At 70.3% G+C, this 176,446-nt stretch carries 164 protein-coding genes, 1 rRNA gene, 1 pseudogene and 1 riboswitch; of the genes and pseudogenes, 100 read left to right on the top strand and 66 right to left on the bottom strand.

Translation table 11 applies throughout. The features are described from left to right. The 9 genes from rrf to ACZ7L5_RS38335 all read left to right on the top strand — a co-directional run. A 5S ribosomal RNA gene (rrf, locus tag ACZ7L5_RS38375) occupies positions 1–72 on the top strand; the annotation flags it as partial. A gap of 60 nt (positions 73–132) precedes the next feature. After that, positions 133–807 (top strand): HAD family hydrolase, encoded by a 675-nt coding sequence (locus tag ACZ7L5_RS38370; RefSeq protein ID WP_471522936.1) that lies wholly within the window; start codon positions 133–135, stop codon positions 805–807. A 60-nt stretch (positions 808–867) separates the two neighbouring features. Beyond that, positions 868–2,088 carry an MFS transporter gene (locus ACZ7L5_RS38365; RefSeq protein ID WP_471025875.1) on the top strand — a complete coding sequence of 407 codons (1,221 nt, stop codon included), beginning with the start codon at positions 868–870 and terminating at the stop codon, positions 2,086–2,088. Further along, entirely contained in the window at positions 2,039–3,211 is a 1,173-nt protein-coding gene (locus ACZ7L5_RS38360; protein ID WP_471522934.1) for an acetoin utilization protein AcuC, read from the top strand. The genes ACZ7L5_RS38365 and ACZ7L5_RS38360 overlap by 50 nt, the downstream gene beginning before the upstream one ends. A 249-nt stretch (positions 3,212–3,460) precedes the next feature. Beyond that, positions 3,461–4,276 (top strand): phosphatase, encoded by an 816-nt coding sequence (locus ACZ7L5_RS38355; protein ID WP_471522932.1) that lies wholly within the window; start codon positions 3,461–3,463, stop codon positions 4,274–4,276. Between the two features lie 129 nt (positions 4,277–4,405). Next, entirely contained in the window at positions 4,406–4,618 is a 213-nt protein-coding gene (locus ACZ7L5_RS38350) for a helix-turn-helix domain-containing protein (RefSeq protein ID WP_004984898.1), read from the top strand. A gap of 156 nt (positions 4,619–4,774) precedes the next feature. Then, positions 4,775–4,873: a 30S ribosomal protein bS22 gene (locus tag ACZ7L5_RS38345; RefSeq protein ID WP_003948845.1), complete on the top strand. Its 99-nt coding sequence runs from the start codon at positions 4,775–4,777 to the stop codon at positions 4,871–4,873. A 288-nt stretch (positions 4,874–5,161) separates the two neighbouring features. Continuing rightward, positions 5,162–6,223, top strand: a complete 1,062-nt coding sequence (locus ACZ7L5_RS38340) for an NAD-dependent epimerase/dehydratase family protein (protein WP_471522931.1) — start codon at positions 5,162–5,164, stop codon at positions 6,221–6,223. Between the two features lie 14 nt (positions 6,224–6,237). Then, complete coding sequence (locus ACZ7L5_RS38335; RefSeq protein ID WP_471522929.1) at positions 6,238–7,290, top strand: lysophospholipid acyltransferase family protein; 1,053 nt, start codon at positions 6,238–6,240, stop codon at positions 7,288–7,290. Positions 7,291–7,392: 102 nt separating this feature from the next. Here the strand turns inward: ACZ7L5_RS38335 and ACZ7L5_RS38330 are convergent, their stop codons facing one another. From ACZ7L5_RS38330 to ACZ7L5_RS38320, 3 genes are all read right to left on the bottom strand, one after another. Then, the gene (locus tag ACZ7L5_RS38330; protein ID WP_471522927.1) at positions 7,393–8,640 is read right to left on the bottom strand and encodes a DUF5667 domain-containing protein; all 1,248 of its coding nucleotides are present in this window, start codon (positions 8,638–8,640) and stop codon (positions 7,393–7,395) included. 248 nt (positions 8,641–8,888) lie between these two features. Continuing rightward, positions 8,889–9,662 (bottom strand): ECF subfamily RNA polymerase sigma factor, BldN family, encoded by a 774-nt coding sequence (locus tag ACZ7L5_RS38325; protein WP_362388233.1) that lies wholly within the window; start codon positions 9,660–9,662, stop codon positions 8,889–8,891. Positions 9,663–10,274: 612 nt separating this feature from the next. Beyond that, positions 10,275–11,201, bottom strand: coding sequence for an HAD family hydrolase (locus ACZ7L5_RS38320; protein ID WP_471522925.1), 927 nt, complete (start codon positions 11,199–11,201; stop codon positions 10,275–10,277). A 153-nt stretch (positions 11,202–11,354) separates the two neighbouring features. Here ACZ7L5_RS38320 and ACZ7L5_RS38315 point away from each other — a divergent pair, with 153 nt between their 5' ends. The 5 genes from ACZ7L5_RS38315 (at position 11,355) to ACZ7L5_RS38295 (ending at position 17,118) form a co-directional block, all read left to right on the top strand. Beyond that, positions 11,355–11,642, top strand: coding sequence for a glutaredoxin family protein (locus ACZ7L5_RS38315; RefSeq protein WP_471522923.1), 288 nt, complete (start codon positions 11,355–11,357; stop codon positions 11,640–11,642). Positions 11,643–11,922: 280 nt separating this feature from the next. Continuing rightward, a complete protein-coding gene (locus ACZ7L5_RS38310) occupies positions 11,923–12,696 on the top strand; it encodes a redox-sensing transcriptional repressor Rex (protein ID WP_471522921.1) in 774 nt (257 codons plus the stop codon). Continuing rightward, a complete protein-coding gene (locus tag ACZ7L5_RS38305; protein ID WP_471522919.1) occupies positions 12,693–14,459 on the top strand; it encodes a glutamyl-tRNA reductase in 1,767 nt (588 codons plus the stop codon). Before ACZ7L5_RS38310 ends, ACZ7L5_RS38305 begins: the two co-directional genes overlap by 4 nt. Next, positions 14,456–15,415: a hydroxymethylbilane synthase gene (gene hemC, locus ACZ7L5_RS38300; protein WP_328880089.1), complete on the top strand. Its 960-nt coding sequence runs from the start codon at positions 14,456–14,458 to the stop codon at positions 15,413–15,415. Before ACZ7L5_RS38305 ends, hemC begins: the two co-directional genes overlap by 4 nt. Next, complete coding sequence (locus tag ACZ7L5_RS38295; RefSeq protein WP_471522917.1) at positions 15,412–17,118, top strand: bifunctional uroporphyrinogen-III C-methyltransferase/uroporphyrinogen-III synthase; 1,707 nt, start codon at positions 15,412–15,414, stop codon at positions 17,116–17,118. Before hemC ends, ACZ7L5_RS38295 begins: the two co-directional genes overlap by 4 nt. 74 nt (positions 17,119–17,192) lie before the next feature. On the opposite strand, the gene ACZ7L5_RS38290 is transcribed toward ACZ7L5_RS38295, so the two are convergent. Further along, entirely contained in the window at positions 17,193–18,581 is a 1,389-nt protein-coding gene (locus ACZ7L5_RS38290) for an FAD-binding oxidoreductase (RefSeq protein WP_471522916.1), read from the bottom strand. A gap of 221 nt (positions 18,582–18,802) precedes the next feature. Here ACZ7L5_RS38290 and hemB point away from each other — a divergent pair, with 221 nt between their 5' ends. Further along, the gene (hemB, locus tag ACZ7L5_RS38285; RefSeq protein WP_471522914.1) at positions 18,803–19,795 is read left to right on the top strand and encodes a porphobilinogen synthase; all 993 of its coding nucleotides are present in this window, start codon (positions 18,803–18,805) and stop codon (positions 19,793–19,795) included. Between the two features lie 359 nt (positions 19,796–20,154). Next, complete coding sequence (locus ACZ7L5_RS38280) at positions 20,155–20,511, top strand: DUF805 domain-containing protein (protein ID WP_391406633.1); 357 nt, start codon at positions 20,155–20,157, stop codon at positions 20,509–20,511. Positions 20,512–20,535: 24 nt separating this feature from the next. Here ACZ7L5_RS38280 and ACZ7L5_RS38275 read toward each other — a convergent pair whose 3' ends face one another. Continuing rightward, positions 20,536–20,730, bottom strand: coding sequence for a hypothetical protein (locus ACZ7L5_RS38275; protein WP_471522912.1), 195 nt, complete (start codon positions 20,728–20,730; stop codon positions 20,536–20,538). 293 nt (positions 20,731–21,023) lie between these two features. On the opposite strand from ACZ7L5_RS38275, the gene ACZ7L5_RS38270 reads away from it, so the two are divergent. Together ACZ7L5_RS38270 and ACZ7L5_RS38265 are read left to right on the top strand one after the other, a co-directional pair. Beyond that, positions 21,024–22,244: an aminotransferase-like domain-containing protein gene (locus tag ACZ7L5_RS38270; RefSeq protein ID WP_471522910.1), complete on the top strand. Its 1,221-nt coding sequence runs from the start codon at positions 21,024–21,026 to the stop codon at positions 22,242–22,244. Between the two features lie 3 nt (positions 22,245–22,247). Further along, positions 22,248–23,096, top strand: a complete 849-nt coding sequence (locus ACZ7L5_RS38265) for an arylamine N-acetyltransferase family protein (protein ID WP_471522908.1) — start codon at positions 22,248–22,250, stop codon at positions 23,094–23,096. A gap of 18 nt (positions 23,097–23,114) precedes the next feature. Here ACZ7L5_RS38265 and ACZ7L5_RS38260 read toward each other — a convergent pair whose 3' ends face one another. The 3 genes from ACZ7L5_RS38260 to ACZ7L5_RS38250 are packed head-to-tail and all read right to left on the bottom strand — an operon-like array spanning position 23,115 to position 25,637. Next, a complete protein-coding gene (locus tag ACZ7L5_RS38260) occupies positions 23,115–23,924 on the bottom strand; it encodes a DUF4253 domain-containing protein (protein ID WP_471522906.1) in 810 nt (269 codons plus the stop codon). Between the two features lie 31 nt (positions 23,925–23,955). After that, positions 23,956–24,801: a helix-turn-helix domain-containing protein gene (locus ACZ7L5_RS38255; RefSeq protein ID WP_471522904.1), complete on the bottom strand. Its 846-nt coding sequence runs from the start codon at positions 24,799–24,801 to the stop codon at positions 23,956–23,958. Next, positions 24,798–25,637 (bottom strand): peptidoglycan-binding protein, encoded by an 840-nt coding sequence (locus tag ACZ7L5_RS38250; RefSeq protein WP_471522903.1) that lies wholly within the window; start codon positions 25,635–25,637, stop codon positions 24,798–24,800. Before ACZ7L5_RS38250 ends, ACZ7L5_RS38255 begins: the two co-directional genes overlap by 4 nt. A 318-nt stretch (positions 25,638–25,955) precedes the next feature. On the opposite strand from ACZ7L5_RS38250, the gene ACZ7L5_RS38245 reads away from it, so the two are divergent. Continuing rightward, positions 25,956–26,396 carry a peptidoglycan-binding domain-containing protein gene (locus ACZ7L5_RS38245; RefSeq protein ID WP_328880078.1) on the top strand — a complete coding sequence of 147 codons (441 nt, stop codon included), beginning with the start codon at positions 25,956–25,958 and terminating at the stop codon, positions 26,394–26,396. Positions 26,397–26,501: 105 nt separating this feature from the next. On the opposite strand, the gene argS is transcribed toward ACZ7L5_RS38245, so the two are convergent. Further along, positions 26,502–28,262 (bottom strand): arginine--tRNA ligase, encoded by a 1,761-nt coding sequence (gene argS / locus ACZ7L5_RS38240; protein ID WP_471522901.1) that lies wholly within the window; start codon positions 28,260–28,262, stop codon positions 26,502–26,504. Positions 28,263–28,483: 221 nt separating this feature from the next. On the opposite strand from argS, the gene lysS reads away from it, so the two are divergent. Beyond that, positions 28,484–30,226 (top strand): lysine--tRNA ligase, encoded by a 1,743-nt coding sequence (gene lysS / locus ACZ7L5_RS38235; RefSeq protein WP_471522952.1) that lies wholly within the window; start codon positions 28,484–28,486, stop codon positions 30,224–30,226. Between the two features lie 94 nt (positions 30,227–30,320). On the opposite strand, the gene ACZ7L5_RS38230 is transcribed toward lysS, so the two are convergent. The 3 genes from ACZ7L5_RS38230 to ACZ7L5_RS38220 all read right to left on the bottom strand — a co-directional run bounded on the left by ACZ7L5_RS38230 (position 30,321) and on the right by ACZ7L5_RS38220 (position 33,726). Beyond that, entirely contained in the window at positions 30,321–31,661 is a 1,341-nt protein-coding gene (locus ACZ7L5_RS38230; protein WP_471522899.1) for a DUF2637 domain-containing protein, read from the bottom strand. Positions 31,662–31,828: 167 nt separating this feature from the next. Continuing rightward, entirely contained in the window at positions 31,829–32,728 is a 900-nt protein-coding gene (locus ACZ7L5_RS38225; protein ID WP_471522897.1) for a DUF3558 family protein, read from the bottom strand. Between the two features lie 137 nt (positions 32,729–32,865). Beyond that, positions 32,866–33,726, bottom strand: coding sequence for a DUF3558 domain-containing protein (locus ACZ7L5_RS38220; protein ID WP_471522895.1), 861 nt, complete (start codon positions 33,724–33,726; stop codon positions 32,866–32,868). 215 nt (positions 33,727–33,941) lie between these two features. Between ACZ7L5_RS38220 and ACZ7L5_RS38215 the strand changes: the two genes are divergently transcribed. After that, entirely contained in the window at positions 33,942–35,135 is a 1,194-nt protein-coding gene (locus tag ACZ7L5_RS38215; RefSeq protein ID WP_471522893.1) for an RtcB family protein, read from the top strand. Between the two features lie 61 nt (positions 35,136–35,196). Here ACZ7L5_RS38215 and ACZ7L5_RS38210 read toward each other — a convergent pair whose 3' ends face one another. Both ACZ7L5_RS38210 and ACZ7L5_RS38205 read right to left on the bottom strand, forming a co-directional pair. Continuing rightward, positions 35,197–35,943: a tyrosine-protein phosphatase gene (locus ACZ7L5_RS38210; RefSeq protein ID WP_471522891.1), complete on the bottom strand. Its 747-nt coding sequence runs from the start codon at positions 35,941–35,943 to the stop codon at positions 35,197–35,199. Positions 35,944–35,954: 11 nt separating this feature from the next. After that, positions 35,955–36,731, bottom strand: a complete 777-nt coding sequence (locus tag ACZ7L5_RS38205; protein ID WP_471522889.1) for an SDR family NAD(P)-dependent oxidoreductase — start codon at positions 36,729–36,731, stop codon at positions 35,955–35,957. 103 nt (positions 36,732–36,834) lie between these two features. Between ACZ7L5_RS38205 and ACZ7L5_RS38200 the strand changes: the two genes are divergently transcribed. Then, positions 36,835–37,263 carry an ester cyclase gene (locus ACZ7L5_RS38200; RefSeq protein WP_328880069.1) on the top strand — a complete coding sequence of 143 codons (429 nt, stop codon included), beginning with the start codon at positions 36,835–36,837 and terminating at the stop codon, positions 37,261–37,263. Positions 37,264–37,272: 9 nt separating this feature from the next. Here ACZ7L5_RS38200 and ACZ7L5_RS38195 read toward each other — a convergent pair whose 3' ends face one another. After that, on the bottom strand, positions 37,273–37,608 hold the full coding sequence (locus tag ACZ7L5_RS38195) for a YnfA family protein (protein ID WP_471522887.1): 336 nt from the start codon (positions 37,606–37,608) through the stop codon (positions 37,273–37,275). Positions 37,609–37,744: 136 nt separating this feature from the next. On the opposite strand from ACZ7L5_RS38195, the gene ACZ7L5_RS38190 reads away from it, so the two are divergent. After that, a complete protein-coding gene (locus tag ACZ7L5_RS38190) occupies positions 37,745–38,230 on the top strand; it encodes a hypothetical protein (protein ID WP_471522885.1) in 486 nt (161 codons plus the stop codon). A gap of 15 nt (positions 38,231–38,245) precedes the next feature. Here ACZ7L5_RS38190 and ACZ7L5_RS38185 read toward each other — a convergent pair whose 3' ends face one another. Beyond that, entirely contained in the window at positions 38,246–38,653 is a 408-nt protein-coding gene (locus tag ACZ7L5_RS38185; RefSeq protein WP_471522883.1) for a winged helix-turn-helix transcriptional regulator, read from the bottom strand. A gap of 151 nt (positions 38,654–38,804) precedes the next feature. On the opposite strand from ACZ7L5_RS38185, the gene ACZ7L5_RS38180 reads away from it, so the two are divergent. Beyond that, a complete protein-coding gene (locus ACZ7L5_RS38180; protein ID WP_471522881.1) occupies positions 38,805–39,695 on the top strand; it encodes an NADP-dependent oxidoreductase in 891 nt (296 codons plus the stop codon). Positions 39,696–39,707: 12 nt separating this feature from the next. Here the strand turns inward: ACZ7L5_RS38180 and ACZ7L5_RS38175 are convergent, their stop codons facing one another. Then, the gene (locus tag ACZ7L5_RS38175) at positions 39,708–40,541 is read right to left on the bottom strand and encodes a DUF6597 domain-containing transcriptional factor (RefSeq protein ID WP_471522879.1); all 834 of its coding nucleotides are present in this window, start codon (positions 40,539–40,541) and stop codon (positions 39,708–39,710) included. Between the two features lie 62 nt (positions 40,542–40,603). Here ACZ7L5_RS38175 and ACZ7L5_RS38170 point away from each other — a divergent pair, with 62 nt between their 5' ends. The 8 genes from ACZ7L5_RS38170 to ACZ7L5_RS38135 all read left to right on the top strand — a co-directional run bounded on the left by ACZ7L5_RS38170 (position 40,604) and on the right by ACZ7L5_RS38135 (position 49,524). Next, positions 40,604–41,194, top strand: a complete 591-nt coding sequence (locus tag ACZ7L5_RS38170; RefSeq protein WP_471522877.1) for a TIGR03086 family metal-binding protein — start codon at positions 40,604–40,606, stop codon at positions 41,192–41,194. A gap of 123 nt (positions 41,195–41,317) precedes the next feature. Then, positions 41,318–42,412: an LLM class flavin-dependent oxidoreductase gene (locus tag ACZ7L5_RS38165; protein WP_471522875.1), complete on the top strand. Its 1,095-nt coding sequence runs from the start codon at positions 41,318–41,320 to the stop codon at positions 42,410–42,412. Then, positions 42,409–43,005, top strand: a complete 597-nt coding sequence (locus tag ACZ7L5_RS38160) for an FMN reductase (protein ID WP_328880061.1) — start codon at positions 42,409–42,411, stop codon at positions 43,003–43,005. Before ACZ7L5_RS38165 ends, ACZ7L5_RS38160 begins: the two co-directional genes overlap by 4 nt. A 142-nt stretch (positions 43,006–43,147) precedes the next feature. After that, complete coding sequence (locus tag ACZ7L5_RS38155) at positions 43,148–43,879, top strand: response regulator transcription factor (RefSeq protein ID WP_471522873.1); 732 nt, start codon at positions 43,148–43,150, stop codon at positions 43,877–43,879. Then, entirely contained in the window at positions 43,880–45,301 is a 1,422-nt protein-coding gene (locus ACZ7L5_RS38150) for a HAMP domain-containing sensor histidine kinase (protein WP_471522871.1), read from the top strand. Positions 45,302–45,370: 69 nt separating this feature from the next. Further along, the gene (locus tag ACZ7L5_RS38145; protein ID WP_471522869.1) at positions 45,371–46,636 is read left to right on the top strand and encodes an ArgE/DapE family deacylase; all 1,266 of its coding nucleotides are present in this window, start codon (positions 45,371–45,373) and stop codon (positions 46,634–46,636) included. Between the two features lie 129 nt (positions 46,637–46,765). Then, positions 46,766–48,694 (top strand): serine/threonine-protein kinase, encoded by a 1,929-nt coding sequence (locus tag ACZ7L5_RS38140; RefSeq protein WP_471522867.1) that lies wholly within the window; start codon positions 46,766–46,768, stop codon positions 48,692–48,694. Continuing rightward, positions 48,691–49,524 (top strand): FHA domain-containing protein, encoded by an 834-nt coding sequence (locus ACZ7L5_RS38135; protein WP_471522865.1) that lies wholly within the window; start codon positions 48,691–48,693, stop codon positions 49,522–49,524. Before ACZ7L5_RS38140 ends, ACZ7L5_RS38135 begins: the two co-directional genes overlap by 4 nt. 36 nt (positions 49,525–49,560) lie before the next feature. On the opposite strand, the gene ACZ7L5_RS38130 is transcribed toward ACZ7L5_RS38135, so the two are convergent. Then, positions 49,561–50,457: a LysR family transcriptional regulator gene (locus ACZ7L5_RS38130; RefSeq protein WP_471522950.1), complete on the bottom strand. Its 897-nt coding sequence runs from the start codon at positions 50,455–50,457 to the stop codon at positions 49,561–49,563. 79 nt (positions 50,458–50,536) lie between these two features. Between ACZ7L5_RS38130 and ACZ7L5_RS38125 the strand changes: the two genes are divergently transcribed. Both ACZ7L5_RS38125 and ACZ7L5_RS38120 read left to right on the top strand, forming a co-directional pair. Next, the gene (locus tag ACZ7L5_RS38125) at positions 50,537–51,481 is read left to right on the top strand and encodes an EamA family transporter (protein WP_471522863.1); all 945 of its coding nucleotides are present in this window, start codon (positions 50,537–50,539) and stop codon (positions 51,479–51,481) included. Positions 51,482–51,507: 26 nt separating this feature from the next. Continuing rightward, a complete protein-coding gene (locus tag ACZ7L5_RS38120) occupies positions 51,508–52,260 on the top strand; it encodes an NAD(P)-dependent oxidoreductase (RefSeq protein WP_471522861.1) in 753 nt (250 codons plus the stop codon). Here ACZ7L5_RS38120 and ACZ7L5_RS38115 read toward each other — a convergent pair. The 5 genes from ACZ7L5_RS38115 to ACZ7L5_RS38095 all read right to left on the bottom strand — a co-directional run bounded on the left by ACZ7L5_RS38115 (position 52,232) and on the right by ACZ7L5_RS38095 (position 58,033). Beyond that, a complete protein-coding gene (locus ACZ7L5_RS38115) occupies positions 52,232–52,783 on the bottom strand; it encodes a hypothetical protein (protein ID WP_471522859.1) in 552 nt (183 codons plus the stop codon). The genes ACZ7L5_RS38120 and ACZ7L5_RS38115 overlap by 29 nt on opposite strands. A gap of 346 nt (positions 52,784–53,129) precedes the next feature. Beyond that, entirely contained in the window at positions 53,130–54,773 is a 1,644-nt protein-coding gene (locus ACZ7L5_RS38110; protein ID WP_471522857.1) for a glycoside hydrolase family 13 protein, read from the bottom strand. A 70-nt stretch (positions 54,774–54,843) separates the two neighbouring features. After that, entirely contained in the window at positions 54,844–55,683 is an 840-nt protein-coding gene (locus ACZ7L5_RS38105) for a carbohydrate ABC transporter permease (protein ID WP_471522855.1), read from the bottom strand. Next, positions 55,680–56,702 (bottom strand): carbohydrate ABC transporter permease, encoded by a 1,023-nt coding sequence (locus tag ACZ7L5_RS38100; protein ID WP_471522853.1) that lies wholly within the window; start codon positions 56,700–56,702, stop codon positions 55,680–55,682. The genes ACZ7L5_RS38105 and ACZ7L5_RS38100 overlap by 4 nt, the downstream gene beginning before the upstream one ends. Positions 56,703–56,713: 11 nt before the next feature. Further along, on the bottom strand, positions 56,714–58,033 hold the full coding sequence (locus ACZ7L5_RS38095; RefSeq protein WP_471522851.1) for an ABC transporter substrate-binding protein: 1,320 nt from the start codon (positions 58,031–58,033) through the stop codon (positions 56,714–56,716). Between the two features lie 260 nt (positions 58,034–58,293). Between ACZ7L5_RS38095 and ACZ7L5_RS38090 the strand changes: the two genes are divergently transcribed. Further along, complete coding sequence (locus tag ACZ7L5_RS38090; protein ID WP_471522849.1) at positions 58,294–59,361, top strand: LacI family DNA-binding transcriptional regulator; 1,068 nt, start codon at positions 58,294–58,296, stop codon at positions 59,359–59,361. A 168-nt stretch (positions 59,362–59,529) separates the two neighbouring features. Here the strand turns inward: ACZ7L5_RS38090 and ACZ7L5_RS38085 are convergent, their stop codons facing one another. From ACZ7L5_RS38085 to ACZ7L5_RS38050, 8 genes are read right to left on the bottom strand one after another with little or no spacing between them, the layout of a single operon-like run. Then, positions 59,530–60,777, bottom strand: coding sequence for an MFS transporter (locus ACZ7L5_RS38085; protein ID WP_471522847.1), 1,248 nt, complete (start codon positions 60,775–60,777; stop codon positions 59,530–59,532). A gap of 5 nt (positions 60,778–60,782) precedes the next feature. After that, the gene (locus ACZ7L5_RS38080; RefSeq protein ID WP_471522845.1) at positions 60,783–61,016 is read right to left on the bottom strand and encodes a (2Fe-2S)-binding protein; all 234 of its coding nucleotides are present in this window, start codon (positions 61,014–61,016) and stop codon (positions 60,783–60,785) included. Then, positions 61,009–61,674, bottom strand: a complete 666-nt coding sequence (locus ACZ7L5_RS38075; RefSeq protein ID WP_471522948.1) for an HAD family hydrolase — start codon at positions 61,672–61,674, stop codon at positions 61,009–61,011. Before ACZ7L5_RS38075 ends, ACZ7L5_RS38080 begins: the two co-directional genes overlap by 8 nt. Next, the gene (locus tag ACZ7L5_RS38070) at positions 61,674–62,654 is read right to left on the bottom strand and encodes a nucleoside-diphosphate kinase (protein WP_471522843.1); all 981 of its coding nucleotides are present in this window, start codon (positions 62,652–62,654) and stop codon (positions 61,674–61,676) included. Before ACZ7L5_RS38070 ends, ACZ7L5_RS38075 begins: the two co-directional genes overlap by 1 nt. Positions 62,655–62,661: 7 nt before the next feature. Next, a complete protein-coding gene (locus ACZ7L5_RS38065) occupies positions 62,662–63,441 on the bottom strand; it encodes an alpha/beta hydrolase (RefSeq protein ID WP_471522841.1) in 780 nt (259 codons plus the stop codon). Then, a complete protein-coding gene (locus tag ACZ7L5_RS38060) occupies positions 63,438–64,169 on the bottom strand; it encodes a hypothetical protein (protein ID WP_365064869.1) in 732 nt (243 codons plus the stop codon). The genes ACZ7L5_RS38065 and ACZ7L5_RS38060 overlap by 4 nt, the downstream gene beginning before the upstream one ends. Next, entirely contained in the window at positions 64,169–64,852 is a 684-nt protein-coding gene (locus tag ACZ7L5_RS38055) for a hypothetical protein (RefSeq protein WP_471522839.1), read from the bottom strand. The genes ACZ7L5_RS38060 and ACZ7L5_RS38055 overlap by 1 nt, the downstream gene beginning before the upstream one ends. Before the next feature lie 18 nt (positions 64,853–64,870). Then, a complete protein-coding gene (locus ACZ7L5_RS38050) occupies positions 64,871–66,010 on the bottom strand; it encodes a hypothetical protein (RefSeq protein WP_471522837.1) in 1,140 nt (379 codons plus the stop codon). A 400-nt stretch (positions 66,011–66,410) separates the two neighbouring features. Here ACZ7L5_RS38050 and asnB point away from each other — a divergent pair, with 400 nt between their 5' ends. The 8 genes from asnB to ACZ7L5_RS38010 all read left to right on the top strand — a co-directional run bounded on the left by asnB (position 66,411) and on the right by ACZ7L5_RS38010 (position 75,378). Next, a complete protein-coding gene (gene asnB, locus ACZ7L5_RS38045; RefSeq protein WP_471522835.1) occupies positions 66,411–68,606 on the top strand; it encodes an asparagine synthase (glutamine-hydrolyzing) in 2,196 nt (731 codons plus the stop codon). Positions 68,607–68,620: 14 nt separating this feature from the next. Then, positions 68,621–69,415 (top strand): CPBP family glutamic-type intramembrane protease, encoded by a 795-nt coding sequence (locus ACZ7L5_RS38040; RefSeq protein ID WP_471522833.1) that lies wholly within the window; start codon positions 68,621–68,623, stop codon positions 69,413–69,415. Beyond that, entirely contained in the window at positions 69,412–70,191 is a 780-nt protein-coding gene (locus tag ACZ7L5_RS38035; RefSeq protein ID WP_471522831.1) for a nucleotidyltransferase domain-containing protein, read from the top strand. Before ACZ7L5_RS38040 ends, ACZ7L5_RS38035 begins: the two co-directional genes overlap by 4 nt. A gap of 3 nt (positions 70,192–70,194) precedes the next feature. Next, positions 70,195–70,479, top strand: a complete 285-nt coding sequence (locus tag ACZ7L5_RS38030; protein WP_467481304.1) for a PqqD family protein — start codon at positions 70,195–70,197, stop codon at positions 70,477–70,479. A gap of 77 nt (positions 70,480–70,556) precedes the next feature. Continuing rightward, entirely contained in the window at positions 70,557–71,609 is a 1,053-nt protein-coding gene (locus ACZ7L5_RS38025) for a diiron oxygenase (protein WP_471522829.1), read from the top strand. Next, the gene (gene metX, locus ACZ7L5_RS38020; protein ID WP_471522827.1) at positions 71,590–72,750 is read left to right on the top strand and encodes a homoserine O-acetyltransferase MetX; all 1,161 of its coding nucleotides are present in this window, start codon (positions 71,590–71,592) and stop codon (positions 72,748–72,750) included. The genes ACZ7L5_RS38025 and metX overlap by 20 nt, the downstream gene beginning before the upstream one ends. A 19-nt stretch (positions 72,751–72,769) precedes the next feature. After that, complete coding sequence (locus ACZ7L5_RS38015) at positions 72,770–74,134, top strand: O-acetylhomoserine aminocarboxypropyltransferase/cysteine synthase family protein (protein ID WP_471522825.1); 1,365 nt, start codon at positions 72,770–72,772, stop codon at positions 74,132–74,134. Then, entirely contained in the window at positions 74,131–75,378 is a 1,248-nt protein-coding gene (locus tag ACZ7L5_RS38010; RefSeq protein ID WP_471522823.1) for an ATP-grasp domain-containing protein, read from the top strand. Before ACZ7L5_RS38015 ends, ACZ7L5_RS38010 begins: the two co-directional genes overlap by 4 nt. 9 nt (positions 75,379–75,387) lie before the next feature. Here ACZ7L5_RS38010 and ACZ7L5_RS38005 read toward each other — a convergent pair whose 3' ends face one another. From ACZ7L5_RS38005 to ACZ7L5_RS37960, 10 genes are read right to left on the bottom strand one after another with little or no spacing between them, the layout of a single operon-like run. Further along, the gene (locus tag ACZ7L5_RS38005; protein WP_471522821.1) at positions 75,388–76,647 is read right to left on the bottom strand and encodes an ATP-grasp domain-containing protein; all 1,260 of its coding nucleotides are present in this window, start codon (positions 76,645–76,647) and stop codon (positions 75,388–75,390) included. After that, positions 76,644–77,924, bottom strand: a complete 1,281-nt coding sequence (locus ACZ7L5_RS38000; protein ID WP_471522819.1) for an ATP-grasp domain-containing protein — start codon at positions 77,922–77,924, stop codon at positions 76,644–76,646. The genes ACZ7L5_RS38005 and ACZ7L5_RS38000 overlap by 4 nt, the downstream gene beginning before the upstream one ends. Before the next feature lie 19 nt (positions 77,925–77,943). Further along, positions 77,944–79,275: an MDR family MFS transporter gene (locus tag ACZ7L5_RS37995; RefSeq protein WP_471522817.1), complete on the bottom strand. Its 1,332-nt coding sequence runs from the start codon at positions 79,273–79,275 to the stop codon at positions 77,944–77,946. Next, positions 79,268–81,001: an AMP-binding protein gene (locus ACZ7L5_RS37990; RefSeq protein WP_471522815.1), complete on the bottom strand. Its 1,734-nt coding sequence runs from the start codon at positions 80,999–81,001 to the stop codon at positions 79,268–79,270. Before ACZ7L5_RS37990 ends, ACZ7L5_RS37995 begins: the two co-directional genes overlap by 8 nt. Positions 81,002–81,027: 26 nt before the next feature. Continuing rightward, the gene (locus ACZ7L5_RS37985) at positions 81,028–82,926 is read right to left on the bottom strand and encodes an FAD/NAD(P)-binding protein (protein WP_471522946.1); all 1,899 of its coding nucleotides are present in this window, start codon (positions 82,924–82,926) and stop codon (positions 81,028–81,030) included. Next, positions 82,923–83,936, bottom strand: coding sequence for a 2,3-diaminopropionate biosynthesis protein SbnB (gene sbnB, locus ACZ7L5_RS37980; protein ID WP_471522813.1), 1,014 nt, complete (start codon positions 83,934–83,936; stop codon positions 82,923–82,925). The genes ACZ7L5_RS37985 and sbnB overlap by 4 nt, the downstream gene beginning before the upstream one ends. Before the next feature lie 11 nt (positions 83,937–83,947). Then, positions 83,948–84,937 carry a 2,3-diaminopropionate biosynthesis protein SbnA gene (gene sbnA, locus ACZ7L5_RS37975; protein ID WP_471522811.1) on the bottom strand — a complete coding sequence of 330 codons (990 nt, stop codon included), beginning with the start codon at positions 84,935–84,937 and terminating at the stop codon, positions 83,948–83,950. Then, positions 84,934–85,914, bottom strand: a complete 981-nt coding sequence (locus tag ACZ7L5_RS37970; RefSeq protein ID WP_471522809.1) for an ornithine carbamoyltransferase — start codon at positions 85,912–85,914, stop codon at positions 84,934–84,936. Before ACZ7L5_RS37970 ends, sbnA begins: the two co-directional genes overlap by 4 nt. A gap of 24 nt (positions 85,915–85,938) precedes the next feature. Then, entirely contained in the window at positions 85,939–86,856 is a 918-nt protein-coding gene (locus ACZ7L5_RS37965; RefSeq protein WP_471522807.1) for a diiron oxygenase, read from the bottom strand. Between the two features lie 18 nt (positions 86,857–86,874). Beyond that, on the bottom strand, positions 86,875–87,486 hold the full coding sequence (locus ACZ7L5_RS37960; protein WP_471522805.1) for a LysE family translocator: 612 nt from the start codon (positions 87,484–87,486) through the stop codon (positions 86,875–86,877). A 443-nt stretch (positions 87,487–87,929) separates the two neighbouring features. Between ACZ7L5_RS37960 and ACZ7L5_RS37955 the strand changes: the two genes are divergently transcribed. From ACZ7L5_RS37955 to ACZ7L5_RS37945, 3 genes are read left to right on the top strand one after another with little or no spacing between them, the layout of a single operon-like run. Continuing rightward, complete coding sequence (locus tag ACZ7L5_RS37955; protein WP_471522803.1) at positions 87,930–88,772, top strand: formyltransferase family protein; 843 nt, start codon at positions 87,930–87,932, stop codon at positions 88,770–88,772. After that, positions 88,769–90,088, top strand: a complete 1,320-nt coding sequence (locus ACZ7L5_RS37950; RefSeq protein ID WP_363033448.1) for an aminotransferase class III-fold pyridoxal phosphate-dependent enzyme — start codon at positions 88,769–88,771, stop codon at positions 90,086–90,088. The genes ACZ7L5_RS37955 and ACZ7L5_RS37950 overlap by 4 nt, the downstream gene beginning before the upstream one ends. Beyond that, on the top strand, positions 90,088–91,260 hold the full coding sequence (locus ACZ7L5_RS37945) for an HAD-IA family hydrolase (protein ID WP_471522801.1): 1,173 nt from the start codon (positions 90,088–90,090) through the stop codon (positions 91,258–91,260). Before ACZ7L5_RS37950 ends, ACZ7L5_RS37945 begins: the two co-directional genes overlap by 1 nt. A 22-nt stretch (positions 91,261–91,282) precedes the next feature. Here the strand turns inward: ACZ7L5_RS37945 and ACZ7L5_RS37940 are convergent, their stop codons facing one another. Together ACZ7L5_RS37940 and ACZ7L5_RS37935 are read right to left on the bottom strand one after the other, a co-directional pair. Next, positions 91,283–92,242, bottom strand: coding sequence for a helix-turn-helix transcriptional regulator (locus ACZ7L5_RS37940; RefSeq protein ID WP_471522799.1), 960 nt, complete (start codon positions 92,240–92,242; stop codon positions 91,283–91,285). 336 nt (positions 92,243–92,578) lie between these two features. Continuing rightward, the gene (locus tag ACZ7L5_RS37935) at positions 92,579–93,016 is read right to left on the bottom strand and encodes a hypothetical protein (RefSeq protein WP_003974483.1); all 438 of its coding nucleotides are present in this window, start codon (positions 93,014–93,016) and stop codon (positions 92,579–92,581) included. Between the two features lie 509 nt (positions 93,017–93,525). Between ACZ7L5_RS37935 and hemL the strand changes: the two genes are divergently transcribed. The 8 genes from hemL (at position 93,526) to ACZ7L5_RS37895 (ending at position 102,054) form a co-directional block, all read left to right on the top strand. Next, positions 93,526–94,845, top strand: coding sequence for a glutamate-1-semialdehyde 2,1-aminomutase (hemL, locus tag ACZ7L5_RS37930; RefSeq protein ID WP_471522797.1), 1,320 nt, complete (start codon positions 93,526–93,528; stop codon positions 94,843–94,845). A gap of 47 nt (positions 94,846–94,892) precedes the next feature. Then, entirely contained in the window at positions 94,893–95,591 is a 699-nt protein-coding gene (locus ACZ7L5_RS37925; protein WP_363033587.1) for a histidine phosphatase family protein, read from the top strand. Positions 95,592–95,700: 109 nt separating this feature from the next. Next, complete coding sequence (locus ACZ7L5_RS37920) at positions 95,701–96,990, top strand: polysaccharide deacetylase family protein (RefSeq protein WP_471522795.1); 1,290 nt, start codon at positions 95,701–95,703, stop codon at positions 96,988–96,990. 66 nt (positions 96,991–97,056) lie between these two features. Continuing rightward, positions 97,057–97,686, top strand: coding sequence for a TlpA family protein disulfide reductase (locus ACZ7L5_RS37915; protein WP_471522793.1), 630 nt, complete (start codon positions 97,057–97,059; stop codon positions 97,684–97,686). A gap of 1 nt (position 97,687) precedes the next feature. Beyond that, the gene (locus tag ACZ7L5_RS37910) at positions 97,688–98,461 is read left to right on the top strand and encodes a cytochrome c biogenesis CcdA family protein (RefSeq protein WP_467481320.1); all 774 of its coding nucleotides are present in this window, start codon (positions 97,688–97,690) and stop codon (positions 98,459–98,461) included. A 3-nt stretch (positions 98,462–98,464) separates the two neighbouring features. After that, on the top strand, positions 98,465–100,207 hold the full coding sequence (resB, locus tag ACZ7L5_RS37905) for a cytochrome c biogenesis protein ResB (RefSeq protein WP_471522791.1): 1,743 nt from the start codon (positions 98,465–98,467) through the stop codon (positions 100,205–100,207). Further along, positions 100,204–101,307: a c-type cytochrome biogenesis protein CcsB gene (gene ccsB / locus ACZ7L5_RS37900; RefSeq protein WP_471522789.1), complete on the top strand. Its 1,104-nt coding sequence runs from the start codon at positions 100,204–100,206 to the stop codon at positions 101,305–101,307. The genes resB and ccsB overlap by 4 nt, the downstream gene beginning before the upstream one ends. A 339-nt stretch (positions 101,308–101,646) precedes the next feature. Then, a complete protein-coding gene (locus tag ACZ7L5_RS37895) occupies positions 101,647–102,054 on the top strand; it encodes an SRPBCC domain-containing protein (RefSeq protein WP_471522787.1) in 408 nt (135 codons plus the stop codon). Between the two features lie 12 nt (positions 102,055–102,066). On the opposite strand, the gene ACZ7L5_RS37890 is transcribed toward ACZ7L5_RS37895, so the two are convergent. From ACZ7L5_RS37890 to ACZ7L5_RS37880, 3 genes are all read right to left on the bottom strand, one after another. After that, a complete protein-coding gene (locus tag ACZ7L5_RS37890) occupies positions 102,067–103,458 on the bottom strand; it encodes a condensation domain-containing protein (RefSeq protein ID WP_471522785.1) in 1,392 nt (463 codons plus the stop codon). Between the two features lie 173 nt (positions 103,459–103,631). Next, positions 103,632–104,597, bottom strand: a complete 966-nt coding sequence (locus ACZ7L5_RS37885) for an isopenicillin N synthase family dioxygenase (RefSeq protein WP_471522783.1) — start codon at positions 104,595–104,597, stop codon at positions 103,632–103,634. After that, positions 104,590–105,048 carry a nucleoside deaminase gene (locus ACZ7L5_RS37880; protein WP_471522781.1) on the bottom strand — a complete coding sequence of 153 codons (459 nt, stop codon included), beginning with the start codon at positions 105,046–105,048 and terminating at the stop codon, positions 104,590–104,592. Before ACZ7L5_RS37880 ends, ACZ7L5_RS37885 begins: the two co-directional genes overlap by 8 nt. A gap of 284 nt (positions 105,049–105,332) precedes the next feature. Between ACZ7L5_RS37880 and ACZ7L5_RS37875 the strand changes: the two genes are divergently transcribed. After that, positions 105,333–105,812 carry a hypothetical protein gene (locus ACZ7L5_RS37875; RefSeq protein ID WP_471522779.1) on the top strand — a complete coding sequence of 160 codons (480 nt, stop codon included), beginning with the start codon at positions 105,333–105,335 and terminating at the stop codon, positions 105,810–105,812. A gap of 43 nt (positions 105,813–105,855) precedes the next feature. Here the strand turns inward: ACZ7L5_RS37875 and ACZ7L5_RS37870 are convergent, their stop codons facing one another. Continuing rightward, positions 105,856–106,179, bottom strand: coding sequence for a PLD nuclease N-terminal domain-containing protein (locus ACZ7L5_RS37870; RefSeq protein ID WP_363033103.1), 324 nt, complete (start codon positions 106,177–106,179; stop codon positions 105,856–105,858). 88 nt (positions 106,180–106,267) lie between these two features. Here ACZ7L5_RS37870 and ACZ7L5_RS37865 point away from each other — a divergent pair, with 88 nt between their 5' ends. The 3 genes from ACZ7L5_RS37865 to ACZ7L5_RS37855 are packed head-to-tail and all read left to right on the top strand — an operon-like array spanning position 106,268 to position 109,244. Next, complete coding sequence (locus ACZ7L5_RS37865; RefSeq protein ID WP_365063678.1) at positions 106,268–107,725, top strand: menaquinone biosynthesis decarboxylase; 1,458 nt, start codon at positions 106,268–106,270, stop codon at positions 107,723–107,725. Continuing rightward, on the top strand, positions 107,722–108,624 hold the full coding sequence (gene mqnP / locus ACZ7L5_RS37860) for a menaquinone biosynthesis prenyltransferase MqnP (RefSeq protein WP_471522777.1): 903 nt from the start codon (positions 107,722–107,724) through the stop codon (positions 108,622–108,624). The genes ACZ7L5_RS37865 and mqnP overlap by 4 nt, the downstream gene beginning before the upstream one ends. Before the next feature lie 47 nt (positions 108,625–108,671). After that, positions 108,672–109,244, top strand: a complete 573-nt coding sequence (locus ACZ7L5_RS37855) for a Uma2 family endonuclease (protein ID WP_471522775.1) — start codon at positions 108,672–108,674, stop codon at positions 109,242–109,244. On the opposite strand, the gene ACZ7L5_RS37850 is transcribed toward ACZ7L5_RS37855, so the two are convergent. After that, a complete protein-coding gene (locus ACZ7L5_RS37850) occupies positions 109,222–109,866 on the bottom strand; it encodes a rhomboid family intramembrane serine protease (protein WP_471522773.1) in 645 nt (214 codons plus the stop codon). The genes ACZ7L5_RS37855 and ACZ7L5_RS37850 overlap by 23 nt on opposite strands. A gap of 90 nt (positions 109,867–109,956) precedes the next feature. Between ACZ7L5_RS37850 and ACZ7L5_RS37845 the strand changes: the two genes are divergently transcribed. The 9 genes from ACZ7L5_RS37845 (at position 109,957) to ACZ7L5_RS37805 (ending at position 117,938) form a co-directional block, all read left to right on the top strand. Beyond that, a complete protein-coding gene (locus ACZ7L5_RS37845; RefSeq protein ID WP_328880033.1) occupies positions 109,957–110,640 on the top strand; it encodes a UbiX family flavin prenyltransferase in 684 nt (227 codons plus the stop codon). A 68-nt stretch (positions 110,641–110,708) separates the two neighbouring features. After that, a complete protein-coding gene (locus ACZ7L5_RS37840; protein WP_471522771.1) occupies positions 110,709–111,170 on the top strand; it encodes an Lrp/AsnC family transcriptional regulator in 462 nt (153 codons plus the stop codon). Positions 111,171–111,244: 74 nt separating this feature from the next. Continuing rightward, positions 111,245–112,408, top strand: a complete 1,164-nt coding sequence (gene mqnE / locus ACZ7L5_RS37835) for an aminofutalosine synthase MqnE (protein WP_471522769.1) — start codon at positions 111,245–111,247, stop codon at positions 112,406–112,408. Positions 112,409–112,441: 33 nt separating this feature from the next. Continuing rightward, entirely contained in the window at positions 112,442–113,101 is a 660-nt protein-coding gene (locus ACZ7L5_RS37830; protein WP_471522767.1) for a UdgX family uracil-DNA binding protein, read from the top strand. 40 nt (positions 113,102–113,141) lie between these two features. Beyond that, a complete protein-coding gene (locus ACZ7L5_RS37825) occupies positions 113,142–113,666 on the top strand; it encodes a GNAT family N-acetyltransferase (protein ID WP_471522765.1) in 525 nt (174 codons plus the stop codon). A 99-nt stretch (positions 113,667–113,765) separates the two neighbouring features. Continuing rightward, the gene (locus tag ACZ7L5_RS37820; RefSeq protein WP_328880028.1) at positions 113,766–114,068 is read left to right on the top strand and encodes a DUF4229 domain-containing protein; all 303 of its coding nucleotides are present in this window, start codon (positions 113,766–113,768) and stop codon (positions 114,066–114,068) included. 143 nt (positions 114,069–114,211) lie between these two features. Beyond that, on the top strand, positions 114,212–115,876 hold the full coding sequence (locus ACZ7L5_RS37815; protein ID WP_471522763.1) for an SPFH domain-containing protein: 1,665 nt from the start codon (positions 114,212–114,214) through the stop codon (positions 115,874–115,876). Beyond that, positions 115,873–117,216, top strand: a complete 1,344-nt coding sequence (locus ACZ7L5_RS37810; protein ID WP_328880026.1) for an SPFH domain-containing protein — start codon at positions 115,873–115,875, stop codon at positions 117,214–117,216. Before ACZ7L5_RS37815 ends, ACZ7L5_RS37810 begins: the two co-directional genes overlap by 4 nt. Positions 117,217–117,275: 59 nt before the next feature. Continuing rightward, a complete protein-coding gene (locus ACZ7L5_RS37805) occupies positions 117,276–117,938 on the top strand; it encodes a TetR/AcrR family transcriptional regulator (protein WP_471522761.1) in 663 nt (220 codons plus the stop codon). Here ACZ7L5_RS37805 and ACZ7L5_RS37800 read toward each other — a convergent pair. Next, on the bottom strand, positions 117,920–118,798 hold the full coding sequence (locus tag ACZ7L5_RS37800) for a MaoC family dehydratase (protein ID WP_471522944.1): 879 nt from the start codon (positions 118,796–118,798) through the stop codon (positions 117,920–117,922). The genes ACZ7L5_RS37805 and ACZ7L5_RS37800 overlap by 19 nt on opposite strands. Beyond that, on the bottom strand, positions 118,798–120,132 hold the full coding sequence (locus ACZ7L5_RS37795) for a 3-oxoacyl-ACP reductase (protein ID WP_471522759.1): 1,335 nt from the start codon (positions 120,130–120,132) through the stop codon (positions 118,798–118,800). The genes ACZ7L5_RS37800 and ACZ7L5_RS37795 overlap by 1 nt, the downstream gene beginning before the upstream one ends. An 85-nt stretch (positions 120,133–120,217) precedes the next feature. Between ACZ7L5_RS37795 and ACZ7L5_RS37790 the strand changes: the two are divergent. From ACZ7L5_RS37790 to ACZ7L5_RS37780, 3 genes and pseudogenes are all read left to right on the top strand, one after another. Then, a pseudogene (locus ACZ7L5_RS37790) lies at positions 120,218–120,993 on the top strand (thiolase family protein); the annotation flags it as partial. Positions 120,994–121,246: 253 nt separating this feature from the next. Next, complete coding sequence (locus ACZ7L5_RS37785; protein ID WP_471522757.1) at positions 121,247–123,175, top strand: AMP-dependent synthetase/ligase; 1,929 nt, start codon at positions 121,247–121,249, stop codon at positions 123,173–123,175. A gap of 148 nt (positions 123,176–123,323) precedes the next feature. Then, positions 123,324–124,460, top strand: coding sequence for a sugar ABC transporter substrate-binding protein (locus ACZ7L5_RS37780; protein WP_471522755.1), 1,137 nt, complete (start codon positions 123,324–123,326; stop codon positions 124,458–124,460). A gap of 20 nt (positions 124,461–124,480) precedes the next feature. Here ACZ7L5_RS37780 and ACZ7L5_RS37775 read toward each other — a convergent pair whose 3' ends face one another. Then, positions 124,481–125,380 (bottom strand): LysR family transcriptional regulator, encoded by a 900-nt coding sequence (locus ACZ7L5_RS37775; protein WP_471522753.1) that lies wholly within the window; start codon positions 125,378–125,380, stop codon positions 124,481–124,483. Positions 125,381–125,664: 284 nt separating this feature from the next. Here ACZ7L5_RS37775 and kstD point away from each other — a divergent pair, with 284 nt between their 5' ends. Next, on the top strand, positions 125,665–127,437 hold the full coding sequence (kstD, locus tag ACZ7L5_RS37770; RefSeq protein ID WP_471522751.1) for a 3-oxosteroid 1-dehydrogenase: 1,773 nt from the start codon (positions 125,665–125,667) through the stop codon (positions 127,435–127,437). On the opposite strand, the gene ACZ7L5_RS37765 is transcribed toward kstD, so the two are convergent. Genes ACZ7L5_RS37765 through ACZ7L5_RS37750 form a run of 4 tightly spaced genes read right to left on the bottom strand, consistent with a single transcriptional unit; the run spans position 127,434 to position 129,428 of the window. Then, positions 127,434–128,084 (bottom strand): class I SAM-dependent DNA methyltransferase, encoded by a 651-nt coding sequence (locus ACZ7L5_RS37765; RefSeq protein WP_471522749.1) that lies wholly within the window; start codon positions 128,082–128,084, stop codon positions 127,434–127,436. The two genes, kstD and ACZ7L5_RS37765, sit on opposite strands and share 4 nt — an antisense overlap. 27 nt (positions 128,085–128,111) lie before the next feature. Then, on the bottom strand, positions 128,112–128,366 hold the full coding sequence (locus ACZ7L5_RS37760; RefSeq protein ID WP_471522747.1) for a glycine zipper domain-containing protein: 255 nt from the start codon (positions 128,364–128,366) through the stop codon (positions 128,112–128,114). 25 nt (positions 128,367–128,391) lie between these two features. Continuing rightward, positions 128,392–128,715: an AzlD domain-containing protein gene (locus tag ACZ7L5_RS37755; RefSeq protein WP_471522745.1), complete on the bottom strand. Its 324-nt coding sequence runs from the start codon at positions 128,713–128,715 to the stop codon at positions 128,392–128,394. Next, positions 128,712–129,428 (bottom strand): AzlC family ABC transporter permease, encoded by a 717-nt coding sequence (locus ACZ7L5_RS37750; protein ID WP_471522743.1) that lies wholly within the window; start codon positions 129,426–129,428, stop codon positions 128,712–128,714. Before ACZ7L5_RS37750 ends, ACZ7L5_RS37755 begins: the two co-directional genes overlap by 4 nt. 80 nt (positions 129,429–129,508) lie before the next feature. On the opposite strand from ACZ7L5_RS37750, the gene ACZ7L5_RS37745 reads away from it, so the two are divergent. After that, entirely contained in the window at positions 129,509–130,057 is a 549-nt protein-coding gene (locus ACZ7L5_RS37745; RefSeq protein WP_328880015.1) for a helix-turn-helix domain-containing protein, read from the top strand. 125 nt (positions 130,058–130,182) lie between these two features. Here the strand turns inward: ACZ7L5_RS37745 and ACZ7L5_RS37740 are convergent, their stop codons facing one another. Beyond that, the gene (locus ACZ7L5_RS37740) at positions 130,183–130,386 is read right to left on the bottom strand and encodes a cold-shock protein (protein ID WP_003992177.1); all 204 of its coding nucleotides are present in this window, start codon (positions 130,384–130,386) and stop codon (positions 130,183–130,185) included. Between the two features lie 322 nt (positions 130,387–130,708). Here ACZ7L5_RS37740 and ACZ7L5_RS37735 point away from each other — a divergent pair, with 322 nt between their 5' ends. From ACZ7L5_RS37735 to ACZ7L5_RS37715, 5 genes are all read left to right on the top strand, one after another. After that, positions 130,709–131,557 carry a menaquinone biosynthetic enzyme MqnA/MqnD family protein gene (locus tag ACZ7L5_RS37735; RefSeq protein ID WP_471522741.1) on the top strand — a complete coding sequence of 283 codons (849 nt, stop codon included), beginning with the start codon at positions 130,709–130,711 and terminating at the stop codon, positions 131,555–131,557. Between the two features lie 77 nt (positions 131,558–131,634). After that, positions 131,635–133,332, top strand: coding sequence for a serine/threonine-protein kinase (locus ACZ7L5_RS37730; protein ID WP_471522739.1), 1,698 nt, complete (start codon positions 131,635–131,637; stop codon positions 133,330–133,332). Then, the gene (locus ACZ7L5_RS37725) at positions 133,329–134,060 is read left to right on the top strand and encodes a prepilin peptidase (RefSeq protein WP_471522737.1); all 732 of its coding nucleotides are present in this window, start codon (positions 133,329–133,331) and stop codon (positions 134,058–134,060) included. The genes ACZ7L5_RS37730 and ACZ7L5_RS37725 overlap by 4 nt, the downstream gene beginning before the upstream one ends. A 106-nt stretch (positions 134,061–134,166) precedes the next feature. Beyond that, positions 134,167–135,366, top strand: coding sequence for a cyclic dehypoxanthinyl futalosine synthase (mqnC, locus tag ACZ7L5_RS37720; protein ID WP_328880011.1), 1,200 nt, complete (start codon positions 134,167–134,169; stop codon positions 135,364–135,366). A gap of 17 nt (positions 135,367–135,383) precedes the next feature. Beyond that, the gene (locus ACZ7L5_RS37715; RefSeq protein WP_471522735.1) at positions 135,384–135,989 is read left to right on the top strand and encodes a hypothetical protein; all 606 of its coding nucleotides are present in this window, start codon (positions 135,384–135,386) and stop codon (positions 135,987–135,989) included. Between the two features lie 6 nt (positions 135,990–135,995). Here the strand turns inward: ACZ7L5_RS37715 and ACZ7L5_RS37710 are convergent, their stop codons facing one another. Further along, entirely contained in the window at positions 135,996–137,009 is a 1,014-nt protein-coding gene (locus ACZ7L5_RS37710) for a chitinase (RefSeq protein ID WP_471522733.1), read from the bottom strand. A 132-nt stretch (positions 137,010–137,141) separates the two neighbouring features. Here ACZ7L5_RS37710 and ACZ7L5_RS37705 point away from each other — a divergent pair, with 132 nt between their 5' ends. The 4 genes from ACZ7L5_RS37705 to ACZ7L5_RS37690 are packed head-to-tail and all read left to right on the top strand — an operon-like array spanning position 137,142 to position 141,820. Further along, positions 137,142–137,570 (top strand): hypothetical protein, encoded by a 429-nt coding sequence (locus tag ACZ7L5_RS37705; protein ID WP_471522731.1) that lies wholly within the window; start codon positions 137,142–137,144, stop codon positions 137,568–137,570. A 19-nt stretch (positions 137,571–137,589) separates the two neighbouring features. Next, entirely contained in the window at positions 137,590–139,917 is a 2,328-nt protein-coding gene (locus ACZ7L5_RS37700; RefSeq protein ID WP_471522729.1) for a bifunctional polysaccharide deacetylase/glycosyltransferase family 2 protein, read from the top strand. A gap of 1 nt (position 139,918) precedes the next feature. After that, entirely contained in the window at positions 139,919–141,076 is a 1,158-nt protein-coding gene (locus ACZ7L5_RS37695; RefSeq protein WP_471522727.1) for an acyltransferase family protein, read from the top strand. Between the two features lie 48 nt (positions 141,077–141,124). Beyond that, positions 141,125–141,820: a demethylmenaquinone methyltransferase gene (locus ACZ7L5_RS37690; RefSeq protein ID WP_328424800.1), complete on the top strand. Its 696-nt coding sequence runs from the start codon at positions 141,125–141,127 to the stop codon at positions 141,818–141,820. Here ACZ7L5_RS37690 and ACZ7L5_RS37685 read toward each other — a convergent pair. Both ACZ7L5_RS37685 and ACZ7L5_RS37680 read right to left on the bottom strand, forming a co-directional pair. Continuing rightward, positions 141,807–142,118 carry a PASTA domain-containing protein gene (locus ACZ7L5_RS37685; protein WP_471522724.1) on the bottom strand — a complete coding sequence of 104 codons (312 nt, stop codon included), beginning with the start codon at positions 142,116–142,118 and terminating at the stop codon, positions 141,807–141,809. The two genes, ACZ7L5_RS37690 and ACZ7L5_RS37685, sit on opposite strands and share 14 nt — an antisense overlap. A 155-nt stretch (positions 142,119–142,273) precedes the next feature. Beyond that, positions 142,274–142,780 carry a GNAT family N-acetyltransferase gene (locus tag ACZ7L5_RS37680; protein ID WP_471522722.1) on the bottom strand — a complete coding sequence of 169 codons (507 nt, stop codon included), beginning with the start codon at positions 142,778–142,780 and terminating at the stop codon, positions 142,274–142,276. Positions 142,781–142,878: 98 nt separating this feature from the next. Here ACZ7L5_RS37680 and ACZ7L5_RS37675 point away from each other — a divergent pair, with 98 nt between their 5' ends. After that, on the top strand, positions 142,879–144,186 hold the full coding sequence (locus ACZ7L5_RS37675; protein WP_328880003.1) for a geranylgeranyl reductase family protein: 1,308 nt from the start codon (positions 142,879–142,881) through the stop codon (positions 144,184–144,186). 6 nt (positions 144,187–144,192) lie between these two features. On the opposite strand, the gene def is transcribed toward ACZ7L5_RS37675, so the two are convergent. After that, the gene (gene def / locus ACZ7L5_RS37670) at positions 144,193–144,822 is read right to left on the bottom strand and encodes a peptide deformylase (RefSeq protein WP_471522720.1); all 630 of its coding nucleotides are present in this window, start codon (positions 144,820–144,822) and stop codon (positions 144,193–144,195) included. Positions 144,823–144,930: 108 nt separating this feature from the next. Here def and ACZ7L5_RS37665 point away from each other — a divergent pair, with 108 nt between their 5' ends. Beyond that, positions 144,931–146,757, top strand: a complete 1,827-nt coding sequence (locus tag ACZ7L5_RS37665; RefSeq protein WP_471522718.1) for a hydroxysqualene dehydroxylase — start codon at positions 144,931–144,933, stop codon at positions 146,755–146,757. Between the two features lie 77 nt (positions 146,758–146,834). On the opposite strand, the gene ACZ7L5_RS37660 is transcribed toward ACZ7L5_RS37665, so the two are convergent. Beyond that, positions 146,835–147,668, bottom strand: a complete 834-nt coding sequence (locus ACZ7L5_RS37660; RefSeq protein WP_328880000.1) for a C40 family peptidase — start codon at positions 147,666–147,668, stop codon at positions 146,835–146,837. A gap of 713 nt (positions 147,669–148,381) precedes the next feature. On the opposite strand from ACZ7L5_RS37660, the gene ACZ7L5_RS37655 reads away from it, so the two are divergent. The 15 genes from ACZ7L5_RS37655 to recQ all read left to right on the top strand — a co-directional run bounded on the left by ACZ7L5_RS37655 (position 148,382) and on the right by recQ (position 166,665). Continuing rightward, positions 148,382–148,741: an NADH-quinone oxidoreductase subunit A gene (locus ACZ7L5_RS37655; protein ID WP_030950624.1), complete on the top strand. Its 360-nt coding sequence runs from the start codon at positions 148,382–148,384 to the stop codon at positions 148,739–148,741. Positions 148,742–148,756: 15 nt separating this feature from the next. Continuing rightward, the gene (locus ACZ7L5_RS37650; RefSeq protein ID WP_010041554.1) at positions 148,757–149,311 is read left to right on the top strand and encodes a NuoB/complex I 20 kDa subunit family protein; all 555 of its coding nucleotides are present in this window, start codon (positions 148,757–148,759) and stop codon (positions 149,309–149,311) included. Next, complete coding sequence (locus tag ACZ7L5_RS37645) at positions 149,308–150,069, top strand: NADH-quinone oxidoreductase subunit C (protein ID WP_328879998.1); 762 nt, start codon at positions 149,308–149,310, stop codon at positions 150,067–150,069. The genes ACZ7L5_RS37650 and ACZ7L5_RS37645 overlap by 4 nt, the downstream gene beginning before the upstream one ends. Further along, a complete protein-coding gene (locus ACZ7L5_RS37640) occupies positions 150,066–151,388 on the top strand; it encodes an NADH-quinone oxidoreductase subunit D (RefSeq protein WP_328879997.1) in 1,323 nt (440 codons plus the stop codon). The genes ACZ7L5_RS37645 and ACZ7L5_RS37640 overlap by 4 nt, the downstream gene beginning before the upstream one ends. Then, positions 151,385–152,257: an NADH-quinone oxidoreductase subunit NuoE gene (gene nuoE, locus ACZ7L5_RS37635; protein WP_471522715.1), complete on the top strand. Its 873-nt coding sequence runs from the start codon at positions 151,385–151,387 to the stop codon at positions 152,255–152,257. Before ACZ7L5_RS37640 ends, nuoE begins: the two co-directional genes overlap by 4 nt. Then, on the top strand, positions 152,257–153,606 hold the full coding sequence (gene nuoF / locus ACZ7L5_RS37630; protein ID WP_384191591.1) for an NADH-quinone oxidoreductase subunit NuoF: 1,350 nt from the start codon (positions 152,257–152,259) through the stop codon (positions 153,604–153,606). The genes nuoE and nuoF overlap by 1 nt, the downstream gene beginning before the upstream one ends. Next, positions 153,603–156,107: an NADH-quinone oxidoreductase subunit G gene (locus ACZ7L5_RS37625; RefSeq protein ID WP_471522713.1), complete on the top strand. Its 2,505-nt coding sequence runs from the start codon at positions 153,603–153,605 to the stop codon at positions 156,105–156,107. Before nuoF ends, ACZ7L5_RS37625 begins: the two co-directional genes overlap by 4 nt. Then, positions 156,104–157,468 carry an NADH-quinone oxidoreductase subunit NuoH gene (gene nuoH / locus ACZ7L5_RS37620; RefSeq protein ID WP_471522711.1) on the top strand — a complete coding sequence of 455 codons (1,365 nt, stop codon included), beginning with the start codon at positions 156,104–156,106 and terminating at the stop codon, positions 157,466–157,468. Before ACZ7L5_RS37625 ends, nuoH begins: the two co-directional genes overlap by 4 nt. After that, positions 157,461–158,102, top strand: coding sequence for an NADH-quinone oxidoreductase subunit NuoI (gene nuoI, locus ACZ7L5_RS37615; protein WP_471522709.1), 642 nt, complete (start codon positions 157,461–157,463; stop codon positions 158,100–158,102). The genes nuoH and nuoI overlap by 8 nt, the downstream gene beginning before the upstream one ends. Continuing rightward, entirely contained in the window at positions 158,099–158,941 is an 843-nt protein-coding gene (locus tag ACZ7L5_RS37610; RefSeq protein WP_471522707.1) for an NADH-quinone oxidoreductase subunit J, read from the top strand. The genes nuoI and ACZ7L5_RS37610 overlap by 4 nt, the downstream gene beginning before the upstream one ends. Beyond that, the gene (nuoK, locus tag ACZ7L5_RS37605) at positions 158,938–159,237 is read left to right on the top strand and encodes an NADH-quinone oxidoreductase subunit NuoK (protein WP_003998919.1); all 300 of its coding nucleotides are present in this window, start codon (positions 158,938–158,940) and stop codon (positions 159,235–159,237) included. Before ACZ7L5_RS37610 ends, nuoK begins: the two co-directional genes overlap by 4 nt. A gap of 15 nt (positions 159,238–159,252) precedes the next feature. Continuing rightward, on the top strand, positions 159,253–161,166 hold the full coding sequence (gene nuoL / locus ACZ7L5_RS37600) for an NADH-quinone oxidoreductase subunit L (RefSeq protein ID WP_471522705.1): 1,914 nt from the start codon (positions 159,253–159,255) through the stop codon (positions 161,164–161,166). A 5-nt stretch (positions 161,167–161,171) separates the two neighbouring features. Further along, positions 161,172–162,743, top strand: coding sequence for an NADH-quinone oxidoreductase subunit M (locus tag ACZ7L5_RS37595; protein ID WP_362388074.1), 1,572 nt, complete (start codon positions 161,172–161,174; stop codon positions 162,741–162,743). Further along, complete coding sequence (nuoN, locus tag ACZ7L5_RS37590) at positions 162,740–164,389, top strand: NADH-quinone oxidoreductase subunit NuoN (protein WP_471522703.1); 1,650 nt, start codon at positions 162,740–162,742, stop codon at positions 164,387–164,389. The genes ACZ7L5_RS37595 and nuoN overlap by 4 nt, the downstream gene beginning before the upstream one ends. Before the next feature lie 260 nt (positions 164,390–164,649). Then, positions 164,650–166,665: a DNA helicase RecQ gene (gene recQ, locus ACZ7L5_RS37585; protein ID WP_471522942.1), complete on the top strand. Its 2,016-nt coding sequence runs from the start codon at positions 164,650–164,652 to the stop codon at positions 166,663–166,665. A gap of 42 nt (positions 166,666–166,707) precedes the next feature. On the opposite strand, the gene ACZ7L5_RS37580 is transcribed toward recQ, so the two are convergent. Continuing rightward, positions 166,708–167,646, bottom strand: a complete 939-nt coding sequence (locus tag ACZ7L5_RS37580; protein WP_471522702.1) for a M56 family metallopeptidase — start codon at positions 167,644–167,646, stop codon at positions 166,708–166,710. A gap of 190 nt (positions 167,647–167,836) precedes the next feature. Next, complete coding sequence (gene fahA, locus ACZ7L5_RS37575) at positions 167,837–169,057, bottom strand: fumarylacetoacetase (protein WP_471522700.1); 1,221 nt, start codon at positions 169,055–169,057, stop codon at positions 167,837–167,839. 324 nt (positions 169,058–169,381) lie between these two features. Here fahA and ACZ7L5_RS37570 point away from each other — a divergent pair, with 324 nt between their 5' ends. Then, entirely contained in the window at positions 169,382–170,212 is an 831-nt protein-coding gene (locus ACZ7L5_RS37570; RefSeq protein WP_328879985.1) for an HAD family hydrolase, read from the top strand. A gap of 34 nt (positions 170,213–170,246) precedes the next feature. On the opposite strand, the gene ACZ7L5_RS37565 is transcribed toward ACZ7L5_RS37570, so the two are convergent. The 3 genes from ACZ7L5_RS37565 to ACZ7L5_RS37555 form a co-directional block, all read right to left on the bottom strand. Next, entirely contained in the window at positions 170,247–171,011 is a 765-nt protein-coding gene (locus ACZ7L5_RS37565; protein ID WP_363038095.1) for a LysM peptidoglycan-binding domain-containing protein, read from the bottom strand. A 5-nt stretch (positions 171,012–171,016) separates the two neighbouring features. Beyond that, positions 171,017–171,191: riboswitch (cyclic di-AMP (ydaO/yuaA leader) on the bottom strand. A 280-nt stretch (positions 171,192–171,471) separates the two neighbouring features. Continuing rightward, the gene (locus tag ACZ7L5_RS37560; protein WP_471522697.1) at positions 171,472–173,481 is read right to left on the bottom strand and encodes a CocE/NonD family hydrolase; all 2,010 of its coding nucleotides are present in this window, start codon (positions 173,479–173,481) and stop codon (positions 171,472–171,474) included. A gap of 28 nt (positions 173,482–173,509) precedes the next feature. Continuing rightward, positions 173,510–175,012 carry a peptide MFS transporter gene (locus ACZ7L5_RS37555; RefSeq protein ID WP_471522695.1) on the bottom strand — a complete coding sequence of 501 codons (1,503 nt, stop codon included), beginning with the start codon at positions 175,010–175,012 and terminating at the stop codon, positions 173,510–173,512. Between the two features lie 207 nt (positions 175,013–175,219). Between ACZ7L5_RS37555 and ACZ7L5_RS37550 the strand changes: the two genes are divergently transcribed. Continuing rightward, positions 175,220–176,230 carry a polyprenyl synthetase family protein gene (locus ACZ7L5_RS37550; protein ID WP_383249110.1) on the top strand — a complete coding sequence of 337 codons (1,011 nt, stop codon included), beginning with the start codon at positions 175,220–175,222 and terminating at the stop codon, positions 176,228–176,230. Positions 176,231–176,446: the final 216 nt, after the last annotated feature.

Below are 176,446 nucleotides of genomic sequence, written 5' to 3'. Positions count from 1 at the left end.
CCGGAAGCTAAGCCTTACAGCGCCGATGGTACTGCAGGGGGGACCCTGTGGGAGAGTAGGACGCCGCCGAACAAATTGTGAGAAAGGCCCACACCTTATGGTGTGGGCCTTTCTGCGTTTAAGGTCAAACGCATGCGCTATGACCTCGTCATCTTCGACAACGACGGTGTACTCGTCGACAGCGAGCCCATTTCCAACCGGCTCCTTGCCGCGTACCTCACCGAGCTGGGGCACCCGACCTCGTACGAGGAGTCCATTCGGGACTACATGGGCTCGGCGATGCATCGGATTCATGAGTTGGTGCTGGAGCGGACAGGGCAGCGGCTTCCCGGAGACTTTGATGACGTCTTCCATGCGCGTGTGTTCGCCGCGTTCGAGCGGGAGTTGAAGGCGGTGGCCGGCGCGGCCGACGTGCTCGAGAAGCTTCGTGGGGACGGTGTGGCGTACTGCGTGGCGTCGTCCGGGAGTCATGAGCGGATTCGGGTGGGGCATCGGGCGGCGGGGCTTGAGCGGTTCTTCGATGAGCGGCGGATCTTCAGCTCGCAGGATGTGGGTCGGGGGAAGCCGGCGCCGGATCTGTTTCTGTACGCGGCTGAGCGGATGGGGGTCGCGCCGGAGCGGTGTGTCGTTGTCGAGGACAGTCCGCTTGGGGTGGAGGCTGCCGTGGCGGCGGGGATGGACGTGTACGGGTTCACCGCGATGACGCCCGCCGCGAAGCTGGGCCGGGCCAGTCGACTCTTCGCCGACATGGGGGAGTTGGTCGACCTGCTGGTGTCATGTGATCGGCGTGACGACCCGCGAACTTGAGGGAAATTCATCTTTGGCTGGATCTACCCACCAGTACCCCGGGGCCCTACGCTCGCCGCCATGACTGATGTGCTGCGGCGCGGTAGGGCCTCGTTGGCGTTCGGCTTCTTCGCTCAGGGAGTCGCTTTTGCCCTGCTCGTGACCCGGATTCCGGCCATCCAGGACCGGTACGGGGTCTCCGACGCGCTGCTGCCCGCCTTTCTGGCCGCCGTACCGATCCTGGCCGGCGTCGGGAGTGTGGCCACCGAGCGGCTGGTGAAACGAATACCGCCGAGCCGGGTGTTGCGGTGGTCCCAGCCCGTCGTGCTTCTGGCGCTGCTCGGGGTCGGGGCGGGGGAGCGGATGGTCGAGCTGGGGCTCGCCCTGGCCGCGTTCGGACTGGCCGTGGGTGCGCTCGACGCCTCGATGAACATGCTCGGGGTGAGCCTGCAGCGGTCGTACGGGCGCAGCATCATGCTCAGCTTCCATGCCGTGTACAGCCTGGGCGGGATCGTCGGGGCCTCGTTGGCCTGGGTGGGGGCGCACTGGGATCTGGCGCTGGTCGTGTCGTATCTGCCGGTAGTCGTGGTGCTGTTGCCGGCCGCCTTGGTGGGGAGTCGGTGGTACGTCGACGGCGGGGGTGGCAGGGGCGTCGTCGTGGCGGAGCAAGCGGGTGAGGGTGGGCCCGTCGTGTTCAGGATGCTGCTGCCGTTGTGTCTGGTGATGACCTTCGCGTATATCGGCGACTCGACCGTCTCCAACTGGAGCGCGAAGTATCTCCAGGACGTGCTGGGGAGCTCGGAGCAGATGGCGACCGTGCCGTACAACGTCTATATGGTCACCACGCTGCTGGGGCGGGCCATCGGGGACTTCGGGGTGCGGCGGTTCGGGGCTGTCGCGGTCGTGCGGATGGGGGCCGTGGTGGCGGCCGTCGGGTTCGCGGTGGTGGCCGGGGCGCCGGGGGCGTGGGTGGGGATGCTGGGGTTCACCCTGCTCGGGCTGGGGTTGTGCGTGCTGGTGCCGCAGACGTTCGCGGCAGCCGGGCGGCTGTTCCCGGGGGCTTCCGATACGGCCATTGCGCGACTCAATGTGTTCAATTACGTGGGGTTTTTGATCGGTTCGCCTTTGGTGGGGGCGCTGGGGGATGCGTGGAGCTATCGCGGGGCGATGCTTGTGCCGATGGTGTTGGTGCTGGTGACGCTCGTGTACGCCCGTTCGTTCGCCGCTCAACCGGACCGATACGGTGGCGGGCATGAGCGGCCGAGCACAGCTGATGTGGGACGAGGCAGTAACGGGCTATGACTTCGGCCGGGACCATCCGATGGACCCGGTCCGGCTCGCGCTGACCAGGAGACTCGTCGATGCCTTCGGGCTGGACAAGGACATGGACGTCGTCTCGGCGCAACCGGCCGGGGAGTCGACCCTGCGGCTGGTGCACAGGCAGGACTACATCGAGGCCGTGAAGGCGGCCTCGGCGGATCCGGCGGCGGCGGATCAGTCGTACGGGCTCGGGACGATGGATGATCCCGCGTTCGCGGGGATGCATGAGGTGTCGGCGCTCATCGCCGGGCAGTCCGTGGGGGCGGCGGAGGCCGTGTGGCGGGGCGAGGCCCTGCATGCAGTGAACTTCGCGGGTGGGCTGCACCACGCGATGCCGGGGGGTGCCTCGGGTTTCTGCATCTACAACGACGCCTCGCTGGCCATTGCCCGGCTGCTGGAGTTGGGGGCCGAGCGGGTCGCGTACATCGACGTCGACGTGCATCACGGGGATGGGGTGCAGGCGGCGTTCTGGGAAGATCCGCGGGTGCTGACGATTTCGCTGCACGAGCATCCTCGTACGTTGTTTCCGCAGACCGGGTGGCCGGAGGAGACGGGTGCGGGGGCGGCCGAGGGGTCTGCCGTGAATGTGGCGTTGCCGGCCGGGACCGGGGACGCGGGGTGGCTGCGGGCGTTCCATGCTGTCGTGCCGGAGCTGATCCGTGACTTTCGGCCCCAGGTGCTGGTGACCCAGCATGGGGCCGACACGCACTTCGAGGATCCGCTGGCGCACCTTGCCGTGTCGCTGGATGCGCAGCGGGCTGTGCAGGTGGCCTGTCACGAGCTGGCGCACGAGTACGCGGATGGGAAGTGGGTTGCGCTGGGTGGGGGCGGATATGCCGTGGTGGAGGTCGTACCGCGGTCGTGGACTCATCTGGTGGGGATTGCTGCGGGGCGGGCGATTGAGCCTGAGGCGATGATTCCGGAGGGGTGGCGGCAGGGAGTCTTCGCGCGAACTCGGCAGTTGGGGCCGGCGCGGATGACTGATGGGCGGTGGCCTATTTCCTGGGGGGAGTGGGAGGCGGGGTACGACCCTGCGGATCGGCTGGATCAGGCGGTGCTGGCTACTCGGCGGGCGGTGTTTCCGCTGCGGGGGTTGTTGCCGTAGGTGGGGGTGAGTTTTCGCCCCCGCTGCCCCTACCTTTCCCGTCCTTGAAGGGGCGCTGCCCCTTCGACCCCGGTTCTTTGTGGGCTGCCGCCCCCAGACCGCAGCTTCGGCCTGAACGGCCTCGTCCTCGAACGCCGGACGGGCTGGAAGGCCTGAACGGCTCGAGAAGCGCCGTCCCCGTTAGCCCAACTGTGCGGCCTTTCCCCGTTCCTCCGTCTCTCTCCCGTTCCGTCCGTCACCATCGCTCTCGTGGTGAGTCGCGGAGCGCTTCGTGCCCATCTTCTGGATGCTCGGCTTGCCGGGGTCGTGGCTACTTCTCGGGAGGTGAGTCTGAGGAGTTATCGGCTGTTCGCGGCTCGTGATCCGCGTGTGGTCATTGGGCTAGATCCTGCGGGGAGTTGGCGGCAGCGGGATTTGATTGCGTTGATGGCGGACAGATGTGGGGTTTCGGCCGATCCGGCATGCGTATCTGGACTGGATGTGATCGATCCGGAGCGGACTTTGACAGCACTGGATGCGTTCGCTGATCGGATCGCGGCTGCCGCCCAGCGCGGCGCGCCCGTGCTGCTCGGTACCGGGCACCCGCATCGACTGCTCGGGTTCTACGCCGCCTTGGCGGACGCGTTGTCGGCGGCGGGATGTGCCGTCCTCACCCCGGCGCATGGTCGTTGTGTCGACATAACGACCCGGTTCGGCCTACGCACGTACAACCTTGCCTACGTACAAGGAGTCGCGTTGGTGCGCGAACCCGACCTCTCTCGCCCCGGTTGTGAGCCCGGCGCACACACGCACTCACCGCTCCCAGTTCGTACCGCGCTGGCTGCCGCGGCGGAGGCCGGCGGGCCGTTGCCGGAGCTGGTGATCGGGGATCACGGGTGGGTCTGCGGGGCAGGTCAGCTGGGGTTTGAGGCGATTGGGCTGGCCGATACCGATGATCCCGCGCTCTTCGTGGGGGAGGCCGAAGGGGTCGTGTCCGCCGTCGTTCCACTTGATGACGCTGTGCGGTCTGATTACTACCGGCCGCTTACCCGCTACGTACTCAATCGAGCGTGTCTGTCACAGTAGGTCGCCGATGGCTGCACCTCTTCCCCACTCGCATCACCCGCCCCTACCCTGGGGAGTGAGCACGCAACGACGAAGAGTCACCGGAAGGGGAAGCCGGTGGCCGTCGAGTGCGGAAGGTTCAGGTGTGTCATGGCTGCAGCTGGCGAGAGGCCTCTGAACGAGGTTCAGTTCCTTACCGTGGCGGAAGTCGCCTCGGTGATGCGAGTGTCGAAGATGACCGTGTACCGGCTGGTGCACAGTGGTCATCTGCCCGCGATCCGGGTGGGGCGGTCCTTCCGCGTCCCCGAGCAAGCGGTTCACGAGTACCTCCGCGAGAGTTACGTGGGGGTGGAAACCGCCTGACGGCGACGGGTGAGGGGGACTCCTCAGGGCTTTGCAGGATTCCCCCTCGTCCCCTCGATTACGACCTCAGCGCTCGGGCGGGTAGGCTAGCCCCTCGTAGGTCGTATGGGCCCATGGCGCCCAACGCCGAGTGATGAGAAGTGAGCGAGGGTAGTCGTGGGCTCTGTTATCAAGAAGCGGCGCAAGCGGATGGCTAAGAAGAAGCACCGCAAGCTGCTCAAGCGCACGCGCGTTCAGCGTCGCAACAAGAAGTAAGCGGCGCGCTGCGAAAGCGGCGTGTTTGTGGCCCCCCACCGGATCTGGTGGGGGGCCACACGCTTTTGGGGTCCGCGGGCCAGATCGTGGAGCAGGATGTGTGCGATGAGCCGAACTTCGTGCGTATGCCTGTACGCAGGGCTGGCCCGTCTGGTCGTACGCAAGGAATTCCCGTCACTTCATGCATTGGGCGGTCATCACAGCGCAACATCGACCCGCTAAGTTGGCCGCACACGGGGAACTCGGGGAACTCGGCAGGGTACGAGTGCTGGAAGGAAGGCGCTGATCTTGGGCAAGGTCGTGCTCGTGACCGGAGTGGCCCGTCAACTGGGGGGCAGGTTCGTACGACGGATCCAGCGTGACCCACAGGTGGACCGGGTGGTTGCCGTGGATGCGGTACCGCCCGAGCATCATCTGGGCGGCGCCGACTTCATCCAGGCCGACATCCGGCAGCCCACCATCGCGCGGGTGCTGGCCGAGAGCGGCGCGGACACCGTCGTACACATGGACGTGACCGGAACCGCGCTCGGCAGCGGCAGCCGGACCATGGTCAAGGAGACCAACGTCATCGGGACGATGCAGCTGCTCGGCGCCTGCCAGAAGTCCCCCAACATCAAGCGGCTGGTGGTCAAGTCCAGCACGAACGTCTATGGGTCCGCGCCCCGTGACCCGGCCGTCTTCACCGAGACGACGCCGCCCAAGTCGCTGCCCAGCGGCGGTTTCGCAAAGGACGCCGTCGAGGTGGAGGGCTATGTCCGCGGGTTCGCGCGGCGCCGCCCGGACGTGGCCGTCTGCGTGCTGCGGTTCGCCAACATCCTCGGCCCGACCGCGGACACGCCGCTCGCCTCGTACTTCTCGCTGCCGGTCCTGCCGACGGTGTTCGGTTACGACCCGCGGCTGCAGTTCGTCCACGAGGACGACGTGATCGAGGTGCTGCGCATCGCCTCGCACGAGCCGGCGCGGGGCACACTCAACAGCGGCACCTTCAACATCGCCGGCGACGGTGTCCTGCTGCTCTCGCAGTGCTCCCGGCGCCTGGGCTGCCCCACCGTGCCGCTGCTGCTTCCCGCGGTGACATGGGCGGGCTCCCTGGTGCGTACGCTGGGTATGTCGGACTTCTCACCGGAGCAGATCCGGCTGCTCACGCACGGCCGGGTGGTGGCGACGGACCAGATGCGAGAGACGCTCGGATTCAAGCCGAAGTACACGACGGCGGAGACCTTCGCGGACTTCGCGCGCAGCCGCGCGCCGGGCCTGCTGCCGCCGGAGGCCCTTGCGGGGGCCGTCGACCGGATCGCCGCACTGCCCGTCCTGGGCGGCGGAAACCCCCCGACGCAGAGCGCCAACTGAGGAGCGCATCAACAATGGCGGACGCCAAGGTCATTCCGTTCGACGACGACCGGTCCCGCGGGAGCGCCGTGCAGCGGCCGCCGCGGCGCCGGAGCGCGGGGAACCGGCGCAAGAACGGTGAATCCGCGCTGGTACGCGAGGTCCAGCCCCTCCCGAGAAGGCCCCTCGCGCAGGATGATGTTCCTGTGACACGTGAGGAACAGCCGCCCCGCAAGGCCCAGGACGACGGCGGCCTGGAGCGGCGGATCGCCAGCGGCCTGGCCTTCCTGCGCCGCCGCCTCACCGGGGACTACGAGGTCGACGACTTCGGGTACGACGAGGAGCTCACCGACCAGGTCCTGATGTCCCTGCTGCGCCCGGTGTACGAGAACTACTTCCGGGTCGAGGTGAAGGGCGTCGAGAACATCCCGTCCGAGGGCGGCGCGCTGATCGTCGCCAACCACTCCGGCACGCTGCCGCTGGACGGCCTGATGATGCAGGTCGCCGTGCACGACCACCACCCCGCGGGCCGGCACCTGCGCCTGCTCGCGGCCGACCTGGTGTTCATGCTGCCGGTGGTCAACGAACTCGCCCGCAAGCTCGGCCACACCCTCGCCTGCGCCGAGGACGCCGAGCGGCTGCTGGGCCAGGGCGAGTTGGTCGGCGTGATGCCGGAGGGCTTCAAGGGCATCGGCAAGCCCTTCAGCGAGCGCTACAAGCTGCAGCGCTTCGGCCGTGGCGGTTTCGTCTCCACGGCCCTGCGCCAGGGCACCCCGATCATCCCGTGCTCGATCGTCGGGGCCGAGGAGATCTACCCGATGATCGGCAACGCGAAGACGCTCGCCCGTCTGCTGGGCTTCCCGTACTTCCCGTTGACGCCGACGTTCCCGTGGTTGGGCCCGCTGGGCGCGGTCCCGTTGCCGACCAAGTGGACGATCCAGTTCGGCGAGCCGATCCTCACGGACGGCTACCCGCCGGAGGCGGCCGAGGACCCGATGCTGATGTTCAACCTGACGGACCAGGTCAGGGAGCAGATCCAGCACACGCTGTACAAGTTGCTGGTGCAGCGGCGGTCGGTGTTCTTCTGATACGTCAGTTACGTCGGATACGTCGGTGTTCTGATACGTCGATGGGGGCGCCCCTTGTGAGAAGGGGCGCCCCCATCGACGTACGACGTGGCTCTACGGCTGCTAGTTCGCGTCCTCGCTGTCGATGCCCAGGCCGGGCAGGAGGCCCGGGAGCAGGGGCGGGAGCGTGACGGCGGGCTCGGTGCTCGGGGTGGACGTGGACGGCGAGGCGCCGGCGCTGCCGGTGTCCTTCGGCGGGTCGAGCAGGCCGCCGGTGTTTCCGCCGAGCAGGCCTTCGCCCTCGCCGGTGGAGCCATCGGCCGACTTGCTGGGGCCGCTGGACCGGTTGCCGTCGGAGGAACCGCCGCCGCCCGCGCTGGGGCGGGCCGACCGGTCGGAGCCGGACGTGCCGGTGGATGCCGATCCGGAGCCGTCCTGCCGCTTTCCGTCGCCGCCTTGTGTTGGAGCCGGCGGGAGGAGGGACTGCAGCGGGGCGACCTCTTCGTCTATGGCGTCGAAGACCGACGACACCTGGTCACTGACGTCCCCGAGCTGGAGGGGAAGCCGCTCGCGCAGGACGCCCCACGCCGCTCGGTGCGAGCGGGAGAAGGCGGACAGGGCCTGGATGGGCCCCAGGGAGCCAGGGTCGCGCTCGTACGCCTCACGGAGCAGGCGGTGCCCCTCCGAGGCGTCGTGGCGCATGCCGGACAGGGCGCGACGGACCTCGCCGACCGACTCGTGGTCGAGGTGTCCGCCACGGCCACGCTCCATCAGCCGACGTGCCTCGCTCAGCCGCGTGGAGGCCTGGTCGAGATATGTTCGCCCGCGCTCGTCGTCGCCGTCGGCCAGGACATTGAGCTTGAAGTCCTCCATGCCGCGCTTGAGGCCGTAGAGAGAGTCACCGGGCAGGGCCTCGGAACTCGCGGCCGCGACTCCGCCGAAGGCCCCCGCGGCGACTCCCACACTCAGCCCGCCCGCGGTCAGGCCCTTGGCCAGCCGGGAACGTGGCCGGAGCTTGCCCAGCGGGGACGCCCGGTGCGCGCCCCGTGCCCGATGCGAACGCTGCTCGGGCAGGGCGGGACTCGCCCCGCCCTCCGCGGTGCCCTCCTGCAGCATGGCCTCCATCGCGGCCACGAGCTGGGCCCGCTGGACGACCTTGACCTCCGGGTCGAGCACAGGCTTGGGCAGCTCGTCCAGACTTGTGGTGAGGGCCAGCAAGCGCCCCTGCTCAGTCTGTTCCGCAGCTGCCGGTGCCGGTGCCGATCCATCGGGCTGCTCGGCCTGTTCGGCCGCCGAGACCCGGTCGGTCAGCTCCTCCAGGGCCTGGGCGAAGGCGCTCGCCCGCCGGTGCGCCGATACGTTCGCGATCACTGGCGGCACCTCCTCTCGTCATGACGGTCGACTCCCCAGGGGGTCCTGAGGGTTGCACGCCCTGACCGAATCCACACGATCGAGTGATCAGAGTCGGCCAGAGAGTGACCACAGGGAGCCTGCATCCCGCACAACGAGCGGCTTGGCACTTGGGTTACGGACGGAGGATGAACGAGCCGCGAAGTCAACGGACTTTCACCGAGGGTGAGTTGAAGGTTGCGGAGTGTGTTGGTTCGGTAGGGGGCCGCTCAGCGGGCGTCTTCCGGGAGCAGCCTGGCGAGGGTGCGTACGGCGCGGTACTGGAGGGTCTTGATGGCGCCCTCGTTCTTGCCCATGACACGGGCGGTCTCGGCGACCGAGAGGCCCTGGAGGAATCGGAGGGTGACGCACTCCTGCTGTTGCGGGTTGAGGCGTCGTACGGCCTCGAGGAGGGCGGCGTTGGAAAGGGACTCCAGGACGGAGTCCTCCGGGGAGCGCTCGACCTCGTTGGCGTCGAGCATCTCGCCGGTGGTCACCTCCAACCGGAAGCGGCTGGACTTGAAGTGGTCGGCGACGAGGTTGCGGGCGATGGTGACGAGCCAGGCGCCGAAGTCCCGGCCCTGCCAGGTGAAGGTGCCGATCCGGCGGAGTGCGCGCAGAAAGGTCTCGCTCGTGAGGTCCTCGGCGGTGGCCTTACCTCCCACCCGGTAATAGATGTAGCGATAGACGGTGTCGCTGTACTGGTCGTAGAGCCGGCCGAACGCGTCGGCCTCGCCGGCCTGCGCGCGTTCCACGAGATCCATCATTCGAGCGCTGTCGCTGTCCGCGGCCGGCCGGCGGGCGGTTGCCGCGCCGGTCGAGCGTCCGCGTCTGCTGACGGCGGCGCTGCCGTCGGCGAGCGCGTAGCACGGGCCTACGGGCACGGTGGTTACGGCGAGGGCGGGGACGGCGTACGCGGTGGGGACGAAGCCGCGCAACAGGTTGTGGACCGTTGCGCGCAGCGTAGCCAGGCCCGAGGCGTCAACCCCGACGTGTGGGTACACGGGACTCCCAGAGGCAGAGCTTCCATCACGTGCAGTGCGGGACCGTTCACCCGTCGTAGCGACGGAGGGGGTACCGGATTGCGTCTGAGGAGAATAACGCTTCGTGCAGGCACTGCTACGCCCAGTTGCTCAAATCATCGATTGCGTCTCTTCTGTAACCGATTGACGTCCTATCAAGTGCCGGAGAGTGACAGGTTGTTGATCGAAGTCGTCCGTGTTCCGGCTTACTCCGGGGCGTGTTGTGGCCGTGTGCAGCCAAGGGGACTGGACAGGGGGTTGTGGGGGTAGGGGGTGCGGATTGGCTCGCCGCCCGGGCGTGGTCAACTCGGCGCCTCCGAGCGTTCCTCGCCCCCGCCGCCCCTACCTGTCCCGTCCTGCAGGCACTCTGCCCCTTCGACCCCGGCCCCTGGGGGCTGCCGCCCCCAGACCCCCGCTGTTGGCCCTGAACGGGCCTCGTCCTCAAACGCCGGACGGGCTGAAATGGCGGACCGGCGCCGAGAAGTACCGTCTGCAGCCGTGCGTAGCCCCACACCCTCGGCGCGCGGGGTTAGGGATGGTGTAGCCCTCACCCTCGGATGCCGGACGGGCATCGGCCCGCAGCCGAAGTCCCCGCTAGCGCCGCCGCCTGTGCAATGCGATCGCCGCTGCCGTGCCGCCGGCCACCGCGCCCACTCCTGCCGCCGCCGGGATGCCGACCTTCGCGGCCTTTCGGCCGGTGCGGTAGTCGCGTAGGCGCCAGTCCAGTTTGCGGGCGTGTTTGCGGAGCTTGGTGTCGGGGTTGATGGCGTAGGGGTGGCCGACGAGGGAGAGCATCGGGATGTCGTTGTGGGAGTCGCTGTAGGCCGCGCAGCGGGAGAGGTGCAGGCCCTCCGCGGCGGCCAGGGCGCGGACGGCCTCCGCCTTGGCCGGGCCGTGCAGCGGTTCGCCGACCAGTTTGCCGGTGTAGACGCCGTCCACCGACTCCGCCACCGTGCCGAGGGCACCCGTCAGGCCGAGGCGGCGGGAGATCACCTGGGCGATCTCGACCGGGGCGGCCGTGACCAGCCACACCTTCTGGCCGGCGTCCAGGTGCGCCTGGGCGAGGGCGCGCGTACCCGGCCAGATGCGCTCGGCCATGTACTCGTCGTAGATCTCCTCGCCGATCGACGTCAGCTCGGCGACCCGGTGGCCCTTCACGATCGACAGTGCCGAGTCGCGGGCGTCCTGCATGTGCTCCGGATCCTCGACCCCCGCCAGCCGGAACCACGCCTGCTGCCAGGCGAACCGGGCGAGGTCGCGCGTCTCGAAGAATTTCCGCTTGTACAGGCCGCGGCCGAAGTGGAAGAGGGCAGCACCTTGCATGACGGTGTTGTCCAGGTCGAAGAAGGCGGCAGCCTGCTCGTCGCCGAGTACCGGGAACTCCGGCTCGACGTCGGAGATCTCCGTCGCTGTCGCTTCCTGCGACGACTTGCGCGCTGCCTCCGCCGAAGCCTCGCCAGCCAACACGCTCCGCGCCGTGGCGGAGCGCCTACGGGGAGTGAGCCATCCAAGAGCGGCCATGACCGTGAGCATAGCCAGTTTGTTCGGTGCTTCCGGAGTCGAGAGGTTTGGAGGTTGTGAACTCTCCGCGACCGCCTAGTTAAACAGCGTGGTGATGCGTCCCGTCAGCACCCGTTCGGCGTCAGCTCCGCACACGCGCGCCGGCGCGCGAGAATGGCTGACATGAGCCCCCTCTTTCGTCGCGCCGCAGCCAAATCCCCGCAGAACCGGCTCGTCACCCTGATCGGCAAGCCCGATTGTCATCTGTGTGATGACGCACAGATCGTCGTCGAGAAGGTGTGTGACGAACTGGGGGTTCCGTGGGAGCTGAAGGACATCGACCAGGACCCCCAACTCCACGACCAGTACTGGGAACAGATCCCCGTCGTCCTCGTCGACGGAGCCCAGCACACGTTCTGGCGTGTGAACGAGAATCGCCTCCGCAAAGCACTGACCGGGTAGTCCAACTACTCCGAAAACGGCTTAGGATCGACGGCGACTTGGTCTCGGGGGCGGGCATCGTTGAGGAGAGTGTGCGGTTTTGCCCCCAAGAGTTGAGGAACGGTGGTGCGTATGCGCCGGTTCCACACCAGTGCGCCGGGCGTGCGTGAGCCCGGTCACGTTGGGCGGGCAAATCGGACACCATCTTTGTGCACGCGTTCACAAAGACATAGCCTGCATTCGACGGGGCGGTCTAGGTACGTGTGACCGCCTGCCCCCACGCTCTACCCGCAGGAGCACCGTGGCAACTGGCCGAACTCACCGACCGGCGACCCGTAGCCGAGGGATTCCCGAGGCCACCGTCGCCAGGCTTCCGCTGTACCTCCGCGCCCTGACCGCACTGTCGGAGCGCTCGGTACCCACGGTCTCCTCCGAGGAACTCGCGGCCGCGGCGGGGGTCAACTCCGCCAAGCTGCGCAAGGACTTCTCGTACCTCGGGTCGTACGGAACGCGCGGTGTCGGCTACGACGTCGAGTATCTCGTCTACCAGATCTCCCGCGAACTGGGGCTGACCCAGGACTGGCCGGTTGTGATCGTCGGTATCGGTAACCTCGGCGCCGCGCTCGCCAACTACGGCGGCTTCGCCTCCCGTGGCTTCCGGGTCGCCGCGCTCATCGACGCCGACCCGGCCATGGCCGGCAAGCCCGTCGCCGGGATCCCGGTGCAGCACTCCGACGACCTGGAGAAGATCATCCAGGACAACGGCGTGTCGATCGGCGTCATCGCCACCCCCGCCGGTGCCGCCCAGCCGGTCTGCGACCGGCTCGTGGCCGCCGGGGTCACCTCCATCCTGAACTTCGCGCCGACCGTGCTGACCGTCCCGGACGGCGTCGACGTGCGCAAGGTCGACCTCTCCATCGAGCTGCAGATCCTCGCCTTCCACGAGCAGCGCAAGGCCGGCGAGGAGGCCCACGCCCACTCCGACGGTGCCGGACCGGCCGCCGTCACCCGCGAGTCCGACCGATCCACCGACCAGGGGCCCGACGGGGACGTACCCGCCGTGATGCCGGCATGAGTCTCCTCGTCGTAGGGCTGAGCCACCGCAGCGCCCCGGTCAGCGTCCTGGAGCGCGCCGCGCTGAGCGCGGACGCCCAGATCAAGCTGCTGCAGGACACCGTCGCCGCCGAGCCGGCGACCGAGGCCTCCCTGCTGGCCACCTGCAACCGCATCGAGCTGTACGCCGACGTGGACAAGTTCCACGCCGGTGTCGCCGAGCTGTCCACGCTGCTCGCCCAGCACAGCGGGGTGGGGCTCGACGAGCTCACGCCCTACCTCTACGTCCACTACGAGGACCGGGCCGTCCACCACCTGTTCTCGGTGGCCTGCGGGCTCGACTCCATGGTCGTCGGGGAGGGGCAGATCCTCGGGCAGATCAAGGACTCCCTCGCCAAGGCGCAGGAGCTGCACAGCGCCGGACGGCTGCTGAACGACCTGTTCCAGCAGGCCCTGCGCGTCGGCAAGCGCGCCCACTCCGAGACCGGCATCGACCGCGCCGGGCAGTCCCTGGTCACCTTCGGCCTGGAGCAGCTCGCCGCCGGGGCGGACGTCACGGCGTGGGCCCGCGGCAGGAAGGCCCTGGTCATCGGGGCCGGCTCGATGTCCTCGCTGGCCGCCGCCACGCTCGCGCGTGCCGGTGTCGCCGAGATCGTCGTCGCCAACCGCACGTACGACCGCGCCGAGCGCCTCGCGGTCCTGCTCGGAGAGCAGTACGGACAGGGCCTCGGTGAGAGCGACGGTACGGACGTGCCGGCCCGCGCGGTACCGATGGAGTCGGTGCCGGTCGAGCTGACACGTGCCGATGTCGTCGTGTCCTGCACCGGCGCGACCGGACTCGTCCTCACGGCCGAGGAGATCGCCGCGGGCGTGGAGGGCCGTACCGGTCAGCGGGTCGCCTTCGAGGAAGCCGGCGACAGCGGCCGTACGGCTGCCAAGGCGCCGGCCGCCAGGAGCGCCGCCGACGCCGGCGACGTACGCCAGACCCCGCTGCCGCCCACCAGCGTCGGCACCGACGAGGACTGCCCGCTGGATCTCGGCTCCGTGCAGGGAGGTTTCTCTGTCATGGGGGAGGCCGCCGTCGCCGGTATGGACGCGGCCACCCTGGAGCAGCACGCGGCCTGGGCCGCGGGCGGAGCCGTCGACCGCCGTGAAGCCGCCCGGCGCAGCCCCGAGGCCGACGCCGAGCTGATCACCGCGCTCGCCGCGACCGTGGCCACCGTCGGCCGGATCCCCGAGCGCCGCAAGCCCGAGCCGGTCGAGGCGTCCCGCCCCGCGCCGGTGCTCGCCCTGCTGGACCTCGCCATGCCGCGCGACATCGACGCCGCCGTGCACCGGCTGGCCGGGGTGCGGCTGGTCGACATCGAGTCGCTGGCGGACGCCTCCGCCGACGCCCCGATGGCGGCCGACGTCGACCAGGTCCGCCGTATCGTCTCCGACGAGGTGGCGGCCTTCGGAGCGGCTCAGCGGGCCGCTCACATCACGCCCACCGTCGTCGCGCTGCGCGCGATGGCCGCCGACGTCGTGGCGAGCGAGATCGCCCGTCTGGAGGGGCGGCTGCCCGGGCTCGACGACAAGCACCGCGGCGAGATCACGCAGACCGTCAAGCGGGTGGTCGACAAGCTGCTGCACGCGCCGACCGTGCGGGTCAAGCAGCTCGCGGCAGAGCCGGGCGGCGCGGGGTACGCGGATGCCCTGAGGACCCTGTTCGACCTCGACCAGGAGACGGTGGCCTCCGTCTCGCGCGCCGAGGACAGCACCGAGAAGGACCGAGGCCCACGATGACTCAGCAGGCACTACGGCTCGGCACCAGGCGCAGCAGGCTCGCCATGGCCCAGTCCGGGCAGGTCGCGGACGCCGTGAGCCAGGTGACCGGACGGCCCGTCGAGCTGGTCGAGATCACCACGTACGGCGATGTCTCGCGCGAGGCGCTCGCGCAGATCGGCGGCACCGGCGTCTTCGTCACCGCCCTGCGCGACGCGCTCCTCAAGGGCGAGGTCGACTTCGCGGTGCACTCCCTCAAGGACCTGCCGACCACGCAGCCCGAGGAACTGACCCTCGCGGCCGTTCCCGAGCGGGAGGACCCGCGCGATGTGATCGTCGCGCAGGACTCCCTGAAGTTCACCGACCTGCCGCGCGGGGCGCGCATCGGTACGGGTTCGCCGCGCCGCATGGCGCAGCTCAACGCGTATGCGCGCAGCCACGGGCTGGACATCGAGACGGTCGCGATCCGCGGGAACGTGGATACGCGCATCGGGTACGTGCGCGACGGCGAGCTGGATGCGGTGGTGCTCGCTGCGGCGGGTCTGCAGCGCATCGGCCGCATCGACGAAGTGACCGACTTCCTGTCGGTCGACACTGTTTTGCCCGCCCCCGGCCAGGGGGCACTGGCGATCGAGTGCACCGCGGACAACGCGGACCTGATCGCCGCGCTCGGGGAACTCGACGACCCGTTCACGCGGGTCGCCGTGACCGCCGAGCGCTCACTGCTCGCCGCCCTGGAGGCCGGTTGCAGTGCACCTGTGGGTGCGCTGGCCGACCTTCTGGCCGACGGGCAGATTGTCAAGGAAATGCGCCTGCGGGGCGTCGTCGGCACGACCGACGGCACTCGCATGGTGCAGCTGTCCACCACCGGTCCCGTGCCCGAGACGCACGACCAAGCGCTGGCGCTCGGTCGCGAACTCGCTTCCGAGATGCTTGCCCAGGGCGCGGCCGGTCTGATGGGGGAGCGAGCACAGTGAGCCCCACCACTCTTCCCGCCGGCCTTGAACACGGGCACGTCACCTTCCTCGGTGCCGGACCCGGGGATCCGGGGCTGCTGACTCTGCGCGCCGTCGAAGCGCTGGCGAACGCGGACGTACTGGTCGCCGAGCACGAGGTGCTCGACGTCGTACGTCAGCACGCCAGGCAGGGCGTCGCCGAAGTGCACACGGACACGGGTCCCGATTCGGACGCCGCCGTGGGCACAGGCACGCCTCAGCTAGCGGTTGTTGACGGCGCGTCAACAGCCGCTGGGCTACCCGCAGTGCGGGATGCCGCACATCTTGTCATGGAGGCCGCACGGGGCGGCAGGCGGGTCGTGCGTGCGGTGTCCGGGGATCCCGGGCTCGACACGTACGCCGCCGAGGAGATGCTGGCGTGTGCCGCGGCCGGCGTGCCGTTCGAGGTCGTGCCGGGTGTCGCCGCTGCCGTGGGCGTGCCCGCGTATGCCGGCGTGCCGCTGCGGGACGCGCAGGGCGCGGACGTGCGATTCGTGGACGCGCGGACGGCTTCGGACCGGTGCTGGACCGAGGTCGGGGCGTCGGACGGGACGGTCGTCGTGTCGACGACGCTGGATTCCGTGGGCGCGGCCGCCGGTGAGCTGGTGTCGGCGGGGCGCAAGCCCGATACGCCGATGACGGTGACCGTCGCCGGTACGACCACGCGGCAGCGGACCTGGAGCGCGACCCTCGGGACCATCGCCCAGACGCTGAAGCAGGCCAAGGTGCTGCCCTCGCCCGAAGGCGGGCGGCCGGTGATAGCCGTGGTCGGTGAGCGTTCCGCCGCCGCCCAGCGCGACCAGCTGTCGTGGTTCGAGTCCAAGCCGCTCTTCGGGTGGCGGGTGCTCGTGCCGCGTACGAAGGAGCAGGCGGCTTCGCTCTCCGACCAGCTGCGGTCGTACGGGGCCGTGCCGCACGAGGTGCCGACGATCGCCGTCGAGCCGCCGCGGACGCCTCAGCAGATGGAGCGGGCGGTCAAGGGGCTCGTGACCGGGCGGTACGAGTGGATCGCCTTCACCTCGGTGAACGCGGTCAAGGCCGTGCGGGAGAAGTTCGAGGAGTACGGGCTCGATGCCCGGGCGTTCGCCGGGATCAAGGTCGCCGCGGTGGGGGAGCAGACCGCGAAGGCGCTGATCGCGTTCGGTGTGAAGCCGGATCTCGTGCCCAGTGGCGAGCAGTCGGCTGCGGGGCTGCTGGAGGACTGGCCCCCGTACGACCCCGTTTTCGATCCGATCGACCGGGTGTTCCTGCCTCGGGCCGATATCGCTACGGAGACGCTGGTCGCCGGGCTCATCGAGCTGGGCTGGGAGGTCGACGACGTCACGGCCTATCGGACCGTGCGGGCTTCGCCGCCGCCGGCCGAGACGCGGGAGGCGATCAAGGGCGGTGGCTTTGATGCCGTTCTCTTCACGTCGTCCTCGACTGTGCGGAATCTGGTGGGGATTGCCGGCAAGCCGCACAACGTGACTGTGATCGCCTGTATCGGGCCGGCTACCGCGAAGACTGCCGAGGAGCATGGGCTTCGGGTGGATGTGATGGCTCCGGAGCCGTCCGTGCACAAGCTGGCTGAGGCGTTGGCCGAGTTCGGGTTGCGGCGGCGGGCTGCGGCGGTCGAGGCGGGGGATCCCGTTACTCGGCCGAGTGAGCGGCGGCCGGGGGCCCGGCGGCGGCGGTCCACGACGTAGGTGTGCGGGTCCAGGGGGCTGCGCCCCCTGGACTCTGATCGGCCTGAACGGCCTCGTCTCGAACGCCGGACGGGCTACAGCGGCACCGTGTGGCCGAAGCGGAGCAGGTTCGACGGGTCGTAGGTTGATTTGTCCTGGGTCAGGCGGGTGCAGGTCTCGGGCGTCCAGGCTCGGGCGCGGTCCTCGGAGTCGCCGGGGGTGCCGTGGATGTTGATCATTGTGTGGCCCGTGCCGTAGGGGGTCATCGCCGTGTACAGGGACCTTGTGGCCATCTCTATGGCCTCTGCCGCCGGTGGCGCTGCCAGGACGCCCACCGATTCCAGCAGGTAGTTCGCGTCCCGGGAGCAGATCGCGTCCTCCAGGCGGGCGGGGCGGGCGAGGGCGCCGCCCATGTGGCGGATCTCCACCACGAGCAGGGGGAAGTCGGGGACGTCCGGGCCCGCCTCGGACAGGAACGTGCCGATCGCGTCGGGGGTCAGGTCGCGCAGCAGGGCGCAAGCCTCGCGGGCCGGCAGCGGGTCCTGCGGTTCCATGTGGATGCGGTCGAGGGCCGCGTACGGCATCTCCTCCACCATGTCGACCGCCACCGGCGCCGCCGCGCGGATCGGGGCCAGCAGGCGCTCGCCCTCGGCCGGGTCGCCGGGCCAGGCGATCGCGACGCGGGCCCAGAAGCCGCCGCGCAGGGGTTCGGGGATCTCCGGGATGGGTGGGAGCCGGAGGAGGGAGAAGGTGCTGCACATCTCGTCCGGGACCGTCCTGGTCCAGTCCGCCCAGGCGTGCAGCAGTGCCTCTGTGTGCTCGCCGGAGGCGTAGATGCCGCCGCCGAGGATCGTGGGCAGGGGCAGCAACTCGCAGACCATCGACGTCACCACGCCCACATTGCCCTTGCCGCCGCGCAGCGCCCAGAACAGTTCCGGCTCGTGGTCGGGGTCGGACTCGTACAGGGTGCCGTCGGGTGTGGCCACCTGGAACGAGCGGACCAGGTCGGTCGCGTAGCCGTAGGCCCGGCCGAGGACCGGCAGGCCGCCGCCCAGGGTGTAGCCGACCGCGCCGGCGTCCGTGGACGTGCCGGAGAGCGCGGCGAGGCCGTGCGGTGCGGTGGCCTCCAGGACGTGGCGCCACTTCGCGCCGGCCGCGATGGTGGCGAGGCGCCGGTCCGGGTCGATGCGTACGTCCGTCATGCGGGCCGTGCTGATCAGCAGGCCGTGGTCGATCGGGAAGTTCGCGCCGTGGCCCGTCGCCTGCACGGCGACCGGGGTGCCGGTGGCCGACGCCCAGCGCAGCGCCGTCACGATGTCGTCGGCGTCCGTCGCACCCACGACCACGTCGGGCGTGTGCAGCGCGGCCAGGTTGAAGCCGGTGACCTCGTCGGCGTAGCCGTCGTCGCCGGGGCGAAGGACCGGGCCGTGGATCTCGGACAGGGCGAAGAGGTCGGGGGTGTTGAGGTGGTGGGTGGCGGTCATCGCGTCCTCCGTGGAGTGCGTACGTACGGAGGGACGGCGGCGGCGAGGCGGGTGGGGCGGGGCCGTCGGGGTCCTTGTGTCCGGGGGCCTGCGGGGCCTGGGAGGTCTCTACTTCAGGATGGACCCGGTGGGTGGGGGGTCGCATGCGGGCCGCCGGGGCCGTGTTCCGTCCGACGTCGCGTCGGCAAAGGCGGCTCCGACGCGGGCGTAGCGTAGGTGGCATGACGACGTACGGATCCTTCCCCGGTACGCGGCCGCGGCGTCTGCGGACCACCCCGGCCATGCGGCGGATGGTCGCCGAGACCAGGCTGCACCCCGCCGACTTCATCCTCCCGGCCTTCGTGCGCGAGGGCGTCAGCGAGCCGGTGCCGATCGCGGCCATGCCGGGGGTCGTCCAGCACACGCGGGACAGCCTGAAGAAGGCCGCCGCCGAGGCGGTGGAGGCCGGCATCTCCGGGATCATGCTCTTCGGGGTGCCCGAGGGGGCGAAGAAGGACGCCCTCGGGACTCCTGGGACCGATCCGGACGGGATTCTCCAGGTCGCCATCCGGGATGTGCGGGCCGAAGTGGGGGACGATCTGCTCGTCATGTCCGACCTGTGTCTCGACGAGACCACCGATCACGGGCACTGCGGGGTGCTGGACGCGGAAGGGCGTGTCGACAACGACGCGACCCTGGAGCGGTACGCCGAGATGGCGCAGGTACAGGCCGACGCCGGTGCCCACGTGGTCGGGCCCAGCGGGATGATGGACGGGCAGATCGGCGTCGTCCGGGACGCGCTCGACCAGATCGGGCGGGAGGACGTCGCCGTCCTCGCCTACACCGCCAAGTACGCCTCCGCCTTCTACGGGCCGTTCCGGGAGGCCGTCGGCTCGTCGTTGCAGGGTGACCGGAAGACGTATCAGCAGGACCCCGCGAACGCGCGGGAGTCGCTGCGGGAGCTCGCCCTCGACCTGGAGGAGGGCGCCGACATGGTGATGGTCAAGCCGGCCGGGCCCTACCTCGACATCCTGGCGCGGGTCGCCGACGCGGTGGACGTGCCGGTCGCCGCCTATCAGATCTCCGGCGAGTACTCGATGATCGAGGCCGCCGCCGAGAAGGGCTGGATCGACCGGGACCGGGCCATCCTGGAGGCGCTGACCGGCATCAAGAGGGCCGGAGCCCGCAACATTCTGACCTACTGGGCCGTCGAGGCGGCACGGGGACTTCGCTGACGAAGACGTCGGCGACGAAGACTTCGCCGACGAAACGGCCGACGGCACGGCAACGGTTCCGGATCGGTCCGGCATCGGAACGCATTCATTTCGGCCACGACTGGAACTCGGATCGGGGCAGTTCCGGTTGCGGCGCCGCATCCCCGCGGGACGCGCGCGGGGATACTCGGTGATCTTCGATGGATCTGTCCTGAATTCGCCGGTCGCTGACGGGCGGGATAGGGCGGGTGATCAAGGTTCGGCGCCATGAGCTGCGCAGACAAACCGAATTGACGGGTTCCCGTCAGTGTTCGTAGCTTCTGCGCCTGGCCTGATCCGTTTCGGACGGTCAGTCATATGTCGATCCCTGGGGGGATGCAGTGAACTGGTTCATCGAGGTGCTCAAGAAGTACGCGGTGTTCAGCGGCCGTGCGCGCCGCAAGGAATACTGGATGTTCACGCTGTTCTACCTGATCTTCGAGATCGTGGTCATGGCCGTCGGCTACGCGATCGACTTCCCGGCCCTCGTGGGCGTCTTCGTGGTCGCGCTCCTGCTGCCCACCCTGGCCGTCACGGTGCGCCGACTGCACGACACCGATCGCACGGGCTGGTGGATCCTCATCGGGATCGTCCCGCTCGTCGGCTTCATCGTCATGCTGGTCTTCCTGTGCTCGGACACCCAGCCGGGCGCGAACAAGTACGGCCCGAGCCCCAAGGAGATCCCGGCGCACGCGTGATGCCATGAGCCGGTGATGTGGGCCTCAAGGCCTGAAGGCCGCCCGGATGTCGTCCGGGTGGCCTTTCGTCGTCCCCGGGTCATGGAGGGCGGCCGGGCCCTCGTCGCGCAGTCCCTCGCCGTCCTCGCACGCCGTCAGCGTGAGCGCGGCGATCGTCACCAGCGTGGCGGCGAGGAGCCGGGCGTACGGGCGACGTGCGGGGGGTGCGGACGCGGACATGTGCTGGGCCCTCTCCTTGGGTGGGGGTTGGGGTCGGCCCCCAGCCTCCGTGATCATCCCTCGCTGCCGCCAGGGTTCCCCGCGATTTCGGGACGCCCGAGCGGCGGTATACGGGTTGAGCTGCGGGAACGTCATGTCCCAACAGCCTGGTGTGGGACGTCCGGAGTGCTGAAAGACCCCGCCGTGCGGCGGCGGAGTCCGGATACCGAAAAGCTGCTTGTAGGTGACACGTAATTCCCTAGGCTGCCCGGCACGAGCCGTCACGCTCGTCGTCGAGCCGAAGGAGCCGTGTCATGACCGTCACCGAGCCCGCGCCTCCCGCACCCCGCCACACCCCGGCCGCCGTGCCGCCGCTCGCGGCGCGGGCCGGGGCGGTCGGCGGGTCGCCCGTGCGGGACATTCTCGCCGTCACCGCGCGGCCCGAGGTCATCAACTTCGCGGGCGGGCTGCCGGCGCCGGAGCTGTTCGACCGGGAGGGCATCGCGGCCGCCTTCCGTGATGTGCTCGCCGAGACGCCGGAGCGGGCGTTGCAGTACTCCACGACGGAGGGCGAACCGAGCCTGCGCACCGGGCTCGCCGCGCGCATATCGGCCGGAGGCCTGGCGACCGACGCCGACGACCTTCTCATCACCACCGGCTCCCAGCAGGGTCTGTCGCTCCTGGCCACCGCGCTGCTGGATCCCGGGGACACGGTCCTTGTCGAAGACCCCTGTTATCTGGCGGCACTTCAGGTCTTCGGCCTCGCTGGAGCCCGGGTCGTGGCGGTGCCGGGGGACGCGGACGGGGTGGACGCGCAGGCGCTGGAGGAGCTGGTGGCGCGGGAGCGGCCGAAGCTCTTCTACACCGTGCCCACCTTCCAGAACCCGACCGGCAGGACCCTGCCCGCCGAGCGCAGAGCGGCCGTCGCCGAGGCCGCTGCCCGGAGCGGGGTGTGGATCGTCGAGGACGACCCTTACGGCGAACTCCGCTACGAGGGCGAACGCGTGCCCTGGATCGCGTCCTACCCCGGGGCCCAGGACCGTACGGTGCTGCTCGGTTCCTTCTCCAAGGTGATGGCACCGGGCCTGCGGCTGGGCTGGCTGCGCGCCCCGGCAGCCCTGCGCCGGGCCTGCGTGGTCGCCAAGCAGGCGGCCGACCTGCACACGCCGACCCTCAACCAGCTCGCCGCCGCCCGCTACCTGACCGGCCTCGACGCACACGTCGCCCACGTCAGGGACGTCTACCGCGAACGCCGCGACGCCATGCTCGCCGGCCTGCCCGGGGCCCTCCCGGAGGGTTCGGCCTGGGCCCGTCCCGAGGGCGGCATGTTCCTGTGGGCCCGGCTGCCGGAGTCGTACGACACGACGGCTCTGCTGCCGAAGGTGGTGCGGCAGGACGTGGCGTACGTCCCCGGCGCACCCTTCTACGCCGGCGAGCCCGACCGGTCGACCCTGCGGCTGTGCTTCGTGACGCAGACGCCCGCGGAGATCGGAGAGGGGCTGAGGCGGCTCGGGGAGGGTTTGCGTCAGGCTTAGGGCATGGCCGACACAGCGCAGACGGTTCAGGCGGGGTTCGACCTCGACGCTTACCTCCGACGGATCGGTTGGGAGGGCGAGCGGCGGGCCGACGTGGCGACGCTTCGGGGCGTGCACCTCGCGCACATGAGGGGCATCCCCTTCGAGAACCTGGACGCCCTGCGGCTCACGGCACCCTCCCTCGATCCGGCCGACCTGATGGCCAAGCTGGTCCACAGCCGGCGCGGCGGCTACTGCTACGAGCACAACACGCTGCTCGCGTGCGCGCTGGAGGCGCTGGGCTTCGGCGTGACCCGGCTGGCCGCGCGCGTGGTCGTGGGGGCGGACCGTGTCGAGAGCCGCCCGCGCACCCACATGGCGCTGCTCGTCGAGGAGCCCGGCGACCCGCAGCCGTATCTCGCGGACGTCGGCTTCGGCGCGATCGGCGCGCTGCTGGAGCCGGTGCCGCTGACGGCCGGTGTCGAGTTCCGGGACGAGGAACGCCGGCACCGGCTCGTCCACGCCCCGCACCACGGGCCGCTGGAGCTGTGGGTGCTCCAGGCCCACGACCGGGCGAAGGGCGACTGGGCGGATCAGTACGCGTTCACGCTGGAGCCGTTCGAGAAGCCCGACTTCGAGGTCATCAACTGGCACATCGGCACCAATCCGCGCTCGCCTTTCACCCAGCGTGTCTACGTCCAGAGCGTCACCGCCGAACGTCACCTCCTGCTCAGCGGCCGGCTGCTCACGCGGACGCCGGTGGACGGGGCGGTCGTCGAGCGGGAGGTGACGCAGGAGGAGCAGGCGCGGCGGTTGCTGGACGAGGAGTTCGGCATCGAGGTGCCGGACGGGATGCGGGTGCTGCCGGAGTGACGGCGGAGGGCGCGGCGGTCAGTCCCACCAGAAGTGCCAGGCGGGCTGGTTGAGGAGCCGCTTCTCGGCGTACGCCTGCACGGTGCTGTCACCGCTCTGCAGGATGTTGTCCGGGCAGAACGCGAAGTGCTCGGCGGCGACGGCCTCCGCCTCGGCCGCGGTGGTCGGCGGAAACGCGACGGAGACGAGCAGGTGGTCGAAGCCGAGCGCCACGACCCGTATGCCGAAGCGGTCCTCCCAGGAGCGGAGCACCGCGCAGAGGCGAGCGGTGTCGCCCTCGTGGTTCACCGGCCCCGTCCAGCCGATCGCCGCCGGAACGTCCGCGCTGCGCCGGGCCGGGACGAGGGCGAGGCGGGGGTCCTCCAGCAGGCCGCCGCCGTCAAGCAGGGAGTCCGCGATGTCGACGGCGACCGCGTCAGGGTCGTCGGCGGCGACGGCTCCGGCGGAGGCGGGCGCGTCGGCCATGCCGGGCCACTCCTCTTCCGTCTCCCCGGCCGCGTACTCGTCCCAGAGGTCCGCCAGCACCTCGTCGGCGTCGTGATCTCCCGGGTACGACATCGCCTCGGGCGTCAGCTCCCACATCTGCGGGCCGCCATGGCGGCCGCCCGCGTCCAGGACGACCGGCAGCAGGCCGGCGGTCCGCCGGGCCGGGGCCAGCGCGGCCCAGGCGCCCGGCACCGCCGGCTGGTCGGCGAGCCACAGCAGCGGCCCGTGCGATTCGTCCTCGCAGGTCGCGTCGAGGAGCCTGCCGGGCGGGAGTTGGAGACCGAGCGCGGCGCCCGTCGGGTCGGTTGCGAGCTTCGGCAGCGGGTTCGGAAGAGTCGCCATGCCGGTGACTGTAGAGGCCGGCACTGACAACTCATCCGGCCACTCGGCTGTCGAAGCACTCCTTCCCGTCGCCCGCCGCCGGTCGGAAGCAGGCGCGGACTGCGGTGCCGGGCCGAGCAGCGGTCATCGGGGTGTAGATGTAGGCGTCCGCGTCGATGGCGTCCTGGACCTCGGCGCCGCGGACGGGACCGTCAGTGACGTCAGCGCCGCTGCGGTCGGCCGCCGACATCTCCAGCCGGTCGCCCACGCGCGTCCCCCACATCCGGGCCCAGCTCGTCCCGCACTCCTCGCTGTACCGCAGCTCCAGCCAGGCGCCGGTGGTGGTGCGGTGCGTGGCGAGGGTGACCGGCGTTGCAGCGCACTTCATGTGCATCGGGCTCCTGCCCTCGCAGGCCGCCCCCCGGCAGTGGGGCCCGGCCGCGGACGGCGGCGGGGCCAGGGCCGACCCCGGCTCCCCCTCCGGGTACGGCAGCAGCAGGACCGCCGCCGCGACGCCCCCGAGGACCACGGCGCACACCGACGCGAGCACCGCCAGGGCTGTCGCACTGCGGTGGGCGGCACGGCCGTCCGCGGGACTCCCGGCACCCGTGACCTGCTCAGGACACGGAGACCGTGGGCCCTCCCGCGACCGCCCGCTGCTTTCCGACTCGGCGATCTCCCACAGGGCCAGACAGCGCCCCTCCGGCTCGCCCGCGAGACGGCACAGGTCCTGTACCGCGTCGCGCGGGGGCAGAGTGCGGCCGTTGAGGTAACGGTCCCAGGAGGACTTGCTGAACGCCGTCTTCGCCGCGAGGCCGACCAGGCTCAGGCCGGTGCGGACCTTCAACTCCCTGAGCACGCAGGCCAGTCGGGCCCGTTCCGGTGACGGGGTCGTCATCGCCGCAGGGCCTTCCAGGTGTGCGGGCCGACGATGCCGTCCACCACCAGCCCCGCCCGCTGCTGCGCACGCCGGACCGCGGCCTCCGTCAGCGGACCGAAGATCCCGTCGATGCCGCCCGGCGAGATGCCCGCCCGGCGCAGCAGACACTGCGCCTCGGCCACCTCCGGCCCCGCGTGGCCGTTCGCGAGGACGGCGCCCCGGGTGGGGCTGATGCCGGCGTACCAGCGGCCGTCGACCCGCTCGACACGGCAGGCGTACGCGGGCGCCGACTGCGAGGACGATGCCGGCGCCGACGCGGCGGACGCGGCGAGGGGAGCTGCTGTTTCTCCCGCGCCGCCAAGGAGCCGTACGGCGAGGAGGACGGTCGACGAGACGGCCAGCACCAGGGCCACGGTCCCCGCGACCAGGGCGACCCGCAGCGAACGCGTCGGCGAACGTGTCCCGTCGGCCCGGGACTCGCCTGCGGTATCCGACCCGGCCGTCAGGATCTCCGGCTCCGGCGTCGTTGCTTCCGGCGTCGCCGCTTCCGGGCCGGGCGTGTCCACCGCGGGCGCCTCACCGCGTCTGCTCCCCCACGCCTCCGCCGCGACCTCGCGCAGGGCCAGCCACCGGGCCGGATCCTCACCCCCGATCCGGGCCAGCGCCTCGACGGCCTGCGGCGGCGGCAACGAACGGCCGCCCAGATACCGCTCCCATGACTTCGGGCTGTACTCCGTCCTCGCGGCCAGCTGCCGCAGGCTCAGCCCGCTGTGGTCCTTCAGCCGGCGCAACCGCACCACCAACTGCCGTACGCGCGGATCGAGTTCCGCGGGCAGCACTGCCCAACGCGACATGTTCCCCCCACTCGCGTTCACGGTCCGGCACGCGGTCCGTGGTCAGCGGCCCCCATGCCCCGTCGCATTCTGCATCAGCATCCACGGCCCGCACCGGGAGTGGGTGCGCGTACCGGTACGAAATCGGCCAACCGCCCGCCACGGGCGTCCCGTCCTGCCGTCACACCGCTTCAGATACCCGCAGGTCAGCGGGTGGGACGTCCCGCGGTGACGTCACTTCGGCGGCAACTGTGGCAGGCCTGGCCGCCCGCCCCGCACGCTCGTTTCGCCAGCCCGGCGGCAGGAGCCGCCACCCGAGACAGAGCGAGAGGGAAACGCATGCGACCGAATGTCTGGACGAGGACCCTCGTCAGCGTCAGCGCCGTGATCGGCCTTGCCGCCGGAAGCCTCGCCACCGCGGGCACCAGCTTCGCGGCACCGGACACACAGCCGGCCGTGAGCTCCGAGGTCTCCGTCCTCGCGGTGAACAACCTCGGTTTGAGCGCCGCCGAAGCCAAGAAGGTCCAGGGCTGGCTGAAGCAGTACTGGGGCTACACCGGCGCGATCGACGGGCAGCTCGGCACCAACAGCTGGAAGGCGTTCCAGCGCTGCCTCAAGGAGTACTGGGGCTACACCGGAGCCATCGACGGCATCGTCGGCTCGGGAACCATCAAGGCACTGCAGCGGCTGCTCCAGCACTACGGCTACACCGGAGCGATCGACGGGATCGCCGGCTCGGGCACCAAGGCCGCGTTCAAGAACTTCGCCAACAGTCGCTAGGTGCACAGCTAGGCGCACAGTCGGGCGCACAGCCGTTCCGCACCAAGACAGCGGCCCGTCCTCTCCCTCGGGGAGACGACGGGCCGCGCGCGTGTCCTCGGACGCTCAGAGGCGCTCAGGCGTCCGGATGCCCAGCAGGGCCATGCCCTGGTGGAGGGTCCGGGCCGTCAGCTCGACCAGGAACAGCCGGTTCTCCGTCTGCTCCGGGGTCCCGGCCTTGAGGACCGGGCACTGGTCGTAGAAGGTCGTCAGGTGCGACGCCAGCTGGTACAGGTACGCGGCCAGCTTGTGCGGGGCGTACTCCGCGGCGGCGTCGAAGACTGTGTCGCCGAACGCGTCGAGGTGCAGGCCCAGCGTCCGCTCCGCCGGGGCGAGTTCGAGCTCCGGGTGCGCGACCGGGGCGGCTCCCTCGGCCTTGCGCAGGATCGACTTGATACGGGCGTACGCGTACTGGAGGTAGACCGACGTGTCGCCGTTCAGCGAGACCATCTGGTCCAGGTCGAACTTGTAGTCACGGTTCGGCGACGTCGACAGGTCCGCGTACTTCACGGCGCCGATCCCGACGTACCGACCGTTCTCGACGATCTCCTCCTCGGTCAGGCCCACCTTCTCGGCCTTCTCGCGGACGACCACCGTCGCCCGCTCGACCGCCTCGTCCAGCAGGTCCTCAAGCCGTACGGTCTCGCCCTCACGCGTCTTGAACGGCTTGCCGTCCGCGCCCAGCACCGTGCCGTAGCCCATGTTGTGCGCGGTGACGCCGTCGCTCAGCCAGCCGGCCCGCCGGGCCGTCTCGAAGACCATCTTGAAGTGCAGGGACTGGCGTACGTCCACGACGTAGAGCAGCGACGTCGCGTGCAGGTCCGTGACACGGTTGCGGATCGCGGTCAGGTCGGAGGCCGCGTAGCCGAAGCCGCCGTCGGCCTTCTGCACGATCAGCGGGACCGGCTGGTCGTCCTTGCCGCGGATCTCGTCGAAGAACACCACGAGCGCGCCCTCGGAGCGCACCGCGACACCCATCTCCTCCAGGAGGCGGGCGGTCTCGGGCATGCCCTCGTTGTACGCGGACTCGCCGACGATCTCCTCGTCGCGGATCTCCATGTCCAGCTTCTCGAAGACCGAGTAGAAGTAGACCTTCGACTCGTCCACGAACTGCTGCCACAGCTCCAGGGTTTCCTTGTCGCCGGACTGCAGGGCGACGACCCGCTTGCGGGCCCGCTCCTTGAACTCCTCGTCCGAGTCGAAGACCGCACGTGACGCCTTGTACACCCGGTTCAGGTTGCTCATCGCCTGCTCGCCGTCGACGTCGGCCGCGGGGGCCAGCTCGCCGGGGTTCTCGAACAGGTACTGGATGAGCATGCCGAACTGGGTGCCCCAGTCGCCGATGTGGTGCCGGCCGATCGTCTTCTCGCCGGTGAAGTCGAGCATGCCGCGCAGGGCGTCGCCGATCACGGCGGAGCGGAGGTGGCCGACGTGCATCTCCTTCGCCACGTTCGGCTGGGCGTAGTCGACGACGGTGATGCCGGGGGTGTCCTTGCGGGGGACGCCGAGGCGCTCGGTGTCCGCGTAGCGCGCCGCGAGGTTCTCCGTGATCGCCTTGTCGGAGACCGTGATGTTGAGGAAGCCGGGGCCGGAGACCTCGACGTCCTTGAACAGGTCGGGGGCGGTGATCTTCTCGACGACCTGAGTGGCCAGCTCCCGGGGGTTGGCCTTGGCCTTCTTGGCGAGGGCGAGGATGCCGTTCGCCTGGTAGTCGGCCCTGTCGCTACGTCGCAGCAGGGCGTCTCCGACGGTTCCCGGGAGGGTGGCCGTGAGGGCGGCGACGAGGTGCTGGTTGACGGAGTCGCTGAGGGGCGTGACCGGGGCCATAGGAGTGAGTGCCGTTCTCCTCGTGGGGATGGATAGACACGGTCAGTATCCCATGGGGGGTAAAGCGGTTATTGCGGCCGCGGGCCGGTGGGGGCTTGTCGCGCAGTTCCCCGCGCCCCTTCAGGGCGCTGCTCGCAAAGGCGTTTTCGTTGTTGCCGTCCTTGCTGGGACAATGAGGGCGCCAGCCGTTGACCGTACGGCTGCCCTGGAGAAAGAAGGACGTGCCGATCGTGGCTCAGAGCACCGAGACCACCGACTGGGTCTCCCGTTTCGCGGATGACGTCATCGAGGAGTCGGAGCGTCGGGCCCCGGGCAAACCGGTCGTCGTCGCGTCGGGACTCTCCCCCTCCGGACCCATCCACCTCGGCAACCTCCGCGAGGTCATGACCCCGCACCTCGTCGCCGACGAGGTCCGGCGGCGCGGGCACCAGGTCCGGCATCTGATCTCCTGGGACGACTACGACCGCTACCGCAAGGTGCCGGCCGGTGTCGCCGGGGTCGACGAGACCTGGGCCGCGCACATCGGCAAGCCGCTGACCTCCGTCCCGGCGCCGAAGGGCTCGGCGTACCCGAACTGGGCCGAGCACTTCAAGGCGGCGATGGTCGAGGCGCTCGCCGAGATGGGCGTGGAGTTCGACGGGATCAGCCAGACCGCGCAGTACACCTCCGGGGTGTACCGCGAGCAGATCCTGCACGCGATGAAGCACCGCGGTGACATCGACGCCGTCCTCGCGCAGTACCGCACCAAGCCCAAGGGCGGCGCCAAGAAGTCGCAGAAGCCGGTCGACGAGGCCGAGCTGGAGGCCGCCGAGGGCTCCGGCGCGGCCGGCGAGGACGACGGCAGCTCCGGCTCCGCCGGGTACTTCCCGTACAAGCCCTACTGCGGCAACTGCGAGAAGGACTTCACCACCGTCACCTCGTACGTCGACGACACCACCGAGCTGACGTACACCTGCAACGAGTGCGGGTTCTCCGAGACCGTCCGGCTCAACGAGTTCAACCGCGGCAAGCTGGTCTGGAAGGTCGACTGGCCCATGCGGTGGGCGTACGAGGGCGTCGTGTTCGAGCCGAGCGGTGTCGACCACTCGTCGCCGGGGTCGAGCTTCCAGGTGGGCGGCCAGATCGTCGGGATCTTCGGCGGCAAGCAGCCGATCGGCCCGATGTACGCCTTCGTCGGCATCAGCGGCATGGCGAAGATGTCCTCCTCGCGCGGTGGGGTGCCCACCCCGTCCGACGCGCTGAAGATCATGGAGCCGCAGCTGCTGCGCTGGCTGTACGCCCGCCGCAGGCCCAACCAGTCCTTCAAGATCGCCTTCGACCAGGAGATCCAGCGGCTCTACGACGAGTGGGACAAGCTCGACGGGAAGGTCGCGGACGGGTCCGCGCTGCCCGCCGACGTCGCCGCGCACTCGCGTGCCGTGCGCACGGCCGCCGGTGAGCTGCCGCGTACGCAGCGCCCGCTGCCGTACCGGACGCTCGCGTCCGTCGCCGACATCACCGCCGGGCACCAGGACCAGGCGCTGCGGATCCTCTCCGAGCTGGACCCGGAGAACCCGCTGGGCTCGCTCGACGAGGCGCGTCCCCGGTACGACAAGGCCGAGGCCTGGATCAACACCCAGGTGCCCGCCGACCAGCGGACCATCGTGCGCCACGAGCCCGACGTCGAGCTGCTGAAGTCCCTCGACGAGGCGTCCCAGCAGTCGCTGCGGCTGCTCCTCGACGGACTGGAGTCGCACTGGTCGCTGGACGGGCTGACCCACCTGGTCTACGGCGTGCCCAAGGTGCAGGCCGGGTTCTCCGCGGACGCGACGCCCAAGGAGCTGCCGGCCGAGATCAAGACCGCCCAGCGGTCGTTCTTCGCGCTGCTGTACCACCTGCTGGTCGGGCGGGACACCGGGCCGCGGCTGCCCACGCTGCTGCTTGCGGTGGGGCAGGAGCGGGTGCGGGCCCTGCTCGGGGAGTAGGCGGTACGGGAACAGGGGGCCCTCTGCGGAGGGCCCCCTTTTTTTGGCTCAGGTCTTGGGCTCAGGTCTTGGGCTCAGGATTCTGTGCTCAAGGTCAGGCGATGTGGTCCTCTTCCAGCTCCGCCGAATGACGCTTCTGGAAGCGTTCCGTGAGGGTCTTCAGGGCGCTGGGGCTCAGCGACGTGCCGTATGTCGCCTGGATGTTGTCGCCCAGGACACGGGGCGTGGGGTAACTGCCGTCGATCGACTGACGGAAGATCTGGTAGTAGTCGTCGTCGTTCGGCTCCGCGGGCTCCGGAGGACCGCCGCCCTCGCCGAGCTGGCGGGTGCGGTTGCCGGTCACCGGGATCGGGAAGGTGCCGGTGTCCTCGGGCGAGGGTTCCTGGACGGGCGGTTCCTGCTGGTACTGGTCCTGGTACTGCTCGGCCCGGAGCTGTTCCTCGTACCACTCCTCGTAGTGGCCCTGGGGGTCGTACTGGGCGTCGTAGCCGCCCTGGTACTCGACGTTCCGGGGGGTGTTGAACCAGTCCTGCACGTACTCCGGCTGCTCGACTCCGGGCGGGCCCACCGGCTCGGGGCCGGCCAGCTCGGGGCGCTGCTCGCCGGCGGGTGCCGCCTGCCGGGGGACCGGCGCCGCCGTGGCCGCGCGAGGGCCGACGGCGTTGCCCGGTGTCGTACCGGCCATGCCGGCGGGCGGCGCGGTGGCGTCCAGGGCCTGCTTCGGCGCCGGCGGCAGCAGGGCCGGCTCGATGCCCGCCGCCGCCAGCCCCGCCGGAGCCGTCTGCGCGAGCGGAACGCCGTACCGCGCCAGACGCAGCGGCATCAAGGACTCCACCGGCGCCTTGCGCCGCCATGCCCGGCCGAAGCGGGAGCGCAGACGGGCCTGGTACACCAGCCGCTCCTGCTCCAGCTTGATGACCTGCTCGTAGGAGCGCAGCTCCCACAGCTTCATGCGGCGCCACAGGAGGAACGTCGGCAGCGGGGAAAGGAGCCAGCGGGTGAGGCGGACGCCCTCCATGTGCTTGTCGGCCGTGATGTCCGCTATGCGCCCGATCGCGTGGCGGGCCGCCTCGACCGAGACCACGAACAGGATCGGGATCACGCCGTGCATGCCGACGCCCAGCGGGTCCGGCCAGGCCGCCGCGCCGTTGAAGGCGATCGTCGCCGCCGTCAGCAGCCACGCCGTCTGGCGCAGGAGCGGGAACGGGATGCGGATCCACGTCAGGAGCAGGTCGAGGGCGAGCAGGACGCAGATACCTGCGTCGATGCCTATCGGGAAGACATAACTGAAGTTCCCGAAGCCCTTCTGGATGGCCAGCTCGCGGACGGCCGCGTACGAACCGGCGAAGCCGATGCCGGCGATGATGACGGCGCCGAACACGACCACACCGATGAGAATGCGATGCGTCCGAGTCAGCTGCAGTGGCGCGGCCACTCGTACTCCCCTCCCAGTGCATGTTGTTGCGCGCAACAGGGTGGCACATCTGTGCGGCGTGCGGATTGCCGGTACGGCACGAGCCCGGTCCCTTCAGAGGGCCAGGCTCGTGCAACAGGCATGGCTGAGCTGCGTGTTGTGACTCAGCGGTGGGGCAGGTGTGACGGTCAGCTCTTCTTCGACGCTGACTTGGACGGGGAGCCGGCCGCCTTCGAGGAGCTCCCGGAAGGCGACTTCGAGGGAGACTTCGAAGCCGACTTCGACGGGGCGCTGCTCGGCGTGCCCGCGCTGCCGCTGCCGTTCGCGTCCTTCACCGCGGCGACCGCCTCCTTGGCGGCCTTGCGCGCGAGCTTGTCCATGGACTCCGCGCTCGGGGTCTTCTCACCGGCCAGGCCGGCGCCGTTGTAGTCGAGCGTCACGACGACGTTCTCGACCCGGGCCACGATCGTCTCCTGCCGGAAGGAGCCCTCCTTCTTCTTCAGGTCGTAGCGCACCGACGTCGCCTGCTCGCCCACCCCGGCGACCGGCTCCGACTTGGTGTTCTTCGCGCCCGACACCGACTTCGCGTCCTGAGCCTGCGTCTCGTAGTACTCCTGCGCCCGCTTGTCGCCCGAGCCGCGCGAGGCGTCCGACTCGAAGCGCAGCAGGGAGACGTTGAGCCAGCGGAACTGCGAGCCCTTCACGCCGTTGTTGTCGAGGCTGCTCCAGGAGCAGGAGCCACGCGTCGACGCGTCGTCCGACGAGCCCTCCTTGCCGGACTTGGCCTTGGGGGCGAGCTCCTCCAGCGTCTTCTTCGACAGCGCCTTGCACGCCTGCGGAAGCGCCTTGTACGCCGCCGCCTGCACCGTCGGCGACGGACTCGCGGACTCGGACGCCGACGCCGAGGCCTTCGTGTCCCCGGCGGCCTTGTCGTCCGAACCGGAGTCCGAGGAACAGCCCGCGGCGATCAGCACCGTGGGGACGACGGCCGCGCAGACAAGGGCACGCTGCAGGCCGTGAAGGCCCTTCCCCCGCTGCTCGCGCTGCTCGCGCCCGTCACGCTGTTCTCGCTCTGCTACTCGCTGCATGGTTCCTTCACTCATGACTGACACTCGTGGTCCCTGCGGTCGGATCGGGTCCGAGGGGCCACCGTACGCGGTGAAGAAGGTGTGTGGTCTCGTTTCGGTTACGTCGCACTAGGGCGCACGAGGGTGCGCGAGGGGCGCTACTCCGCCAGTTCGTCGGCCAGTTGTGCCGCCAGTTTCTGGGCCCTGTCCTGCATTTCCTCGCTGTCCGGGACCGTGCCGACGGTGGCCGGCTGCTCCTCGTACTCGATCGTCACGATCACGTTGGACGTGCGGAACGCCACAGTCACCTTGCGCTGCTGGGCCGTCGAACCGGAGCTGCTGAGCTTGTCGTCGAGGAAGGCCTCGTCGCCGAGGTCGTCGAGCACACGGGGCTGGAGCTCGGCCGAGGTCGAGGCCGAGGCGGACGGGGAGGTGGAGGCGGAGGCGGAGGGCGAGGAGGACGCGGACGCCGACGGTGAGGCCGGGGACGGGGGGGAGGACGAGCCGCTCGGGTCGGCGGAGGGGGTGCCCTCACCGGTCGCGGTACCGCCGGACTCGGTGCTCGTCGGCTCGGGGAGATCGGCCGCTTCCAGCAGGGCCGCGAAGAGCTGCTCCGCCTCGCTGTCGTCGCTGACCGACGTGTCGTACGACACCACACGCTCGAAGTCGACGAAGAGATGGTCCGTGGCGTCGCTCGACTCGACCTTCCAACGGCAGCCGACCTTGCGGTCGGTGTCGTAGGTGAGCGTCGGGGCGCCCTCGTACGCCTTCTCGCGCTGGTCCTCGTCCGTGATCTGCCGGATGCCCGGCAGGAGCGAGTCGAGCGTGTCCTCTTCGACCACGCCGCACGGTTCGGGGAGCGTGTCGTAGCGGCCGGGCTCGGCCGCCGCGGTCGCCGTGCCGGAATCGCCGGGGTTGGATCCGTCGGTCGTGCCGCCGTCGTCGGAGCTGCCGGTGCAGCCGGCCAGCAGCGCCGCGAGGAGGGCGGCGACGCCGGATACGTAGGCCTTCCGCTGCACGGTCAGGCTCCTCTCGACGGTGGCTTCGTGGTCGGTCCGTTGCCGGTCTTTCAGTGTCCCCGCTGGTTATTCGCTTGCCGCACGGGGGCGCCCACTGGAGACAATGTGTATCGCACGCACTGCCGTGGGCGCCGGTCCGCTGTCCCTTTCATCGACCTTGGTGCCGGTTTTGCGATTTCAGACTTGTATTTGTTTTCCGGGGGATTGGGGACGTTATGTCGTACGTGGAGATGCCGGGCGCGAAGGTTCCCATCCGTATGTGGACCGACCCGGCGACGGTCGAGGACGTGGCGCTGCAGCAGCTGCGCAACGTCGCGACCCTGCCGTGGATCAAGGGCCTCGCCGTGATGCCGGACGTGCACTTCGGCAAGGGGGCGACGGTCGGGTCCGTCATCGCGATGCGGGGCGCCGTGTGTCCGGCTGCGGTGGGCGTGGACATCGGGTGCGGGATGTCGGCGGTGAAGACGTCGCTGACGGCCAATGACCTGCCGGGGGACCTGTCGCGGCTGCGGTCGAAGGTCGAGCAGGCGATTCCGGTGGGGCGCGGGATGCACGACGATCTCGTCGACCCCGGGCGGCTGCACGGCTTCGGTACGGCCGGGTGGGACGACTTCTGGGGGCGGTTCGACGGGATCGCGGATGCGGTCAAGTTCCGTCAGGAGCGTGCCGGCAAGCAGATGGGGACGCTGGGCGGCGGCAACCACTTTGTCGAAGTCTGTACGGATACGGACGGTTCTGTCTGGCTGATGCTGCACTCCGGTTCCCGGAACATCGGCAAGGAACTGGCCGAGTTCCACATCGGCGTGGCCCAGAAGCTCCCGCACAACCAGGGCCTGGTCGACCGCGACCTCGCCGTCTTCGTGGCGGACACTCCGCAGATGGCGGCGTACCGGAACGACCTGTTCTGGGCGCAGGAGTACGCCAAGTACAACCGCACGATCATGATGGCGCTCCTGAAGGACGTGGTCCGCAAGGAGTTCAAGAAGGCGAAGCCGACCTTCGAGGCCGAGATCAGCGCGCACCACAACTACGTCGCCGAGGAGCGCTACGACGGCATGGACCTGCTCGTGACCCGCAAGGGCGCGATCCGGGCCGGCTCCGGCGAGTTCGGGATCATCCCGGGCTCGATGGGCACGGGTTCGTACATCGTCAAGGGCCTCGGGAACCCGATGTCCTTCAACTCCGCCTCACACGGCGCGGGCCGGCGCATGAGCCGTAATGCGGCGAAGCGGCGGTTCTCGACGAAGGACCTGGAGGAGCAGACGCGGGGTGTGGAGTGCCGTAAGGACTCCGGCGTCGTGGACGAGATCCCGGGTGCATACAAGCCGATCGAGCAGGTCATCGATCAGCAGCGGGACCTGGTGGAGGTCGTGGCGAAGCTGAAGCAGGTCGTCTGCGTGAAGGGCTGAACGAGGCAGGCCCCCGGTGTGCACCGGGGGCCCGCCTCATGCCGGGGGAGCCGGGGGAGCGTCACCGCTCCAGCAGTGCGTCCCGGAGCGTCTCGCTCAACGGCCGTGGGTCCAGGGAGAGCGCCTCGGAGACGTAGCCCTCGATGGAGCCGTAACGGCTCGCCAGTTCCGCCAGGAACAGGCGCATGACCGCTTCGGGGGCTCGGCCGAAGCCCGGCCAGGTCGGGGCGCGGCCTTCGTTGCGGGCCTTCCAGTCGGCCAGCAGGGCGGGGGCGGCCAGTTCCGTGAGGGTGAAGTCCTCGATGATCGTGCGCTCCGGCACTCCGAGCAGGCCCAGGATCAGCGCCGCCAGCAGGCCCGTGCGGTCCTTGCCCGAGGCGCAGTGGAAGGCCAGGGGCGTGTCCGACTCCGCTGCCTTCGCCACGAGTTCCAGCGCGCCGCGGATTTCCTTCGTGCCGTCCTGCGCCACCTCCCTGTAGCGCTCTGCCAGATACGCGCCGGGGTCCACGCCGGGCGTCAAGGCCGCCTGGTTGTACGGGCGGTGCTCGATGCTGAGGTTGTGGTACGTGAACGACGGGTGGTCCGGGATACGGCCGCTGTTCTCGATCTCCCACGGGTAGCGCAGGTCGATGACCGTGCCGATGCCCAGGGCGCGGAAGCGGGTCCAGTCCGCGGTGCCCTCGCTCAACTTGCCGAGGGAGTCCGCGCGGTAGAGACGGCCGGCGCGGACGCGGTGGCCGTCGGTCGTCGGGTAGCCGCCCAGGTCGCGGAAGTTGTGCAGCGCTTCGAAACGTATGTGTCTGTCCACGCTGCGTGACCCTACTTCTCCCTGTGGACCTTCGTGTTGGACGCCTGGGCGCGGGGCCGGACCACCAGGAGGTCGATGTTGACGTGGCTGGGGCGGGTGATGGCCCAGGTGATGGTGTCGGCGACGTCGTCGGCCGTCAGCGGGGCGGCCACGCCCTCGTAGACCTTCGACGCCTTGGCGGTGTCGCCGGAGAAGCGGGTCAGGGCGAACTCGTCCGTCTTGACCATGCCGGGCGCGACCTCGATGACGCGGACCGGGCGGCCGACGATCTCCAGACGCAGGGTCTCGGCGAGGACGTGGGCGCCGTGCTTGGCGGCGACGTAGCCCCCGCCGCCCTCGTAGGTGCCGTGGCCGGCGGTGGAGGAGACGACGACCACGGTGCCGTCGCCGCTCGCCTCCAGCTTCGGGAGCAGGGCCTGGGTGAGGTTCAGGGTGCCGAGGACGTTCGTCTCGTACATCGTGCGCCAGTCGGCCGGGTCGCCGGTGGCCACCGGGTCGGCGCCCAGTGCGCCGCCGGCATTGTTCACCAGGACGCCGATCGTCTTGAAGGCCAGGGCGAACTCGTCGACCGCCGCGCGGTCGGTCACGTCCAGCTGGTAGGCCGCGGCCGAGTGGTCGGCCGCGTTGATCTCCTCGGCCAGTGCCTCGATGCGGTCCTTGCGGCGGGCGGTGAGGACCACGCGGTAGCCGGCCTCGGCCAGCTGCCGTGCCGTGGCGGCGCCGATTCCGCTGCTCGCACCGGTGACGACGGCGATGCGGGAGGCGGTGGACGGGGCTGCGGCGGGCATGGCTGCTCCTCTTGCTCGGTCGAGTCCAGGGACTGTCCGGCCAGGATAGGCGCGCGGAGTGGTGGGACAATGAGACGGGTGATCCCCGAGCAGGAGGTGGATCATGGGACAGGCACGTGACGTCATGGACCGGCTCACCGCAGCGATCACCACGGCGGACCCGAAGGGCATAGCCGAGTTGTACGCACAGGACGCGGTCGCCGTCACCCCGGATGGCGGAGAACTGCACGGGCGTGACGACATCACGGCGTACTGGCGCCAGATGGCGGAGATGATTCCCGACGGCCGGTACGAGTCGGTGCACTCCTACGAGGTCGGCAACACGGCCATCGACGAGGGCGTCTTCACCGGCCGGAACACGGGACCGATCCAGCTGCCCACGGGAGAGACGCTGCCCGCGACGCAGAAGGAGATCAGGATCCGCGGGGTCGACTTCGCCACCGTCGACGACAGCGGACACATCGTCGACTACCGGCTCTACTTCGACGAGATGGAGTTCCTCGGGCAGTTGGGGCTGCTGCCGCCGGCCTGAGCGCGTCGGTCAGTCGCCTCGCGGCGCGTACATGATCACCGCCATGCCCGCGAGGCAGATCAGTGCGCCCGTGACGTCCCAGCGGTCCGGGCGGTAGCCGTCGGCGACCATGCCCCAGGCCAGTGAACCGGCGACGAAGACACCGCCGTACGCGGCGAGGATGCGGCCGAACTCGGCGTCGGGCTGGAGTGTGGCGATGAAGCCGTAGGCGCCGAGGGCCATCACGCCCGCGCCGATCCACAGCAGGCCGCGGTGTTCACGAACGCCCTGCCAGACCAGCCAGGCGCCGCCGATCTCGAAGAGGGCGGCGACGACGAACAGGGCCGCGGAACGCACGATGAGCATGCGGGCAGCATGCCATGGGGCCGCAGCGTGTCCGTTCCGCGGTGCCGGGCGGCGCACGTCACCTGTTGGACGGCGCCTGCGGCGCGCTCCGCGTGGGATACATCCGTACGACCACGCTGGAGTGAGGAGTGGGCGGATGCGGCGGATGAGGGTTGCTGCGGTGTGCGGTGCGGCCGTGATGGCGGCGGTCGGCGGGATGGCCGTGGCGCCGGCCGCCGGGGCGGTGAGCGCGCCGGATGCGGCTCTCGCCTTTCACGGCTCCGCCGCCATGTCGGGTGGCCGGGTGGCCGTACGGTTCACGCCGTACCGGCTCGGGACGGGCGTTGTGCCGGACTCGTTGGCGCTGGTGCGGCTGCGCTTGTCCGAGGCGCTGGCGGACCGGCAGGCGCTGCCCGAGAGGTGTGCGCGGGCGGGGGAGCGGATCGTGATGTGCCGGGTCGGGGCGCTGGACGCGGACGGGGTGGGGGAGCCGGTCGGTCTGCGGGTACGGCTGCGGGGCGCGCCGTCGGAGGTGCTGGTGGAGTTCGACACCGTGCGCACCGGTGGCGCTGCGGGCGCGGACCGCGGGAACGACCAGCAGCGGGTGCTGGTACTGGACACGGGGGACTCGTACCACTTCTGACGCTTCGGTCCCGTCCTACTCGTCCGGGGTGTCGCTGTCGTAGCGCTCGCGTGCCTGGCGGACCTCGTCGAAGTGGGTCTCCGCCCAGTCCTTCACCGCGGTCAGCAGCAGGGCCAGGCCGTGTCCGAGTGGCGTGAGCTCGTAGTCGACGCGGACGGGGACCGACGGGGTGACGGTGCGCGTGAGGAGGCCGTCCCGCTCCAGTGAGCGCAGGGTCTGGGTCAGCATCTTGGGGCTGACGCCGGCGATCTTGCGGCCGAGGTCGCTGTAGCGCATGGGGCCCGCGGAGAGGGCGGCGACGACGAGGCTGACCCACTTGTCGCTGAGGCGGTCCAGGAGCTGGTTGGTGGGGCAGCTCTTGAGGAACGCGTCGTAGGCGATCCGGGCCTCTTCGCGCCGCTGGGCCGCTGTCATGGTCGGCATGGCTCACCTCGCGGGTACGTACGCACTCCCAGGTAACTACTTACGAATAGATAGTAACTCTTCCTAGGGTTGTTGCAACAGCGGGGAAACCCTCCCCGACATGCATCGACATTCATGAGATGCACTGATTGCACATACCAGGAGAGTTGCCATGCGTGCTGCTGTGGTGAGGACGTTCGGCGGACCGGACGCCGTGGAGGTCTTGGAGCGGGAGGTGCCCGAGCCGGGTGCGGGGCAGGTGCGGATCAAGGTCGCGGCTGCCGCGCTGAACCCGGTCGACGCGGGGCTGGCGGCCGGTGTCTTCGGCGGTGCCGGCGCTGATGTCGGGCTCGGCTGGGACGTGGCCGGGACGGTGGACGCGGTGGGGCCGGCCGCTTCCTGGAGTGTCGGGGACGAGGTGGTGGCGCTGCACCACGGCATGCTCAGGCCGCTCGGTACGCATGCCGAGTACGTCGTCGTCCCCGCGGACGCCGTCGCCAAGGCCCCGGCGACGGCCGACGCCGTCCACGCGGCGACGCTGCCGCTGAACGCCCTGACCGCCGCGCAGGCCCTGGACCGGCTGGAGTTGGGGCCGGATCACTCGCTGCTGGTGACGGGCGCGGCGGGCGCGGTCGGCGGATACGCCGTCCAACTCGCCGCTCACCGGGGGATGTCCGTGACCGCACTGGCCCGCGAGGCCGACGAGGAGCTCGTACGGTCCTTCGGGGCCACCCGCTTCACGGCGGGTGCCGTCGAGGCGGGCGGCTTCGACGCCGTGCTGGACGCCGCGATCCTCGGCGAGGCGGCGCTTGCGTGGGTGCGGGACGGGGGCGCCTACATCGGCGTCATTCCGGGCACCCAGCCCGGGTCCGTGCGCGGAGTGCGGACCGGTGCGGTCGAGGTGAGCGCGGACGGGGCGCGGCTCGCCGAACTGGTCCGGCTGGTGGACGACGGGGTGCTGACCCTCCGGGTGGCCGAGACCTTCGCGCTGGACGACGCGGCCAAGGCGCACGCCCGGCTGGCGGAGGGCGGGGTGCGGGGCCGGTTGGTCCTGGTTCCCTGACCGTCGGTGTTTTCAACCGTCGGTGCCGCCGGACCGGGCGTCCGCCGCGTACGCCGTCGGCGGCACCCCCACCGTGGCCGTGAAGTCCCGGACGAGGTGGGCCTGGTCGGCGTAGCCGAGTTCGCCTGCCAGGGTGGCCCAGTCGACGTCGGTGCGGGTGCTGGCGAGGTCCAGGGCCTCGTGGATGCGGTAGCGCAGGACGCACCACTTGGGGCTGACGCCGACGTACGTCGAGAACAGGCGCTGCAGCGCCCGCACCGACAGGCCCTGTTCCTCGGCGAAGTCGCCGACGCGGCGCACCGTGCGGTCGGCGCGGATGTGCCGGACGAGGTCCATGGCGAGGTCGGCCTGCGGGTCCGGGGTGCAGGGCAGGGCGAGCAGGAAGGCGTCGAGGGCGGCCACGCGGGCGGCGTCGTCGGCAGGGGTGACGATCCCGTGGGCGGCGTCGCCCGTGGCCTGCGCGAACACCTCGTGGGCGGGCAGCGCGCGGCCCGTCCACCGCGACACCGGCGCCTCGGGGGCGTAGGGCCGGAAGCCGCCGGGCCGGAACTTCGCCCCGCAGACCCGGCCCCGGCCGGTCAGCTTCCGGGTGTACAGGCCGAGCGCGACGCCGGTGACCTCGGCATACGGCGGCCCCTCGTCCTCGTCCCACTGGAAGGTGAGGTTCACGGCCGGGTGCGGGACGATGTGGGAGGCGTAGGGCGCGGGCAGGTCCCAGTCGATGAGCCAGTACCACTCGACGTACCGGCGCAGCGGCTCGGCGGGCTCGTGGCGGCGGAACCGGACGCGGTTCAGCAGCGCGGCCGGGTCGACGATCCCGCGGGTGTCGTGGCGGGGTGCCTCCATGGCGGGATCGTACGTCGCGTTTCTTCAAGAAGGGCAGCCGCCGATGTCCCTACCGTCGAGGCATGGACACGAACAGTGTGAAGACGTACGGCATCGGCGAGCTGCTGGCGATGGCGCGCGAGCGGGCGGTCGTGGTGGTGCGGGGCATCTCCGACGAGGCGCTCGTCGCACCCACGCCCTGCGCGGAGTACGACGTGAAAGCCCTGGTCAATCACCTCTACCAGGTGATCGTGCAGTTCCAGCGGCTGGCCGCGAAGGAGGCGTCGGACTTCGGCGACACCCCGGACCGGGTCACCGGGAACGCCGAGTGGCGCGAGGGGCTCGCGCTGGAGGCGGACCGGCTGGTGGCGGCCTGGTCCGTCCCCGGCGCCGAGGAGGGGACGACCGGCGGAATGGACATGCCCGCGCGGCTGGTCGGCTCGATGGCGCTGCTCGATCTGACGGTGCATGTGTGGGACCTGGCCCGGGCGACCGGCCAGGAGTACCCGGGCGCCGACGAGGCGGTCGTGGCGGAGCTCGCCGGCGCGGTGGACACGCTGGCACCGACGGCCAGGAAGATGGGGGTGTTCGGGGAGCCGGCCGCGGAGCCGGAGGGCGCGTCGCGGTTCGAGCGCCTGCTCGCGCGAACCGGCAGGGATCCGCGCTGGCGGTGATCACGGCGGACCGGAGTCGTCCGGGCAGGTCGGCAGTGGTTTCGGCGGGGCGGGAATAGTCGCTGACGGGTCTCCGTTCTCCAGGTATAGTTGAACCGTCAACAACCTGGAGGGTGAGCGACCATGCAGTTCGGGATCTTCAGCGTCGGCGATGTCACGCCGGACCCCACCACGGGCCGTACGCCGACCGAGCGCGACCGCATCAAGGCCATGGTCGCCATCGCGCTGAAGGCCGAGGAGGTCGGGCTCGACGTCTTCGCGACCGGCGAGCACCACAACCCGCCGTTCGTGCCGTCGTCCCCGACGACGATGCTCGGCTACATCGCGGCGCGGACGGAGCGGCTGGTCCTCTCCACCTCCACCACCCTCATCACCACCAACGACCCGGTGAAGATCGCCGAGGACTTCGCGATGCTCCAGCACCTGGCCGACGGCCGGGTGGACCTGATGATGGGCCGGGGCAACACCGGCCCGGTCTATCCCTGGTTCGGCAAGGACATCCGGCAGGGCATCAACCTCGCCATCGAGAACTACGCCCTGCTGCACCGGCTGTGGCGCGAGGACGTCGTGAACTGGGAGGGCAAGTTCCGTACGCCCCTCCAGGGCTTCACGTCCACGCCCCGCCCGCTGGACGGTGTGGCGCCCTTCGTCTGGCACGGCTCGATCCGCTCGCCGGAGATCGCCGAGCAGGCCGCGTACTACGGCGACGGCTTCTTCCACAACAACATCTTCTGGCCGGCCGACCACACCAAGCAGATGGTCGAGCTGTACCGGAACAGGTACGCCCACTACGGGCACGGCACCCCCGAGCAGGCGATCGTCGGGCTCGGCGGTCAGGTCTTCATGCGGAAGAACTCGCAGGACGCGATCCGTGAGTTCCGGCCGTACTTCGATGTCGCGCCGGTGTACGGGCACGGCCCGTCGCTGGAGGACTTCACGGACCAGACGCCGCTGACGGTCGGCTCCCCGCAGCAGGTGATCGAGAAGACGCTCTCCTTCCGCGAGTACGCGGGCGACTACCAGCGCCAGCTGTTCCTGATGGACCACGCCGGGCTGCCGCTGAAGACGGTCCTGGAGCAGCTCGACATGCTCGGCGAAGAGGTCGTGCCGGTGCTGCGCAAGGAGTTCGCCGCCGGGCGGCCGGCCGAGGTGCCTCAGGCGCCCACGCACGCGTCCCTGCTGGCGAAGAAGGGTTCGGAAGAGGTGACCGTCGTATGAAGCTCGTCGTCGTGTCCGCGGGGCTGAGCGTCCCGTCCTCCACCCGGCTGCTCGGCGACCGGCTGGCGGCGGCGACGGTCCGACAGGCCGCCGACCCGGTGGACATCGAGGTGGTCGAGCTGCGCGACCTCGCCGTGGAGATCGCGCACAACTTCACCAGCGGCTTCCCCGGCCGGCAGCTCGCCGCCGCGATCGACGCGGTGACCTCGGCCGACGGCCTGATCGTCGTCACGCCGGTGTTCTCGGCCTCGTACAGCGGCCTGTTCAAGTCCTTCTTCGACGTGATCGAGAAGGACGCGCTGGCCGGCATCCCGGTGCTGATCGCCGCGACCGGCGGCACGGCCCGGCACTCCCTGGTCCTGGAGCACGCCCTGCGTCCGCTCTTCGCCCACCTGAGGGCCGTGGTCGTCCCGACCGGCGTGTACGCCGCCTCGGAGGACTGGGGCGCCGAAGGGCTGAACGGGCGCGTGGAGCGGGCGGCGGGGGAACTGGTCAGCCTGATGGCCGGACGGCCCGCTCAGAGAAGGGCCGAGCTCGAGGTGGTGCCCTTCGCCGAGCAGCTGGCGGCCATTTCCAGCCCGTCCGGCGCTTGAGGACGAGGCCGTTCAGGCCGAAACGGGGGTCCGGGGGCGGAGCCCCCGGAGACGGCCGTGTGACGGTGAGATCCCAGTAAGAAGGGCAACTGCAGCGCACCCGAAACGGCCGAACCGCCGGAGGCCTTGGCAGACTGAACCCGTGTCCCAGACTGTTCTCCTCGCCGAAGACGACCGCGCCATCCGCCACGCGCTGGAGCGCGCGCTGACCCTGGAGGGCTACCAGGTCACCGCGGTCGCCGACGGCGTCGAGGCGCTGGCGCAGGCCCATCGCACGCCGCCGGACGTGCTGGTGCTGGACGTGATGATGCCCGGCATCGACGGCCTCCAGGTCTGCCGGGTACTGCGCGCCGAGGGCGACCGCACCCCGATCCTGATGCTGACGGCGCTCGTGGAGACCCAGGACCGCATCGCCGGCCTGGACGCGGGCGCCGACGACTACGTGGTGAAGCCCTTCGACGTCGAGGAGGTGTTCGCCCGGCTGCGCGCCCTGCTGCGCCGCACCAGCGAGGCGAACGGCGCCCCCGTCGACGTACCGAGGCAGCCGCAGCCCCCCGCCCCCGAGCCGTCCGGCCGGCTGATCGAGGCGGCCGGGCTGCGGATGGACCCGCAGGCGCGGCGGGCGTGGCGGGGCGGGCGGGAGCTGGAGCTGACACGGACCGAGTTCGAGCTCCTTGAGCTGCTGGTCCGCAACGCCGGCATCGTCCTCGACCACTCCACCATCTACGACCGTATCTGGGGCTACGACTTCGGCCCCGGCTCCAAGAACCTCGCCGTCTACGTCGGCTACCTGCGCCGCAAGCTCGACGAGCCGGGCGCGCCGCAGCTGATCCACACGGTGCGCGGGGTGGGTTACGTGCTGCGGGAGGACTGAGTGGGCACGGCCCGCCGGCGGCTCGGGAAGCTGCTGACAGCGCGACGCAGCACAGGACTGGGCACCACCTTCGCCCTGTCCTTCGCCGCCGTGACCGCCGTGGTCACCGTTCTGGTCGGCCTGCTGTCGTACACCGCCGCCGCCCGGCTGGTGCGGGTCGACCAGGAGTCCGTGTTCGACGAGGTCGTACAGGACCTGCGGGGCGAGGTCCGGCAGCGGCCGATGACCCCGGACGACTTCTCCTCCTCCGCGCCGGGCCACGATCTCGTACGGCCCGCCCGTACCGATGTGCAGGTGCTGGGCCCGGACGGGGCCGTCGTCGACCCCGGGCGACCGGGACTGCCGGTCACGCCGGCCGACCGGCGGATCGCGGCCGACGGGACGGCCGGGCGGATGGTCCAGCACAAGGACGTCGACGTCGGCAGCGACGTCTACAGGGTCGCGACCGTCGCGCTCGGCGGCGGACGGGGCGCGGTGCAGATCGCCCAGGAGTTCAGCGACACCGAGGACCTGCTGCGGGCACTCCAGCAACGGACACTGCTGCTGATGGCGGCGGTGGTGACCCTTGCGGGGCTCTTCGGCTGGTGGCTGGCCCGGCGTATCACGCGCCGCCTGGTCGTCCTCACCTCCGCCGCCGAGGACGTCGCCCGCACCCGGCGGCTCGGCATCCAGGTGCCGGTCGCCGGCTACGACGAGGTCGGCCGGCTGGGCCGCGCCTTCGACCGCATGCTGGGGCGCCTCGCCCAGTCGGAGGAGGACCAGCGGCGGCTGGTGCAGGACGCGGGCCACGAGCTGCGCACCCCGCTCACCTCACTCCGTACGAACATCTCCCTGCTGCGCCGTATCGACGAACTGCCTCCCGACACCCGTGACGAACTGGTCGCGGACCTGGGCCAGGAGGCGCGTGAACTGACCGACCTCGTCAATGAGCTGGTCGACCTGGCGGCCGGGCAGTCCGACGCCGAGCCGGCCCAGCGGGTGGACCTCGCCGACATCGCCGAGGACGTCGCGGGGCTCGCCCGGCGGCGTACGGGACGGCGGATCGTGGTCCGCGCGTGCGGGGAGACGACGACACAGGGGCGGCCGGCGATGCTCCAGCGCGCGGTGACCAACCTCGTCGAGAACGCGGCGAAGTTCGACCGCGAGGGGACCGCGCCTATCGAGATCAACGTCGCCGGGCCCGCCCGGCCCGGGACGGTGCGCGTCGAGGTCCTCGACCGGGGGCCCGGTATCGCCGAGGACGACCTGATCCGGGTCTTCGACCGCTTCTACCGGGCCGCCGACGCACGGTCGCTGCCGGGATCCGGGCTGGGGCTGTCGATCGTGCGGGAGGTGGCGTCGTCGCACGGCGGAGCGCCGTTCGCGTTCCGGCGGGACGGGGGCGGGACGGCGATCGGGTTCACGGTGGGCGGCTCCGGCTGAGGGCGTGGGCCACTATCTGTTCGGGCGGGGCGTGCGTCGTGCCCGCCGGCCGAGGGGAGGAGCGTCATCGTGCTGAGCGACGTGGAGAGCGCTGTACTGGCGGTCATCGACGAGGCCGGGATCGGACGGACGCTGCTGGAGCTGATCTCCGTGCCCAGCGTGACCGGGAGCGCGGCCGAGTCGGAGCTTCAGCATCTGCTGGCGGGGCGGCTGGAGCGGCTCGGCCTCGATGTCGACCTGTGGTCCATGGACCTGGACGCGCTGCGCGCGGACCCCGGGTTCCCGGGGGCGGAGGCCGAACGCGAGGAGGCCTGGGGCCTGGTCGGGGTGACGGAGGACGGCGGCGACGGGCCCACCTTCGTCCTCCAGGGCCACGTGGACGTCGTACCGCCGGGGGACCCGGACGCCTGGGCCGGCGATCCGTTCGTGCCCAGGGTGGTCGGGGATGTCGTCCACGGCCGGGGCGCCTGCGACATGAAGGCCGGTTTGGTGGCCCACCTCGCCGCGCTCACGGCGATACGGGCCGCCGGGGCGCGGCTGCGCGGGCGGGTCGGCGTGCACTTCGTCGTGGGCGAGGAGGACGGCGGCCTCGGCGCGTTCGGCACGCTGCGGCGCGGGCACCGGGGTGACGTCTGCGTCATCGCCGAGCCGACGGGCGGCGCACTCGTGACCGCCAACGCCGGCGCGCTGACCTTCCGTATCGCGGTGCCCGGCAAGGCGGCCCACGGCAGTGCGCGGGACCAGGGCACGAGCGCGGTCGACGCGTATCTGCCGCTGCACCGGGCGCTCGCCCGGCTGGAGACCGAGCGCAACCGGGACGTGCATCCCCTGATGGCCGAGCATCCGATCCCCTACGCCCTGTCGGTGGGGACCCTGCGCGCCGGGGACTGGGCGAGCAGCGTGCCCGATCTGCTGGTCGCCCAGGGGCGGCTGGGGGTGCGGCTGGGGGAGGACCCGGCGCAGGCGCGGGCCGCGTTCGAGCAGTGCGTGGCGCGGGCGTGCGCCGCGGACCCCTGGCTGCGCGAGCATCCGGCGACCGTGACCTGGCCGGGCGGGCAGTTCGCCGGCGGGCGGCTGCCGGAGGGGCATCCCTTGCCGGAGGTGATCCGGGGCGCCCATGCCGACGCCGGGGGAGCCGCGGGGCTGCGGGAGTGCGGGGCGCCGTACGGGAGCGATCTGCGGCTGTACGCCGGGGCGGGGATCCCGACGTTGCAGTTCGGGCCGGGGGACATCCGGGTGGCGCACAGTGAGCGGGAGCGGGTGTCGCTCGCCGAAGTGGTGCAGGCGGCACGGACGTTGGCGGTGACGGTGCTGCGGACGGTCGGCACGAAGTAGGCCGAGCGGGCGGCCGACGCCCTGAGGCCGGGGCGGCAGGCCGACGCCTCGAGAGGGTCCTGTGCTCGTCCGCATGAAGTCCCGTGAAAACAGTCACTGTTGGGCCATGGCTACGTACACTCCGTGACCGTGTTGACGTTGAAGGCCGGGCACGAAGTCGCCGGCCGCTACCTCCTCCGTGAACCCATCGGCAGCGGCGGGATGGGCGTCGTCTGGCAGGCCTGGGACGAGACGCTGAAGCGGATCGTCGCGGTCAAGTGCGCGCGCCCGGACGACGAGCATGCCGCCAGAAGGCTCAGGAAGGAGGCGCAGTACGCCGCGCGGCTGCACCATCCGAACGTCGTTCCGGTCTTCGACTTCGTCGAGGAGGCGGACGCGGGATCCGGCGAGGCCACCTGCTGGATCGTCATGGAGTACGTCCCCTCCCGCAGCCTCGCCCAGATCGTGGCCGACAGCGGCCCGCTCCCGCCCGAGGACGCCGGGTCCGTCGGCTCCCAGATCGCCGCCGCGCTGGCGAAGTCGCATGCCCTGGGCGTCGTGCACGGCGATGTCACGCCGGAGAACATCCTGGTGACCGAGGACGGGGTCGCCCGGCTGACCGACTTCGGCATCGCCCGCGCCCTGTGGAGCGACGTCACGCAGACGCACACGGTCACGACGGGTGTGGTACGGGGCAAGCCCAAGTACCTCGCACCCGAGTTGGCCAGGGGACGGCCGGCGGACGAGAAGGCCGACGTGTTCTCCCTCGGCGCCAGCGTGTTCGCGGCGGTCGAGGGGCAGTCGCCGTACGGCGTGGCCGACCACCCGATGGCCTACGTCGCCCGGGCCATCGAGGGGCACCTCGAACCCGCCGAGCGGGCCGGCCGGCTGACCGCCCCGCTGGCCGCGCTGCTGGTACCGGACCCCCGGCGCCGCCCCGACGCCGCCGAGGCGCACCGGCTGCTGACCCGGGCCGCCCCGCCGCCCCCGGAGGTCCAGGGCAGACTGGCCGACGCCCACACCCTGCGCCTCGCCTCGCTCACCCTGCGGCTGCCGCGTGCCGTACGGCGTCGGCGGCGCCCCCTGGCGATCTCTGCGGGGGCACTGGCCGTGGCGGCCGCGGTCACGGCGGGGATCCTCGTCGCCACGTCGGGCGGCGACCCGGACGACACCCCCCGCGCCCCTGACGCGAAGCGCTCCGCCGCGGCCCCCGCGCAGGCCGGCGCCATCGGCGGAATCCGTACGGCCAACCCGTGCGGGCTGCTCGACGCCGCCTCCCTGAGCCGCTTCGGAGACACCGAACTCGACCCGGACTACGGCGAGTTGGACCGCTGTGACGTGCTCGTACTCGGCGACGACGGGGACGAGATCGCCGGTGTCGAGGCCAACTTCCTCAGTGAGGCACGGGAGTTCGACGACGGCGTGCAGGTCCGGAGGGTCGGCAACATCCACGTCACCGCCTTGACGCGCGTCGCCGACCACTGCGAGCGGTACATCCGGACCTCCGACCGCCGGGGGATCATCATCCGCGGGGAGCGGCGGGCGGCCGGCGCCCCCGATCCCTGTGCCCTGGCCGACGCCGCCACCGACTACGCGGTCACGGTGCTGGACCGGGGCCCGGTGCCCCGGCGCGCGGAGTCCTGGCCGGCCACCTCGCTCGCCCGCCTCGACGCCTGCAAGCTGCTCGACACCGCCGCGCTCGACCGCGTACCGGACCTGCGGACCCGGCCGTCGGACCACGGTTTCGCCGACTGGGACTGCGAATGGTCGAGCGCGGACGGCGACAAGGCCTTCGTGGAGTTGTCCTTCACCCGGGACAACCAGCCGGAGGACGACGGACGGCCCAGGTCCCTCGCCGGGACGACGGCTTACGTCTCCCCGGAGGAGGAGGGCGAGGGCAGTTGCGTCGTGTACGCACCGCACCGCACCTACACCAACTCCGTCGGCGACCGCACGACCGAGCTGATCCGGCTGACCGTACTCGGGCAGCGGCCGGCCGAGCAGGAGTGCGCCACGGCCGAGGCGCTGACGGCCACCGCGCTGAAGAACATCGCCGACCAGCTGCCGGAGGCGAAATGATCGCAGGCCACCGACCCCACCGCTCCCTCGACCACGCCCGCACCCGGCCCGCCCCCGGCGGCGGCCGTGCCCTCCCTCCCACCCACGGCAGCCTCGCCCGCGGCGCCTTTGCGCCCGTACCCGGCACGCTCTTCGCCCTCGCCATCGGCGGCGGCATGATGCTGGGCCCCGGGGCGGGTCGCGAGGTGCTGTTCGGGCGCAACCGGCCCGAGGTGCACGTCTGTCTGGGCGAGGACGACCCCCAGGTCAGCCGCCACCAGGGCACGCTCACCCATCGCGACGGGCACTGGTGGGTCGGCAACACCGGCCGCCTGCCGATCCGCTGCCCCGCAGGCCGCCTGCTCTTCCGGGACGAGGAACCGCTGCCCCTCGACACCGGCTACACCCCCCTGTTCGCAGGCGGTTCGCGGGGCCGCGAGCACCTGCTGGAGGTCTACGTCACCGACGCCGAGGGCGGCCACCGGCCACCACGGCACGGCGACGTCACCCGGCCACCCCGGGTCTGGACCCTGACCGACGCCGAGCGGCTCGCCCTGGTCGCCCTGGGCCGGCGCTACCTGCTGCACGAACCCCGCCCCCAGCCCCTGACCTGGCGCCAGACGGCCGCCCAACTCGCCGACGTACGCCCGGGCGAGGGCTGGACCGACAAACGCGTCGAGCACCTCGTCAACGCCGTACGCCTGCGCCTGTCCCGCGACGGCGTACCCGGCCTGACCCGGGAAGAGGTCGGCGAACCGGTCGGCAACGCCCTCAACGACCACCTGATCCGCGCCCTGCTGACGTCGACGACGCTGGTGCCGATGGATCTGGCGGTGATCGACGGGGCGTGACCTGCGGTGACCATTCCCCCGTACGCCCTGCCGCCGTCAGTTCCCTGAGGAACGTCCGACCCCGAGGACGTCGAGCATCGCCCGCGTCGCCGGGCTGGGGTTGAAGCGACTCCACGCCAGGTACTCCAGGCGATGCGGTCCGTCGAGCACCCGGACCAGGGCCAGTTCGGGGTCGTCGGCGGCCAGCGGGCCGATGTACGCCGACGGCAGCAGCGCGATGCCGAGTCCACGGGCGACCAGCCGGGAGATCAGCTCGACGACGCCGGCCTCGTACGCGACGTCCCGGACCAGACCGGCCGCGGCGAAGGCCCGGTCGGACTGGGCGCGGGCCGGTGTCCCGGCCGCGAAGTCCACGAACGTCTCGTCGGCGATCTCCGCCAGCGCGACCCGGGAAGCACCCGCGAGCCGGTGCCCGGCCGGCACGACGAGAGCGTGCTCGTCGTGATCGAGGACGACTGATTCGACGCCGGACGGAGCCTCGCCCTCCGGCAGCCCCAGGAAGGCGATGTCCAGGTCGCCGTCGCGGATGGCCGTCGCCAGTTCGTCGCTGCGTCTGGAGCGCAGGACCACATGGACGTCCGGGTACCGGGCGCGGTAGCGCTGGAGCAGTTCCGGTACGTCCACGGCAGCCGTCGTCACGATCACACCGACGGCGAGCCGGCCCCGTACGACTCCGGTCGCCGCGGCGGCATCGGCGACCGCGCGGTCGGTCGCGGCCAGACACTCGCGCGCGGCGGCGACGAACGCCTCCCCGGCGCTGGTCAGCTCCACACGGCGGCTGGAGCGGGCGAACAGCCGGAGCCCGAGCTCCCGTTCCAGTCCGGCGATCCGGTGACTGAGCGACGACTGCACCACGTCGCAGTGCTCTGCGGCCCGGGTGAAGTTGCGGGTTTCGGCGACGGCGACGACGTAACGCATCTGCTGGAGGTCCACGCTTCCATCGTTCTGGTTCATGGCTGTGATGACAACCATGCTTTGGAGTCATGGAGGGCGACTGCGGAGACTGCGTCACATGCATTCCTTGACCGAACGGTCACCGGGCCCGATACGGCCTTCGTACGCGCTGCCGCTGACCACCGCCGCGACCGCCGCAACCGTCGCCCTCACCGCGATCGCCCCCGCGACGTGGGGCACCACATACGCCGTGACCACGGAACTCCTGCCGCCCGGGCACCCGATGTTCGCCGCGCTGATGCGCGCCCTGCCCGCCGGGCTGCTCGGGCTGGCGATCACGCGCGTGCTGCCGCGCGGGGGCTGGTGGTGGCGGGCCGCCGTCCTCGGCGCGCTCAACATCGGCGTCATGTTCCCCCTGTTGTTCCTGGCCGCCGAACGGCTCCCCGGCGGTGTCGCCGCCACCCTCGGCGCCACCCAGCCACTGCTCGTCGCCGGGCTCGCCATCGCCGCGCTCCACGACCGGCCGACGGTCTGGCGATGGACCTGGGGCGTGATCGGCGTCGCCGGCGTCGGACTCGTCGTGCTCGGGCCGGACGCCCACCTGGACGCCGTCGGCGTGCTCGCCGGCCTCGGCGGTACGGCAGCCATGGCCGGCGGGGTCGTCCTCACCAAGCGCTGGGGCCGTCCCGAGGGCGTCGGCCCACTGACCCTGGCCGGCTGGCAACTCACCGCCGGCGGACTGCTGTTGCTCCCCCTCACCCTCGCGATCGAGGGCGTGCCGCAGCGGATCGACGCCGGGGCGGCCGGCGGCTACCTGTGGCTCGGCAGCATGGGCGGCCTGATCGCGTACACGCTCTGGTTCCGCGGCATCGGCAGGCTGCCGGTCGGCGCGTCCGCACCGCTGGTGCTGCTGTCCCCGCTGGTCGCGACCGTCGTCGGCCTCGCCCTGGGCGAGTCGCTGAGCCTGCCGCAGAGCGCCGGCTTCGCGCTCGCCCTGGCCGCATTGCTGGCGGCACAGCTCAATTCGCCGAAGGCGCTGATGAGAGGAGTACGGGTTCGATGAGTACGGATTCGATGAGGACGGGTTCGATGACGACGAGGTCGATGAAGGCAGGCATGACGATCGCCGTACTCGGGGCCACCGGGATGGTCGGCAGCAGGGTGATCGACGAGGCGGCCGCACGCGGGCACCAGGTGCTCGCCCTCTCCCGGAAACCCCCGAGCCAGGGCCCGAAGGTGACTCCGATCGCGGTCGACGCGAACGACCCCTCCGCCTTACGTGCGGCGCTCACCGGCGCCGCGGCGGACGCCGTCGTGCTCACCGTCCGCACGCTTCCGGTCGACCAGGAGTTCCTGGTCGGCGTCACCCGCACGGTGCTGGACGTCGCCGCCCGACTCGGCATCCGCGTCCTCGTCGTCGGCGGCGCCGGCGCGTTGCGCAGCCCGGACGACCCCGACCTGCTGGTGGCCGACGACCCCGCGTACGTGCCGGCCGAGTGGCGGGCCGTGGCGGCGGCCGGAACGGCCCAGTTGCGGACCTGCGAAGCCCACCCCGACGCCGACTGGGTCTGTCTGAGCCCACCCGCCCTGCTGGAACCCGGCGACCGGACCGGCCGCTACCGGCGGGGCACCGACACCCTGCTCACCGGCGCGGACGGCCGTTCGTGGATCAGCGCGGAGGACCTGGCGGTCGCGGTGCTCGACGAACTGGAGTCCTCCGGCCCCGAGCGCCACAGCATCCCTGTCCGCCGCATCCGCCACTTCACGGTCGTCCACTGCGACGAGAGTTCGGCGCCGGCAGTTCGGCATGCGGTCAGACGAGGTTGCGCTCCAGGGCGGTGACATGGCCAGCCATGAAGTGGTCGCGGATGCCGTCCCCGGCGGGGGCGAAGGCGTCCGCGGTCAGGCCCCGGGCCCGGTCGCTCAGGCCGCCGAGCAGCGAGGAGGCCGCCGGCAGCCGGTCGCAGGTGCGCGGCTGCCCGTAGGTGTGGACGCCGTCCGCCAGCAGCTCGGGGTCCTCCAGGTAGAGGCGGCAGCCGGCGAGCATGCCGGCGCGCCGCCGAGGCTGTGGCCGGTGAGCCACAGGGTCTGCCGTTGTCGTGGAACCCGGCGAGCGTCTCCTTGACCTTCGGGAAGACCGGGCCGAGGGCCTCGGCGAGCCGTGGTGGACATGTCCGGTGCCCGCGGGCCCGGGGCGGGCCGGCGTGGTGGTGTCGGTGAGCCAGTCGCGGATGTTGTCCGGCTCGGTGCCGCGGAACGCGGTGATGATCATGTGCTCGTTGGTCGCGGTGTACGCCTGCGTGTCCCGCAGCGGGAACGGCGGCGTGAAGGCGCTGCGGTGGGCCGGATCCGGTCGAAGCCCCACTCCCGCAACTGCCGCTCGATGGTGGCCTCGTCCTTGTAGGCCAGGTCGGAGGCGCGGGCGAGCCAGTAGGCGTGGGCGAGGTTGTAGCCGGTGGCGCGGTGGTCGAGCGGGGGACGGGCACGGCGTCGCCTCCTGAGGAAGTGCGAACGAGCTGGTGGCCGAGTGGCGCGAGATCGCTTCTCTCTGAACGGGGCTCTCCGGGCGGACGCGTGCCGCCAGTCGATCTTCGCTCGAAAGGATCCGGCGGGTGCTGGCCGTCCGGTGGGGGACATCAGGGTCGGGGCGGGACCCGGTAGCCACCCGGAGACCCGCCCTGACGCGATGCGGGCTCGACCACGCCCTTGAGTTACACCGTCAGCCAGGCCGCCTGGTCCGGCCCCAGCACCGCACCCTGCACGGGACCGCTCGCCAGCAGCACCGAGGTGTGGTCGGGCAGCGGACATGGCTCGGCCGAGAGGTTGACCACGCACACGAAACCGGGCTCGCGGCTGAAGGCGAGCACACCTTCGGAGGTCTCCAGCCAGGTCATCGTGCCGTCGCCGAGGGCGGGGTGCTCGCGGCGCAGGCGCAGTGCGGTGCGGTACAGCTCCAGCATGGAGTCCGGGTCCCCGGACTGGGCCGCCACGGTGTGCGGCGCCCAGTCGCCGGGCTGCGGCAGCCAGGGCTCGCCGGTGGCGCCGTCGGGGCTGAAGCCGTACGGGGCGCCGCGGCCGGACCAGGGGATCGGGACCCGGCAGCCGTCGCGGCCGCGGTCGGTGTGGCCGGAGCGTTCCCAGACGGGGTCCTGGAGCACGGCCTCGGGCAGGTCCTCGACCTCGGGCAGGCCGAGTTCCTCGCCCTGGTAGACGTAGGCACCGCCGGGCAGGGACAGCATCAGCAGGGCGGCGGCGCGGGCACGGCGGGTGCCCAGTTCCAGGTCGAGGGGGCCCTCGGGTTCGTACGAGGTGTTCGCCACCCAGCGCTTGGTTGCCTTGCGGCCGTAGCGGCTGGGGTGGCGTACGACGTCGTGGTTGGACAGCACCCAGGTGGCGGGCGCGCCCACCGCGCCGAGCATTTCCAGGGAGCCGTCGATGACCGCGCGCAGGTCCTTCGGGTGCCAACTCGACATCAGGAAGTCGAAGTTGAACGCGGTGTGCAGGCCGTCCCGGCGGACGTACGCGGCGAGGCGCTCGGGGGTGTCCGCCCAGGCCTCGGCGACGAAGGACCGGTCGCCGGGGAACTCGTCGGCCACCCTGCGCCAGGCGCGGTAGATGTCGTGGACCTCGTCGCGGTCCCAGTGCGGATGGTCGACGTGCTGCCAGGCCTGCCCGTCGACCGGGTCCCGCCGGGGCGGCAGGTCCGGGAGCTCCGGGTGCTTGATCAGGCCGTGGGCGACATCGATGCGGAAGCCGTCCACGCCGCGGCCGAACCAGAAGCGCAGGACCGACTCGAACTCGGCGCGCACCTCGGGGTGTTCCCAGTTGAGATCCGGCTGTTCGGGGGCGAAGAGGTGCAGGTACCACTGGCCGTCGGGCAGCCGGGTCCACGCGGGGCCCCCGAAGCAGGAGACCCAGTCGTTCGGCGGAAGGGAGCCGTCGTCGCCCCGGCCGGCACGGAAGACGTAGCGTTCCCGCTCCGGGCTGCCGGGGCCTGCCGCCAGCGCCTCCTGGAACCAGGCGTGCCGGTCGGAGGTGTGGTTGGGCACGATGTCGGGGATGACGCGGATCCCGTGCGCGTGCGCCTCCTCGATGAGCTGCTCGGCCTCGGCGACCGTGCCGAACACCGGGTCGATCTCACGGAAGTCGGCCACGTCGTAACCGTGGTCCGCCATCGGGGACTTGTACCAGGGGTTGATCCAGATGGCGTCCACGCCCAGCGACTTCAGATACGGCAGCCGGGAGCGGATGCCGGCGATGTCGCCGACGCCGTCGCCGTTCCCGTCGGCGAAGCTGCGGATGTAGACCTGGTAGATGACGGCGCTGCGCCACCAGGGTGCGGAGGTGGGGGACAAGGTGGTGTCTCCTCGGTCGTTCTCTTCTTCGGACGTTGACTTGGCTTCGGGGAGTTGCGGAAGGGGGCGGCTACTTCGCCGCGCCCGCCGTGAGGCCGGCGACGATGCGGCGCTGGAAGAGCAGCACCATGACCACCAGCGGGACCGTGACGAGGACGCCGGCGGCCATCTGGCTGCCGAACGGCGTCTCGTAGGTCGTGGCGCCGGTGAACTTGGCGATGGCGACCGGCGCGGTCTGCATGTCGGGCTTGTTGGTCATCGACAGGGCGATGAGGAACTCGTTCCAGGCGGCGATGAAGGTGATGATCGCCGTGGTGAAGATGCCGGGCGCGGCCAGCGGGATGATGACCTTGCGGAACGCCTGGCCGCGTGTGCAGCCGTCGACCATCGCCGCGTGCTCCAGCTCGTCCGGCATCTGCCGGAAGAACGTGGTCAGGTTCCACACGGCCAGCGGCAGCGCGAAGGACATGCTCGGCACGATCATCGCCTGGTAGGTGTTGATCCAGCCGACGTCGGTGAACAGCTTCAGCAGCGGGACCACGATCGACACCACCGGGAACATCGAGGTCGCGATCACGAGGGTCAGGATGAGCCGCTTGCCGCGGAACTCCAGCCGGGCCATCGCATAGGCGGTGAACGTGGCCAGCACCAGCGCCAGGACCGTGGTGACACCGGCGACGACCAGGCTGTTCAGCAGCGCCCGACCGAAGCCCTGCGCCGGGTCGAAGACCGCCCGGTAGTTCTCGAAGGACACCGGGGACGGCACGAGCGAGGTGTCGAAGATGTCCGAGGCGCGGCGCAGGCTGGAGACCAGCATCCAGTAGAAGGGCGCCAGACAGCAGGCGACGACGGCGACGACTGAGGCATAGAGCAGTCCGCCACGCCACTTCGCGGTGAGGGTGGTCGTCATGCCGTCACCTCCATGCGGCGGCGTCCTGCCTTCTTCCGGCGGCGGGCGGTGCCCTCGCCGACGAGGTCCGCGCCGAGCAGCCGTACGAAGGCCAGGGCGATGAGGAAGACGTAGAGGAAGAGGAGCACGGCGTAGGCGGAGGCCGGTCCGAAGCGGACGTTGGACGCCTCGTTCTGCGCGAGCATGGACAGGGTTTCCACCGAGTGCTTCTGAGCGCCGACGAGGATGTACGGCAGGTCGAACATCCGCAGCGCGTCCATGCAGCGGAACAGCACCGCCACCAGCAGCGCGGGCTTCACCAGGGGCAGTGTGATGTGCCAGAACTGGCGGGGCGGACGGGCGCCGTCGAGGCGTGCCGCCTCGTAGACCTCCTTCGGGATCACCTGCAGACCGGCCAGGACGAGCAGACCGATGAAGGGGGCCGTCTTCCACACCTCGGCGACGATGACCGCGACCTTGGCGTGGAAGCCCTCGGTGGTCCACAGGATCTGGTGCCAGATCAGGGCGTTGGCGATGCCGTCGCTGTTGAAGATCCACCGCCACAGCAGACCGGAGATCGCCGTGGGCACCGCCCAGGGGATCAGGATCCCGGCGCGCACGAAACCGCGGCCCCGGAACGCCTTGTGCATGATCAGGGCCATGGCCACCCCGATCACCGTCTCCAGACCGACCGTGACGACGGTGAAGAAGGTGGTGTTCCAGAAGGCGTTCCAGAACCGCTCCCCGGCCGCGCCGAAGATGTCGGCGTAGTTCTTCAGGGCGACGAACGGCTCGGTGTCGCTGATGAATCCGGTCGCCGGGTCCAGGCCCCTCGGCCCGTACAGCGACTCCTTCAGCGCCATGAGCGTCGGGTAGATGACGACGATCGACAGCACCAGCAGGGTCGGGGACACCAGCAGGGCCGCCAGCCGCCCCGATCCGGCGGTCGCGCGCGCAGGCTTCCCCGTGAGCCGACGGCGGGCCACGGGTTCGCGCGACGGCCCGGCGTCGACACCGGGCGGGATCTCGGTCTTGGTCATGGCCCCGCCCCTCACCGCGCGACGGACTTCCGCAGCGCCGCCTGCAGGTCCTTCAGCGCCTGCGCGCTGCTCTTGTCACCGGTCAGGGCGGCATACGCGTGCTGCTGGACCGCCGCGGTCACATCGCCGTACTGCACGACGCGCGGACGCGGCACGGCCCGCAGGATGGACTCCTTGAGCACGGGCAGGTACGGGTACTGCGCGATCAGCGCCTTGTCGTCGTACTGGGATGCGTACGGCGGGGCGGCGGAGGCCTTCTTGAGCTGGGTGGCCGTGTTCTCCTCGCTGGTGATGAACTTGATGAAGTCCAGGGCCGTGGCCTTGTTCTTCGCGAAGGAGGACAGGGCCATGTTGTGGCCGCCCAGGCTGGAGGCGCCGGGCCCGTTCAGGCCGGGCAGCGGGGCGACCGCGTACTTCCCCTTGATGCCGCTGTTGGCGGCCAGGCCGTACATGTAGGGCCAGTTGCGCAGGAAGACGAGCTTGCCGGACTGGAACGCCTGGCGGCCGTCCTCCTCCTGGTAGGTGACGCCCTCCGCCGGGATCGTGCCGTCCTTCGCGGCGCCGACGAGGAAGTCCAGACCCTTCCTGGCCTCGGGGGTGTCGACGTCGGGCGTGCCCTTCGCGTCGGTGACGGTGCCGCCCGCCGAGTTCACGGCCTCGGCGAAGTTCACGGTCAGGCCCTCGTACTTCTGGAACTGGCCGGCGTAGCAGGAGATGTCCTTCGCCTCGGGCAGCCTCTTCACCTTGGCACAGGCTGCCTTCAACTCGGCCCAGGTGACCGGGGGTTGACTGATCCCGGCCTTCCTCAGCAAGTCGGTCCGGTAGTACAGCATTCCGCCGTCGGAGCTGCCGGGAACCGCGTAGAGGCCGCCGCGGTACTTGGCCGTCTCGACCACCGGCTTCAGCATCCTGCTCAGCGGGAACCGCTCCTGCGGCAGCCTGTCGATCCACTGGTGGGCGGCGAACTCCGACGTCCACACGACGTCGAGGGACAACACCGTGTAGGCGTCGGACTTCGTCTCCGCGTTCTGGATCATCTGCCGGCGCTGGGCGTCCGGGTCCGTCGGCAGCTGGATGAAGGTGACCTTCTCCTTCGGGTGCTGCTTGTTCCAGCGGTCGATCATCGGCTGGACGGAGCCGGTGGTGTCCTTGCCGGCCACGTACGTGATGGGGCCGCGCCCCTCGAACGACGGCGCTCCGGGCTGCCCGGAGTCGCTGCCGGCGGACGCGGAGCAGGCGGTGATGAGCAGCCCGCCGGCGGCGAGCGCGGCTGAACACCGGAGCGCTCTGGTGGTGGTCCTGGACGTGGGGGAGGTCTTGGTCGTCGTCACTGTCTCTCCTGGGCGTGCGGATCCTCTTGAGACTGCGTTGTCATCGCCCTGATCAAATGATTAGGCAGGTCAAAGCAATGACAGCAATGGTTCTGGGGATGGTCCGATGGTGATTCGGTCTCGTCGGGACAACGCTTGCAAGCTAGGGGCGGCCTAATCGGAAGTCAATGTGCTACTTGGCGGTAGTACTGCGAAGTGCATGCTGAAAGCGCTGTCATCCGGACCCGGGGAAGCTGTGTCCCCTGTGCTACCGTCCGCTCATGCCACCAGCTCAGCGGCACCCGACGATGGCCGACGTGGCCGAACGGGCCGGGGTCTCCACATCCACCGTCTCCCGCACCCTGCGCGGACTGTCCACCGTCTCGCCCGACGTGCGCGCACGCGTCGAGAAGGCCGCACGCGAGCTGAACTTCGCCGTGTCACGACAGGCTGCAAGCCTTGTCACGGGCCGCACCGGGAACGTCGCCGTGCTCGTGCCCACGCTCGACGCATGGTTCATGGGAGCCGCCCTGTCCAGCCTGGCCCCGCTGCTGCGGGCGGCCGGCATGGAGCTCAACGTCTATGTGATCCCCGACCTGGCCGAGCGCACCTCGTTCTTCGAACGCCTCCCGGCCCGGCGCAACGCGGACGCCCTGCTGGTGTTCTCCTTCGACCTCACCGACGAGGAGACCGCGCGGCTGGACAGCCTCGGCATCCCCGTCATCTACGTCAGCCAGCACGTCGAAGGACGGCCCAGCGTCTACGTCGACGACGTGGCCGGCGCCCTGCACGGCACCCGGCACCTGCTCAACCTCGGCCACCGTCGGATCGCCTTCCTGGCGACGCAGGGCGCCAGCGGCTTCTCCTTCAGCTCCAACGAACGGCTGCTCGGCTACCAGCAGGCACTGACCGAAGCGGGCGTCCCGCTCGACGACGACCTGGTGACCGCGGTGCAGGTCGCGGACAGGCGCGGTATCGCCGAGGCGCTCGGCACGCTGCTCAGCCTGCGCGAGCCGCCCACGGCGATCTTCGCCGAGCAGGACGAGGTCGCGGTCGCGTCCGTCCGGATCCTGCGCAGGACACAGATCGCCGTTCCGGAACGGATCTCCGTCCTCGGCTTCGACGACCAGCCGCTCGCCGACTGGTTCGACCTGTCCACGGTGGCCCAGTCCGCGGCGGACATCGGCCGCGAGGCCGGCGAGCTGGCCCTGCGGCTCATCGAGGACTCCGAGGACGAGCACCAGCGGCACGTCGTGCTGCCGACGCATGTGATGCCGCGGGCCACCACGGCGCCCGTGTTCCGGGCCCAGGACGAGCAGCAGGCCGGCGGCGACGAGGGGCGCGGGTGACCGGCCCGCGACGCTGCGGCTGACGGCCTCGGCGGCGCATCGCGTACCGAATCCCTGCCTGACGGCCCGCATTTCGTCGTAGCTCAGGGCACGGCCAAGCGGCTGCGGGCGATCCGTCGTGGCCGAGCCGGTGGGCAACCGCCGGATGCGGCCGTGCGTCCGCCGGGTTCAGACCAGGTCGCGCAAGCGGCGGACCGGGCTCACGATGAGTACCGCAGCCGCCCCCGTGCCCGCCGCGAACACCAGCCACAGGGCGCCCCGAGGGCCGGTGGTGCCGGCGAGCAGGCCGGCGGTCAGGGCCCCCACCGGTACCGCACCCCAGGAGACGAAGCGGACGGTGGCCATCACACGGGGCAACAGCTCCGCCGGGGTGACGGTCATGCGATGGGTGCGGGTGAGGATGCTCAGCACCACCACGCCCACCGAGAATCCGGTGGCGCCCACCACGAACGACAGCACGCCCCAGCCGCCGAACGTCAGCGGGATGAGCGCCGCGAGCAGTGCGCCCGCCGAGGTCGCGACCACCACGGCACGGGCGCCGCCGAGCCGTGCGGCCAGCAAAGGAGTCACCGCTGCCCCGAGCAGGGTGCCCGCGCCCTCGGCGGCCATCAGCAGTCCGACCGCACCGACCGGGAGACCCAGCGTGCGGACCAGGAAGGTCGGGGTCAGCGCCATGAGCGCGCCGCAGGCGAAGTTGGCCAACGTCGCGGCGGCCAGGCACGGGCCGATGACCCGGTGCCGCACCACGAAGCGCCAACCGTCCCGGATCAGCGAGCCGACCGATGCGCCCGCGGGCGGACGTTCCTCGCGCGCGGGCCGCGGCAGGCTCTGGAGCAGGAAGGCGGACACGAGGTAGCTCACCACGTCCACCAGAAGACTGGTCGCGGCACCCACCGTCTGCACCAGGACGCCGCCCAGGGAGGGGCCGCCCAATTGGGTGGCGGCCGACGAGGCGGAGGTCAGACTGTTGCGTGCGGTGAGTTCGTCCTTGCTGACGATCGACGGCAGGAAGGTGGAGTTGCCGACGTCGAAGATGACCGTGGCCAGCCCGATGACCAGCGCGACCAGCACGAGATGGACCAGGTGCAGCTGCCCCAGCGCAGCCGCCACCGGCACGGACAGCAGCACCAGCGCCCGCAGGACGTCCATGGCCACCTGAGTGCCGCGCAGCGGCAGCCGCTGCACGAGCACTCCCGCCGGAAGGCCGATCAGGAGCCAGGCGGCGTAGTTGGCCGCGGTGATGAGGCTCACCTCGAAACTGCTCGCCCCCAGCACCTGCAGTGCCACCAGCGGAAGCGCGACCGTGGTCACCGCGTCACCGAGACCACTGGCGGTGGAACCCGCCCAGTACCGCCAGAAGGTGCCGGAGCCGCGGCGGCGTGCGGGCCGCTGATCCTCGACCGGTGTGTCCGTCATGGTTCTCAATCTCTTCGGTGCCGTACTGGTCGTCGTATCTGGGAGCCGACCAGGGCTCCGTCGCCGAAATCGGCCAGGATCTCCTCGATATCGGCGGCGCAGTCCCCGCAGCCGGAGTTGGCATCGGTGCTGGCACGCACCTCGGCCAGGGTGCGACTGCCCCTGTCGGCGGCCGCCAGGATCTCGCTCTCTCGCACCCCACGGCACAGGCAGATCAGGGGGTCGTCGGTGTCAGGCACCCTGAGAGAGTCCTTCCGCCCAGTCGACCAGCGCGTCGTCGCCGAGGGACGACGCGAGATGGTCGTGGTCGAGGCCGGTCCCGGGCAAGGACGGTACGACCACCACGTACAGCCCCGCGCGACGGGCGGCCGCGATGCCGGTGGCGGAGTCCTCGAAGGCGACCGAACGGCCCGGGAGCGCGCCGAGTGCCGCGCACGCCTCCAGATAGAGGTCGGGTGCGGGCTTGGCGGCAGTCACCTCGTCGGCCGCGAAGGAGACCGGGAAGAAATCGGCGAGTCCGGCCGAGCCGAGGGCGGTGTCGAGGAGTTCGCGGGGGCTGTTGCTGGCGACCGCCACAGGGACGGCCCGGGCGCACGCCTTGACCAGTTCGACCGCCCCGGGGAGGGCTTCGGCGCCGCCGGCCAGTTCCTGCCGTACGAGGTCGAGGAGTTCCGCGGCGAGTTCGGCACCGGCGCCTGGCCGGCCGAAGTAGTCGGCCATCGCCTCGCCCGCTCCCGCCAGCGTACGGCCGATCACCAGCGCCTTCTGCTCGGGTCCGAAGTCGTGACCGTGCGCGGCGAAGATCTTGGTCTCCGCCCTGGTCCAGCAGACCTCGGTGTCGACCAGCAGACCGTCGCAGTCGAAGACGACGGCTTGTGGGGCGAGGGGAAGGGACATCACGCTTGTTTCCTCCAGTCGGTCGCTGACACGGTCGCCAACAGGGGTGCTACCCCAGGTTCGTTGCACTCGATCCAGCTTGTCAGGACCGACAGGACGTCCCAACGGGCGGAGCCCGACGGGAGCGCGACCTCTGCGAGAGCCGACAGCCACTGCCGTACGCCGGCAGGGGTGGGGTACGTGCGGGCGAGGTCCCCCCACGGGTCGGAGCGGGCGGCCAGCCGCGTCAGGCTCTGGGCGCAGTCCAGGTCGTGGGCCGGGACGTCGGCCTCCAGATCGGCGAGCCGGCTTCGGGCCGGGCACTCCTCACCGGTGCGGGGCGGGGCGCCTGCCAGGGCGGTGCGCAACCAGGCGGTGCCGGTCCGGTAGGAGAACAGCCGCAACTCGCGCACCAGGTCGGCCGGTTCGTCGGCCGTGTGAACGAAGTTGAACAGGCCGTTGACCCGGCCGAACCGGGTGCGCAGATCGCGCGCGTGGGCCGAATGCGGGTCGGCGGCCCCCTTGGCCGCGGTCAGCCGGACACTGGCGGGCAGCCCTTCCGTGCGGCGCGTGTCACGCAGCAGGACCAGCAACGAGGGGCCGGATCCCAGCAGATGGTCCACCACCGCGATCCGCTGCCGGGAGGCGGCGTTGAACTGGTAGCGCCAGATCTCCCTGGTCAGTACCGGGTCGAAGGTGAACGGCCGGGCCGCCAGCGGCATCCAGCCCTCCTCCTCCAGGATGTCCAGCACCAGCCCGCCGCGCCGGCCCGCGACCGCGTCCGGCTTCAGGACCACGAAGGTAGTCGTGTACAGCCAGGCGCGGTCGCTGGGTGAGGGGAACAGGTCCAGGCCCTCACGGGCGTAGGGGTCCAGTCGGTACGCGGCCCGCTTGCGCGGGTCGGCGGTCAGCGAGTCGAACGCCCGGTGGTTGACGGCGGACGTGGCCGCCGTCGGTGCCGGATGCGTGACTGGACCTGCCGCGGCGGTGGTCGTCGTCATCGGTCTCTCATTCCTCCGTGTTCGAGGTGCCCCCGGCCAGCAGCGGCAGGACGACGGTGCGGCAGGCCTGGCGCTCGGGGTTCACCAGGTGCATGTGGCGGGCGTCCGGCACCGTCACGGACGTCAGCGGCAGACCTCGCTCGGCCCACCGCTCTAGCTGATGAGCCGTCAAGCCGTGGGGCACCGCCTGATCGTGTTCCGCCGCGACGACGGTGAGCGAGCGCAGATCCGCCGGGTCCGGGTCGGGCGTCGCCTGATCGTGGCTGCCCCCGGCCGTCAGATGGGCGGCGAGGAAGTCCCGCACGGCCCCGCCGCCCACCCCGAGACGGGCTGCCTCGGCGATGTCGGCCACCGGGGCGAGCAGCACCACGTTGGCCCCCTCGGCGTTCCCGGAGATCGAGGCGAGCACGAGATGACCGCCGACGGAGTGCCCGACGAGCGTGGCGCCGGCCCAGCCGGCGTCCCGGTGCTCCAGCGCCCGCAGCGCCGCCCGGCAGTCGTCGGCGGCGGCCGGCCAGGCACCGCCGTCCCAGCTCGGCCGGTACTCCACCGCGGCGACCCGGTGACCGCGCGCGACCAGAGCGGAGGCCAGCGGTTCCATGTCCTGCGCGGTGCGATCGTGCCGCCAGAAGCCGCCGTGCACCAGCACCACCGGGACGGCGAAGCCCGGCCCCGGCTCCGCTGCCGCTGCCGTCTCCGCTTCGGTCTCCTCCTCCGCGGGCCCGTACAGATCGATCCGCTGCCAGGGCGAGGCGCCGTAGTCGAGACGGCCGTAGGACACGCTCACAGCAGGCCGAACGCTTCCAGACGGGAGAGCCAGTGGTGCAGCCGCTCGTCGGACATCCGCACCTCGGCGCGACGCTCCACGGACTCGTCGGTGGCGCCGTAGCGGTACCAGACGTCGCCGTTGTCCTTGCGGATCATGAAGGCGCGGCGCTTGCGGGCCGGGCTCTGGATCATCAGCGAGATGGTCTCGGGCTCGGTGATGGTGGTGTGCAGTTGCTCATGATCGAGGGTGATGACCCGGCCGGCCGGCTCCTCGCGCACGAAGTAGGGCCAGAACCGGGTGACATCGGCGCTCTCGTCGAGCGGCTGGTCCGTCGCGTAGAGGGTGTGCTGGTAGGCGCCGTGCAGGATGTACGCGGTGAAGCTGTAGCGGTGGTTGTGCACCCGCTCGTACTGATCGGTGTTGGCGAGCCGGAGCCGGATGCGCAGGCCCTTGTCCTGGTCGTCCCAGATGACGATCTTGTCATCCAGTGCGTGGCACTCGAACTTCTCCCGCAGCTCGGGCGTCCGGATGGCGCGGGCCACCAGGGTGCGCAGCAGTGCGCGATCTTCGCCCAGGCGGCGGGCGATCGCATCGGTGATCTCCGCCGCCCGCTCGAGTTCGTCCCAGCGGACGCCGGGAAGCGAGGCCATCAGCGCCTCGGCTTTGGCCACCGTGGCCTCGGAGGGCGGGGTGAGAAGGATCGCCGGGTTCAGATCCAGCACGTCGTCGCCGGGACGGGTAGCCATCACAACACCTCCATGGCACGCAGGCGGCCGGTGAGCTCGTCGAAGTAGTCCTTGCCGATGCGCTTGCTGCCCTTGCGTTCGGCCTTTTCCTTGTCCTCGCCGAAGCGCCACCACACCCGGCCGGTCTCGCGCTCGGTGATGATCGAGCGCTCCTTCTCGGCCGGACCGCGCAGAAAGAGCGACACCGTGTCGGGGGTGGTGTACGTGGTGTGGATCTCGCTGTGGTGGAGCGTGTAGCAGTTGCCCGCCTGCTCGTTGGTGACGAACCGCGGTACGACACGCAGGTCGGTGGGGACCGCGTCGAAATCGTCCTGCACGTTGTGCGGGACGTCCTCCTCGGGGAGCCGCCCGACCAGTTCGTGGCGGACATGCTTGTACTGCCCGCGCACGATCAGCGAGGTGAAGGTGAACCGGTGGTCGTGCGGCCGGTCCCGATGGTCCTCGGTCGAGACATGCACGCGGATACGGAACCCGCGGTCCAGGGCGTCGTAGATGACCAGCTTGTCGAGCAGCCGATGGTGCTCGCACTTGTCGAACAGGTCCTCCTCCTCCCGTGCGCGCTCCAACAGCTGGGTCAGCGTGGCCTTGTCCTCGGCCAGGGCGGTGAGGATCTCCCTGGTCTGTGCACGGGCCTTGGGCAGGTCAGACCAGTCGACGACCAGCCGGTCGAGGTCTTCCAGCATGCTTGGCTCCTTCGGTTCTTATGCTGTGGGCAGGCGCAGGTCCGCGCGAGCGGACAGGCCGAACACCCGGTGCGCGGTGCCGGCCACGAGGGCGTGGACCTCGGCGGGGGTGAGGCCCTGGGACAGGGCGTTGGCGCGCTGGCGGGCGAGGGGGACGGAGCCGGCCGCGACGATGCCTTCCTCCTGATACCAGAGGCCGTTGTCCACTACGTGGTGGAGGTCCTGGCCACCGAGCCGGGCCGAGTCACAGCGATCCGTCATCATCATCGAGTTCTCGGCGCCCATCAGCTGTACGGCGCGGGCCGCAATGGCCAGATCCACGTGTTCGCCGTCGAAGTTGATGCAGGCACCGATCCGCCCGGCCGCCGCCTGGCGCATGATCGCCGCCGGGACCGGACCGGCGATCTCCCCCATCGTGTCGAGCGTCCAGGAGGGCAGGTCGTAGGAGGCGATGACCGTGTCCCGCTCGGCGCGCGCCCCTGAACTGCGGAAAGCGTGCCGGATGTTGAGCGGCATGTCGTTGAAGAGATGGTCCGTGATGACCCGGACGCCGCTGGCGGTCCACGCGGACTGCCAGGCCAGCTCGACGATTTCGTCGACGAACTCGGCGCTGGCCCGCGGGTCGGCCCGGGTGAAGTGCCCGAGCGCCGGGCGGATTCCGTGGGCCATCAGGAGGGGGATGATCCAGGCGAAGCCGGTCTCCCGGGCGCCGGGCTCGTCGTGCAGCTCCGAGGCCGGCGTAAACGCGTCCGGCGAGAGTACCGAGTAGGTGAGGCCGTACTGCCCGAGCGCCGCGATGCGCTCCCACTCGTGCCGGGTGGGCGCCCAGACGGTGGCGGCGGGGGTGCCGCCGTGGCTGGCCAGCAGCGGGCCTTCCAGCGCAATGCCGGCGACATGCGGCAGGCGGCCGTCGTTCCGCATGCGGTGGTACTCGCGGACGAACGCCTCGAACTCCGTCAGCTGCTGCCGGTGGAGGTACATCGTGGGCAGGCTCAGAACGCCCTCACGGGCGCACCACGCGTCGAGCCGGTCCAGGTCGACCTTCGTGAAGTCCGAGAAGTCGACGTCGCCGAACCCGTGGCAGTGGACCTCCACCGGCGGCAGCTCGGGAAGGTCTTCCAATGGCGGCCGCAGCCGGCTTTCTTCAGGGGATTTCACGAGAACACTCCCAATCCAATCAGTCGCACTCTCTCGAGTGTGATTCAGGCACTCCTGCGACAGCCAGCCCGAACCGAGGTCAGGATCCTGCACTGCACCATGCTGAAGGTGTGCAATCCGGTCGACGTCTTCTACGGTTGTCGCAGCGAGGCAGTGCCCCCGGACATGGGGGCGGAGTGCTCGCTTAATTCCCTTTGAAAGAGAGGTGATTCCACATGAAGAAGTACACGAAGCCCGCCGCCAAGAAGGTCGCGCACGGCACGGTTCTGGCCGTCGTCGCGTAATGCGGCAGCCGGGGTGCCTTGCTCTGTTGAAGCCTGGCGCCCCGGCTTTCTTTTCCCTGGCTATTCGTTCCGGATTGCTGTTCCGAACAGCTTCGAGTGAGGTGAACATGTGCGGCTTGGCCGGTCTGGCCCGCACTGATGGCGGGGCGCTCTCCCCGGACGCGGACGGCCTGCTGGGGCGCATGGCGCACGCCGTGACCCACCGTGGCCCTGATGAGCGGGAACTGCTGCGCTCCGGCCCCGTCGGTCTGGCGTTCACACGGTTGTCGCTGGTGGACCCGACCGCGGGTAGCCAGCCGCTGTACAGCCCGGACGGCAGCGTGGTCCTCATCGCCAACGGCGAGGTCTACAACCACCGCGAGCTGGCTGCCACCCTGCCCGCCGGCTCCCGGCCGCGCAACGGCTCCGACTGCGAGGTGCTCGTCCACCTCTACCAGGAAAAGGGGCTTCGCTTTCTCGACGACGTCCGCGGCATGTTCGCGATCGTCCTGTGGGACAGAAGGCTCAACCGCCTGCTCTTCGCTCGCGACCGGTTCGGCGTCAAGCCGCTCTTCTTCCACCGCAATCGCGAACGCGTCGTGTTCGGCTCGGAGATGAAGGCGCTTTTCGAGGATCCGTCCTGCCCGCGCGAACTCGACTGGGACGGCGCGCTGGAAGACCAGGCGATGCACGGAGCGGTGGAATTCACCGAGGAAAGTCCCAAGACCTGGTTCCGGGGCATCGGCCTGGTGCGGGCCGGGACGATTCTCGGCATCGACCTGAGCGACGGCGCCACCGACGAACACGTCTACTGGACCTTTCCGGACCCGGGGCAGCCCCGTGACGACCTGTCCGCCGAGGAATTCATCGAGGAATACTCGGCGCTGTTCGCCGCGTCAGTGGCCGAATGCGAGACCTCGGATGCCGAGTTGGGCCTGTTTCTCAGCGGCGGGGTCGACTCTGCCGCGATCGCCGCGCTCAGCACGGTCCGCCCTCGTACGTTCACCGCGCTGAACGGCAGCACGCTGGCCAACCAGGACGCCGAATACGGGCGACGGGTCGCGGACGCCTTCGGGCTCGCCAACCACCAAGTGCTTTTCGACGTCGGTCAGGTGCCCTCCGCCGAGGAGTGGAAGAGCCTGCTCTGGCTGCTCGAGAGCCCGCAGTGCGGCCCCGAGATCTTCTACAAGCGGGAGCTCTACCGCTTTGTGAAGGCCCGGTTCCCCGAGATCAAGGGCATGCTCCTGGGCGGCGGGGCCGACGAGTTCAACGGCGGCTACTCGGTGCCCATGTCGGGCGGTGGCGGCTGGACGCAGTTCCAGGCCAACGTCGACGAGATGGCACTGCGCGACCACCTCCATCGCAGCCGCGGGGTCGCCGCCTGGTGGGAGCAGTCCGAACTCCCCTTGGTACGGCCGGAGGTGCCTCGCCGCGGGGCGGCACCCGAGGACTCCTACGAGCGGTTCCTGCGCTGGAAGTACCGTGACGTCCAGCAGTACAACTGCTGGCACGAGGACCGCACCGCGGCGGGCAGTGGCATCGAAGCTCGGGTGCCGTTCCTCGACCACCGCCTGGTGGAGCTGTCCGCGCGGGTCCCGCACGCGTTGCGCGAGCGGCTGGTCTGGGACAAGCGGATGCTGCGCGACGGTCTGGACGGTGTCCTCGCCCACGAGTTCGCCCACCGCCCCAAGGTTCCCTTCTTCTACGGCGACGGCGTCCGCCACACCTACCGCACCTTCGCGGCCATGCTCGCCGCGGACGGGGACGCGCTCCTCGACGAGGCACTCTCCGGCCCCCGCGCCAAGGAGTACCTCGACGCCGACAACGCGAGGGCCACCCTCCGCAGGCTTCAGGACGACCCGTCCTCCGGACATGTGGAGTTCCTGCTGCGGGTGGTCAACCTCGGTCTGCTGGAGCAGATGGCCCAGCAGCCGCCCCGGCCGCCGGTGGAGGCGAAGTGGGGCCCGGTCCCGGCCGAGCTGCCGATCGCCGACTGGGAGAGCGAGATCGCCGCCATCGAGGCGCGCGTCCTGCTGCGTCCCGAACTGCGCGGCACCCTCGTCCCCGCGCTTGACGAGTCGGTCATGCTCCTCTCCGATCCACGCGACCCCCTGCTGCGGTACGTGATCGTCGACGGAGAGATCGAGTACGTCATCGACGGCGAGGAGACCCCGGGCTGGCAGCGGCTGCTCGACGCCGTGGACGGACAGCGGGACCTCGCTCAGCTGCTGGCTGCGGCCGGCTGTGAGCTCGCCGAGGTGGAGGAATTGCTGGTGCAGTCCGTGGAGCTCGGCGTGCTCACCCTCGCCGAGCCGGCGCCGGCCGCCGCGTAGCCGTGAGGACGGCAGTGCGCCGGGAGCGGACCCCCGTCGGCGCGGGACCGCTCGCCGCGGTCTTCGACTGGCCGCGCTGGCCGCTTTCGCCGGGGCGGCTGGCCGCGGCCGCCTGCTCGGCCGCGTTCGCGGTGGCCCTGTGCGTGGACTTGGGCTCCCTCTGGGCCGCGGGCGCTCTCGTCCTGGTGGAGACGCTCGTGCTGCTCCTGCCATGGCGGCTGCCCAGGACCGGACGTTCCGTCGCCGGGTTCTGGGCGGAGACCCTCTGCGGCCTTCTCGCCCCCCTGGGCGCGATCGCGGTCGCCTGCTGGGCCGACGCTCCCTGGCTGCGGGAGCCGGGAGCACCCGGATGGTATGTCGCCGGTGCCGTGCTCGGCGGGGTGCTGATGTGGCTCGGCGGCATGAACCTACGGGCACTCGCCACCGGCGAACTCGCCTTCGTCGCCGGCCCTACCCGCCCCGGGCACGGATACGCCCGGGCCACCGCGACCCTCGCCGGCCCGTTCGGTGAAGAGGCCCTCTACCGGGGCACCGTGCTGGCCGCCGCGTCGACCACGACCGCAGCCCTGCCGCTGGGGCTGCTGGCCGCGGCCGGGTTCGTCGCCCGCCACCACATCTCCCCGGGCGCCAACGGCCGGGACTCCACACGGGCCATGGCCGTGGAGGTGAGCGCCGCCGCCTCGCTGCTGACCCTGACCATGCTCTCTCAGTCCGTCTACCCGGCGCTGCTGGCGCACCTGATCAACAACGTCCCGTCCGCCGTACTCCAGATCCAGTGCGCCCGCTCCGGAAGGGCAAACCTGCCATGACCTTCGACTTCTCCCGCTGCCTGCCCGAACTGGCCGGCCGCGGCCTGCTGCCCGCCTCGTACCGTTCCGCCTTCGTGGTGGGCTCGCTGGCCCGGGGGTGGGCCAACGCGGCGAGCGACGTGGACATCTACGTCGTCGGCGACACCCCGTGGAGCGGCCCGGCGTCCGCCGCGTTCCGGGTCTCGCTCGGCCACCCCGAGGTGCCCACCGACAGCTGGTACACCGACGACCGGCGCTGGGAGCTGAAGTACTGGACCACCGGCCAGCTCGCCGAGGTCCTCGACAAGGTCTCCTGGGACAGCTTCGAAACCGCTCTGCCCATAGGTCAGTTGCTCGGCCGCGACGAAGAACAGCTGCTGGAGCGGCTGTTGTTCTGCCGCCCGCTGGACGGCGAGCACTGGGTCGAGGAACAGCGGAAGCTGATCCGTGCGTCGGCGTTCGGCGCGTCCGTGGTGTCGTACTGCCTCACCAACGCCGACGACTTCGTGGACGACGCGCTGGGCCAGCTGGCCGAGGGGGACACCATGAGCGCGGTCCTGTCGGCCCGGCAGGCGTTCGGGCACGCCGTGGACGGACTGCTCGCCTCCCATGGCGAGTGCAACCGCCTGGTCAAGTGGCGGGCCCGGCGCATGCTCGCCGCCTGCCCGAAGGCCCTCCCGTTCGAGCGGTACTGGGCGGTGGAGACCATGACCGACTTCGACGCCGCCGCCCCGGACGTGTGGGTGCGGGACGTGGTCGCCCTGTGCAAGAGCCTTTCCCTGGAAATAGAGGTCTGAGAGATGACGAGCAGTCCGACAGCCGACAGTGTGCCCGTGCTCCGGCCGGAGGCGCGGTTCAGGAAGTTCCGGGGCAGGACGATGGTGGCGTCCGGGCCGACCGCACTGGAACTGTCCGAGACGGCGGCCTTCCTCCTCGCACGCGTCGATGGACAGCGCCCGGTGACGCAGCTCGCGACGCTGCTCGCCGAGGAGTACGACATCGACGTCGACGAGGCGCGAGCGGACACCCTGGAACTCGTCGCCGACCTGGTCGAATCCGGGATCCTCGGGCTGGAGAGCCCCTGAGCAACCGGTCCGGCTCCTGAGCCACTGAGGGCGCCCGCCCGCAACCACCACTGTCTCGAAATAAGGGGAACCACTCGATGTGCGGGATCGTCGGGCTCTTCACTGGCTGCTCCGCCCTCACCTACTGCCCCCGCCGGAGCCTGGCTCCGGCCGGCCCCACCGAGACCGGCGCGGACCCGCCGGAGGACACCGGCGAGGCCGCCGAGGTGTCCTACAGCAGCCCGTTCCGGGGCTGGCACGAGCGAGCCGCCGTACGTCGCTCACCGCGACGCGTGCTCGACGACTCCCCCTCGGGGGCTGCCCGTTACTTCTCTCCCGACCTGGTCCCCGTGGCCCGTCACCGGCTGGTCACCGGCCTGCGGCCGGAGCTGTTCGACGAGGTCCTCGTCCAGCACCTCTATCGCTACCTCGACTTCACCGCCAAGCTGGAGACGCTGGTCGTCAACCGCACCGTGCTGGGCATCGCCACGGGATCGGTCGGAGTCGGCCTGCCCGAAGCGATGCGCTTCGACGCGTACAAGATCTACTGTGACGAGGCCTATCACGCCCTGTTCTCCGTGGACCTCATGCGGCAGGTGCGCGAAGCCACCGGGATCCGTCCACTGCTGCCCGAACAGCCCTACTTCCTGCGACGGCTGGACGAGATCCAGCAGTCCCTGACGCCCGAGCTCCGGCCCCTGGCGGAACTGCTCTTCGTGACCGTCTCGGAGACCCTGATCTCGGCGAGCCTCGCCGAACTGCCGGTCGACGACGGCGTGCTGCCCGCCGTGCGCGAGTCGATCCGCGACCACGCCGCCGACGAGGGCCGTCACCACGCGTACTTCGCGACGTTTCTGCGGTATCTGTGGGCAGCCCTCGACCCGGCGGACCGACGCGCTGCGGCCCTGCTGGTGCCACGCCTGATCACCGCGTTCCTGCAGCCCGACCGCGATGCCATTCGTGCGGAGCTGCTGGAGTACGGGCTCCCGCGGGACGACGCCGAACAGGTTGTCGCGGAGGTCTACGACGAAGCGACCGTGGCCGCGCACACCCGGGCGACAGCCAAGCGGACCCTGCACTACTTCACCGCCTTGGACGTCCTCGACGACCCCCGGACGAAGGAGGAGTTCCGTGTCCACGGCCTGCTCTGACCGTACCCGGCCCGACTCCGGGCAGGCGCCGGTCACCGGTGCGTGGCTGCCCGGGCAGCCGGAGGGGCGGCGTTCGTGGTGCGTGCTGCCCGAGCCGCTGAAGCTTGAGTCGGGGGAGACCCTGCCCGACGTGGTCCTCGCCTATGAGACGTGGGGCACGCCGGCGCCGGACGGCTCCAACGCGGTGCTGCTGCTGCACGCGCTGACGGGGGACAGTCACGCGGCAGGCCGGGCCGGACCCGGTCATCCGACGCCGGGCTGGTGGGATGCGTGCGTCGGGGCCGGCCGGGCGCTGGATCCGGCGCGCTGGTTCCTGGTGGTGCCGAACGCTCTGGGGGGCTGTCAGGGCAGTACGGGGCCGTCGTCTCCCGCCCCGGACGGCCGAGCGTGGGGCAGCCGGTTCCCGGCGGTGACGCTGCGGGATCTGGCGGCGGCGGAGGCCGCTCTCGCGGACGCGCTCGGCATTCCGCGATGGGCTGCGGTGATCGGTGGCTCGATGGGTGGGATGCGGGCGCTCGAGTGGGCGGCCGTGCATCCGCAGCGGGTGGCGCGGCTCGGTCTGCTGGCCTGCTCGGCGGCGGCCTCGGCCGACCAGATCGCTTTCTCCTCGGCTCAGGTGCATGCCATCACCGCCGATCCGGGCTGGCACGGCGGCGACTACTACGACGCGCCCGACGGGAGGGGCCCGCACCGGGGCCTGGGAGTCGCCCGGCGCATCGCCCACCTCACCTACCGCAACGCACTTGAGCTCGACGAACGCTTCGCGGCCCGGGCCCAGCACGGCGAGGACCCACTGACCGGTGGCCGATACGCCGTCGAGTCGTACCTGGACCATCAGGCGGACAAGCTCGTGCGCCGCTTCGACGCCGGCAGCTATGTGACACTCACCCGGGCCATGAACAGCCATGACGTGGGCCGCGACCGGAACGGGGTGCGCGCGGCGCTGGCCCGCATCCGGGTTCCCACGGCGGTCGCCGGCATCACCACTGACCGGCTCTTCCCGCTCTGGCAGCAACGCGAACTCGCCGACGCCCTGCCCGACTGTGCCCAGTTCCGGGTGATCTCCTCCGGGCAGGGGCACGACGGCTTCCTCACCGAGACCGAGCAGGTGTCGGCCTTCCTGGCCGACCTCCTCGCCTGACACCACACAGGGACCCCGCATGGCCAGCACCACATCCGAGGGCGCCGCTCGTACACAGGCCGACGCGCAGCCGCGGCCCGAGTGGTCCTTCGAGACGCGTCAGATCCACGCAGGCAGCGCCCCGGACCCGACCACGGGGGCCCGGGTCGTGCCGATCTACCAGACCGGCTCCTACGTCTTCGACGACGTCGACCACGCTGCCCGGATCTTCGGCCTGGAACAGCCCGGCTACATCTACTCCCGTGTGCAGAACCCCACCAGCGAGGCGTTGGAGAGCCGGCTCGCCGACCTCGAGGGTGCGCTGGAAGCGGTGGTGTTCGCCTCAGGGCAGGCCGCGATCACGACCTCGCTGCTCAACATCTGCGGCACCGGCAGTCATGTGGTGGCCAGTGCGGCCCTGCACGGCGGCAGTTACAACCTGCTGCGCTACACGCTGCCCTCCTACGGCATCGAGACCACGTTCGTCGACGACCCGGACGACCTGGACGCGTGGCGGGCTGCGATCGGTCCGCACACGCGGATCGTGTTCGGCGAGACGGTCGGAAACCCACGCAACAATCTTCTGGACATTCCGGCCATCGCCGAGGTCGCGCACGCCGCCGGGGTCCCGTTGATGATCGACAACACGGCGCTCACTCCCTATCTGCTGCGTCCGCTGGAGCACGGTGCGGACCTGGTGGTGCACTCCACGTCCAAGTACCTCTCCGGGCACGGCACCCTCATCGGCGGGGTCCTGCTGGACGGCGGCAGCTTCGACTTCGGTGCCGATCCCGGGCGCTTTCCGGAGTTCAACGAGCCCGACGCCAGCTTTCACGGACTGCGGTTCTGGCCGCAGTACGGTCCGGGCGCGTTCGCCAGACGACTGCGCACCCGGCTGATGCGGGACATGGGCCCGACCGCGGCGCCGATGAACAGCTTCCTGGTGCTCCAGGGAGTGGAGACGCTGTCGCTGCGCATGGCCCGGCACGCCGAGACCGCGCTGGAACTGGCCGCCTGGCTGGAGGGGCGGCCCGAGGTGAGCGCGGTGCACTATCCGGGGCTGCCTTCCAGCCCCTGGTACGGACTGTCGGGGAAGCTGACCCCGCGGGGTGCGGGCGGTGTGGTGGCTTTCGACCTCGCCGGGGGCATGGCCGCCGGTGCCCGGTTCGTGGACGCGCTGGAGCTGATCAGCCATCTGGCCAACCTCGGTGACGTACGCACCCTGGTGGTGCACCCGGCCAGCACCACGCACTACCAGCTCACCGACGAGCAGAAACGTGCAGCGGGCGTCACTCCAGGTCTGATCCGTCTCTCGGTCGGCCTGGAAGGCGTGCACGACCTCAAGGCCGACCTCACGGCCGGCCTCGCGGCAGCGGGCTCCGAGCCGTCGGGAACCGCCGTATGACCGTGCTGGTCCTGCACCGCGGGCCCCTTGCCGACAGCCCCTATCACCGGTGGCTGGCCGCGCACGACGGCCCGATCGTGCTCCTCGCCTCCGCCCGGCACTTGGCCCCCGGCGAACGGCTGCCCTGGAACGACGAGAAGTACGCGCACACCGAGGCGTTCGACGACTACGACGACCGGCCCGAGGTCGAGCGCCGGGCCGTCGAGCTGGCCGTCAAGTTCGGCTGCACGCACGTCGTGACGTGCGCGGAACGCGACCAGGAACGGGCTGCCCGGATCCGTGAGCGGCTCGACCTGCCCGGCGTGCGGCCCGGGGCCGTCACGCCGTACCGCGACAAGTGGCTGATGCGGCAGGTGGTGGCCCGGTCCGGTGTGCCGGTGGCCGCGCAGGCGCTGCTGTCCTCCGGGGACGCGTTGCGCGCCTTCGTGGCCGAGCACGGACTGCCGGTCGTGGTGAAGCCACGGCGCGGCGCCGGGTCGGTGGGGGTGCGCGTGCTGACGGACGCCGGGCAGGTCGAGGCCGAGGCGTCGAAGCCGGTGGCGACCAGTGCGGACTCGGAGCCCGCGGAGCTGGTGGAGACGTTCGTGGCCGGGGAGATGCTCCATGTCGACGGCGTGGTGCTCGACGGGCGGATCGTCACCATGTGGCCGTTCGCATACCTGTTCCGGCTGGCGTCCTTCCGCGAGGACCGGGGCGCGCGTCTGGACCTCTCCCTGGATCCGGCCGATCCGCTGACCGGAAGGCTGCTGGACTTCGCCGAGCGGGTCCTGGCGGCCCTGCCGCGCCACCGTGACCACGCCTTCCACATCGAAGTGTTCCGCACCCCCGAGGACGAGCTGGTGCTGTGTGAGGCAGCCTGCCGCCCGGCGGGCGCGGCCCTGCGCCAGGTGCATCGGTCGATGTACGGCTTCGACCCGGCCGAGGCCACCGTCCGTGCCCAACTCGGCCTGGGCGGGGCGCCGACGGCCGCGAGGCTGACGCCGCAGGCCATGGCCGGGCAGCTGCTGACCATGAAGCGTTCCGGGCGGGTGCGGCGCCTGCCGCACCGCGTGGCCGACTCGGCCGGGGTCGTCTGGCACCGCACCAACGCGACGGTCGGCGGTGTGCTGTCCGCGCCGACGGCCTCCAGCGACGTCCTGACGGCCACGGTCGTCACGGGCGCCGACCGCGCCGAATGCGAGCTCAGGATGCGGACCCTGGGCGCCCGCATCCTGGCGGAGACGGAGATCGAGCCGGGAAGCTGAGCCCGCCGGTCAGTCCCCGGGTTCCTCCTCCGGTCGCGTCCGAAGCAGCAGTTCCTCGTCCAACAGCCGGGCGCAGTGGGTGAGGGCCGTGTCGGTGTCGGGACCCGTGACCGCGAGCAGGCCCAGGCGGTCCCAGTTGTCGCGCAGGGGGCGCACGCGGTCGCCGGGGCGGACGGAGACCTCCGCGGCGAGGACCTCGGGGCGGGAGGCGAGGCGTTGGACGCCGTCGACCGCGGTGACCACTCCGGGCCGACGGTGGATGAACAGGGTGCAGGCGGCGGCCTGCGGGGCGGGGTGGTCGGGCAGTTCGGGCAGCAGGCGGAACGGCCGGGCGATGGTGTGCGAGGCGAGGTCGATGCCATAGGCGCTCAGAACGAGTTCGTTGATGCAGCCGCCGCCGATGCGAGGGTGCGACTCGATGACGACCGGCCCGTCGGGGCCCAGCCGCAGCTCGGTGTGGGTGGGGCCGTCCGCCAGTCCGACGGCGTCGAGGAAGGCGCGTACAGTCGCCGCGACGCGATCGTGGTCCGCTGGTCCGATGCGGGCGGGAACTGCGTGGCCGAGCTCGGCGAAGTGCGCGTCGGAGACGGTCTTCTCGGTCACGGCGACGACTACGTGCCGGCCCGCGAAGCTGAAGGTCTCCACGCTGAACTCGGGCCCGGGGACCATGGGTTCCGCGAAGAAGCCGTCGAGGGTGAACATGCGGGACTTGCGGTCGCTGCGGCTGCCGTCCAGCTCGCGCACCCGCCGCCACGCAGCCTGGGTCTCCCGGGCTGCGGACACGCGCATCACGCCGAGTCCCGCGGCCCCGGCACGCGGTTTGACGATGAAGGGGTAACCGGCCCGCTCCCCGAAGGAACGTAGGTCCTCCTCCCGGCCCACGGCGCCGAACGGCAGGGCCAGCGACGGATGCCGGGCCAGGTGCCGGCGCATCCGCCACTTGTCGCCGAGCCGAGCCACGACCTCGGCGGGTGGCATTCCGGGCAGCGCGTGGAGTTCGGCGAGGCGGGCCGCGGGGAGCAGCCCGGCTTCGGTGAGGGAGACGATCGCGTCGGGCCGCCATGTGCGGAGGGCCTCCTCGGCCAGGCGCTGGGCGGTCGGCCAGTCGGTGTAGTCGTCGACCAGCACGCTGTCGGCCCGGTCCGCCTGGTGGGCGCTCATCCGCTCGGGGTGCTGGATGAGCACCACGCGCAGCCCGAGCGCCCGGGCCTTGTCAACGGTGGCGTCCTTGCCGCCGAACAGCAGGACCGTACGGCCGTCGGTGCTCATCGAAGGCTCCCCTCCGGGCCGTCGGCCGCGGCGTCGAGGTCGAGCGCGTCGAGGAACCAGTCGCTCGCCCGCCGCAGCCGTTCCTCGACCTGCGCGCGGCTGTCGCCGTGGGCGACGATCGCGGCCATGAAGTCTCCCGACGCCTTCGGACCGGGACTCCACATCCCTGGCCGCAGTGACGTCTCGTAGCCGGTGACCCAACCGAAGGGCACCCGGTCGGGGATGGCCCGCACCAGGCCGCGGCGTTTGAGGAAGACGACCTCGCCGGCCAGCCGACCCGGCCGCAGCCGTTCGCCGCCGCGGGGGAGAGGTACCGGCAGTTCGCAGTCGGCGCGAACCCAGGCCTCCGGCAGGTGCACGCCGAACATGGTGCGCAGGACGACGGAGATCAGGCCGCCGCCGTTGCGGCTGGCGATCTCGCACAGGACGAGCCGGTCGTCGGGGGTATGGAACACCTCGGCGTGGAAGGTGGTGTGGCGAGGGGTGGGCAGGGCGTGGATGACGTCCTCGGTGAAGTCCATCACCCGCTTGTTCATGGGGTCGTCGTGGTCGAGCGCGACATCCACGCAGGGGGCGGAGTCCACGGCGAACTCAGCCGGCCGGAAGTGGTAGACCGACGGCCAGGCAGCGGCGACATGCCCGTCGAGGACGATGCCGTCGACGTGGTACATCGTGCCCTCCACGAAGCCCTCAGCGATCACGCCCCGCTGCCCCGAACTGAGCTTCCAGGCCCGTGGGTCGGCGATGAACCCTTCCACGTCGTCCTGTGTCCGCAACACGCGCACGCCCACCGAGCCGGCGCTGTCGCGGGGTTTGACCACGACCGGCAGCCCCTGTTCGGTGGCGAAGTCGCGGAGCTGACCGGGCTCGTCGACCGACCGGTGCGGGGCGACCGGGATGCCGCCGCGTACGGCGTGCCGCTTCATCACCAGCTTGTCGCGGAAGGCACGGGCGCTGTCCTCGCTCTGCCCGGGCAGGCCGAGCGTGTCCCGCAGCCGCCCCGCCAGCTCCAGGTCCCGTTCCTGCGAGGCCACGACATACCGGAAGCGGTACTTCTGGTGCAGCTCCAGGGCCCGTTCGTACAGCTCGGTGCCCTCCTCGTAGCCGGCGACCGACTCGGTGTGGACATAGCTTCCGCCGGGCTCGGGCAGGGGTTCGCCGGTCTTCTTCAGGGATGCGGCGGAGGCGAGCAGGACGAGTGGCAGCGGCGTGCCCCGCAGCCACTCGGCATACGGCCGCCTGGCCAGTGGCCCCCGGTTGAGGATGAGGATCGACATGGTGGGAGAGGACTCCGGATCAGTTCGGTCGAGTGCTGGACGTGGGCTTGATGGGCGCGGCCGCGGCTGCCGACCGGCGTTCCTCGCGGACCCGGACCGGCACGCGCAGCAGAAGCGCGGAGGCGATGCCGAAAACGCCGAAGAGCAAGGCCATGCCCGCGGGCGGCACCACCGAGCCGATGATCACGCTGAGCGAGGCGGCCAGCCCCGCGGCGCGGGTGCGCAGCCCGTACAGGGCCATGTACTTGGACCGGTGATCGGGATCGACCAGATCGGCCATCAGCGCCTGTCTGACCGGCACATGCATCAGCTCTCCGACGGTGTGGACGACGGACAGCGCGATCAGGCCCCAGGCGTCGCCGGTGACGGCCAGTCCCATGAACCCGGTGGTGTACATGGCGATCCCGATGTACATCCGTGCGGTCTCCGGCAGCCGGCGCAGCAGCCGGCCGATCACCAGAGCGAGTGCCACGACCAGCACGGTGTTCAGGGCGCGCAGGAGACCGAGCATGCCCACCCCGTCCAGGCGCACCCGCCAGGAGTCCAGATGCAGCAGCGTCTGCGGCTCGAAGTCGGCGGCCAGACGGATACCCAGGTAGTACGTCAGCTGCTGTCCCACGGAGGTGATGAGGATCGCGGCCAGCACCAGACGCAGAAAGACACGGTCGGTGGCGGCTCGCGCATATCCGCGCACCGCCTTGCCGATCCCCTTGCCGGCGGCGGCACTCGGCGGCGTACCCGCGGGCCGGGTCTCGCTGAGCTTGGTGAAGGTGACCGTCCACGCCGCGGCGGACAGGAGCAGCCCCACCAGCAGCAGCGTGTCGAAGTGCGCCCCGTAGAAGAATCCCCCGACCGCCGCGCCCAGGGCGAACGCCGCGTTCATCAGCCAGTAGTTGACCGTGTAGAGCGCGGCCCGCGTGCCTGGTGTGGCGATGTCCGTGAGCACCGCGTCCGAGGCGGGGAAACCGAGGCCGCCCATGCAACTGTTGAGCAGGAAGCAGCCGAAGGTCAGCGCGGGACTGTGCCACCAGGGCGAGTTGGCGAGGAACATACCGGCGTACGCCACCACCACCCCGCCCTCGGCCAGCAGCAACGTCGGTCGCCGCCCCCGGGCGTCCGACACATGCCCGCCGACGAAGGTGCACACGATGGTGGCCGCGACCACCACGAGCAGCATCAGTCCCGCCGTCGCGGTCCCGTAGCTGGTGGCGAGCAGGATCGCCATCAGCGGAGTGAGCATGAAGTTCAGGAAGCGGTCGACGAATGACACCGCCAGCCGGACCCGGATGAGGGGATGCGCCCGCCAGGCACTGACGGCCTCGGGCTTGTGCTGTGAGGTCTGGTCAGTCATGGCCCTCGGCTGCCGATGCTTCGACGGGCGCGACGAACTCCACCAGATGCGAGCGCAGTTGGGCGCGCAGCGCCTCACGGTAGATCTTGCCGGACTCGGTACGCGGAAGTTCGTCGGCGAACTCCACCACCGAGAGAGCGGCCAGTTCGCCGTCGCCGCGGGCGTGCCGCAACAGAGCCTGTGCGGTCACCGGGCCCGCGTTCCATCCGGCAGCCGGAACCACATGCGCCTTGGCCACCAGCGGCCCGTCCCCGCCGGCTGACTCCGGTACGGTGACCACCCCCACCTCGTGCACGGCCGGATGCTCCAGCAGCACCGCCTCCAGCGCGGCCGGCGCGACCAGCCTGCCGTCGGCGGCCCGGAAGACGTCCTTGACCCGCCCGATGAAGGCCAGCGAGCCGTCGTCCGCCCGGTGGGCCAGATCACCGGTGCGATACAGAGGCAGGGACGCCGGGTCGACGCCGATCCGCCGCCCGTCGTCGTCGAGGTAGCCGTGCATCAGGCTGGGCAGCCCGCCTGACAGGTCCAGACAGACCTCGCCCTCCTCACCCGGGGTGTCGCCGTCCACCGGGCACAGCACCAGTTCGCAGCCGGGCAGCGCCCGCCCGAGTGAGCGCGGATCGTCGGCACTGCCCGCGGTGACCCCGGCCATGGCGGTCACCTCGGACTGTCCGTAGCCATTGCGCACCGTCACGCCCCAGGCCTCGCGCACCGCAGTCACGATGTCCCGGGTCAGCGGCTCGCCCACGCTCATCGCCTCGCGCAGCGCGACGCGCCGCCCGCCCAGTCCCGCCCGGATCAACGCCCGCCAGATGCTGGGCGGCGCACAGAAGGTCGTCGCGCCGGTGCGCTCCAGCGCGTCGATGACGAACTCCGGGTCGGCGTGCCGGGTGTCCACCGACACGATCGTCGCCTCGGCGTTCCACGGGGCGAAGAAGGAACTCCACGGATGCTTCGCCCAGCCCGGCGAGGAGATGTTGAGGTGCACATCACCCGGCCGGAACCCGGCCCAGTACATGCCCGTCAGATGGCCCACCGGGTAACTGACATGTGTGTGCGCGACCAGCTTCGGCCGCGCCGTGGAACCGGAGGTGAAGAAGCAGCTCATCACCTCGTTCGCGGGCGTCGGCTCCGTCTGTGGGGGTGGACCGCTGTGCCGCACGGAATCGCCGTACGCCTGCCAGCCGGGCCTCTCGCCGCCGACGAGCACCCGCGCGCCGGGCACCGCCACGCCCTCCAGCGTGTCCGCGACCGACGCGGAGGCCACCACGTGCCGGGCCCTGCTGCGTCGCAGCCGCTCGTTCACCTCGGCTGCGGGCAGGGTGGTGAAGACGGGGACGGCGACCGCGCGCAGCTTCATCAGCGCGAGCAGCAGTTCCCACACCTCGACGCCGTTGTCGAGCAGCAGCAGCACGCGCTCGCCCTGGCCCACGCCCCGCGCCGCCAGCCAACCCGCCACCTGGTCCGAGCGGACCGACAACGTCCGGAAGTCCACCCGGGTCTCACCCTCGGGTGTCAGCACCCGCAGCGCCGTGGCGCGGTTACCCGCGGCGATCACGTCGAACCAGTCCACGGCCCAGTTGAAGTACTCGAACACGGGCCAGGCGAACTCCGCGCGGGCCCGTTCGGGCTCGCCGGCGTGCCGCAGCAGCACGTCACGCGCGGCCCGGAAGACGGCGTGCGCGGACAGGGCGACGGGGGTGCCGGGTGGGGGGACGGACGACATTGCGTGACTCCTCGTGGGCAGCCGGGTCAGGGGCCGACGTGGCGGCGGACGACGTCGAGCGCGAGAGCGTCCGCCTCGCGGTGGAAGGCGGTACGGCTGCCGGGGCGTCCGTTGCCGATCTGGGTGAACCAGCGCAGCCCTTCGGTCGGGATGCCGATGGCGTACAGGCCGTGAACCGGTCGACCTGTCGGGTCCAGCAGCCGCCCGGTGGCCGCGCCGACCCGCAGTGACGTGGCGTCCCGCCCGGCCTCGCTCCAAGTGGCGGCCACACCGTCGGTGACGAGCCCGCTCAGCAGCGGGTCACCGCCCCGTGTCGGCCCGGGTGACGGAACGCGCGTGTCGACGACGGCCTGCACGTGCTGCAGGGAACCCGCGACCGCGGGCGACTCGACGGTGAACAGCTCCCGACCGGCGTCGAAGCCGAACCGCACCCGCGGACCGACCACGCGCACCAGCCCCGCCCGGGACAACGCGAGGAACTGTTCGGTCCGCAACGGTGGCGGACCGGTGGACACCAGCGACAGCATCGGTGCGATGTCCTGGAAGAAGTCCTCGCCCGGTGAACCCGGCACGAGCCCGTCGTGCTCCACGGCCGCCCGCAGCAGGTCCCGTGCGTCGCGGATCACGTCCAGCGCCGACTTCAACGGCCCCCGGGCGTTGCCCAGCCGCGCCTGCGCCAGATCCTCCGCGAGCAGCAGGTGCAACGCCTGGTCGTACTCCTCCGGCGAAGCGAAGCAGCGGCCGTTGAAAGGCCGGGCCAGTCGCTCCAGGTCCAGTGGTGCCTCGTCCGCCACACCGTGCGCGGCGAGCACCGGACGCCAGCCGGACCGCCCCGGGCCGGCCGCCACCAGCGCCTCTACCAGCCGGCCGGCCCGCTCCTCACCGTGCCGCTCACGCACCAGCACCTCGTACCGGACGAGGTCGATCTCCGCACACAGGAGCGGCAGCACCTCCGCCGCGAAGTCGAGTTGCGCCGAACCCCGTTCACGGATCGCCCCCTCACGCAGCCGGGCCAGGGCCCGCTGGGTGAACAGCCGTGGCCGGAAACAGCCTTGCGCGCTCTTCTGGTTGTGACCGCGCGTCCCGATCGGAACGCCACTGCGTGAACCGGCGTAGAGCACCGGCTCCTTGCCGCTCGGCTGGTACTCCAGCACGCCTTCCCGGCGCCGGAACTCGCCTCCGCGGCCGACGGTCAGCGACAGCAGCAGGTCGTAGAACGACAGGCCGAGCCCCAGCACGCCCACATCGGCCTGCGCCGGTATCGCGTCCAGCTCGAACTCGGCGACCGCGTCCCCCGCGAAGTGCAGGAGCCACGGGTGGTCGGCGGCGACGCGGGCCAGGCCGGCCACCGTGTCCTGTCGCGGAGCCGGGCTGTGGCCGGTGGCGAGGACGACGGCGTCGGCTTCGATGTGCCCTTCCCCACCGTCGGCCTGGATCCGGAGCCGGTGCCGGCTGCCGGACCGGGTCAGCGCGGTGACGCGGCCGGTCGTCTCCGTCACGTCGGCGTGGACGCGCAGCGACCGGACCACCTCGGTGTAGACATGGCGCAGGTAGTGGCCGTAGACGTGGCGAGGGGCACAGTCGTTCGGGCCCAACGCGTCGTACTCCGCGCCGTCCTGGGCGTCCAGCCACGCGGCGAACGAGGGCAAGGGGCACAGCGCGGCACCGTCGGGCGCCATCGTCAGCTCACCCACCACCGTGTTCATCAGCAGCCACGGCGGTTGATCGGTGCGCCAGACCCGCCCGGCACCCAGCTGGACCGCGTCGATGAGCACCACCCGCGGGCGCGGGCCGCCGGGGCTGCGCGAGAGGTGGTGGGTGAGTCGTTCCAGTACGGCGATGCCGCGCGGCCCCGTGCCGACGATCGCCACCGTCGCCACGGTCACGGTCCGTTCCTCCTCCCGGTCGCCGTCGACCGGGCTCACTTCTGCCAACGCTCGGTCTCTGCGAAGAACTTGTCGATCGGGGTCGTACGTCCCGACTCCACCGCGCGCCGGTGGATGAAGGAGCCGACGGCCAGGTCCAGGATTCCCAGCCCGAAGGGGGAGAAGACGCGCGGCTTGGCGGCGCCGAACTCGACCTTGCCGAGCAGGGCCTCGGCCAGGGTCCCGTCGATGAAGTCGCGGTTGCCGCAGGCCTGTTCGGCCAGGTGCGGGGAGGTCTGCGCGGTCAGACAGTGGTCGATGTCGTCGACCACGTTGTGCGACGCCAGGATGACCTCGGGGGCGATGTCGCGCAGCGAGATGTTGAGCACCGTCTGCCCGGCGGAAAAGGCCTTGGTGCCGGTGATGTAGGGGGCGGCGGCCGTCGTGGCCAGGACGACCACGTCCGCGTCCCGCACCGCGGCGTCCAGGCCGTCGGTCGTGGTCGCGGGGATCCCCAGCGTCTCGCGGGAGTACGCCGCCAGCTTGTCCGCGTAGCCGGACACCTGGTCGTACACCGCGAACTCGCCGATCTGCCACTGCTCGGCGGCGAAGAACTCCAGGATGTTGCGCGCGATCACGCCGGCGCCGACGACGGCGACGCGGGCCGCGCGCGTGGAGCCGTGCAGGGTCGAGGCGCCCAGCACACAGGAGGCCGCGGTGCGGGCGGCGCTGATCTGGGATGCCTCCAGGCAGGCGAACGGATAGCCGGTGGCGTAGTCGTTCAGCAGGAGGACGGCGGAGGCCCGGGGGACGTTGTGGGCGACGTTGTCCGGGAAGCTCGCGATCCACTTGATGCCGGCCACGTCGTGCTCACCGCCGAGATACGCGGGCAGCGCGATGATCCGTGCCGAGGGCTTCTCGGGAAACCGCAGGAAGTAGCTGTTGGGGTTGACCGACTGCCCTGATTCATGGGCCAGGTAGGCCTCCTTCACGACCTGGTAGATGTCCTGTCGTGACTCGGAGATGACCTGGCGGGCCACGGTACCGCTGACTACATCGAACGCGAACAAGGCGATTCCTTCTAGGAACTCTGCGGGCGCGTCAGCGCCTCGACGGCGGGAGGTGTGGGATCGATGCCGAAACGAGCGGCGACCCAGTCGTCGTCGTACACGGTCGCGAGATAGCGCTCGCCCATGTCCGGTGCGAGGGCCACCACCCGTGAGCCGGGCGGGATGTCGGGCGCGGCGCGCTGCACCGCAGTGAACACCGAGCCGGTGGAGCCGCCGGCCAGTAGGCCGTGCCGCCGGGCGAGCATCCGGCAGGTGCGCACCGCCTCGGTCTCCTCGATCAGCATCACCTCGTCGACCAGGTCGGGGCGGCAGATCTCGGGCGCCTTGCTGGTGCCGAGACCCGGAATGTGGCGCGGGCCGGCGGCGGTGCCGAAGGTGACCGAGCCGAGTGTGTCGACGGCGATGATCCTGGTGCGGGGCGAGACTTCACGGAAGTAGGTGGCGCAGCCGGTCAGAGTGCCGGTCGTGCCCGCGCCGACGAACAGGAAGTCCACCGTCTCCATCGCAGCGAGGATGGAGGCAGCCGTACGGGTCTCGTGGACCTTCGGGTTCGCAGGGTTGGCGTACTGGTTGGGCCACACCAGCAGGGGATCGTCCGCAAGCATGCGCTGGATGTGGGCGATTCGCGTGCCCAGGTAGCCGCCGTTGGCGTCCCGTTGGTCCACCACCGCGACACTCGCCCCGAGGGCGCGCATCAAAGCCACGTTGTGCGGTGACGCGTTGACGTCGGTCACGCAGGTGAACGCGTAGTCCTTCGCCGAGCAGACCATCGCCAGAGCGACGCCGAGGTTGCCCGAGGAGGACTCGACGACACGTCCGCCCGGCGACAGCAGCCCGCGCCGCTCCGTGTCCTCGATCAGTCCGACCGCCGTCTTGAGCTTCACGGAGCCGGCCGGATTCAGTCCCTCGATCTTGAGGTACACCTCGCTGCCCGGGACCACTTCGGGGAACCTCAGGAAGACGTCGTCGGTGACGAGGTCGCACACCGAGTCCTTGATCACCGCACTCCCCGGTGCGGCTGCGCCAGGGCCTCCAGCACCGCCATGGCGCTGGTGAGCTTCATCTCAGCCTGGGTCCAGGCGAGCGAGCGGTCGCCCTCCAGCACCCGGGACGAGATCTCGTCACCGCGATGGGCCGGAAGGTCGTGCATGAGGACGGCGTTCGGCCAGCGGCTCATGAACGTCGTGTCGATGTAGAGGAAGCGGAACGCCTCACGCCAGTCCGCGTCCGGCTTGGACGTCCCGGTGGTCTGCCAGCGGGTCGTGTACACCACGTCGGCGGCGTCGGGGGCCTCGTCGAGGGTGTGGACCTGCCGGACGACGGCGCCGCGTTCGGCGGCCCGCGCCCGGGCGCCGGCCAGTTCGGCCCCGGGTATGCCGTAGCCGGGCGGGGTGAGCAGGGTCAGCTCGGTGCCGGGGTAGTGCGCCAGGCCGTGTGCCAGGGCCACGGCACTGTTGTTGCCCTCACCCACGTACAGCACCTTGAGGCCCTCCAGGGCGCCGAAGTGCAGGCGCATGGTGGCGAGATCGCAGATGCCCTGGGTGGGGTGCTCCTCCTGCCCCATGGCGTTGACGACGGGGATGCCCCCGCACCGGGAGAGGGTCTTCAGCTGGGCCACCGGCCCCGAGGTGCGGGCGACCAGGAGGTCGAGCATGCGTCCGAAGACGCGCCCGGTGTCCTCCAGGGACTCGCCGGTCTCCAGTTGGAGGTCGTTCGGACCGTAGCTGATGACCTGGCCGCCGAGGCGCAGCGCGGCGGTGGTGAAGGCCGTACGGGTGCGGGTGGAGGTCTTGGTGAACAGGATTCCCGCGATCCGCCCGCGTAGCGGCTCGTCATGGTCCGTGCGGTCGGTGAAGAACTCACCGGATCGGCATACCAGTTGGTCGAGGTCCTTGTCGTCGAGGTCGGACAGGGAGAAGACCCCCGTCTCCACGGCCTGCTCAGGCAGTCCCAGCAGGGTTGGGTCCGCTGCCACCATGTCTCACATCTCCTGTAGACGTCGTCACAACAATCCGGCGGCCATGAAGGCGTCCCGCGCCCCGGGCACGTCCAGCACGCCGGCAGATTCGAACAGTTGAAAGGTGTGCCGCGCGGACGCCCGGACGCCGAGCCGCAGTTGCTCGGTGGCATAGCAGTCGGCGACGACCTCGCCCACGGCCGCCTCGCCCAGCCCCGCCGCGGCGAGCGAGGCGCGTACCGGCACCAGGTCGGGCGTGAGGCTGCGGCTGACCAGCTCGGGCAGACAGCGCGCGGCCCGCTCGCGCAGCGCCGGGCTCATGCCGTGCCAGAGCTCTTTGAAGAAGGCCGCGAAGTAGGCGTGGTGGCGCCCCTCGTCCTCGGCGTGGTCGCGGACCACCTCGCGGATCGTGCCGACCACGAGGGGGTCCTTCGGTATGTCCTTGAGGATCGAGGTGACCAGGGTCTCGAAGACGACCACCTGGAGCAGCTGCACCAGGACGGGTTCGCCGGGCATGACGTCGGCACCGATGCCGTCGAGGCGACCGAGGAACGGCGTGAAGTCGTAGTCGGGCGTCGCGATGCCCGTGGCGTCACTGACCTGTTCCACCACGTCCAGGCTGTACAGCGCGTGATAGGCCTCGTCGCAGTAGATCTTGTACGCGTCCAGGCGTACCGAGGACGGCAGATCCAGCCCCGAGGTGCCGTCCGCGATGCGTGCCGCGGCGCGGTTCACCACGTTCGTCTCGAAGTGCATGGTGAACTGCATGTACTGGTAGAGGTGCCGGGCCACGAGCCCGAACCGCCGACCCGGTTCCAGATCCTGCACGAGCGGATGGTCCAGGTAGGGGATCAATTTCTCGGGAAAGAGGGTCCTTCCCGCGTCCAGTTCGTCTCCGATGACCCGTCGCGGATCCGTCCGCACCCCGGCCTTTTCGTACCAGCCGTCCAGCGGCGACTTCATGCGACTTCTCCAGGCTTGTCAAATCTCTGTTACGGCGGCCACCATCAGCCAGAGCCCGATGGCGCACAGGGCGACGCCCGCGGTCCTTTCCAGGACCTTCCGCCATCTCCGCTCGCGGAGGATGTCGCCCATGCGCGCCACGAGAACGCCATAGGCGAGCAAGGACAGGAAACTCAGGGCGATGTGAATGGACGCCAGGAGCGCGGCGGGTGCGAGCGCTGATCCGTGGGCGGGCAGGAATTGCGGGAGCAGCGCGGTGTAGAAGACGCCGACCTTGGGATTCCCCAGACTCGTCAGCGCACCCTGCCGCCAGTCGCGGCCGGCGGGCAGCTCGGGCTCCGTCGCCGCTCGGGACGCCGCGACCAGCGCCTGCGTCCCGAGGTAGACGAGATACGCGGCACCGGCCGCCCTGAGAACGGCGAAGAGCGTCGGAGAGGCGGCGACGGCCGCCGCGAGGCCCGCCGAGGACAGCAGGGCCCACGCCGCCAGTCCGGCACACACGCCGGTCGTGGTCCGGATGGCGCTCCGGTGGCCGCCACTGAGGGTGTTGCGCACCACGACCAGGGTGTCGGCTCCGGGTACGACCACCACCAGGGCGGCCAGCGCCGTGTAACCCGCGATGCCGGTCAACGCGCCGCTGTCAGCCGGAGACGGGCCGGACAGCACGCAGGCCGAGGATCAGATCCCAGCGAATGTCGTCAGCAGCCGCGAAAGGCGCGAAACGAGACTGTATAAGCGAGTGCGAAGCCATCCGAGTTCTCCCACCGTTTTGTGTTCAACGTTTTGCGTTCAACGTCTGTGGTCAATGCCGCTTGTTGCGGCTGATCCACACTCGCTCACGGCCTGCACTGATCTCCACCTCTGCGGACATCATGTCCATGCATTGCATGATCATGAGTTCTGCCAAAGGTGTACGGCTGGTAAGGAAAGCGGCCCTTCAGCTTCCTGCATTGCAGCAATGTGGGCCGGACCGGCATGGACCGGCACCCCGGCGCACCCCACAGTGGAACGTCGAACCGGCTGTCGCCCACGGCTTCGAGGCCGTGCAGTGGATCCGAGAGAAGAGACCGATCTTGTCCCTACCCCCGCCCGTCACCGGTACCCCGGTCCCGTTGCGCCGCCGTTCGGTTTCCGGGCCGCTGCGCATCGGTGTCCTGGTATCCGCCACCGGCGCCAATCTCAACACGCTGCTCGGCATGCGGGAGGCACACCCAGGGGAGTTCGAGGTCTGCCTCGTCGCCTCGCACGGGGAGCGGGTCAAGGCCCTGGACGTGGCACGTGGAGCCGGAGTCGAGGCGTGGACGGGCGACTTCGACCGCTACTGCGGCACCGCGTCGGCTGCGCGCGACCAGCGTGCCCGAGCACGGTACCGGACCCGGGCCCGGGAGTGGCACGACGGCCTGGACGCACGGCTGGCCGACTGGGAGCGCCGCAACGGCGAACTCGATCTGATCGTCCTCGCTTACCACCGCTGGGTCGAGGGCCGGCTCCTCGAACGCTACCGGGGCCGCATGATCAACCAGCACCCGGCCGACCTCTCGGTCCTGTCCGAGACGGGCGGACGCGCCTTCATCGGCAAGGACCCCGTACGGCTGGCGATGGCCGCGGGCCGCCCCGCCACCCGAACCTCCTGCTTCCTGGTCGACGAGACCCAGGACGGGGGCGCCGTGCTCGCCATGGGACCGGAGGTTCCGGTGGGCGGACGGCGGCCGACCCCCAAGGACGCCTGGCAGCAGGAACTGGAACAGAAGAGTCGCAGCGACCGCCCCTGCCTGCGCTGGGTCGTGCGGGCGTTCGCGGCCGACCGGCTCGCGCTCGGCGACGGAACACACCCCGACGGCAGCCGCGTCGTGCTGGTGGACGGACGGCCGACACCACTGGGCGGCCGACGGCTGACCGAGGAGGCATCCGCATGACCGGACCCGAGAACGAGGCTCGCATTCCCGCCTTCGCGGGGGCGGGCAACCTCGTCTACCGCGAGCCCGAGGTTCCCCGCTTCGTTTCGGCGGAGGGCTGCTGGCTGACCGCCGCCGACGGGCGCCGGTACCTCGACGCGGAGGCCGCCAACGGCACCGTCGCCTGGGGGTACGACAGCGAGCTGCTGCGCGAGGCGCTGGCGCGCTGCGAGGGACTGCCGGCCCTGCCTTCCTTCTGCGAGTCCGAACTGCGGCTGAAAGTGCTGTCCCGGCTGGAGCTGTTGGTGTCGCAGGCCCTGGGCACACCCGGGCGGGTGGAACTGGACCTCGGCGGCGCCCAGGCGATGGAGACCGCGCTGCGCATCGCCTTCGCGGCCAACGGGCCCGGCACGGTCGTCGTCTTCGAGGGGGCCTTCCACGGCCGCTCGGGAGTGACGAGCATGCTCAGTTCGAGCCCCCGATACCGCGAACTGCTCGCTGCGTGGGGCCTGGAGGTGGTCCGGCTGCCCAGCCCGGACTGCCGGCAGTGTCCGCACTCCCCGGTGGGCGGCTGGTGCGCGGTCGGCTGCCGCAAGGCTGTCGCCCGCTGGGGGTCCGAGCTGAGCGGTGTCGGCGGCAGCGGTTTCGGCCGCAAGGTCTCGGCGTTCGTGTTCGAGTCCGTCCAGAACGTCGGTGGCATGGTGGAGCCCGATCACGAGCTGCTGCGTAGCGCGGTGGACCACGCGCGGGAGCAGGGCGCGCTCGTCATCGCGGACGAGATCTTCACGGGGATGCACCGGGTCGGACCGCGCTGGGGCTTCGAGCGGGCCGGCGTCGTCCCGGACGTCGTGGTGACCAGCAAGGGTCTGACCAACGGCGGTGCAGCGCTGAGCATGGTGTGGTCGCGCGAGCCCCTGGGGCATCCGGAGAGGTACCGGCCCGGGAGCCACTCCTCCACATACATCGGCATCCCGCACGCACTCGCCGTCGTCGACACGGTGCTGGACCGCTGGGAGCGCTGGACGACGGTGGACAAGGACATCCTGTTGCTGGAGCAGGCGCTGCGGGAACGGCTGTCCGCCGTCGCGACCCGTCACCCGGCCCTGGTGCACAGCGTCGACGCGATGGGCGGCACTGCGCGTATCGTCCTCAACGGTCCGCACGCCGGACGGCTGCGCCACCTCTTCCGCACCGCGCACCCGGAAGCGGGAGTCCTCGTCGCGACGACCGGCATGGCGCCCGACGTCATCAACGTGCATCCGCCCCTGGTCGTCCAGCACAGCGAACTCGACGTGTTCGCCGAGGTCTTCGACACCGCGCTCACCGGGATCGCGTGATGGGAGTGGAGACGGAACGCAAGTTCCTGGTGCGCCCCGGCTGGCGCGAGACGGTGGTCCGGACCCTGGAGGTCCGCCAGGGCTATCTGTCCGAGGACCCCGCGCGGGCCGTACGGGTGCGGATCACCGACGGGCGGTCCGGGGCCCTCACCGTCAAGGGCCACCGGGAAGGGGCACGCAGGCCCGAGTTCGAGTACCCCGTACCACTCGCCGACGCGACCGAGATCCTCGCGCGGCTGTGCCCGCAGCCGCTCGTGGAGAAGGTGCGGCACTACCTCGGCGCACCGTACGACGGCTGGACCGTGGACGAGTTCTACGGCTCCAACGCGGGGCTCGTCCTTGCCGAACTCGACTCCGAGGAGGCCGAGTTCGTCACTGACCTCCCCCCGTGGATCGTGGCGGAGGTAACCACGGATCTCCGCTTCGACAACGCAAGGCTGCACGGGAACCCTTATCCCGGCTGGGCACCGGCAGCGCGCACCGCACCGGCTGCGCCGCCGCGGAGTCCCGCCGATGCCGGTCTGGTGATCTTCGACAACGACGGAGTGCTGGTCGACTCCGAGCCCCTCGCCAACCGAGTGCTGGCCGCCCTGCTCACCGAGTCGGGATTCCCCACCACTGTCGAGGAGAGCATCCGCCGCTACATGGGCGGCACCCTGGACCGCGTGCGGGACATGCTCCGCGCGGACACCGGACGTGAGCTGCCGGCCGACTTCGCGCAGCGCTACCGGGAGTGCCTGAAGGACGTGTTCGAGCGGGAGTTGCGACCCGTTCCCGGAATCACGGACGTTCTGGACGCCTTGGCCGAGCGCGGCACCCCGTTCTGTGTCGCGTCGAGTTCGCCCCGGGACCGGCTCGAACTCGCCCTCAGGGTCACCGGGCTCGCTCCCCGACTCGGGCACCGGGTGTACTCGGCGGAGGAGGTGCTGCGCGGAAAGCCCGCTCCGGACCTGTTCCTGCACGCCGCCGTGCGCATGGGCGTCGACCCGGCCGCCGCGGTGGTCGTCGAGGACAGCGTTCCCGGGGTCGACGCGGCGGCGGCCGCGGGCATGACCGGCATCGGCTTCGCGGCGCTCACCCCGGCCGACCGGCTGAGCCGGGCGGCGTACGTGGTCCATGACACTGCGGGGCTGGCCGCGCGCCTCGGCCTGCCCGCCGACGTGCCGGTCTGAGGCGCGGTCTGAGGCGCCCGGGTCAGTCCGCGGCGGCGCTCGGGCCCTCCTGAACGTCTTCTGCGTCCAGGATGCCCGAGGTGGCGATCAGCACCCCGAGCTGGCAGCGGCTGCGGGCGCCGAAGTCCTCGTAGATCTTGGAGATGTGGCCTCGGCAGGTGCGCACGCTCACGCCCAGGCGGCGGGCGATGGTGTCGTCGGTCTCGCCCTCGGCGAGCAGTTTGATGATGGACATCCGGACGTCGGACAGCAGGGTCTTCACCTCCGGCGCCCGGTTGCGGGTGGAGAAGGGGGTCGCGAGACCCCAGAACCGCTCGAAGACCTCGACCAGGAACTCGACGATCGCCGGCTGGTGGATGGCGAGTGCGATCTGCCGGTCGCTGCGGGCCGGTATGAAGGCGATCTTGCGGTCGAAGATGATCATCCGGTCGGTGCATGTATCGATGCTGCGTACGTCTCCGCCGTGACTGGTGACCTGCTTGACGTACTGCCGGGTGGCGGAATGGAAGCGTGCGGAGTGCTGGTAGATCGTGCGCATCTGGACGCCCCGCTCCAACATGGTGCGGGTGGGCTCCCAGGCCGCGGCGAGGCTCTCGGCCCTGCGGCCCCCGCCGGGCTGCACGGTGAGCACCTCCTCCGTACAGCGGGCCGCCGCGACCTCCAGCTCGGAGTTGATGGCGGCGAGCCCGACGAGCATGCTGAGCTCCGTGCCGTCGTCGGGGCCGTGGACGGCCTTTGCGTATGTGCTCTGATAGCGCCCTAAGTCTGCGCGAAGTCGTTCTGCCTCGCGCTCGAGGTGCTCGATCTGCTGGTCCAGCGGGGCGAGCAGCCGGGAGGCCGCGCTGCGAGGGGTGGCGACGGCGAAGGAATTGCCCTCACCGAGCAGAGGGACCAGCAGCTCGTACTGGCCGAGTTGTCGGGCGGCCGCCTCGGTGCGTTCCTCGCTCCAGCCCAGCAGGTCCGCCGCCATGGAAAGGTCCATTCCATCCTGACGGACCATCAGATGGTAGAGGTCGACCGAATCGCTCTCAGATCCGGCGTGTTCACCCTGGTCAGGGTAATGTTCACGCATCCTTACTCCCCCTGTGGCCGACTGTACCAACGGGCGTAGACATTAACAGGGCAAGCCATGGACGATGAGCGCGCGCTTAGCGCGTCTCGCCGGGGGTGTTCGGGGTGGAATCGGCTCCCTGGCCGGGAAGGCGCGCGAGGGGGCAGGCCGAGGTCACGCCGGGGCCCGCGAGGGCAGCGCCCTCAGCTCCCCGCACATGACGAGGGCGGAGCCCGAAGCCCCGCCCGAACACCGTGAAATCCCAGGTCAGGGCCACACCAGGCAATATGGCTGATGCCCCGCCTCATGCAGGCGATGCGAGAAGTCCTGCCACTCGTGCAGCAGCTGGTACACGTTGAACGCATCCCGGGGCCCACCCCGGTCCGGCACCGTCGACCAGATGAACGCCGCCGCGCCGACGGCTTCCTCTCCTATACCCCGGAGCGGGTCCACGACCGTCATCGGCAGCTTGACCACGGCGTAGTCGGGGTGGAGGACGACCAGCTCCAGTGGCGGCACCTTGTGCAGGGGGACGCCCTCGATGCCCGTGAGGACCATCGCGGCCATGGTCTCCGGCTTGATCTTGGTGAACATGCCGTTCATGCCGAGCTCGTCGCCGCCGAGTTCCTCGGGGCGCATCGAGATCGGGACGCGGGCCGCGGTCGCACCGTCCGGCGCGCCGAAGTACTTGTACGTCACCCCCACCCGACCACCATTCCTGCTCACCCTCAGCCGATCACTGCGTCGGTCGGCCCGCTCTGATTCGTTCGGAACACTCGGCATATCCGGTACTACGTGTCCCTGACGTGCTTCGTTCGAATCCTCCGCCTCGCGCCGGTGCTTTCCCCGCCGGGCACGTCGAGGACCCAGGTCATCAGTCCCCTCGCCCAGTCCGCCACCGCGATGCATATCTCCACCCGACTGCTTTTCTAGGACGCGTGGCCCCGGCCGCGCAACCCGATCATCGTGTCAGTGACCTCCCCCACGGCCGCCCGCCGAAACGTGCCTTGAAACACCTGTCCGCGGGATCTCTTCAGTCCCCGGCCATCACGCCCGGCATGAGCTGTGTGTATCACGCCCAGTCTCGCAGATCGCGGGCGAGCGCAGACCGGTTGCCCGGTCAGCGGTGGCCCCGCTGCCGTCACCTCCCGCTGGCCTACCCTGAGGAGGTCACTGGCAATCGGAGCCCGAGAAGGTCGGAGAAGTCGCAGGCCATGAGCGAATCGCCCTACCCATACGATGCACCGGCCTCGCAGGCCCTGTTCGACCGTGCGGCCGCCGTCACACCCGGCGGCGTGAACTCCCCGGTCCGTGCCTTCCGCGCCGTGGGCGGAACGCCCCGGTTCATGGTGTCCGGCAGCGGTCCGTACCTGACCGACGCCGACGGACGTGAGTACGTCGACCTCGTCTGCTCCTGGGGTCCCATGATCCTCGGGCACTCCCACCCGGACGTGATCGCCGCCGTCCAGGACGCCGTGTCCCGCGGTACCTCGTTCGGTACGCCCGGTGAGGGCGAGGTCGCGCTCGCCGAGGAGATGGTCGACCGGATCGAGCCGCTGGAGCAGGTCCGGCTCGTGTCCAGTGGCACCGAGGCCACCATGTCCGCCATCCGGCTCGCCCGCGGGTTCACCCAGCGGTCCAAGGTGATCAAGTTCGCCGGGTGCTACCACGGGCACGTCGACTCGCTGCTCGCCGCCGCCGGGTCCGGGGTCGCGACCTTCGCCCTCCCCGACACCCCCGGCGTCACCGGCGCCCAGGCCGGCGACACGATCGTCCTGCCTTACAACGACCTCGAGTCCGTCCACGAGGCCTTCCACCGCTTCCCCGGTGAGATCGCCTGCGTGATCACCGAGGCCTCGCCCGGCAACATGGGCGTCGTCCCGCCGCTGCCCGGCTTCAACCAGGGGCTGAAGGACGCCTGTGGGAAGAACGGCGCCCTCTATATCTCCGACGAGGTCATGACAGGCTTCCGGACCAGCCGCGCCGGGTGGTACGGCGTCGACGGGGTCAAGCCCGACCTCATGACCTTCGGCAAGGTCATGGGCGGCGGCTTCCCGGCCGCCGCCTTCGGTGGACGTGCCGATGTGATGGCCCACCTCGCGCCCGCCGGGCCCGTCTACCAGGCCGGCACCCTCTCCGGGAACCCGATCGCCACCGCCGCCGGGCTCGCCCAGCTGCGGCTCCTCGACGAGGCGGCGTACGCGAAGGTCGACGCCGTGTCGGGGACGATCCAGTCCCTCGTCACCGACGCCCTCACCAAGGAAGGCGTCACGCACCGGCTGCAGACCGCCTCCAACATGTTCTCCGTGTTCTTCACGGACCGGGACGTGCGCAACTACGAGGACGCCAAGCGCCAGGAGTCCTTCCGCTTCACCGCCTTCTTCCAGTCGATGCTGGCGCAGGGCGTCTATCTGCCGCCCTCGTCCTTCGAGTCCTGGTTCGTTTCCACGGCACACGACGAGCAGGCCGTCCAGCGGATCGCCGACGCCCTCCCGGCGGCGGCCCGAGCGGCGGCGGAGGCCACGGCAGCATGAGCGACACCCCGATCACCAGCGAGACCCCCGTGACCAGCGACACCCCCATGACCAACGACAGCCCCACCGGCGACAGCGACATCACCGTCGTACACCTCATGCGGCACGGCGAGGTGGCCAACCCGGACGGGATTCTCTACGGCCGTCTCGCGGGGTATCACCTGTCCGACCTCGGGCGGCAGATGGCCGACCGGGTCGCCGAGCACCTCGCCTCCCGGGACGTCACGTACGTCTGCGCCTCCCCGCTGGAGCGGGCGCAGGAGACCGCGACGCCGATCGCCAAGGCGCACGGCCTGGACCTCACGACCGACGCGCGGCTCATCGAGGCCGGCAACGTCTTCCAGGGCAAGACGTTCGGGGTGGGGGACGGCGCACTGAAGAAGCCGGAGAACTGGAAGCACCTCGTCAACCCCTTCAAGCCGTCCTGGGGTGAGCCGTACGTCGAGCAGGTCATCCGCATGATGGGCGCGCTGGACGCCGCCAAGGACGCCGCGCGCGGGCACGAGGCCGTGCTGGTCAGTCATCAGCTGCCGATCTGGATCGTGCGTTCCTACGTCGAGAAGCGGCGGCTGTGGCACGACCCGCGCAAGCGGCAGTGCACGCTCGCGTCCCTGACGAGCTTCACGTACCAGGGCGACAAGATCGTGTCCGTCGGCTACAGCGAGCCGGCCATCGATCTCGTCCCCGCCCATCTCCGCGCCGGCGCCAAGCCGGTGAAGGGGAAGGACAAGGCCTTCGGCGCCTAAGACACGTTTGTGACATTTGTTGCGAATCCTCCGTGATCTGGAGGAACCTCCCCGTTCGTCGCGCCCTCTGACTGGGTGACCACCAGAGGACGCGACGGACGGGAATGCAATGGGCGACTTCAACCGAAGGGGAGTTCTCGGGCTCGGTGCCGGAGCCGCTGCCGCGCTCGGACTCGCGGGATGCGGCACCTTCACGCAGTCAGACGGGTCGAACCAGGGTGGAGGTTCCGGCGACGGCCGGGAGAACCGGCCCGGCACCCAGACCCAGCGCGCCAAGCCCATAGGCGACGGCTCCACCTCGTACACCGGCAAGCAGCCGCACCAGCCCGGCAAGCCCGAGCCGTTGGAGCCCGGTCAGGAGCCGCCGCAGTTCGTCGTCTTCTCCTGGGACGGTGCCGCTGAGGTCGGCAACGGTCTCTTCCCGCGCTTCCTCGAACTCGCCAAGCAGCACGACGCGCACATGACCTTCTTCCTCTCGGGGCTCTATCTGCTGCCCGAGTCGAAGAAGCGGCTCTACGAGCCGCCGAACAACCCGCGCGGCGCCTCCGACATCGGCTACCTCACCGACGACCACATCAAGGCCACGCTGAAGAACGTGCGCCAGGCCTGGCTCGACGGCCACGAGATAGGCACTCACTTCAACGGCCACTTCTGCGCCGGCAACGGCACCGTCGGCAACTGGACGCCGCAGCAGTGGCGCAGCGAGATCGACCAGGCCAAGTCCTTCGTCAAGGAGTGGCGTACGAACTCCGGGTGGACCGATCTGCCCTCCCTGCCCTTCGACTACGACAAGGAACTCGTCGGCGGCCGCACGCCCTGTCTCCTCGGCCAGGACAACCTGCTGCCCACCGCCCGCGAACTCGGCTGGCGCTACGACGCCTCCTCGCCCGGCGGCCGGCAGGTGTGGCCGACGAAGAAGCAGGGGATGTGGGATCTGCCGTTGCAGCAGATACCTTTCCCCGGCCGTTCGTTCGAGGTCCTCTCCATGGACTACAACATGCTCGCCAACCAGTCGATCAACTCCACGAACGCGCCCAGCCACAACTACCCGGGCTGGCGCGAGCAGTCCGCGCAGGCGTACATCCAGGGATTCAAGCGGGCATACGAGACAAACCGTGCCCCCTTCTTCGTGGGCAACCACTTCGAGCAGTGGAACGGCGGCATCTACATGGACGCCGTCGAGGAGGCCCTCAAGCACATCGCGCGGGAGAAGGAGAAGGGCGGCGATGTCCGGCTTGTCTCCTTCCGGCAGTTCGTGGACTGGATGGATGTGCAGAAGCCGGATGTTCTGGACAAGTTGCGCCCATTGGAAGTCGGGCAGGAGCCTGCCGGGGGCTGGAAGTCGTTCATGAAGGGCGGCTCCGAGAGCTCCTCGCCGGGCACCTCGAACGCCGCCTGATATGCGGGTTTACGTCCGGGAGGGGGGTGCGCAAGATCCCCGGAACGGACATGCGAAACTTTTCACATGAGTGCCGCCAGCCGCGCCCCCTTGCGCACAAACAACTGGACCAGCTCGCGTCGTGCCGCCCTGATCGCCGCCGGTGCCGCCGTCGCCGCGCTGCTCGTCTCCGCATGCAGTTCGGGGGGCGTTTCCGGTGGTGGCGGTGACACCAACTTCATCATGGGCAAGAACGGCATCTCCACCGTCGAGAAGGACAAGCGGCATCCGGCTCCGGATCTGTCCGGCAAGACCATCGACGACAAGCAGCTCGCGGTCTCTTCCTTCAAGGGCAAGGTCGTCGTCCTGAACGTGTGGGGGTCCTGGTGTGCCCCCTGCCGCGCCGAGGCACCCAACTTCGAGAAGGTCCACAACGACCTCAAGGCGCAGGGCGTGCAGTTCGTCGGCCTCAACGTCGCCGACCCGCAGGTCAACAACGCCCGCGCCTTCGAGGAGGAGTTCGGCGTCACCTACCCCAGCCTGTACGACCCGAGCAGCAAGCTGATGCTCCGCTTCGGGAAGGGCACGCTCAACCCGCAGGCGATTCCCTCCACCCTGGTCCTCGACCGGGACGGGAAGATCGCGGCCCGCTCGCTGGCCGCGCTCAGCGAGGAGAAGCTGCGCGCCATGATCACCCCGGTCCTCGCGGAGAAGTGACGTGAGCACAGTCATTACGCTCGCCACCGCCACGGACCCGAACCAGACCGTTCTGAGCGGCGCACTGCTGGTCGCTCTGCCCGTGGCGCTGCTCGGCGGCCTCGTGTCCTTCTTCTCCCCCTGCGTCCTCCCGCTGGTCCCCGGCTACCTCTCCTATGTGACCGGGGTCACCGGCACGGACCTTGCCGAGGCCAGGCGCGGACGGATGGTCGCGGGTGCCTCCCTGTTCGTGCTCGGCTTCACCGCCGTGTTCGTCTCCAGCGGGGCGCTGTTCGGCTACTTCGGTGACAGCCTGCAGGAGCACAAGGACGTCCTGTCCAAGGTGCTGGGCGTACTCATGATCGTCATGGGCGTCTTCTTCATGGGCCTGATGCCCTGGATGACCCAGCGCGAATTCCGCATCCACACGCGGCCCATGACCGGGCTGGTCGGCGCGCCCTTCCTCGGCGCGTTGTTCGGCATCGGCTGGACGCCCTGCATCGGTCCGACCCTGACCTCCGTGATCGCGCTTTCCTACAACGAGGCGAGCGCAGGCCGCGGCGCCATACTGACGGTCGCCTACTGCCTCGGCCTCGGCGTCCCGTTCGTCGTCGCCGCGGTTGCCTTCCGCAAGGCGCTCGGCGCGTTCGGCTGGGTCAAGCGGCACTATGCCTGGGTGATGCGGATCGGCGGCACGATGATGATCGTGACCGGTCTGCTGCTGCTGACGGGTATCTGGGACAGCATCGTCCGGGACATGCAGTCCTGGTCCGCCGGATTCACTGTGGGGATCTGATCCATGAGCAAGAACACCGTGGGCGCCGACCCCGGCGAGACGCGGGCCGCCGGCGCCGACAGCCAGGAGCTCGGTGCCGCCGGATCCCAGCTGTCGACGGCGCCCGTGGAGACTCTGTCCCATGCGCCCGCGCTGGGCGTCATCGGCTGGCTCCGTTGGTTCTGGCGGCAGCTCACCTCCATGCGGGTGGCCCTGCTGCTTCTGCTGCTGCTGGCGCTCGGAGCCATCCCCGGCTCGCTGATTCCGCAGAGTGGCCAGGACATCACCAAGGTCGCCGACTTCGAGAAGAACCACCCCACCCTCGCGCCGATCTACGACAAGCTGGGTCTCTTCAACGTCTACAGCTCGGTGTGGTTCTCCGCGATCTACATCCTGCTGTTCGTCTCCCTCGTCGGCTGCATCGTGCCGCGCACCTGGCAGTTCGTGGGGCAGCTGCGCGGTCGTCCGCCGGGCGCCCCCAAGCGGCTGAACCGGCTGCCCGCGTACACCACGTGGCGTACCGATGCCGAGCCGGAGCAGGTGCGTGAGACGGCGCTGGCGCTGCTGAAGCGGCGGCGCTTTCGCGCTCACCTGGCCGGTGACGCCGTCGCCGCCGAGAAGGGGTACCTGCGCGAGGTCGGCAACCTCGCCTTCCATATCGCCCTCATCGTGATGCTGGTCGCGTTCGCCTGGGGACAGCTCTTCAAGTCCGAGGGCAACAAGCTCCTCGTCGAGGGCAGCGCCGGGTTCTCCAACACCCTGATCTCCTACGACGACTTCAAGTCGGGCAGCCTCTTCAGCACCGACGACCTGACGCCGTACAGCTTCAGCCTGGGCGACTTCACCGGCACCTACGCGGCCTCCGGCCCCAACAAGGGCACTCCTCGCACCTACCAGGCCTCCCTCACCTACTCCGAGGGTGCCTACGGCAAGGACAAGAAGACGATCGTCAAGGTCAACCACCCGCTGGAGATCGGCGACTCGAAGGTCTACCTCACGGCCCACGGCTACGCCCCCGTCATCACGGTCCGGGACGGCAAGGGCAAGGTCGTGTTCCACGACGCCGTCCCGCTGCTGCCGCTCGACGGCAACGTCACGTCCACCGGTGTCGTCAAGGTCCTCGACGGCTACCGGAACGCCAAGGGCATCGGGGAACAGCTCGGCATCTCGGCCTTCTTCCTGCCGACCTACGTCAAGGGCAGTGAGACGGCCTCGACATTCCCGGCACTGCTGAACCCGGTGCTGAATCTGACGCCGTACTACGGCGATCTCGGCGTGAACTCGGGGATCCCGCAGAGCGTGTACCAGCTCGACAAGACGCACATGACGGGGTTCAAGGACGCCAAGGGCAAGCAGGTCCGGGAGAACCTGAAGCCGGGCGAGTCCATGAAGCTCCCGAACGGCGCCGGCTCGGTCACCTACGAGGGCACCAAGGAGTGGGCGAACTTCCAGATGACGCAGCAGCCAGGGAGCGGCTGGGCGCTCACCGGTTCCGTCATCACGATCTTCGGCCTCACCGCCTCCCTCTTCATCCAACGCCGCCGCGTCTGGGTGCGGGCAGCCACCGGCCCCGACGGAGTCACCGTCGTCGAGATGGCCGGCCTCGGCCGCAGCGAGTCCGCCAAGGTGCCCGAGGAACTCGGCGACCTCGCCGGGATCCTGTACGAGCAGGCGCCGGGCGCGCCCGACGCCGCCGACGACCCCGCAGATTCCGAAGCTTCCCCCGACCCCCAAGTCGCACCCGCCGAAGGGGCTGACACCAAGTGACTCTCGCCGCCGCGACCGAGCTGGCCGCCGCCACCAACGAAAACCTGGCGAACATCAGCAACACGCTGATCTACTCGTCGATGGCCGTCTACACGCTGGCCTTCTTCGCGTACATCGCCGAATGGCTCCTCGGCAGCCGCAGCAAGGTCGGCCGCACGGCCGCCGCGCTCACCCCGGCGAAGGCCGCCAAGGTCGCCGCCGCGCCCGCCGTCACCGTGAGCAAGAACGGCTCCACCGCCGTGCTGGAGCGGCCGAAGGTCGTCGTGCGGGCCACCGCCGGCCAACGGGACGTGCCGGACGGGCCCGGGGCGCACGGTGGGGACGCGCAGGGTGACCTCTACGGGCGTATCGCCATCTCCCTCACCGTGCTCGCCTTCCTGATCGAGTTCGGTGGTGTGCTCACCCGGGCTCTGTCGGTGGAGCGGGCGCCGTGGGGCAACATGTACGAGTTCAACATCACCTTCTCCACGGTGGCTGTCGGGGTGTACCTGTCGCTGCTCGCGCTGAAGAAGAACGTGCGCTGGCTCGGGCTGTTCCTGATCACCACGGTCCTCCTCGATCTCGGCCTCGCCGTCACTGTCTTGTACACCGCCAGCGACCAGTTGGTTCCCGCCCTTCACTCGTACTGGCTGTACATCCACGTCTCCACGGCGATCTTCTGCGGTGCGGTCTTCTACGTCGGCGCGATGTCCACGCTGCTCTACCTCTTCAAGGACAGCTACGAGAACAAGCTCGCAAACGGCGGCACCCCCGGCCGCTTCGCGAACTCCGTCCTCGACCGGCTGCCCGCCTCGGCGTCCCTCGACAAGTTCTCCTACCGCGTCAACGCCGCCGTCTTCCCGCTGTGGACGTTCACGATCATCGCGGGCGCCATCTGGGCGGGCGACGCCTGGGGCCGCTACTGGGGCTGGGACCCCAAGGAGACCTGGTCCTTCATCACCTGGGTCGCCTACGCCTGCTACCTGCACGCCCGCGCCACAGCCGGCTGGAAGGGCCGCAAGGCCGCCTACCTGGCCCTGATCGCCTTCGGCTGCTGGCTGTTCAACTACTACGGCGTGAACATCTTCGTCTCCGGCAAGCACTCCTACGCCGGGGTGTAAGTCCCCTGCGGCCAAGGCCGGTTCCCGTGACCTGCGTCATGGGAACCGGCCTTCGTCGCACGGACGGGTGGAAGGCGTGGATACGAATCTGCGGAAACACATCCGCGCGGGGGACCACGACGCTTTCGGTGAGTTCGCTGACGCGTACGTACGCTCCGTCTACGACCACGCCCCTCCGGCTCACTGGCGAGTGGACGGCGGGGTGTCGCGATCACCCGGGACGACCCCGACAACCCGACCCGGACGATTGGATCTTCGACGCGAAGATCTCGTCGTCGACCGTGCAGGTCAGCGCCCGTAACGGGTGCACATCGTCCCGGGCGGGGTCAGGCTGGTGTCATGAGCGGTTCCGCAGAACAGGGCATCAGCCAGACCCACGGGAACACGCACATCCTGCATTTCCTGGTGCGGCTTCCCCGGCCCGTCGAGGCGGTCTGGCCGGCGCTCGGCACCCCCGAAGGGCTCGCGTCCTGGTTCACGCCCGCCGACGTCCTGGAACCCCGGCTCGGCGGCGCGATCGCACTGCGGGACGTCGGATCCGGGCAGGTCACCGCATGGGACGTCGAGAGGGTCGCCGAGTACACGGTGGAGGACGGCGGACGCCTGCGGTTCCACCTGGAACGGGACGGCGAGACAGGGACCGCCCTGCGCTTCACGCACGAGTTCCAGGGCGAGACGGAGTCGGAGCAGCGCTGGCGGGCCCGCTTCGAGAGGCTGATCGAGGTGCTGGAGGGCGGCGGCTCCTGAGGGCCGCCCGGACTAGGAGACGGTCGAGGCGATGACGTCCCGCAGCCGCTCCACGTACAGCCGCATGTTCTTCTGCGCGACGTCGGTGTCCGGGTAGCGGCTCGCGAACCACAGGCCCTCGTGCAGCCGGGTGACCCAGGCGCACACCTGGTCGCCGTACGACACCCTGATCAGCCCGTACGCCCTGTGCTCGGCCCAGTGCCCGGACCCCGGGATGCCGCGGGTGTCGACGAAGGAGACGATCGAGTACAGGTCGGGTGACGTGGGGCGGAAGTCGGCGCCCAGCAGGCTGAGCACCCGGGCCAGCGGCATGCGGGCCAGATGCCGGTTGGCGTGCAGCGCGGCGCGTACCGTGCGCAGGGCGCTGGGCAGGTCGTGGGCCTGCTCCATGGGGATCTCGATGGGCGCGCCGCCGACGTACCATCCGACTGAGTCGGACCACCGGGTCTTCACGCGGGTGTGGAACGGCACGACGGTGCGGTAGACCGGCTCGTCGCCGATCTCGTGGACGATGAGGGCGGTCGCGGCCAGGATGCCGACCGAACTGCCACCGTAGGGACGGCAGTACGCCTCGAACGCGGCGGCGGTGTCCGCGTCGGTGAGCGGCTCGCGCAGCAGTTTCTGGGTGGGCAGCCCGCCCTCGGGGTCCAGCCCCAGATCGACGGGGAAGTTGGGCAGCCTGCCGTCGCAGCGCCGGATGAACTCGCGCCAGCGGCCCACGATGTCGTGGCTGTCGTCGATCCGGTCGGCGTCCGTCCGCTCGATCGCGCAGAAGTCGACGTAGCTGCCGGCGGGCGCCCCTTCGACGGTCTCGCCGGCAAGGCACGCGGCGTAGAGCTCGTGGATCTCGGCGGGGATGTGCTGGATGGAGTGGGCGTCGACGTTGCTGTGGTCGAAGGCCAGGTACACGCTGGTGGAGTCGTCGCGGACGACCGCCGTGTAGATGAGGTTGGGCCAGCGCAGTGCGTCCGCGGTGACGTCGAAGCGGTCCTGGAGGTGCTGCACGAGCAGCGCGCGGTCGGTGAACTCGCCCACCTCCGTGCGGTGCAGGGAAACGGAATCGGCGTCGAGCGTGAACCGGCGTACGTCGTCGCCGGGCCGGCCGGACCAGCGGAAGCCGCTGCGCAGCGTCTCGTGCCGCAGCGTCCAGCTGCGCAGCGCCTCCTCCAGCGCGTCGAGATCGGCCCGGCCCGGGAGGTCGAATGCGGTACCGAGCCAGGTCGGCACGAACAGGCCGTCCTCACGCACGGACCGGGCGGTCCTGATGTGCGACTCCTGGATGTACGCCGGTGGGCGGGAGTCCTCCGGGAGGTCGGCCGCCGCCGCCACGGTCGCCGGACTGAACGTCCATTCGACGAGTCGTCCGGGTCGGACCTCGCAGCGCTGGATGTCAGTCATTCGCACGGGCGGCTCCATTCGCGGCGGGGGACACACCCGAAAGGGTGGTATCCCGCCCAACGAGGCAACCCTTTCTCGGAAACGGCTCGTTGCGATCACCCGACCGTGATCATCCGACGGTCATCAACGGGCGGCGGCCGGTTGACGACGATCAGCTGACTGCGATCTGTTGACGGCGGTCAGTTGACGGTGATCGAGTCCAGCTTCTCCCGCAGATACACATGCGAGTCCACCGGCGTGTACGCCACCCGTCCCACCGGCGCGGGCACCGACTCCACGCGGGTGCCGGGCGTGCACTCCCCGAAGTAGACGAGGGACATCAGCTCCTCGGCGGGGGCGTCGGCGGGCGGCGGCAGGACGCGATGCCGGCCGGACCGCCACCGGTCACCGGTCCAACGGGCCATCAGATCACCGATGTTGATGGTGAAGGCCTCAGGGTCGAACGGCGCGTCCTCCCAGCCGCCCTCGTCCGTGTAGACCTGCAACCCGCCCTTCCCGGCCTGCCGGTCGAGGATCGTCACGGTCCCGAAATCGGTGTGCGGCCCGATCCGGAACTGGCCGGGCTCCGGCGCACCGATCACCTCGGCTCCCGGGTACCAGTTGATGTTGAAGCCGTATGTCGGGTGGGCCATGTGCCGGGTGAAGAAGTCGGGTTGGAGGCCGAGGGCCTCGCCGAGCAGGGCGAGGAGCCGGTTCTCCAGCTCGCCCATCCGCGCGAGATACTCCTCGCAGAGCGCCTGAAGTTCGGGCACTTCGGCGGGCCAGACGTTCGGCGCGTACCACTCGGCGTTGACGACCGGGTCCTCGAAGGGCTCGTGCGTCGCGAAGGTCAGCGACTCCTTCAGGTCCGGTGGGGTCTCGGTGCCTTCCGCGTAGCCGTTGGCCTCGGCGCCGGGGCCGAGCCAGCCACGGCCGCCGACCTTGGCCTCGTAGGCCTGCTTCGCCTCGACGGGGAGTACGAAGAAGGCGCGGGCCGCCTCCCGGATCCGCTCGCGCAGCGCCGGGTCCACGCCGTGCCCGGTGACCAGCAGGAAGCCGGCGGTCTGCAGGGCCTCGTCGACGGTGCGGGCGATCGCGCCGCGCGTCCTGGCGTCGCCGTCGAGCCAGGGCCCTAGGTCGATCGTGGGAATTCGTGGCTCACTCACCGATGTCCTCGTTCCACAGTGCCGGCTTGTTCCTGATGAAGTCGCGCATCATCCCGATGCACTCGGGGTCGTCGAGGAGCACGACCTCCACGCCGTGCTCGGCCAGCCAGTCGTGCCCGCCGTGGAAGGTGACCGCCTCGCCGATGACGACGCGGGAGATCCCGAACTGCCGTACCAGTCCTGAGCAGTACCAGCAGGGTGAGAGCGTGGTCACCATGGTCGTTCCGCGATACGACCGCTGCCGTCCCGCCGCCCGGAACGCGGCCGTCTCCGCGTGCATCGAGGGGTCCCCGTCCTGCACACGGCGGTTGTGCCCGCGGCCGAGGACCGCCCCGTCCGGGGCACGGAGCGCGGCACCGATCGGGATACCGCCCTCGGCGAACCCGGCGCGCGCCTCCGCGACGGCGGTGGCCAGCCAGGTGCGGGCCGTCGCGTGATCCAAGAGCTCCATGCCACTCACTTCCTGTGCGGGAGACGCGGGGGCGACCTGGGATGACTACCCACACGCCGCAACGACGGAGCGTCCCCCGGCCCTCCCCCTAGAAGTGCGCGAAGCACGTCACCGTGTCCGGCGTACGCAGGCCGTTCGCGGGGTGGGCGGCGAACTCGACGCCGCTAATTCGGTGGCGGGGCGGGCGGCGTCGGGTGTTGTGTGGCGTGGCCCGGTGATCACGAGGGACGCCGGGGTGGGGGGGTTCTGTGGCGGGTCGGGAGTGGGCTTGGCGGGTTGCCGAGATGCGTCAGCGGGGTGGTGCGCTGGCCGCCTTCGTGGCCGCGTGCGGTGACGACGAGGAACGGCGCCGGGAGGCCCGGGAACTGGCGGTGCGGTTGCTCGCGTCGGATCCGGACGACCTCGATACGGCCCGGGAGATCGTACGGACGCTGGTCGACTGGGCGGACGATCTCGCGGATCACCCGCACCATCCCGGCGTCCCCCGCCCCGATGAGGCCGACCGCCTGACGCGCGATCACGTCAAGGACGTCCTGCGCGACCACCTCACGGCCCCGGCCCGCGACTGGCTGTCGGGAACGAAGCTCTCCCTGGACGTCTGCTTCTTCGCCCTGCGCAGGGTGCGCGGACTCGACGCGCAGACGCGCGAGGACGTCTTCTACGCCTACGGCCGCGGCACGATGGCCCTCGACCTCGGCAATCGCGCGGCCGCGGCACGGGAACTTGCACGACTGAGGGAGCTGCGCCAGCTGTACGGGGCGTAGACCGGTCGCTCCGCGCGTCCCTCGGGGGAGCCGCAGCTCCGCGTCAGGGCTCGTCCCGCTTCGGCTTGTCGTCCTTCGTCCCGTCGTCGTCCTGGTCCAGCGACTTCAGGAAGTCGGGGTTGTCATCGGGTGCGACCCACTGCCGGCGCCTGTTGTCCCGGACCCCGGACCAGCCCTCGGCCGCCGGGCTGCGCTTCTTGCCCGCGATGAGCCAGGAGATCGAGCCGACCAGCGGGAAGACCAGGACGAGGATGGCCCACAGCGGCTTGGGCATGTGCCGGATCTCGTCCTCCTTCGTGCTGATGCAGTCGATGAATGCGTACACGCTCAGCGCCAGTGGCACGAGAAACATCAGCACGCGGAGCATGGGCCCCTCTCCAGCGAAACGGTCGTCGGACCGGGGGTGCGGCCCCCGGGTTCAGGGCCAGGGTAGCCGCTCGGGGATACTTGACCCCATGGCTTACGACGATCTTCGTTCCCTGCTCAGGGCGCTGGAGCGCGAAGGCGACCTCAAGCGCGTCAAGGCTGAGGTCGATCCGTATCTCGAGGTCGGGGAGATCGTCGACCGCGTACAGAAGTCCGGCGGTCCCGCGCTGCTCTTCGAGAACGTGAAGGGCTCCTCGATGCCCCTCGCGATGAATGTCTTCGGGACCGACCGGCGACTGCTCAAGGCCCTCGGCCTGAAGTCGTACGGCGAGATCTCCGACAAGATCGGCGGGCTGCTCAAGCCCGAACTGCCGCACGGCTTCGTCGGGGTCCGCGAGGCCTTCGGGAAGCTCGGCGCCATGACGCACGTACCGCCGAAGAAGGTGAAGTCGGCGGGCGCGCCCGTGCAGGAGGTCGTGCTGCACGGCGACGACGTCGACCTGGAGCAGCTGCCCGCCCTGTTCACCTGGCCCAAGGACGGCGGCTCCTTCTTCAACCTCGGGCTCACGCACACCAAGGACCCGGAGTCGGGCGTACGGAATCTGGGGCTGTACCGCCTCCAGCGCCACGACAAGCGCACGATCGGCATGCACTGGCAGATCCACAAGGACAGCCGGAACCACTACCAGGTCGCGGCGCGGCGGGGCGAGCGGCTGCCGGTCGCCATCGCCTTCGGGTGTCCGCCCGCCGTGACGTACGCGTCCACCGCCCCGCTTCCCGGTGACATCGACGAGTACCTGTTCGCCGGGTTCGTCTCCGGCAAGCGGATCGAGATGGTGGACTGCAAGACGGTGCCGTTGCAGGTGCCGGCGCAGGCCGAGGTCGTGCTGGAAGGGTGGCTGGAGCCCGGCGAGATGCTGCCGGAGGGGCCGTTCGGCGACCACACCGGTTTCTACACGCCGCAGGAGCCGTTCCCGGCGCTGAAGATCGACTGCGTGACCATGCGGAAGCGGCCGTTGCTCCAGTCGATCGTCGTGGGCAGGCCTCCGACGGAGGACGGACCGCTGGGGCGTGCGACGGAACGCTTCTTCCTCCCGCTGCTGAAGATCATCATCCCGGACATCGTGGACTACCACCTGCCGGAAGCCGGCGGTTTCCACAACTGCGCGATCGTCTCGATCGACAAGAAGTACCCGAAGCACGCACAGAAGACGATGCATGCGATCTGGGGCGCGCACATGATGTCCCTGACCAAGCTGATCGTGGTCGTCGACTCCGACTGCGACGTCCACGACCTGCACGAGGTCGCCTGGCGGGCACTCGGCAACACCGACTACGCCCGTGACCTCACGGTCGTCGAAGGCCCCGTCGACCATCTCGACCATGCCTCCTACCAGCAGTTCTGGGGCGGCAAGGCGGGCATCGACGCGACGAAGAAGTGGCCCGAGGAGGGCTACACCCGTGACGGCGGCTGGCCCGACATGGTCGAGTCCGACCCGGAAACGGCGGCGAAGGTCGACCGCCGCTGGAAGGAGTACGGACTGTGAGCAGCGCCTCCGCCGCGATCCCGCAGCCAGGACGCACGAAGGCGTTCCTCCGCCTCGTCATGATCGAGCACTCGGTGTTCGCGCTGCCGTTCGCGTACATCGCCGCGCTCACCGCGATGTTCCAGTGGGACAAGAACATCCACTGGGGGCGGCTGCTCCTGGTGACGGTCTGCATGGTGGGTCTGCGGACCTTCGCCATGGCCGTGAACCGGATCATCGACCGCGAGATCGACGCCCGTAATCCGCGCACCGCGCACCGCGAGCTGGTGACGGGCGCGATGTCGGTCCGGCACGCCTGGACCGGCGCCCTGATCGCCCTGGTGATCTTCCTGGGCTCGGCGGCGCTGCTGAACCCGCTGTGCCTGGCCCTCGCCCCCATCGCGGTGATTCCGATGGTGGTCTACCCCTACGGCAAACGCTTCACGAACTTCCCCCAGGCCATCCTGGGTCTCGCCCAGGCGATGGGCCCGGTCGGCGGCTGGCTGGCGGTCACCGGCACCTGGTCCTGGGACGCCGTGATCCTTGGCCTCGCGGTGGGCATCTGGATCGGCGGCTTCGACCTGATCTACGCCTGCCAGGACGTCGACACCGACCGCGAGATCGGCGTCATGTCGGTCCCGGCCCGCTTCGGCATCCCGGCGGCGATCTGGGGCGCCCGCGCCTGCCACACGGTGACGACGGCCCTGTTCGTCTGGTACGCCCTCGCCACGGACGCGGGCACCTTCTTCTGGCTGGGTCTGCTGATCGTCGCCGGCGCGTTCGTCTACGAGCACTCGATCGTCCGCCCGCACGACCTGTCCCGCCTGAACCGGGCATTCTTCAGCGTCAACGGGTTCATCGGGATTGCCCTGTTCGCGTGTGCGCTGATGGATCTTGTGGTTCGGGGGCTGACCGTGTAGTTACCGTGCGGCCTACCATCGAGGGCAGGACCCCCAGGGAGGCCAGCGTGACCGTCTCGGGCATCGACCGCCTGCACTCGCAGCTCAGCAAGCTGGAGGACATGTTCCCCGGCTATCTGACGGAGATTGTCGAGGGCAGTATCGTGATGAATCCGGTCAGGCCGTTCCACGGGAAGACGATCCTGAGGGTGTCGGCGAACCTGGAGGGGCAGCTTCCGCCGGAGTGGGGACTGGTGAGCGATGTGGCGTTCCCCTTCGACGATGCCAACGAGTTCTGCCCGGACATCGCGGTCATTCCGGCCGAGGCGGAGGACGAGAACCGCAGCTCCTACCCCGCCCATCTGATCGAGCTCGTAGCCGAAGTGGTGTCGCCGGAGAGTGTCCGCCGTGACTACGAGGTCAAGCCCCGCTGGTACGCCTCACGTGGCATTGCCAACTACTTGATCTTCGACCCGCAGCAGGGCCACTGCGTCACGATGTGGAACCCCGGCCCCGACGGCTACCGAGGCCGCGACACCATCCCCTACGGCCCCGACCTGACCATCGACTCCCCGCTCGGCAAGCTGAAGATCCCCACCGCGAGTCTCCCTGTCGACCCTAAAGCGCGCTCCCAGCCCTGAGCGCCGGCCCGTCCGCCCGGCGCCGCAGCAGGAACGCCGCCGCGACCCCCGCCACCAGCCCCACCAGATGCCCCTGCCAGCTGACGCCGGACTGGGTCGGGGCGAGGCCCGCCAGGATCGAGGTGCCCCAGATCGCGGCCACCAGCACGCCGGCCAGGATGCCGAGCGGGCGGCGCTCCACGAAGCCGGTGACCAGGAGGTAGCCGAAGAGGCCGAAGATCAGGCCGGAGGCGCCCGCGGTGTTGGTGCCGGACGGGGATATCAGCCAGACGCCGAGGCCGTCGGCGACGATGATCAGGGCGCAGACGGCGGCGAACCGGCGTATGCCGCCGAGCGCGGCCAGGAAGCCGAGGACCAGCAACGGCACTGTGTTCGCGGCGACGTGGGCGAAGCCGAAGTGGATGAACGCGGCCGGGACGACGTCCACCAGCTCGGACGGGGTGCGCGGGACGATGCCGAAGCCGTCCAGCGCGTGCCCGGTGAGCACGTCCGCCACTTCCAGCAGCCACAGCAGCGCCACCCAGACCAGCATCAGCTTGGCCGCGGTCCGCGCGCGGTCACCCCGCGACCACTCGCGCCGCTCCGCACCCCATGTACCCGCCACACCCGACGTACCCGCCATGGCCACCCCACCGCCCAACTCGTCCCCCTGGGGAACGCCCGGCCCCCCTTGGTCGGTTCCCACCCCGTGAGGCCGGATAGGCTCGGTGTCGTGAACCCAGTCAAGCCAGGAGAGACGCCGCGTACGCCTTGGATCGTAGGGGTGTCCGGCGCTTCCGGCACCCCATACGCCGCCGCGGTGCTGCGCGCGCTCCTCGCCGCGGGGGAGAGCGTCGACCTGGTCGTCAGCAGGGCGTCACGGCTCACGCTCCTCGACGAGACCGGGATCTCCTTCCGCGACGCCCACTGGCAGGACGACCTGCGCGAGTGGCTCGGGCGGGGTGCCGACGGCAAGCCCGGGACCTTCGAGCCGGACATCGACGGCGTCCGGTACTGGAACGCCGGGGACCTCGCCGCCGGGCCGTCCTCGGGGTCGTACGCCACGAAGGGCATGCTGATCGTGCCCGCCTCCACCGCCTGTGTCGCCGGCGTCGCGCTGGGCCTGTCGAAGGACCTGCTCCAACGCGCGGCGGGTGTGGCCCTCAAGGAGGGGCGCAAGCTGGTCGTGGCCGTCAGGGAGACCCCGCTGAACGGCCAGACGCTGAGGCACCTGGTGACCCTGGACGACGCGGGCGCCACCGTCGTACCCGCCTCGCCCGCGTTCTACGCGGGGGCCACCCACATCCAGGACCTGGTCGACTTCGTCGCCGGACGGGTGCTCGACGCGGCGGGCGTCGAGCACCGGCTCTACCGCCGCTGGAAGGGCGAACTCGGCGGCGGAACCCGCACGACATGAACGCCATCTGAGCAAGTCGCAGTAACTCTCATCACTTCGGGACATCTTCACCGGAAGGCTTCGATCGCATGGACGCGGTGGACAGGCAGCTCATCCAGGCCCTGAGGGAGAACGGCCGGGCTTCCTACGCGGAGCTGGGACGCCTCGTCGGCCTGTCGGGACCCAGCGTCACCGACCGCATCAACCGGCTGGAGGCGGCCGGCGTCATCACCGGCTATCGCGCCACGGTCGACGCCGCCTCGCTCGGCCTCGGCGTCACCGCGCTGATCGGCATCTCGCTGTCCGACGCCACCGACCACGAGGACGTCGCGAGCCGCCTGCGGGACCTGGGCGAGATCGAGGACTGCTGGTTCATCGCGGGCGACGACTCGTACATGCTCAAGGTCCGCGCGGCCGACGTGGACGGGCTGGAGAAGATCATCCGCCGGCTCAGCGGCACCAAGGGCGTCTCCCGTACCCGTACGACGATCGTGCTCTCCACCAAGTGGGAGAACCGGGTCGGACAGCTGCCCGACGAAGAGGACGTGTAGCGCCCGGTGGCGGTCGCCCCGCCCGAGGGGGCGGGGAGTACGGTTTACGGAGTCTTTCCGAGAGAGGTGCACGCATGGACGTCGGGCTCAAGCGCGAGCTGGAGGAGAAGGTCCGCTCCGGTGAGCGGCTGTCCCGCGAGGACGGCATCGCGCTGTACGAGTCGGACGACCTGGCGTGGCTCGGCGGCCTCGCGCACGAGGTGCGCACGCGCAAGAACGGCGACGTCGTCCACTTCAACGTCAACCGCCACCTCAACATGACCAACGTATGTACGGCCTCCTGCGCGTACTGCTCCTTCCAGCGCAAGCCGGGGGAGAAGGACGCGTACACGATGCGCATCGAGGAGGCCGTCAAGCTCGCCAAGGCGATGGAGTCGGACAACCTCACCGAGCTGCACATCGTCAACGGCCTGCACCCGAACCTCCCGTGGCGCTACTACCCGCGCTCCCTGCGCGAGTTGAAGGCCGCCCTCCCGAACGTCTCGCTGAAGGCCTTCACGGCCACGGAGATCCACCACTTCGAGACGATCAGCGGTCTGTCGGCGTCGGAGATCCTCGACGAGCTCATCGACGCCGGGCTGGAATCCCTCACCGGTGGTGGCGCGGAGATCTTCGACTGGGAGGTTCGGCAGCACATCGTGGACCACCGCACCCACTGGGAGGACTGGTCCCGCATCCACCGCCTGGCGCACGAGAAGGGTCTCAAGACCCCGAGCACCATGCTGTACGGCCACATCGAGGAGCCGCGGCACCGGGTGGACCACGTCCTGCGCCTGCGTGAGCTGCAGGACGAGACGGGCGGCTTCCAGGTCTTCATCCCTCTGCGCTACCAGCACGACTTCGTCGACATGAAGGACGGCAAGGTCCGCAACCGCCTTCAGGCCGGGACCCAGATGGCGACCGGCGCGGAGGCCCTGAAGACCTTCGCGGTGTCCCGTCTGCTGTTCGACAACGTCCCGCACGTCAAGGTCTTCTGGGTCATGCACGGCGTACAGACCGCCCAGCTGGCGCTCCAGCACGGCGCCGACGACATGGACGGCTCGGTCGTCGAGTACAAGATCACCCACGACGCGGACAACTTCGGCACGCCGAACAAGCTCACCCGCGAGGACCTGCTGGACCTCATCCGGGACGCCGGCTTCCGCCCGGTGGAGCGCAACACGCGCTACGAGATCATCCGGGAGTACGACGGCCCGGACCCGCTGCGCCGCGAGTCCCCCCAGCCGATGCGGGTGTGATTCCGGAGGGTGGGGCCGTGGTACTCGTCCGCCATGGTGAGCACCAAGGCGCCCGAGGACGCCTACACCGCTGAACCCTTCCTTCCCGACCGTGGCGGCCTGCCCGCCCTGCGCCGCGCCGCCGCCGAATGCCGGGGCTGTCCCCTCCACCGGGACGCCACGCAGACCGTCTTCGGCGTCGGCGACCGGAACGCCCGCGTCATGCTCGTCGGCGAGCAGCCCGGCGACCAGGAGGACCGGCAGGGCAAGCCCTTCGTCGGTCCGGCCGGGCGGCTCCTCGACAGGGCGCTGGAGGAAGCGGGCCTCGACCCGGCAGACGCGTATGTCACCAACGCCGTGAAGCACTTCAAGTTCACGCAGGCCGAGCCCCGCAAGCGCCGTATCCACAAGGCGCCGACCCTGCGTGAGATGACCGCGTGCGGACCCTGGCTGGCCGCCGAACTGGCCGTCGTGGAGCCCGAGCTGATCGTGCTGCTGGGCGCGAGCGCGGGCAAGGCCCTGCTGGGGTCGTCGTTCCGGGTCGGGGAGGTGCGCGGAACGCTGCTGGAGCGCGAGATCCACGGCCGGCCGGAAAAGCTGGTGGCGACGGTGCATCCGTCGTCGGTGCTGCGGGCCCAGGGCGACGCCGACCGGGAGGCGGCGTACGCGGGGCTGGTCTCGGACCTGAAGGTGGCGGCGCGGGCGTTGTCGTGATGACTTTCGCCGCGCTCCATGTAATGGCTACGATTGCGCCGTGCCTCTTACCTTCACACTCGACCCGGCCGTCACTCCGGACCTCCGTGACGGCATCCTCGACCTGTGGACCGACGTCTCCAACGCGGGCGGAGCCGTGGGCTTCGTGCCACCGGTGACACGGGAGGAGATCCGGCCGGAGCTGGTGCGGCAGTTCGCCGGGATGGCCGACCGAAGCAGGCGGCTGCTGGTCGGGCTCGATGACGACGGGCGGGTCGCCGCGACCGCTTTCCTCACCTTCAACTCGCACCGGCTGATGATCCACTGGATCTGGCTCTACACGGTGATGGTGCACCCCCGCCACCAGGGCAAGGGCTACGGCCGTGACCTGCTGGCGGCCGCCGAGCAGGCCGCCCGCGGCTTCGACGGCATCGAGGCGATCCGCCTCACCTGCCGCGGCGGCCTCGGCCTGGAACGCTTCTACGGCTCCTGCGGTTACAAGGAGGTCGGCCGGATCCCGGACGCAATCCGGGTCGCGCCGGGCGACGACCGGGAAGACGTGATCATGCTGCTGCCGCTCGAATGACCCACCCCGGCGACCCCCTGCCGACCCCCCTGCAAGATCGGCCGCCCCGCGTGCTTCACTGGACAGTGGCCCTTTTTGGAATCGGAAGAGTGGATTGAGATGCTCCGCTACACACTGATGCGCCTCGGGATCTTCGTGGGCTGCCTCGTGGTCGTCTGGGGCCTCGTCTACTCCGGCCTCGCCCCGCGTGGCCTCGGCGACTCCAATGGCATGTGGGTCGTCCTGCTGGCGCTGCTGCTCTCGGCGCCCATCAGCTTCGTCGTGCTGCGCAAGGAGCGCGATCGCGCCTCCGTGCAGATCGTGCAGAAGGTCGACCGTGTGAAGGCCAACCTGGAGGCGAACCGCAGCCAGGAGGACGACGTGGTCGACGAGACGGCTCGGACGCAGGGCCAGACCTCCTAGCTTGCCGCGTCCCGGCAGCGATACCGCTCGGTAACTGCACGGGCCCCGCCCTTACGCTTGTCCGGATCCATGGTGTGGGATGGCCGGATCCACGTCGGTGGAACGGTTGTTCGCACCGGCATTCGTGAACGTAAGGGGGAACCGTGGCACGAGCGCGCGCGCAGGCAAAGAAGAGCGCACGACGCGTTGCCGACGCCGTCGTCTCCGGAACCGATCCGAGGACGGCCGCGCAGGACGAACTGCGGCGGCAGATCGGCGGCCGGGGGACACGGGGAGACGGCGGCGAGGAATACGACGCCCAGGGCGAGGGCATCGACCCGGCGGACTTCCCGGCCGCCCGGGAACAGGGCGGCTCCACCGCCACCGTCATGCGGCAGAAGACGGTGCCGCTGGACGAGGCCGGGGAGGCGCTCGGCCGCAGCGAGCAGGTGCGCGAGGGTACCGAGACGGTGCACGCCATCTGCCCGATGGTGATCCCCAAGGGCCGCTCGATCGTCTCCATGCTGCCCGTGCTGACGCTGCTCGTACTGGGCGCCGTGGGTGCGGGGATCGTGGGCGCGTCCGGCGCCGATGTCCTGACCAACCCGCTGTTCGGCGTGCACTACTGGGTCATCTCGCTGTGCGCCGTCGCCTTCGTGTGGTGGCGTCAGGGCATGGTCATGGTGCCGGACGGCTGCCAGGCGATGATCACCCGGTTCGGCAAGCTGGAGAGGGTCGTCGGCCCGGGCCGGATCGTGCTGCTGAGCCCGTGGAAGCGGGTGTCGTACATCGTCAACACCACGATCGAGTACCCCTTCAACGCTCCGGTGCGCGAGGCACCGACCAAGGGCGGCGTGAAGGCGTCGATCGACCTGTTCATCCAGTTCCGGATCAGCGATCCGACCGAGTTCGTCTACACGCTGGGCGCGGTGCGCGGCTTCGAGGAGAAGCTGAGCAACGCGGTGAGCGAGACGATCCGCACCCTCGTCTACGAACAGGAAGCCGCCGGCATCTACGACATGGTCGGCGAGGACACCGGCCGGCTGCTGGACCTGCTCAACCAGCAGTTCCGCCCGGCCGTCGAGCTGACCAACGCCAACATCACCCACGCCGAACCGTCCGACCAGCGCTACCGCATGGACCTGGCGGCGCCCGAGATGGTGCGCGTGGCCAAGGAGGCGTACACGCACGAGTACGCGCTCCAGCTCCGCAAGGAGCAGGACGAGGGCGACCTCACCCGCGAACTCGCCTCCAGCCACGAGACGCTCTCCGCGATCCAGGCCGACATCGCCCAGTACCAGGCGCAGATGGACACCGCCGTGGAACGCGAGACCAACCGCGCCGAGGCGCTCGCCCGGCAGCGCTACGTCCAGGCCGAGTCCGAGGCGAAGGCCAACGCGGCCCTGCTGGAGGCGCAGGCCCTCGACATCCGCGCGGTGACCGCGGCGGAGGCGCCGGAGATCCTGGAGTACCGCTACCAGCAGCAGGTGCTGGACACGCTGGAGCAGGTCGCGGACCATCTGCCGCGTCTGGTCCGCATCGGCGGCGCGACGGACGGCGGCGCCGGCATCGACTTCCTGGAGCTGGCCCGCGAGTTGGTCGGCGAGCGCGGCACGGAACTGTTCACCGACGAGGACATGGCAGCCGTACGGTCGCGTCTCTCCGAGGTGTCCGAGCGGATCGCCGCGCGCGAGACGGAGATCGGAGCGCTGCTGGCGGCCGAGCGGCCGACGGTGCCGCAGGTGCCCGACCAGCCCGGATCGCCCGACAGCTCCGACGGTTCCGACAGCTCCATCAGCTCTGACGTCTCCGAGGGGGCCGACCAGTGAGCACCGCCCGTTCCTCCCACCGCCGGTCGGTCATCTCCGAGAAGGTCGCTCCCTGGAGCGACATCGCGCGGCTGCTGCGCGGCGGCGAGGCCGACACCCTGATCCCGGTCATCATCCCGCGCCACCGGCGCCGCCTGTGGTGGATGCTGCCGCTGTGGCTCGGCGTCTACTCCCTGTTCATGGGCGTGATGCTGTCCCTGCAGGAGGCCGACTCCGAGTCGGTCGCCGGGGACCTCGCCTACGGCACCCTCGCCACCCTCTCCTACGCCGGCGGCGCGGTCCTGCTGGTGATCGGCGCGCTGTGGTGGTGGCGCTCCTCGATCGTCGAGATCGAGCAGGGCACCAACGGCGTGCTGACCCGCTACGGCGCCGTCATCCGCACCCTGGACGCCGGCCGCCACTACCTGTGGCACCCGTGGTCCCGGGTCGACTTCGTCGTCGACACCGCCACCGAGATCCCGTACTCCGCGCCGGTCATGGCCTGCCCGACGCAGGAGAACGTGCCGCTGCGCTCCATCGAGTTCTTCCTGAAGTTCCGCATCACCGACGCCGTGCTGTTCGTCCGCACGATCGGCGCGGGCAACTTCGACCTGGTGCTCTCCAGCGCCGTACAGGACGCGATCCGGCAGCGGGCGCGCAAGATGCGCACCGAGCGGGCGTACGACCTGCGTGGCTCGGACGTGGCCGACATGCAGGAGCTGCTCAACCGCCAGCTGTCCGGCTACGGCGTGCGCATCACCGGCTCCAACATCCCGGACGTGCAGCTGCCGGCGCAGTACCAGCAGCACCTGGCCACCCGGGAGCGGGTCGCCAAGGAGCGCACGGCGTACGACCAGGAGTGGGGGCTCATCCGCAAGCGTCGGATCGACCAGCTGGGCATGGACATCGAGCGCGCCAAGAAGGTGCGCGACGCCAGGATCGTCGAGGTCAAGGCCGCGCTGAACCGGGCACGTGAAGAGGTCGCCCAGCTGCTGGAGGAGCAGGAGACCAACGCCCAGCGCGTGCGGTTCGAGATCGAGACGCGGGGCCGCAGCGGCCTGATCGCCGCCGAGAACGAGGCCCGCGCCCAGCGCGCCCTCGCCAAGGCCTACCGCGACAACCGCGCGGTCCTTCAGTACGAACTCGCCCGGCGTCGCCTGGAGGTGGGCGCGAAGCTCGCCGGCCGGGCCCCGCAGCCGGTGGTCGTACGGACCGACGGCAGCAGCGCCGACACCTCCGCCCTGTCCACTCTGCTCACCGCGCAGCTGCTGCCGCGGCTGACGGCCCTGCCGGCGGTCGACGGGCAGGTGCTGACGGACCGGGTGGCACGGTTCGCCGACGAGCTGAGCGACGACAAGTAGGGACAGCTGTTCACGGCGGGCCGGGTGGGATCTCCCTCCCGGCCCGTACGCTAACGGCCATGGGTGCCGTGAAGACCAAACGGATGCCGCGGGCCGTCCGTGAGCAGCAGATGCTGGACGCCGCCGTGCGGACCTTCGGCAGGCGCGGGTACATGGCCGCGTCGATGGACGAGATAGCCGAACTGGCGGGTGTCTCGAAGCCGTTGGTGTATCTGTACCTGAACTCGAAGGAAGACCTCTTCACCGCCTGCATCCGGCGCGAGGCCGCCGCGCTCGTCGTGGCAGTGCGCTCCGGTGTGCGGACCGAGCTGCCCGCCGACCGCCAGCTCTGGGAAGGGCTGCGGGCGTTCTTCACCCACACCTCTCACTACCCGGACGCCTGGTCCGTCCTGCACCTCCAGGCCCGCACGCACGGCGAGCCGTTCGCGTCCGAGGTCGCCAAGATGCGCGCGGAGATCGTCGAGTTCGTGACGCAGCTGATCCTCGTCGCGGCACGCGAGGCCCACCGCGACCCCGACCTGCCCGAGAGCGAGGTCGCGGGTCTCGCCGAGGCCCTGGTCGGCGCCGCGGAGTCCCTCGCCGACTGGGCCAACTCCACGCCGGCCATGACGGCACGGGAGGCGGCGGCGACACTGATGAACTTCGCCTGGTCGGGACTCGGCAACCTCATGGACGGCCGGCCCTGGTCACCGCCGGACGCCCCTCACGGGGCGAGCGGGTAGACCTCCCCGCCAAGGTGGACGCGGTCCTCGCCGCCCCGCAGTTCGAACCGCCCGCCCTGCGCGGCGTACGTCACCGTCCCCGGCAGCAGCACCGGTGCCCGGAAGCCGGCCCGCACCCGCACCGCCTCCTCAGTGCCGTGCGCGGCGAGGCAGCGGGCCACGGTCCACATGCCGTGCGCGATGGCCCGGGGGAAGCCGAACAGGCGGGCGGTGAGCGGGTGGAGGTGGATGGGGTTGCGGTCACCGGAGGCGGCGCCGTAACGGCGTCCGACGTCGGCGGCGAGCCGCCACTCGGCGACGGCGGGCAAAGGCTTGTACTCCTGCGCGTCCAGCGCCACCTGGCCGTCCCGCACGCCCTGCACCTGCCCGGACGCCGTACGGCCGTCGGTGCGGTGCCTGGCCAGATACGTGCTCCGCGACTCCCACACGACCCCGTCACCGGCCCGCAATTCGGTGACCACGGCGGCCTCCGTACCGCGCCGGTGGGGCATCAAACCGTCGACGTGCACGGAGAGTTCGTACCCACGCGTGGCGGTGAGGGCCCGGTGCCGGGTGACGGTGATCGACGTGTGGACGAGACCGAGCAGCGGCAGCGGGAAGTCCCGTCCGCTCATCAGCCGCATCGCCAGTGGGAAACCGAGCACATGCGGATACGTCACCGGCAGGGCGTCGTCCCCCGTGGGAAACCCGCACACCCGCTCGTACGCGGCCAGCCGGGCGAGGTCGACGCGAAGGTCCGGCAGGACGAGCCTCGTGCGCGGGAACTCCGCCTGCGGGCCGGGGCGTTTGAAAGGTGACAGCAGGGCGCCCCGGGCGAGCAGGGGCGGAAGCGAAGGAGGAGCGGTGAGGACGAGGGACATCACGCCCCCAGCAGGCTCTGGCCGCATACCCGGACGACCTGGCCGTTGACGCCCGAGGATCCCGGATCCGCCAGCCAGGCGGTCGTCTCGGCGACATCGATCGGCAGTCCACCCTGCGCGAGGGAGTTCATCCGGCGCCCCGCCTCCCGGATGAACAGGGGAATCGCGGCGGTCATCTTCGTCTCGACGAACCCGGGCGCGACCGCGTTCACCGTCACCCCGTGCTCGGCGAGGGCGCGTGGCGCGAGGGCCCGGACCAGTCCGACGATGCCCGCCTTGCTCGCGCCGTAGTTGGTCTGCCCGGCGTTCCCCGCCAGCCCCGCGATCGACGCCGTCGCCACGACCCGCCCGCCCCGCCTCAGCGTCCCGCTCTCCAGCAACGCGTCCGTCGTGCGCAGCACACTCGCGAGATTGACGTCGAGCACCGAACTCCAGCGCTCGGCGGGCATGTTGGTCAGCCGCCGGTCGCGTGTGATCCCCGCGTTGTGCACCAGGACGTCCAGGCCGTCGGGCAGCGCGGCGGCGATGCGCGTGCCCGCGTCGGGTGCGGTGATGTCGAGCGCGAGGGCGGTGCCGCCGAGCCGGTCGGCCACGCGCCGCGCGTCCTGCTCGGCCTGCGGCACGTCGAGTACGACGACCCGGGCGCCGTCCCTCGCCAGCGTCTCGGCGACCGCCTCGCCGATGCCGCGCGCGGCGCCGGTGACCAGGGCGGTGCGGCCGGTGAGGGGGCGGTCGGGGTCGTGGGGTGGGTCGTGGGGTGCGGTGGCGTCCGCCGGGGCCGAACCCACCTCGACGACCTGGCCGCTGACGTACGCCGACCTGGGGGAGAGGAGGAAGCGCAGGGTCGACCCGGCGGCGTGCGCGTCCGTCAGCCGTACGAGGTTCACCGTCCTGCCGCGCCCGATCTCCTTGCCGAGCGAGCGCGTGAAGCCCTCCAGGGCCTGCTGGACGGCGGCCTGGTGGTGGTCGGCCGGGTCGAGGGGTGCGCCGAGCACGACGACCCGGCCGCTGTCGGCGACCGACCGCACGACCGGGTGGAGGGCCGCGTGCACCTCGGCGAGCGTCTCGACGTCACGGACGCCCGTGGCGTCCAGGACGACGGCGGCGGGCTTCTCGGAGGGGGCGGTCGTCAGGTCGAGGCCCAGGGCGGTACGGGCACCGGCATCGGTGAGGCCGAGGTCCGACTTGCCGACCGTCAGGAGCAGCCGGGCGCCCTTCAGCGAGGGCCGCTCCGGTGTCCAGCGTTGGAGCGTGGCGGGCTGCGGCAGCCCGAGTCGGCGGGTGAGGAGGCGGCCGGGCGCCGTGCCGGTGAAGCTCAGATAGCGGTCGGCCATGTCCCACTCCCAGTGCGCTCCGTTGCTGACTCCAGAGTAAGGTTACCCGAGGTAAGTCCAAGGTGGACATGAGGAGTGGGTGGAGATGAGCTCCCTGTTGGCGCCGGCGGTCCGGGGCGTCGCGATCATCGGCGGCACCCGTATCCCGTTCGCCCCCTCCGACGGCCCGTACGCCACCGCGTCCAACCAGGACATGCTCACGGCCGTGGTTGACGGCCTGGCCGAGCGGTACGAGCTGGGCGATCCGGGCGCGGTCGGAGAGTTCGTCGCCGGGGCAGTCCTCAAGCACAGCCGGGACTTCAACCTCGCCCGCGAGACCGTCCTCGGCTCGAAGCTGGACGCCCGCACGCCCGCCTACGACATCCAGCAGGCCTGCGGCACCGGTCTCCAGGCCGTCATTGCCGCCGCCAACAAGATCGCGATCGGCCAGACCGAGTCGGCGATCGCCGGCGGCGCGGACACCGCGAGCGACGCGCCCCTCGGCGTCAACGACGAGCTGCGGCGCATCGTGCTTCAGGCCCGGCGGGCCAAGTCGCCCGGCGGCCGGCTCAAGGCCCTGTCCGGCGTACGGCCGTCCCACCTCGTCCCCGACATCCCCCCTCAACGCCGAGCCCCGCACCCGGCGGTCGATGGGGGAGCACGCCGCCCGTCACGGCACGGGCCTGGGGTGTCTCCCGCGAGGCGCAGGACGAGTTGGCGGCGGCCAGTCACCAGCGCCTGGCGGCGGCGTACGAGCGGGGCTTCTTCGAGGACCTGGCCGTGCCCTTCCGGGGCCTGGACAGGGACCAGAACCTGCGCCCCGGTTCGACGCCGGAGAAACTGGCCGCGCTGAAGCCGGTGTTCGGCCTCGACGGTCCCGACCGCCTGGAGCGAAGGTAAGGGGACGGTGAGACGAAGCTGAGTGTCCCTCACATAACCCCCGACGTTGCACATACCCGGCTCCGGACCACCCCCGAACCCGCACAACCCCCACACGCCCGCGCCGTACGATCGCCTGCCTAACCAGCGGTAACCCGTTTCCGCAGGCCTCGGCAGGTGAACGCCACGGTGCGCGAGGCACGTACGTCATGCAGCAAGCAGTTTCTTCGCTGCACGCCCGCCGCAGGAGCCGCCCGTGTCCACCCCGCTTCCCTCTTTCGCCGCCTCGGCCGCCTTCGACGACGCTCCGGGCCCGACCCTGGTGCAGCCCGAGACGCGACGACTGGACGGTGCCGTACGGGAGGCGTACGTACCGCCGTTCGCGCCGCCGGTGACCCATGGGTCGCTCGGGGACCTGCCCTTCGACAACGCGGCGGCGGCGCCGGACGCGGTCGTCCTCAGCCGCAGGGGCGAGGACGGGCGGTGGTCGGACGTGACGGCGGCGCAGTTCGCCGAGCAGGTGCAGGCGGTGGCGAAGGGGCTGATCGCCGAGGGACTGGAGCCGGGGGACCGGATCGCGATCATGGCGCGGACGACGTACGAGTGGACGCTCCTCGACTTCGGCGCGTGGGCGGCCGGCCTCGTCACGGTCCCCGTCTACCCCACCTCCTCCGTCTTCCAGACCCGCTGGATCCTCCAGGACTCCGGTGCGGTGGCCCTGGTCACCGAGACCGCCGCGCAGGCCGCCGCCCTCGGCCCCGAACTGGACCGGGTGCCCGATCTGCACCGCATGTGGGTGATGGAGAAGGGCCATGTGGAGCGGCTGGCCGAGCTGGGCGCGCAGCAGCCGGACGGCGAAGTGGGCGTACGGCGGGGCATGCTGGTGCCGGACACGCTGGCGACGCTCATCTACACCTCGGGCACGACCGGCCGCCCGAAGGGCTGCGCGCTGACGCACGGCAACTTCTTCGCCGAGGTGGACAACGCGATCGAGCTGCTCTACCCGATCTTCAAGGCGCGCACGAGCGAAGAGGCGTCGGTGCTGCTCTTCCTCCCCATGTCGCACGTCTTCGGCCGTATGGTCGCGGTGGCCTGCATCCGGGCCCGGGTGCGCCTGGGCCACGCGCCGAGCCTCAAGGCGGAGGACCTGCTGCCGGACCTGGCGGCCTTCCGCCCCACGTGTCTGCTGACCATCCCCTACATGCTGGAGAAGATCTTCAACTCCGCCCGCGCCAAGGCCGAGACGGGCGGCCGGGCGTCGTCCTTCGACCGCGCGGCCTCGGTGGCCGAGCGCTACGGCGAGGCGATGGAGGCCCGGGCCTCGGGGACGGGCGGTGGCCCCGGCGCGACGCTCAGGACGGCCCGCGCCTTCTACGACCCCCTGGTCTACCGCCGTATCCGCAACGCGATGGGCGGCCGGGTGCGCTACGCGATCTGCGGCGGCTCACCGCTCGGCCGCCGCCTGGCCGCCTTCTATTCCGGCGCCGGCATCGAGATCTACGAGGGCTACGGCCTGACGGAGGTGACGGGCGCCGCGACCGTGACTCCGCCCTCCAAGCCCCGCCTGGGGACGGTGGGCTGGCCCCTGCCCGGTACCCGCATCCGCATAGCCGCGGACGGCGAGATCCTCATCTCCGGCGAACAGGTGCTGCGCGGCTACTGGGACCCGTCCGCGGGCGGCGTCGTTCCGGCTGCCGCCGACGGCTGGCTGCCGACGGGTGACATCGGCGCCCTGGACGACGAGGGCTATCTGACGATCACCGGCCGCAAGAAGGAACTCCTGATCACGGCGGGCGGCAAGAGCGTGGCCCCGGCGCCCCTGGAGAACTGGCTGCGCTCCCACCCCCTGATCTCCCAGTGCATGGTCGTGGGCGATCGGCGGCCCTTCGTGTCCGCCCTGATGACCCTGGACATGGACGGCGTGAGCCACTGGCGCCGGATGAACGGCAAGCACCCCGTCCCCGCGGAGCTCCTCGTCGACGACGCCGAACTGAGGGCGATCCTGCAACGCGCGATCGACGAGGCCAACAAGCTGGTCTCGCGCCCGGAGTCCATCCGCCGCTTCACGATCCTGCCGAGGGACTTCACGGAGCTGGACGGCCACCTCACGCCGTCGATGAAGCTGCGACGGGAGGCTGTCATGCGGGACTTCGCGGCGGAGGTCGAGGAGCTGTACGCCACATAGCCGCGGTTCGGGGCAACCCGCCAGGACCCGACATCACGACAAACGGTTGCCGTCTCGTTACGACAATTGCTTGACGTGACATGCCGTGGCCACGTTGGCTACCGCCACCGGGTAGCAAAGCCGCTCATCCGCTCGGAAGGCACCAGTAGTGAATGCTCGTACCCCCCACACGTCCGCTGTACGCCGGTTCTCCATAGCCCTCGTCGCGTCCGCCTCGGCGCTCTCGCTCGCCGCGTGCGGTGTGGTCGACGGCATCGGGGGCGGTGACAGCTCGGAGTCGCCCAACAAGGGCGACGACGTCACGGTGGGGCTCCTGCTGCCCGACACGGACACGGCGCGCTTCGAGAAGTTCGACCACCCGCTGATCAAGAAGGAAGTCGCCTCCCTCACCCACGACAAGGGCAAGGTCGTCTACGCCAACGCCGAGTCGAGCACGGACAAGCAGAGTCAGCAGTTCCAGCAGATGATCGCCGACGCGGTGGACGTCATCCTCGTGGACGCGCTGGACTCCAAGGCCATCGCGCCGGACGTGCAGAAGGCGAAGGACGCGGGCATTCCCGTCATCGCCTACGACCGGCTCGCCGAGGGGCCGATCGACGCGTACGTGTCCCACGACAACGAGCTCGTCGGTGAGGTGCAGGGCCGCGCCCTCGTCGAGGACCTCGGCGCGAAGGCCGCGACCAGCAAGGTCGTCATGATGAACGGCGACCCCGCCGACCCGAACACCGGCCGGTTCAAGAAGGGCGCGCTCGACGAGCTCGAGGGCGAGGTGAACATCGTCAAGCGGTACGACACCGACAAGTGGTCGCCCGAGATCGCCAAGGCGAACATGGAGAAGGCGATCTCCGCCGTCGGCCTGGACAACATCGCCGCCGTCTACTCGGCGAACGACGGCATGGCGGGCGCCGTCATCGACGCCCTCAAGGAGTCCGGCGCGAGCAAGATCCCGCCGGTGACCGGGCAGGACGCCAACCTGGACGCGGTGCAGCGGATCGTCGCGGGCGAGCAGTTCATGACGGTGTACAAGTCGTTCCTGCTGGAGGCGACCAACGCCGCGAAGATGGCCGTGTTCAAGGCCCAGGGACGCACGATCCAGTTCGACGCCCTGACCCAGGACTCGGTCGACAGCCCGACCCAGGACGGCATCCCGGCCCAGCTGGTCTCGGTGGTCCCGCTGACCAAGAGCAACATCAAGCAGACGGTGATCCAGGACGGCGTCTACACCGTCAAGGACATCTGCACCGCTGAGTACAAGGCGGACTGCGCGGCCATCGGCCTGAACTGACCGGCCCGAATCGGTCGCCGTCAGGCGCGTGTGGCCCGGCGGTGACTCTCCACCAGGTCCGCGAACGCCCGGGCCGGCGGGCTGAGTGCGTCCCAGCGGCGGACGGCCCAGCCCACGGGCAGGGGGCGCAGTCCGGGGAGTGGAATCAGGCGTAGTTCCCCCTCACCGGGGACCGGCAGTCCCGGCAGCGCGGGCAGGACCGCCCGTCCGACCCCCAGCTCGGCCAGCAGCAGCGCGGTGTCCCAGTCGGCGACGCTCGTGTCGTGCGCGAACCGGAGGCCCAGCTCGGCGCAGGCGGCGTCCAGATGGGCCGCCGAGGCGGAGTTCGGCGGCAGCCGGATCAGCCGTACGTCACGCAGGTCGGCGCCGACATCGACGTACGGCCGTGCCGCGAGCGGATCGTCGGCCCGCACCGCCAGCACCCACGGCAGCTCCACCACCGGCCGCTGCTCGATACCGCGCACCTGCGGTCCGAGGGTGATCCAGGCCAGGTCGAGCGTGCCGTCGGCCAGCGCGTCGAAGCTGCCCCGGCCCGAACTGACCGTGCGGAACTCCAGATTGACCCGGGGATGCCGCCGCCGGTACGCGACGACCGCCTCCGCCATGAAGTGCCGTACGGTCGTCGCCCCTGTCGCCACCCGCACGTACCCGCTCTCGCCGTCGACGAGATCCCGCAGCTGCCGCACGGCGAGGTCCAGCCCCGAAATCCCCTCGGCGGCGGCCGCCTCCAGCACCCGGCCGGCCTGGGTCGGCACGACCCCCCGGGGCTGCCGCTCCAGCAACGCGACCCCGGTCTCCCGCTCCAGGCGCTTCACATGCTGACTCACCGCGGACTGGGTGCACCCCAGTTCCCGGGCCACCGAGCTGAGACTCCCGGCACGGCACACGGCCACGAACACACGCAGGTCATCGAGGGTCATGACCTCTAAGTTAATGCTTGGGGGCAGCCACAAATCCCAAGGATTGACTGGGCCTTGGCCGATGGACGACGATCCTGGAAGGGCCCGGGCGGCAACCCGCTCCACACCCTCGCCGGTGTCCGGACCAAGGCGGGGGAGGGAGCGGGTGCCGACCCAAAAGACGCGAGCGGACGGCGGATTCGGCTCCCCTGCAACGCCCTTGACTTCACGCGGCATCCGCGTCACATTCGCATTTCTGACACACCCTCAGAAACGCGGCGTCGTCCAGGGCGGGAGCGGCCTCCATGACCAGCAGCGTGAACCCTTCGCGAAGACACGTACTGGCCGCGGGTGCCGCCGGCGCCGCAGGCACGGCCCTCGGGGCCGGGGCCGTAACCCAGTCCGCCGCCCACGCAGCCGCCCCGCCCCTGCTCGGCACCTACGACGTCGTCGTCATCGGCTCCGGAGCCGCCGGCATGACCGCCGCGCTGACCGCGGCCAAGCAGGGGCTGAGCTGTGTGGTGGTGGAGAAGGCGCCCACCTTCGGAGGGTCCGCCGCGCGGTCCGGGGCCGGGATCTGGATCCCGAACAACCCGGTGATCCTCGCGGCCGGTGTGCCGGACACACCGGCGAAGGCGGCCGAGTATCTGGCCGCCGTCGTCGGGCCGGACGTTCCCGTCGAGCGGCAGCGGGCCTTCCTCGCGCACGGCCCGGCGATGCTGTCCTTCGTCATGGCCAACAGCCCACTGCGATTCCGCTGGATGGAGGGGTACGCCGACTACTACCCCGAACTGCCCGGCGGCCTCCCGAACGGCCGCTCCATCGAGCCCGACCAGCTCGACGGCAACCTCCTGGGCCCCGAGCTGGCGAGGCTGAACCCGCCGTACATGGACGTGCCCGCCGGCATGGTCGTCTTCAGCGCGGACTACAAGTGGCTGGCCCTGGCAGCGGTGAACGTCAAGGGCGCCGCCGTGGCCGCGGCCTGTCTCGCGCGCGGTACGGCCGCGGCGCTGCGCGGTGAGAAGCCGCTGACCATGGGACAGTCGCTGGCGGCCGGCCTGCGCCTGGGACTGCGGTCGGCCGGCGTCCCGGTGTGGCTCGGCACGCCCCTCACCGACCTGTACGTCGAGAACGGCACCGTGAGCGGCGCGGTCGTCACCCGGGACGGCGCCCCCGGCCTGGTGCGCGCCCGCCGTGGCGTGATCGTCGGCTCGGGCGGCTTCGAGCACAACGCGGCCATGCGCGAGTACTACCAGCGGCAGCCCATCGGCACGGACTGGACGGTCGGCGCGAAGGAGAACACCGGCGACGGAATCCGGGCCGGACACCGGCTCGGCGCCGCGCTCGGCCTCATGGACGACGCCTGGTGGGGCCCGGCGATCCCGCTCCCCGGCCAGCCCTACTTCTGCCTCGCCGAACGCACCCTTCCCGGCGGTCTGTTGGTCAACGCCGCCGGAGCCCGCTTCGTCAACGAGGCCGCTCCCTACAGCGACGTCGTCCACACCATGTACGACGTCCACGACACGAGCCCGGCCATCCCGGCCTGGCTGATCGTCGACCAGAACTACCGCAACCGGTACCTCTTCAAGGACGTCCTCCCGGCCCTGCCCCTCCCGGCCGACTGGTACAGCTCGGGCGCCGCGCACAAGGCCTGGACGCTGGACGCGCTCGCACGGTCGATCGGCGTCCCGGCGCCGGCCCTGCGGACCACGGTCGACCGCTTCAACGCACAGGCCCGGCACGGCAGGGACCCCGACTTCGAACGCGGCGACAGCGCCTACGACCACTACTACACGGACCCGTCCGTCCTGCCCAACTCCTGCCTCGCGCCCCTGTGGCTGCCCCCCTACCACGCCTTCCGCATCGTCCCCGGCGACCTCGGCACCAAGGGCGGCCTCCTCACCGACGCCCGCGCCCGCGTGCTGCGGGAGGACGGTTCGGTGATCGAGGGACTGTACGCCGCCGGCAACGCGAGCTCGGCCGTCATGGGCAACAGCTACGCGGGCGCGGGCTCGACGATCGGCCCGGCGATGACGTTCGGGTACATCGCGGCGCGGGACATCGCCGGGAGCCTCTAGCGCTCGGGCTTGCGGGCGATCAGGAACGCCTGCGGGGACGTCTCGTCCAGCGCCGGGTCGGGCTCACGGAGCGTCCGGGAGACGAGGGTGAACCCGGCCCCGGTCAGCAGGTCGGCCATGTGTTCCGGCCGACGGCGCTGGAAGGTCAGCGAGACCGGGTGCCCGAAGGGCCGGTCGTGATGCCGGTGTTCGTCACCGGCCTGGAACGCGACGAGCAGAGGCGCGCCGGCCGCCAGCACACGGTGGAACTCGGCGAAGAGGTCCGGGAGCCGGTCCACCGGCGTGTGGATGGAGGAGTAGAAGGACAGGGCACCGGCCAGCGCGCCGTCCGCCAGATCCAGTTCGAGCATCGAACCCTGCTCGAACCGCAGCCCCGGGTTCTCGCGGCGCGCGATCGCCAGCATCGACTCCGACAGATCGAGCCCGAACACGGAGAGCCCGAGTGAGGCGAGGCGGGCGGTGGTCCGACCCGGTCCGCATCCCAGGTCGGCCACCGGCCCGTCCCCGTCGACGAGTTCGGCGAACACTCCCAGCAACGCCCGCTCCAAGGGTCTGCCCGCGAGCTCGTCCCGGAAGAGGTCCGCGTAGTCCTCGGCGATGGCGTCGTAGAAGGTGCGGGTGGTGGTCAGGAAGTCGGAGTCGGTCATGGGCGGGGACCCTAGCGAACGCGTTGGCTACTCGGCTCCGTCCTTCGCCTGCCCCGTCCGCTTCCGGCCACCGCCGCTCGAGGCTCCGACCGCGGCGCCGACGGCGATGCCCAGCCCCATCCCCAGGGCCAGCCCGAGCCCGAGGTTGTCGAAGACGGTCAGGCCGAGCGCGATGCCGATGCTCGTGCCGAGGGAGAGGCCGAGCGAAAGGCCCATCGCCTGCTTGTTGTCGGCTGCGGTGCCGCCGTCTTCCTCGTGGTTGTTCTCATCCCCGTCGTTCACCTGGCGATTCTCCCACGAGGACGGCTCATGGCACCCCTGCCGCCCGCAGCACCGCGGTGGCCACCGCCGCCCCCAGCACCACCACCGGGAACGGCGCCCGCCGCCACGCCAGCACGCCGCCCACCAGCACCCCGGCCGGCCGCGCCCACCCCGCGAAGCCGCCGCCCTCCGTCCACGTCCCCGTCGCCAGCAGCGCCACGAGCAGCACCACCGCACCCGCCGCCAACAGCTCCTGGACCCGCGCGGGGAGCACGACCCGCCCGTGCAGCGTCGGGCCGACCAGACGGAAGGTGTACGTCCCCACCGCCAGCGCCAGGATCATGGCGACCGTTCCCGTCGTGCCGGTCATGACGCGTCGTCCTTCCTGCCGGACGGGCGGTACGCGACGAGCCCCGCCAGCGCCAGCAGCACCGGCACCCCCGCCGGGACGACCGGTACCGCGGCCAGGGCGAGGGCGGCGCCGAGGAGCGCGGCACGGCGTACGGCGGAGTCCTTGCGCAGGGTGGGCAGGACCAGTGCGACCAGTACGGCGGGGAAGGCGGCGTCCAGGCCGTACGTCGCCGTGTCGCCCAGTGCGGTTCCGGCGAGCGCGCCGGCGAGGACACCGATGTTCCAGGTGACGAACAGGCCGAGCCCGTTCACCCAGAACGCCACCCGGCGGCGTACGGGATCCGGTTGGGCGAGGGTGAAGGCCACCGTCTCGTCGGACACGAGGTGGGCGCCGAGGAGGCGGGCGAGGCGGCCCCGGCCGAGGACGTCCGCGACGGCCAGACTGAAGGCGGCCGTGCGGGTGTTGAGGAGCAGCCCGGTGGCCGCCGCGGCGAACGGCCCGCCCCCGGCCAGCAGCACGCCGACCGCGCTGAACTGGGCCGAGCCCGCGTAGACGATCAGCGACATCACCACCGGCACCCACACCGGCAGCCCGCCGGCCACCGCGATCGCGCCGAAGGAGACGCCCACGACCCCACCGGCCAGCCAGATGAGGGCGCTGTCGCGCACCAGGGCCGTCATCTCGGGCGCCGGAAGAGGTGACATCATCGGTGTTCGGAGTAGCGAACGCATGTTTTCCAGAATGAACAGTCGGCATCCGTTCGTCAAGGCGAACGAATGGACCGGCGCAGCGAACGACGGGAAGTGAACCGATGAGCGAGCCCCTGACCTGGATCGCCGCCTCGCTGCGACGCGAGCGCACCCGGGCCGGGTTGTCCCTGTCCGAGCTGGCCAAACGGGCCGGGATCGCGAAGTCCACGCTTTCCCAGCTGGAGGCCGGCGGCGGAAACCCCAGCGTGGAGACGCTGTGGGCGCTGGGGGTCGCGCTCGGTGTGCCGTTCAGTGCGCTGGTGGAGCCGCCGTCGCCGGCGGTCCAGGTGATCCGGGCGGGGGAGGGCCCCACGGTCGCCTCCGAGCGGGCGGACTACGTGGCCACGCTGCTCTCCGCCAGTCCGCCCGGCGCTCGCCGGGACATCTACCACCTGCGCGCGGAACCCGGCCCGGCCCGGGAGTCGGAGCCGCACATTCCGGGGTCGGTGGAGCATCTGATCGTCAGCACGGGGCGCGTGAAGGCGGGACCGCGGGGGGACGAGGTCGAGCTGGAGCCCGGCGACTACATGTCGTATCGCGGGGATGTGCCCCACTCGTACGAGGCGCTCGCCCCCGGGACGACGTTCGTGCTGGTCATGCAGCACATCTAGCCCTCGACGGGGGAGGAAAGGCAGGAGCCCCGTTGCCTTGCGGCACGGGGCTCCTTGGGTACTGCTATCTGTTCCGGATCAAAGCACCAGGCTCCGAGACCGAATGATCAGACTGATCGAACTGATCAGACGGGGGTGACGTTCTCCGCCTGCGGGCCCTTCGGGCCCTGGGTCACGTCGAAGGAGACCTGCTGGTTCTCCTCCAGCGAACGGAAGCCGCTCGCATTGATCGCGGAGTAGTGAACGAAGACGTCGGGGCCGCCGCCTTCCTGGGCGATGAAGCCAAAGCCCTTTTCGGCGTTGAACCACTTCACGGTTCCGGTAGCCATAAGCCCTCCTTGGGCCCAAAGGGTTGCCCTGCTCCAGAACCCTGCAAGTGTGAAAACAAAATGCCGCACAACTGCATACGTCTGAAAACGACGAGAGCCCGCGGTCACATGCTCCGCAGGCTCTGTACTGCAAGGGAAACCAAACTGCAACTTGCGGCGAGCCTAGCACGCGGGCAGCCGAAAGCAATAGAGGTCAAGATCACGTCACCCGGACGTTTGAACCCACGTGTTGGGGTTGACGGGAGCGCTGGTGATCTGAGCGTCACCGGAGAGTCGCCACCCTGAAGGGTGCACGCTACCCCATGGGGTCTAGTCTCGCGATGTGGACAATTCTCGCACCAGGCCGCGCGTAGGCCACATCCAGTTCCTGAACTGCCTGCCCCTGTACTGGGGGCTCGCGAGAACGGGCACGCTCCTCGACTTCGAGCTGACCAAGGACACCCCCGAGAAGCTCAGCGAGCAGCTGGTGCGGGGCGACCTCGACATCGGGCCGATCACCCTCGTCGAGTTCCTGCGCAACGCCGACGACCTGGTCGCCTTCCCTGACATCGCTGTCGGCTGCGACGGCCCGGTGATGTCCTGCGTGATCATCTCGCAGGTCCCACTGGACCGGCTGGACGGCGCCCGGGTCGCCCTCGGCTCGACCTCGCGCACCTCGGTGCGGCTGGCCCAGCTGCTGCTCGCCGAGCGCTACGGCGTGCAGCCCTCCTACTACACCTGCCCGCCCGATCTCAGCCTGATGATGCAGGAGGCGGAGGCGGCCGTACTCATCGGGGACGCGGCGCTGCGGGCCAACCTCCTCGACGGCCCGCGCTACGGCCTTGAGGTGCACGACCTCGGCTCGCTCTGGAAGGAGTGGACCGGCCTGCCCTTCGTCTTCGCGGTCTGGGCGGCGCGCCGGGACTACGTGGAGCGCGAGCCGGCCATCACCCGCCAGGTCCACGAGGCCTTCCTCTCCTCCCGCAACCTCTCCCTGGACGAGGTCGGCAAGGTCGCCGAGCAGGCCGCCCGCTGGGAGGCCTTCGACGAGCAGGTCCTGGAGCGGTACTTCACGACCCTCGACTTCCGTTTCGGCGGCCCGCAGCTGGCGGCGGTCGCGGAGTTCGCGCGGCGGGTGGGACCGACGACGGGCTTCGCGGCGGATGTGAAGGTGGATCTGCTTCAGCCGTGAGGGTGGGGTCCGCGGCGCACTAATCTGCTGGCAGTTCCACGGCCGCACTGGGCCGTACGGGGGAGGGGTGGACGCCGATGCAGCCGCTCGGAGTTGACGAGCCCACGGTCGTCGGGCCGTACCGGCTGCTCGGCCGGCTCGGCTCCGGCGGCATGGGGCGGGTGTATCTCGGCCGCAGCGCGGGCGGCCGTACGGTCGCTGTCAAGATCGTGCATCCGCACTTCGCGCTGGACGAGGAGTTCCGCGCCCGCTTCCGCCGGGAGGTGGACGCGGCCCGGCGGGTGGGCGGCGCGTGGACGGCGCCCGTGCTGGACGCGGATCCGCAGGCGGCGGTGCCGTGGGTGGCCACCGGCTATGCGGCGGGTCCGTCGCTGTCGGCCGCGGTCGCGGACTCGGGCGCGCTGCCCGCGCATTCGGTACGAGCGCTGGGGGCCGGGCTGGCCGAGGCGTTGGCGGCCGTACACGAACTGGGGCTGGTGCACCGGGACGTGAAGCCGTCGAACGTCCTGCTGACACTGGACGGCCCCCTGTTGATCGACTTCGGCATCGCGAGGGCCATGGACGGCACGGCGTCCCTGACGTCCACCGGCGTCTCGGTCGGCTCCCCCGGATACATGTCGCCCGAACAGATCGTGGGCAAGGGCGCCACGGGAGCGGCGGACGTCTTCTCGCTGGGCGCGGTCCTGGCGTACGCGGCGACCGGGGAGCCGCCGTTCTCCGGGGACTCGTCGGCGGCGCTGCTCTACAAGGTCGTGCACGAGGAGCCCGAACTCGGCCCGCTGGACGGCGAGGTGCGGGAGCTGGTGGAGGCCTGCCTGGCCAAGGAGCCGGGTGCCCGGCCCACGCCGGGTGAGGTGGCCAGGCGCCTGGCTCCGGACGGGGCGGCCCGGCTGGTGACGGGCGGGTGGCTGCCGGGCGGGCTGGTCGAGCAGGTCAGCCGCAGTGCCGTGCGGCTTCTGAACCTGGAGGCGGGGGAGCCGGGAGAGACCGGCCGGCCGGGAGGCGATGTCCCCTCGGGGCCGGTGGGGTTCAGCCGGCGGGCCACGGTGGGGGAGTTCGGGCCGCCGCCGGTCATGCCGGTGGTGAGGGGTGCGGGCGCGTCCATGCCGCCCGCGGCCGTCCCCGAGCCCCGGGATGCCCCGCCGCAGGACGCGACCCCGGCATCCGCATCCGACAGCCGCCCCGGCAAGCTGTCCCTCTCCGTCGCGGCGGCCTCGGCGCCCGGGGAGGGCGGCCGTGGACGGAGACTGAGCTGCACCGTCGCGCTCGCGGTGGCGGGGGCGTTGGCCGCGGTGACGGTGGGGTCGGCGTTCCTGTTCGACCTGCTGCCGGGCGGCGGAGACCAGGACACCAACGCGGGTTCCGACGCCGCCTCGTCCGCATCGCCGGGCGAGGGCACCCCCACCCGGGCCGGGGGCTCCGTGCCCGCCCGCTACATCGGCACCTGGGAGGGCCGGGCCACCGCCCTGGACGGCGCCCTGCCGTCGGGCACCTACCGGCTCACCGTGCACAAGGCCGACGTGGGCGAGGAGTTGGGCACACTCCGGCAGACGGACGTGCTCGGCCTCGTCTGCAACGACGTACTGACCCTGAAGAAGGTGACGGCGAAGGAACTCGTCGTCACGTCCGTGGGCAGGAAGACCAACCACGGCGGCTGCAACCCGGCACCGCACACCGTCCGGATCTCGCCCGCCGGCGACGACCTGGTGTTCCGCTCGGAGAGCGACGCGGAGGGCAGGCCCGAGGCGCGGCTGTCGAAGGTCGAGCAGGGGTGAGCACGCTCGTCCTGGTCGTGGTGGCTGCACTCTGGGGTGCCGCGGCGGGCACACTGCTGCCCCGGCCCGCCCATCGGTTCTCCGTCGCGCAGGAGGAGGACTGGCGGGAACGGTGTCCGGGCGGGCACCCGATCGGGGGCTGGCTCGGGTGGGCCCGGTGCCGGGACTGCACCGACACGCCGTCGTACGGGCCCGGTACGGCTCTCATGGCCACCGTCACCGCCCTCGTCTGCGCCGCCCTCGCCGCGGCCACCGACACCCGGCCCGAGCTGGGCGTCTGGCTGCTGCTGGCGCCCGTCGGCGTGCTGCTCACGGTCGTCGACCTGCGGGTGCGGCGGCTGCCCGACGCCCTGACCCTGCCGCTGGCGGGCGCCGCGTTGCTGCTGCTCGGCCTGGCCGCCCTCGTCCCCGAACACGCCGGCGACTGGCCCACCGCCCTCTGGGCCGCCCTCGCGCTCGGCGCCGGCTACTTCGTGCTGTGGCTCATCAACCCCGGCGGCATGGGCTTCGGCGATGTGAAGCTCGCGCTCGGGGTGGGGGCGGCGCTGGGGTGGTACGGCTGGCCGACGGTCATGCTCGGCACCTTCGCCGGGTTCCTGTTCGGGGCTCTGTACGGCGGTGCGCTGGTCGCTCTGCGGCGGGCCGGGCGCAGGACAGCGATCCCGTTCGGACCGTTCCTGCTCGGCGGGGGGCTCGTGGGGCTGCTGATCGGGGCGTACGCGGCGTGACGCCGAGCGCGGACTGCCGACCGGGAGCGGCCTGACGTCCCTGGCCCAAAACGCCTGGCGTAGGCTGGTTCGGTCTGTCCAACTGCTTGACGAAAGGGACGCCCCGGTGACCGAGAAGGCCGACCTCCAGTCTGTGCTCGACCGTGCCGCAGCGGGTGGGCGGATCACCCCAGAGGAAGCGCTCGACCTCTACCGCGACGCCCCGCTGCACGCGCTGGGCGCCGCCGCCGACGCCGTACGCCGCCGCAGGTACGCCGGCACCGAGCACATCGCGACGTACATCATCGAGCGCAACATCAACTACACGAACGTGTGCGTCACGGCGTGCAAGTTCTGCGCCTTCTACGCCGCCCCCAAGGACACGGCCAAGGGCTGGACCCGTGACCTCGACGACATCCTGCGGCGCTGCGCCGAGACCGTCGAGCTCGGCGGTACGCAGATCATGTTCCAGGGCGGCCACCACCCGGACTACGGCGTCGAGTACTACGAGACGCACTTCCGCGCCATCAAGGACGCGTTCCCGCAGCTCGTCATCCACAGCCTGGGGGCGAGCGAGGTCGAGCACATGGCCCGGATCTCCAAGGTGAGCGTCGAAGAGGCCATCACCCGCATCCACGAGGCCGGCCTCGACTCCTTCGCCGGCGCCGGTGCCGAGCTGCTGCCCGCGCGGCCGCGCAAGGCCATCGCCCCGCTGAAGGAGAGCGGCGAGCGCTGGCTGGAGATCATGGAGGCCGCGCACCGGCTGGGCGTCGAGTCCACGTCGACCATGCTGATGGGCACGGGCGAGACCAACGCCGAGCGCATCGAGCACCTGCGGATGATCCGTGACGTCCAGGACCGCACGGGCGGCTTCCGGGCCTTCATCCCGTACACCTACCAGCCCGAGAACAACCACCTGAAGGGCCGTACGCAGGCCACGATCTTCGAGTACCTGCGGATGATCGCGATCGCCCGGCTGTTCATGGACAACATCCAGCACATCCAGGGCTCCTGGCTGACCACCGGCAAGGAGATCGGCCAGCTGTCGCTGCACTACGGCGCCGACGACCTCGGCTCGATCATGCTGGAGGAGAACGTCGTCTCCAGTGCCGGCGCCAAGCACCGCTCCAACCGGCTGGAGATCATCGACCTGATCCGCAAGGCGGGGCGGGTGCCGGCCCAGCGGGCGACGACGTACGAGCACCTCGTCGTGCACGACGACCCGGCGAACGACCCCGTCGACGAGCGGGTGGCCTCGCACATCTCGTCCACGGCGATCGCGGGCGGCACGGCGCATCCCGAGCTGAAGATCCTCGCTTCCAACTAGGCCTGGCCGGGGCTTTCGTGCTGACGATTCACGCCGACTCCAGGGGCCACGCGCTCGCCGTCGAGGGCGCGTGGATCGCCGGTGCCGGACCGCTGGACGAGCTCGTCGCGGCTCATGCGCGGGCGCGGGTGCGCAAGTGGCCCGGCATCCTGACGGCCGGGCTGATCAACACGCACGGCAACGAGCTGCTCGAAGAGGCGTATCACCCCGATCCCCGCGAGGCCGACGAACTGGGCACGGAGCCGCTGACCGGGGACGCGCTGGCCGCGCTGGCCATGGACGACGCCCGCTGGGGTGCCAGCGCGCGGCGCTGCGTGCAGCGGATGCTGGCCCACGGGACGGTCGCCGCGTGCTGTGAGCCGCTGCGCAACCGCGCCGTACGGGACGCCGTGCACCGCTCCGGGCTGGGCGTCGTGGGCCGGCTCGGGCCCCCCGACGGAACCCCCGCCCTCAATCCCTACGCCTCCGGGCTGCCGGTGGAGTTCGCCGAACCGAGGGAGCCTCACTCCGCCGCCCGCTTCGCGGTGTTCGACGTACGGGACGAGGCGGAGCTGGCGGAGCGCGGCGCGATGACGTGCGTGGCGACGGTGGTGGACGGGCGCTTGGTGTACCGGCGCCGCTGATCCGCCTCAGCCCGCGAACGCCTCCGCGAACGCCCCGTCCTCCTGGTCGACCCCGCTGCAGTTCGTCAGTGCGTCATCCATGGCCGACCCGTCCGCACACTGCCGGTCCCGGAACGTCGCCCACATCGACACCCACCCGACCCCCTTCTCCTCGGCGAAGTCCCGCACCTGCGCCGCGTCGTCGAGCGTGAACGTCTCGTTGTCGACGTCGTTGACGCCGAGCATCGAGGTGAGTGCGATGGCCCGCCAGGCGGTCGTGTCGGACGTGCCGAAGAGCTCCTTGAGCTGCGTGTGGGCGGCCTTGGCGGACGTGAGGGCGTAGTCGCCCATGTCGCCGGTGTACGACTCGCCGTAGTTCATCGTCATGAGGTTGACGGTGGAGACCTGTACGTCGTGCTGGTTGGCGGACTCCAGCAGCGCCACACCGTCGTCGTCGAGGCCGGAAGGCATCACCGGCAGCGTGAAGGAGACGCGGAGGCCGCCGCGCTCCTGCTGGAGCAGGGCGATCGCCTCCGAACGCAGGTCCACGGAGTCGGAGTCGGTCAGCTCGTCGCCCTCGATGTCGAAGTCGGCCTGGGTGGAGCCCGCCGCGTCCAACGCCTTCCCGTACGCCGCCGCCAGCTCGGACGCACTGCCACAACTCGCCGCCATTTCCTTGCCGGAGGCGCCGCCGAAGGAGACCCGGACGGTGGCGCCGTCCTGTTTGAGTTTCGAGATACGGGACTTGACGGCCGAGTCGGAAATGGGGGTGGTGCCGTTCCATTTCGGGGTGCAGTTACTGCCGTCCGAGATGACGAAAGCCAGGTTGTACGTCGCGGGGGAGCCGACCGAGTCGTTTTCGGAGGCCTCGGTGGCGCTGACGTAGGGGGCGTACGACGTGCTCGCGGAGGGCGAGGTGCTGGGCCGCTGGGGGCTCGGTGGCGCTGCGTCCGCCGTACCGCCGGAGCCCGCGGAGCACCCCGTGGTCAGCGCGAGCAGACAGGTGAGTCCGGCCGCCGTTTTCCCTGAGTACGTTTGCATGCCGGAAACCTCTCATCACTGAGGGGCCGTTGCCGAAAACTCTCAGGAAACGTACAGGTCAAGGCGTTTCTCATATGTGCCTCACATGGAGAGCGAGTTTGTGGCACATAAAGCCTCCGTAATCTCCGGGGAATGCATTCCGAGCCTGCCATCGAAAACCGCGCGGACGTCCGCCGGCGCAATGACGCCCGCGGTCGCCGCCGCAAACGCGGCAACGGGTCCGCCGAAGGGCCCGTGTTCGTTGACAACTCCGGACGCCGCTCCAAGCTGCTGCGTCGCCTCGGCCTCCTGGTCGGCGTCGGCTGCCTCGGGTACGCGGTCGTCCTGGGCATGGCCTTCATGGACGTCGGCACCTCGCTGACGCCGTCCCAACTGCTGCCCTTCGGGGGCGGCGGCCCTGCCGGCGCCCCGAACTCCGGTCCCGGCGACGGCGCCCGGCCGCAGGGCGGGACCGGCACGCCGCCAGTGAAGCCCTCCGGCACACCGCCGACGGGCACCGCGACCGGCGAGCCGCCCAGCGCCGCCCCGACCGTGTCCGCCTCCCCAGCCGCCGCCGACTGACCGGAACGCACCCACACCCATGACTACGACGACTTCCTCACGCGGCCGCCGCCGCGCCCCCACGCGGATCCAGCGGGCGGCGGGCAAGGCCGCGGCGCTGCAGAAACCGCGCGTCATCCTCGCCGGACTGCTCCTGCTCGCGCTGACCAGCGTCATGCTGCTCGACGGCTATCTGCGCGCCGAGGTCGGCGGCGACCAGCGCGTGCGCACCGGGGCCGGCTCCAGCCAGGTCCCCGACAAGGTCCTCGACGGCGGACCGATCCTCACTTTCCGGGGCGGTCAGGCCACCACCGTCTCCGTCCCGGACAAGACGATCGCGCTCACCTTCGACGACGGTCCGAACCCCACCTGGACGCCGCAAGTCCTGGCGATCCTCAAGAAGTACGACATCCCCGCCACGTTCTTCCTGGTCGGCTCGATGGTCTCGCGCTACCCGGGGATCGTCGCGGACCTGGTCGAACAGGGCAACGAGGTGGGCATCCACACCTTCACCCACGTCGACCTCTCCTACCAGAGCGACGCCCGCGTCAACCGCGAGATGCAGCAGACCCAGCTGGCCCTCGCGGGCGCGGCCGGCATCACGACCACGCTGTTCCGGGCGCCGTACTCCTCGGAGACGGACGCCATCGACAACTACAGCTGGCCCGTCTACAAGAAGCTCGGCGAGCAGGGCTACACCAGCGTCTTCGTCGACACCGACAGCGACGACTGGAAGCGGCCCGGCGTCTCGAAGATCATCAAGTGGGCGACGCCGGACGACGGCGAGGGCGCGTCCGTCCTCTTCCACGACGCGGGCGGCGAGCGGTCACAGACGATCAAGGCGCTGCCGACGTACATCGAGAAGATGAAGGCCAAGGGCTACACCTTCACGACGATCAGCGGCGCCGTTCAGGAGGAGGAGTCGGCGGGCGGTCAGCAGGCGGGGGCCGGTGGTGTTCTGGCGGGTCGCGCTCAGGCCGGTGGGGCCGGTGGGCAGCAGCCCGGTGGTCAGGCGGCGCAGCAGGAGCCGAACGGGCAGGCCGGTGCGGGTGCTTCGAGCCTCCAGGCCGCCCATCGCGAGGCGACCGGCGCGACGCTGTACGAGGGAAAGGCCCTGATCGGGGCCGTGGCCGTCGCCGAATGGACGGTGCCGGTGCTGTCGGTCGGCCTCCTCGTCGTCGGCGTCGCCGTCATGGGCCGGTTCGGCATGATGCTGATCCTCGCCCGCCGCCACTACCGGCAGCGCAACAGACGCCGGTTCAGCTGGGGAGCTCCGGTCCATCGGCCGGTGAGCGTGATCGTCCCGGCGTACAACGAGAAGGAGTGCATCGCCAACACCCTTGAGTCGCTGGCGAAAAGCACTCATCCGATCGAGATCATCGTGGTCGACGACGGCTCGACGGACGGCACCTCCGAGATCGCCCGGAACGCGGCCCGCGAACTCGGCATGACCAACGTCCGTGTCATCCGCCAGGAGAACGCGGGCAAACCGGCGGCGCTGAACAACGGTGTGCGCAGCGCCGGCCACGACATTGTCGTGATGATGGACGGCGACACGGTCTTCGAGCCGGACACCGTACGGCAGCTGGTGCAGCCCTTCGCCGACCCCGAGGTCGGCGCCGTTGCCGGGAACGCCAAGGTCGGCAACCGCAACACCGTCATCGGGGCCTGGCAGCACATCGAGTACGTGATGGGCTTCAACCTGGACCGCCGTATGTACGACCTGCTGCGCTGCATGCCCACCATCCCCGGCGCGATCGGCGCGTTCCGCCGGGAGGCGGTGCTGGAGGTCGGCGGCATGAGCGAGGACACGCTCGCCGAGGACACGGACATCACCATCGCCATGCACCGCACGGGTTGGCGGGTCGTCTACCAGGAGCACGCGCGCGCGTGGACGGAGGCACCGGGCTCCCTGAAGCAGCTGTGGTCGCAGCGCTACCGCTGGTCCTACGGCACCATGCAGGCGCTGTGGAAGCACCGCAAGTCCCTGACGGACAAGGGCCCTTCGGGCCGCTTCGGCCGGGTCGGCATGCCTCTCGTCGTCATCTTCCAGATCGTCACGCCGGTCTTCGCACCGCTCATCGACGTCTTCACCGTCTACTCGATGATCTTCGTCGACTTCAAGGCGGCCCTGCTGGCCTGGCTGGCGGTGCTCGCCGTGCAGCTGGTCTGTGCCGCGTACGCCTTCCGCCTGGACCGCGAGCAGTACCGCTACCTGCTGATGATGCCTTTCCAGCAACTCGCCTACCGGCAGATGATGTACCTGGTCCTCATCCACTCCTGCATCACCGCGATGACGGGCGGCCGCCTGCGCTGGCAGAAACTGAAGCGCACCGGCGAGGTCGGAACTCCGGCGGGGGTGAGCTGAGGTGGGGGCCCACAGGAGAGGGGCGCTTGCCCGGCCCCTCGCCGCCGCGCCAGTCGCCGCCACGCCGGTTGCCGCTGTGACGGACGACAAGGAGACCGGGACCGGCCCGGACCCGCGGCCCAAGCCCCCCGCCAGGGACCGCTACTTCGACACCCTCCGAGCCGTCGCCCTCATCCGGGTCGTCACCTACCACACCTTCGGGTGGGCCTGGGCGGGCATGGTCTTCCCCTCGATGGGGGTGATGTTCGCCCTGGCCGGCACCCTGATGGCGAAGTCCCTGGAGCGTCCCGCGCTCCAGGTGGTCCGCAGCCGGCTGCGCCGGCTCCTGCCGCCCTTCTGGTTCTGGGGCGTCTTCGTGGTCGCGGCGATGCTGATCCACGGGTGGATGCCGGGCCGGCAGATCGTCTACTGGATCGTCCCGCTCGGCGACCCGCCGGGCAGCGCATGGGCCGAGCAGGCCTGGGAGATCCTCTGGTACCTGCGGACGTACCTCTGGTTCGTCCTGCTCTCCCCGCTCCTGCTGCGTGTCTTCCGCCTGGCACCGGTGCCCGTCCTGCTCCTGTCCCTGGCACCGATCCTCGTCGTCCACTTCCTGTGGGAGCCCCCGGACAACCGGTTCGGCAGCGCGCTCACCGACCTGGCCACGTTCCTCTTCTGCTGGCTCCTCGGCTTCGCCCACCGCGACGGCGTCCTGCGCCGCCTCAAGCCGCTCGCCGTCGCCGTCCTCTCGCTCGCGGCGATCGCGTACGGCGGCTGGTACGCCTTCACGCACCAGGCCGAGACTGGCTCGTACGATCTGGACGACATCCCCCTCGCCCAGGCGTTCTGGTCGGCGGGCTATGTGACGCTCCTGATGTACGCGAAGGAGTTCTTCCGCATCGACTTCGCCCGGCTGACCCGCGTCCGCCCCCTCGACCGGCTCGTCACGGTCTTCAACGCCCGTGCCGTGACGATCTACCTCTGGCACGAGATCGCCCTGATCCTCGCCGTCCCGCTGATCGACCGGTTCTGGAACGTGCCCGCGTTCGAGAAGTACCTGCCGCTGGAGAGCCAGTGGTTCATGTTCGGCATCGGCTGGATCCTGATCGCGGTGTTCGTCCTGCTGTGCGGATGGGTGGAGGACGTGGCCGGGAAGAAGAAGCCGACGCTCGCCCCTTGAGGCCGTACTGCCACCGAGTGCGTGCGGCCGTACTGCCACAATGGGCCCGTGACCCGCGCATCCCTGGACAAGCAGCCGCACGAAGTCGCTTCGATGTTCGACAACGTGGCGGAACGGTACGACCTGACCAACGACGTGCTGTCGCTCGGCCAGGACCGCAGATGGCGCAAGGAGGTCGCCAGGGCCGTCGACGCCCGCCCGGCGCAGAAGATCCTGGACCTGGCCGCCGGTACGGCCACCTCCTCGCTGCCGTTCGCGCAGACCGGCGCGTACGTCGTGCCCTGCGACTTCTCCCTCGGGATGCTCCAGGTCGGCAAGCGCAAGCACACCTGGCTGCCGTTCACGGCGGGCGACGCGACGAAGCTGCCGTTCAAGGACGACACCTTCGACGCCGTGACGATCTCCTTCGGGCTGCGCAACGTCCAGGACTTCGACACCGCCCTGCGCGAGATGTACCGGGTGACGCGGCCCGGCGGCCGGGTGGTGATCTGCGAGTTCTCGCACCCGACCTGGGCGCCCCTGCGCACCGTCTACACCGAGTACCTGATGCGCGCCCTGCCCCCGGTCGCGCGCGCGGTGTCATCGAACCCCGACGCCTACGTCTATCTCGCCGAGTCCATCCGCGCCTGGCCCGACCAGCCCGCCCTCGCCGAGCGGCTGCGCAAGGCCGGCTGGTCGAAGGTCGCCTGGCGGAACCTGACGGGCGGGATCGTGACCCTGCACCGGGGTTTCAAGCAGAGCTGACGACGGGGTACGGATCCCCCGGCTCGTCCAGCTCGCGCTGCATTCCGCCACCGGGCGGCCGTGGGGTGCGCGGCTCGCGCACCCCTCCGCCGCCCTCACCTTCGCCGAGGTCGAACCAGACGTAGACCATCGACTCCCGCGGCACCTCGGCACCGGGCTGGGGGTACTGGCGTACGACGTAGTCGACGACGACCAGGTGGAAGTCCGGCCGGTCCGGTGCGTTGATGAGGAGGCCGTGCGACTTCGCTTCCTCGCGCGCGTCCATGGCCATCAGTCCGACGAGTTTCGGTACTCGCACCTCGGGCGTTTTGGGTGTTATGCGCACAGATGTCACCCCCAGCGGTACTGGAAGGTTAACCCTCCCGGGGTACCGTCCGGAAGCGCCAAGTACCTTTCTGTAACAGTCAATTACTCAGGGTGATGTATCCGGAACCGAGCTTTGCGGTTCCGGTGTCACAGATCGAGCCGGTAGCAGTGCCCCTTCTGCCGTGCGTCCGGCGTGGCGAACACCTCGGCGAGGCGCATCCCCAGCCGCCGCGTCACCGCGATCGACCGCTCGTTGCGGGCGTCGACCATCGCCACCACACCCGGCACCCCGGCCGCGCGCACCCGGTCCAGCGTCAGCTGCGCGGCCGCGCTGACGTACCCCTTGCCCCAGTGCTCCCGCCCGAGCCGCCAGCCGATCTCGATCTCGCCCTTGGGACCCCACTCCCGCTCCCACGGCTGGGCGCCGGTGAAGCCGATGACCTGCTCGGTCTCGTCGAGGATGGTCCACAGGCAGTACCCGCGCTCGGCATCGTGCCGGCGCTGACGGGCGGTGAGCTCCTCGTAGACGGACAACTCCGCGGCCCTCCCGCCGTGGAACTCCATGACATCCGGGTGCGCGAAGATCCGGTGCCAGGCGACGGCGTCCTCGTCGGTGGGGACACGGAGCCGTACGACAGGGAGAGCTCGGTTCACGGAGGCAGCCCTTCAGCCGGGTGATCAATGCTGCTGAATAGACTGCCCATGTCCAGTGCCGGTCGGCACACTGATTTCGAACTTGGGGAGATCCCGCCGTGACCGTCGTGCCCGAGCCCCACTCCTCGCCCCTCTCCGAGAACACCGCCGATGTGATCGTCGTGGGCGCGGGCCCGGCCGGCTCTGCGACGGCGTACCACCTGGCCAAGTCCGGCCTTGACGTCCTGTTGCTGGAGAAGACCGAGTTCCCGAGGGAGAAGGTCTGCGGTGACGGCCTGACCCCGCGCGCGACCAAACAGCTCGTGGCCATGGGCATCGACATCTCCGAGGAAGCGGGCTGGCTGCGCAACAAGGGCCTGCGGATCATCGGCGGCGGCGTGCGCCTCCAGCTCGACTGGCCCGATCTCGCCTCGTTCCCCGACTACGGCCTCGTCCGCAAGCGCGACGACTTCGACGAGCAGCTCGCCCGCCAGGCCCAGAAGGCCGGCGCCCGCCTCTACGAGCGCTGCAACGTCGGCGCCCCGATCATCGACGACCGCACCGGCCGCATCACCGGCGTCCACGCCAAGCTCGGCGAGGAGAAGCGCGAGGTCACCTTCCACGCGCCGCTGGTTGTCGCAGCCGACGGCAACTCCACGCGCCTGTCGCTGGCGATGGGCCTGCACCGCCGCGAGGACCGCCCGATGGGCGTGGCCGTACGGACGTATTTCGAAAGCCCCCGCCACGATGACGACTACCTGGAGTCCTGGCTGGAGCTGTGGGACCGCCGCGGCCCCGGCGAGGACCGCCTCCTGCCCGGCTACGGCTGGATCTTCGGCATGGGCGACGGCACGTCGAACGTCGGCCTGGGCGTGCTCAACACCTCGGACTCCTTCAAAGAACTGGACTGGCGCGAGGTCCTGAAGGCCTGGTGCGCCTCCATGCCGGAGGAGTGGGGCTACACCCCGGACAACATGACCGGCCCGATCCGCGGCGCGGCCCTCCCGATGGCCTTCAACCGCCAGCCGCACTACACCAAGGGCCTGCTGCTGGTCGGCGACGCCGGCGGCCTGGTGAACCCCTTCAACGGCGAGGGCATCGCCTACGCCATGGAGTCCGGCCAGATCGCCGCCGACGTCATCGTCCAGGCCCACGCCCGCTCGACGCCCGCGGGCCGTGAAATGGCCCTCCAGCGCTACCCGCGTGTCCTGAAGGACACCTACGGCGGCTACTACACGCTGGGCCGCGCCTTCGTGAAGCTCATCGGCAACCCGAAGGTCATGAAGATCGCGGCCCAGCGCGGCCTGACGCACCCCATGCTGATGAAGTTCACGCTGAAGCTGCTCGCGAACCTCACGGACCCGACCGGCGGCGACGCGATGGACCGCATCATCAACGGCCTCAGCAAGGTGGCACCGAAGGCCTGAGGTCGGCTAGGCCCTGCTGAGGGCCTCGATGTTGGCGGCCCGGCGCGCGAACACCTCGTCCCGCCGGTCCGCCACCTGCCGCAGGGCCTCCTTCCGCTCCCGCTCGGAGAGCCGGTCCACATAGACCTGCCCGTTGCAGTGATCGGTCTCGTGCGCGAGGCAACGGGCGAAGTACCCCGTGCCCTCGACCACGATCGGCTCGCCGTCCTTGTCGAGCCCGCGCACCACCGCCCGGTCGGGGCGCGGTACGTCCATCACCGCGCCCGGCACCGACAGGCACCCCTCACTGTCGTCGAGGAGCCTCCTGCGCGCCGCGTCGAGCGGTTCCAGCACCGGGTTGACGATGTGCCCGACGTGCCGCACCCCGTCGTCGTCCGGGCAGTCGTACACGAACAGCCGCAGACCGACACCGACCTGGTTCGCCGCCAGTCCGGCCCCGTCGGCGATGTACATCGTCAGGAACATGTCGTCGATGAGCGCGGCGAGATCCGCCCCGAACTCGGTCACGTCCCGGCACGGCTTGTGCAACACCCCGTCACCCATCTCGGTGATCCTGCGCACCGCCCCACGCCGGGCCTCGGGCGCGAGCGGCGGATACGAGTCGACGGGCCTGCCTTGCACAAAAACGCTGGGCATCGCTTTTCTCCCCTTCTGTCCTTCTGCTGTTGCGGGTTGTGAGAATGCTGTGGTCGGCCGGGAATCAGGCTTCCGACCTCCGCAGACCCTCCCTACCCTCCGGGATTCATGACAACAGAACACACGCAGGAGCCCCGGGAGCAGACAGGTCACACGCGATCCGGCCACACCCGCAGACGCTTTCTGGCCGGTGCCGGGGGAGTGGCCGGCGCCCTCGCCTTATGGCCCGCGGGCACCGCCAAGGCTGCTTCCGGCAGACGCGTCGCCGTCCTGGGTGGCGGAGTCTCCGGCCTGAGCGCCGCCCACGAACTCGCCGAACGCGGCTACGCCGTCACCGTCTACGAGTACTACGACACCCTCGGCGGCAAGGCCCGCTCGATGCCCGTCCCGGGCACGGCGACCGGCGGCCGTGCGGACCTGCCAGCCGAGCACGGCTTCCGCTTCTTCCCCGGTTTCTACCGGAATCTGCCGGACACCATGCGCCGCATCCCCGTCCCCGGCAACGCGCACGGCGTCCACGACAACCTCGTCAGCGGTACCGAAGCCCTGTTCGCCCGCGCCGACGGCCGCCCCGACCTGCACTTCCCGCTGCGTCGCGTCACCACCCCGCCCCGCCCCGGCGACCTCACCCTCGGCTGGATCCGCGACCAGCTCCTGTCGGTCCTGGACCTCGGCACCCGCCTTCCCGCCCACGAGGTGGCCTACTTCGCCGACCGCCTGCTGGTCCACCTCACCAGCTGCGACGCCCGTCGCGAGCAGGTCTGGGAGAAGGTCGCGTGGTGGGACTTCATCCGCGCCGAGGAGATGAGCGAGGAGTACCGCACGCTCCTCGGCATCGGCCAGACCCGCAACCTCGTCGCCACCCGCGCGGAGGTGGCGTCCACCCGAACCGTCGGCCGCGTCATCATCGAAGCCCTGCTCCTGTGGGGCCTGCTCGGCCGCGGCATGGACGGCGACGCCGACATCGACCGCGTCCTCAACGCACCCACCAGCGAGGCCTGGATCGACCCCTGGGAGGCCCACCTGCGCTCCCAGGGCGTCGAGTTCGTCCTCGGCACCCAGGTCCACGAGGTCCACTACGCCGGCGGCCGGGTGACCGGCGTCCGCGTCTCGGCCCGTGACGGCGGCGACGAACGCACCGTCACCGCCGACCACTACCTCTCCGCGCTGCCCGTCGAGCACGCGCGCGGGACGTGGGGGCCGGCCCTGCGCGCGGCCGACCCCCAGCTCGCCCGGTGCGACGCGCTGCAGACGGACTGGATGACCGGCGTGATGTTCTACCTGCGCACGCCCACCCCCGTCGTGCACGGCCACATCAACTGCCTGGACTCGCCGTGGGCGGTGACCGGCGTCGGCCAGGCGCAGTTCTGGCACGGCCGGGACTTCTCTCGCGACTACGGCGACGGGCGCGCCGGGGACTGCCTCTCCGCGATCATCTCGGAGTGGGACAAGCCGGGCATCCTGTACGGCAAGACGGCCAAGGAGTGCACCAAGGAGGAGGTCGTCGCCGAACTCTGGGCTCAGCTCAAGAACGGCCTCAACGACGCCGGCAAGACCACGCTCCGGGACGAGGACCGCCTCAGCTGGTTCATGGACCCGGCTGTGACGGGCCTGGGCGGCCCGAACCCGCAGAACCGCGAACAGCTCCTCATCCACCCCACGGGAACCCTCTACAACCGCCCCACGGCCCGCACAAAGGTCCCGAACTTCTTCCTCGCGGGCGACTACGTCCGCACCGACGTGGACCTGGCGTCGATGGAGGGCGCCAACGAATCGGCCCGCCTGGCCGTCAACGCCCTCCTGGAAGCGGACGATTCGGACACCGAGCGCTGCCGGACCTGGGGGCTCTACCGGCCTCCGGAGCTGGAGCCGCTGAAGCGGGTCGACGAGGTGCGCTACAGGCTGGGCCTGCCCAACACCTTCGACCTCGGATGAGGCGTAAGGGCCGCTGCCCCCGAGCGGCTGCGGCCCTTACGTTGATCTCTGCGAGTCGGATTCGACTCGGCGGCGACTCAGAGGACGCGCACCGCACCCGACGCCGGGTACCCGGACAGGTCCTGGATGACGACGCCCTTGGACGGGTTGGCCGCGTCCAGGTACTGGCCGTCTCCGATGTAGACGCCCACGTGGTACGCGGAGCCCTTGCCGCCCCAGTACAGGATGTCGCCGACCTGAAGGTTGGACAGCGACACATCGGTGCCGACCATCGACTGGTCCTGCGAGACCCGCGGCAGGTCGACGCCGACCTGCTTGAACGCGGCCTGGACCAGGCTGGAGCAGTCCCACGCGCTGGGGCCGGTGGCGCCCATGACGTACGCGTCGCCCAGCTGCGCCTTGAGGAAGGAGACGACCGTCCCGACGCTGCCACTGGCGGGAGCGGACACGTCCGTGCTCGTGGAAGCGGAGGCGGACAGGGTGGTCCGCTCGGCGCTGCGCGAGGCGGCGGCCTCGGCGGCGGCCCGGCGGGCCTCCTCGGCCTTCTTCTTCGCCTCGGCCTTCTTCTTGGCCTCCGCGAGGTCCTTCTTGGCTTCCTTGGCCGCCGCGGCGGCGGCCGCGTCACGCTCGGCGTCGAGCTCGTAGTTCGCCGCCGCCAGCTGAGTGGCGTCCGCGGACTGGGCGAGCTGGTTCGCCAGGTCGCCCGTGAGGGCGGGCAGTTCGATGGTCTGCGTCACCGGCTCGGCGGCGTTCGCCGTGGCCGCAGCGCCAGCCGCTGCCATGCTGAGGACGCCACCGGTAACTCCGGCGCGCATCGCGATGGTCGTCGTCGCGCTGCGGCGGGGCTTCCGGTGGCTGCGTATGTGAGCGGTGTGGGACATGAGAACAACCGGTATCAGGGGCTCCTCCATACCTACAAGAAACGTGTGCTGCGCCACAGTTACTCAATGGCGGCCCCAAATTCCCGGCGCGACGCCCTTTATTGACGCCGTAACGGACATTGCGGACGCGTATCACTCAGCCCGTGATCACGGTCTTTCATCATTAAGTCCGAATTGCCCATCGCTTACCACTTGTTGAGACCGGTGGCCAAGCCCGGTTCTCAGGCCTCTCTCATCATGTGGCAGAGGTCACGCAACGGTCACGGCCTCGTGCGCGTCCTGTGCCCGGATCGCGCCCGCCGACGCTCGTGAATGCGTGCACGCGTCCACATCCCCCTCCGCGGCTCCCTCTGAAGTGTGAACGCGCTCCTCTACCAAGACATCCGGTCCATCACCAATTTGCATGCAAGAGAAGTCTCTTGATATTGAGACGCCCCCTCCGAGCTGCGGCGACGAGCGAAAATGTCACCTCTGGTGATCACTCGGACGCTTCTCGTGCGAAGATCACCGCTCATCCGGCTTCATGATCCTTCGTCAGGTGGTGGAGATCACAAAGCTTGTGTAATACCCCGTGTCGCAGATCACAGAGCGGCAGGCATAGGATGCGAGGCAGTTGGGCTTGTGACCTGCTTCACATGTTCTCGATCTTCGCCGGGACGAGCGGGGCTTGTGGGACCGGTGAGGCGGAAGTGAGCCCAGTGCAACCGCCAGCAGTCAGTGCCGACTGAGAGGAGCGAGGAGCGGTGAACGCGTATGCGCCCATCCTCGTACTGGGAGCCCTCGGGGCAGGCTTTGCGATCTTCTCCGTGGTCATGGCCACGCTGATCGGTCCGAAGCGGTACAACCGGGCCAAGCTCGAAGCCTACGAGTGCGGTATCGAGCCGACCCCCACGCCGGCCGGCGGCGGGCGCTTCCCGATCAAGTACTACCTGACGGCGATGCTCTTCATCATCTTCGATATCGAGATCGTCTTCCTCTACCCCTGGGCCGTCACCTTCGACTCCCTGGGGATTTTCGGGCTCGTGGAGATGCTGCTCTTCGTGCTCACCGTCTTCGTCGCGTACGCGTACGTATGGCGGCGCGGCGGCCTGGAATGGGACTGAGGGGCCTTAAACGACATGGGACTCGAAGAAAAACTGCCGAGCGGATTCCTGCTGACCACCGTCGAGCAGGCCGCGGGCTGGGTGCGTAAATCGTCCGTCTTCCCGGCCACCTTCGGCCTCGCCTGCTGTGCCATCGAGATGATGACCACCGGCGCCGGCCGTTACGACCTGGCGCGCTTCGGAATGGAGGTCTTCCGCGGCTCGCCGCGCCAGGCCGACCTGATGATCGTCGCCGGCCGGGTCAGCCAGAAGATGGCGCCGGTGCTCAGGCAGGTCTATGACCAGATGCCGAACCCCAAGTGGGTGATCTCCATGGGGGTCTGCGCCTCCTCGGGCGGCATGTTCAACAACTACGCGATCGTGCAGGGCGTCGACCACATCGTCCCGGTCGACATCTATCTCCCCGGCTGCCCGCCGCGGCCCGAGATGCTGATGGACGCCATTCTCAAGCTCCACCAGAAGATCCAGACCTCCAAGCTCGGCGTGAACGCCGAGGAGGCGGCCCGCGAGGCGGAGGAAGCGGCGCTCAAGGCCCTGCCCACGATCGAGATGAAGGGGCTGCTGCGGTGAGCGACGCGAACGGCACCAACGGCGCGAACGGGTCGAACGGGGTCAACCCCGAGAAGGACCTCTCCGCCTCCAACCTCCCCGGTCAGCGCGGCCAGGGCGGCGAGGAGATCCGGGTCCAGCGCGGCATGTTCGGAGCCAACAGCGGCGGCGACACCTCCGGCTACGGCGGTCTCGTCCGCTCGGTCCGGCTCCCGGGTCCGGCGAACCGCCCCTACGGAGGCTGGTTCGACGAGGTCGCCGACGAACTCGAGGGCGCACTGGAGGAGCAGGGACTCCTTCCCGACAACGCCATCGAGAAGACGATCGTCGACCGCGGCGAACTCACCTTCCACATCGAACGTGAGCACCTGGTCCGCGTCGCCCGCACCCTGCGCGACGACCCGGCCCTGCGCTTCGAGCTGTGCACCGGCGTCAGCGGCGTCCACTACCTCGGTGACACGGGCCGCGAGCTGCACGCCGTCTACCACCTGCGCTCGATCACCCACAACCGGCTGATCCGCCTCGAAGTCAGCGCCCCCGACAGCGACCCGCACATCCCGTCGCTCGTCTCCGTGTATCCGACGAACGACTGGCACGAGCGCGAGACGTACGACTTCTTCGGAATCGTCTTCGACGGTCACCCCGCCCTGACGCGGATCATGATGCCGGACGACTGGCAGGGCCATCCGCAGCGCAAGGACTACCCCCTCGGCGGCATCCCCGTCGAGTACAAGGGCGCCCAGATCCCGGCTCCGGACCAGCGGAGGTCGTACTCGTGAGCACGCAGTCAGCATCTGCCCGTGAGACCACCGAGGGCACCGTATATACGGTCACCGGTGGCGACTGGGACGAGGTCGTCCAGGCCGCGGCCCGCGCCGACGACGAGCGCATCGTCCTCAACATGGGTCCGCAGCACCCCTCCACCCACGGGGTGCTCCGCCTGATCCTGGAGATCGACGGCGAGACGGTCACCGAGGCCCGCTGCGGCATCGGCTATCTCCACACCGGCATCGAGAAGAACCTCGAGTACCGGACCTGGACGCAGGGCACCACGTTCGTGACGCGCATGGACTACCTGACGTCCTTCTTCAACGAGACCGCCTACTGTCTCGCCGTCGAGAAGCTCCTCGGCATCGAGGACCAGATCACCGAGCGCGCCAAGATCATCCGGGTGCTCCTGATGGAGCTGAACCGGCTCTCCTCCCACCTGGTGTGCATCGCCACCGGCGGCATGGAGCTCGGTGCCACCACGATCATGATCTACGGATTCCGTGATCGTGAAATGATTCTCGACATCTACGAGCTCATCACGGGCCTGCGGATGAACCACGCGTACATCCGCCCCGGCGGACTCGCCCAGGACCTGCCGCCCGGCGCGGTGGACCACATCCGCGAGTTCGTGAAGAAGATGAAGAAGAACCTCCCGGAGTACGACAAGCTCGCCACCGGGAACCCCATCTTCAAGGCCCGCATGCAGGACATCGGCTATCTCGACCTGGCCGGCTGCATGGCCCTCGGCGCCACCGGCCCGATCCTGCGCTCCACCGGCCTGCCGCACGACCTGCGCAAGTCGCAGCCGTACTGCGACTACGAGACCTACGACTTCGAGATCCCGACCGCCGACACCTGCGACTCGTACGGGCGCTTCCTGATCCGCCTGGAGGAGATGCGCCAGTCCCTCGGGATCGTCGAGCAGTGCCTGGACCGGCTCCAGCCGGGCCCGGTCATGGTCGCCGACAAGAAGATCGCCTGGCCCGCCCAGCTCGCCCTGGGACCCGACGGGCTGGGCAACTCCCTCGACCACATCAAGAAGATCATGGGCACCTCCATGGAGGCCCTGATTCACCACTTCAAGCTGGTCACCGAGGGCTTCCGCGTCCCGCCGGGACAGGCGTACGCCGCCGTCGAGTCGCCCAAGGGCGAGCTCGGGGTGCATGCCGTCTCCGACGGCGGCACCCGCCCCTTCCGGGTCCACTTCCGTGACCCGTCCTTCACCAACCTGCAGGCCATGGCGGCGATGTGCGAGGGCGGCCAGGTCGCCGACGTCATCGTCGCCGTCGCGTCCATCGACCCCGTGATGGGAGGCGTCGACCGGTGACCACCTCTTCTTCCGAGCGGGGCGTCAGCCTGGGCATGCCCCAACTGCCCGCGCCCGGCTACCCGGACGACGTTCGAGCTCGGCTGGAGACCGACGCGCGCGAGATCATCGCGCGCTACCCGGACTCCCGGTCCGCCCTCCTGCCGTTGCTGCACCTCGTGCAGTCGGAGGAGGGCCACGTCACGCGCACCGGGATGCAGTTCTGCGCGGACGTGCTCGGCCTGACCACGGCCGAGGTCACCGCGGTCGCCACCTTCTACACGATGTACCGCCGCAAGCCCTCCGGCGACTACCAGGTGGGCGTCTGCACCAACACCCTGTGTGCGGTGATGGGCGGTGACGCGATCTTCGAGGAGCTCCAGGAGCACCTGGGCGTCGGCAACGGCGAGACCACCGACGACGGCAAGGTCACCCTGGAGCACATCGAGTGCAACGCGGCCTGCGACTTCGCGCCGGTCGTGATGGTCAACTGGGAGTTCTTCGACAACCAGAACCCCGCCAGCGCCAAGCGCCTGGTCGACGACCTCCGGGCGGGACGGCCCGTCGAGCCGACGCGTGGGGCTCGGCTGTGCACCTTCAAGGAGACCGCGCGGATCCTGGCCGGCTTCCCCGACGAGCGGCCCGGGGCCGTCGAGGAGAGCGGCAGCGCGGGACCGGCGTCGCTGGTGGGCCTCCGCCTGGCCAGGGGAGAGGCCGCACCCGCGCGCGTGGTCCATCCGCGGGACGGCGGCCCGCACCAGGAGACGCAGGACAGGCCAGTGCACGAACCGTCGCCGGCTGAACACCTCAGCTCGCACGACGCGCCGCAGGATTCGTCCGCGTCCGACCCAGCCCACCCGGCAGGGCCTGTCGCCGAGGAGGGGGAGTGATGACGTTGGCACCCGAGCTGAAGGAAAACAGCCCCGAGAAGCTGCTCGCACCCGTGCTGTCGGCCTTCTGGGACGAGGACAGGTCCTGGACGCTGGACGTCTACCGAAGGCACGAAGGGTACGAGGGCCTTCGCAAGGCGCTCGCCATGTCGCCGGACGACCTGATCGCGTACGTCAAGGACTCCGGTCTGCGCGGGCGCGGTGGCGCGGGGTTCCCGACGGGAATGAAATGGCAGTTCATTCCCCAGGGTGATGGAAAACCGCACTATCTAGTTGTCAACGCCGACGAATCGGAGCCCGGAACCTGCAAGGACATTCCGCTCCTCTTCGCGAACCCGCACAGCCTCATCGAGGGCATGATCATCGCGTGCTATGCCATCAGGTCGTCGCATGCCTTCATCTATCTGCGTGGTGAAGTCGTCCCTGTGCTGCGGCGGTTGCACTCGGCCGTGAGCGAGGCCTACGCGGCCGGCTACCTCGGCCAGAACATCCTCGGTAGCGGCCTCGATCTCGAACTCACCGTGCACGCGGGCGCGGGCGCGTACATCTGCGGTGAGGAGACCGCACTGCTCGACTCGCTCGAAGGCCGCCGTGGTCAACCGCGGCTCCGGCCCCCCTTCCCTGCGGTGGCAGGTCTCTACGCCTGCCCGACTGTTGTGAACAACGTCGAGTCGATCGCGTCGGTTCCCGCGATCGTGAATCGGGGCAAGGACTGGTTCCGGTCGATGGGCAGCGACAAGTCCCCGGGCTTCACGCTCTACTCGCTCAGCGGCCATGTCGCCAACCCCGGACAGTACGAGGCCCCGCTCGGCATCACACTCCGGCAGCTGCTGGAGATGAGCGGCGGGATGCGGCCCGGGCACCGCCTGAAGTTCTGGACGCCGGGCGGCTCCTCGACGCCGATGTTCACCGACGAGCACCTCGACGTCCCTCTCGACTACGAGGGAGTGGGCGCCGCGGGTTCCATGCTCGGCACGAAGGCTCTCCAGTGCTTCGACGAGACGACCTGCGTGGTGCGCGCCGTCACCCGCTGGACCGAGTTCTACGCCCACGAGTCCTGCGGCAAGTGCACGCCCTGCCGCGAAGGCACGTACTGGCTCGTGCAGTTGCTGCGTGACATCGAGGCCGGCAAGGGCGTCATGTCCGACCTCGACAAGCTGAACGACATCGCCGACAACATCAACGGCAAGTCCTTCTGCGCCCTCGGCGACGGTGCCGCCTCGCCGATCTTCTCCTCGCTGAAGTACTTCCGTGAGGAGTACGAGCAGCACATCACGGGCCGCGGCTGCCCCTTCGACCCGGCCAAGTCGACGGCCTGGGCCGACCACCGCACGGAGGTGAACGCATGACTGTGACCACCAGCGCTCCCTCCGGAGGGGGAGAGGCGGCGGTCCCGCCGGAAGATCTCGTGTCGCTGACGATCGACGGAGTCGAGATCAGCGTGCCGAAGGGCACCCTGGTCATCCGGGCCGCCGAGCAACTCGGCATCGAGATCCCCCGCTTCTGCGACCATCCCCTGCTCGACCCGGCCGGCGCCTGCCGCCAGTGCATCGTCGAGGTCGAGGGCCAGCGCAAGCCGATGGCGTCCTGCACGATCACGTGCACGGACGGCATGGTCGTGAAGACGCACCTGACCTCGCAGGCCGCCGAGAAGGCCCAGAAGGGTGTGATGGAGCTCCTGCTCATCAACCACCCGCTGGACTGCCCGGTCTGCGACAAGGGCGGCGAGTGCCCGCTGCAGAACCAGGCCATGTCGCACGGGCACGCCGAGTCCCGTTTCGAGGGCAGGAAGCGGACGTACGAGAAGCCCGTGCCGATCTCCACGCAGGTGCTGCTCGACCGCGAGCGGTGCGTGCTGTGTGCCCGCTGCACCCGGTTCTCCAACCAGGTCGCGGGCGACCCGATGATCGAGCTGATCGAGCGCGGTGCGCTCCAGCAGGTCGGTACCGGTGAGGGCGACCCCTTCGAGTCGTACTTCTCCGGCAACACCATCCAGATCTGCCCGGTCGGCGCGCTGACCTCGGCGGCGTACCGATTCCGCTCCCGGCCCTTCGACCTGGTGTCCTCGCCGAGCGTGTGCGAGCACTGCTCCGGCGGCTGCGCCACCCGCACCGACCACCGGCGCGGCAAGGTCATGAGGCGACTGGCCGCCAACGACCCCGAGGTCAACGAGGAGTGGATCTGCGACAAGGGGCGGTTCGGATTCCGGTACGCGCAGCAGCGCGACCGGCTCCAGACGCCTCTGGTGCGCAACGCCGAGGGTGAGCTCGAACCGGCGTCCTGGCCGGAGGCGCTGCAGATCGCGGCTCAGGGACTGCTCGCCTCCCGCGGCCGGACCGGCGTGCTGACAGGCGGCCGTCTCACCGTCGAGGACGCGTACGCGTACAGCAAGTTCGCGCGCGTGGCGCTCGACACCAACGACATCGACTTCCGCGCGCGCTTGCACAGCAGCGAGGAGGCCGACTTCCTCGCCGCGCGGGTCGCAGGTCACGGCCGCGACCTCGACGGTACGGGCGTCACGTACAGCGCGGTGGAGAAGGCACCGGCCGTCCTGCTGGCCGGGTTCGAGGCCGAGGAGGAGGCGCCCGGCATCTTCCTGCGGCTGCGCAAGGCCTGGCGCAAGCACGGCCAGAAGGTCTTCTCGCTCGCCACGCACGCCACGCGTGGGCTGGAGAAGGCCGGCGGCACCCTGCTGCCCGCCGCCCCCGGCACCGAGACCGAGTGGCTGGACGCGCTCGCCGGCGGGGTCGGCCTGGACGAGGCCGGAACGAAGGCGTCCGAGGCACTGCGCACCGAGGGCGCGGTGATCGTCGTCGGCGAACGTCTGGCCGCTGTGACGGGGGGACTCACCGCCGCCGCACGGGCCGCGTCCGCGACCGGTGCCCAGCTGGTGTGGATCCCGCGCCGGGCGGGGGAGCGCGCTGCCGTGGAGGTGGGCGCGCTGCCGTCGCTGCTGCCGGGCGGACGTCCCGCGACCGACCCACGCGCGCGTGAGGAGGTCGCCGCCGTCTGGGGTGTCGCCGAACTCCCGCACCGCTACGGCCGCGACACCGGCCAGATCGTCGAGGCCGCCGCGACCGGCGAACTGCAGGCCCTGCTGGTCGCGGGCGTCGAGGTCGCCGACCTGCCCGACCCGGCACGCGCGCGTGAGGCGCTCGGCGAGGTCGGCTTCGTGGTGTCGCTTGAGCTGCGGCCCGGCGAGGTGACCGAACTGGCGGACGTCGTGCTGCCGGTCGCCGCCGTCGCCGAGAAGGCCGGTACCTTCCTCAACTGGGAAGGGCGGGTGCGCTTCTTCGAGGCCGCGCTCAAGCCCGACCAGATGACCCGCCGCCTGGCTCCGACCGACGCGCGCGTGCTTCAGATGCTGGCCGACGCCATGGACGTGCACCTGGGCCTGCCGGATCTGCGCACCACGCGCGCGGAGATCGACCGGCTCGGCGCCTGGGAGGGACCGCGGGCCACCGAACCACTGGAGATCGCCGCCCAGCTGCCGCGGCCGGCCGCCGGTGAGGCCGTACTGGCCGGGCACCGGCTGCTGCTCGACCAGGGCCTCCTCCAGCAGGGCGACGAGGCGCTCGCCGGCACGCGGCACGCCGCCCACGCGCGTGTGTCGGCCGCCACGGCCGCCGAGGCCGGCGTGAAGGACGGCGACGTCCTCGCCGTGACCGGCCCCGCCGGAGTCACCGAACTGCCGCTGCAGATCACGGAGATGCCCGACCGGGTGGTGTGGCTCCCGCTGAACTCCGTGGGTGCCGGCGTCGCCTCCGACACCGGGGCGCTGCCCGGCTCACTCGTCCGCATCGGCCCGGCGACGCTCGCGTCCGAGGCCCCCGAGGAGGTGGAGGCATGAGCCCTTTCCTCGCCGCTGAAGACCTCTCGATGTTCGGCCGCGACCCCTGGTGGCTGGTCGTCATCAAGGCGGTGTTCTGCTTCGCCTTCCTGATGGTGACCGTGCTGTTCTCCATCGTCTGGGAGCGCAAGGTCGTCGCCTGGATGCAGCTGCGCATCGGCCCCAACCGGCACGGCCCCTGGGGCATGCTCCAGTCGCTCGCCGACGGCATCAAGCTGATGCTCAAGGAAGACGTCATCGTCAAACGCGCGGACAAGGTCGTCTACGTCCTCGCGCCGATCGTCGCGGCCATCCCGGCCTTCATGGCGATCGCGGTGATCCCCTTCGGCCCGGCCGGCAACGAGATCTCGATCTTCGGCCAGCGCACCACGATGCAGCTCACCGACCTGCCGATCGCGATGCTCTACATCCTCGCGGTCGCCTCGGTCGGCATCTACGGCATCGTCCTTGCGGGTTGGAGTTCCGGATCCACCTACCCGCTGCTCGGCGGCCTGCGTTCCTGCGCGCAGATGATCTCGTACGAGATCGCGATGGGCGCGGCGTTCGCCTCGGTGTTCCTCTACTCCGGTTCGATGTCGACCTCGGCGATCGTCGAGGCGCAGCAGGACCGCTGGTACATCGTGCTGCTGCCGGTGTCCTTCCTGATCTACATCGTGACGATGGTCGGCGAGACCAACCGCGCCCCCTTCGACATGCCGGAGTCCGAGGGCGACCTGGTCGGCGGCTTCAACACCGAGTACTCGTCGATCAAGTTCGCGATGTTCATGCTCGCCGAGTACGTGAACATGGTGACGGTCTCGGCGGTGTCCGTGACGCTCTTCCTGGGCGGCTGGCGGGTCCCGTATCCGGTCAGCACCTTCTGGGAGGGCGCGAACCACGGCTGGTGGCCGCTGCTCTGGTTCGTGATCAAGGTCCAGTTGCTGCTGTTCTTCTTCATCTGGCTGCGCGGCACGCTGCCCCGCGTCCGCTACGACCAGCTGATGAAGCTCGGCTGGAAGGTCCTCATCCCGGTCTCCGTGGTCTGGCTGATGCTCGTCGCGACCGTGCGAACGCTCCGGAACGAGAACTACGACTTCGCCGACATCGCCCTCTACGTCGGCGGCGGCGTCCTCGCGCTGCTCCTGCTCTCCTTCGTGGCGGACATGTTCCGCGACCGGGCGAAGACGGCCGAGCAACCCGTCGAGGAATCCGCCGGCTTCGACGCGATGGCGGGCGGATTCCCCGTGCCGCCACTGCCCGGACAGGAACTTCCGCCGGTGCCGCGGCGCCGCCCGCGCCGTGAGCGGGAGCTGATTGTCAGTGGTGGGTCCGATACTCAGAGTGACGGATCTCTGGATGGAAAGGAGGCGTCCGATGGCTGAGGAGCCCAAGGAGACCAAGCCCGGTTTCCAGAACCCCGTGGCCGGCTTCGGCGTGACCTTCAAGGCCATGTTCAAGAAGCGGCTGACCGAGCAGTACCCGGAGCAGGAGAAAACCACCGCTCCGCGCTTCCACGGACGGCACCAGCTCAACCGCCATCCGGACGGCCTGGAGAAGTGCGTCGGCTGCGAGCTTTGCGCCTGGGCCTGCCCCGCCGACGCCATCTATGTGGAGGGCGCCGACAACACCGACGAGGAGCGCTACTCGCCGGGCGAGCGGTACGGCCGCGTCTACCAGATCAACTACGCCCGCTGCATCCTCTGCGGTCTGTGCATCGAGGCGTGTCCCACGCGCGCGCTCACGATGACCAACGAGTTCGAGCTCGCGGACTCCAGCCGCGCCAACCTCATCTACACCAAGGAGCAGCTGCTCGCCGGCCTCGAGGACGGCATGGTCGACAGCCCCCATGCCATCTACCCGGGCACGGACGAGCAGGACTACTACCGGGGTCTGGTGACGGAGGCCGCGCCGGGCACGACCCAGCAGGTCGCGCGCTCCAGGGGCGAGGTCCCGCAGGAGGCGGACTCGACCTTCGGTGAGGACGAACCGGCGTCCGAGAAGGTGATCGGGCGATGACCGAGCAACTCGCCGCCTACTCCACCTCCACCGGAGAGGCCTTCCAGTTCTGGGTCCTCGGCACCGTCGCCGTGATCGGCGCTCTGTGCACTGTCTTCATGAAGAAGGCCGTGCACAGTGCGCTCAGTCTCGCCGGAACCATGATCATCCTGGCGGTCTTCTACCTCGCCAACGGCGCCTACTTCCTGGGCATCGTGCAGATCGTCGTCTATACCGGCGCGATCATGATGCTGTTCCTGTTCGTGGTGATGCTTGTCGGCGTCACGGCCGCGGACTCCCTGAAGGAGACCATCAAGGGCCAGCGCTGGCTGGCCCTTCTCTGTGGCCTGGGCTTCGGCATCCTGCTGATCGGCGGTATCGGCAACGCCTCGATCACGGACTTCAACGGCCTCGCCCAGGCGAACGCGAACGGCAACGTGGAGGGCCTCGCGGCCCTCATCTTCACCAAGTACGTCTTCGCCTTCGAGATCACCGGCGCCCTGCTGATCACGGCCGCCATCGGCGCCATGGTGCTCACGCACCGCGAGCGCACCGAGCGCGCCAAGACCCAGCGCGAGATGTCCGAAGAGCGCGTGCGCGAAGGCAAGCACGTCCCGCCGCTGCCGGCCCCCGGCGTGTACGCCCGCCACAACGCGGTCGACATCGCGGGCCTCCTGCCCGACGGCACCCCGTCCGACCTCACGGTCAGCAAGACGCTGCGCGAGCGCGGCCAGATCCGTGACGTGTCCACCGAGGCGCTGAACGACCTGCGGGCCCTTGAACAGCGCGCGGAGGAGCGGCTGGAGCGGACCGCGATCGAGCCGTCGACCTTCAAGCGGCCCGAGGAGGCGTCGAAGTGAACCCCGTCAACTACCTCTACCTCGCCGCCCTGTTGTTCACGATCGGCGCCACCGGCGTGCTGATCAGGCGCAACGCGATCGTCGTCTTCATGTGCATCGAGCTCATGCTCAACGCGTGCAACCTCACGCTCGTGGCCTTCTCACGGATGCACGGCAATCTCGACGGCCAGATCATCGCCTTCTTCACGATGGTCGTCGCCGCCGCGGAGGTCGTCGTCGGGCTCGCGATCATCGTGTCGCTGTTCCGTTCCCGCCACTCGGCCTCGGTCGACGACGCCAGCCTGATGAAGCTCTAAGGGGTCGGAAGAATCGTGGAGAACCTGATTGCGCTGCTGATCGCGGCGCCATTGCTCGGAGCGGCCCTCCTGTTGTGCGGCGGCCGGCGTCTCGACGCCGTCGGACAGTGGATCGGCACGCTCCTGTCGTTCGTCTCCTTCGTCTTCGGCGTGATCCTCTTCGCCGATCTGCTGGGCAAGGACGCCGAGAGCCGGACCCTCACCCAGCACCTGTACAGCTGGATCCCGGTCGAGGGCTTCCAGGCGGACGTCGCCTTCCGCCTCGACCAACTGTCGATCACGTTCGTGCTGCTGATCACCGGCGTCGGCTCGCTGATCCACCTGTACTCGGTCGGGTACATGGAGCACGACGAGCGGCGCCGCCGCTTCTTCGGCTATCTGAACCTGTTCCTCGCGGCGATGCTGCTGCTCGTCCTCGCCGACAACTACCTGCTGCTGTACGTCGGCTGGGAGGGCGTCGGTCTCGCCTCCTACCTGCTGATCGGCTTCTGGCAGCACAAGCCCAGCGCCGCCACGGCCGCGAAGAAGGCCTTCCTGGTCAACCGCGTCGGCGACATGGGCCTGTCGATCGCGATCATGCTCATGTTCCTGTGGTTCGGCACCTTCGCGTTCGGACCGGTGCTCGGTACCGGCGAGGAGGCCGGGCTCGCCGCCGACACGAGCGAGGGCAGGCTCACCGCCATCGGCCTGATGCTGCTGCTCGCCGCGTGCGGCAAGTCCGCCCAGGTGCCGCTGCAGTCCTGGCTCGGGGACGCGATGGAGGGCCCGACCCCGGTCTCGGCCCTCATCCACGCCGCGACGATGGTGACCGCGGGCGTCTACCTGATCGTCCGCTCCGGGGCCATCTTCAACGCGGCGCCGGACGCGCAGCTGGTCGTCACCATCGTCGGTGCCGTCACGCTCCTCTTCGGTGCGATCGTCGGTTGCGCGAAGGACGACATCAAGAAGGCACTGGCCGGCTCGACCATGTCGCAGATCGGCTACATGGTCCTCGCCGCCGGCCTCGGCCCCATCGGCTACGTCTTCGCGATCATGCACCTGGTGACGCACGGCTTCTTCAAGGCCGGGCTGTTCCTCGGCGCCGGTTCGGTCATGCACGGCATGAACGACGAGGTGGACATGCGCAAGTACGGCGCTCTGCGCAAGTACATGCCGGTCACCTTCGTCACCTTCGGCCTCGGCTACCTCGCCATCATCGGTTTCCCGGGCCTGTCCGGCTTCTTCTCCAAGGACAAGATCATTGAGGCGGCGTTCGCCAAGGGCGGCACCGAGGGCTGGATCCTCGGCGGCTGCGCGTTGCTGGGCGCGGCCATCACGGCGTACTACATGACGCGCGTGATGCTGATGACGTTCTTCGGCGAGAAGCGCTGGCAGCCCGACGAGAAGGGCAACGAGCCGCACCCCCACGAGTCGCCCAAGGTCATGACGATCCCCATGATCGTGCTGGCCGTCGGGTCGGTCGCCGCCGGTGGGTTCTTCAGCATCGGCGAACGCTTCGTGCACTGGCTGGAGCCCATCACCGGGTTCGAACACGGCCACCCGCCGATCAGCGCGGGAGTCGTCACCGGCGCGACCGTCGCGTGCATGGTCATCGGCGTCGCCGTCGCCTACGGCCAGTACGGCCGCCGGCCGGTCCCGGTCGTCGCCCCGCGCGGGTCGCTGCTCACCCGGGCCGCCCGGCGCGACCTGCTCCAGGACGACTTCAACCACGTCGTCCTCGTGCGCGGCGGCGAACACCTCACGCGCTCCCTGGTGTACGTCGACCACACCCTGGTCGACGGCGTCGTCAACGGCACGGCGGCCTCGGTCGGCGGTCTGTCCGGACGGATGCGCAAGCTCCAGAACGGCTTCGCGCGGTCGTACGCGGTCTCGATGTTCGGCGGTGCGGCGGTCCTCATCGCCGCGACCCTGCTGATGAGGGCGGTCTGATACCGATGTCCTTTCCTCTGCTGACAGCTACGGCGGCGCTCCCGGCGATCGGGGCGATCGCCACGGCCGCCGTACCGGCCGCCCGGCGCACCGCCGCCAAGTGGCTGGCGCTGCTCTTCTCACTCGCCACGCTCGCCCTCGCGATCACCGTCCTGGTCCGCTTCGACCCGGACGGCGACCGCTACCAGCTCACCGAATCCCACGCCTGGATCGCGGAGTTCGGGGTCCGCTATGAACTCGGCGTCGACGGCATCGCGGTGGCGCTGATCGCTCTGACGGCGCTGCTGATGCCGTTCATCATCCTCGCGGGCTGGCACGACGCCGACCCGCTGGAGACCGGCAGCAGGCGCTGGCGGCCGACGCAGGGCTTCTTCGCCCTGATCCTGGCCGTCGAGGCGATGGTGATCCTCTCCTTCGAGGCCACCGACGTCTTCCTCTTCTACATCTTCTTCGAAGCCATGCTCATCCCGATGTACTTCCTCATCGGCGGCTTCGGGGACCGTGCCCACGAGCACGGCGAGAAGGTGGCGGCGACGCAACGGTCGTACGCGGCCGTGAAGTTCCTGCTCTACAACCTGGTCGGCGGTCTGATCATGCTGGCCGCGGTGATCGGCCTGTATGTGGTCGCCGGGAACTTCAGCCTTCAGGAGATCGCCGAGGCCCGGGCCAACGGCACGCTCGACATGGCGACGAACACCGAACGCTGGCTGTTCCTCGGTTTCTTCTTCGCCTTCGCGGTGAAGGCGCCACTGTGGCCGCTGCACACCTGGCTGCCCAACGCGATGGGGGAGGCCACCGCTCCGGTCGCCGTCCTCATCACCGCGGTCGTCGACAAGGTGGGCACCTTCGCGATGCTCCGCTTCTGCCTCCAGCTGTTCCCGGAGGCGAGCAAGTGGGCGACGCCCGCGATCCTCGTACTGGCGCTGATCAGCATCATCTACGGGGCCCTGCTCGCGGTCGGGCAGCGGGACATCAAGCGGCTGGTGGCGTACGCGTCGATCTCCCACTTCGGCTTCATCATCATGGGCATCTTCGCGATGACCAGCCAGGGCCAGTCCGGCGCCACGCTCTACATGGTCAACCACGGTATTTCCACCGCCGCGTTGATGCTCGTGGCCGGCTTCCTGATCTCCCGGCGCGGCTCGCGGCTCATCGCCGACTACGGCGGTGTGCAGAAGGTCGCCCCGGTGCTCGCCGGCACCTTCCTGATCGGCAGCCTGGCGACACTGTCGTTGCCGGGCCTGGCGCCCTTCGTCAGTGAATTCCTGGTCCTGGTCGGCACATTCACTCGCTACCCGGTGATCGGCATCATCGCCACCTTCGGCATCGTGCTCGCCGCGCTCTACACGCTCGTCCTCTACCAGCGGACGATGACGGGCCCGGTGAAGGCGGAGGTCTCCGCGATGCCCGACCTCAGGGTGCGTGAACTCGTGGTCGTCGCCCCGCTGGTCGCACTGCTGATCTTCCTGGGCGTCTACCCGAAGCCCCTCACGGACATCGTCAACCCGGCGGTCAAGCAGACCATGTCCGACGTACAGAAGAAGGACCCCCAGCCAGAGGTGGAGGCCGCCAAGTGAGCGCATCAGCTGTCCACAGCCTGTGGACAACCGCGGCCGATCCGATCTCGAAGATCGACGCACCCAAGATCGAGTACGGACAATTGTCGCCCACCTTGATCATCGTCGGAGCGGCGATCATCGGGGTACTGATCGAGGCGGTCGTCCCGCGCAAGTCCCGTTACTACGCGCAGGTGTTCGTCTGTGTCGTGGCGCTCGTCGCAGCCTTCGCCGCGGTCGTGGCGCTCGCGGCCGGCGGATACGCCACCACCAAGGCGGGCATCGCCGCGATGGGCGCGATCGCCGTCGACGGACCGGCCCTCTTCCTGCAGGGCACGATCCTGCTGGCGGGCCTGGTCGGCTTGTTCACCTTCGCCGAGCGGCGACTCGACCCCGAGGCACACGGCAGCCGGGTCGACTCCTTCGCGGCGCAGGCCGCGTCCGTGCCGGGCAGCGACAGTGAGAAGGCCGCCGTCAAGGCCGGGTTCACCACCACTGAGGTGTTCCCGCTGCTCATGTTCGCCGTCGCCGGCATGCTGATCTTCCCGGCGGCCAACGACCTGCTGACGCTGTTCATCGCGCTGGAGGTCTTCTCGCTCCCGCTGTACCTGATGTGCGCGCTGGCCCGCCGCAAGCGGCTCATGTCGCAGGAAGCCGCGGTCAAGTACTTCCTGCTGGGCGCCTTCGCTTCCGCGTTCACCCTGTTCGGCATCGCGCTGCTGTACGGGTACGCGGGTTCCGTGTCGTACGCGACGATCGCGCAGGTCGTCGACGGTACGGTCCCGGACGTCACCCCGGCGCTCGCGGACACGATGGGTAACGACGCGCTGCTCCTCGTCGGCGCCGCGATGATCGTCATGGGCCTGCTGTTCAAGGTGGGCGCCGTCCCGTTCCACATGTGGACGCCCGACGTCTACCAGGGCGCGCCGACACCGGTGACCGGGTTCATGGCGGCGGCGACGAAGGTGGCGGCGTTCGGCGCGCTGCTCCGCATCCTCTACGTCGTGCTGCCCGGCCTGCGCTGGGACTGGCGGCCGGTCATGTGGGGCGTCGCGATCGTCACCATGCTGGGCGGTGCGATCGTCGCGATCACGCAGACCGACATCAAGCGGCTGCTGGCGTACTCGTCGATCGCGCACGCGGGCTTCATCCTCGCGGGTGTCATCGCGACCACGCCGGACGGGGTGTCGTCCGTTCTCTTCTACCTGGCCGCCTACTCGTTCGTGACGATCGGGGCATTCGCGGTCGTGACGCTGGTGCGTGATGCCGGCGGTGAGGCGACGCACCTGTCCAAGTGGGCTGGTCTGGGCCGTCGTTCACCCATGGTCGCGGCCGTGTTCGCGGTGTTCCTGCTGGCCTTCGCCGGCATCCCGCTGACCTCCGGCTTCGCCGGGAAGTTCGCCGTGTTCAAGGCGGCGGCGGAGGGCGGGGCGGGCCCGCTGGTCGTGGTCGGTGTGATCTCGTCCGCGATCGCGGCGTTCTTCTACATCCGCGTCATCGTCCTGATGTTCTTCAGCGAGCCGAACCCTGAGGGGCCGACGGTGGCCGTTCCGTCACCGCTGACGATGACGGCGATCGGGGTGGGCGTGGCGGTCACGCTGGTGTTGGGCGTGGCGCCGCAGTACTTCCTGGATCTGGCCGGCAATGCGGCGGTGTTCGTGCGCTGACCTGGCGCACGCCTGCACGGCGGTGGCCCGGCTTCCCTCGGGGGGATGCCGGGCCACTGTGATGTGGTGGGGCCTGCGATGTGGTGGGGCCGCGATGTGGTGGGCCCGCGATGCGGGGCAGGCCAGCCGTACCGATAGCTCAGGGCTATCGCTCGCTCACGGACCGGTGAACGGTGAGCCTGTGGATAACTCCGGCGCTGTCGGTGGCGGCCCCTATCGTGGAGGCAGTGGTCGAGGGTCGACGTACGGGGGACACGGCGATGGGTGCGACGGGCGGGATCAGCGAAATGTCAGGGGTGAGCGAGGTGGCACAGGCCGGTGACGGCGAGGTGCTGGCCGCGCTGCAGCGGGTCTTCGGCTACGAGGCCTTCCGCGGCGAGCAGGAAGCCGTCATCGAGCATGTGGTGGCTGGCGGCGATGCCGTCGTGCTCATGCCGACGGGCGGCGGGAAGTCGCTGTGCTACCAGATCCCGTCCCTGGTCAGACCGGGTACGGGCATCGTCGTCTCGCCGCTCATCGCCCTGATGCAGGACCAGGTGGACGCGCTGCGGGCGCTCGGGGTGCGCGCCGGGTTCATCAACTCCACGCAGGACTTCGACGAGCGACGTGTGGTGGAGGCGGAGTTCCTCGCGGGCGAGCTGGACCTGCTCTACCTTGCGCCGGAGCGGCTGCGGGTCGAGTCGACGCTGGACCTGCTGTCACGCGGAAAGATCGCCGTGTTCGCGATCGACGAGGCACACTGCGTGTCCCAGTGGGGGCATGACTTCCGCCCGGACTACCTGGCCCTCTCGCTGCTGGGCGAGCGGTGGCCGGACGTGCCGCGGATCGCGCTGACGGCGACGGCCACGCACGCGACGCACCAGGAGATCACCCAGCGGCTGAACATGCCGACGGCCCGGCACTTCGTGGCGAGCTTCGACCGGCCCAACATCCAGTACCGGATCGTGCCGAAGGCGGACCCGAAGAAGCAGTTGCTGAGCTTCCTGCGCGAGGAGCACACGGGCGACGCGGGCATCGTCTACTGCCTGTCGCGGAAGTCCGTGGAGGCGACGGCCGAGTTCCTGAGCCGCAACGGCATCGAGGCGGTGCCGTACCACGCCGGCCTGGACGCGGGCACGCGCGCGGTGCACCAGTCCCGGTTCCTGCGGGAGGAGGGGCTGGTCGTGGTGGCGACCATCGCCTTCGGGATGGGCATCGACAAGCCGGACGTGCGGTTCGTCGCCCACCTCGACCTGCCGAAGTCGGTCGAGGGCTACTACCAGGAGACGGGCCGCGCCGGCCGCGACGGACTGCCCTCCACGGCCTGGATGGCCTACGGCCTCAACGACGTCATTCAGCAGCGCAAGCTGATCCAGTTGGGCGAGGGCGACGAGGCGTTCCGGCGCCGGGCGGCCTCCCACCTGGACGCGATGCTGGCGCTGTGCGAGACCGCGCAGTGCCGGCGCGGTCAGCTGCTCGCCTACTTCGGCCAGGACCCCGATCCGACGGGCTGCGGCAACTGCGACACCTGCCTGACCCCGCCGGAGACCTGGGACGGCACCATCGCGGCGCAGAAGGTGCTGTCGACCGTGGTGCGGCTGCAGCGTGAGCGGGGACAGAAGTTCGGGGCGCTGCAGATCGTCGACATCCTGCTGGGGCGGCGCACCGGCAAGGTGATCCAGTTCGATCACGACCAGCTGTCCGTGTTCGGCATCGGCGAGGAGCTCGGCGAGGGCGAATGGCGAGGAGTCGTCAGACAGTTGCTGGCGCAGGGCCTGCTCGCGGTCGAGGGCGAGTACGGCACGCTCGTGCTCACGGAGGCGAGCGGGACGGTGCTGCGGCGGGAGCGGGAGGTGCCGCTGCGGAAGGAGCCGAAGAAGCCGGTCACCTCGCGGTCGGCGTCGGGTTCCGCCGGGTCCGGGCGTGGCGAGCGCAAGGCGAAGGCCGCGGCGGCCGAGCTGCCTGAGGCGCTGGTGCCGGCCTTCGAGGCCCTGCGTGCTTGGCGTGCCGAGCAGGCTCGCGAGCAGGGTGTTCCGGCGTATGTGATCTTCCATGACGCGACGTTGCGGGAGATCGTGACGGTGTGGCCAGCGTCCGTGCGTGAGCTCGGGAGCATCGGCGGTGTCGGTGAGAAGAAGCTGGCCACGTACGGAGAGGGCGTGCTCGAGGTGCTGACCTCGGTGCGCGGCGAGTCCGGTGCGGGGGCGGCGACCGAGACCAACCCGGGGGCTCACCACGACGGGGCGGACGACTGGCCCGAGATGGAGCAGGAGCCGGAGCCGGAGGACTGGGCCTAGGAAGAGCCACCCGCGCATGCGAGCGCTTCTCGGCGACGACGGTCAACTCAACGCCGTCAGCCCCGGAGCGAACGTGATCAGGAGCGGGAGAAGCGGTACCAGCGCTGCCAGCGTCGTGGTGAGGGCCCGGTTGCGACGGCCCAGACGTGGGGGTGGCTGCAGGAGGCGGTTGACGCGTTCGCCCAGGAGGCGGTTGGTGGACGCGCAGGACAGGACGCCTCGGTGCTGGTTGAGCTCGATCAGGGCCAGCGCGGTCGTCAGGTGACCGCAGCGGCGGGAGGCCGTGTCGTCCGCGGCCAGTTCGACCAGGCGGTGGGTCTGGTCGCAGAAGTGGGCGAACAACGGGATGTGGGGGAATCCGGTGGCAAGCGCGGTCGAGAGGTGCAGCAGCCAGTCGTGGTGGGCCCGGGCGTGGCCACGCTCGTGGGTGAGGACGGCGTCGAGCTGGTGGTCGGTCAGGCGGTGCAGGGCACCCGTGGTGACGATCAGCTGGGGCGGACTGCCCGGCATCCACCAGGCGTCGGGGTACTCGTCCTCCAGCACCAGCAGCGGGCCCCGCGCCGAACCCAGGTCGGCCGGCAGGTCGGGGGCGCGTTCGAGCAGGTGGGCCCTTGCCTGGCCGCGCCGCCGACGGGCCTCGACGAATTCGCGGGCCAGCATCGCCGTCGTCCAGGCGGCGCCGCCGGCCAGCAGCAGGGTGAGGGCCACCGCCCATGCGGGCGCGGCCGAGAGGTCGTACGCCTCGGTCACCGACGGCGGCGCCGGAGCGAAGAGCTGGGCGCGTACGGTGGCGAAGACCGCGGCGGTGCCCAGGGCCAGGGCCGTCAGGCAGCACAGCAGGACCGTGGCGACCAGGCACTGCCACACCCAGAGCGCGACCACGGGTTCCCGTTCGGGCCAGGAGGCCCGGGTCAACGCCTGGGGGACGGGTACGGCGGCCGTCAGGGCGACGATGCTCAACAGGAGCAGGCAGACGGTCATGCCAAGGGCTCCGGATCCTGGTCAGGGAAGGTGCGAGGGCGGCAGTGCGGGGCGGTGGGTCACGAACGCCGGTTGCGGCTCGGTTCCCACCGCCAGTCAGTATGACGGTGACCATCGCAGGAGTCAGGGGGAAAGACACAGTTGACGGTTGGGCCGGCCGCTCGGCGTCACTACAACGCGACCCGTCCCGTCACGACGCCACGACCTGTCCTGTCACCTCCCCCAGAGCGACCCGGACCCCACCAGGGCCCGGGGCCCAGGCGGACAGGGTCACCACATCGCCGTCCTCCAGGAACGCCCGCTTGCCGTCCGGGAGTTCGAGAGGGTCACGGCCGTTCCAGGTCAGCTCCAGGAGTGAGCCGCGCTCCCCTTCGGTCGGGCCGCTGACCGTGCCCGAGCCGTACAGGTCACCGGTGCGCAGGGAGGCGCCGTTCACGGTCATGTGGGCGAGCTGCTGGGCGGCCGTCCAGTACATGGTGGAGAAGGGCGGCTCGGAGACGACGTGGCCGTTGATGGCCACGGAGATACGCAGGTCGTAGCCGCCGGGCTCGGCTTCGGGGCCGGAGTCGTCCAGGTACGGCAGCAGGGGGTGCGTCCGCTCCGGCGGCGCCACCCGCGCCTCCTCCAGCGCGTCCAGCGGGGTGATCCACGCCGACACCGACGTGGCGAAGGACTTGCCGAGGAACGGGCCGAGGGGGACGTACTCCCAGGCCTGGACGTCGCGTGCCGACCAGTCGTTGAGCAGGCACAGGCCGAAGACGTGCTCACGGAAGTCGCCCAGCGCCACCGGCTTGCCCATCTCCGAGGGCGTGCCGATCACGAAGCCGACCTCTGCCTCGATGTCGAGGCGGACCGACGGGCCGAAGACCGGCGCCGGATCAGTGGGGGCCTTGCGCTGGCCGGACGGACGTACGACGTCCGTGCCGGAGACCACGACCGTGCCGGCGCGCCCGTGGTAACCGATCGGCAGGTGTTTCCAGTTGGGGGTGAGCGAATCCTCGGCGTCGGGGCGGAAGATCTGGCCGACGTTCCGGGCGTGGTTCTCGGAGGCGTAGAAATCGACGTAGTCCGCGACCTCGAAGGGGAGGTGCAGGGTGACTGAGGACAGAGGGTGGAGAAGGTCCGCGATGGCCTCCTGGTGCGCCGGCACCGTCACCCAGGCCGTCAGTGCGCGCCGTACGTCCGACCACGTGGTGTGGCCGGCGGCGAGCAGCGGGTTCAGGGAGTCCTGGGCGAGCAGCGGGGCGTACGGCGAGCCGAGCGCGTAGGCCGCCCTGCCCGCGTCGAGGACGTGGTCGCCGAGCCGGACGCCGACCCGTCGCGCGGAGTCCGAGCCGGGAAGGGAGAAGACGCCGTACGGAAGGTTGTGCGTGCCGAAGGGGTCGCCCTCGGGGAGATCGAAGGGGGGCATGGGGTGCTGCCTCACTCTCATACGCTCCGTGCCATGTGGTCTGGCCACACGTTACGGGTGAGACGAGGGTCTTGGGCAGTGCGGAACTCGCGTCGTCGGGGCGGGCGAATCAGCAGGTCGCCGCACTCGGCCGCGTCGACGAGACCTGAGTCGGTGCCGCCCAGGAGCTCGCCGGCACCACGTGGGAGTGAAATCGCCACAAGCAAAAGGAAGTTGCCCGGGTGGAATCAGAACTGGAACCGGAACAGGTGTCAACACATGTGAACACAGCAGCCGTCCGGTTCGAGTCGAGTCGATGGGGCCTCCTGTCCGTATTCTCTGATCATGGCCCGACCCATCGCATATTCACTCATCGCCACTGACCTGGACGGGACGCTGCTCCGAGGCGACGACACGCTCTCCGACCGTTCCCTCGACGCGCTCGCGCAGGCGGCGGCGGCCGGTGCGCAGCACCTCGTCGTGACGGGCCGGCCGGCGCCCAGAGTGCGCCCGCTCCTCGACGTCCTGGGCAGCCGGGGGCTCGCGGTGTGCGGACAGGGCGCGCAGTTGTACGACGCCGGAGCGGACTGTCTGCTGTGGTCCATCACCCTGGACCGGGAGTTGGCGGAGACCGCGCTCGGCAAGATCGAGGCCGAGGTGGGGCAGGTGTACGCGGCCGTCGACCAGGACGGCGTGGACGGCCTCACGCTCATCGAGCCCGGGTACCTGATGCCGCACCCCACCCTGCCCGCCGTACGCGTCCGGCACCGCGACGACCTGTGGTGCGAGCCGATCAGCAAGGTGCTGCTGCGCCATCCCACCCTGTCCGACGACGAGTTGGCGGCGACGGCGCGGTCGGTGGTCGGGTCGCTCGCGACGGTCACCATGTCGGGGCCCGGGACCGTCGAACTCCAGCCATGCGGCGTCACGAAGGCGACCGGTCTCGCCCTCGCCGCCGAGCATCTCGGTCTGGGCGCGCACGAGACGATCGCCTTCGGGGACATGCCCAACGACATCCCCATGTTCGACTGGGCCGCCCGCGGGGTGGCGATGGCCAACGCGCATCCCGAACTCAAGGCGGTCGCCGACGAGATCACCCTCTCGAACGAGGACGACGGCATCGCCGTCGTCCTCGAGAGGCTGTTCGCGGGGCGCCTGGCCGACTTCGCCCAGTAGGGCACGTCGTCGGACCAGGCCCCCGCGCCAGGGCCTAGTAGGGGCCGTTCACGTTGTCGATCGAGCCGTAACGCGCGGCCGCGTAGTTGCACGCGGCCGTGATGTTCGCGACCGGGTCGAAGGGGTCGTACACCGTCCCCGGCACGTGGTACGACGCGAAGGTCGGGTCGATGACCTGGAGGAGGCCCTTGGACGGGGTGCCCGCGACGGCGTTGGAGTCCCAGTTGTTGATGGCCTGGGGGTTGCCGGACGACTCGCGCATGATGTTGCGCTGAATGCCCTCGTACGAACCCGGAATTCCGTTTTGCGCCATGATGTCCAGCGCGTTGCGGATCCAGCCGTCGAGGTTGTTCGGGTACGTCTTCACGGAGGACTGGGTGGCCTTGGCGACGTTGGACTTCTTGGCGGGCGCGGACGCCTTGTCGGCCGACTTGTCCGGCGAACTCGCCTTCTTCGTCGCCCGGACCTCCAGGTCGAGGCCGGGGTGGATCAGACGGGGGTCGTCGCCGATCGCCTTGCGGTTGTCCTTGTAGAGCTGCTTCCAGCCGCCCTGCGCGTCGTACCGGTCGGCGACGCCGTAGAGCGTGTCGCCCTTCTTCGTCGTGTACGTGACCGTCTTGGCCTTCACGGCGGCCTGGGGAGCGGCCTGCGCGACGGTGGGGGACTGGGCGGGCTGTGCGGCGCTCGCGGTGGTCGCGCTCAGGAGCGGGATGGCGAGGGCGGCGGTGCCGGTGCCGGCTGCGATGACGTGCCGGGTGAGCGGGTTGGTGCGGGGGCGGCGGTGTTTGCCTCGGGGCATGGCGCTGTTCCTCTCCGGCGCCTGCGAGGTGAGCTGTCGGGTTCGGGCGGGAGATGCCCGGCCGCGCCGCCGTGTGGCGGTGCGACTTCACCCCGAGCCGGTTCGGTGCGCCATCAAGGCGTCCGGTCCGGCGACTTACCTGGGTCCCCCGCTCCTGCCGTGCGTGAGTGAGTTGCGTGGGTGGGTGACTCGGGCGGCGGCAGGATTAGGCGTCCGCCCGACTGAGCGGGAACGTATGCGAGAGCACATGCCCGGAACAAGTGCCGTGGTCACCTGTCGGCCGGTTGACCATGGTCTGGTGTGAATGGGGCGCTTGATCCTTTGCGGTTGCCAAGCCTCAACTTGCTTTTGAGGCAAGGGGAGACGCGGGTGCCCCGAGGTGGTGCGTGACCGGGTGCGAGTGACCCAACTCACTGGCATCCACAAGAGCGGCAAATCGGGCAATGATTCCAACTCGCCTTTAACCGGCTGTCCGTGGAGTCCGTTTCTCCCATGTCCGGTGGAAAAGTACCTCTTCGCCCTCCCGGCAGATCACCTCGTTGGAGGCGATGAAGTCATGCCGGTCGCAGCTGATCTCCGAGCGCGTCCGCACCGTCGCGTCCCACCCCAGCTCCGGCCGGTGCAGGCGGATCGACCACTCCGAACGGGTACGGGCCGACAAGGGGTCCCACTCGTTGATCGTGTACGTCTCCAGCGCGTCCTCGGTGAACTCCAGGCCGTCGGGGTACACGCGCGTGCCGCCGTACCGGGGGTCGACGTCCAGGCGCCACTCGCCCTTGGCCACGTCCCGCACGACGAGCCGCTCGGGGCGCGGCTCGTCCAGCGTGATGGGGGAGTTCACGCCGAGCGGTTCCGCCTGCTCCGGTTCCTCGAAGGTGATCGCTGTGTCGTCTGCTGACTCGTCCAACGCACGCGCGCGTACCGGAAGTTCCAGCGAGCTTCCCGACGGTTCCAGGCCGAAGCCCGCCGCCGAGTCCGGCTGGGGCCAGATCCACGGCCAGTACGCGGAGGAGACGGCGAGGCGGATGCGGTGCCCGGGCGGGAAGGCGTGGCCGATGCCGTTCAGCTCGAAGGTCACGTCCTCGGTGGCGCCCGGCTCCCACGGCACCGCGCGGTCCCGGCCGTGGCGCGCCGACAGGTTCAGCACGCCCCGCGTGACCAGGGTCGAGGAGCCGTCCGGTGCCACGTCGCAGAGCCGGGCGACGACCTGCCCGCGCGGCACCTCCGACGTCAGCCGCAGCCGCACCTTCGGCCGCCCCGACACCCAGGTCTCCTCGCCCACCTCGAACTCGAAGCACGCCGACCGCGCGTCCTCCTCCCGCTGGTCCGGCGGCAGGTCGGCATCGTTGCCGAAGGGGAAGAAGCGGCCGGCGTCGATCCCGGTGTGCATGGGGGAGCGGACGAGGACGGGGGCGCCCTGGAAGGCGTACGTCACCGCGCGCACGTGCGGAGAGGGCCAGGCCGGCTCGCCGACCCAGCGGCCGGGCAGCGTGGGGTACACCGTGGCCGGGCGGTGCGAGTCGCTGACGTACGAGCGCAGCAGGGGCTCGGCCATGACGCCCGTGTCCTCGTCCTTCAGCCAGTGGTCCCACCAGCGCAGCGTCTCCTGGAGGAAGCCGATCGCCGGGCCCGGCGGCAGGCCGCGGTCGGGGTACTGGTGCGACCAGGGGCCGATCAGGCCGCGCACGCGGTCCGCCGGCAGGTGCTCGACGAGACGCAGGACGGTGTCGCGGTACGGGTCGTGCCAGCCGCCCACCGCCAGGACGGCGGCGTCGATCGCGCCGTAGTCCTCGCAGACGCTGCCGTGGCGCCAGTAGTCGTCGCGCGTCTGGTGGCCGAGCCAGGTGTGCAGGAACGGTTCGACGGCCTCCAGCCGCTTGAGCCACATCTCCCGCCAGGCGTCCCCGACATACTGCGGGTCCGGCGGGCGGGCGGCGAAGGCGAGCATCGTCGACGCCCAGGCGTGCATGTCGACGGCGAGGACGGAACCTCCCATGTAGTGCACGTCGTTGTCATAGCGATCGTCCGCGGAGCAGACCGTGACGATCGCCTTGAGCGGTTCGGGCGCGAGGGCCGCGATCTGGAGGGAGTTGAAGCCGCCCCAGGAGATGCCGAACATGCCGACCCGGCCGTTGCACCAGGGCTGGGCCGCCAGCCAGTTGACCACCTCGACCCCGTCGGCGAGCTCCGTCGCCGAGTACTCGTCGGTCGGCATGCCCTCGCTGTTGCCGTGACCGCGGATGTCCACGCGCACGGAGGCGTAGCCGTGGCCTGCGTACCAGGGGTGGCGCTGGTGGTCGCGGGGTGCGGTCCAGTCGGACAGGCGATACGGCAGGTACTCGAGGAGCGCCGGTACGGGCTCGTCCGTCAGGGGGCGCCACACGCGCGCGTACAGCAGGGTCCCGTCCGGGAGCGGGATGCGGAGGTCGTCGTGAGTCGTCTCGTAGGGGAAGGACGTACGGATGTGCATGAGCGGGATCCCAGTGGCTCGGTCGGTGTCAGTGGACCGGGTGCATCGTGCGGCGCAGCCAGGGCGCCGCGGCCATCACGAGCAGGCCCGCGGCCACTGCGATTGCGCCGTTGACGCCGAAGTAGGCGGGCTTGGAGACGTCGTCGTAGAGCTTCACCGCCTGGGCCTGGATGCCGTTGGCCAGGGCGAGGGACAGGAACCAGAGGGACATGGTCTGGCCGGCGAACGCGGCCGGGGCGAGCTTGGTCGTGGCCGACATGCCGGAGGTCTCCAGGAGGACGTCGCCGAGGCCGAGGAGCAGGTACGAACCCACGATCCACCAGACGGACATGAGGTAGTCGTCGGAGGAGTGCCCGGAGGTCGGCAGCACCATCAGCAGGAAGGACAGGCCGCCGAGGACGACCCCGATTGCGATCTTGTTGGACGCGTGCGGCTGGCGGCGCCCCATCCTGACCCACAGTGCGGCCACGACAGGGGCGAGGGCGACCTCGAAGGCGCCGAGGGCGGAGGCGTACCAACCGGCGGGGAAGCCGAAGCCGAGGACGGTCGTCCCGGCGTTCGTCGAGGCAAGCAGGATCATCGTCGAGTAGGCCTGGAAGAGGATGAAGTTGAAGACCGTCGAGGCGAGGAACAGGACGACGTACGGGCGAAGGCGACCGCGTTCCTCGGGGGTCACGCGCGGGCTGGAGAACATCACCGCGAAGTAGACGGCCGGGGCGATCACGGAGACGAGCGTGAGCAGGTCGACGAAGCGGTCCATGGTGAGCCAGCCGGCGGCGGCGAGCAGGAAGGCGACCGCCGCGGTGACGGCGAGGCCCGTGACGATCAGGCGGATCGCCCGGCGCGTCGCGTCCGGAGACAGCGCGAATTCTGCGGAGTGCTTCCGCCCGGCCAGGTGACGGCGTCCGGCGACGTACTGGACCAGGCCGAGCGTCATGCCGATCGCGGCGGCCGAGAAGCCCCAGTGCCAGCCCTTGTGGTCGCCGAGCCAGCCGGTGACGAGCGGGCCGGCGAAGGCACCGATGTTGATCGCCATGTAGTAGAGCGCGAAGCCGGCGTCACGGCGGTCGTCGTCGGTGCGGTAGAGCTTGCCGACCATGGTGGCGACGTTGGGCTTGAGGAGCCCTGTGCCGGCGCTGATCAGGCCGAGGCCCACCCAGGTCATGCCGGTGGTCGGCACCGCCATGGCGTAATGGCCGCAGGCGATGAGGATGCCGCCCCACAGCACCGCGCGATACGAGCCGAGGATACGGTCGGCGAGCCAGCCGCCGGCGACCGAGACCAGATAGACGAGGGTGCCGTATGCGGCGGAGACGGAGGCCGCGGTCCCGGCCGACATGCCCATACCGCCGTGGGCGACCGTGTCGGCGAAGTACAGGACGAGGATGGCCTGCATGCCGAGGAACGAGAAGCGTTCCCAGACCTCCAGACCGGAGAGGGTGAAAAGGCCTTTCGGCTGGCCGAGGAAGGCGCGGTCGTCGCGTGGCGGGGGCCCGCTCTCGGGCTCGACGTCGAGGTCGGTTCGGGACACGGGCCGCTACTTCCCTATAAGTGGATGGATATCCCGCCTTATCAGGTGATCAAAAACATACCGGTCGTGATCCGATACCGCCCGTGGTGGACGGGTGGGCGGCATCGGTGATCGAAAGGTGACCGGATACGCTGACTTGAGTGATGGCAGCGACCTATCGACAAACCGTGTAACCGCCAGTGGACACCAGCAGACAGGAGACCCCTCGTGACCGTCGTCGGGCCGTTCGGGCTGAGCGTGCGGGACCAGGCTCTGGAAGCCGATGTCCAGGCCGGATTGGCGGCTGTCGAGGAGGGATTGCTCGAAGCCACCAAGAGTGAGGTCCCCTTCATCACGGAGGCCGCCCAGCATCTGGTGCGGGCGGGCGGAAAGCGGTTCAGGCCGCTGCTCGTGATGCTCGCTGCCCAGTTCGGGGACCCGTATGCGCCGGGGGTCGTGCCGTCGGCGGTGGTGGTGGAGCTGACCCATCTCGCGACGCTGTACCACGACGACGTGATGGACGAGGCCGCGGTGCGGCGGGGTGTCGACAGTGCCAACGCCCGCTGGGGCAACTCGGTTGCCGTACTGACCGGGGATTTCCTGTTCGCGCGCGCCTCGCACACTCTCGCCGACCTCGGGCCCGAGGCGGTGCGGGTGCAGGCCGAGGCGTTCGAGCGGCTGGTCACCGGACAGATCCTGGAGACGGCGGGACCGCAGGACGGGCGCGATCCGGTGGAGCACTACCTGGATGTGCTGGGCGGGAAGACCGGGTCGCTGGTCGCGGTGTCGTGCCGGTTCGGGGCGATGATGTCGGGCGCCGACGAGACCGTGGTCGACGTGCTCACCCAGTACGGGGAGCGGCTGGGGGTCGCCTTCCAGCTCGCGGACGACGTGCTGGACATCGCCAGTGACTCCCACGAGTCCGGGAAGACGCCGGGGACGGATCTCCGGGAAGGCATTCCCACGCTGCCTGTGCTGCGGTTGCGGGAGCGGGCCGAGCGGTTGGGGCTGGCGGAGGATGTCGCCCTGTGTGAGCTGCTGGACTCCGATCTGACGGACGACGCCCGGCATGCGGAGGCGTTGGCCGCGCTGCGTGAGCATCCGGCGCTGGAGCAGGCTCGGCGGGACACGGTGCGGTATGCGGAGGATGCGCGGGCTGCGTTGGCGCCGTTGGCGGACATCGGTGCCAAGGCTGCGTTGATGGAGTTGTGCGATGCGGTGGTGCATCGGGCCGGATAGGGGTTTTCGCCCCCGCCGCCCCCACCCTTCCCGTCCTCCAGGGGCTGCCGCCCCTTCGACCCCGGCTCCTGGGGCTGCCGCCCCCAGATCCCCGCTGTCGGCCTGAACGGCCTTGTCCTCAAACGCCGGACGGGCTGAAAGGCCCACTGCGGCTGTGACGCACGTCACTTATCTGGACTGAGTCCAAAATAAGATCGCCTCCGTATGAGTGCCCAG

It is taken from the genome of Streptomyces sp. NPDC107528 (assembly GCF_055639295.1).
This window is presented reverse-complemented; position numbering and strand designations above follow the sequence as displayed.

What these genes read in the sequence shown, in the direction of transcription:
- ACZ7L5_RS38370 (WP_471522936.1), top strand. Translation starts at nt 133, where the DNA reads ATGCGCTATGACCTCGTCATCTTCGACAACGACGGTGTACTCGTCGAC.
- ACZ7L5_RS38365 (WP_471025875.1), top strand. Translation starts at nt 868, where the DNA reads ATGACTGATGTGCTGCGGCGCGGTAGGGCCTCGTTGGCGTTCGGCTTC.
- ACZ7L5_RS38360 (WP_471522934.1), top strand. Translation starts at nt 2,039, where the DNA reads ATGAGCGGCCGAGCACAGCTGATGTGGGACGAGGCAGTAACGGGCTAT.
- ACZ7L5_RS38350 (WP_004984898.1), top strand. Translation starts at nt 4,406, where the DNA reads ATGGCTGCAGCTGGCGAGAGGCCTCTGAACGAGGTTCAGTTCCTTACC.
- ACZ7L5_RS38335 (WP_471522929.1), top strand. Translation starts at nt 6,238, where the DNA reads ATGGCGGACGCCAAGGTCATTCCGTTCGACGACGACCGGTCCCGCGGG.
- ACZ7L5_RS38320 (WP_471522925.1), bottom strand. Translation starts at nt 11,201, where the DNA reads ATGGCCGCTCTTGGATGGCTCACTCCCCGTAGGCGCTCCGCCACGGCG.
- ACZ7L5_RS38315 (WP_471522923.1), top strand. Translation starts at nt 11,355, where the DNA reads ATGGCTGACATGAGCCCCCTCTTTCGTCGCGCCGCAGCCAAATCCCCG.
- ACZ7L5_RS38305 (WP_471522919.1), top strand. Translation starts at nt 12,693, where the DNA reads ATGAGTCTCCTCGTCGTAGGGCTGAGCCACCGCAGCGCCCCGGTCAGC.
- hemC (WP_328880089.1), top strand. Translation starts at nt 14,456, where the DNA reads ATGACTCAGCAGGCACTACGGCTCGGCACCAGGCGCAGCAGGCTCGCC.
- ACZ7L5_RS38290 (WP_471522916.1), bottom strand. Translation starts at nt 18,581, where the DNA reads ATGACCGCCACCCACCACCTCAACACCCCCGACCTCTTCGCCCTGTCC.
- hemB (WP_471522914.1), top strand. Translation starts at nt 18,803, where the DNA reads ATGACGACGTACGGATCCTTCCCCGGTACGCGGCCGCGGCGTCTGCGG.
- ACZ7L5_RS38275 (WP_471522912.1), bottom strand. Translation starts at nt 20,730, where the DNA reads ATGTCCGCGTCCGCACCCCCCGCACGTCGCCCGTACGCCCGGCTCCTC.
- ACZ7L5_RS38270 (WP_471522910.1), top strand. Translation starts at nt 21,024, where the DNA reads ATGACCGTCACCGAGCCCGCGCCTCCCGCACCCCGCCACACCCCGGCC.
- ACZ7L5_RS38265 (WP_471522908.1), top strand. Translation starts at nt 22,248, where the DNA reads ATGGCCGACACAGCGCAGACGGTTCAGGCGGGGTTCGACCTCGACGCT.
- ACZ7L5_RS38260 (WP_471522906.1), bottom strand. Translation starts at nt 23,924, where the DNA reads ATGGCGACTCTTCCGAACCCGCTGCCGAAGCTCGCAACCGACCCGACG.
- ACZ7L5_RS38255 (WP_471522904.1), bottom strand. Translation starts at nt 24,801, where the DNA reads ATGACGACCCCGTCACCGGAACGGGCCCGACTGGCCTGCGTGCTCAGG.
- ACZ7L5_RS38250 (WP_471522903.1), bottom strand. Translation starts at nt 25,637, where the DNA reads ATGTCGCGTTGGGCAGTGCTGCCCGCGGAACTCGATCCGCGCGTACGG.
- ACZ7L5_RS38245 (WP_328880078.1), top strand. Translation starts at nt 25,956, where the DNA reads ATGCGACCGAATGTCTGGACGAGGACCCTCGTCAGCGTCAGCGCCGTG.
- argS (WP_471522901.1), bottom strand. Translation starts at nt 28,262, where the DNA reads ATGGCCCCGGTCACGCCCCTCAGCGACTCCGTCAACCAGCACCTCGTC.
- ACZ7L5_RS38225 (WP_471522897.1), bottom strand. Translation starts at nt 32,728, where the DNA reads ATGCAGCGAGTAGCAGAGCGAGAACAGCGTGACGGGCGCGAGCAGCGC.
- ACZ7L5_RS38215 (WP_471522893.1), top strand. Translation starts at nt 33,942, where the DNA reads ATGTCGTACGTGGAGATGCCGGGCGCGAAGGTTCCCATCCGTATGTGG.
- ACZ7L5_RS38205 (WP_471522889.1), bottom strand. Translation starts at nt 36,731, where the DNA reads ATGCCCGCCGCAGCCCCGTCCACCGCCTCCCGCATCGCCGTCGTCACC.
- ACZ7L5_RS38200 (WP_328880069.1), top strand. Translation starts at nt 36,835, where the DNA reads ATGGGACAGGCACGTGACGTCATGGACCGGCTCACCGCAGCGATCACC.
- ACZ7L5_RS38195 (WP_471522887.1), bottom strand. Translation starts at nt 37,608, where the DNA reads ATGCTCATCGTGCGTTCCGCGGCCCTGTTCGTCGTCGCCGCCCTCTTC.
- ACZ7L5_RS38190 (WP_471522885.1), top strand. Translation starts at nt 37,745, where the DNA reads ATGCGGCGGATGAGGGTTGCTGCGGTGTGCGGTGCGGCCGTGATGGCG.
- ACZ7L5_RS38185 (WP_471522883.1), bottom strand. Translation starts at nt 38,653, where the DNA reads ATGCCGACCATGACAGCGGCCCAGCGGCGCGAAGAGGCCCGGATCGCC.
- ACZ7L5_RS38180 (WP_471522881.1), top strand. Translation starts at nt 38,805, where the DNA reads ATGCGTGCTGCTGTGGTGAGGACGTTCGGCGGACCGGACGCCGTGGAG.
- ACZ7L5_RS38175 (WP_471522879.1), bottom strand. Translation starts at nt 40,541, where the DNA reads ATGGAGGCACCCCGCCACGACACCCGCGGGATCGTCGACCCGGCCGCG.
- ACZ7L5_RS38170 (WP_471522877.1), top strand. Translation starts at nt 40,604, where the DNA reads ATGGACACGAACAGTGTGAAGACGTACGGCATCGGCGAGCTGCTGGCG.
- ACZ7L5_RS38165 (WP_471522875.1), top strand. Translation starts at nt 41,318, where the DNA reads ATGCAGTTCGGGATCTTCAGCGTCGGCGATGTCACGCCGGACCCCACC.
- ACZ7L5_RS38160 (WP_328880061.1), top strand. Translation starts at nt 42,409, where the DNA reads ATGAAGCTCGTCGTCGTGTCCGCGGGGCTGAGCGTCCCGTCCTCCACC.
- ACZ7L5_RS38135 (WP_471522865.1), top strand. Translation starts at nt 48,691, where the DNA reads ATGATCGCAGGCCACCGACCCCACCGCTCCCTCGACCACGCCCGCACC.
- ACZ7L5_RS38125 (WP_471522863.1), top strand. Translation starts at nt 50,537, where the DNA reads ATGCATTCCTTGACCGAACGGTCACCGGGCCCGATACGGCCTTCGTAC.
- ACZ7L5_RS38120 (WP_471522861.1), top strand. Translation starts at nt 51,508, where the DNA reads ATGACGACGAGGTCGATGAAGGCAGGCATGACGATCGCCGTACTCGGG.
- ACZ7L5_RS38105 (WP_471522855.1), bottom strand. Translation starts at nt 55,683, where the DNA reads ATGACGACCACCCTCACCGCGAAGTGGCGTGGCGGACTGCTCTATGCC.
- ACZ7L5_RS38100 (WP_471522853.1), bottom strand. Translation starts at nt 56,702, where the DNA reads ATGACCAAGACCGAGATCCCGCCCGGTGTCGACGCCGGGCCGTCGCGC.
- ACZ7L5_RS38090 (WP_471522849.1), top strand. Translation starts at nt 58,294, where the DNA reads ATGCCACCAGCTCAGCGGCACCCGACGATGGCCGACGTGGCCGAACGG.
- ACZ7L5_RS38085 (WP_471522847.1), bottom strand. Translation starts at nt 60,777, where the DNA reads ATGACGGACACACCGGTCGAGGATCAGCGGCCCGCACGCCGCCGCGGC.
- ACZ7L5_RS38075 (WP_471522948.1), bottom strand. Translation starts at nt 61,674, where the DNA reads ATGTCCCTTCCCCTCGCCCCACAAGCCGTCGTCTTCGACTGCGACGGT.
- ACZ7L5_RS38070 (WP_471522843.1), bottom strand. Translation starts at nt 62,654, where the DNA reads ATGACGACGACCACCGCCGCGGCAGGTCCAGTCACGCATCCGGCACCG.
- ACZ7L5_RS38060 (WP_365064869.1), bottom strand. Translation starts at nt 64,169, where the DNA reads ATGGCTACCCGTCCCGGCGACGACGTGCTGGATCTGAACCCGGCGATC.
- ACZ7L5_RS38055 (WP_471522839.1), bottom strand. Translation starts at nt 64,852, where the DNA reads ATGCTGGAAGACCTCGACCGGCTGGTCGTCGACTGGTCTGACCTGCCC.
- ACZ7L5_RS38035 (WP_471522831.1), top strand. Translation starts at nt 69,412, where the DNA reads ATGACCTTCGACTTCTCCCGCTGCCTGCCCGAACTGGCCGGCCGCGGC.
- ACZ7L5_RS38030 (WP_467481304.1), top strand. Translation starts at nt 70,195, where the DNA reads ATGACGAGCAGTCCGACAGCCGACAGTGTGCCCGTGCTCCGGCCGGAG.
- ACZ7L5_RS38025 (WP_471522829.1), top strand. Translation starts at nt 70,557, where the DNA reads ATGTGCGGGATCGTCGGGCTCTTCACTGGCTGCTCCGCCCTCACCTAC.
- ACZ7L5_RS38015 (WP_471522825.1), top strand. Translation starts at nt 72,770, where the DNA reads ATGGCCAGCACCACATCCGAGGGCGCCGCTCGTACACAGGCCGACGCG.
- ACZ7L5_RS38010 (WP_471522823.1), top strand. Translation starts at nt 74,131, where the DNA reads ATGACCGTGCTGGTCCTGCACCGCGGGCCCCTTGCCGACAGCCCCTAT.
- ACZ7L5_RS38005 (WP_471522821.1), bottom strand. Translation starts at nt 76,647, where the DNA reads ATGAGCACCGACGGCCGTACGGTCCTGCTGTTCGGCGGCAAGGACGCC.
- ACZ7L5_RS38000 (WP_471522819.1), bottom strand. Translation starts at nt 77,924, where the DNA reads ATGTCGATCCTCATCCTCAACCGGGGGCCACTGGCCAGGCGGCCGTAT.
- ACZ7L5_RS37995 (WP_471522817.1), bottom strand. Translation starts at nt 79,275, where the DNA reads ATGACTGACCAGACCTCACAGCACAAGCCCGAGGCCGTCAGTGCCTGG.
- ACZ7L5_RS37990 (WP_471522815.1), bottom strand. Translation starts at nt 81,001, where the DNA reads ATGTCGTCCGTCCCCCCACCCGGCACCCCCGTCGCCCTGTCCGCGCAC.
- ACZ7L5_RS37970 (WP_471522809.1), bottom strand. Translation starts at nt 85,914, where the DNA reads ATGGTGGCAGCGGACCCAACCCTGCTGGGACTGCCTGAGCAGGCCGTG.
- ACZ7L5_RS37965 (WP_471522807.1), bottom strand. Translation starts at nt 86,856, where the DNA reads ATGAAGTCGCCGCTGGACGGCTGGTACGAAAAGGCCGGGGTGCGGACG.
- ACZ7L5_RS37950 (WP_363033448.1), top strand. Translation starts at nt 88,769, where the DNA reads ATGACCGGACCCGAGAACGAGGCTCGCATTCCCGCCTTCGCGGGGGCG.
- ACZ7L5_RS37945 (WP_471522801.1), top strand. Translation starts at nt 90,088, where the DNA reads ATGGGAGTGGAGACGGAACGCAAGTTCCTGGTGCGCCCCGGCTGGCGC.
- ACZ7L5_RS37940 (WP_471522799.1), bottom strand. Translation starts at nt 92,242, where the DNA reads ATGGACCTTTCCATGGCGGCGGACCTGCTGGGCTGGAGCGAGGAACGC.
- hemL (WP_471522797.1), top strand. Translation starts at nt 93,526, where the DNA reads ATGAGCGAATCGCCCTACCCATACGATGCACCGGCCTCGCAGGCCCTG.
- ACZ7L5_RS37925 (WP_363033587.1), top strand. Translation starts at nt 94,893, where the DNA reads ATGACCAACGACAGCCCCACCGGCGACAGCGACATCACCGTCGTACAC.
- ACZ7L5_RS37920 (WP_471522795.1), top strand. Translation starts at nt 95,701, where the DNA reads ATGGGCGACTTCAACCGAAGGGGAGTTCTCGGGCTCGGTGCCGGAGCC.
- ACZ7L5_RS37915 (WP_471522793.1), top strand. Translation starts at nt 97,057, where the DNA reads ATGAGTGCCGCCAGCCGCGCCCCCTTGCGCACAAACAACTGGACCAGC.
- resB (WP_471522791.1), top strand. Translation starts at nt 98,465, where the DNA reads ATGAGCAAGAACACCGTGGGCGCCGACCCCGGCGAGACGCGGGCCGCC.
- ACZ7L5_RS37895 (WP_471522787.1), top strand. Translation starts at nt 101,647, where the DNA reads ATGAGCGGTTCCGCAGAACAGGGCATCAGCCAGACCCACGGGAACACG.
- ACZ7L5_RS37880 (WP_471522781.1), bottom strand. Translation starts at nt 105,048, where the DNA reads ATGGAGCTCTTGGATCACGCGACGGCCCGCACCTGGCTGGCCACCGCC.
- ACZ7L5_RS37875 (WP_471522779.1), top strand. Translation starts at nt 105,333, where the DNA reads ATGCGTCAGCGGGGTGGTGCGCTGGCCGCCTTCGTGGCCGCGTGCGGT.
- ACZ7L5_RS37870 (WP_363033103.1), bottom strand. Translation starts at nt 106,179, where the DNA reads ATGCTCCGCGTGCTGATGTTTCTCGTGCCACTGGCGCTGAGCGTGTAC.
- ACZ7L5_RS37865 (WP_365063678.1), top strand. Translation starts at nt 106,268, where the DNA reads ATGGCTTACGACGATCTTCGTTCCCTGCTCAGGGCGCTGGAGCGCGAA.
- ACZ7L5_RS37850 (WP_471522773.1), bottom strand. Translation starts at nt 109,866, where the DNA reads ATGGCGGGTACGTCGGGTGTGGCGGGTACATGGGGTGCGGAGCGGCGC.
- ACZ7L5_RS37840 (WP_471522771.1), top strand. Translation starts at nt 110,709, where the DNA reads ATGGACGCGGTGGACAGGCAGCTCATCCAGGCCCTGAGGGAGAACGGC.
- mqnE (WP_471522769.1), top strand. Translation starts at nt 111,245, where the DNA reads ATGGACGTCGGGCTCAAGCGCGAGCTGGAGGAGAAGGTCCGCTCCGGT.
- ACZ7L5_RS37830 (WP_471522767.1), top strand. Translation starts at nt 112,442, where the DNA reads ATGGTGAGCACCAAGGCGCCCGAGGACGCCTACACCGCTGAACCCTTC.
- ACZ7L5_RS37820 (WP_328880028.1), top strand. Translation starts at nt 113,766, where the DNA reads ATGCTCCGCTACACACTGATGCGCCTCGGGATCTTCGTGGGCTGCCTC.
- ACZ7L5_RS37805 (WP_471522761.1), top strand. Translation starts at nt 117,276, where the DNA reads ATGGGTGCCGTGAAGACCAAACGGATGCCGCGGGCCGTCCGTGAGCAG.
- ACZ7L5_RS37800 (WP_471522944.1), bottom strand. Translation starts at nt 118,798, where the DNA reads ATGTCCCTCGTCCTCACCGCTCCTCCTTCGCTTCCGCCCCTGCTCGCC.
- ACZ7L5_RS37795 (WP_471522759.1), bottom strand. Translation starts at nt 120,132, where the DNA reads ATGGCCGACCGCTATCTGAGCTTCACCGGCACGGCGCCCGGCCGCCTC.
- ACZ7L5_RS37775 (WP_471522753.1), bottom strand. Translation starts at nt 125,380, where the DNA reads ATGACCCTCGATGACCTGCGTGTGTTCGTGGCCGTGTGCCGTGCCGGG.
- kstD (WP_471522751.1), top strand. Translation starts at nt 125,665, where the DNA reads ATGACCAGCAGCGTGAACCCTTCGCGAAGACACGTACTGGCCGCGGGT.
- ACZ7L5_RS37765 (WP_471522749.1), bottom strand. Translation starts at nt 128,084, where the DNA reads ATGACCGACTCCGACTTCCTGACCACCACCCGCACCTTCTACGACGCC.
- ACZ7L5_RS37755 (WP_471522745.1), bottom strand. Translation starts at nt 128,715, where the DNA reads ATGACCGGCACGACGGGAACGGTCGCCATGATCCTGGCGCTGGCGGTG.
- ACZ7L5_RS37750 (WP_471522743.1), bottom strand. Translation starts at nt 129,428, where the DNA reads ATGCGTTCGCTACTCCGAACACCGATGATGTCACCTCTTCCGGCGCCC.
- ACZ7L5_RS37745 (WP_328880015.1), top strand. Translation starts at nt 129,509, where the DNA reads ATGAGCGAGCCCCTGACCTGGATCGCCGCCTCGCTGCGACGCGAGCGC.
- ACZ7L5_RS37740 (WP_003992177.1), bottom strand. Translation starts at nt 130,386, where the DNA reads ATGGCTACCGGAACCGTGAAGTGGTTCAACGCCGAAAAGGGCTTTGGC.
- ACZ7L5_RS37730 (WP_471522739.1), top strand. Translation starts at nt 131,635, where the DNA reads ATGCAGCCGCTCGGAGTTGACGAGCCCACGGTCGTCGGGCCGTACCGG.
- ACZ7L5_RS37710 (WP_471522733.1), bottom strand. Translation starts at nt 137,009, where the DNA reads ATGCAAACGTACTCAGGGAAAACGGCGGCCGGACTCACCTGTCTGCTC.
- ACZ7L5_RS37705 (WP_471522731.1), top strand. Translation starts at nt 137,142, where the DNA reads ATGCATTCCGAGCCTGCCATCGAAAACCGCGCGGACGTCCGCCGGCGC.
- ACZ7L5_RS37700 (WP_471522729.1), top strand. Translation starts at nt 137,590, where the DNA reads ATGACTACGACGACTTCCTCACGCGGCCGCCGCCGCGCCCCCACGCGG.
- def (WP_471522720.1), bottom strand. Translation starts at nt 144,822, where the DNA reads ATGCCCAGCGTTTTTGTGCAAGGCAGGCCCGTCGACTCGTATCCGCCG.
- ACZ7L5_RS37665 (WP_471522718.1), top strand. Translation starts at nt 144,931, where the DNA reads ATGACAACAGAACACACGCAGGAGCCCCGGGAGCAGACAGGTCACACG.
- ACZ7L5_RS37660 (WP_328880000.1), bottom strand. Translation starts at nt 147,668, where the DNA reads ATGGAGGAGCCCCTGATACCGGTTGTTCTCATGTCCCACACCGCTCAC.
- ACZ7L5_RS37650 (WP_010041554.1), top strand. Translation starts at nt 148,757, where the DNA reads ATGGGACTCGAAGAAAAACTGCCGAGCGGATTCCTGCTGACCACCGTC.
- nuoF (WP_384191591.1), top strand. Translation starts at nt 152,257, where the DNA reads ATGACGTTGGCACCCGAGCTGAAGGAAAACAGCCCCGAGAAGCTGCTC.
- ACZ7L5_RS37625 (WP_471522713.1), top strand. Translation starts at nt 153,603, where the DNA reads ATGACTGTGACCACCAGCGCTCCCTCCGGAGGGGGAGAGGCGGCGGTC.
- nuoH (WP_471522711.1), top strand. Translation starts at nt 156,104, where the DNA reads ATGAGCCCTTTCCTCGCCGCTGAAGACCTCTCGATGTTCGGCCGCGAC.
- nuoI (WP_471522709.1), top strand. Translation starts at nt 157,461, where the DNA reads ATGGCTGAGGAGCCCAAGGAGACCAAGCCCGGTTTCCAGAACCCCGTG.
- ACZ7L5_RS37610 (WP_471522707.1), top strand. Translation starts at nt 158,099, where the DNA reads ATGACCGAGCAACTCGCCGCCTACTCCACCTCCACCGGAGAGGCCTTC.
- ACZ7L5_RS37595 (WP_362388074.1), top strand. Translation starts at nt 161,172, where the DNA reads ATGTCCTTTCCTCTGCTGACAGCTACGGCGGCGCTCCCGGCGATCGGG.
- recQ (WP_471522942.1), top strand. Translation starts at nt 164,650, where the DNA reads ATGGGTGCGACGGGCGGGATCAGCGAAATGTCAGGGGTGAGCGAGGTG.
- ACZ7L5_RS37580 (WP_471522702.1), bottom strand. Translation starts at nt 167,646, where the DNA reads ATGACCGTCTGCCTGCTCCTGTTGAGCATCGTCGCCCTGACGGCCGCC.
- fahA (WP_471522700.1), bottom strand. Translation starts at nt 169,057, where the DNA reads ATGCCCCCCTTCGATCTCCCCGAGGGCGACCCCTTCGGCACGCACAAC.
- ACZ7L5_RS37570 (WP_328879985.1), top strand. Translation starts at nt 169,382, where the DNA reads ATGGCCCGACCCATCGCATATTCACTCATCGCCACTGACCTGGACGGG.
- ACZ7L5_RS37565 (WP_363038095.1), bottom strand. Translation starts at nt 171,011, where the DNA reads ATGCCCCGAGGCAAACACCGCCGCCCCCGCACCAACCCGCTCACCCGG.
- ACZ7L5_RS37560 (WP_471522697.1), bottom strand. Translation starts at nt 173,481, where the DNA reads ATGCACATCCGTACGTCCTTCCCCTACGAGACGACTCACGACGACCTC.